The organism is Bifidobacterium parmae (genome assembly GCF_002860365.1).
GTDB classification, from domain to species: domain Bacteria; phylum Actinomycetota; class Actinomycetes; order Actinomycetales; family Bifidobacteriaceae; genus Bifidobacterium; species Bifidobacterium parmae.
Genome location: NZ_NMWT01000025.1, coordinates 1 through 163,251, shown reverse-complemented (window position 1 = coordinate 163,251; position 163,251 = coordinate 1). Strand labels below are relative to the sequence as shown.

At 65.8% G+C, this 163,251-nt stretch carries 127 protein-coding genes, 5 tRNA genes, 3 rRNA genes, 2 pseudogenes and 1 CRISPR repeat array; of the genes and pseudogenes, 29 read left to right on the top strand and 108 right to left on the bottom strand.

Translation table 11 applies throughout. The features are described from left to right. From Uis4E_RS08785 to Uis4E_RS08730, 12 genes are all read right to left on the bottom strand, one after another. Positions 1-424: ribosomal RNA gene (locus tag Uis4E_RS08785) — 16S ribosomal RNA — on the bottom strand; the annotation flags it as partial. 545 nt (positions 425-969) lie between these two features. Next, entirely contained in the window at positions 970-2,781 is a 1,812-nt protein-coding gene (locus Uis4E_RS08780) for a ComEC/Rec2 family competence protein (RefSeq protein WP_101622791.1), read from the bottom strand. Continuing rightward, entirely contained in the window at positions 2,781-3,551 is a 771-nt protein-coding gene (locus tag Uis4E_RS08775; RefSeq protein WP_101622790.1) for a ComEA family DNA-binding protein, read from the bottom strand. The genes Uis4E_RS08780 and Uis4E_RS08775 overlap by 1 nt, the downstream gene beginning before the upstream one ends. Positions 3,552-3,719: 168 nt before the next feature. Further along, on the bottom strand, positions 3,720-6,662 hold the full coding sequence (gene leuS, locus Uis4E_RS08770; protein WP_101622789.1) for a leucine--tRNA ligase: 2,943 nt from the start codon (positions 6,660-6,662) through the stop codon (positions 3,720-3,722). Positions 6,663-6,891: 229 nt separating this feature from the next. Continuing rightward, the gene (locus Uis4E_RS08765; RefSeq protein WP_165784928.1) at positions 6,892-7,338 is read right to left on the bottom strand and encodes an MIT C-terminal domain-containing protein; all 447 of its coding nucleotides are present in this window, start codon (positions 7,336-7,338) and stop codon (positions 6,892-6,894) included. A 71-nt stretch (positions 7,339-7,409) separates the two neighbouring features. After that, positions 7,410-7,886 carry a BREX system Lon protease-like protein BrxL gene (locus Uis4E_RS08760; protein ID WP_243394494.1) on the bottom strand — a complete coding sequence of 159 codons (477 nt, stop codon included), beginning with the start codon at positions 7,884-7,886 and terminating at the stop codon, positions 7,410-7,412. A gap of 176 nt (positions 7,887-8,062) precedes the next feature. After that, positions 8,063-9,337 (bottom strand): ATP-binding protein, encoded by a 1,275-nt coding sequence (locus tag Uis4E_RS08755; protein WP_101622786.1) that lies wholly within the window; start codon positions 9,335-9,337, stop codon positions 8,063-8,065. A 359-nt stretch (positions 9,338-9,696) separates the two neighbouring features. Further along, positions 9,697-10,287, bottom strand: a complete 591-nt coding sequence (locus tag Uis4E_RS08750) for a DUF1819 family protein (protein ID WP_101622785.1) — start codon at positions 10,285-10,287, stop codon at positions 9,697-9,699. After that, positions 10,287-12,155: an ATP-binding protein gene (locus Uis4E_RS08745; RefSeq protein ID WP_101622784.1), complete on the bottom strand. Its 1,869-nt coding sequence runs from the start codon at positions 12,153-12,155 to the stop codon at positions 10,287-10,289. Before Uis4E_RS08745 ends, Uis4E_RS08750 begins: the two co-directional genes overlap by 1 nt. Then, complete coding sequence (locus tag Uis4E_RS08740; protein WP_341476283.1) at positions 12,155-12,445, bottom strand: ABC-three component system middle component 2; 291 nt, start codon at positions 12,443-12,445, stop codon at positions 12,155-12,157. The genes Uis4E_RS08745 and Uis4E_RS08740 overlap by 1 nt, the downstream gene beginning before the upstream one ends. Beyond that, complete coding sequence (locus tag Uis4E_RS08735; protein ID WP_101622782.1) at positions 12,385-12,612, bottom strand: ABC-three component system middle component 2; 228 nt, start codon at positions 12,610-12,612, stop codon at positions 12,385-12,387. Before Uis4E_RS08735 ends, Uis4E_RS08740 begins: the two co-directional genes overlap by 61 nt. 2 nt (positions 12,613-12,614) lie before the next feature. Further along, positions 12,615-13,601: an ABC-three component system protein gene (locus Uis4E_RS08730; protein ID WP_101622781.1), complete on the bottom strand. Its 987-nt coding sequence runs from the start codon at positions 13,599-13,601 to the stop codon at positions 12,615-12,617. A gap of 192 nt (positions 13,602-13,793) precedes the next feature. On the opposite strand from Uis4E_RS08730, the gene Uis4E_RS08725 reads away from it, so the two are divergent. Genes Uis4E_RS08725 through Uis4E_RS08715 form a run of 3 tightly spaced genes read left to right on the top strand, consistent with a single transcriptional unit; the run spans position 13,794 to position 15,335 of the window. Continuing rightward, a complete protein-coding gene (locus Uis4E_RS08725) occupies positions 13,794-14,456 on the top strand; it encodes a DUF4417 domain-containing protein (RefSeq protein ID WP_101622780.1) in 663 nt (220 codons plus the stop codon). Continuing rightward, entirely contained in the window at positions 14,443-14,937 is a 495-nt protein-coding gene (locus Uis4E_RS08720; protein WP_101622779.1) for an EndoU domain-containing protein, read from the top strand. Before Uis4E_RS08725 ends, Uis4E_RS08720 begins: the two co-directional genes overlap by 14 nt. After that, entirely contained in the window at positions 14,937-15,335 is a 399-nt protein-coding gene (locus Uis4E_RS08715) for a hypothetical protein (RefSeq protein WP_101622778.1), read from the top strand. The genes Uis4E_RS08720 and Uis4E_RS08715 overlap by 1 nt, the downstream gene beginning before the upstream one ends. Here Uis4E_RS08715 and Uis4E_RS08710 read toward each other — a convergent pair. From Uis4E_RS08710 to Uis4E_RS08615, 18 genes are all read right to left on the bottom strand, one after another. Then, positions 15,323-16,174, bottom strand: a complete 852-nt coding sequence (locus Uis4E_RS08710; protein ID WP_101622777.1) for an ABC transporter ATP-binding protein — start codon at positions 16,172-16,174, stop codon at positions 15,323-15,325. The two genes, Uis4E_RS08715 and Uis4E_RS08710, sit on opposite strands and share 13 nt — an antisense overlap. A 139-nt stretch (positions 16,175-16,313) precedes the next feature. After that, on the bottom strand, positions 16,314-17,564 hold the full coding sequence (gene glgA / locus Uis4E_RS08705) for a glycogen synthase (protein WP_101622776.1): 1,251 nt from the start codon (positions 17,562-17,564) through the stop codon (positions 16,314-16,316). Positions 17,565-17,709: 145 nt separating this feature from the next. Beyond that, on the bottom strand, positions 17,710-18,186 hold the full coding sequence (locus Uis4E_RS08700) for a DUF2975 domain-containing protein (RefSeq protein ID WP_101622775.1): 477 nt from the start codon (positions 18,184-18,186) through the stop codon (positions 17,710-17,712). Between the two features lie 75 nt (positions 18,187-18,261). Beyond that, positions 18,262-18,615: a type I-E CRISPR-associated endoribonuclease Cas2e gene (gene cas2e, locus Uis4E_RS08695; protein WP_101622774.1), complete on the bottom strand. Its 354-nt coding sequence runs from the start codon at positions 18,613-18,615 to the stop codon at positions 18,262-18,264. A gap of 21 nt (positions 18,616-18,636) precedes the next feature. Then, positions 18,637-19,608, bottom strand: a complete 972-nt coding sequence (gene cas1e / locus Uis4E_RS08690) for a type I-E CRISPR-associated endonuclease Cas1e (RefSeq protein ID WP_101622773.1) — start codon at positions 19,606-19,608, stop codon at positions 18,637-18,639. Next, on the bottom strand, positions 19,605-20,309 hold the full coding sequence (cas6e, locus tag Uis4E_RS08685; protein ID WP_101622772.1) for a type I-E CRISPR-associated protein Cas6/Cse3/CasE: 705 nt from the start codon (positions 20,307-20,309) through the stop codon (positions 19,605-19,607). Before cas6e ends, cas1e begins: the two co-directional genes overlap by 4 nt. An 11-nt stretch (positions 20,310-20,320) precedes the next feature. Then, on the bottom strand, positions 20,321-21,082 hold the full coding sequence (gene cas5e / locus Uis4E_RS08680; protein ID WP_101622803.1) for a type I-E CRISPR-associated protein Cas5/CasD: 762 nt from the start codon (positions 21,080-21,082) through the stop codon (positions 20,321-20,323). A 2-nt stretch (positions 21,083-21,084) separates the two neighbouring features. After that, on the bottom strand, positions 21,085-22,221 hold the full coding sequence (gene cas7e, locus Uis4E_RS08675) for a type I-E CRISPR-associated protein Cas7/Cse4/CasC (protein ID WP_101622771.1): 1,137 nt from the start codon (positions 22,219-22,221) through the stop codon (positions 21,085-21,087). A 66-nt stretch (positions 22,222-22,287) separates the two neighbouring features. Continuing rightward, positions 22,288-22,932: a type I-E CRISPR-associated protein Cse2/CasB gene (gene casB / locus Uis4E_RS08670; RefSeq protein WP_243394490.1), complete on the bottom strand. Its 645-nt coding sequence runs from the start codon at positions 22,930-22,932 to the stop codon at positions 22,288-22,290. Continuing rightward, a complete protein-coding gene (gene casA, locus Uis4E_RS08665; RefSeq protein WP_101622769.1) occupies positions 22,929-24,629 on the bottom strand; it encodes a type I-E CRISPR-associated protein Cse1/CasA in 1,701 nt (566 codons plus the stop codon). Before casA ends, casB begins: the two co-directional genes overlap by 4 nt. 218 nt (positions 24,630-24,847) lie before the next feature. Continuing rightward, positions 24,848-28,021, bottom strand: coding sequence for a CRISPR-associated endonuclease Cas3'' (locus tag Uis4E_RS08660; protein WP_101622768.1), 3,174 nt, complete (start codon positions 28,019-28,021; stop codon positions 24,848-24,850). Beyond that, complete coding sequence (locus tag Uis4E_RS08655) at positions 28,018-29,310, bottom strand: SWIM zinc finger family protein (protein ID WP_101622767.1); 1,293 nt, start codon at positions 29,308-29,310, stop codon at positions 28,018-28,020. The genes Uis4E_RS08660 and Uis4E_RS08655 overlap by 4 nt, the downstream gene beginning before the upstream one ends. Before the next feature lie 418 nt (positions 29,311-29,728). After that, complete coding sequence (locus Uis4E_RS08645) at positions 29,729-30,043, bottom strand: hypothetical protein (protein ID WP_101622765.1); 315 nt, start codon at positions 30,041-30,043, stop codon at positions 29,729-29,731. Between the two features lie 520 nt (positions 30,044-30,563). After that, positions 30,564-33,580: a CRISPR direct-repeat array (repeat unit 29 nt; unit sequence GGGATCATCCCCGCGTATGCGGGGAACAC). A gap of 245 nt (positions 33,581-33,825) precedes the next feature. Beyond that, a complete protein-coding gene (locus tag Uis4E_RS08640; protein WP_101622764.1) occupies positions 33,826-35,364 on the bottom strand; it encodes a glutamate synthase subunit beta in 1,539 nt (512 codons plus the stop codon). 2 nt (positions 35,365-35,366) lie between these two features. After that, positions 35,367-39,938, bottom strand: coding sequence for a glutamate synthase large subunit (gltB, locus tag Uis4E_RS08635; RefSeq protein WP_101622763.1), 4,572 nt, complete (start codon positions 39,936-39,938; stop codon positions 35,367-35,369). A gap of 182 nt (positions 39,939-40,120) precedes the next feature. After that, positions 40,121-41,158, bottom strand: coding sequence for a LacI family DNA-binding transcriptional regulator (locus Uis4E_RS08625; protein ID WP_101622762.1), 1,038 nt, complete (start codon positions 41,156-41,158; stop codon positions 40,121-40,123). Positions 41,159-41,259: 101 nt separating this feature from the next. Then, positions 41,260-44,619 (bottom strand): ABC transporter permease, encoded by a 3,360-nt coding sequence (locus Uis4E_RS08620; protein ID WP_101622801.1) that lies wholly within the window; start codon positions 44,617-44,619, stop codon positions 41,260-41,262. Between the two features lie 2 nt (positions 44,620-44,621). Continuing rightward, on the bottom strand, positions 44,622-45,323 hold the full coding sequence (locus Uis4E_RS08615; RefSeq protein ID WP_101622761.1) for an ABC transporter ATP-binding protein: 702 nt from the start codon (positions 45,321-45,323) through the stop codon (positions 44,622-44,624). Between the two features lie 201 nt (positions 45,324-45,524). On the opposite strand from Uis4E_RS08615, the gene Uis4E_RS08610 reads away from it, so the two are divergent. Then, the gene (locus Uis4E_RS08610; RefSeq protein WP_101622760.1) at positions 45,525-46,145 is read left to right on the top strand and encodes a TetR/AcrR family transcriptional regulator; all 621 of its coding nucleotides are present in this window, start codon (positions 45,525-45,527) and stop codon (positions 46,143-46,145) included. A gap of 70 nt (positions 46,146-46,215) precedes the next feature. On the opposite strand, the gene Uis4E_RS08605 is transcribed toward Uis4E_RS08610, so the two are convergent. Next, positions 46,216-47,502, bottom strand: a complete 1,287-nt coding sequence (locus Uis4E_RS08605) for an NADH:flavin oxidoreductase/NADH oxidase family protein (RefSeq protein WP_243394488.1) — start codon at positions 47,500-47,502, stop codon at positions 46,216-46,218. Between the two features lie 99 nt (positions 47,503-47,601). Here Uis4E_RS08605 and Uis4E_RS08600 point away from each other — a divergent pair, with 99 nt between their 5' ends. Continuing rightward, positions 47,602-48,174, top strand: coding sequence for a TetR/AcrR family transcriptional regulator (locus Uis4E_RS08600; protein ID WP_165784927.1), 573 nt, complete (start codon positions 47,602-47,604; stop codon positions 48,172-48,174). A 36-nt stretch (positions 48,175-48,210) separates the two neighbouring features. Here Uis4E_RS08600 and Uis4E_RS08595 read toward each other — a convergent pair whose 3' ends face one another. The 10 genes and pseudogenes from Uis4E_RS08595 to Uis4E_RS12450 form a co-directional block, all read right to left on the bottom strand. Then, positions 48,211-49,632 carry a DHA2 family efflux MFS transporter permease subunit gene (locus Uis4E_RS08595; RefSeq protein ID WP_207764566.1) on the bottom strand — a complete coding sequence of 474 codons (1,422 nt, stop codon included), beginning with the start codon at positions 49,630-49,632 and terminating at the stop codon, positions 48,211-48,213. A 31-nt stretch (positions 49,633-49,663) separates the two neighbouring features. Then, on the bottom strand, positions 49,664-50,917 hold the full coding sequence (hemW, locus tag Uis4E_RS08590; RefSeq protein ID WP_101622757.1) for a radical SAM family heme chaperone HemW: 1,254 nt from the start codon (positions 50,915-50,917) through the stop codon (positions 49,664-49,666). Then, a complete protein-coding gene (lepA, locus tag Uis4E_RS08585; protein ID WP_101622756.1) occupies positions 50,917-52,797 on the bottom strand; it encodes a translation elongation factor 4 in 1,881 nt (626 codons plus the stop codon). The genes hemW and lepA overlap by 1 nt, the downstream gene beginning before the upstream one ends. A gap of 121 nt (positions 52,798-52,918) precedes the next feature. Continuing rightward, the gene (gene rpsT / locus Uis4E_RS08580; RefSeq protein WP_034526172.1) at positions 52,919-53,179 is read right to left on the bottom strand and encodes a 30S ribosomal protein S20; all 261 of its coding nucleotides are present in this window, start codon (positions 53,177-53,179) and stop codon (positions 52,919-52,921) included. 82 nt (positions 53,180-53,261) lie between these two features. Next, a complete protein-coding gene (locus Uis4E_RS08575; RefSeq protein WP_101622755.1) occupies positions 53,262-54,026 on the bottom strand; it encodes a trimeric intracellular cation channel family protein in 765 nt (254 codons plus the stop codon). Positions 54,027-54,241: 215 nt separating this feature from the next. After that, the gene (locus tag Uis4E_RS08570; RefSeq protein WP_243394486.1) at positions 54,242-54,571 is read right to left on the bottom strand and encodes a type II toxin-antitoxin system PemK/MazF family toxin; all 330 of its coding nucleotides are present in this window, start codon (positions 54,569-54,571) and stop codon (positions 54,242-54,244) included. A gap of 17 nt (positions 54,572-54,588) precedes the next feature. Next, entirely contained in the window at positions 54,589-54,831 is a 243-nt protein-coding gene (locus Uis4E_RS08565) for a hypothetical protein (RefSeq protein ID WP_101622754.1), read from the bottom strand. 409 nt (positions 54,832-55,240) lie between these two features. Continuing rightward, on the bottom strand, positions 55,241-55,612 hold the full coding sequence (locus tag Uis4E_RS08560; RefSeq protein ID WP_101622753.1) for a type II toxin-antitoxin system PemK/MazF family toxin: 372 nt from the start codon (positions 55,610-55,612) through the stop codon (positions 55,241-55,243). After that, positions 55,590-55,880, bottom strand: coding sequence for a type II toxin-antitoxin system RelB/DinJ family antitoxin (locus Uis4E_RS08555; protein ID WP_101622752.1), 291 nt, complete (start codon positions 55,878-55,880; stop codon positions 55,590-55,592). Before Uis4E_RS08555 ends, Uis4E_RS08560 begins: the two co-directional genes overlap by 23 nt. Before the next feature lie 332 nt (positions 55,881-56,212). Next, positions 56,213-56,341: pseudogene (locus Uis4E_RS12450) on the bottom strand (helix-turn-helix transcriptional regulator); the annotation flags it as partial. Positions 56,342-56,513: 172 nt separating this feature from the next. Here Uis4E_RS12450 and Uis4E_RS12475 point away from each other — a divergent pair. Further along, positions 56,514-56,855 (top strand): annotated as a pseudogene (locus Uis4E_RS12475) (helix-turn-helix domain-containing protein); the annotation flags it as partial. 108 nt (positions 56,856-56,963) lie between these two features. Here Uis4E_RS12475 and Uis4E_RS08540 read toward each other — a convergent pair. From Uis4E_RS08540 to Uis4E_RS08530, 3 genes are all read right to left on the bottom strand, one after another. Beyond that, the gene (locus Uis4E_RS08540; protein ID WP_101622749.1) at positions 56,964-57,239 is read right to left on the bottom strand and encodes a hypothetical protein; all 276 of its coding nucleotides are present in this window, start codon (positions 57,237-57,239) and stop codon (positions 56,964-56,966) included. A 645-nt stretch (positions 57,240-57,884) separates the two neighbouring features. Beyond that, complete coding sequence (locus Uis4E_RS08535) at positions 57,885-59,012, bottom strand: branched-chain amino acid aminotransferase (RefSeq protein ID WP_034526152.1); 1,128 nt, start codon at positions 59,010-59,012, stop codon at positions 57,885-57,887. A 217-nt stretch (positions 59,013-59,229) separates the two neighbouring features. Further along, on the bottom strand, positions 59,230-59,856 hold the full coding sequence (locus tag Uis4E_RS08530) for a 50S ribosomal protein L25/general stress protein Ctc (protein WP_101622748.1): 627 nt from the start codon (positions 59,854-59,856) through the stop codon (positions 59,230-59,232). A gap of 259 nt (positions 59,857-60,115) precedes the next feature. On the opposite strand from Uis4E_RS08530, the gene Uis4E_RS08525 reads away from it, so the two are divergent. After that, positions 60,116-61,117: an alpha/beta hydrolase gene (locus Uis4E_RS08525; protein ID WP_101622747.1), complete on the top strand. Its 1,002-nt coding sequence runs from the start codon at positions 60,116-60,118 to the stop codon at positions 61,115-61,117. A 110-nt stretch (positions 61,118-61,227) separates the two neighbouring features. Here the strand turns inward: Uis4E_RS08525 and Uis4E_RS08520 are convergent, their stop codons facing one another. The 3 genes from Uis4E_RS08520 to Uis4E_RS08510 are packed head-to-tail and all read right to left on the bottom strand — an operon-like array spanning position 61,228 to position 64,119. Beyond that, positions 61,228-62,649 (bottom strand): NAD(P)(+) transhydrogenase (Re/Si-specific) subunit beta, encoded by a 1,422-nt coding sequence (locus Uis4E_RS08520; RefSeq protein ID WP_101622746.1) that lies wholly within the window; start codon positions 62,647-62,649, stop codon positions 61,228-61,230. Next, positions 62,650-62,949: an NAD(P) transhydrogenase subunit alpha part 2 gene (locus Uis4E_RS08515; RefSeq protein ID WP_101622745.1), complete on the bottom strand. Its 300-nt coding sequence runs from the start codon at positions 62,947-62,949 to the stop codon at positions 62,650-62,652. 18 nt (positions 62,950-62,967) lie between these two features. Continuing rightward, positions 62,968-64,119 carry an NAD(P) transhydrogenase subunit alpha gene (locus Uis4E_RS08510; protein ID WP_101622744.1) on the bottom strand — a complete coding sequence of 384 codons (1,152 nt, stop codon included), beginning with the start codon at positions 64,117-64,119 and terminating at the stop codon, positions 62,968-62,970. 203 nt (positions 64,120-64,322) lie between these two features. On the opposite strand from Uis4E_RS08510, the gene Uis4E_RS08505 reads away from it, so the two are divergent. Further along, on the top strand, positions 64,323-66,365 hold the full coding sequence (locus Uis4E_RS08505; protein WP_101622743.1) for an AMP-dependent synthetase/ligase: 2,043 nt from the start codon (positions 64,323-64,325) through the stop codon (positions 66,363-66,365). Positions 66,366-66,476: 111 nt separating this feature from the next. Here Uis4E_RS08505 and Uis4E_RS08500 read toward each other — a convergent pair whose 3' ends face one another. The 7 genes from Uis4E_RS08500 to Uis4E_RS08470 all read right to left on the bottom strand — a co-directional run bounded on the left by Uis4E_RS08500 (position 66,477) and on the right by Uis4E_RS08470 (position 69,899). Continuing rightward, complete coding sequence (locus tag Uis4E_RS08500; protein ID WP_101622742.1) at positions 66,477-68,291, bottom strand: AMP-dependent synthetase/ligase; 1,815 nt, start codon at positions 68,289-68,291, stop codon at positions 66,477-66,479. A 38-nt stretch (positions 68,292-68,329) separates the two neighbouring features. Beyond that, entirely contained in the window at positions 68,330-69,136 is an 807-nt protein-coding gene (locus tag Uis4E_RS08495; RefSeq protein WP_101622741.1) for a M23 family metallopeptidase, read from the bottom strand. 250 nt (positions 69,137-69,386) lie between these two features. Further along, positions 69,387-69,462, bottom strand: a tRNA-Gly gene (locus tag Uis4E_RS08490). Between the two features lie 31 nt (positions 69,463-69,493). Beyond that, positions 69,494-69,566 (bottom strand) — tRNA-Val (locus Uis4E_RS08485). Positions 69,567-69,608: 42 nt separating this feature from the next. After that, positions 69,609-69,683: transfer RNA gene (locus tag Uis4E_RS08480), tRNA-Val, on the bottom strand. A gap of 44 nt (positions 69,684-69,727) precedes the next feature. Next, positions 69,728-69,798 (bottom strand) — tRNA-Cys (locus tag Uis4E_RS08475). A 28-nt stretch (positions 69,799-69,826) separates the two neighbouring features. Then, positions 69,827-69,899: transfer RNA gene (locus Uis4E_RS08470), tRNA-Gly, on the bottom strand. A gap of 202 nt (positions 69,900-70,101) precedes the next feature. Between Uis4E_RS08470 and Uis4E_RS08465 the strand changes: the two genes are divergently transcribed. Continuing rightward, complete coding sequence (locus Uis4E_RS08465) at positions 70,102-70,956, top strand: PAC2 family protein (protein ID WP_165784925.1); 855 nt, start codon at positions 70,102-70,104, stop codon at positions 70,954-70,956. A gap of 15 nt (positions 70,957-70,971) precedes the next feature. Here Uis4E_RS08465 and Uis4E_RS08460 read toward each other — a convergent pair whose 3' ends face one another. Further along, complete coding sequence (locus tag Uis4E_RS08460; RefSeq protein ID WP_101622740.1) at positions 70,972-71,763, bottom strand: fructosamine kinase family protein; 792 nt, start codon at positions 71,761-71,763, stop codon at positions 70,972-70,974. A 198-nt stretch (positions 71,764-71,961) separates the two neighbouring features. On the opposite strand from Uis4E_RS08460, the gene Uis4E_RS08455 reads away from it, so the two are divergent. Beyond that, a complete protein-coding gene (locus Uis4E_RS08455) occupies positions 71,962-72,882 on the top strand; it encodes an undecaprenyl-diphosphate phosphatase (protein WP_101622739.1) in 921 nt (306 codons plus the stop codon). Between the two features lie 110 nt (positions 72,883-72,992). Here the strand turns inward: Uis4E_RS08455 and dnaJ are convergent, their stop codons facing one another. Together dnaJ and hrcA are read right to left on the bottom strand one after the other, a co-directional pair. Continuing rightward, the gene (gene dnaJ, locus Uis4E_RS08450; RefSeq protein WP_101622738.1) at positions 72,993-74,153 is read right to left on the bottom strand and encodes a molecular chaperone DnaJ; all 1,161 of its coding nucleotides are present in this window, start codon (positions 74,151-74,153) and stop codon (positions 72,993-72,995) included. Positions 74,154-74,238: 85 nt separating this feature from the next. After that, the gene (gene hrcA, locus Uis4E_RS08445; protein ID WP_423734933.1) at positions 74,239-75,438 is read right to left on the bottom strand and encodes a heat-inducible transcriptional repressor HrcA; all 1,200 of its coding nucleotides are present in this window, start codon (positions 75,436-75,438) and stop codon (positions 74,239-74,241) included. 416 nt (positions 75,439-75,854) lie between these two features. Between hrcA and tkt the strand changes: the two genes are divergently transcribed. The 9 genes from tkt to Uis4E_RS08400 all read left to right on the top strand — a co-directional run bounded on the left by tkt (position 75,855) and on the right by Uis4E_RS08400 (position 88,082). Then, entirely contained in the window at positions 75,855-77,963 is a 2,109-nt protein-coding gene (tkt, locus tag Uis4E_RS08440; RefSeq protein ID WP_034526114.1) for a transketolase, read from the top strand. 118 nt (positions 77,964-78,081) lie between these two features. Then, positions 78,082-79,185 carry a transaldolase gene (gene tal, locus Uis4E_RS08435; protein WP_034526112.1) on the top strand — a complete coding sequence of 368 codons (1,104 nt, stop codon included), beginning with the start codon at positions 78,082-78,084 and terminating at the stop codon, positions 79,183-79,185. A 205-nt stretch (positions 79,186-79,390) separates the two neighbouring features. Continuing rightward, the gene (gene brnQ, locus Uis4E_RS08430; protein WP_101622798.1) at positions 79,391-80,752 is read left to right on the top strand and encodes a branched-chain amino acid transport system II carrier protein; all 1,362 of its coding nucleotides are present in this window, start codon (positions 79,391-79,393) and stop codon (positions 80,750-80,752) included. A 70-nt stretch (positions 80,753-80,822) separates the two neighbouring features. Next, on the top strand, positions 80,823-82,430 hold the full coding sequence (locus Uis4E_RS08425) for an aminopeptidase P family protein (RefSeq protein WP_101622797.1): 1,608 nt from the start codon (positions 80,823-80,825) through the stop codon (positions 82,428-82,430). Then, complete coding sequence (locus tag Uis4E_RS08420; RefSeq protein WP_101622736.1) at positions 82,427-82,948, top strand: NUDIX hydrolase; 522 nt, start codon at positions 82,427-82,429, stop codon at positions 82,946-82,948. The genes Uis4E_RS08425 and Uis4E_RS08420 overlap by 4 nt, the downstream gene beginning before the upstream one ends. 165 nt (positions 82,949-83,113) lie before the next feature. After that, a complete protein-coding gene (locus tag Uis4E_RS08415) occupies positions 83,114-84,265 on the top strand; it encodes an ROK family transcriptional regulator (RefSeq protein WP_101622735.1) in 1,152 nt (383 codons plus the stop codon). 184 nt (positions 84,266-84,449) lie between these two features. After that, positions 84,450-85,670: an ROK family transcriptional regulator gene (locus Uis4E_RS08410; RefSeq protein ID WP_101622734.1), complete on the top strand. Its 1,221-nt coding sequence runs from the start codon at positions 84,450-84,452 to the stop codon at positions 85,668-85,670. Positions 85,671-85,724: 54 nt separating this feature from the next. Next, positions 85,725-86,621 carry a carbohydrate kinase family protein gene (locus Uis4E_RS08405; protein WP_101622733.1) on the top strand — a complete coding sequence of 299 codons (897 nt, stop codon included), beginning with the start codon at positions 85,725-85,727 and terminating at the stop codon, positions 86,619-86,621. A gap of 231 nt (positions 86,622-86,852) precedes the next feature. After that, positions 86,853-88,082, top strand: coding sequence for an MFS transporter (locus Uis4E_RS08400; RefSeq protein ID WP_101622732.1), 1,230 nt, complete (start codon positions 86,853-86,855; stop codon positions 88,080-88,082). Positions 88,083-88,176: 94 nt separating this feature from the next. On the opposite strand, the gene Uis4E_RS08395 is transcribed toward Uis4E_RS08400, so the two are convergent. From Uis4E_RS08395 to Uis4E_RS08310, 18 genes are all read right to left on the bottom strand, one after another. After that, on the bottom strand, positions 88,177-91,347 hold the full coding sequence (locus Uis4E_RS08395) for an alpha-mannosidase (RefSeq protein ID WP_101622731.1): 3,171 nt from the start codon (positions 91,345-91,347) through the stop codon (positions 88,177-88,179). 18 nt (positions 91,348-91,365) lie between these two features. After that, positions 91,366-92,928, bottom strand: a complete 1,563-nt coding sequence (locus tag Uis4E_RS08390; RefSeq protein WP_101622730.1) for an aminotransferase class I/II-fold pyridoxal phosphate-dependent enzyme — start codon at positions 92,926-92,928, stop codon at positions 91,366-91,368. Positions 92,929-93,079: 151 nt separating this feature from the next. Then, positions 93,080-93,922, bottom strand: coding sequence for an HAD family hydrolase (locus tag Uis4E_RS08385; protein ID WP_101622729.1), 843 nt, complete (start codon positions 93,920-93,922; stop codon positions 93,080-93,082). Continuing rightward, a complete protein-coding gene (locus tag Uis4E_RS08380; RefSeq protein ID WP_101622728.1) occupies positions 93,919-94,869 on the bottom strand; it encodes an L-lactate dehydrogenase in 951 nt (316 codons plus the stop codon). The genes Uis4E_RS08385 and Uis4E_RS08380 overlap by 4 nt, the downstream gene beginning before the upstream one ends. Positions 94,870-94,984: 115 nt before the next feature. Beyond that, positions 94,985-95,233, bottom strand: coding sequence for a preprotein translocase subunit SecG (secG, locus tag Uis4E_RS08375; protein ID WP_034526069.1), 249 nt, complete (start codon positions 95,231-95,233; stop codon positions 94,985-94,987). Between the two features lie 100 nt (positions 95,234-95,333). Then, positions 95,334-96,128 carry a triose-phosphate isomerase gene (gene tpiA, locus Uis4E_RS08370; RefSeq protein WP_101622727.1) on the bottom strand — a complete coding sequence of 265 codons (795 nt, stop codon included), beginning with the start codon at positions 96,126-96,128 and terminating at the stop codon, positions 95,334-95,336. 108 nt (positions 96,129-96,236) lie between these two features. Further along, on the bottom strand, positions 96,237-97,442 hold the full coding sequence (locus Uis4E_RS08365; protein WP_101622726.1) for a phosphoglycerate kinase: 1,206 nt from the start codon (positions 97,440-97,442) through the stop codon (positions 96,237-96,239). A gap of 134 nt (positions 97,443-97,576) precedes the next feature. Continuing rightward, positions 97,577-98,524 (bottom strand): DNA-binding protein WhiA, encoded by a 948-nt coding sequence (whiA, locus tag Uis4E_RS08360; RefSeq protein WP_101622725.1) that lies wholly within the window; start codon positions 98,522-98,524, stop codon positions 97,577-97,579. Between the two features lie 181 nt (positions 98,525-98,705). Further along, entirely contained in the window at positions 98,706-99,653 is a 948-nt protein-coding gene (gene rapZ, locus Uis4E_RS08355; RefSeq protein WP_101622796.1) for an RNase adapter RapZ, read from the bottom strand. Between the two features lie 17 nt (positions 99,654-99,670). Next, the gene (locus Uis4E_RS08350; protein ID WP_207764567.1) at positions 99,671-100,642 is read right to left on the bottom strand and encodes a shikimate dehydrogenase family protein; all 972 of its coding nucleotides are present in this window, start codon (positions 100,640-100,642) and stop codon (positions 99,671-99,673) included. Between the two features lie 42 nt (positions 100,643-100,684). Continuing rightward, on the bottom strand, positions 100,685-103,090 hold the full coding sequence (uvrC, locus tag Uis4E_RS08345; protein WP_101622723.1) for an excinuclease ABC subunit UvrC: 2,406 nt from the start codon (positions 103,088-103,090) through the stop codon (positions 100,685-100,687). A gap of 11 nt (positions 103,091-103,101) precedes the next feature. Continuing rightward, positions 103,102-106,095: an excinuclease ABC subunit UvrA gene (gene uvrA, locus Uis4E_RS08340; RefSeq protein ID WP_101622722.1), complete on the bottom strand. Its 2,994-nt coding sequence runs from the start codon at positions 106,093-106,095 to the stop codon at positions 103,102-103,104. A gap of 133 nt (positions 106,096-106,228) precedes the next feature. Continuing rightward, complete coding sequence (locus tag Uis4E_RS08335; RefSeq protein WP_101622721.1) at positions 106,229-109,729, bottom strand: ATP-binding protein; 3,501 nt, start codon at positions 109,727-109,729, stop codon at positions 106,229-106,231. A 2-nt stretch (positions 109,730-109,731) separates the two neighbouring features. Then, a complete protein-coding gene (locus Uis4E_RS08330; RefSeq protein WP_101622720.1) occupies positions 109,732-110,433 on the bottom strand; it encodes a DUF4194 domain-containing protein in 702 nt (233 codons plus the stop codon). Beyond that, complete coding sequence (locus Uis4E_RS08325; RefSeq protein ID WP_101622719.1) at positions 110,430-111,938, bottom strand: DUF3375 family protein; 1,509 nt, start codon at positions 111,936-111,938, stop codon at positions 110,430-110,432. Before Uis4E_RS08325 ends, Uis4E_RS08330 begins: the two co-directional genes overlap by 4 nt. A gap of 206 nt (positions 111,939-112,144) precedes the next feature. Beyond that, positions 112,145-113,644 (bottom strand): ABC transporter ATP-binding protein, encoded by a 1,500-nt coding sequence (locus tag Uis4E_RS08320; RefSeq protein ID WP_101622718.1) that lies wholly within the window; start codon positions 113,642-113,644, stop codon positions 112,145-112,147. After that, positions 113,641-114,345, bottom strand: a complete 705-nt coding sequence (locus Uis4E_RS08315) for an energy-coupling factor transporter transmembrane component T (RefSeq protein WP_101622717.1) — start codon at positions 114,343-114,345, stop codon at positions 113,641-113,643. Before Uis4E_RS08315 ends, Uis4E_RS08320 begins: the two co-directional genes overlap by 4 nt. Beyond that, complete coding sequence (locus tag Uis4E_RS08310) at positions 114,345-114,995, bottom strand: MptD family putative ECF transporter S component (RefSeq protein WP_101622716.1); 651 nt, start codon at positions 114,993-114,995, stop codon at positions 114,345-114,347. The genes Uis4E_RS08315 and Uis4E_RS08310 overlap by 1 nt, the downstream gene beginning before the upstream one ends. A 275-nt stretch (positions 114,996-115,270) precedes the next feature. Here Uis4E_RS08310 and Uis4E_RS08305 point away from each other — a divergent pair, with 275 nt between their 5' ends. Continuing rightward, positions 115,271-116,224, top strand: a complete 954-nt coding sequence (locus Uis4E_RS08305) for a hypothetical protein (protein WP_101622715.1) — start codon at positions 115,271-115,273, stop codon at positions 116,222-116,224. 182 nt (positions 116,225-116,406) lie between these two features. Continuing rightward, complete coding sequence (locus Uis4E_RS08300) at positions 116,407-117,585, top strand: pyridoxal phosphate-dependent aminotransferase (protein WP_165784924.1); 1,179 nt, start codon at positions 116,407-116,409, stop codon at positions 117,583-117,585. Between the two features lie 19 nt (positions 117,586-117,604). Here Uis4E_RS08300 and Uis4E_RS08295 read toward each other — a convergent pair whose 3' ends face one another. Beyond that, complete coding sequence (locus tag Uis4E_RS08295; protein WP_101622713.1) at positions 117,605-119,206, bottom strand: ABC-F family ATP-binding cassette domain-containing protein; 1,602 nt, start codon at positions 119,204-119,206, stop codon at positions 117,605-117,607. 88 nt (positions 119,207-119,294) lie between these two features. Further along, a complete protein-coding gene (locus tag Uis4E_RS08290) occupies positions 119,295-120,053 on the bottom strand; it encodes a carboxymuconolactone decarboxylase family protein (protein WP_101622712.1) in 759 nt (252 codons plus the stop codon). Positions 120,054-120,312: 259 nt separating this feature from the next. On the opposite strand from Uis4E_RS08290, the gene Uis4E_RS08285 reads away from it, so the two are divergent. Continuing rightward, positions 120,313-122,106: a bifunctional ADP-dependent NAD(P)H-hydrate dehydratase/NAD(P)H-hydrate epimerase gene (locus tag Uis4E_RS08285; protein WP_101622711.1), complete on the top strand. Its 1,794-nt coding sequence runs from the start codon at positions 120,313-120,315 to the stop codon at positions 122,104-122,106. Positions 122,107-122,173: 67 nt separating this feature from the next. On the opposite strand, the gene Uis4E_RS08280 is transcribed toward Uis4E_RS08285, so the two are convergent. The 5 genes from Uis4E_RS08280 to kdpA form a co-directional block, all read right to left on the bottom strand. Then, entirely contained in the window at positions 122,174-122,887 is a 714-nt protein-coding gene (locus Uis4E_RS08280) for a response regulator (RefSeq protein ID WP_165784923.1), read from the bottom strand. Beyond that, positions 122,884-125,727: an ATP-binding protein gene (locus tag Uis4E_RS08275; RefSeq protein ID WP_101622710.1), complete on the bottom strand. Its 2,844-nt coding sequence runs from the start codon at positions 125,725-125,727 to the stop codon at positions 122,884-122,886. Before Uis4E_RS08275 ends, Uis4E_RS08280 begins: the two co-directional genes overlap by 4 nt. A 130-nt stretch (positions 125,728-125,857) precedes the next feature. Then, positions 125,858-126,478 (bottom strand): K(+)-transporting ATPase subunit C, encoded by a 621-nt coding sequence (kdpC, locus tag Uis4E_RS08270; protein WP_243394475.1) that lies wholly within the window; start codon positions 126,476-126,478, stop codon positions 125,858-125,860. Between the two features lie 40 nt (positions 126,479-126,518). Continuing rightward, positions 126,519-128,693 carry a potassium-transporting ATPase subunit KdpB gene (gene kdpB / locus Uis4E_RS08265; protein WP_101622708.1) on the bottom strand — a complete coding sequence of 725 codons (2,175 nt, stop codon included), beginning with the start codon at positions 128,691-128,693 and terminating at the stop codon, positions 126,519-126,521. A 1-nt stretch (position 128,694) separates the two neighbouring features. Then, complete coding sequence (kdpA, locus tag Uis4E_RS08260) at positions 128,695-130,371, bottom strand: potassium-transporting ATPase subunit KdpA (protein WP_101622707.1); 1,677 nt, start codon at positions 130,369-130,371, stop codon at positions 128,695-128,697. Positions 130,372-130,911: 540 nt separating this feature from the next. Between kdpA and Uis4E_RS08255 the strand changes: the two genes are divergently transcribed. Then, positions 130,912-131,541 (top strand): HAD family hydrolase, encoded by a 630-nt coding sequence (locus Uis4E_RS08255; protein ID WP_101622706.1) that lies wholly within the window; start codon positions 130,912-130,914, stop codon positions 131,539-131,541. 139 nt (positions 131,542-131,680) lie between these two features. Beyond that, a complete protein-coding gene (locus Uis4E_RS08250; protein WP_101622705.1) occupies positions 131,681-132,604 on the top strand; it encodes a LysR family transcriptional regulator in 924 nt (307 codons plus the stop codon). Between the two features lie 182 nt (positions 132,605-132,786). Here the strand turns inward: Uis4E_RS08250 and Uis4E_RS08245 are convergent, their stop codons facing one another. The 14 genes from Uis4E_RS08245 to Uis4E_RS08180 all read right to left on the bottom strand — a co-directional run bounded on the left by Uis4E_RS08245 (position 132,787) and on the right by Uis4E_RS08180 (position 146,875). Further along, entirely contained in the window at positions 132,787-133,941 is a 1,155-nt protein-coding gene (locus Uis4E_RS08245) for a DUF2974 domain-containing protein (protein ID WP_101622704.1), read from the bottom strand. Between the two features lie 90 nt (positions 133,942-134,031). Continuing rightward, positions 134,032-135,225, bottom strand: coding sequence for a cysteine desulfurase family protein (locus Uis4E_RS08240; protein ID WP_101622703.1), 1,194 nt, complete (start codon positions 135,223-135,225; stop codon positions 134,032-134,034). A gap of 14 nt (positions 135,226-135,239) precedes the next feature. Beyond that, a complete protein-coding gene (locus Uis4E_RS08235) occupies positions 135,240-136,154 on the bottom strand; it encodes a nicotinate-nucleotide diphosphorylase (RefSeq protein ID WP_101622702.1) in 915 nt (304 codons plus the stop codon). Positions 136,155-136,177: 23 nt separating this feature from the next. After that, positions 136,178-137,803 (bottom strand): L-aspartate oxidase, encoded by a 1,626-nt coding sequence (nadB, locus tag Uis4E_RS08230; protein WP_101622701.1) that lies wholly within the window; start codon positions 137,801-137,803, stop codon positions 136,178-136,180. 32 nt (positions 137,804-137,835) lie between these two features. Further along, the gene (nadA, locus tag Uis4E_RS08225) at positions 137,836-139,116 is read right to left on the bottom strand and encodes a quinolinate synthase NadA (protein WP_101622700.1); all 1,281 of its coding nucleotides are present in this window, start codon (positions 139,114-139,116) and stop codon (positions 137,836-137,838) included. A gap of 106 nt (positions 139,117-139,222) precedes the next feature. Next, entirely contained in the window at positions 139,223-140,041 is an 819-nt protein-coding gene (locus Uis4E_RS08220) for an NUDIX hydrolase (RefSeq protein WP_165784922.1), read from the bottom strand. An 82-nt stretch (positions 140,042-140,123) separates the two neighbouring features. After that, a complete protein-coding gene (scpB, locus tag Uis4E_RS08215) occupies positions 140,124-140,696 on the bottom strand; it encodes an SMC-Scp complex subunit ScpB (RefSeq protein ID WP_101622699.1) in 573 nt (190 codons plus the stop codon). Beyond that, on the bottom strand, positions 140,693-141,601 hold the full coding sequence (locus Uis4E_RS08210) for a segregation and condensation protein A (RefSeq protein WP_101622698.1): 909 nt from the start codon (positions 141,599-141,601) through the stop codon (positions 140,693-140,695). The genes scpB and Uis4E_RS08210 overlap by 4 nt, the downstream gene beginning before the upstream one ends. Continuing rightward, a complete protein-coding gene (locus Uis4E_RS08205) occupies positions 141,602-142,441 on the bottom strand; it encodes a ParA family protein (protein ID WP_101622697.1) in 840 nt (279 codons plus the stop codon). Positions 142,442-142,477: 36 nt separating this feature from the next. Next, positions 142,478-143,416: a site-specific tyrosine recombinase XerD gene (xerD, locus tag Uis4E_RS08200; RefSeq protein WP_101622696.1), complete on the bottom strand. Its 939-nt coding sequence runs from the start codon at positions 143,414-143,416 to the stop codon at positions 142,478-142,480. A 100-nt stretch (positions 143,417-143,516) separates the two neighbouring features. Next, complete coding sequence (rplT, locus tag Uis4E_RS08195; protein WP_101622695.1) at positions 143,517-143,900, bottom strand: 50S ribosomal protein L20; 384 nt, start codon at positions 143,898-143,900, stop codon at positions 143,517-143,519. Between the two features lie 53 nt (positions 143,901-143,953). Then, on the bottom strand, positions 143,954-144,151 hold the full coding sequence (gene rpmI, locus Uis4E_RS08190; RefSeq protein WP_034526016.1) for a 50S ribosomal protein L35: 198 nt from the start codon (positions 144,149-144,151) through the stop codon (positions 143,954-143,956). Next, entirely contained in the window at positions 144,132-144,902 is a 771-nt protein-coding gene (gene infC, locus Uis4E_RS08185) for a translation initiation factor IF-3 (RefSeq protein ID WP_101622795.1), read from the bottom strand. Before infC ends, rpmI begins: the two co-directional genes overlap by 20 nt. A 212-nt stretch (positions 144,903-145,114) precedes the next feature. After that, positions 145,115-146,875 (bottom strand): spermidine synthase, encoded by a 1,761-nt coding sequence (locus Uis4E_RS08180; RefSeq protein ID WP_243394462.1) that lies wholly within the window; start codon positions 146,873-146,875, stop codon positions 145,115-145,117. Between the two features lie 49 nt (positions 146,876-146,924). On the opposite strand from Uis4E_RS08180, the gene Uis4E_RS08175 reads away from it, so the two are divergent. From Uis4E_RS08175 to ybaK, 3 genes are all read left to right on the top strand, one after another. After that, a complete protein-coding gene (locus Uis4E_RS08175; RefSeq protein WP_101622694.1) occupies positions 146,925-147,674 on the top strand; it encodes a thiamine diphosphokinase in 750 nt (249 codons plus the stop codon). Between the two features lie 230 nt (positions 147,675-147,904). Then, the gene (gene gap, locus Uis4E_RS08170) at positions 147,905-148,963 is read left to right on the top strand and encodes a type I glyceraldehyde-3-phosphate dehydrogenase (protein WP_101622693.1); all 1,059 of its coding nucleotides are present in this window, start codon (positions 147,905-147,907) and stop codon (positions 148,961-148,963) included. 92 nt (positions 148,964-149,055) lie between these two features. After that, positions 149,056-149,565, top strand: a complete 510-nt coding sequence (ybaK, locus tag Uis4E_RS08165) for a Cys-tRNA(Pro) deacylase (protein WP_165784920.1) — start codon at positions 149,056-149,058, stop codon at positions 149,563-149,565. Positions 149,566-149,726: 161 nt separating this feature from the next. On the opposite strand, the gene pyrE is transcribed toward ybaK, so the two are convergent. From pyrE to Uis4E_RS08115, 10 genes are all read right to left on the bottom strand, one after another. After that, positions 149,727-150,428 carry an orotate phosphoribosyltransferase gene (gene pyrE / locus Uis4E_RS08160; RefSeq protein WP_101622691.1) on the bottom strand — a complete coding sequence of 234 codons (702 nt, stop codon included), beginning with the start codon at positions 150,426-150,428 and terminating at the stop codon, positions 149,727-149,729. Positions 150,429-150,457: 29 nt separating this feature from the next. Further along, complete coding sequence (locus Uis4E_RS08155) at positions 150,458-151,441, bottom strand: dihydroorotate dehydrogenase (RefSeq protein WP_207764565.1); 984 nt, start codon at positions 151,439-151,441, stop codon at positions 150,458-150,460. Next, positions 151,429-152,256, bottom strand: a complete 828-nt coding sequence (locus Uis4E_RS08150; protein WP_101622689.1) for a dihydroorotate dehydrogenase electron transfer subunit — start codon at positions 152,254-152,256, stop codon at positions 151,429-151,431. Before Uis4E_RS08150 ends, Uis4E_RS08155 begins: the two co-directional genes overlap by 13 nt. A 91-nt stretch (positions 152,257-152,347) precedes the next feature. Beyond that, on the bottom strand, positions 152,348-153,295 hold the full coding sequence (gene pyrF / locus Uis4E_RS08145) for an orotidine-5'-phosphate decarboxylase (protein ID WP_101622688.1): 948 nt from the start codon (positions 153,293-153,295) through the stop codon (positions 152,348-152,350). 21 nt (positions 153,296-153,316) lie between these two features. Continuing rightward, a complete protein-coding gene (locus tag Uis4E_RS08140; RefSeq protein ID WP_101622687.1) occupies positions 153,317-154,765 on the bottom strand; it encodes a dihydroorotase in 1,449 nt (482 codons plus the stop codon). A gap of 9 nt (positions 154,766-154,774) precedes the next feature. Then, the gene (locus tag Uis4E_RS08135) at positions 154,775-155,209 is read right to left on the bottom strand and encodes an aspartate carbamoyltransferase regulatory subunit (protein WP_101622686.1); all 435 of its coding nucleotides are present in this window, start codon (positions 155,207-155,209) and stop codon (positions 154,775-154,777) included. After that, positions 155,209-156,171: an aspartate carbamoyltransferase gene (gene pyrB, locus Uis4E_RS08130; protein ID WP_101622685.1), complete on the bottom strand. Its 963-nt coding sequence runs from the start codon at positions 156,169-156,171 to the stop codon at positions 155,209-155,211. Before pyrB ends, Uis4E_RS08135 begins: the two co-directional genes overlap by 1 nt. Positions 156,172-156,337: 166 nt before the next feature. Continuing rightward, on the bottom strand, positions 156,338-156,967 hold the full coding sequence (locus Uis4E_RS08125; protein WP_243394461.1) for a sugar O-acetyltransferase: 630 nt from the start codon (positions 156,965-156,967) through the stop codon (positions 156,338-156,340). A 128-nt stretch (positions 156,968-157,095) separates the two neighbouring features. Further along, positions 157,096-158,076: a LysR family transcriptional regulator gene (locus Uis4E_RS08120; RefSeq protein ID WP_165784919.1), complete on the bottom strand. Its 981-nt coding sequence runs from the start codon at positions 158,074-158,076 to the stop codon at positions 157,096-157,098. 94 nt (positions 158,077-158,170) lie between these two features. Further along, a complete protein-coding gene (locus Uis4E_RS08115; RefSeq protein WP_101622683.1) occupies positions 158,171-159,859 on the bottom strand; it encodes an NAD-dependent malic enzyme in 1,689 nt (562 codons plus the stop codon). 234 nt (positions 159,860-160,093) lie between these two features. On the opposite strand from Uis4E_RS08115, the gene Uis4E_RS08110 reads away from it, so the two are divergent. Both Uis4E_RS08110 and Uis4E_RS08105 read left to right on the top strand, forming a co-directional pair. Next, positions 160,094-161,590 (top strand): DASS family sodium-coupled anion symporter, encoded by a 1,497-nt coding sequence (locus tag Uis4E_RS08110; protein ID WP_243394459.1) that lies wholly within the window; start codon positions 160,094-160,096, stop codon positions 161,588-161,590. Between the two features lie 179 nt (positions 161,591-161,769). Continuing rightward, a complete protein-coding gene (locus Uis4E_RS08105) occupies positions 161,770-162,411 on the top strand; it encodes an alpha/beta hydrolase (RefSeq protein ID WP_101622682.1) in 642 nt (213 codons plus the stop codon). A gap of 328 nt (positions 162,412-162,739) precedes the next feature. On the opposite strand, the gene rrf is transcribed toward Uis4E_RS08105, so the two are convergent. Together rrf and Uis4E_RS08095 are read right to left on the bottom strand one after the other, a co-directional pair. Next, a 5S ribosomal RNA gene (gene rrf / locus Uis4E_RS08100) occupies positions 162,740-162,856 on the bottom strand. Between the two features lie 176 nt (positions 162,857-163,032). After that, positions 163,033-163,251 (bottom strand): 23S ribosomal RNA (locus tag Uis4E_RS08095); the annotation flags it as partial.

Sequence of the window (163,251 nt, the reverse complement as noted above, 5' to 3'; positions counted from 1 at the left end):
CCCGAAGGCCGTCATCCCGCACGCGGCGTCGCTGCATCAGGCTTGCGCCCATTGTGCAATATTCCCCACTGCTGCCTCCCGTAGGAGTCTGGGCCGTATCTCAGTCCCAATGTGGCCGGTCGCCCTCTCAGGCCGGCTACCCGTCGAAGCCACGGTGCGCCGTCACCGCACCGTCAAGCTGATAGGACGCGACCCCATCCCGTACCGGTAAGACCCTTTCCCAGAAAACCATGCGATCAACTGGAACATCCGGCATTACCACCCGTTTCCAGGAGCTATTCCGGAGTACGGGGCAGGTCGGTCACGCATTACTCACCCGTTCGCCACTCTCACCCACCAGCAAGCTGGCAGGATCCCGTTCGACTTGCATGTGTTAAGCACGCCGCCAGCGTTCATCCTGAGCCAGAATCGAACCCTCCACAAAAAAACATTGCAGAAAGACATCGACAGATGACTCTCATTAAAAACAATTGACGGAACCTCTAATAAGGAAAGAGGTTCGCACAAAAACCCCGACCCTCTTCAACGCCCCTCGGCGACTCCAGGAAAACCCCGAAGCGAGAATCGGACTGGCAATCATTGACTATAAAGAAGTAAGTAGTACAACACACTCTTGAGTTCTCAAACCACCACACACACTGAACCAACCCGGAAACCAACCAACAGGAAGCACCCGGACCTCTCAGCGGCAGCGAGTGATTAACTTACACCAACCCCCACCACAACGCAAACCCACCCCACAACAACACCCACAAAACCCCAGGAAACACAACACTCCCACGGCGTGTCGCAACACCACCGAAACACCACCCAAACCACACCACCCGACCACCCTCCGACGCGCTGCGCGCGCCACCTCCCGCCAGCGGGAGGAAACCGGCACACCCCCGGCTCCGCCGGGAGCCCCGCCAACAGAAGAGGCCAGGAACGACACCCACCGACGAGGAGGCATCAGACAGAGTCAGACAATCACCAAGTGAGTTTGCGAATCATGCTGTGGGTGTCCTGCCACCAGAGGCGGAGGCGGTTGCGGGGGTTGCTGGTGAACGGGTCACCGAGCAGCATGTGGGCTCCGGGCGATGGTGAGATCCATCGGTACGCCAGTCGGATGCCGACGATCGCCGACGCTTCCAAGACGACAAGCGCCAACGCACCCGTCACTCCCTCCATCCATGGAATCGTCGCCTGACTCCCGTCCCCCAACCGCACCGCCACCTGTTCCATGATCCGTGTGCCCCATGAGGACAGCCATGCGCATAGACGCCCCACGTCCATGTTCATCCATGCGACCGCGAGCCCTGCAAGCCCGGTCATCGTGGAGAACGCGACCACGGGCGTGACGAGGATGTTCGCGGGCACCGACCATATCGGCAGCTGCGGTTCCATCAGCATCTGGATCGGCAGTGTCGCCATCTGCGCGGCGACGGTCATGGCCAACGCGTCGGCGAGCGCGTCGGGCAGCAGCAACGCCATGACATCGGCCATGGGCTGCGCCATCAGGATGATGCCGAGCACGGCGGCACAGGACAGGGCGAATCCGAAACTCCATGCCAGAGCGGGATTCGTCAGCAGCATGACAATCACGATGACGCATAACGCGCTCAACGCCTGCGCGCGCCGTCCGACGAACAAGGCGGCGGCCGACAACCATCCCATGGCCAGTGCGCGGGTGACGCTGTCGCCGGGCGCCATCAGCGCCGCCATCAGCGTCGTGGACACCACGATCAGGCATGCGACCGCCTGCCGGGGCATGAGCAGGTGGGCGCCGATCCTACGGATCAGTGCGGCGACGATGACGAAATGTCCGCCGGACACGGCCATGAGATGCATGATTCCGGCACGGCGGAAGCAATCCTCCAGTCGGCTCGCATAGGTCTCGTCGATCGGAGCGGAACCCGCCGTCGAATCCCCTGCCGAATCCCCTGCCGGATTCGATTCCGGAATTCCCACGTGATCCTGTCCGAGAAACCCCATGGTGAGTCCGGGCACGAGGATACGTCCGGAATCGTCGAGGCCATCGGTCGCGTGGAAGAAGGATTCCTGCATGCGTTCGCGCCACCGGTCGAACAATGGCTGCCGTTCGGTCATGTCGATGCCCGACACGCCCGGTTTCGCACCGGAAGCCCCGGTATCGCCCATCGTCTCGTCATCGGCTCCGGAGACGGTCAGCCAGAGCGGCGTCACGCCGAGTTCCGCCTCCCGCAGCTCCCCACTCACCTGATAGCCGGCGCCACGATGCAGTCGTCCGCAATCGGCACCCGACGCAAGAAGCCGCACCTGCGCATGCGACCACGTCGAAACGACGCCATCATCCATGGCGACGAGACGGGTCTCCGCCTGACAGTCGACGTCACGCATGGACGATGTTTCGACCGGTTCGACGACGCGCAGTCGCGCGGTGACGCGAGTAGTGCCGTCTCGTGCGCGGACCATTGCCGGATCGAACCATACGGCTGATTCCGCGGCCCATGTCGTGACGACGCCCAGCAGGAACGCTCCCACGCACACGACGATCAGCATACGGCCGATGCCCCGGCGCGCGCATCGTTCCGCCACGATCCACACGAGAAGGACGGCGATCGTCACGACGCATACGACGATGACCGGAATCGCCGAACCGTTCTCCCCGTCGAAACCGCCTTCCCCGGAATCGTTCCTCCCGGCGAACAACGCCATGCATCGGGAGAACGCCTCATGCGCAGCCAGACAGGACGTCCACAGGACGATGGCGACGGGCAGCAGTCGCCGGTCGTCACCGCCGCGTTCCAACCGTCCGTCCATCAGACCTTCACCTCCGGTCTGATCTTCTCCAGTGTCTTCGCGCCGATGCCGGGCACGTCGAGCAGCTGGTCGACGCTGCTGAACCGTCCGATCGCCGCACGATGATCGAGGATTTTCTGCGCGGTCACCGGACCGATGCCGGGTATGGCGTCGAGCTGTTCCAGCGTGGCGGTGTTCAGGTCGACGCGGGTATCCGCCGGCTGCGGCGGCTGCGTCTGCGATTGTCCCGGCACCGTGCCGGAATCGGCTGCCGCCCCGCCGCCGGACTCCCCCACGGCACCGTCCGACGTGGAATCCTCCGTCGTTCCGGAACCCTCCATCGCTCCGTTCGACGATGTTCCCCCTCCGTCGCTCCTCGACGCATCGCCGCCCGAGCCGACGGCGGACGTGCCGGACGCCGCTTCGACCGCCGCATAGTTCACGGCCTGCCGGATGAGCAGGGTGAGGCTCGCGCAGGTGGCCATCACCATGATGAGGATCATCGCCAACGCCTGCGTGGCGCCGAACCGCAGTCGCGGTCTGCCGTGGCGGGCACGGTCGGCGAGATGCTCGTCCCTGTCGCTTCCGCGCACGCCGGACAGTTCCGCGAGCACGGCTTCCGGCCGCGCGTCGTCCGTGACGGGCGGCAACGGGACCGGCGGCATGGCGGATTCCGTGTACCTGACGGCATCATCGAAACCGACGGCACCGGCGCTTCCGATGCCGTCGATGTTGCCGTATCCGTCGTGCCGGATACGGCCGTTTTCATTCCCACTATGACGAACGCCCATGCCTCCACTGTGGATGAGGCATGGGCGTCGAGTCCAACGCTCCGGCGAATGTGGATAGAGCCCTCAGGATTCTTCACATTCGCCGCAACGAGTGTCTAATTATCGCGTGTCATCGCACGTCGTCACGCGTCACACGGGACCGCGAGACGAGCGACGGCACAAGGCGGATCATTCTGCCGGGACGATCGAAACGATCTTCGGGGCCTTGACGATCACCTTGCGCGGCTCCTTGCCGCCGAGGCGGACTGCGACGGCTTCGAGCGCGAGCTTCTCCAGCTCGGCCGGGTCGATGTCCGGGGAGACCTCAAGCTTGGCGCGCACCTTGCCCTTGATCTGCACGACCGCGGTGACCGTGTCCTGGCCGACGTACTTGTCGTCGGCGACCGGCCACGGCGCGGCGGATAGGGACTCGGCGTGGCCGAGACGCTGCCACATCTCCTCGCAGATGTGCGGGGCGATCGGCGCGAGCATGAGGATCAGCGGCTCGACGGCGGCGCGCGGCACGGCCTTGAGGGAGGTCAGGTGGTTGTTGAGCACGATGAGCTTCGCGATGGCCGTGTTCGGACGCATGTTCTCCATCTCCACGGTCACTTCGGCGATCGTGTTGTTGAGGAGCTTCAGGGTCTTCACATCCGGCGCGTCTTCGCTCACGTGCGCCTCGCCGGTGGTCTCGTCGACCACGTTGCGCCACAGGCGCTGCAGGAAGCGCATGCCGCCGACCACGTTGCGCGTGTTCCACGGGCGGGACTCGTCGAGCGGTCCCATGCTCATCTCGTACAGGCGGAACGTGTCCGCGCCGTAGTTCTCGTACATGTAGTCCGGGGTGATGATGTTCTTGAGGCTCTTGCCCATCTTGCCGAACTCGCGGTTCGCGTGCTCGCCGTTCCAGGTGAACGTGGGTTCGCCGTTCTCGTCGGCCGGGCCCTCCACGACCTCGTCGGCCGGCACGTACTGGCCGCGGTCGTCGGTGTAGGCGTACGCCTGGATCATGCCCTGGTTGAACAGCTTGTGGAACGGCTCGGCGGAATCCACGTAGCCGAGGTCGAAGAGGATCTTGTGCCAGAAGCGCGAGTACAGCAGGTGGAGCACCGCATGCTCGACGCCGCCGATGTACAGGTCCACGCCGCCTTCGCGCCCCGAGTACTTGTTGTGGTTCGGGCCCATCCAGTAGTCAAACTCGTCCTTCTCGACCATGTGGGCCGTGTCGGTCGGGTCGATGTAGCGCATGTAGTACCAGCAGGAGCCGGCCCAGTTCGGCATCGTGTTCGTGTCGCGGTAGTAGGTCTTCACGCCGTCGCCCAGATCGAGCTCGACCTTCACCCAGTCCTCGTTGCGGCTCAGCGGCGCCTCGGGGTTGGATTCGGCGTCCATCGGGTCGAAGGTGCGCGGCTGGTAGTCGGGCACGTCCGGCAGGTTGATGGGCAGCGCGGAGTCGGGCAGCAGGTGCGGGGTGCCATCCTCGCCGTAGACGATCGGGAACGGTTCGCCCCAGTAGCGCTGACGGGAGAACAGCCAGTCGCGCAGACGGTAGGAGACGGTGCCCTTGCCGACGCCGGCGGATTCCAGCCACGCGTTCACCTTGGCGATGGCGTCGTCGACGCGCAGGCCGTCGAGGGAGAGCGCGTCGCCCTTCGCCTTGGTCGCTTCGACGGTCGAGTTGATGACGATGCCGTCGTGGGAGACGAACGGCGCCTTGCCTTCGTAGTTGGCGAGGTCGTCGCCGGATTCCGGCAGCGGCTTGACGGTGTAGATGACCGGCAGGCCGAACTTGACGGCGAAATCGTAGTCGCGCTGGTCGCCGCCCGGCACGGCCATGATGGCGCCGGTGCCGTAGTCCATGAGCACGTAGTCGGCGGTGAACAGCGGCAGCTTCGCACCGGTGATCGGGTTGACGGCGTACAGGCCGGTGAACAGGCCGGTCTTCTCGCCGGCCTCGTCGACGCGGTCCTTCGCGGTCTTCGATTCGGCGGCGAGACGGTACGCCTTCACGGCTTCGACCGGGGTGGCGTAGCCGCCCTTCCAATCCTCGGGGGTTTCGGCCGGCCATTCGGCGGGCACGTCCTCGAGCAGGTGGTGCTCCGGGGAGACGACGGCGAACGTGGTGCCGAACAGGGTGTCCGGACGCGTGGTGTAGATCTCCATGTCGCGCGTGCCGTTCGGGGTCTCGACCGCGAAGTGCACGGAGGCGCCGTGGCTTTCGCCGATCCAGTTGCGCTGCATGAGCTTGACCTTCTCCGGCCAGTCGATGCCGTCGAGATCCTCGATGAGGCGGTGGCCGTACTTGGTGATGCGCATCGACCACTGGCGCAGCTCACGCTGGAAGACGGGGAAGTTGCCGCGTTCGGACTTGCCTTCGGCGGTGACCTCCTCGTTGGCGAGCACGGTGCCCAGGCCCGGGCACCAGTTCACCGGGGACTTGGAGATGTAGGCGAGGCGGAAGTCGTTGAGGATGTCCTGCTGCTCGGCCTCGGTCAGGTCGCCCCACGCCTTGCCGTCCGTCTCGTGGCCGGGGATGGCTTTCTCGCCGTTCTCGAACTTGGCGACGAGTTCGGAAATCGGTCGGGCGGAGCCCTTCGTGCCGGACGGGTTCGTGGCGTCCTCGTCGTACCAGGAGTCGTAGATGCGCGAGAAGATCCACTGGGTCCAGCGCACGTAGCCGGGGTCGATGGTCGCGAAGGTGCGGCGGTCGTCGAAGCTCAGGCCCATGCGGTGCAGCTGGCGCGACATGTTCGCGATGTTCTGCTCGGTGGTGATGCGCGGGTGCTGGCCGGTCTGGACGGCGTACTGCTCGGCGGGCAGGCCGAAGGCGTCGTAGCCCATGGCGTGCAGCACGTTCTCGCCCTTCATGCGGTGGTAGCGGGACACCACGTCGGAGGCGAGGTAGCCGAGCGGGTGGCCCACGTGCAGGCCCTTGCCGGACGGGTAGGGGAACATGTCCATCGCGAAGTAGGAGGGGCGCCCCTCGGCGTTGCGGCCCTTGCCGTCCTTCAGGTCGCCGGAGACGTTGGCGGCCCAGAAGGTGCCCTCCTCATCCCACTTCTTCTGCCATTTGTTTTCGATGTCCTGCGCCAGAGCGGCGTTGTAACGGAACTTCGGTTCGGTCTCACTCATACCGCACGATAATACACGCGGGGAGCCCAATCGGCGGCCGGAGGCGGCTTCTCTGGACAGTCGGAGGTCCGTGTTCCGCCGCGTAACCGCATACGCCCGGTTTCCGCGGCTGTACGGCACGGGAATACGCCGGGCAACCACGGAATACCCCGGAATCGCGTCAACCGGCAGGTATTCGTGCCGCACGACCGCGAAACGGCGCATTCCGCCGGTACCCGGCATGAAAGAGCTAGTCGGCCTCATCCTTTTTCACGTATGTGACCTCGAATTCCTTGACCTTCCGCAGCTTCTGCAGACGGACCTGCGGGTTGAGACGGTTGCCGTCGTAGTACTGGTAGATGTCGAGTCCGCGGCCGAGTATCACCCGCCATCCGGTATCGGCGACGATGGAACGGTCGTGACCGGTATCGCTGAATTCGTAGGTGAACACGATTCCCAGCTGGCCGAACATGTTCTGCACTTGTTTGAAATCCTCAAGCTGCCTGTCCATGGCCTCGGCGTCCGACGCGATGATAAGATGCACATGCACCTCATCGGCCCGATCCGTGTAGGTGAACACGGTTTCGAGGAATTCGACGAAATTGCGTATCTGATGGGTCTTGCGGATGTACGGGTCCTTGACGGTGATCCGGGAGGCGCCTGCCACATACGGCCCGAAGAGCCTGTTGTACGTCACTCCCGCACGCCCCTCGGCGAACTCAAGATGATCCGGTTTGGCCGCGGCTGCAGCGCGCTCGATCGGATTCATCAGTTTGGCTGCCGGCGTCTTTTCGACGGAATCGCCCGAACCGCCGTTCCCGGAGGACGTTGCGGGTTGCGTTTCGGGTTTGGCCGAAGGGGCTGCCCCGGCCATTGCCGTCTCCTCTTCCGGAATCTCATCGTTTCCGGCGCTCCCGGCGGGACGCTCCTCCCCCGCCAGTACAGGTCCGGATAGTCGTCCTCCTCCACCGCGTGTACGGCGATCGGGTCGGGAGAGCCGACGCGCATATAGGAGAAGTCGACTTCAGCCATGGTGGAGTCGATGCGGCACAGCTGGTCCTTGACGCGTTTGCGTCCTTCGATGGCGCAGCGCAGCAGCGGCTCCATCTCCTCCATCGTCGCCTCGCCGGACGGGTAGATGAGCTTCATGAGCCCAGAGAACGTCTTGCGCACGCCGTCCTTGTCTCGCGTGGAAAGCGTGGGCGAGAGCGCGAAGTACTTCTCGTACTTCGACGCGTAGTCCACGTCGCGCAGCGCGTCGTCGGCCGCTTTGGAACCTGCGATGCCGTCGAGTTGGTCTGCGAACTCGCCGTGCTCGTCGTGCTCGCCGCGCTAGAACACGATGCGTCCGGCGCCGGTCGTCGTGCCGTCGTATGCCGCGAACCGAGCCGCCAGCATTCGTCCAATCTGCGTGCCACTGCTCATGCGAGTTCCCTTTCCTGTGAACCACCGGCCTGCAGCCAATCCGGTATGGAGACGATATGGATGCCGTCGGAGGTGATGCCGCCTCGTGCGTGGTCGTAGGTGAGGATGAACTTGGGGAAGGAGTCGCCTACGGCTCGCAGCGGCGCAATCTCCCGTTCGAACACGTGTTCGTCGATGAGGCTTTGCGTGACCTGGTAGTAGGCGCGATGCTGATGGTTGACGGCGACGAAGTCGATTTCCGAGGTTCCCGACGACTCCATCGGCACGGCGCCGATCGACACTTGGTTGCCGCGACGCAAGAGCTCGTTGGCGACGACGTCCTCCAGCTGGAATCCAAGGTCCTCGACGGAGAAGTTGGTGGCCAGGTTACGCAGACCGGTGTCAACCGGGTAGAACTTGCGCAACGGGTTGAGCAGTTCCTTGCCTTTGAGTCCGCTCTGGCACAGCCCGTTGAGGATGTAGGCGCGTTCGAGGGCGTCGATGTAGTTCTCGATGGTGTCCTGCGAGACGCGGTAGCCGGCGCTTCTGAGCGCTCCGGTCACTTTGCGCGTCGAGAACAGGTTCCCGGATGTGGAGAACAGGTAGGCGACGAGCCGTTCAAGCATCGGCAGGTCGCGGATGCCGAGTCTCTTGGCCACGTCGTTGAGGATGACCGTGTCGAATACGGCCGAAAGCTCACGGGTGACGTCCTCCTCGTCCTGTTCCTTCAGGGAGAACAGTCCCGGCATGCCGCCGAAACGCAGGTACGTGGCGAACGCCTCGTCCACGCTGGCGTCCGGAGCGCCCGAGGACTGACGGAATGACAGGTATTCCCGGAACGACAACGGATACACGTCGATCGGGATGTACCGTCCTGCGAGCAGCGTGGCCAGATCGGATGAGAGGAAGTGGGCGTTGGATCCGGTGATGGTGACGTCCACGCCGTCCTTGGTGTGAAGCCCTCGGACCACATGCTCCCAACCGGGGACTTCCTGGATCTCGTCGAGGAACACGTAGAACGTGGCATGACGGTCGGCAGCCTCCATCGCCTCGCCGAGTTGCCGGGTGAGATCGTCTGCCGTCTGCACGGCCGGCATGCCGAACTCGTCGAACCGCTTGTAGAAGATGTTCTCCGAAGGGACGCCTTCGGCGACGAGGTGACGCATGTACATGGTCAGGATCGCGGATTTGCCGCAGCGGCGCACGCCACGCAGCACCTTGATCTGGTCGACGTCCCGGTACCGTTCAAGCAGGGCCTGATATTGCGGACGGTCATATAACGTCTTCGCCATACTGGCATCACCGTCTTTCATAGTCGACGTTTCCAGAGATGTATCGCTTCTGTGTCGATTATACTCGACACAGTATGCCAAAACTCCCGTATGCGTCGAGTATGGACGACACTTCAATGGGTTTCGCCGGTTTGTGTCAACCATACTCGACATGGACCGGCGAAGTATCGCGAACATATCGCGCACTCCGGTTGAAGTATCGCGCACTGTGGAAACAGTATCCTGCACTGGCCGAGTAGTATCCCGCACCGATTGAGCAGTATCCGGCATTATTCCACCAGTATCCGGCGCCCCTCACCACTATCCGGCATTGCCGGATAGGTATCCGGCACCCCCCCTTGCGCACGGCCCACTTTCTATTAAACAGACACAACCAATCCTGCCTCACCCATCGCCTTGAACACGTTCGAACGGAGCTTGCCCGCGGTGGCGGGGCTGAGCTCCTCCAGTTCCGGATGCCACATGGCCTTGGCGAGGATGAACCGGTCGTAGTCCCCACGTGTCACGGTCCGCATGCCCATGAGATACCGGTCACGCAGCACCTCGTCGGCGAACTCGCCCACGATGGCGTAGTAGCGGCACATCGCCACCCACATCAGCGCACGGCAATCATCCATCGGCGTCCCGGCGGCGGCCAGATACCGCAGTTCCCTTTCGGTGAGCGCGCTCAGACGCTTGAGCACCTCCCGAACCATGCGGACATTCGCCGCATGAGTGCGGATAGCGAGGACGTTCCCGTCGACGGCTTGTCGCCGGACCCGTTCGACGCGCTCCCCCAGTTCGGATTCCCGTACATGGGAATCGTCGGGGAGATCACCGGAGAAACCTCCGTCGGCTACAAACAACGCGGCGAAGATACGCCCCTGCGGGGCGAGCAGCCCTCCCACCGTGAACGAGAGACGATACCGTTGCCCCTCCCGCATGATCTCGCTACCGTACGCCCCCGGCATCAGCCCTCCTCGCTCCCATCCTTGAAATCGTCATCGGTCGCGTCCAAAAGGAACCCATATCGGCCATCGTTCGTCCGTTTGGTGAAGCGGACGATGTTGCACCGGCCTTCCAGACCGTCAAGATCGGGCATGAATTTCGTGTTGTCCACGATGAACAGCTGTCCGACCTCATTCTTGGACGCCAGATAATCGTACAAGGCTGCGGGGATGGTCTCACGCATCTCCTTGAGTTCCGGGTCCTGCTGCGGATCGTCCAAACCCAGCAACGGGGTGTCGATCATGAGGATTCCCGGATCATACGTTGCATGCGCCGACGCGAAATAGTCGTGCAATGACAGCAATAGCACGGTGTTCACGAAGGATCGGTAACCCTTGCCCTCCCTCTTCTTCTCCTTCCCGTTGACGACGACGTCGAATAGTTCACGGCTTAATCTCGCATCTTTAAGGCGTGGGAAACCGCACGCACCCAACGTGTCCAGCAGAATCCCACTCATCACATCCCAGAAATCCGATGGGTAATGCTCGAACGCGTCGAAGTCTCCCTTGGGGAACGTCATGGTCTTCCGTCGTTCGATCTCGCCTCGTACCTCATCAAGCTCGGCTTCAAGCCGTTGCCTCTCACCGCGCATGGAGATGACCGCGTTATGGTCGTCCACCTTGCCTTTCAGCTCATCCAGGCGCGACAGCAGCCTCCTTATCACGTCATCGACGGACTTCGATCTGCCGACAAGCTCACGCTCGCGTTTGACATATCGTTCCCGTTCCGCATCCAGTTCATCCATGGTCTGCATAAGACCGGCGAGCTTCGCCTGCAATAGGTCACGCTCCTCCTTACTGGGATGGATGATTTCCGTTTGCTCATCGTCGGGAAGCACCTGATTGCAGACCGGACAAATCATAGGACGCGGATACCGGTCCGTCAGCTCGAGGCCCTCCACAACAAAATCAAAGCGTTGCAGACGCGCGTTATACGACGACGCGAGTTCCTCGTATCGCCGTCTGAGCATGTCCGCCTCTGCGATATGATCCCGGGCCTCATGCAGACAGGACATGATGCGCCGTCCATCGGCCGTGGCTTTCCGCAACGACTCCTGCATCCCGACAATCTCTCCGTCCAGAGCATCAAACTCCTCACGAAGAGGTTCGGAATCGCCAGTATCCAGTGTCCTATCAATGAAATCCATACGGGAGCGGATAGCTTCCGGCCGCGTCTCCAGATACGCGATGACCGCATTGTTGTTCCGCCGTTTCATTGCCGGCGGCTCCTCGCATGATATGTCGGAGAAGCTCCGTCCGGCGATCAACGTCGCCAGCGCGGACTTGAACGCCGTATCACCGGTTTTCTGCGGTGGAAGCAGAATCGGCTCGCTTTTGCTGATGGAAGTCTCATCGGCATAGAGCGCATGCGCGAATATACGCCAGGTCAGTGCTCCACCGAGATAATCCTTGTTCCTGATGATGTTGAATCGTTCTGGATCATCGAAACCGATGAGCTTCAGCCACACATGGGAGAGCGGCAAACTATTCGCCGAAGCATTCCCGCATTTGTATGTCCCCGATTGGACCCGCGAATCGCTGCTGTCCACCGTGACATCATTATGGCCGATGCCGATGGGACGGCGAAGGGTGAGTGTTCCTTCACCGGTATCCACCGTCATGATGACGTGTGTGTATCCGTCGGAAGCCGTCAACGAGAAATCCCCGGCCTTGGAACCGAACATGTAGTCGATGCAGTGCAGCACCCACGATTTGCCGGAATTCGAAGGGCCGCATATGACGTTCAGTCCCCGCCGGAATGAGACGGTTGAATCGCGTCGTTCGGGATGCCCACCGACTGTGATGGACGTAATTGTGAACGTGGAACCCATCAATCACTCTCCTTCGCTACCGATGCGACCATCCGATTCGTGATGACGGCTATGAGCTGATCATCCGTGGCGACCCCGAACCGACTGACCACTTTCTTCGCCATGACCGCGAACCGTTTGGCGTACACGTTGGTCATCGCATTGGCGACTCGACGCCCATCACCAGTGAGCGCATAGAGACCCCCATCCTGCGGAACATAGGAGACCAGACCGCGCATTACCAGATCCTTCAACGCTTCATCCGCGAGCGTGATTCTGCGCCCGATCTCTCCGGCGGCCAGTCGATGCACACCGTTGAGATATCCCGCTCCCCCACGCCTAAAGTCCCGGCATTGACGGTCAGGGTGTCCAACGCCGCCAGACGGTCGCAGGTGACGTTCCCGTTCACGGCACGTAACAGCAGCAGCATGCGCAAGCCCGTCTCATACGGGGTGTCAAGCACCGTCCTGTACGTCATCGTCACCCCTCCCAGCCGAGCAGTCCTTCAGAGACCAGTTCATGGCAGGCTCCTTTCCTGCACCAGATATCAATCAGCCCTTCGATTCGGTTGAGCGCGATGCCATTCAACTGCACGTTGGTCGATTGCGTTAAGGTCATGAACATTCGTTTGACTTGTGTCGGATAATCGTCAAGATTCACTTCCCGGACCCCCTGTCGAATCTCCTCCAGAAACTGCCGAAACGCAGGTTCCCCCTGATCGGTGCAATCCCATGAGGTTTCCTTCAGCCATTCGGCGCTGAAGAACGCCTTACGCTGCTCTACGAAATGATCTTTGTACTTATCCGGAATATCGGATGTTTCGGGTTCCCGCCCGTGCAGGTCGGATTTCTCGCAATACGCATGAATCAACGCTTTCACATACACAAGCTCGTTCTGCTGGATATCAGCCGGAATGGCGTCCGCCTTCTCGGCGGCGGACCTGAAATCATCGCCGAGATGGATACGATTCGTCGCTTCGTCATAATAGAGCGCGCCGGTACTTTCCACTTTCCGAAGCACCGGTGACGGATGCTCAGGCGAAGACTCGAGCGAAGACACCTGATCTTTGAATCCGGAAATCGTCGCAAACACCCTATACAAGAGCGCTGCCAGCATCCGAGCTACATTACCTTTGCCAATCCGAGTATCAAATGGTCGTAATGCGGTGGCCAAATCGATGAGGACGTCCTCGCCGTAGGCTTCTTTAACACGTTCGGCGAATTGGAACTGATCCCATCGTCCGACAAGTTCGCAGGCTACTTTCCTGGACATCTTCCGGGTACCGTTCGCATACATTCTCCAAGTAGAGGCCTTCACAATGTCCAATGCCGTTTGGCCTTGATCGTCGTCTCCGCTGTCCATAAGTCCCATATCGATAAGTTGGGCGGTGAACATACCCAGATTCTGTTGTCCTTGCAGGGATGGACGCAACTTGTCCATGATCTGTTTGAAGGACACATCCGCCATCGTCGATGACCTTCCTGATACCCACGTATCAATTTGCATCAATTCGCGTCAATCCGTCACCACACGCTTTGCGAGGCTGGGAACCAGCAGAACGGAGCTGTGCAGCAACTCATCCGATTGTACGGCAAAACGTTCCGTGTCCCGTGTTCACCGACACGGGGACATACAGCTATCGCCGAAAGGAGAACAACGATGAAGACAACCATCGACGACGGATTCGCCCCGTGGCTGGTGGACGGCGCAACATTCGATGACGGTTTCCCGGTCATCGAACCATTGCCGGAGACCGTGCCGTTCCCCTCGCAACTGATTCCGATTGACAAACTGGGCAAGGGGAACGACAAGCACGGGTTCGTGCACTTCTATCTTGCCGATGTGAGGTTCCGCCCCTTCATCTCACATCTGCCGCAACGCCTCGGCACGTTACTGCAATATGATGGAGTAATCACGCCGGACTTCAGTGTCTACCGCGATGCGCCCAAGCCAGTACAAATGGCGAATGTGTATCGCAGCCGCGCGGTCGGAAGTTACATGCAACGTAACGGCATCCCCACCATCACCGATGTGTGTTGGGCGGATAAAGACACCTACGGCTTCTGTTTCAAAGGCGCCCCTCACCACAGCATCGTGTCCGTAAGCACCGTCGGCATCATGAACAAGCTTGACGAGCAGCTCGTTTTCCGCAGGGGCTTTGACCGCATGATGCAGATTCTCGAACCGACACGAGTGATCTTCAATGGAGCGATGCCGGAGGAGTTCGTTGCCGAATACCGCTCGACCACCGCATTCAAGGCATACCCGTGCTGGACCCGCATGATGAAGGAGCTGAAGGAGGATTCCAATGGGACGAGGTGACAGTGGTCAGTATTACACGTCGCATGGCAGCAACCGCGTGCACCATCAGGCGCTCATCCACTCCATCGACGGCAACTTCACCAAGAATCCACGTACCGGGAAAATCCAGAAATTCCGCAGCGGCGGCCATGGACAGAACAACATCAAGATTCTGGAGCGAAACGGCATCGAGTATCATATCGTCAAAACCTATCCCAATGGCGTCCGGGTCGGATATGTGCCCGAACATCGTTCCCGTGCAAAGCGCACAGGCATAGGACAGGCTTGGTTTCCCAAGAATTGGACGACTCGTGACATCGTCAAGGCAGGAGAGCACATCAGCCAGCTGAAGCGCAATCGAGGAACACGTGATGGCATCACCATGTGGGGAATCTGGAAAGGCGTACGCGTCGGCGTGAAAAAGACCCACGGCCAAGTCGCCACCATTTTCCCTGACATCAATCAGCCGAAGAAACCAAAACGGAAGAAAAGGAGCCACTGATGTTCGACGTCGACAAAGTACGGCGAATCATCGCAAAACGTAACGCAACCGATAACGAATGGGACGACCGCATCGAACAATGCTGGAAGAACCTGACCGATGCACTGGCTGAGGATGTCCCCGGTACCATTCGATTCCTGCTGCATGATTGCACGGACAATGAATTGTCGGCAATCAGTGAGGTCATGGAACCGCTGATCTGGGAGACACAAAGCGCTCCCCTTATCAAGGCATACCGAACGGCTATTGCTCTTCATCCGGAAGAGAATAAGCACTTCCTTCTTGATAGGAATCTCGATTCGGATATCGACATGCTGAACGACATGGCGGAAGCGCAACGACTCGTCATGTGGCGACCCACCGCAGAAGAAGTCGAACGGCTTCGTCACACCGCGTAGGCGGCCCAGCGGTTGTGGGAGTGTTCGACTTCGATGGGCATGCCGAACAGGCCGGAGAGGCGTTCGTCGGTCAGGCCCTGCTCGAGCGGGCCCGTGTAGACGATGGTGCCGGCGCCGGGGTTGCCCATCGAGTCGACGCCGTCCTCGGTGGCGTCCTCGGCGGGGATCGGCTTCCTGCCCATGATGGCGATGTGGTCGAATCCGGCGGGGATCTCCTCCAGACGGTGCGTGACGAGCACGACCGCACGGTCGGAGTTCTCCTCGCCGATGCGGCTCAGCGTGCGCATCACCTGTTCGCGGCCGCCCAGGTCGAGACCGGTGGTCGGCTCGTCCATGATGAGCAGTTCCGGGTCGCCCATGAGCGCCCTCGCGATGAGTACGCGCGTGCGTTCGCCCTCCGAGAGCCTCCACATCTCCTTGCCTTCGAGGTAGCTCACGCGGAAGTCGCGCAGCAGGCCGCGGGCGCGCTCGTATTCGGCCTCGGTGTACGTGTCGCGCCAGCGGCCGGTCACGGCGCTCAGGCCGGTGACGACCGCGTCGAGCGGATCCTCGAATTCGGGGAACTGCCGGCCCAGGTCGGCGGAGGCGAGGCCGATGCGCGTACGCAGTTTGAACACGTCGTATTTGCCGAGCTGGTGGCCGAGGATGAACACGCGGCCTTCGGACGGGAACGTGCGCGTGGCGAGCATGCCGACGGCCGTGGATTTGCCGATGCCATTCGGTCCGAACAGCACCCACCGCTCCCCCGCGCGGATCGTCAGGTTCACGTCGGTGATGATGACGCGGCGGTTGCGGCGGAATTCGACGTTTTCGAGTTGGAGTACGACGTTGTCGGCCATGCTGATCTCCTCGATGAATGGGAGTGAATAGGAAATGGAAAACTGAGGGAGAGACGCGGGTTCTCGTCGGACGCCGCGGTCTCTCCCTCCGTCACGCTTCGCGTGCCGCCTCCCTCATCGGAGGGAGGCTGTTGATGGTTTACTTGTTCTGTTCGGCGAGGACGTCCTCGTAGACCTTGACGGTGGCGTCGGCGATGGACTCCCAGCTGAACACGTCACGGGCGCGCGCGTAGCCGGCCTCGCCCATCTTCTTCGCGAGCTCCGGGTCGGACATGACCTTGTTGATCGCGTCGGCCATGTCGTGCACGAACTTGTCCGGATTAGTGGGGGTGCCGGTGCCGTCGCGCAGCTGGTCGATCGGCACGAGGTAGCCGGTCTCGCCGTCGACGACGACCTCGGGGATGCCGCCGGTGGCGGAGGCGACGACTGGCAGGCCGCAGGCCATGGCCTCGAGGTTGACGATGCCGAGCGGCTCGTAGATGGACGGGCAGATGAACGCGTCGCAGCCGTGCTCCAGCGCGGAGAGCTCGTTCTTCGGCAGCATCTCCTCGATCCAGATGATGTTGCCGCGCTTCTCGTCGAGCTCGGCGAAGGAGTTCTTGACCTCCTCCATGATCTCCGGGGTGTCGGGCGCGCCGGCGCACAGCACGACCTGGATGCCCGGATCGACGAAGTGCAGCGCCTTGAGCAGGTACGGCAGGCCCTTCTGGCGGGTGATGCGGCCGACGAACAGCAGGGTCGGCTTGCTGCGGTCGATGTGGTAGCGGTCGAACACCTTCCAGCCCGGATCGTCGTCCGCCGGAGTGGCGAAGTCGGACATGGTGATGCCGTTGTACACGACGACGACCTTGTCCGGGTCGAGGTTCGGGTACGCGGTGAGGATGTCCTCGCGCATGCCGCCGGAGACGGCGATGACGCGGTCGGCGTGCTCGTAGGCGTCCTTCTCGGCCCAGGAGCTCAGGTTGTAGCCGCCGCCGAGCTGTTCGCGCTTCCACGGGCGGAACGGTTCGAGCGAATGCGCGGTGATGACGAGCGGCGTGCCGTGCAGCATCTTCGCCGTGTAGCCGGCGAGGCAGGCGTACCAGGTGTGCGCATGCACGATGTCGGCGTCCACGTCGTTCGCGATCTGCAGGTCGACGCCGAAGGTCTTCAGCGCGGGGTTCGCGTCCTTCAGTTCGGCGGGCACATCGTAGCCGACGACCTTGAGGGAGCCCTTCGCCTCGGCGGCGTTCGGGATGGCGGGGATGTCCGCTTCGGCGCGGGGGCCGTCGAACGCGCGCACGGTCACGTCCACGCGCTCGGCGAGCACCTTGGACAGCTCCTCGGCATGCACGCCGGCACCGCCGTAGACGTGCGGCGGGTATTCGCGGGTCAGAATGTCAACCTTCATTGGTCTGCTACCTCTCTTTCCATCCGGAAAACTCAAGCACATCCAACTTTACGGCACGACATACGGAAAACGCACGACTTCCGTCGTGCGTTTCGCGTGTGTTCATGGTTCCGTCGCCGCGGCGTCTCCCCGGCCGCCCGCCGGGTCAGACGGCGGTGCCGTTCTCGTCGAGGTTCGGATTGTGCTTCGAGTCCCCGGCGGTGAAGAACAGGCTCACCACGCCGACGATGAACACGGCGGACACGGTGATGATCAGCCACATGGGACGCACGGCGCTCGGCAGCCACATGACCACGAAGAACGCGATGATGGCGAGGGCGATGAGCGTCCAACTGCCCACGCGGAACCACTGGCGCACCGAATGCGGCGCCTTGAACGCCTTCGGGTTACGGTAGTTCGGGTTGGTGGTCATCGTGGTGTCGGTCTCGGCGATGGAGCCGCCGCTCGGCTTCCACGGCCCCAGGCCCTCGCCCTCCTGCAGTCTGCGGGAACGCTCCTGCAGCTGGTATTCGTCGATCATGCCCGACCGGCCGCGGCCGCGCGTGGAATCATACTGGGAGGGCACTCCCCTGCCCCTGCGGTCGGCTTTGGCCTTGGCGCGACGTTCCGCTCGATTCGGCATTGTTGCTGCTCCTTCATAGCACTTCATTGACGGCTGCATGATACTTTACGCCATCTTATCCGTTCCTCGCGGTTCTCAGCCGTATTTTCGTGCGGCCCTCCATTTGCTGGCATTGCTCCATCCGGTCCGTCGCGAACCGCTTTCGGCCTGCCTCCGATTCGCGGGACGTTTGATAAGTTCCAGCCCGTCGCAGTCCTCTGGAACCCAATCGGCGCGATGCACGCGGAAGGCGAAGTGCTGCTCGTTGCGGGCGGAATACACCATGATCGCGCGGCCATCACGGATCAGGTCGACGATCCGTTCCCAAAGGCGGTCGCGCACCTTCGCGCTCACGTGCCCGACGAATACGCCGGCGGATATCTCCAGCAACCATCGTGTCAGATCCCCGCGCAGCCCCGTGGGGCACGCCGTCAACACTATTACGACCATTGCGACCGCCTCCTCGCGGTGTCACCATTCGTCATCGTCCGTGAACTCATCGGCCCCGTAGGAGACGCCGGCGGCCACTTCGCCGTCCTTGCCGTCCCAAAGTCCCACATGGTCTTCTCCGGTCTCGTCATCGACGGGAGATCCTTCCGTGAGCAGACCGCGGATGTCGCGCACCATGCGTTTCATGATCGACAGATCGTAGACGGCGTCCCGCATCCGCCGGCGCGTGACGGAGCCGATGTCGTCCGGCTGCGCCGCGGCCGTTTCGAACGCGACCGGAATGGACAGTTCCGCCTTGTACAGGTCCGCGACGTCGTAGACGAACGACCGTTCGTGACCGACGTGCACGAATCCCAGTCCGGGGGAGCATCCGAGCGCGACGATCGCCGCATGGGCCAATCCGTACAGGCAGGTGTGCGCCGCGGAGAGGGCCTTGTTGATCTCGTTGCCCGCTTCGAAGTCGTCATGGTCGTACGTCCGCTTGTCCCATGCCACACCGGTGCGCGCCGAACATTCGCGGTATACGCGGCGGACGCGCGCCCCTTCGCGCCCACGCAGCTGCTGCATGGTCAGCCGGCTGACGTCCTCGTCGGGGAAGCGCATCTGGTACATCCTCCGCGCCACCGCAAGCCTCGATCTCGTGTTCGACACCATTCGTGCCTGCCGCTGCAGCAGCGCGGACGAATGGGTCAGGGGCTTGCCGAACGCGTACATGCGCACGCCGCGCTCCCCCACCCAGATCACGGTGGCGCCGTTCTCCCCGATCACCGTCATCGCCTGGTGGGTGACCGATGCCCCCGGTCCCAACATCAGCACGCTCAGCGTCGCCGCGGGGACGTGCATCGTCCCCGTCTCATCGGTGACGGTGATGGCGTTGTCCGCCCGGTTGATCACGCAGTGTTCGAAGTATGCGAACGAGAGACGGTCTTCGGCTCGCACGAGTTCGCCGAGTTCGGGAGGCGGAGTGCCGGGGACCCGCCGCCCGGCGCTCATGCCTCCGGCTCCCGGATGGGAGCCACGGTCAGCAGGCCGCATCCGAACCCCTTCGCCCGGCCGATGCCGTGGCAGAGCGCATGACGGAACAGGTCGGCGTCGGTCACCACGAGCCTGCCGTCGAACACCGCGGTGGTCAGGGTCACCGTGCGGCCTTCGCGCGTGAACCGTTCCCGGTGCCGCTGGCTGACGATCACCGAGGGGTCGCCGTTGTCATCGGGAAGAATGGCGAAGCCATGCGCCTGTGCACGGGAGATCAGCCAGTCGCGCTGCTGGCCGACGGTGACATGGCCCTGGAGTTTGCCGACGATGCCTTCACCGTTCGCCTTGGGCTTGCGGCCTTTGTCGACGCGGGCCCTGCGCACCGGATTCGCCCGCAGACGGAACCGCCAGTGCTGCCCGACCGCGATGCGCGACAGCAACGGCGTGTAGTCCTTGCTTTCCCACTGCACGTGCATCGGCCATCCGGCCTGTTCGACGATATGGGTGAGATCGGGGGCCTCCGGACTGACCACGTACAGCCAGATGCTATGGTCCTGCGCCAGATTGTCCAACCGCCACAGGATGCGGCCTTCCTCGTCGTCGCGGACCGCATCGGGAGGGAATGCGCTCTCCACCGCGGCATGGGTGCGGTACGGCGATGCGATCAGCTGTCTTGCACATTCTCTGGCCATGTTCAATGGCACACGTGAAATGAACATGATGGTGGCTCCTATGCGAAGTTCATGGGGTCGTCGGCACCGGTGACGTCGAAGGTCGGCGGGGCGGAGGACGTCCCCCGGGTCGCCGTCCCATGCGCCCCTCCCCCGGTTCCGGGATTGTCGATCCGGTAGCGATGGACCGCCCGTCCCGCGTACCGCCGATCCGTCTGGCTGAACGTCACCGGCAGATCCGCCTGCGTCGCGGACGGTTCGTCCTCGGACGCGTCGCACACGATCTCCAACGTCTGGTCCGGGTATCGGCGTCGGTACCATGCCGAGGCACGCCACGGCTCCCGTTCCAGCGCCTGACGGACATCGTCATACTCATCGTGGATGCCCAAGGCGACGGGGAACGCGGGTGGGCAGGACCGCCGGCCCAGATACAGCGGCCATCGGGGCGACCGCAGCGCCTGGTCGAGCGCTTCGAGCACGGATCGCTCCGCCCCCAATGCGACCAGGAACCGCGCATCGGCCAGATAGTACCGGTAGGTCAACGGCATGGTCTTCTCGTATTCGCGGGAATTGCGTTTCCTGGTCAACGATTTCTCCGTCTGGAAATCCGTTATGATGCGTCCGCGTTGTTCGACGCGGACGCCGAACGACAGGCCCAGCAGATCCTCGATCGGATCCTCGCGGACACGTCCCTGCGCGCAGGCCAGCAGTCCGATCACCCCGCTTTTCGTCGGCTCGGTGCGGGTCTCCCTGCGCACGAACCGTGATGAATCGCCCCAGGACTGCAATGGCCCCGCGAGCTGCAACAGCAATACGCTCATGGTCACTCCCGACCGGACAGCGCCTGCGTCAGGGCTTCCTTCAGTTCGGATCGCAAAGCGGGGAACGTCACGTGCGCGCTCACCTCGTCAAGTTCGGCGACCGGCTCGTCCGTGGTGATGTTCCACGCCTGCAGCGGCTGCTCGCCGTAGGCGTCCTGAACGAGCTTGAGCTTGCGGCCGAGTCGCACGGCGGCCTGACGGGAGATCGACGATCCGGCCTCGCCTCGGACGGGGTCCTCGAATGCGTCCACGACGTTGATCGGCTGGGTGTCCCGCAGCGCCACCACACATGTCCCCGGCAACGTGCGGTTGGCGAAGGAGTTCTGCTTGCCGGTCGGCATGGAGCGGATGAACGCCTCGACGAACGCCGCCGCGCCTTCGACGGTGGCCGTCACGTCCCGCAGCTGCTCGTACAGCGAGTCGACGTCCAACGTCGCGTACCGGTACAGCGTGGACGAGTTGAATCCGACGGTGTCGATCATGGCGGCGCCGGCGTTGTCGTCCGAAGCGCAGTCGTCGACGGCGGTGAAGTAATCGTATTCGGGGGTGATCGTGTCCACGGAGATCGCGTGGGCGACCTGCGCAGAGGCGTCGGTGTTGAGGTCGGGGGCGTCGGCGAGCATACGGCCGAACAGGGCGATGTCGACGGCCTGGACGCCATGGAACACCGCTCCGACCTCCTTCTTCATCGCGGCGGACGGTTTGCCCGATACATCGGTTCCGGAATCATGCCATCCGATCGCCACGTCGGCCAGCCGCTCGATCTCACGGTACGCGATGAAGATCAGATATTCGGTGGACAAAGTGCCTTTGTCCTTGCCGGCACGATCCGATTCCTTGACGTCGACGCCGGTCGCCTTCAGCGCGTATTGCGCCAATGACTCCGCGTCATCGGCGAGATCGGGCCTCTTGGCGACGATCGCGTCGCGGATCAGAGAGACCGCGCCCTTGGTGCGCACGCCGAGCCGGCTGGAATCCAGCAGGTCCTTGAACATTTCGCGTATGGCGCGCTTCCATGCCTGCGAGGAGACTCGCGAGCGCAGCGTGCCGCCGTAATGGGCGGTCTTCGGGCTGCCGGTGTCGTCGCGGTTGATGTTGCTCGGCGGCACGTTCTGCAGGTCGTACAGGTCGATGTACATGGTGGTCCTTCCTTCGAGTGTTTTCGTTCGGTTGTCGTTGGGTTTCGGAGAGCTTCGATCGACGATTCAGGCGTCGTGGCGCTGCGTCGTCGCACCGGTGCCGGAGTAGTAGTCCATGCTCCAACGCTGGAACACCTCGCTGCAGGCTTCCGGGAATTGGATCTGATAGAGGTCCTGGGCCAGGGAGCGGTAATCGAGTGTGATCGTCCCGTCGCCGGCCGACCGCATCAGCATGATCAGCGCACGCACGCTGCGCACCACGCCGTTGAAGTCCGGTGCCGCTTCGGCGGCGGAAAGACGGCGGCGGACGCCTTTCGCATGTTCCATGTCGGGATCGATGAGGCGACATGCGCGGCCGAAGGTCATGCGGATCTTGTCGGCATCCTTCGCGTCCTGCGCGACCCCATGACGTCTGGACTGCTGATGGCACGCATACAGTTCCATCGCAGCCCTCGCCGCGCGGACCGCGGCGGGATCCTCCTCTCCGGAAGGCAACGATCGCCCCCAGCCTTCGAACAGATCCGAACCGACCGTCATCCATGCCGGCGCTCCCCCATCGAGGTCACGGCGCAGTCTGGCGAGCGCGGCACGGGATTCCGGCGTTCCTCCGTCCCGCTTGGTGTACTCGTTCTGGAGTTTGAAGATCCTGCGATTGACGAAGTACCCTAGTTTTCCCGCCACGTCACGGGAGAAGTATCGTCTCATCGTCATGCTCCTTTCTTGTCCGCCGCGGCATTCGCGGACAGTCTGCCCAAGGTCTTGTTCAGTCCGCCCAGGAACAGCGACCGCGCGCGAGCGGCGGTCATCATGCCCATACGACCCGTGTCGTGCTCGTCGAACGCCAATACGCTGCTGTCGGACAGATAATCGCTTCCGATGGCGAGCAGCATGCGATGCACGTCGTCGAGCCATTCGTCACGGTAGGTTTCATAGTCTTTGTCCGGGGTGAAGCCGGCCAGTCGATCGCGGAACAATCCGTCGAGACGCGCATAGGCGTCTTTCCTGACACGTTCCGAAGCCGCTTGCGACCGTCCGCCGGCCATACGGTTCCCGGCTGCCGACCGCAGATTATGCACGTAGTTCGTCAGCATGACATCCACGGCTTCACGTGTCTTGCCGATGACATGCACGGCGGCGCCGATGGCCGCGTAATCCTTGCGGGCGAAGGCCAACGGCAGCTGCAGTACGTCATCGATCCCGGTCTCGTACACACTGCTCTGGGTGCCGTAGGTCATGCCCTGGGCACGGATGGAGAACACCGACAGCAGGTGGGCTCCGACGTCCAGGCAACCTTCGCGTTGCAGCTCCTCGACCCATCGGACGACGCCGGGACGCAGATCCGATTCGCCCACCGCGACCATAGGGGCCAGACCACGCCAAAGCGCCTTGCCTGCATCATGGGTGACCGGCATGAGCGGCGGGGAGGACAGGCCGAGTTTCTTCTGCTGCGGCACACTGAGACGCCAAGCCGTCATCTTCTCGCATTCGTCGGTGTTGTATGGCGCGATGACGTCGCCATAGCAGTTCACGATGCCGATGATGCGGCTGCCGTCCTCATTCGGCACCAACCGCAGCCGCCGGGACTGGAAGGTCAGCGCGTCCACCGGGCCGGTGAAGGATGTGCGCACCGTAATATCGGGGCCCGACGACTCCTCGAACTCCCATGGAGGCACATCATCCTCGTTGCCGAACATCCTCACCGAAGCGTTCCCGGCATCATACAGGCACCAGTTCAGCATCAGCGTTCGGAACAGATTGTCTCCCTCGACCGTCACCGGCCCCAGGACACCCAGCCATCCGGTGCCCGCCATGCCTTTGGGCGCGTATACTTTCCCTTTGTTGACATGCGTGTTGCCGACCACCGGCGTCTTGATGCCGGCGGTGTCGTACGCCTGCAGGAACACGAGGCAACGGGCCGCTTGGGCGAGATCGATGGACTCCAATGATTCGGACGACCGCATGGAGAACAGGAACTTGTCCGGTTTCGGCACGTCCGCGATCATCTCGCCGATGGGGTCATGCTCCTTCTTGCCGCCGTATGTCAATCCGGGAACCTGATAGAAGGGACGCTCCGGATCCAGCAGGTAGAACCGGTCATGGAACTCACTGAAGTAGTCTTCGAGAGGATTCATATCGAATGCCCCGTCTTCCCACAATCCTCTCCATAGGTCCCTCATCCGCCCACGACCGGCTTCCGGATCGCAGTACGCGCAATACAGCATCGCCAGCAACAGGCGTTCCAGCGGCACGGTCTGCTGCGGGAGATCGCCGGAGATCGAACGGATACGCGGGGCATCACGGAAAACGTCACGTATGGAGAGTTCCCTGATACCGCCATCCGCAAACACACACGGCATCCAAGGCTCATCAAGAAGGTTGAAGCCTCTTACATGAGAATCGCCGGTCATGGTATTCCACCGATCCTTCCCGCCGTCTTCGATGACGACTCCTCGGGCTGGCTGCGACATATTTAAGGGTAATTCATCCTCACGCACAAGTCAACGTGAAAGAGCGAGATAATGTAGTAAACATATCCCCATATCGATGAGGAACCACACATAATCTCGCCCATTCACCGGGTCACCCCCTTGGAGGGGACGATTCCATCTTCCTCGGCGGCAGCGACCTACCTGTTGGCCTCGCGCTCCACGGACAATCCGGCATGACGGTCGTACCGGACGACGAAACCATTCAGCGAAGTCCTGAGGCCGCTGTCCGCTTCCTCCTCAAGAAAGACGGCGAGCTTCCCCGCGAGCCATGGCGACTCCCTCCACATCATCGTTTCGTCACCGCACCCGAGCTCCAGCTCCCTGATCAGCGCGTCGATGCCTTCATCCCCATATCCGCTCATCGTGATCGGGAGACGCACGGAACATTGGGAGATAAGCAAAGCCAGACGATCGTCCGGAACCGAATCCGTCGGCACTTCGGCACCGGGTCCGATGCCGTGGCGCGCATCCTCCACCCATGGCAGCAGTCGGATGGAATCGCCATGCCGGCGCAGCAGCATGACCTCGACCGTCTCCTGCGTGTCGCGCACCGCACGCTGTCCCTTGTCGCCATCGGCATCGTCGATCGCCGTGGTCTTGAACCAGTCGACAAGGGTCTCCTCCTCACCGGTCATGTCCCGCAACGACTTGATGCGATAATGCCGCGCGCGTTCGCGCTTCTTCGCCTGCGTGTCCGCACGCGAGGCGACGGCCTTCGCATACGGCTCGTGCCATGCCTCGGGAATCGCCTCTCCTGCGTGACCGCCATACGCCCTTCGCACGGTGGACGCGATGTCCTTGGGCAGGGACGCCTCCATCGACGATTCCGGAGTGCCCAATCCCAGCACTCCCAGCGTCTCCAATAACGAGGCCTCCTCGTACACGGTCCGTACACCGCCATCGAATCGGGGAATGCCCGCATCCCATTCGGCGATGCCTCGGATATGGCAGGATGCGGCACGAAGCGGCATGGGCCTGTCCTGCTGATTGGCCCCGCGCACGTGGCGATGCACGCGTCCCAGCCGCTGCATGAGCAAGTCGACCGGAGCGATGTCGGTGACCAGCGCGTCGAAATCGATGTCCAACGACTGCTCGAGCACCTGCGTGCCGACGACGATCAGCCGTTCGGGACGCCGCCCGTTCGCCGAAGTGCTTCGCGGCCCGAGCAATTCACGTAGCTCACGTTCGTTGTCCATGCGGTCCATGTCCATGAACCTGGCATGCGTCAAACGGATATGCTCATCGCCGTATCGTTCGGACAACAACGCCGCCACGTGCTGCGCGCGAGGGACCGTATCGCAGATGACTCCGATGCAGCCTCCGTCCCGCAGCAATCCATCAAGCAGGGAAATCAGGGAGTCATCGTCATCCGGCATCACCCGGCACGTCACGCGCAACGCCCGGCCGGACGGTTCGACGGCCTGCATCCGCAGCCGACCACCAGAGGAATAGGTGATCAGCGGATACGCCTCGTCGCAGGACACGCCGGAATCAGACGCCTCGGCTACCGACGAGCCACTGTCCGCCGCGTTGGCGTTCGACGCGACGGCGCCTGATCGGCTGCGCGAACGCCGCCTGTATCGGGCCGGACGTTGGGCACCTCCATCCTGCGTCAGGGAAGGAACGTTCGCCCGGCCACCGCTCTCCCGCCCACGCAGATAAGCCTCCGCCATCTCCTTGCGCTGTCGTTCCGGCAGCGTGGCGGACAACAGGATGACCGGCGTGCGAAACCCTCCCAGCCATTCGAGGATCCGCTTCAGATACTCCTGCATGTACGCGTCGTAGGCGTGGCATTCGTCGATGACGACCACCTTGTTGGCGAGCGCCAGCTGCCGCAATACGACGTGCTTCATCTGCAGGGCTCCCATGAGCACCTGGTCGACGGTGCAGACCAGGAAGTTGGCGAGTACGCCTTTCTTGCGTCCCCACATCCACTCGGACACGACCGTCTCGGGGAATGAAGCGCCATGCCGCGTCTCCTCCTCCATGTCTATGGATGACCAGGCTGACACCATACGCCGTGAAGCGGCGATGATGCCGCGGAACTCCTCGTTGAGCTGCGCCTTCCCATGGGCGAGCCACACGGTTTTCCCATCCGCCCCAAGTTCCATCGGCAGGGCGTCGATCCATGCGTGCGCCCTGCCGAACATGGCGTCGGTGGTCGCCATGGTGGGCAGGGCGATGCATACGCCGCCGCGACCGGATCGTTGTGCGAGCAGTTCCGCAACGGCGAGCGCCGCCTCGGTCTTTCCCTCGCCCATCGGCGCCTCGATGATCATCAGTCCGGGATCGTCGGTTCGCGCGGCGATGGATACGGCCTCGCGCTGCACCGGTCTTGGGGATGCCCCTTGCGGCAGGGAGAACCGGCTCCGGAACCATTCGTCCAACATGGGACCGTCCATGTGCAGGTCGTTGGCGACGGGATGCCATGGCGCGCACAGGTGCATAGTACGCCACGCCCGATCCGCACGATGCCGCAGACCGTCCCAGGAACGCACGTCATCGTCTTGGGTCTCGCCGAACCCGCTCAATGTGCCCGGAACGGCGATCAGAGGGAACATATCCTCATCGCTGTTGCTCGCCATCCAATCGGCCATGATCACCGCGCCCGTCAGCAATGCTTCGGACGATGCCTCCAACCGTCGTTTCCCCAATAGAGCCATGTCGTCAGGAGACAGACCGGCGCGTCGGATCACGAATTCCAACAGCTCATGCTGCACAGGCTCCCACAGATTCTTCGCGGCATCGTCCCACCCCATGCGAAGCGGTTCCCCAAGTCGGGCCTCGTCCAGCCGATGACCGTCAGGAGGGGTGCCGTGGTGACCGCCGACCACGCTGCCGTACGATCTCGCGACATCCGACGACCACTTGTATGCCGTGGCCAAATGCCGTTCAAGAATAATCTGTCCGGCAATCGGATGGGATGGATGGGTCGGATTGCTGAAGTCACGGATCGGCAATCCCGCCCGCTCCGGCAGCCACGCCAACGATGCAGGCGACCCATCAGCCGACAGGTCGAACCGTATCGGCTTGGATTGGAACACGGGAGTGCCCTTGCCGATGTCGTGCGCACCGGCCAGCATCAGGTATACCCGTCGGGCCAATGATTCATCGGCAAGATCCCGGCTGAGAACGGCCTTGGTACCGTCCGGAATCCAATGGTCCCAGAGCCGTTCGGCCATGCCGATCGAATCGGCCATATGCACATACAACGGCAGCCAACGACTGCCATCGAGCCGGTCCGTCTTGCCCCACAACAGGCGTGCGCCGTCGGACAGGGACAGTTCGCCATCGTCCATCATCATAGTCATACCGTCGCTCCTTTCAGTGCAGCGCGCCTCAATCGTTCCAATGCGTCCCGATCTCCACGACGTCGGGCGAGGGCCACCGACAGCTCCGTCCAACCGCAGGGGGATGACTCAATCGGGCGTGAATCCACCTGCGATTCCCACCCCATTGCCGAATACCGGGCCGCCACCTCCCATGCTCGATCGGAAGCATCCTCCAGCAAGAATCTCGTCGCCGCAAGCCACGCCATCATCTCATCATCCATATGATGTGATTCGAATTCCGCCGCCCGCTCATACTCTCCAGCCAACAACAAATCGTCGTGTCTGAGCCGGCACACGTACGGGTACAGACGCGACGAGCGCCGGGGCGCGGCTATATCGGTCATGGAGCGTTCCAATCCGTTCAACGCCTCATCCGCGATCCGTCGTGTTCTTTTCCTCCTCGAAAAAGACAACAGCGCGCCGCCGATCTTCTCCCCCAATGTCTCCGGTCCCTCGCGCAGGAACCCCATGATTCCGGCGGCCGTGGTCACGTGCTTCCCCATTTCAGAATGCTCGTCGGCGGCCGTTTTCTCCACCAGCAGTCTCACCTTCCACGCCAGACGACCCAGACTCCTCTCAAGGTCTTCCCCATCGAAACCTTCCCCATCGCCTCCGACGTATTCCAAGGAGCTTCCCACGATGCGCATCACAAGCAACGCGTTGGACAGCGCCTGCCCGTAATCCGCAGTCGCCAACGCATTATCCAGAACGATGCTCGCACCTTCGAACGCGTCACCGACATCACGACGTGCATCGTCCGACTCCAGAAACGACTGGATGAACGACTCCGTCATGCGCCCGGTCTGTGCTTCGGACAGGACCGGAAAACGCGGCTCATCCAAGCACGCAGTATCAGCCGCCGTTTTCGCGCATTCATCGACGACGGCCTCATCCCATACCAACAGCGGACCATGGGCGCCATACCATGAAGCCAGACGGGAACGAATCCCATCGTAGACATCCATGCGTATAGGGACATCCCCATCATCGTCCCCGTCCATCATGCCGCCGATCGCGAGCATCACCGCGGCGGCATGCTTGCAACGCCTGCCCTTCGCCGCAAACGGGCAACTGCACGAGACCATGCATCGCATGGAGGCATCATCGATGCGCACCAATACGTCATAAAGGTCTCCGCCCACGACCTCTCCATGGAACAGGCCGGGAGCGATTGCGTCCACGGACCGGACACGGCCCTCATGAAAGTACGCTTCTCCTCGGGAGAAAACAGTCGGAGCAAACAACGGGGAGACATCATCGGCGTCCATGAATTCACCTTACCCCGCAATCGTCTACGGCAACGGGAAACACGCACGTCCCATCTCGACGGGATCAGCCATCCGTTGTCTCAAAGTCATCTCGTTCGGACCGGAATACATTCATCGGGAGTGTCGTACATGCCGATCTCCTCCGCAGCGTCCCGCATATCTTCCAATGCTTTCCTACGCTGACGTTCGGACTCCCGCCTGAACTTGAGCACGTCGTCGGCCATGACCATCCGACACCCGGTTCGGCTGTCCTTCTTGAACGGAGTTGTTCGCATTGCCGCCAACATAGTCTCCTTTCTTAGATGATGGTCCCGTCATGCCGCACATGGCTACGCACCCGCACGGGAATACGGACATGAAATCCGTGGGATATGAGAAAAGCCACTCGAACTATGACTTTCACGCCATCCTGATGCGGTTAGTCAAGCGGGACGACCTCAGTGCTGCGGTCCTGCAAGTATTCAAGGAAGTCCTGATAGTCCTCATCGCATCCGGGAAATTCGGCGTGTACGGTCTCGAACAGAGGGGCGACGGATATCGGATCGATGCGGTGGGCGATGATGTCGATGACGCAGGCATTGACCGCGGTGCCCGAACCGTCCTCGTCGAGCATGGATTGCGCGAAATCGGCACCCTCATCGTCCCCGTTGGCGCGGAGCAGGGCGATCATGTCGGATGCGAGCTGGTCATAGCGCCGTTCGGCGAGCTGGATGTCAGCTAGGGACTTCGACATGGCTACTCCTTTCCTATCGGGTGGATGGTGGTGACGCGGGCCGGCCTTTTCCCAGCTTTGGCGAACCCGACTCTTTATCTCGATGCCGTCAATGGTACCAATGACGGAGTCTCTGTGTTCTCCCGACAACAAGCATGTCTTCGATGCGTTTCCGGTTCGCGAGAGCGCTCAGCATGACGATCCCCACATCTTTGGTGCCATCTGGCATCCGAGCATCGGGAATTCGATGAACTGGGAACCGACATCCGTAGCCGCGCAGATAAGTGCCGCCACCGTTCCAGCCGCAAAGGAGACGATTCCATTCCCTGCACACACATGATGAGCGGTGAGTGGACGATGTCGTGTATGTGCATGGCATCGACCCGTTGGGCGTGACATTTGCCGTATGAAAGGCTGCCATTCTTCGCATATTTGGTATCATCCCAAGCACGCCGACGGTAGGCATGCTCAGTTAGAGCCGTCGCATCATCACATCGCATACACGGAGAGCACCTGCTGCCCGCTCAGAGCAGGCCGCGCCGGGATCATCCCCGCGTATGCGGGGAACACAGCGGCCAGCAGGACACGCTCACCTACGACGTGGGATCATCCCCGCGTATGCGGAGAACACCCCCTCTTCGACTGATCGATATCGACATATTTAGGATCATCCCCGCGTATGCGGGGAACACGTCCGCCGGCACGTCCAGACAGTCGGCCGCCGGGGATCATCCCCGCGTATGCGGGGAACACTTGGCACGCGAGCCGCTGCCGCGCGCAACATCGGGATCATCCCCGCGTATGCGGGGAACACGTTGTCCTGCACCCATTTGCCGAGTTCGGCGAGGGATCATCCCCGCGTATGCGGGGAACACGGGCAGGGCGGCGAGGAGGTGCCGGTATGGGGGGATCATCCCCGCGTATGCGGGGAACACTGACGGCTGGACTCCACACACGCTGCGGCACCGGGATCATCCCCGCGTATGCGGGGAACACCACGGGGCGTGCGCGGGGCACCAATCGTAACCGGAATCATCCCCGCGTATGCGGGGAACACCGCTCCTCGGCCTGCAGCGCGCGCCGGTAGGCGGGATCATCCCCGCGTATGCGGGGAACACGTGAGCGAGTTGAACAGGAAGGCGTAGTCAGTGGGATCATCCCCGCGTATGCGGGGAACACCCCTTCCCTACTGCCGCATGGCGAGAGGGTGTGGGATCATCCCCGCGTATGCGGGGAACACCTCGTATTCGCCGGCGATGTCGGCCGTCAGCCGGGATCATCCCCGCGTATGCGGGGAACACCGGAGCCCCGCGACGCTTGGGCTGGGTGAACAGGGATCATCCCCGCGTATGCGGGGAACACCTGTGCGGTCTGCGCTGGGGTGAGACCACGGCGGGATCATCCCCGCGTATGCGGGGAACACGAACGGCGGCGACGCTCGCCCATACGGTGACGGGGATCATCCCCGCGTATGCGGGGAACACTCCTCCAAGAGCGCCTGCCATGAAAGGATCGCGGGATCATCCCCGCGTATGCGGGGAACACTCGGCGGCGGCTGGCGTGCCGGTGGTCATGCCGGGATCATCCCCGCGTATGCGGGGAACACTCGGCGGCGGCTGGCGTGCCGGTGGTCATGCCGGGATCATCCCCGCGTATGCGGGGAACACTCACCGCATGGTGTTCTGCGGCATCAACGACAGGGATCATCCCCGCGTATGCGGGGAACACTCGACGACGGTCGTGGCCGAAGTGGTGGAACGGGGATCATCCCCGCGTATGCGGGGAACACCGTGACCTCGCGGCGACACGCGTAGCTTGCAAGGGATCATCCCCGCGTATGCGGGGAACACTGCGGCGGTAGGAACGACGGGCGATGACGCGCGGGATCATCCCCGCGTATGCGGGGAACACGCGCCGGAACTGCCGGACGAGACCCGCGAACTGGGATCATCCCCGCGTATGCGGGGAACACATCTCCTGCAATTCGTCGCGGTATTTGACTTCGGGATCATCCCCGCGTATGCGGGGAACACATATCGATTACTCCTTATATATAGGTGTGTCGGAGATCATCCCCGCGTATGCGGGGAACACGCCGTGATTCGACGGTCCCAATATCCTTGGCCGGGATCATCCCCGCGTATGCGGGGAACACCCCCAGAGAGAGTCGAAATCTAGCTAACGACTGGGATCATCCCCGCGTATGCGGGGAACACACTGCCGGGCGGGCTTTAAGGGTGCAGGAGAGGGGATCATCCCCGCGTATGCGGGGAACACGTCACCCTGTTGCGTCACCTTGTTGCGTCACCGGGATCATCCCCGCGTATGCGGGGAACACGCCGGCATAGGTAGCACCGTCGTAAACGTCACGGGATCATCCCCGCGTATGCGGGGAACACGTCACGTATCCCGAAGAGGCGCGCCGCGCCACGGGATCATCCCCGCGTATGCGGGGAACACCATATGTCAGCAAGTGCGCACATATGTTGCATGGGATCATCCCCGCGTATGCGGGGAACACGAGAGGGAACAGGCCCGGCGTGAATCCGTCACGGGATCATCCCCGCGTATGCGGGGAACACTCCAGGTTGAAGAAGTCCGCGGCCTGGAGCTGGGGATCATCCCCGCGTATGCGGGGAACACGGGTGGTGTGGGTCGCCGCATTATCTGACTTGGGGATCATCCCCGCGTATGCGGGGAACACCTGAACGCGGTCGCCGGCGGCAACGCCGACACGGGATCATCCCCGCGTATGCGGGGAACACTACCCGTCGCAACTGGACTTGCTGCATCGCATGGGATCATCCCCGCGTATGCGGGGAACACGCAACGCCGAAACTTTCAAGAGCGTGGCCATGGGGATCATCCCCGCGTATGCGGGGAACACAAGGCGGAGACACGCAAGGGGTACCGCAACACGGGATCATCCCCGCGTATGCGGGGAACACATAGTCGGCGCCGTCGGCGTCGTCGCCGGCGCGGGATCATCCCCGCGTATGCGGGGAACACTCAAGGCGTTCGTCGGGAGCGTGCGTCGCGGTGGGATCATCCCCGCGTATGCGGGGAACACGATGTGCGCGGTGACGGTCAGGTCGGATTGGAGGGATCATCCCCGCGTATGCGGGGAACACTTGGCGTTGTCCGACATGTCGGTGATGGCCTGGGGATCATCCCCGCGTATGCGGGGAACACGAGGTCAGGGGCGGGATGATGGCCGTGACGAGGGGATCATCCCCGCGTATGCGGGGAACACACCCTCACCGTCGCAGCGGGCAAGACCGCGACGGGATCATCCCCGCGTATGCGGGGAACACCCTTTCCCACATGTGCGCGCCCAGGGAGGGCCGGGATCATCCCCGCGTATGCGGGGAACACCAGGCAGATAACGCAATCAATCTCACACGTCAGGGATCATCCCCGCGTATGCGGGGAACACTCCTCGGCCATGTCCATTCCTTTCTTAGTCGAGGGATCATCCCCGCGTATGCGGGGAACACCGTCCCTGCGTGGCCCATTTGCGGAAATCCCGGGGATCATCCCCGCGTATGCGGGGAACACACTTCGAAATCCCTACGTTCCCAACGATATAGTACACGATGCGTTGCATTTTCATTGAGTTTCGACGCGACGACCGGCTAAGCGGAGAGCCCTTTCTACGCCGTATAGATACGGCTCATGGATACGGGTCCGGAATACGAAAACCTCCCACATCTGCAATGCAGACGTAGGAGGCGATACGAATCAACGGAACCGGATATCTCCGGCGGAGCAGGGAGGAACCACCCCGCTCCGTCTACCGAGAATCAGCGGGGCAGCATCATCGGACGCGTGCTCGCCTTGATTGGCGCCGGCAGCTCGCTGGCGTGCTCGCTGGACAGGTACTCGTCGACGGCGGCCGCGCAGGAGCGGCCTTCGGCGATGGCCCACACGACGAGGCTCTGGCCTCGGCCGGCGTCGCCGCACACGAACACGCCGTCCTGCGAGGTGGCGAACTTGTCGTTGCGGGCGATGTTGCCGCGCTTGTCGAGTTCGACGGGCAGCTGGTCGACGATGGTCGTGGTGTCCGGGTGGAGGAAGCCCACGGAGATGAGCACCAGGTCGGCGGGCAGCACACGTTCGGTGCCGGGCTGGCGGGTGAACGGGCCGTTCTCGCCAGGCGCGACGGACACGACCTTGAGGCCGGTCACATGGCCGTGCTCGTCCGCCACGAAGCCTTCCGCGGTGGTGGAGTTCTCGATGTGGATACGCTCCTGCTCCTCGTCGGAACCGATGAAGTTCACCGAATCCGTGGAGTACAGGTACTCGCCGCCCTCGGCCATCGACGTGGTCTTCTGGTAGAGACGCGCGAACGTCGGCCACGGCTGGTTGTCGGGGCGTGTCGAAGGCTCCTTCGGCATGATCTGCAGCACGGTGACGTCCTTCGCGCCCTGGCGGATGGACGTGCCGAGGCAGTCGGAGCCGGTGTCGCCGCCGCCGATGACGATGACGTGCTTGTCCTTGGCGGTGATGTCGTGTTCGAGCGGGGCGCCGTAGATGCGGCGGGTCGCGTCGGGCAGGAAGTCCATCGCGAAGTGGATGCCGTCGAGCTCACGGCCGGGGATCTTCATGTCGCGCGGCACGCGGGAACCGATGGCGACCACGACCGCATCGTACCGGTCGCGCAGGTCGTCCCAGCTGATGTCCTTGCCGATCTCCACGCCGGTCTCGAAGCGGGTGCCTTCGGCCTCCATCTGCTTGACGCGTCGGTCGAGCAGCGTCTTCTCGAGCTTGAAGTTCGGGATGCCGTAGCGCATGAGGCCGCCCAGCGCGTCGTCCTTCTCGTAGACGACGACGGTGTGGCCGGCACGGGTGAGCTGCTGCGCGGCGGACAGGCCGGCGGGGCCGGAGCCGACGACGGCGACGGTCTGGTCGGTGAGTCGCTGCGGAGGCATCGGCTTGACGTAGTCGAGATCCCATGCCTGGTCGATGATCGTGCACTCGTCGTTCTTGATCATCGTCGGCGGCTGGTGGATGCCGAGCACGCACGCCTGCTCGCACAGGGCCGGGCAGATGCGTCCGGTCACTTCGGGGAAGTTGTTGGTCAGGCTCAGACGCTGGTAGGCGTCCTCCCACTGCTCCTGGCGGACCAGATCGTTGAATTCGGGGATGAGGTTGCCCAGCGGGCAGCCGGTCATGCAGAACGGGGTGCCGCAATCCATGCAGCGGGCCGCCTGTTCGGTGGTCCATGACTGCAGACCGGATTCGGCGTGCACGTCGAACCAGTCCTTGATGCGCTGCTCGACCGGACGCTCGGCCAGCTCGCGGCGGGTGCGGACTTTCAGGAATCCTCTCGGGTCGCCCATGTTCAGCGCGCTCCTTCCATGACGTGCTCGTACACCTGCTCCCAGGCGCCGGGCGTATTGAAATCGATGTGTGCGGCTTCCGCGTCGGCCATGGCCTTCTCCATGGCGATGAAGTGCTTCGGCACGACGTGCGTGAAGCGCTTGGCGTTCTCGTCCCAGTTCTCGAGCAGCGAGGCCGCGAACTCGGAGCCTGTCTCCTCGGCATGCTTCTTGACGAGCGCGCGCACGAGGTCGGAGGTCTCCGCGTCGAGCGGCTCGAACAGCAGCGCGCCGGACTCGACGCCCTCCGGGTTGACCTGCTTCATGTCGAGGTCGAGCACGTACGTGTTGCCTCCGGAGAAGCCTGCGCCGAAGTTGCGTCCGGTGGGTCCGAGCACGACGACGGTGCCGCCGGTCATGTACTCGCAGCCGTGGTCGCCGACGCCCTCGACCACGAAGGTCGCGCCGGAGTTGCGCACGGCGAAGCGTTCGCCGGCGCGGCCCGCGACGAACATCTCGCCGGAGGTGGCGCCGAAGCCGGTCACGTTACCCGCGATCACGTTCTCGTGTCGGTCGAAGGTGACGCCGTCCTCGGCGCGGACGATGAGGCGTCCGCCGGACAGGCCCTTGCCGGCGTAGTCGTTGACCTCGCCGTACACGCGGATGGTCTCGCCGCGCGGGATGAACGCGCCGATGGACTGGCCGCCGGAACCGTGCAGGGTCATGTCGATGGTGTCGTCGGGCAGGCCGGCGGCGCCGTAACGGCGGGTGATCTCGTAGCCGACCATCGTGCCGACGGTGCGGTTGACGTTGCGGATCGGCACGTCGATGCGCACCGGTTCCTTCTTCTCCAACGCCGGCCGGGCGAGTTCGATGAGGCGGTTGTCGAGCGCCTTCTCGAGCTCGTGGTTCTGCGGCTCGGTGTTGTGCAAGATGGTGCCGGGCACCGGGCCGGCCTGCTTGAGCACGTTGGACAGGTCGATGCCGTCCGCCTTCCAGCGCTTGATGGCCTCGTCCTGGTCGAGGCACTCGACGTGGCCGACGGCCTCCTCGAGCGTGCGGAAGCCGAGCTGGGCGAGGATCTCGCGCACCTCCTCGGCGATGAACATGAAGAAGTTGACCACGTGCTCGGGCTTGCCGCGGAAGCGGGCGCGCAGCTCCGGATCCTGGGTGGCGATGCCCTGCGGGCAGGTGTTCTTCTGGCAGGCGCGCATCATGACGCAGCCTTCGACGATCAGCGCCGCGGTGGCGAAGCCGAATTCCTCGGCGCCGAGCAGGGTGGCGATGACGACGTCGCGGCCGGTCTTGAGCTCGCCGTCGCACTGGACGACGATGCGGGAGCGCAGGCCGTTGAGGATCAGCGTCTGCTGCGTCTCGGACAGACCGATCTCCCACGGGGTGCCCGCGTGGCGGATCGCGTTGAGCGGGGCCGCGCCGGTACCGCCGTCATAGCCGGAGATGAGCACCACGTCGGCATGGCACTTGGCCACGCCGGCGGCGATGGTGCCGACGCCGAACTCGGAGACGAGCTTGACGTGGACGCGGGCCTTCGGGTTCGCCATCTTCGCATCGTTGATCAGCTGCTTGAGATCCTCGATGGAGTAGATGTCGTGGTGCGGCGGCGGGGAGATGAGTTCCACGCCCGGCGTCGCGTGACGCACGGTGGCGATCCACGGCGGGACCTTCGCTCCCGGCAGGTGGCCGCCCTCGCCAGGCTTGGCGCCCTGGGCGAGCTTGATCTGCAGGTCGGTGGCGTGCACGAGGTAGTCGGAGGTGACGCCGAAGCGTGCGGAGGCGATCTGCTTGATGCGGCTGTAGCGCAGCGGATCCTCGATGCGGTCGTCGGATTCGCCGCCCTCACCGGAGTTGGAGCGTGCGCCGATCTTGTTCATGGCGATGGCGAGCGTCTCGTGCGCCTCCTGGGAGATGGAGCCATAGCTCATCGCGCCGGTGGAGAACCGCTTGACGATCTCGCTGGCCGGCTCGACCTCGGAGATGTCGATGGGCTTGCGGTTGTGGTTGAACTTCATCAGGCCGCGCAGCGTCATCAGACGGTTCGAGGTGTCGTTGATGTGGTGCGAGTACTTCTTGAACATGCCGTAGTCGCCGCGCTGGGTGGACTGCTGCAGCAGGAAGATGGCCTCGGGGTCGTTGAGGTGGTCCTCGCCGGTGCGACGCCACTTGTACAGACCGCCGGTCCTGAGGTTGCGGTGCGGAGACGCCGTCCACTGGTTCGGGTAGGCGACGCGGTGGCGGGAGGCGACCTCCTCGGCGATCTCGTCAAGGCCGACGCCGCCGACGCGCGTGGTGGTGCCGGTGAAGTACTCGTCGACGACGTTCTGGCTCAGACCCACGGCCTCGAACAGCTGGGAGCCGCGGTAGCTCATGATGGTGGAGACGCCCATCTTCGCCATGATCTTGAGCACGCCGGTCGACAGCGCCTTGGTGAGGTTCCTCACGGCGGTGGCGGGATCGACCTTCACGTAGCCTTCGCGCGACAGGTTCTCGACGGATTCGAACGCCAGGTACGGGTTCACGCAGGCGGCGCCGTAGGCGATGAGCAGGGCGACGTGGTGGATCTCGCGCACGTCGCCGGCCTCGACCGCCAGGGAGACCTGGGTGCGGGTGTGGCGGCGCAGCAGGTGGTGCTGCACGGCGGAGGTGAGCAGCAGCGACGGGATCGGGCCCCACGTGTGGTTGGAGTCACGATCGGACAGCACGATGAAGTTGCTGCCGTTGTCGATGGCCTCGTCGATCTCGGCGAAGATCTCGTCCAGACGCTGCTGGAGGGCTTCGCCGCCGCCGGCCACCTGGTACAGGCCGCGGACCACGTAGGGGCGGTAGTAGCCGCCGAGGATGCGCGCCTTGTCGAGACGCTTGAGCTGGGCCATCTCGTCGGAGTTGATGACGGGCAGCGGGATGAGGATCTTCTTCGCGTGCAACTCGGAGTCGGCGAGCAGGTTCGGCTCGGGGCCGATCGCGGATTCGAGGCAGGTGACGGTCTCCTCGCGCTCCCAGTCGAGCGGCGGGTTGGTGACCTGGGCGAACTTCTGGTTGAAGTAGTCGAACAGCATGCGCGGGCGCTTGGAGAGCGCGGGCAGCGGGGTGTCGTTGCCCATGGAGCCGAGCGGTTCCTTGCCGGTGTTGGCCATCGGCGTGAGGACGATCTTCAGGTCCTCCTCGGTGTAGCCGAAGGCGCGCTGGCGGCGCTGCACGGACTGGCCGGAGTGGTTGACGTGCTCGCGGGCGGGCAGGTCGCTCATCTCCACGGAGTTGCCTTCCACCCACTTGCGGTACGGGTGCTGGGCGGCGAGGGACTTCTTGATCTCCTCGTCCGGGATGATGCGGCCTTCGGCCGTGTCCACGAGGAACATCTTGCCGGGCTCGAGACGGCCCTTGGAGACGATGTGCTCCTGCTTGATCTCGGGCAGGACGCCCGCCTCGGAGGCGAGCACGAGGTAGCCGTCGCCGGTGAGCTGCCAGCGGCCGGGGCGGAATCCGTTGCGGTCGAGCAGTGCGCCGACCTGGGTGCCGTCGGTGAAGACGATGTCGGCCGGGCCGTCCCACGGTTCGATGAGCGTGTTGTTGTACTCGTAGAAGGCGCGCACGTCCGGGTCGAGGTCGGGGTTCTTCTCCCATGCCGGCGGCAGCATCATGCAGATGGCGTGCGGCAGGGAACGGCCGGCGAGGTGCAGCAGTTCGAGGCACTCGTCGAAGGTGCCGGAATCCGAGTAGCCGGGCGTGGTGATCGGCAGCAGCGGCTCGAACTCGCCGAGCAGTTCGGAGCTCAGTCGACCCTCACGGGCGGACAGCCAGTTGCGGTTGCCCTGGATGGTGTTGATCTCGCCGTTGTGGGCGAGCAGGCGGAACGGCTGGGCGAGCGGCCAGCTCGGGAACGTGTTCGTGGAGAAGCGGGAGTGGACGATGGCCACGGTGGCCTTCATGCGTTCGTCGACGAGATCCGGGAAGAAATGGGTCAGCTGCATGGTGGTCAGCATGCCCTTGTACGTGATGGTGCGCGCGGACAGGGAGGCGAAGTACACGCCCACCTCATGTTCGACGCGCTTGCGGATGCGGAACGTCTTGCGGTCGAGCTCGATGCCGGCGAGGCCGCCTTCCGGGTCGGCCAGGACGAGCGTCTTGAATCCCGGCATGGCGGCGAGGGCCTGCAGGCCGAGGCCGTCCGGGTTGGTGGGCACGACGCGCCACGCGAGGACCTCGAGGCCCTCTTCGCGGGCGATCTTCGCGATGGCCTGCTCCTGCTGGCCGGAGGTCTCGATGTCGCGGTCGAGGAACGCGATGCCGGCGGCGTAGTGGCCGGCGGCGGGCAGTTCGGCGGGCACGGTGGCGCGCATGAACTCGTCCGGCATGCTCATCAGGATGCCGGCGCCGTCGCCCGTGTTCTCCTCGGCGCCGACCGCGCCGCGGTGGTCGAGGTTGACCAGCACCTCGATGGCGTCCTTGACGATCTTGTGTTCGGGGCGCTTGTTGAGCGTGGTGACCATGCCCACACCGCAGGCGTCATGCTCGTTGGAGGGGTCGTACATTCCATCCGGAGCGTGGACCGTGAGATCAAGCGGGGCTTTGAATGTCACCGAAATCACCTCAATTGGTTGCGGGCGCGCGGAAACGCGCCACTTGGGTCAGTTGCTGTTGACAGCGTAGCGTCGCACTATGTCCTCCGCGTTTCGCTGTCCATATACCGAGTTGCGGAAAAAGTCAATACCCAATTTTAACCGTTTTCGCGGCGCGGCCCGCCGCGACGCTTGACGGCGTGTCAACGCCAAGGCACGTAGGCGGTCTCGGAGTCGCGGAGCGCGGGCTGGCCTTCGACCACGTCGACGCGGGCGGGCGGCGGTTCGACGCCGTCGCGCCGCGCCTTCACCTGCTCGTAGAGCATGCGGAAGGCGCGTCGGCCCATCTCCAGATAGTTCTGGCCGTAGCTGGTCAGCGCGGGCGACCACATGGCGGCGAAGTTGCGGTCGTCGAATCCGACGACGCTCACGTCGTCCGGCACCTGCCGCTCCTTCTCCCTCAATCCGCGGATCACGGCGACGGCGGTCTCGTCGTCACCGGCGAAGATGGCGGTCACGTCGTCGCGCTCCCCCAGCGCGCGTCCGGCCGCGGCGGCCTCCTCCAGATCGCGCGAGACGACGATCGGCTCGTGGACCGCGGCGCCTCGTTCCTCGAGCGCGTCGCGCCAGCCGTCGGTGCGCGTGTTGTCGGTGGGCCCTTTCGGGCGGGTCACGTGGAAGACGGTCTCGTGACCGAGGTCGAGCAGGTGCATGGTCATCCAGCGTCCGGCCTCGCGTTCCGCGTTGACGATCTGCCGGTCGGCGTCGCCGAATCCTCCGCCGACGACGACCAGCGGCAGGTCCTTCGGCAGGTAGTCGAGCGCCTTGATGCCGGCGCGGTCGTACTGGTAGACGATGGCGCCGGCGGGGCGCACGGACAGGCCCATCCTGACGCGCGCCTCGACGGAGTCCATGTCGGATTCGTCCAGGGAGACGATGTTCATGAGGAAGCGGCATGCGCGCGCCGCCTTCTCGACGCCGTGGTTGGTCTCGGAGGTGGAGAACGCCTCGGGGTTGGCGGCGAACACGACCACCGTGTCCATCTCCCGGTTGGATAGGGCGCGCGCGACGACGCTCGGCTCGTAGCCGAGCTCCTCGATGGCCTTGGCGATGCGCGCGCGCTTCTCCTCGGAGACCTTCACCGTGCCGTTGAGATAGCGGGAGACGGTGGGCGCGGAGACGCCGGCGAGACGCGCCACGTCCTTGATCACCGGACGGGAATGCCCCGTGCTCCTCGCCATGCCGCGTCTCCTTCCGCCGTGCTCCCTCTCATGTACAACGCCCTAGTTAAGGGGGCGAACCGGACATAGGGCGCCGGGCATGGAGCGGACCGGCGCCGACGCTACTCCACCGACTTCAACGCGGCGAGCATGTCCACGTCCCTGAGCCTGCGGTAGACGACCATGCCGAGCACGGCGAGCACGACTCCCACCACCGCGACCGGCGCGGCGAACGCCTGCCAGCCGAGCGCCGGGTCGAACATGACCTCGTCCGGCGGCACCTCGGTGATGATGTACCGGTGGAGTCCCGCGCCGATCCCGTATCCGGCGAGTACGCCGATGACGGAGAGCACGATGGTCTCCCTGTAGATGTACATGGTCGTCTCGTTCGAATGGAATCCGAGCACCTTGACGGTGGACAGTTCGCGGATGCGTTCGGACACGTTGAGGTTGGTGAGGTTGTAGAGAATCACCACGGCGAGGAGCGCGGCCACGAGGATCAGCACCTCCATGATCTGGTCGAGAGAGTCGACGATCGTGGCGACCTGGTTCTTCGCGGTGATGTTCTGCACCACTCCCCTGACGCCGTCGTCGCGCATGAACGAGGCGCCCACGCGTCCGGCGTTCGCCGTGCTCGGGTCCTTGAGACGGACCATGTAGGCGTTCGCCCGCCAGTCCTCGCCGAACACGCGCTCGTAGCCGCCGGACGACATGAACATGAAGTGCCCGATGTACATCTCGGTCACGCCGTCCACGCGCACCGTGCGCCGCGCGCCCTCCGCGTCGGTGACGGTCACCGTGTCGCCCTCCTTCACGCCGAGCATCGAGGCCATGCGTTCGGAGACGACGGCGCCCCGGTCGGTGAGCACCTGCGGCTTGTGCCCGGAACGGGAGCGCAGCGTCATGTACTTCCCGAAGTCGTACGCGTCGTCGGTGGCGATCATCGTGATGCCCTGCTTGTCGCCCTGCCTGCCACCGGTCGTCGTGACCTCCTCGTAGCGGATCGGCGTGGAGGAGGCGACGGCGTCGCGCTTCATCATCCGCTTCACGGACGCGCGCTGCTCGTCGTTGTTGTCGCTTTTCTCGGCGACGATGAGGTCGTAGTGGACGATCTCGTCGAACTGGCGTTCGCTGATCTGCCCGATCGACCCCTGCACGCCGAGTCCGGCGGTGAGCAGGGCGACCGCGCCGGCCACGCCGAGGATGGTCATCAGTCCGCGGGACTTGTAGCGGAACAGGTTGCGCGCGGTCACCTTGCGGGTGAAGCTCAGCCGGTTCCACAATGGCGTGAACCGTTCGAGCAGAATCTTGGAGCCTTTGGCCGGCGGCTTGGGCAGGAGCAGCGCGGCGGGCTTCTCCCTCAGCTCGCGCATGGCGGCCAGCGCCGCGGGCACGACGGCGCTCGTCCATGCGAGCAGGAACGCGGCCGCGGTGACGCCCGGATGGAACGCCAACGCGATGCGCGGCATCGTGAACCCGTCGGAGTAGGCGTGGTCGACGATGAGCGGCAGCAGCGTGTGGCCGGCGATGACGCCGACGATCGTGCCCAGCGTGGAGGCGAGGAACCCGTAGCAGGTGAACTTCCTAAGGATGTCCGCGTTCCCATATCCAAGCGCTTTGAGCGTGCCGGAGTTGACGCGTTCCTCGTCGACCATGCGCCCCATCGTGGTGAAGGTGACGAGCGCGGCCACGAGGTAGAGGAACACGGGGAAGATCATGGCGAGCTTCTCCACGATGTTCGCGATGATCTCGTATACGCGGTATCCGTTCGAGGTCAGGCCTTCGCGTCGTCCGTCGATCGAGTAGGCGGGCACTTCGAGCGTGTCGATCTTCTCGCGGGCGAGCGCGATGTCGTGTTCGGCCTTCTCGATCTTCTTCTCGGCGGCGGGTTTGGCGGCGTTGAATTCGGCGAGCTTCGCGTCGTACTCGTCCTGCGCCTTCTCGATCCGCCGTTGGCCTTCGACGAGTTGGGAGACGCCGGATCCCGCCTCCGTTCCGGAGGAGGCGCCTCCGGCCAGCGTGGAGACGGCCGTGCCCAGTTCGCTTTGCTTGGCGGCGAGCTGGCCTCGCGCGTCGGCGATGGCGGCGGCGTTGTCCTGATAGTCCTGCGAGCCTTGTTCGAGCCGTGACGCCGCATCGTTCCATTGCGCGAGCGCGTCGTTGTAGGCGGCGAGTTTCGCGTTGTACTGCGCGACGGCGTCGTTGTAGGCGGCGAGCGCCTTGTCGTACTGCGCCTTGGCGCTGTCGTAGGCGCCGCCGGTCAGGCCGCTTGACTCCCATTGCGCGAGGAGCGCTCCGATCTTGTCGAGCACGGTTTTGGCGGCGTCGAGCTGGGTGCGCGCCTGTCCGAGCTGGGCGTTCGCCTGGCTGAGTCCGGTCCAGGATTCGTCGAGCTTGCCCTGGCCTTGGTCGAGCTGTTGCGCGCCGGCGGCGAGCGCGGTCTGTGCGGCGTCGAGCTGCGAGCCGGCGGAGGCGATCTGGGCGGTCGCGCCGGCGAGTTCGGCCACGGCGGCGGATGCCTGGTCGGCGGCTTGGATGGTGCCGTCGGCCAGTTGGTCCTTGCCGTTCTCGATCTGCGTTTTCGCGTCGTCGAGTTGCTGCTGTGTGTCGGCGAGCTGCTGTTTGGCGTCGTCGACCTTGCGTTGCGCCTTGTCGATCTGCGCGCGTCTCTCTTCGCGGATGGAGGCGGCGCGTGCGTCGGGCTGGTTGGCGAGCCGTTTGGTCAGCGTGGTCTTGTGCGCGTTCACCCGGTCGCGGTAGTCGGCGGTCCAGTAGTCGACGCCGCGGGTGTCGCGGAAGGTGATTCGGCCGATCATCGTCACGTCGGAGTCGAACACGGGTTTCGTGACGACCGCGTACCCGTCGAGTTCGCCGGTGCCGGCGGTGGATTGGCCCATGTTGAGGTCGGAGACGGTGTCGCTGGCGTCGACGAATCCGACGACGGTGAAGCTGCTTCGCGTGAGGACGGTGTCGCCGGCGATGTCGGGGCGTTCCGTGAGTTTGATGGTGCTGCCGACCGCGTATGTGCCGCGTTCCGCCCGGTCGAGCGCAATCTCGTCCGCGTGCTCGGGCAGCCGGCCTTCGACCACTTCGTAGGTGGAGACCGTCTCGGGTTTCGAGTAGACGCGCAGGCTGTGGTCGGAGCCCCGGATGACGACGTCCTTGAAGTAGCCGAACTCGGCTTGGGCGACGCCGTCGGTCGCGCGGATGATCCTCTCGTCGTCGCGGCTCAGCCCGTAGTCGCTGATCACGGTGACGTCGGCGAGGTTGTGGCGGCCGTAGAAGTCGGTGCCGGTGATGCGCATGTCGGGGCCGGTGACGAGCAGGCCGACGAGGGCGAACGAGCCGAGGGCCATGAGGCTGACGATGGAGAGGAACCGGCCTTTGGATTTGGCGAGGGTGGCGCGGATGTCCTTCCACAGCATGCGTTTGCGCGGACGCGCCGCGCGGCTCCTGCGGCGTGTGCGGGAAAGGGTTGCCATGTTCACCACTCCAGGTCCTCGATGTCCATCGGGTGTTCGTTGGTCTCGATGGATTTGACGCGGGCGTCGTGCATGTGGATGACGCGGTCGGCGATCGGCGCGATGGCCGAGTTATGGGTGACGATGACGACGGTGGCGCCTTTCTCGCGGCTTTGGTCCTGCAGGATTCTCAGAACCTGCTTGCCGGTGTTGTAGTCGAGCGCGCCGGTCGGCTCGTCGCACAGGAGGATCTTCGGGTTCTTGGCGACGGCGCGGGCGATTGCGACGCGCTGCTGTTCGCCTCCGGAGAGCTGCGCCGGGAAGTTGTCGATGCGGTGTCCGAGGCCGACGTCGATGAGCGCCTGCACCGGGTCCTGGGCGTCGCGCACGATCTCGGAGGCGAGTTCCACGTTCTCGCGCGCGGTGAGGTTGGCGACGAGGTTGTAGAACTGGAACACGAATCCGATGTCGTGGCGCCGGTAGTCGGTGAGCTGGTGGGCGGTGTAGTTCGAGATGCCCTTGCCGTCGATGATCACCTGGCCTTCGGAGTTGGTGTCCATGCCGCCGAGGATGTTGAGCACCGTCGATTTGCCGGCGCCGGACGCGCCGAGGATGATTGCCAGCTCGCCCTTCTCGATGCCGAAGCTCACGTCGTTGTTGGCCGTGATCGTGGTGTCGCCCATGTGGTACCGCTTGAAGCTATGCACCATCTCGATGTATGCCATGGGACCTGCCTTCCGTTCTTGATTGAACAACGTGTTGATTGTGTTGTCGTGATTGTAGGAACGGACGGGAACGGCGGTCAATGAACGCTTCCCACGATTCTGTTCAGATTGGACACATCGGCGGAAAGTGGTGATTCATCACCCTATATCGACAACACGTTGATATAATCGTGTGTCATATGCGACGAGGATGGGAGGGTCATGGCAGGCAGACGGCACACGAAGACGGAGGCGAAGATCAAGGCCGCGTTCACCACGCTCGTGCAGTCGAAGGGGTTCGACGCGATGACGGTGAGCGACATCGCCCGCACGGCCGGCATCAACCGCGGCACGTTCTACATGCACTATCTCGACAAGTTCGACCTGCGCCAGCAGCTCATCGACGACACGATTGCCGATCTGACGGCCATCCTCGTCGACAACGCCGACACCGACGCCGACGCGCGCACCGTGTCCCATGCCACCGGCCGGGCGATCTGCGACGCGTTCCAGACCGAATCGATCTCCGCCGCGCTGCGCTACGTGCGCGACGACTACGCGTTCTTCAACGCGATCTCCCGCTCCGGCAACGACATGCAGCTCTACGACAAGCTGAAGAAGGTGCTGAAGCAGCTGATCGTCACGCAGGCGCAACGGCTCGGCGCCGACCCGCAGTCCTCCTACAACGGCATCCCGGCGGACTACGCGATGGAGATCCTCGTCTCCGCGGTCTCCTCGATCATCTGGCTGTGGATCCGCCGCGGATGCCGGGAGACGCCGGAGGAGATCTGCCGCATCATCGAGAAGAACAAGACCACCGCCCCCATCGATGTGCTGTGGTGACGCGCCGCGGCGACGTGCCGGTTCATCGCCATCGCGCCGGAACGCATCGCCGGCATGCCGGACACAGTCGTCACTGCCGCCCTTTGCGGCGGCGGGGCGCGAGGGCGGCGGGACCGTGCCGCCTCATGGCGAACATGAGCGCGCGCAGGCCGCCGATGCGCGGGTCGGGGCGTTCGCCCCGCGCGATCCGGTTCATCTGCAGTTCGAACCAGCTGATGACGAGGATGCCGCCGAACGCCTTGTCGAGCGTCCTGATGCCGGTCGTCACGCGCGGCAGTTCGACGAAACCGTCCCACCGGTCGCGGATGATGCGGTTCGGCAGGTCGGGCACAAGCGCAAGCGGCCGCGCAATGCCAATCATCTGCGTGATGCCCTCGCCCAGCGCGCGCTCCATGTCGGCGGCGTTGCGAAAGCCGCCGGTCAGGGCGACCGGCACGGTCAGTTCGCCTGTGACGCGTCGCGCGAAGTCGGTGAAGTAGACGCCGCGCCTGCGGTCCTCCTCCGCGCCGCCGTTGGTCTGGATGACCGGCTTCGCGTAGGTGCCGCCGGAGATGTCGATGAGATCGACGCCGCGACGTTCCAGCTGTTTCATGACCCAGACGGACTCCTCTTCGCTGAAACCCCCCGGCACGCCGTCCTGCGCATTGAGCTTGACCGCCACGGGGAAATCGGGGCCGACCGCCTCGCGCACCGCGTCGAACACGTCGAACAGGAACCGGGCGCGGTGTTCGATGTCGCCGCCGTATTCGTCGGTGCGCCGGTTGTCGAGCGGCGAGAGGAACTGGTTGATGAGGTAGCCGTGCGCGGCGTGGATCTCCACGCCGGTGAATCCCGCCTTCTTCGCGATGCGGGCCGTGGCGGCGAACCGGCGGACGATGTCGCGGATCTGCTCGCGGGTGAGTTCCGTCGGTTCGGCGAAGAACCTGCCGTATTCGCCGTCGATGCTGCCGGCGCTCGGCGCGAGCGGATGCGGGTTGACGGTGATGGGCGACTGGCGGCCGGGATGGTTGATCTGCATCCAGCAGTGCGTACCGTTCTCGGTGCCGGCGGTGGCCCATCGGCGCAGCATGTTCAGGTCGCGCTCGTCCTCGACGGCCACGTTGCCGGGTTCGCCGAGCTGGGTGCGGTCGACCATCACGTTGCCGGTGACGAGCACGCCGGCCCCTCCCCTCGCCCATGTGCGGTAGAGACGCACGTGGGCTTCGGTCGGCGCGCAGTCGCGGCCGGCGAGCGCCTCGTTCATCGCGGATTTGTAGATCCGGTTCTTCACTCTCACGCCGCAGGGCAGGATCAGCGGTGCGGCGATCGGCGTCACGGTCTCCGTCTTGGCATCGGCCGCGATCGTGTCATTCATCATGGTTCCAGCTTTCCATACGTCCATGTTTGTACAGTTGTCTAAATTACCATATAGTTTGACAACTGCAAAAATATGGACGATAGACTATGCTGGACAGTCATGAAGAAGGATCTCAACGCCAAGCTCACCCGCGGCGCGCAGCGCACGCTCGACACGTTCTTCGACGCGATGACGGCATTGCTCGCCGAGAAGCCGTTCACCGGGATCAGCGTCAACGCGCTGTGCGAGCGGGCCGGATACCCGCGCGCCACGTTCTACAACTACTTCGAGGACCGCGACGATCTGCTCGACTACTGCTGGACGGCGTTGTCCAGACAGGCGAATCTGGCCGACCTCGCATCGGCCGGGCCGGAGCATCGCGTGGATACGGCGCTCGACGCGATGGCCGACCTGCTGGAGTCCAACGCGGACCTGCTGCGCGCGGTGCTGGAGCACAATCCGCCCGAAGGCCCGTTGTTCTCCAGTCTGCACATGTTCATCGAGGCCCGGGCGCATGAGATCATGCGCACCTGCGTCGACCGCGACCGGTTCGACCTGCCGGCCGACCTCGTCGCCGACCATTACGCGAACACGGTGATGCTCGTGCTCGACTGGTCATACCTGCGCGGGCATGCGCTCACCCGCGAGCAGCTGCATGACTATACGCATACGCTGCTGGGCGGCGTGGAGTGAACACGTCCGACCATCGATGCCGACGTACGCGAATCGTCAGGCCGCACGACGCCCATCCTCCCCGCCGCGCAGGAACACCAGCGGGATGACGATCAGCGGGAGCGCGCACGCGCCCATGGCCAGATACGTCAGGTTCAGACCGTGCATGTCCGCTGCGGCCATATCCATGCCGCCGGCGTGCGCAGACGCCGCCAGCGCGGTCATCATCCCGACGAACACGGCCTGCCCGATCGCCCCGGCGATGGTGCGCAACGCGGTGAGCAGCGCGTTCGCGTCGGCGAGACGCCCCTCGCCCGCGGCGCTTGTGCCCCACGTGACCAACGGCATCATCAGGCAGCCGATCGCCAGCGAGCGCGCCACGTTGATCGTGGCGGCCACCCAGATCGACGCGGACAACGGCAGCAACCCCATGCACAGGTTGCTGGCGGTCAGACAGACGCCGCCGAAGAGGAACAGGCGTCTGACGCCGAACCGGTCGTAGAGGCGGCCGGCCATCGGGCTGACCACCGCCATGGCGAGCGAGCCGGGCAGGCTCACCAGGCCGGCCATCGACGCCGAACCGCCTTTGATGGTCTGCACGTACAGCGGGAGCATCACCGACGATCCCATCATCGCGAAGTACAGCAGCATGCTGCCGACTACGCTCAACGCGAATCCGCGACGGCGCAGGATGCGCACGTCGAGGAACGGGCGTTCGCGCTTCAGCTGCAACGCCACGAACCACACGGACGCCGCGACGCCGAGCGCCAGCGGCGGCAGGACCGCCATGCTCGTGAACGGCATGGAGCCGATGTTGCCGACGCCGAGCGTCACGCCGCCGAACGCGACGATGCTCACCGCGAACGACAGCACGTCGAAGGACCGTTCGGATGTCTTGAGCACATCGCCGAACACGAAGCACGCCGCGACCAGCGACACCGCCATCACGCCGACCACCAGATAGAAGATCGAACGCCAACCGAACGCGTCGACCATCAGGCCGGACAAGGTGGGTGCGATCACCGGCGTGACGCCGACGGCGAGACCGTACCAGCCCATGACCGTGCCGCGGTTGTCCGGGTAGATGGTCATGAGCACGACCTGCGCCATCGACATGAGCAGTCCGTTGCCGCACGCCTGCACGACGCGGCCGGCCATGATGACGGCGAACGGCACCGGGGCCACGCAGACCAGCGAGCCGACGATGAACAGCACGGCGCCGGCGAGGTAGAGCGGCTTGGTCGGGAACCGGGTGATGAGGAACGCGGTCAACGGCATGACGATGCCCATGGCGAGCGAGTATCCGCTGGTGAGCCACTGGCCGGTCTGCATGGCGACGCCCAGATCGCGCACGATGGGAGGCAGGGCCGTGGTGAGCGCCGTGGCCATGATGGTCGTGGCGATGCACGAGAGCATGATGTTAACGAAGATGAGCGCGCGACGGCGGTCGCTCAGCATGGCAGGTTCAAGATAGGACATGGCGTGTTTCGTGTGGTTTCGTTTCCGGGGGTCATACGCCGGCGAGGGCGAAGAAGCGCTCGATGACGGCGTCGTTGAGGAGACGGCCCTTGCGCGTGGGGACGACGCGCGTGGGGACGACGCGCGTGTGGCCCTCCGCATCGGTCTCGATGACGATGAGGCCGTCTTCGACCATCGGCCGCAGTCGCGCGGCGTCAATGGAGCGCAGGGACGTGGAGCCCTCCGATTCGCGCGCGGAGGCGATGGCCCGGTCGATGCGGGTCAGGTCGAGCCCCTCGCGGATGCGCAGGCCGAGCATGATGAGCTCCTCGAGGTTCTCCCCCGGCGTGATCGCCTCGCTGCCGCCCCACGGGACGCGGCCCTCGTTGATGGCGGTGCCCCACATGCGCGGATGCGCGATGTCCCATGCGCGCAGAGCGTGCGTCGCGCCGGCACCGTCGGAGGCGACGGCGTTGTAGTGCGAGTGCGCGCCGGGGCCGAGACCGGCCCAGTCGACGTTGCGCCAATAGCCGAGGTTGTGCCGGCTCTCGTAGCCGGGCTTCGCCCAATTGGACACCTCGTACCATGCGAGTCCGGCGGCCGTGAGCAGGTCATCGGCGATCTCGTATTTGGCGGCCTCGTCGTCGTCGTCCGGCTTGGGCAGGGTGCCGGCGGCGATCCGCCGCCCCATCTTCGTGGTCGGTTCGACGGTCAACGCATAGGCGGAGATGTGGTTGACGCCGAGATCGATGGCGGTCTTTACCGAGGTGCGCCAATCATCGAGGCTCTCCCCCGGCGCACCGTAGATGAGGTCGACGCTGGAACGCAGACCCAGCTTGCCGGCGGCGCGCACGCCGGCTTCGACGTTCGCCGGCGTGTGCGTGCGGTCGAGGGTCTTCAGCACGTGCGGCACGGCGGACTGCATGCCGAAGGAGATGCGTGTGAAGCCGCCTTCGGCGAGACGCCCGATGTAGTACTCGTTGACGGTGTCCGGATTGGCTTCGGTGGTGATCTCCGCGGCCGGCGCGACGCCCCAGATGCGGCGGACCGCGTCCAGCATGGCCACGAGGTCGTCCGCGGAGAGGATGGTCGGCGTGCCGCCGCCGAAGAACACGGTGTCCGCCGGCGGCTCCTCGATGCCGTGAACGAGCTGCCATTCACGCGTGAGCTCCATCTCGCGGATGACCATGTTCGCATAGTTGCCGCGCGAGGCGCCCGCGCCAAGGTCGGTCGCCGTGTACGTGTTGAAGTCGCAATAGCCGCAACGGCGAAGGCAGAACGGGACGTGGATGTAGACCTCGAACATCAGCCTTCGGTCTTCTGGGCGGCGCGGATCTTGTCCTTGGTATCGCGGTCGTTCGCGTCCTCGCCGGTGGACAGGGCGGCGATGAACGCCTCCTGCGGCACTTCGACGTGGCCGAGCATCTTCATGCGCTTCTTGCCGGCCTTCTGCTTCTCGAGGAGCTTGCGCTTACGGGTGATGTCGCCGCCGTAGCACTTGGCGAGCACGTCCTTCCTGAGCGCGCGGATGTTCTCGCGCGCGATGATGCGCGAGCCGATCGCCGCCTGGATCGGAATCTCGAACTGCTGGCGCGGGATGAGCTCGCGCAGCTTCTTCGTCATCATCACGCCGTAGCTGTACGCCTTGTCACGGTGCACGATGGCGCTGAACGCGTCCACCTTCTCGCCCTGGATGAGGATGTCCACCTTGACGAGGTCTGCCGTCTGCTCGCCGTCCTCATGGTAGTCGAGCGAGGCGTAGCCCTTGGTGCGGGACTTCAGCTGGTCGAAGAAGTCGAACACGATCTCCGCCAACGGGATGCGGTAGTGCATCTCCACGCGGTCGGTGGAGATGTACTCCATCGTGCCCATCTGGCCGCGATGGTCCTGGCACAGGTCCATGACCGCGCCGATGAACTCCTTCGGCGTGATGATGTCGGCGGCGACCATCGGCTCGACGATCTTCTTGATCTTGCCGTCCGGGAACTCGCTCGGATTGGTGACGTGGTGCTCGGTGCCGTCCTCGCTGGTCACCTCGTAGGTGACGTTCGGCGCGGTCTGGATGAGGTCGAGGCCGAATTCGCGGCTCAGGCGCTCGGAGACGATCTCCATGTGCAGCAGGCCGAGGAAGCCGCAGCGGAAGCCGAAGCCCAGCGCGACGGACGTCTCCGGCGTGTAGATGAGGGCGGCGTCGTTGAGCTTGAGCTTGTCGAGCGCCTCGCGCAGCTCGGGGAACTGGGCGTTGTCGATCGGGAACAGACCGGAGTAGACCATCGGCTTCGGGTCGCGGTAGCCGGGCAGCGGCTCCGCGGCGGGGCGCACGGCGGAGGTCAGGGTGTCGCCGACCTTCGACTGGCTCACGTCCTTCGCGCCGGTGATGATGTAGCCGACCTCGCCGGCGCCAAGCGCCTTGGTGCGCGTCATGTCCGGGCTGATCACGCCGATCTCGATCGGATCGTGCGTCATGCCGATGCCCATCATGTGCACCTTCTCGCGGTCGTGCAGTTCGCCGTCCTCCATGCGGATGTAGGTGACGATGCCGCGGTAGGAGTCGTATACGGAGTCGAAGATGAGGGCGCGGGCGGGGGCCTCGGGATCGCCTTCCGGCGCGGGCACCTCCATGACGATCTGGTCGAGCAGGTCGGCGACGCCCTCGCCGGTCTTGCCGGACACGCGCAGCACGTCGCTCGGCTCGCAGCCGATCAGGCCGGCGATCTCCTCGGCGTGCTTGTCCGGTTCGGCGCTCGGCAGGTCGATCTTGTTGAGCACCGGGATGATGGTGAGGTTGTGGTCGATGGCCATGTACAGGTTCGACAGCGTCTGCGCCTCGATGCCCTGCGTCGCGTCGACGAGCAGCACCGCGCCCTCGCATGCGGCGAGCGCGCGCGACACCTCGTAGGTGAAGTCCACGTGGCCGGGGGTGTCGATCATGCCCAGCGTGTATTCGGTGCCGTCGAACGTCCACGGCACGCGCACGGCCTGCGACTTGATGGTGATGCCGCGCTCCTGTTCGATGTCCATGCGGTCGAGGAAGCGGTCGCGCATCTCGCGTTCCGGCACGATGCCGCTCAGCTGCAGGATGCGGTCCGCCACGGTGGACTTGCCGTGATCGATGTGCGCGATGATGCAGAAGTTGCGGATCAACGACTGGTCGGTGGAACCGGGCTGGTTGTGCTGGGTGGCCACTGAGCATGCCTCCTAATCGACTGTAGTCAAACCTACATTAGTGTACGCGAAATAAGAGACCCCGCAAACCGGTGGGCTTGCGGGGTTCCTCGACCATCCGCTCAACGGAGCGGAACCGGTCTCACAGGGCGTTGATCGCGACGGCGAGGCCGGACTTGCGGTTGGCGGCCTGGTTCTTGTGGATCACGCCGGCGCTGGCGGCCTTGTCGAGCTTGCGGGCGGCGACCTGGTAGGCGGCCTGGGCGGCGGCCTTGTCACCGGCGGCGATGGCCTCGCGGGTGGCGCGGACGGCGGTCTTCAGCGAAGACTTGACGGCCACGTTGCGCTTGTGCGCCTTCTCGTTGGTGATGACGCGCTTCTTCTGCGACTTGATGTTTGCCAATGTAACTCCAAACGACGTTTGCTATAAGGACATACGAGACGTAGATGATAGCACGCCGTGCGGATAACGCGACGCGCGTTCGTCAGGCGTCGTCGTCCTCATCCCACCGCGCATGGGGTCCGCGGTCCGCGGCACCGGATTTCGGCGTGATGTCGGGCCGCCTGAGATAGTGTCCCTCCCCCGGCAGGTACACGTTGTGGCGTTCCACGGCCCCGGGGAATTTGATGTTGTAGATCACGGAGGCGAGGCGCATGCCGACGATGAGCACGATGATGAGCACGTCGAGCCCAATCTCCTGCTCGGCATCCAGCAATCCCGCCATGCGCCCTTTGCACACGAACACGGTGCACACGCATCCGATGGCGGAGGGCACCGCGTACCAGTGCTTGTCGCGGATGATCATCGGCACGTCGTTGAGGAGGATGTCGCGGGTGAGACCGCCGCCCAGCGCGGTCGCCATGCCGAGGAACCCGGCGGTCATGCCGGACGTGCCGAGATACATGGCCTTCGCCGTGCCGTTGACCGCGAACAGACCGAGCGCGAGCGCGTCGAGCGTGATCATCGACCATTTGAGCTTGTTGATCTCCGGGTGGACGATCGCGATGGCGATACCGGAGACGAGCGCGGTAACCACCGACCACCGGTCGGTGATACCGACGGGCGGCACTTCGAGCAGCACGTCACGCAGGATGCCACCTCCCAACGCGGTGAGCCACGCGATCACGAGGATGGCGAACAGGTCGTACTGCTTGCGCACGGCCGCCAGCCCGCCGACCAGACCGCAGCAGAACACCGCGAGATACTCCACCCCCATGAAGAACGCGTTGCTTTCCAACGCCACCTTCATGTTCTCCCCCTCTCATGCACAATCCTTCGGAGCAAACGGTTCCAGTGGATTGCGACCATCCTCCACACACATCAATACACTAGCGGCACTCCGGTTCAATCGGCTATCGTGTTCGAATGAGCTTGATGATTGATGACATCGCGCATCTTTTCAGGTAAGCAGATCGGCGTGTCGTGATTAGGCCACGGCACGCCGACATATCAAACAGGAGACGATTACAGCTCGATACCGGGATTGGCTTCAAGCACCGCGTTATACACGCGTTCCGCGTCATATCTCGACAACACGCCAACCGGCCCATCATCAAGAAACAACTCACGCGGAACGTCCAACAACTGAGAGCAACGAACCGCGGACGGTTTCGTCAAACCAGCTTCGGACCAGTCTCGTAACACCACGTAACCAACCTCACGCCGATCGACATTGCCGGTCACTTTCGTAATCAGCACCATACGACGCCCGCCATCCCACTGAAGCACCACCGACGGCCGGTTCTTGCTTTTACCCGGCTTATCCGGAAACGCAAAAGGAACCCCAAATCTCATAGCGCTTCGGCTCACGCTCACTCGTCATCGTCCCACCCCTCAGGCAAGACCACGGCACCATCCCGAATTTCAGGGCGCACAATCCCCGGATAACCCGAGTCCAATCGGAGCACCGGATAGCCGCGCTCGTCACGTTCGGGACCACTGCCGGCCACATAGCCAGCCAAGTAGGCGTTAATCAAATCACTGACATGCAAGCCCTTGCGCTGCGCCAACGCCTCAGCTTGGACATAGGCGGGCAAGCTTTCGACAACCGTCATAACACACCACCTTTCATAGATACAACCAGCGTATCCCGTCTACCTTGGAACACGTCATAGTCCCTTACCCACTTGTGACGGCGGGTGAGGGCGGCCGCGATATTTCAGGGCGCACGACCGCGCCCGTTCATCCAAGGGAGACGCCGACGCGGAACAATCCGCGCCGGTATCCCATCATGGTCAGACAGTCACATGGATGACTATGGTTCCGCCCGCATAGACGGCTATAGTCACCATATAGGATTGCGGCAGAAGCCGCACCATCTGACCACGCCACACGCTCGCAAAAGACGCGTCCTCATGGTAATATCTCCCTTGCATCTGGGAACGCCCCGTAAGTCTTACGGCTTGCAGGGCGTTCGTTTTATCTCGGGAACACCCATGATGCGGTTCGACGAATGAGCCGGGCTTACGCCCGTCGCCTATGTGGCGGAACGTCCGGCGAAGCCGCAAGACCGTCGTTGACGTGTTCCGCATCCCTCAGCGACAGACGACCGAAACGCCTCAACAGCTCACTGCGGTTGAAGTAGAAACGCTGTGAGCACCGCACGAGCGACGGCTTGTCCAATCCCTCGGCCTTCCAGTCCAGAAGCGGAACGTCACCGGCTTCATCCCACGACATGTTGCCGGTGATCTTGGCGACGATGCCGGACAGCAAATCACCGTCTATGTCGGTGATGACGACGGGGCGCGGCTTGCCTACGCCGGGATGATCGGGAAATTCCACCAACATCAGCCACACGTCGTACAGGCGCGGCTCACTTGTCTGCGTAGCGGTCATAGACTGCATCCTCCGGATCGTCCCAATCGGCGGGCAGAATCACATGCCCCGTGGTTTCCGACTTGTCGAACAGGTACGCGGAATGCCTCGGCGGAACCGGGTATCCGTCCGGCGCGCGACGCGTGGGCTTGAACGGCATCCCCTCATCGAGAATCGACTGGCGAAGGAACATATTCACCGCAGTGCTCAGTGTCATGCCCATGGATTCGTACAGGGCGGCGGCACGCGTCTTCACGTCATCATCGACATTGACAATCACTTTAGCCATAACAACCTCCTAACGATAATCAGATGATATAAAGGATATACCAAAAAGGTAAATAATAGGTAGGTATGCCGCCCGGCGAAAGCTAGGAAAACCAGGCGGCAAGACGTAGAACAGGGACAGCATCGGCCGCTCACATCGGCGGCATGACGGTAGGCCACGCGTCGGGCCGTGAGGGAAGTCCGCGCATACCATGATTCACATCCTTGTTTTCGTCCGGTAATCGTTCACACGGTCGCAGACGTACACGCCCTCAGCCAACAACGCCATGAACGCGCCCATATCCCGTGTATCCACGTGCCCGGACACCGTGACGACGGCGCGACGATCGGCCGTCAACGGCAATCGCCGGACAGTGCGCCCGTGCGTTTCTTGCCCGTCTCAATCCTAGAGATTGTTTGCGTCGCAATACCCGTCAATCTAGACAAATCCGTCTGACTAAGTCCTTGCGCGACTCGAATCTTATTGAGTCTTCGCCAGTTTGTGTGGTGGGAGTTGTGGGATTCGGCGTCGCCGGGGCTTTCGCGTGTGTGGGTATGAAAAGCGTTCTCCTGTTAGGTTTGTTTCCGCCAAGAAATAGAACCGATAACAGAGGAAACGCCTGTGCCTACCGTATCAGCCGGCGCGCTCAAGCGCATGCTGCACCTGCCCGCCAACGTCGCGCCGGTGCGCCCGTACTCGCGGGACATGGACCGGTGCTCCAGATGCGGGAAGCATGGCAACCCGTACGACCGTCTGCCCGCGCGACGTTGGCGGCATCTCGACGTCGGGTGCACGAAGCTCCTGCTGGAATACGCGCCCGTCCGCGTCGACTGCGCGGAGCACAGGGTGACGGTCGCGACGGCGTCGTGGGCGAGGATGAAGAGCGAGTACACGTATGATTTCGAACGGCCGGTCGCCTGGCTGAGCGTGCACGCGTCCAGGAGCGCCGTGTCGCGGCTGATGCGCATGGATTGGAAGAGGGTGGACCCGATATGCACGCGCGTCGTCGACGGTCTGCGCATGGGGGCTGGAGGTGTTCGACCTGTTCTTCCGCCGGCTCACGCCCGCCCAGCACGAGGCGAGGAATGCCGGCATCTCCGTATTTCATACGCCACGACGTACCTCGGCCAGCAAAGACTCGAAATGCGTACGGGTATCATCAGACGTCTTATGCACGGACTCCCCCGGCAGCAAGTCGGGATTCATGTAATCGCAGTCATCGAATGTCGTCGAATCGGCAACGGCCGCATACTTGGACACCACGCGGTTAAGCTCGGTTTCAAGCGACGTGCCGTCACGCCGCGCGCCCTGCACGGCCTTACGCCACACTATCCTATTGTTGAACGCACGCGTTTTTCTACGCGCATCCACACTACTCATTGCGCGACTCCTTCCCGTAGGGATATGGCATAGCATCAGGGTATCCCAACAGCCGGTGCATGCCGTTCACATACGATGTGTCGTCACTGTACACGGCGACAATCACGATGTGAGACCTCTGACATCAGAGACACCACCATAAGCGCCCGTAGGCTCTTAGGAGTCTCCGTTTCATGGTAGTATCTCCCTTGGGTAGTGAAGCGGCCGCAAGTCCTACGATTTGCGGCCGCGATCTTTGACCTCACCGTGATCACGGTGAGGTCAATTCCATCAATCGCGACGCGGAGTGTGTCCCAGTCCGACAGGTACCCAAGGTTTCCCAAGTATCCCCGCCGCTATGCCATGCGTCACGTCATCGCGGGACAAGTCAACCGCTCGGTGTCCACAAGGCTCACGCCGCAAACGGCACCACCGGCACCGTGGACGGTTTCATGCAAAGCCGGAATATGCGAAAGCGCCTCACACCGGCTATGGAGCCGATATGAGGCGCTTCATAAGATAAGGCCACGGGCAACAACTGCACCGCCTGTCGCCCACTACTGACTCTTGGGATCGCGTCCGACTAACACACTCGCGAAATCAATTCCGAACAACCAATCAGAATCACGACTCGAAGCATCCGCCGAACAATCACTCCCGACCGCTTCAGCAGACCTTCCACATCCAGTTGTGCGGATCCTCGATCTCGCCGAGCTGGATGCCGAGCAGTTCGTCGCGCAGCGACTGGGTGAGCTCGCCGACGCCGCCCTCGGCGACCGTCACGTCGAACTTCGGGGACTTGAAGCGTCCGATCGGCGTGATGATGGCGGCGGTGCCGCAGGCGAACACCTCGGTGACCTCGCCGGACTTGATGTCCTCGAGCAGCTGTTCGAGGGCGATCATCGTCTCGACCACGTCGATGCCGCGGTCCTGCAGCAGCTGGATGAGGGAGCGGCGGGTCACGCCCGGCAGGATGTTGCCGGTCAGGGACGGGGTCTCCACGTGGCCGTCCTTGTGGACGACCATCATGTTCATGCCGCCCAGCTCCTCGAGATAGGTCTTGGTGGCGGCGTCGACGAAGCAGACCTGCTCGCAGCCGTTCTCAATGCCCGTGTACTCGCCGAGCAGGGAGGCGGCGTAGTTGCCGCCGCACTTGGCGAAGCCGGTGCCGCCGGGGCCGGTGCGGAACCACTTGTCCTCCACCCAGATGCTCACCGGCTTGACGCCGCCCGGGAAGTACGGGCCGGACGGGGAGGCGATCACGCAGTAGTCGACCTCGTGCGGGGCGCGCACGCCGAGGAACGGCTCGGAGGCGAACATGAACGGACGCATGTACAGCGTGTACTCGCGGCGGGACGGGACCCAGGCGGCGTCGCGGCGCACCAGCGCGGCGACGGAGCCGATGAAGTCGTCGACCGGCAGCTCGGGCAGGTAGAGGCGCTTCGCGGAGTTCTGGAAACGCTCGGCGTTCGCGTCCGGGCGGAACAGCCAGGTGGAGCCGTCGGAGTGGCGGTACGCCTTGAGGCCTTCGAAGCATTCCTGCGCGTAGTGCAGCACGGATGCGCCCGGATCCATCTTGAGCGGCGCGTACGGCTCGACGCGGCGGTCGCCCCAGCCCTCACCCTTGGTCCACGTCATGTGGGTCATGTTGTCGGAGAAGACCTGGCCGAAGGCCGGCTTGTCGATGAGCTCGGCGCGCTTGGCGTCGGAGGCGGGATTCTCGTTCGGCAGTACGGTGAACGGCTCGACCAGCTTGTCGAGCGCCGCCGGATCGTGATGCGTGTTCTCAGTCATGTTCACTTCTTTTGTTGCAATCGGCCGTACGATGACGGCCTTTCGAAGGGGTTGCCGCGCGCTTGTGGCGCCCGGTGCTGTCAGTTACTTTCGCACATCCCGCAACGGCGGATGTGCGCCGGTTCACATTATGAAAAGCAAATGGGAAGACCCGCGAGACGTGTCGCGGGTCTTCCCGGGAAATCAGATCGTCATGCCGGCCTCACGCCGGCAGCGATCACTTGGCGTCGGCGGCCGGGGCGGCAGCGGCGTCGGCGGCCGGGGCCGCGGCGGTCTCCGGGGCGGCGGTGGACTCGGTGGCATCCTCCGGGACCTCGACGGTGACGACGGACTCCTCGGCGTTCTCGACGTCGAGCTCGACACCCTCGGGCAGGACGACGTCCTTGGCGAACACCTTGGTGCCGTCGGTCAGGCCCTCGACGTTCACGACGATGCGCTCCGGCAGGTTGGCGACGTCGGCGCGGACCTTGAGCTCCTGGATGTCGACGAACGCGACGGCGGCGCCCTTCGGCGTGCCCTCGACGAACACCGGCACCTCGACGTCGATCTTCTCGCCGGCCTTGACCTCGTAGAAGTCGATGTGCTCGACGATGCGCTTGACGGGGTTGCGCTGCACGTCCTTGACGACGGCCATGGCCTTCTCATCGCCGAAGTTCAGCTCGAACAGGGCGTTGGTGTGGCGCAGGGAGAGGGTGGTCTCCTTCATCGGCAGGGTGAGGAACTTCGGCTCGGCGCCACCGGCGTAGATGGTGGCGGGGATGCGCTTGGCGACGCGCAGGCGGCGGGCGACGCCCTTGCCGAACTCGTTGCGGACTTCGCCGTTGAGGACGATCTTGGTAGCCATATCTGGTCTCCTTGGGTTGTATGGACTGGTGTGTCACTTGTCGTTCTGTCTTTTGACGCCACGACGCGCCGCAGAACGCCCCTAGGAGGTTCATCACGCCGAGTCGATAACGGAAGAAGCGGACCTTCGCGGTGCGCAGGACGGCTCTTCCCTCGCCAAAGCAACAGCTCACCATTATAGCGGGGCGCGGGACAACCAGGGGTGCCGGGATACTACAATCGTATACGGGACCTGTTCGTCGGGCGGTAGGAGGTCTGCGATGAGGCGAATCACCAGGAACGCGTTGATCGGCGTCGCGGCCGGGGCGGGAATGCTCGGGTCCGGCCTGCTGGCCGCGGGGGAGCTGATGTTCCATCTGTCCCTGGACACCCGGTACGCGCATTGGATGGCCCGGCTGATGGCCCATGACGGCGCGACCACGGCTTATCTGGAGACGCCGCACGCCGATGCCGGCGAGGAGGCCGAGGCCGCGCAATGGTTCGACAGGGCACGCCAGCCGGTGCGGATGCGCGGCGAGGACGGAACGGATCTGCGCGGATGGCTGTTCGATCCGGATTGCGCCTCCCCCGCCCCGCACCTCTATGCGATCACCCTCCATGGGTATTCCGGAGGTCCCCGCGACATGGCGAAGTACGCGCACCGGTTCGCGCGCATGGGGTTCACCGTGCTGATCCCGGCCCAGCGCGCCCATGAGCCGAGCGGGGGGCGCTACATCGGCATGGGATGGCTGGAACGCGGCGACCTGCTGGGATGGATATCGCTGATCGTCGCCAGCGATCCGGATGCGCGCATCCTGCTGCACGGCGTTTCGATGGGGGCCGCGACGGTGATGATGACGACCGGCGACCCCTCGCTGCCCCGCAACGTGAAGGCGGCCATCGAGGACTGCGGCTACACGTCCGTTTGGGATCAGTTCCTGTTCAACGCGAAGGGCATGTACCGCCTGCCGTACCGCTGGATGGGCGTCCCCGTGGTGCGCTGCATGAGCGCCGTCTGCCGGTGCGCCGCGGGATACGGGTTCAAGGAGGCGAGCTGTCTGCCCTCGCTGCGGCGGACGATCATCCCGATGATGTTCATCCACGGCGGCGCCGACACGTTCGTCGATCCGGCGTTCCTGGACCGCAACGTCGCGGCCTGCGCGAGCATCGACCGTGAGGTGCTCGTCGTCCCCGGCGCGGCCCACGCGATGGCGGCCAGCACCGACCCCGATTCGTATTGGCGGCGCGTCACCGCGTTCGTGGGACGCGTGTTCGATCTGTGAGGCCGGGTCGGTCTCCCCGCCCGATCCGTCGGCCGGCCGGCCGGACCGGGAATACGCGAGTGGCCCCTCCGATGGAGGGGCCACTGCTCGTCCGACGCGGAACGGCTCGTCTACGCGAGGAGCTCCTTGACGGCGGCGATGACGGCCTGCAGGCTCTTCTTCGCATCGCCGAACAGCATCTGCGTGTTGTCCTCGAAGTAGAGCTCGTTCTGGATGCCGGCGTAGCCGGTGCCGCGGCCGCGCTTCATGACGACCACGTTCTGCGCCTTGTCGACGTCGAGGATCGGCATGCCGGAGACCGGGGTTCCGGGGCGGCGGGCGGCCGGGTTGGTGACGTCGTTGGCACCGACGACGAGGGCGACGTTGGCGGACGGGAACTGCGGGTTGATCTCCTCCAGATCGACGAGCTCCTCGTAGGGCACGTTGGCCTCGGCGAGCAGCACGTTCATGTGGCCGGGCATGCGGCCGGCGACCGGGTGGATCGCGTAGGAGACCTCGACGCCATGGCTCTTGAGCAGTTCGCCGAGGTCGGCGAGCTCGCGCTGGGCCTGCGCCTGGGCGAGGCCGAAGCCGGGCACGAAGATGACCTTGTCGGCGTAGACGAGCTGGACGGCGAGGTCGTCCGGCGAGGTCTCCTTCATCGTGCCCTCCGGGCCGTCGCCGGCGGCGGCCGCGTCGGAGCCGCCGAAGCCGCCGGCGAGGACGGACAGCAGAGGACGGTTCATGGCCTGCGCCATGAGGATGGACAGGGTCACGCCGGCGGAGCCGACGAGCGCACCGGCCACGATGAGGGCGACGTTGTCGATGGCGAGGCCGGACATGGCGACGGCGGTGCCGGTGCAGGCGTTGAGCACGGAGATGACGACGGGCATGTCGGCGCCGCCGATCGGGATAACGAACACGAGGCCGTAGCCGAGGGCGAACAGCGTCGTGAGGATCGACCACAGGAGGCGCTGGCCGGGCTGGACGCACAGCATGACGAAGCTGGCGACCGTGAGGACGATGAACACGATGTTCCACACGCCCTTGCCGGGCAGGGTGAGCTTCTTCACCCACTTGACGCCCTGCAGCTTGCCGGCGGCGATGAGCGAGCCGGTGAACGTGACGGAGCCGATGAGGATGCCGAGGCCGGCGGTGATGAGCACGACGAGGTCCGGCACGCCCTCCTTGGTGAGGATGTCGTTGAGGGCGACGAGCGCGGCAGCGCCGCCGCCGACAGTGTTGAACACGGAGACGAGCTGCGGCATGTCGGTCATCTTGACCTTCTTGGCGGAAACGACGCCGGCGACCGCGCCTATCAGGATGCCGACGACGAGCACGACGACGGCGACCGTGTTGACGAAGCCCTTGGCGAACAGCACGATGAACGCCATGAGCACGGCGACAACCATGCCGAACGCGGAGATCTGGTTGCCCTTGCGGGCGGTCTTCGGCGAGTTCATGAAGTGCAGGCCGACGACGAACATGACGGCGGAGAACAGGTAGACGAACCAGGCGACGATGTCGATGGTTCCGACGGTTGCGGAGGCCATTTACTTCTCCTCCCCCTTCTTCTTGTTGGACTTGAACATCTCGAGCATGCGGTCGGTGACGACGTAGCCGCCGACCACGTTCATCGTGCCGAGCACGGCCGCGAGGAAGATGAACACGTAGGCGAGCGGCGAGTTCGCCTCGGCGGCGACGATGACGACGCCGACGATGACGATGCCGTGGATGGAGTTCGCGCCGGACATGAGCGGGGTGTGCAGGGTGGCGGGCACCTTGCCGATCACCTCGATGCCGATGAGCAGCGCCAGCACGAACAGTGTGATGGAGACGACGAGCGTGGGCATTTGCGTTTCCTTCCCTTCTTACTTCTCTTCGGCCGCGGTTCCGGCGGCCTCGGCGCGGCCGGCGACGACGAGCGCGGCGTCGAGCTCCTCGGACGGATCCTGCGACAGCACGCCGTCGCGCACGAAGTGGGCGAGCACGTCGGCCACGTTGCGCGCGAGCAGGTCCGACGCGGTGGTGGCGACGCCGGAGGCGAGGTACGGCGCGCCGATGATGGTGACGCCGCCTTCGGTGGTCCGCGTGCCGATGGCGGAGCCCTCGACGTTGCCGCCGAGCTCGGACGCCGCGCAGTCGACGATCACGGCGCCGCGCTTCAGGCCGTCGACGCCGGCCTTGGTGAGCAGCACCGGGGGCCTGCGGCCGGGGACCTTCGCGGTGGTGATGACGATGTCGAAGCCGGCGGCCTTCGCATCGACCGCGGCCTGCTGCTCCTTCTGCTCCTCGGGCGTCAGGGCGCGCGCGTAGCCGCCTTCGCCCTGGCCCTTGGAGAAGTCGAGGCCGAGGTCGAGGAACTTCGCGCCGAGCGATTCGACCTCGCCCTTGGAGGCGGGGCGCACGTCGTACGCGGTGACGACGGCGCCGAGTCGGCGCAGCGTGCCGATGGCCTGGAGTCCCGCGATGCCCGCGCCGAGCACGAGCGCCTTCGCCGGGCGGATCGTTCCGGCGGCGGTGGTCATCATCGGCAGGAACGAGCCGTAGGCGTCGGCGGCGAGGATGGCCGCCTTGTAGCCCATCACCGAGTTCTGCGAGGTCATCTCGTCCATCGACTGCGCGCTGGACAGCTGGCGCGGCAGGCGTTCGATGGCGATGCCCACGATTCCGGCCTTATCGAGCGCGTCGACGTAGTCGGCGTCGGTGAACGAGCCGAGCATGCCGATCACCCACTGGCCGGCCCTGAGCTTGGCGACGGTTTCGGCGGACGGCCGGTCGACGAAGCCGAGCGCGTCCGCCTTGGCGATCACCTCGTCGCGCGGGGCGACCGTGGCGCCCGCCTTCGCATAGTCCTCGTCCGTGTAGTGCGCCGCGGCGCCGGCGCCGCGTTCGATCAGGCAGGAGATTCCGCTCCGCCCGAGCCTGGTGACGATGTCCGGTGTCAACGCGACGCGGGATTCCGTATCCGACGTCTCGTCCAGCACACCGAAAGCCACCGTGGCTTCCTTGATTTCAGCCATGAGAGCCCTTTCTGACATTGGCCGTATCGGGTCATACGAGGCCCCAGTGTAGCCGAAACCGCGCGGCGCGCCCGGAGGAACGTCCACGAACGCGCGCACGCCCCCGTCTCCCTACGCTACCGTAAGGTGACGTGTCGCGTCCGGGGCGCTAAACTGGCTGTTTTGAGACAGGACCAGACAGGAATTGGGTCAAGGAGCACCACGTGTCCGTTTTTTCCACGTTGAAGCAGCAAACCACGAACATCACGCGCAAGGCGTTGCGTCTCGGCACCGACTTCGTGCATCCGGTCGGCGACGACGCCGGCAACGAACCCGACTACGCCGGCGAGGACATCGCCCGCGAGGAGTCCATCGAGCTGCCCCACACCGACGTGTGGGGGCCGGACCGTCCCACGGTCACGGAGATCGATCCGGCGTCGGGCCTGCTGACCACCACCACGCAGGGCAATCCCCCGCTGGACATGGGCATGTCGATCTACGACATCTACGCCGACCGCGCCGAGCGCATGGGCGACGACCCGCTGTACACGTACAAGGAGGACGGCGAGTGGGTCACGAAGACGGCGAACGAGTTCCTCGCCGAGGTGCGCGAGATCGCCAAGGGCCTGCTGCACTACGGGCTGAAGAAGGGCGACGGCGTGGCGTTCATGTGCCGCACCTCCTATGAATGGGACCTGACCGACGCGGCCGTCATGGCCTGCGGCGGCGTGCTCGCCACCATCTACGACACGGATTCCGCCGAGCAGATCCGCAACATCGTCAACAACTCCGACGCCCGCCTGCTCATCGTGCAGGACACCGCCATGCGCGACAAGGCGGACGGCGCCGTCGAGGAGTGCCCGTCGCTGGAGCACATCGTGTGCATCGAGACCGGCGGACTGGACGAGATCCGGGCGTACGGCAAGTCCGTGTCCGACGAGGAGCTGGACGAGCGCATCGACTCGGTGCAGAAGACCGACCTGTGCTCGATCGTCTACACGTCCGGCTCCACCGCCGCGCCGAAGGGCGTGGAGATGACGCATGAGCACTACTGCCAGACGGCGCTGAACCTTCCCGACTACATGCCGGAACTGCTGCACGACAAGAAGAACACGATCCTGCTGTTCCTGCCGCAGGCGCATTCGTTCGCGCGCGCCATCAACTACATCGTCGTCGCCTCGAACGTCCACATCTACATCGCGACCGGCATCAGGACGCTGATCTCCGACCTGCAGGTCGCCAAGCCGTCCATCATGATCGTCGTGCCCCGCGTGCTGGAGAAGGTGTACAACGCCGCATCCCAGAAGGCGGGTCACGGCGCGAAGGGCATGGTGTTCGCCTCCGCGGTCGTCGCCGCGCAGGACTACATGAAGGAGATCTCCGAGAAGGGCCATGCGGGCGCCCTGACGCGCACGAAGCGCGCCGCGTTCGACCCGGTGGTCTACAAGTCGCTGCGCGAGGTGCTGGGCGGCCGCGCCAAGTGGATCGTCGCCGGCGGCGCCCCGCTCGATCCGGAGCTGATGGCGTTCTTCCGCGGCGCCGGCGTGCCCGTGTACGAGGGCTACGGTCTGACCGAGACGACCGCCCCGTGCGCGTTCAACGTGCTGGGCGTCCCGTTCCACGCCGGTTCGGTCGGCATCGCGTTCCCCGGCTTCTCGCTGCGCATCGCCGAGGACGGCGAGATCCAGGTCAAGGGCCGCGCCGTGTTCCCCCGCTACCACAAGAACGAGGAGGCCACCGAGACCTCCTTCACCGAGGACGGCTGGTATGCGACCGGCGATCTGGGCCGCATCGACAACGACGGATTCCTGTACATCACCGGACGCAAGAAGGACCTCATCATCACGGCCGGCGGCAAGAACGTGGCCCCGGGCCCGATCGAGGAGGTCATCCAGCGTTGCGAGATCGTCTCCCAGGCGCTGGTGCTCGGCGACAAGCGCCCGTTCATCTCCGCGCTCATCACGCTGGACGAGGAGTCGCTGCGCCCGTGGCTGGCGGCGAAGGGCCTGGACGAGCATATGACGATGGAGGAGGCCGCGGAAAACGCCGCCGTGCGCGCCGAGGTGCAGAAGTGGGTCGATCAGGCCAACGAGGGCGTCTCCCGCGCCGAGTCGGTGCGCAAGTTCATCATCCTGCCCGAGGAGTTCACGCAGGAGAACGGCCTGATGACCGCGTCGATGAAGGTCATCCGTCCGAAGGTCATCAAGCGCTACGCGACGCTGCTCGCCACGCGGATGTACACGAAGAAGACGGCGCCGCGCCAGTGAGGCGCATGCCTCCGTCCACGTGACGGGACGACGAAGGCCCTGTGCCGGGAACCACGCTCGTGGATTCCGGCACGGGGCCTTCCGCATATCGGCGCTCTCCGGCGCGGGGCGTCACTTCTTGCCCGCGTAGATCACGTTGTCGATGAGGTCGCGGTACCGCTTGGTGATGGCCTCGCGGCGCGCCTTCATCGACGCGGTGACGAGACCGTTCTCCTCGGTGAAGTCGTCGGGCACAATCTCGAACTTGCGGATGGATTCGGCGCGGGAGACGAGCTCGTCGGCCTGGTTGACGGCCCGCTCCACCTCGGCGCGAACGATCGGGTTGCGCGCCGCCTCGGCCAGGTCGGCGCACGGTTTCGCGCCTTGGGCTTCGAGCCACGTGTTCGTCTCCGCCAGGTCGAGCGCGACGATCGCGGCGACGAACGGCTTGCGGTCGCCGACGACGACGCACTGGTTGACGACCGGCGAGGTCATCACCGACGCCTCCAGCTCGCCCGGCGAGACGTTCTTGCCGCCGGCGGTGATGATGAGGTCCTTCTTGCGGCCGGTCACGGTGACGAAGCCGTCCTCGTCGAGCGAGCCGAGGTCGCCGGTGTGCAGCCACCCGTCGCGGATCTGCTCGCGCGTGAGCTCGGGATGGTTGTGGTAGCCGACGCACACGGCGGGGCTCTTGATGCACAGTTCGCCGTCGTCGGCGATGCCGACCGCCGTGCCCTGCATGGGCAGGCCGATCGTGCCGATCCGGTAGCCGGCGGTCGGGTTGACGGTGGCGGGCGCGCACGTTTCGGTCATGCCGTAGCCTTCGAGCAGCGGCAGGCCGATGCCGTTGAAGAAGTGCGCGATGGACTTGTCGAGCGGGGCGCCTCCCGAGACCGCGTATTCGACATGGCCGCCGAACACATCGAGGATCGACCTGTAGACGAGCCGCGTGTAGACGGCGTGCTTCAGGTTCAGCAGGAACGGGATCGGCTCGCCGGACTGCTGCGCCTTCGACCATGCGCGGGCCGTGACGGTCGCTCCCGCGAAGACGCGTCCCTTGAATCCGGCGCCGGCCTTCTGCGAGGCCGCGTTGTAGATCTTCTCGAAGATGCGGGGCACGGCGAGGATGAACGTCGGTTTGAACGCGGCGAAGTCGGAGAGGATCGTCTTCAGGTTCCCGGACAGTCCGAGCGTGACGTTGCCGGCGAAGCAGAAGAACTGCATGTAGCGCGCGAACACGTGCGCGAGCGGCAGGAACAGCCAGAGCCGCGCGTATTCGGGCATGGCGATGGCCGGCATCGACCGGATGCCGGAATAGGTGATGAAGATGAAGTTGCCGTGGCTCAGTTCGACGCCTTTCGGCGTGCCGGTGGAGCCGGACGTGTAGACGATGGTGGCGAGGTCGTCGCCGTGCACGGCCTGTTCGCGTTCGCGGAACTCCGCGTCGGTGACGCCCCTGCCGTACTCCTCGAGTGTGTCGAGCGCGCCGAAGTCGATGACGTACACGTCGCCGAGGTCCGGGCACCGGTCGCGCACGGATTCGACCTTGTCGCGCTGCATGTCGTTCTCGGCGAACGCCATGCGCACGTGCGAATCGTTGAAGATCATGCTCACCTGCGCCGGCGAGTTCGTCTCGTAGACGGGCACGGTGAGCGCGCCGATCGACATGATCGCCATGTCGAGCGCCGTCCACTCCCAACGGGTCTTCGATATCACGGACACCGCGTCGCCGGGCATGACGCCGCGCGCGATGAGGCCTTTGGCGAGCGCGACGACCTTGTCGCGGAACTCCACGGCGGTGAAGGACCGCCACTGCCCCGTGCCCGGCTCCTTGTATTCGATGAGGGATTGCTCCGGCGTGCGCGCGGCGCGCTCCTCGAGTATCGAGAACAGGTTCCTGTCCGTGTCGATCGGCTGCTCCAGCGGCCTCAGGTATTCCGTGATCATCGTTCTGCACGACCTCCTAGGATGTGTCGCCACCGATTCTACCGTGTGCGGGCCTCGCCGGATCCCTCGCGCACCACCGGTTTGAGCGCGATGCGCCGGGGCTCGGCCAGCGCCTCGGGATCGAGGTAGTCGTCGCCGCGTCTGACGCCCCAGTGCAGGCATGCCCCGTCGCAGTGGTCGGAATGCGCGCCCACTTCGCCGAACGGCTCATCCCGCACGACCTGCGCTCCGGTGTCCAATGCGGTGACGGCCGGCTCGAAGGTGAGCGTCAGATCGCGGTGACGTATGCTCACCACCTGTTTGCCGGCGACGGTTCCCGTGAACGTGACGACGCCGTCCGCGGGGGCGAGCAGTTCGTCGTGCTCCCCCGCGGCGAGGTCGACGCCCCGGTGACCGGCCAGCCACGGCTGCGCCGGCCCGTCGAACGCCTGTCGTCTGTCGACGTGCCGCAGCGGCCAGGACAGCGTGCGCCCGCATCCGCCGGCCGCCCCCGTCTCCGCTGTCCACGCCAACGGTCTCGGCCGTGTGTCCATGACGCTCGCGGTCGAGGCGAACGTCGTCGCCCGTCCCATGCCGTCCACGCACCATGCGACGGAACCGGAGCCGGCCACGGCCCGTCGTTGCGACGGTTGCGGCGGGGCTTGCCCGTGTCGCGCCGCGAGGACGGCGGGCAGGAACATGATGACGGCGACGGCGAGGGACGCCACGATGCGCAGCGACTCCTGCCGCAGTCGTTCCATGCGGCGGCGTTCGCGCTCCGCCGCCGCGCGTCGGCGACGCGACTTCCACCGGCCGCGCCGCCGCGCGTTCCGTGCGATCGTATCGTCATGCCGCCGCCCGTCCATGTCGGTTCCTCCCGTCGTCGTGGGCCGGCGCCCGGCGGTCGCCCGGCGCCCATGCATTCCACGATGGACGACGGAACCCGTGCGAGTCCAGCCGTACGGGGAATGTGGACGGTGCTCTCATGAATCTTCACAATCGCCCGTGGACCGACCGGGTCGTGCAGGAGCATCGGGGGATTCCGGAGAAGCCGGCGGGGCCGGGAGGACATGCCGGAAAAACGAAGAACCCCCGCACGATGGCGGGGGTTCGGAATGGAGCGGACAACGGGACTCGAACCCGCGGTCTCAACCTTGGCAAGGTTGCGCTTTACCAACTAAGCTATGTCCGCGAAGGATTCCGCCGTGAGAAGCGGAATCCGGTGGGCGATGTAGGAATCGAACCTACGACCCCTTCGGTGTGAACGAAGTGCGCTAGCCGCTGCGCCAATCGCCCGAATTGCTTCGGTATTCAGTTATCAGCCGAATCGCTTCGGCATGGTGGGCGATACAAGATTCGAACTTGTGACCCCTTCCGTGTCAGGGAAGTGCGCTACCTCTGCGCCAACCGCCCGGGCCTGCGTCCAGCAGTCGACCGAATCGCTTCGGTTTGCTGAGAGGTGGGTACGAGAGTCGAACTCGTCTATACGGCTTTGCAGGCCGCTGCCTAACCGCTTGGCTAACCCACCGTAAGGTCGTCAACTCATCGGACCTTAGAGCGGACAACGGGACTCGAACCCGCGGTCTCAACCTTGGCAAGGTTGCGCTTTACCAACTAAGCTATGTCCGCACTGGTCGTGGGGATTGCTCCCCGCCGAAGCACGAGTCACTACTATATCCATCCGCGAGCGAATTGCAAACACGGCGTGTCGCGTCGGCGGATGCGGTCGACGCCGCGGGACGGGGCGGCGGCCCGACGCATCGGCACGCCTACGGCGAACACCGCCGCATCGCGCCCGTCCGCCATGCGTTCCGCCGTTATTGTGGGAGGCATGAGCGAGGAACGGGACCAGCGGCAGAGCGTCATGCTCGCCGCCTTCGAGGGATGGAACGACGCCTGCCAGTCGGCGACCAACGTGATCCGGCATCTGCTGGGGCGCTACGAGGCGCGGGAGATACGCCACATCAGCTGCGACGGCTATTACGACTATCAGGTGTCGCGGCCGATGCTGTGCCGCGTCACCGGACGCCCCCGCATCATCTGGCCGCAGACCACGTTCTACGAGATCGCGCTCGCGCCCGATCTGCGCATCTACGCGCAGCTCGCACCGGAACCGAACTACCGTTGGCGTGAATACTGCCGGCAGAGCCTGCACATCGCCGACGAGTTCGACGTCGACCGCATCGTCACGCTCGGATCGATGTACGCCGACTGCCCGCACACGCGTCCGCTGCCGGTCGACGTCTCGCACGATCTCGACGAATGCGGCCGCAGCTGCGACTGCGGCGCGAACGACGGCGAAGGCGGGTACAGCGGCCCCGTCGGCATCCCCACGGTATTGGACGACATGGCGCGCGAGCAGTCGTTCGACACCACGTCGATGTGGGTGTCCGTCCCCCAATATACCGGCAACGACGACTGCGCGCCCGCCACGCTGGCGTTGCTGCGCCGTCTCGGCGGGGAGATCGGCTTCGATTTCGACGAGGGCGACCTGCCGTCGCTGGCGGACGCATGGAAGGCCAAGGCGTCGATGCTGCTCAGATGCAGCGACCAGCTGGCCGACTACGTGCATCATCTCGAACGCGAATGGGATCGCGCGGAGGAGGCGCGGAAGGCGGCCTCCGCCGACCCCGCCCAGGCCGAACGCCTCGTCAGGGAGGCGGAGGACTTCCTCAAAGGGCTGTGACGTGCCGCCGCGGCGTCATCCCAGCAGGGAACGGCACATGGAACGGTACTCGCCCACATAGCCGCCGCCGAAGAACACGCAGTGGCCGGCGATCGGGTACAGGCGCCACAGGGTCATGCGCTCCTGCCAGCCGGTCTTGAGCGGATGGACGCTCTGATAGCCGTCGAGGATGTCACGCAGGTAGGTCATGCCGAACAATCCCAGCATGGCGAGGTCCTCCTCGCGGTGGCCGCCGTGCGCCGCCGGGTCGATGAGCACCGCCTCGCTGTAGCCGCGGTCCGCGGTCCACATCACGTTGCCGCTCCACAGGTCGCCGTGCACGCGCGCCGGCTTGTCGGAGGCGGCGCGGCCGAGCAGGTCGGGCATCGCGTCGATCACCTGCTCGGTGAGCGCCATGTCCGATGCGTCGAGCTCCCCGCGGCGGATGCCGAGCTCCACCATCGGGCGGAGCCGGCCCTCCGCGTAATAGGCGACCGGGTCGTCCCATTCGCCGGTCGCCATCGGCACCGGATCCTGCAGCGGGCCGAAATAGCAGGTGCCGTCGTATCCGGCCGGCGCGGAGCCGAAATGCGGGGCGCCCGCATCGTGCATGCGGGCGAGCGCCGCGCCGAAGTCGTGCGCCGCCTTGACGGTGGGCATCGCGGAATGGACCTTCTCGATGTCGAGATGGTCGTCGCCCCAGCCGATCACCTGCACGACGCGCGGGCCGCCCTGCGGCATGGCCTCGCCGAGCCATTCAAGCCCCCTGCCCTCGCACTCGAAGAACCCCTTCGGCGCGTATCCCCTGCTCTTGCGGTACGTATCCATGAATTCGCTCCTTCGTCGACGGGCCCGGCCGGCCCGCGTCCTCGCCCAATTGTGGCCTCATTGTGTGCATTGTGCAAGACATCGTCCGTGGAACGCCGCGCATGAGCGCGGTCTTAGCCCCCTATGAGTACAGTGGTCATCGCAAATGACGAATACCGCAATATGCGAATACCCGAATTCCAGAGGTTAGAGGGGTCTATGAATTTCTTCCAGGCGATTTTCCTCGGTCTCGTCCAGGCGTTGACCGAATACCTGCCGGTGTCCTCCAGTGCGCATATCCGCATCATCGGCGACCTGATGATCGGCTCCGATCCGGGCGCCGCGTTCACCGCCATCATCCAGCTGGGCACGGAGCTCGCCGTGATCCTGTACTACCGCCGCGACATCATCCGCATCCTCGGCGCATGGTTCGGCTCCCTGTTCGGCCATGACGGCAAGGACTGGAAGTCGCGTCTGGGCGCGAAGAACCCGGACACGCAGATGGGATGGTTCATCATCATCGGCACGATGCCGATCCTCATCGCGGGCCTGCTGTTCAAGGACATGATCGAGACGACGCTGCGCAACCTGTGGATCACCGTCACCGTGCTCGCCGTGTTCGGCGTGCTGCTGTGGATCTTCGACAGCCGTTCCAAGCAGGTCAAGACGATGAACCAGATGACCGTGAAGGACGCGCTGCTCTTCGGCGTCGGCCAGATGCTGGCCCTCATCCCGGGCGTCTCCCGTTCCGGCGGCACCATCACGTTCGGCCGTGCCATGGGCTACACCCGCGAGGCCGCCGTGCGCGTCAGCTTCCTCATGGCCATCCCCGCCGTGTTCGGCGCTGGCATCCTGGAGGCCGTCTCCGCGGTGAAGGACGTGACCGCCTGCGACGCCACGAAGGCCGCGGACGCGTGCGCCGCGATCGGCGGGGCCGCCTGGCCGGGCTGGGGCCCGACCATCGCCGCCACGATCGTCGCGTTCTTCGTCGGCTACATCGTGATCATCGGCTTCCTCAAGTTCGTGAGCACGTTCTCCTACAAGGCGTTCGCCATCTACCGCATCGGACTGGCCGTGGTGGTCGCCGTCCTGCTCATCTCGGGCGTCCTGCCCGCCATCGATCCGTCCGTGGCCGGCTGACGGCTTCGCGCGCATAACGGAAAGGCCCTGTATCCACGGTTCGAGACATCGTGGATACAGGGCCTTTCCGCATGTCACCGGGAACGGCGGAGCGTTTTCCCGGCAGCGATTCAGCTCAACGCGTCCTTGAGCTTCGAGAAGAAGCCCTTCTTGCCGGACTGGCCGCCGGCGGCGGGGCGGGAGCTCTGCGCGACGTGGGTGGCGTCGCCGTCGTGCGAGGCGGCGAACCTCTCGATGAGGGAGCGTTCCTCGTCGTCGAGCCTGGTGGGAATCTCGACGGCGATGTGCGCGATGAGGTCGCCGCGCTCCCCCTGCGCGCGCATGCGCGTGACGCCGAGGCCCTTCAGCGTGACGGTGTCCTCGGGCTGGCATCCGGCGGGGACCGTCACGGTCTTCTCGCCGTCGAACGTGTCGATCTCGAGATCGTGGCCGAGCACGGCCCAGCTCATCGGCACGCGCACCCAGCAGTGCAGGTCGTCGCCGTCGCGGGTGAACTGCTTGTTGGAGCGGATGCGGATGTCCACGTAGAGGTCGCCGGCGGGGCCGCCGCCCTCGCCGACCTCGCCCTGGCTGGCGAGACGGATGCGGGAGTCGTCGCCGATGCCGGCGGGGACCTTGACGCCGACGCTGCGGGTGACGCGCACGCGGCCGTGGCCCATGCACGAGGGGCACGGCTTGGAGATCACGTCGCCGTGGCCTTCGCAGCGCTCGCACGGCGCGGAGGTCATCATCTGGCCGAGCATCGTGCGGACGACCTTCTGACGGTAGCCGCTGCCATGGCAGTCGGGGCAGGTGGTGGGCTTCGAACCATCGGCGGAACCGGAGCCGGAGCAGTCGGGGCACAGGCCGAACGTGGTGATGCGCACCTGCTCGGTGCCGCCGAACACGGCGGTCTTCAGATCGATGGTCATGCTGGCGAGCGCGTCGCGGCCGGGCTGGGTGCGCGGGGTGGGACCCTGCGAGCCGCCGCCGAACGCGCCGCCGAAGAACGTGCTGAACACGTCGCCCATGTCCCCCATGCCGCCGAAGCCGCCGGCGCCGAAGCCCGCGGAGGCGTTGGGGTCGTTGGAGTCGACGCCGGAGTCGTACATGCGGCGCTTGTCGGGGTCGCTCAGCACCTCGTAGGCGTTGTTGACCTCCTTGAACTTGTCCTCGAATTCGGGACCGGCGATGTCGGGATGGTATTTGCGGCTCATCCGGCGGTACGCCTTCTTGATCTCGTCGTCGCTCGCGGTGCGGTCGACGCCCAGCACCTCGTAGTAGTCTGCCACGGTTCGTTCGTTCCTTTATGTATTAGGCCTGTGTCTGTTGTTGCTAGCGGGTTATTGTGCCATAAGGAGGGGTCAGCGGAGGCGGTCAGCCCGAGGTCGTCGGGCTTCCGTCCGCCGCGCGTCCGGGAGGGTCGCGGTGGGATGGGTCGCCGTCGGCGAGGAAGGCGGTCAGGTAGCGTGCGACCGCGCGCACGGCGGAGATGGTGTTCGCGTAGTCCATGTGGGTGGGGCCGATGGAGCCGACGAAGGCGAGCGGCTCGCCGCCGGGGCCGTGGACGGCGGCTATCGCGTCGCCTGCATCGTCCGAATCGCCCCCGGAAGGGACGGATGCGCCCTCGGCTTGTCCCGTCTCCCGCGGCCGGTCTTCGCGTGCCGTCTCGTCGCCCGTCTCGGTCCTGCCGTAGCCGCTGGTGACGACGGCCGCATGGAGCAGCCCGGGCGTGTGCGTCTCGGATCCGATGGCCACGCCGACGCCGTCGCCGCGCGCAGTCTCCTCGCTCAACGCGCTCATCAGCTTCATCAGCACGACCTGTTCCTCCAACGCGTCGAACAGCGGCGCGAGGTCGGCCATGGTGCGCTGGTGGGCGAGGCTGGATGCGCCGGACATGTACAGTTCGCTGCCGCGTTCGTCGTCGTGCATCGCCGAGAACGCGGCGGCGAGCTGCCCGGCGAGCGCGTCCGTCTCGCGGAACCGCGGGTCGGCGCCCAGCGCGCGGATGCGTTGCGACGCCTGCGCGAGGGACAGGCCGGCGCATTCGGCGTTGACGGTGTCGGTGAACAGGCCGAGCAGTTCGGACGAAGGCATGTCGGGGGCGACAATCGTGTGCTGCGCGACACGCCCGGTGTCGGTGATGACGACGGCGAGCAACGTAGCGGTCGCGACGGGGACCAGCTCGACGTGGCGCAGTACGGAACGCGCGAGCGACGGCGAGGCGACGACGGCGACCTGCCCGGTGATGCGGGCGAGGAGGCGCGCGGCGCGTTGCAGCGTGTCCTGCAGGCTCGCCGATCCGGACAGGAAGCCGTCGATGCCGCGACGCTGCGCCTTGGACAGCGGCACGACGGTGGCGAGACGGTCCACGAAGTACCGGTAGCCCTTCTCGGTGGGCACGCGTCCGGCCGACGTGTGCGGCTGGATGAGGTAGCCTTCCTCCTCGAGCGCGGCCATGTCGTTGCGGACGGTGGCGGAGCTGACGCCGAGGTCGTGTTGTTTGGTGAGCGCGGCCGAGCCGACCGGCTCCTGTGAGCGGATGTAGTCTTCGACGACGGCGCGCAGGACCACCATGCGTCTTGTCTGCGGCATGCGCACCTCCTTGCGTTACGTACCCGGCGGGTACTGTTCATCCATGATTCATGTCGTGTTCCGCGGCGCTTCACGCGATGGCCGCGGACGCGTCGCGACACGCGCATGCGCGGCCGGGGCGGCGGTTTCTCCGTCGTTCCGGGAGCCCGGAATCCGCGCTCCGCATGCGTTTGCGCCGTATCCATTGTATTAGCACTCGCCCGTTTCGACTGCTAACGCGTTCGTCGCCAGCGAAGCGACACATATTGTGAACGCTAACAGAACAGAAGTTACCAAAACACGCCAAAATCACAACGCTACGTCGCGAAATGAAGGTAGCATGGATAGCGCAATGTGAGGGCGACAGCGCCCGGCACAAGCCGGACACGCGGCCCGACCAAGCGGAAGGAAAGACATCCATGACCGAATTCAAGGAGACCGAGCTGGACGAGCGCGCCATCAAGATGGCCAAGGTCCTGTCGGCCGACGCGGTTGAGAACGCCGGTTCCGGCCACCCCGGTTCCCCCGTCTCCCTGGCGCCCATCGCCTACACCCTGTACCAGCACTTCATCAAGCACGATCCGAACGATCCCAACTGGGAAGGCCGCGACCGCTTCATTCTTTCCGGCGGCCACGCCTCCCTCACCCAGTACGTCCAGCTCTACTTCTCCGGCTACGGCCTGACCCTGGACGACCTCAAGCACTTCCGCGGCGGCGCGGACACCCGTACCCCGGGCCACCCGGAGTACGGCCTGACCCCGGGCATCGAGATGACCACCGGCCCGCTGGGCCAGGGCTTCGCCTCCGCCATCGGCTTCGCGTACGGCGAGCGTTTCCAGCGCGGCCTGCTCGACCCGGAGACCCCGAAGGAAGACTCCCCGTTCTACCACAAGATCTGGGCCATCTGCGGTGAAGGCGACATCGAGGAGGGCATCTCCGGCGAGGCCGCCGCCCTGGCCGCCAACCAGAAGCTCGGCAACGTCACCGTGATCTTCGACGCCAACCGCATCCAGATCGAAGGCGACACCAACCTGGTGCTGGCCGAGGACGTGCTCAAGCGCTTCCAGGCGTACGGCTGGTACACCGACGAGTTCAGCTTCATCCAGCCCGACGGCTCCTACAAGGAGGACGTCGAGGGCCTGGCCGACGTGATCGCCAAGGCCGAGGCCGCCGCCCCGGACCAGCCGAAGCTCATCAAGGTCGACACCCTCATCGCGTGGCCGACCCCGGGCAAGACCAACGATCCGTCCTCCCACGGCTCCAAGCTGGGCGCCGAGGCCGTCGCCGGCCTCAAGAAGATCCTCGGCTACGACCCGGAGGAGAACTTCCACGTCGACGAGGAGGCCCTCGCCCACGCCCGCAAGGTCGCCGAGCGCGGCCTCGAGGCCCACAAGGAATGGGACGAGAAGTTCGACGCCTGGCGCAAGGCCAACCCGGACAAGGCCGCCCTGTACGACCGTCTGAAGGCCGGCGAGCTGCCGGAAGGCTTCGACAAGGCCATCGACGACCTCGAGGCCACCTTCGAAGTCGGCAAGAACGTCGCCACCCGTGGCGCCTCCGGCTCCGTCCTCAACGCCATCGCGGCCGTCATGCCGGAACTGTGGGGCGGCTCCGCCGACCTCGGCGGCTCCAACAAGACCGACCTCAAGGGCGCCGCCACCTTCGCTCCGGCCGAGTGCGCCACCAAGCAGTGGCCGGTCTGCAGCGAGTTCGGCCGTCAGCTGCACTTCGGCGTGCGCGAGTTCACCATGGGCTGCATCACCAACGGCATCCTGCTGGGCTCCCACACCCGTCCGTTCGGCGGCACGTTCTTCATGTTCTCCGACTACGAGCGCTCCGCCGTCCGTCTGGCCGCGCTGATGGAGATCCCGAACCTGTACGTGTGGACGCACGACTCCGTCGCCGTCGGCGAGGATGGCCCGACCCACCAGCCGGTCGAGCACCTGGCCTCCTTCCGCGCCATCCCGCAGCTCGAGGTCGTCCGCCCGGCCGACGCCTTCGAGACCGCCGAGGCCTACCGCTACTTCTTCGAGAAGAAGAACACGCTGCCGGCCGCCATGGTGCTGTCCCGCCAGGGCATCCCGGTGCTCGCCGAGACCGCGGCCAAGGCCAAGGACGGCGTGCGCAAGGGCGCCTACGTCCTGGTCGACACCGAGGGCACCCCGGACGTCATCATCATGGCCACCGGCTCCGAGGTTCAGTGGGCCGTCGCCGCCGCCAAGACCCTGGCCGGCGAGGGCGTCAAGGCCCGCGTCGTGTCCGTGCCGTCCGTCGAATGGTTCGAGGAGCAGGACGCCGAGTACAAGGAGGCCGTGCTTCCGGCCGCCGTCAAGGCCCGTGTCTCCGTCGAGGCCGGCGTTGCCATGCCGTGGTACAAGTACCTCGGCTCCTACGGCAAGCCCGTCTCCATCGAGCAGTTCGGTCTGCAGGGCGATGGCGCGCAGAACATGATCGACCTCGGCATCACCGCCGAGCACGTGGTGGAGGCCGCCAAGGCATCCATCGCGGAGGTCGAAGCCGCCAAGTGATCCGTCGGGCGGCGTCACCGCGTCGTGCGTGTATGACGCGGTGACGCCGCCCCTGCCCCAATCACATATCAGATGTGTTCCATGCGAAAGCGGCATGGAACGGTTAGGAAGGAAAACAATGACTGAAGCAACGCAGCGTACGTCCGACTCCGGCGTCTCCATCTGGCTGGACGACCTGTCCCGCTCCCGCATCGAGTCCGGCTCCCTGCAGGACCTCATCGCCAACAAGAACGTCGTCGGCGTGACCACCAACCCGTCCATCTTCCAGAAGGCCCTGAGCCAGGTCGGCCCGTACGACGAGCAGCTCAAGGAACTCGGCAAGGTCGACGTCGAGACCGCCATCCGCGAGCTCACCACGACCGACGTGCGCAACGCCACCGACATCTTCCGCGAGATCGCCGAGAAGACCGACTTCGTCGATGGCCGCGTGTCCATCGAGGTCGACCCGCGTCTGGCCCACGACACCGAGAACACCGAGAAGCAGGCCGTCGAGCTGTGGGAGAAGGTCAACCGTCCGAACGCGATGATCAAGATCCCGGCGACTCTGGAAGGCCTGCCGGCCATCACCGCCACCCTGGCCAAGGGCATCTCCGTCAACGTTACCCTGATCTTCTCGCTCGAGCGCTACGAGCAGGTCATCGACGCCTTCATCGAAGGCATCGCCCAGGCTGATGCCAACGGCCACGACCTCAAGCACATCGGCTCCGTCGCCTCCTTCTTCGTCTCCCGTGTGGACACCGCGGTCGACAAGCAGCTCGAGGCCCTCGGCACCGACGAGGCCAAGGCTCTCGAAGGCAAGGCCGCCATCGCCAACGCCCGCATCGCGTACGAGCTGTTCGAGAACAAGTTCGCGAACGACCCGCGCTGGGCCGCGCTGGAAGCCAAGGGCGCCAAGAAGCAGCGTCCGCTGTGGGCCTCCACCGGCACCAAGAACCCGGCCTACTCCGATTGCGTCTACGTCGACGAGCTCGTTGCTCCGTTCGTCGTGAACACCATGCCGGAGAAGACCCTGAACGCCCTCGCCGACCACGGCAACGGCGCCCCGACCATCAAGGGCACCTACGAGGAGTCCCACGCCGTCATGGCCAAGCTGGCCGACCTCGGCATCGACTTCAAGGCCGTCACCGACAAGCTCGAGGCCGACGGCGTCGCCGCCTTCATCAAGTCCTGGGATTCGGTCATCGCCGACGTGCAGTCCGGCATCGACCGTGTCAACGGCTGAGACAGGCGCACGCATGCGGATGCCATGCGTCCACATAACGGCTGAATAGCTGGAATCACAAGGCTCCCGACCGCAAGGCCGGGAGCCTTTGCGGTTATGGTGGCACTCGGAAACACACGGCGAGGAGGAGGTTCCATGGATGGACCGTCCCCGCCGCACGAACACGGCGCCGGAAACGGACGACCGGAACAAGGAGGCCTATCGCATGCATCTGACCGCAAGGCAACGTCTGGTGATGACGTTCACGTTCTTCTCGATGTTCTTCGGAGCGGGCAATCTCATCTTCCCGCCGTTCGTCGGGGCTCAGGCCGGTTTCGCCATCATGCCGGCCGGCGTCGGATTCATCGTCTCCGCGGTCGGCCTACCGATCCTCGGCGTCATCGCCGTCACCTTCGCCGGCGGATTCGACGCGCTCGCCTCGCGCGTCTCCCCCGGTTTCTCGTTGTTCCTGGGTCTCGCGATCATCCTCACCATCGGCCCGTGCTTCGCGATTCCCCGCACCGCGACCACCTCGTTCGAGATGATGGTGGCGCCGTTCACGCCGGATTCGTCCACGTGGGCGGCTCAGCTGGTCTACTCGGCCGTGTTCTTCGCATTGGCGTTCGTCTTCGCCCAGCATCCCGAACGGCTGTCCAAGGTGCTGGGACGTTTCATGGGCCCGCTGTTGCTGACACTCATCGCCATCCTGTTCGTCGCATGCCTCGTCCACGGCGGCACGGCACCACACCCGAGCGGCGACTACGCGACGAACCAGCTGGCACGCGGCTTCCTCGACGGCTATCAGACGATGGATCTGCTCGCCGCACTGTACTTCGGCATCGTGATCTCCGCGAACATCCGCGCCCAGCAGGTCGACGACGAGAACGAAGTGCGCCGCGAGACCGCATTCGCCGGAATCGGCACCGGTGTGCTGCTCGTCATCATCTACGGCGCGTTGAGCTATGTGGGCGTCGTGTCGGGCGGCATCACGGCGATCGACTCCTCCACGGACACAGGCGCGACCGTGCTCACCAACCTCACCTCGTCGGTGTTCGGTGCCTCCGGCACCGCGTTCCTCGGCGTCGTGTTCGTCATCGCGTGCCTCAACGTGTGCACCGGGCTGATCTGCACGTGCGCCACCTACTTCCACACGAGGTTCCGCACCATCGCGGGGCGTGACGTGAGCTACCGCGCATGGCAGGTGATCTTCACCGTGTTCAGCTTCATCGTGTCGAACGCCGGGCTGAGCGCGATCATCAAGGTCTCCGTGCCCGTGCTGTCCGCGCTCTACCCGCTCGCCATCGTGCTCGTGCTGCTCGCGCTGACGCATCATGTGTTCGGAGCGCATTTCCCGCGCGTCTACCCATGGACGATCCTGCTGGCCGCCGTCCCCTCCGTCGCCACGTGCATCGCCTCGCTGGCCGTGGTCTTCGGCGGATCGCTGCCGTGGCTCGATTCCCTGCTCCTGCTGCTGCCGTTGCAGGAGCAGCAGCTGGGATGGCTTGTTCCCGCGCTCGTGGGAGCCGTCGTCGGCATCGTGGATTCGCTGCTGCGACCTCCGACAGACGCCCGTCCCACCCGTCCGTGACATGTCCCGCCGGCGACGACTACTATGAGGGTGAGTCAACGAGTCCCCGATGATGAACAGGAGCGTTTTCATGGGTGAAGTGGTCACCGACAAGGACAGGGAATACGAGGCGGAGGAGCGCGCGAGCGCGCCGGGGGCCGACCAGGCGATGGCCGACCGTGTGAACAACCGTTCGCTGCGCCCGCGTTCCGAGGCGTTCAAGGAGTTCATGCGCTCCGGCTGGGCGGACGACGAGCCGGACATCAAGCCGCTCGAATCCTCGAAGTACACCCCCGCACGTCTCAAAGCCCTGGGCGCGGCGTTCCCCGGCGAGCGTCTGGTGATTCCGGCCGGACAGCCCAAGGTGCGCAACAACGACTGCGACTACATGTTCCGTCCGGATACGGCGTTCGCCTACTACACGGGTCTCGGCGTGGACTACGAGGCGGGCGCCGTGCTCGTGCTCAATCCGGTCGCCCCGGATTCGCCCGAAGCGAAGGCCGGCGAGACGCATGTGCCGGAGCTGTTCGTCGCCCCGCGCGCCGACAATTCCACCACCGATTTCTTCATGAACGCGCACTACGGCGAATACTGGGTGGGGCCGCGCGCCGGTCTCAAGGAGATGACGGCGATGACCGGCATCGAGACCCATGACATCGCCCAGCTGGCCGACGCCCTGTCCAAGGACGTGGGCGGCGAGGCGGGCGCGGTGCGCGTGCGCGTCATGCGTGAGACCGATCCGCAGATCACCGCCCTCGTCGAATCCGTGCGCGAAACGAACGGCGCTGCCGACCCCGACCGCGATGCCGCGGCGGACGACAAGCTGCACGAGTTCACGTCCGAGGCGCGCATGGTCAAGGATGCGTATGAGATCGGCGAGATGCGCAAGGCCGTGTCCGCGACGAAGGCCGGTTTCGACCGTCTGCTCTCCTCCTTGCCGAAGGCGCTCGACAAGCCCCGGTCGGAACGCATCCTCGAAGGCGCGTTCAACGCGGTGTCGCGCGAACTGGGCAACACGGTCGGTTACGATTCAATCGTCGCCTCCGGCCCGCACGCCCCGATCCTGCATTGGATGCGCAACACGGGCGTCGTGAAGTCGGGCGATATGCTGCTCGTCGACGCCGGCGTCGAGGTCGATTCGCTGTACACGGCGGACATCACCCGCACCTTCCCGACGAACGGGAAATTCACGGATCTGCAGAAGCGCCTCTACCAGGCGGTGCTGGACTCCCAGCAGGCCGGGTTCGAGGCGGCGAAGCCGGGTGCCACGTACTCGGACATCCATCACGCCTGCATGCGCGTGATCGCCGAGCGCCTGCACGAATGGGGCCTGCTGCCGGTGGACGTGGAGGAGTCCCTCTCCCCCGAGGGCCAGCAGCATCGCCGTTGGCTTGCATGCGGCGTGGCGCACCATCTGGGACTCGACGTGCACGACTGCGCGCAGGCGCGGTTCGAGTCCTATCAGGGCGCGACGATCCGTCCGGGCATGATCTTCACCATCGAGCCGGGCCTGTACTTCCGCGAGGACGACCTGCTCATCCCGCCGGAGTACCGTGGCATCGGCATCCGCATCGAGGATGACGTGCTCATGACCGAGGACGGCCCCGAATGGATCTCCGCCGGCATCCCGAAGCAAATCGACGACGTCGAGGAGTGGATGCGCGAACGCGCCGAGGCCGCAGGGAAGGCCATCGCATGACGACCCCGCAGTTCATCCTGGATCTGAGGAAGAAGATCGGCCATGACCCGTTGTGGCTGATCGGCGTGACCGGCTGCGTGCTGGACGATCAAGGCCGCGTGCTGCTCGGCCGCCGTTCGGACACCGGCGAGTGGGCGATGGTGTACGGCATCAACGAACCGGGCGAGCAGCCTGCCGACACGGTGGTGCGTGAAATCAAGGAGGAGACGGGCGTGGATGCGGTCGTCACCGACCTGGTAGCAGTCACCTCGGATACGCGCGTCATCACCTACGCGAACGGCGACAACGCGCAATACATGGATCATTCGTTCCTGTGCGCGTTGAAGCCGGGCGGCAACGCGGAGCCGTTCGTCGGCGACGACGAAAGCCTGTCCGTCGGATGGTTCCCCATGGACGAACTGCCCGAGCCTCTGGCGCGAAGCACCGTGGAACGTCTCGCCCTGTTCCGCACCTACATCGAGAACAAAGCCGCGGGTGACGCCCACGCGCTCTTCGTGTTCGACGGCGAACGCCGATGATTCCCAGCGCCGACCTGCCGGTTTCCCGCCGGACGGGTCGGCGCTTTCATACGCCTCGTATAATGGGGAGACATCATCGATAGACAGTGCGTCCGGCGGTTACGGGGACGCGCATCCGCCCATCAACGACGACGGAAACGGATGCCTCAGGCAAGGAGATGTCGCATGACCCCGCAGACCCGCACACGGCCATTGCCGCTGATCGTCCACGGAGGGCACCCCGGCAAGGCCAGTCCGTCCGACGTGCGACGCATGAACCGTACGCTCATCTTCAATCTGCTGTTCCCCTCAGACGCGCGCTCGCGGGCCGAGTTGAGCCGTATCACCGGATTGTCCCGCGTCGCCGTATCCGATGTGGTCAACGGCATGATCGATGAGGGACTCATCCGCGAGAGCGGACACGCGACGAGTGTGAGCGGCAAAGGCAAGCGCGCCACATTGCTCGCCGTCGATCCGACGCGATTGCACGTCATCGGCGTCGACCTGTCCCAGGATCGTCTCGTCGAGGGGGCGGTCACCGATCTCAGGGGCACGCCGCAGAATCACATGGAGATCGCGCTGGAACCCGACGCGAGCATGGATCCGGACGATATCATCCGGCTCGTGGACCGGCTCGGATCCGATATCGACGGCGACTCGCTCATCGGCATCGGCATCGCCACCCCCGGAGTGGTCAGCGACGGCGTCATCCGCGAATCCACGGCGTTGGGATGGCGCGACATCGATCTCGCCGCCGCGGTCGGCGCACGGTTTCCCGTTCCCGTGACCGTGGTCAACGATACGATCGCCTCCATGATCACCGAACGGTTCTTCGGCGATGCCGAATCGAACCTTATGTTCGTGAAAATCGGCCGGGGCATCGCCGCCGCGACGCTCATCGACGACGTGCCGGTGCTCGGCGAGCATGACGCGGGCGGCGAGATCGGCCATATCGCCCTCGACCCGGATCAGGGGCCGCCATGCCCATGCGGCAAACACGGTTGCATGGAGACGCTGATCGGCGCTCCGGCGTTGAGGGCACGCATGTCCGGAGCCGACGCGAACGGCAGGACGGCGGTCCTGCAGGATGCCGGCTCGTACTTCGCCTCCGCGATCGCCATGCCCATCGGCCTGCTCGACATCGACGACGTATGCGTGTACGGCCCCGCCGACATCGTCAACGGCACGTTCCTGGACGCGGCGCAGAACCGTCTGGACGCGATGACCGTATCCGACTTCCACGAGCGCACCCGCATCAGGCGATGCCAGCAGGGAGCCGGCATCGCCTTGCGCGGGGCCGCCGTAGCCGCGACGATGCGTCATCTCGAATCGGCATGACACGGGAGCGCTCAGCCACATCAGTCCGTCACATAGCACTTCAACCAGCGCGACACGCGTACATCGACACGACACGCCACATGAAATCTTAATTGCGTTCATGCATTAACCGCGTTAATATGTCAGCGAAGTTCAGATTCAACGACGAGCGGACAGCCGGTCAATCGCGCAAGGAGGTGTCGAGATGAACAGCAGCACACAAGCCAACACCACGACATCCCAGGCGACGGTGGCGGAATCCAATCGTTCCCGCGTACTCCAGCACCTTTACCACAACGGGGTCAGTTCCAGGGCTCAGATCGCCAAATCACTGAACCTCACCCCCGCCGCCATCACCAAGATCACCGCACAGCTCATCGAAGCCGGCGCGATCGAGGAAACCGGCGACATGGAAGGCGCGAAGAACCGCCGTTCCATCGGACTGATGCTCGACACCGAACGATTCCACATCATCGGTGTCAAGTTCGCACGTTCGCTCGTGCAGGTCGGCGTGTTCGACCTGTGCGGCAACACGCTCGGCCTTGAGGACCTGCCGCCGGTCACCAACGAGACCATCGGCGAAGCCGTCCGTCTCATGCACGTTCGGCTCCAGTCGCTACTCGATGCCGACCCCTCCATCATCGCCATAGCCATGGCCGTACCCGGCCCCTACATGCGTGACGAAGGCCGCACGGCCGTCGTCTCCTCCATGCTCGGATGGCGCGACGTCAACTTCATCGAGGAATTCGGCCACGCCTTCCGTGTACCGGTGTTCGTCGAGCAGGACGCCCGCGCAGGCGCGCTCGCCCACTATCTGTTCGATCCCGAATCGCACGGAGAGGACGACATCTCCTACTTCCTCGTCGGCGAAGGCGTCGGCCTGGGAGTCATCGAGAACGAACGCATCATCAACGGCGCGCTCGGAGCCGCCACCGAAATCGGCCACGTCTCCATCGATATCGACGGCAAACCGTGCGACTGCGGCAACCGCGGTTGCCTCGAACGCTACTGCTCCACCCCCGCCATCCGGGAGATGCTTATCGAGGAGGGAGGCCCCGTACCCCACGCCGAATTGATGAGCAACACGGATGCGGCCCGCGCCTTGTTCGCGCTTGCACGGGAAGGCGTCGACAGCGCCGTGAAGATGGTCCGGCGCATCGGCCGATACATCGGCTACGGATGCGTCAACATCTTCAACACGTTCAACCCCCGGCTCATCATCATCGGCGACATCGTCTCCGAAGCGGGACACCTGCTGCTCGACGAAGTGCAGGCCACGGTGCGCAGCCGCTCGATCCGCGAGATCTGCGACTCCACCGAAATCAGACTGTCCACCATGCCCACCGACGCGACCGTATGTGGTACCGCGGCGGTGGCGGCCACCCAGTTCCTTGATCACCCCTCGATGTTCTTCGATCTGAGCTGACCGCGAAACCCAAGATTTTCCATACGGAAAAACAACAGAAGGAAAGGAACCACCATGTCCAAGCCCATCGTTCTCTCCCTCGGCGAACTCCTGTGGGATATGCTCCCCTCCGGCAAGCGCGCCGGCGGCGCCCCGGTGAACTTCGCCTACCACGCGATGATGAACGGCGCGGACGGCTACTCCGTCTCCGCCGTCGGTGAGGACGAGCTCGGCGACGAGCTCCTGGCCGAGACCGCCAAGGCCGGCATCCACGCCGTCATCCAGCGCAACGCCTGGCCGACCTCCACCGTCGAAGTCGAGCTGCGCAACGGCATCCCGGAGTACACCATCGTCAAGGGCGTCGCCTGGGATCACATCCTGTACACCAAGCAGCTCATCGAGGTCGTCGAGCAGGCCGACGCCGTCTGCTACGGCACCCTGGCCCTGCGCTCCCCCGAGTCCCACGCCACCATCACCGAGCTGCTCAAGCACACCAAGCCGGGCGCGATGAAGTTCTTCGACATCAACCTGCGCGGCGACCACTACTCCAAGGAGCTCATCGAAGAGCTGCTCGAGGCCGCCACCGTGTTCAAGATCAACGACGAGGAGCTGCTGCTCCTGCGCGACATGTTCGACATCCGCGGCACCTCCGGCGAGGACGCCTGCCGTTGGTTCCTCGAGCAGTACAAGCTCGACTACGTGATCCTGACCGCCGGCTCCGCCTACTCCACGATCATCTCCAAGAACGGCGAGATCTCCACCGTGGACACCCCGCGCGTCGAAGTCGTCGACACGGTCGGTGCGGGCGACTCCTTCTCCGGCACCTTCACCGCCCGCATCCTGCTGGGCGACACGCTCACCGAGGCGCACCGCAAGGCCGTCAACACCGCCGCCTTCGTGTGCACCGCCAACGGCGCCTGGCCGGAGTACCCGGCTCACATGACCGACTACCTGGCCGAAGCCGGCAAGTGAGTCCGTCCGCCGCATGACGCGGCATCGTGACCGTCCTGTCGCATGACGCGAAGGACGGTCACCCGCCACCTTTCCTTGGCGCCCGTTTCGCGCCGGGACACCGCCGTCCCAGCATCACTTGCTTTTCGACGACCGTCCCGGCGCGGGGACAAAACCCGCCGCCCAAGGCAAGCCATAACTGAATATCGATTATTTCGTCAGTCTCATTACAGGAAAAAGGGAATTATTACAATGAGCAACGAAACCACCAAGACCGGCAATGCCGGTTTCGCCAAGATCGCCCCGGTGATGCTGGCGTTCTTCGTCATGGGCTTCGTCGACCTCGTCGGCACGGCCACCAACTACGTCAAGGCGGAGTTCTCTCTGGCCGACGGCACCGCGAACCTGTTCACCACGATGGTGTTCTTCTGGTTCCTCATCTTCTCCGTGCCGACCGGCATCCTCATGAACAAGATCGGCCGCCGCAAGACCGTGCTGTGGTCCATCCTCGTCACGCTCGTGGCCATGGCCCTGCCGATCATCGGCTACGTCGCCTTCTCCGGTACCGCCCGCCTCGTCCTGATCGTCATCTCCTTCGCGTTCCTCGGCATCGGCAACACCCTCATGCAGGTGTCCCTCAACCCGCTGCTGACCGTGTTCGTCAAGGGCGACAAGCTCGCCTCCACGCTGACCACCGGCCAGTTCGTCAAGGCCTTCGCCTCCCTGTTCGCTCCGTACATCGCCGCGTGGGGCTTCAACCAGCTCAACATGTGGTGGATCCTGTTCGTGATCTACCTGGTCGTCGGCATCATCGGCTACATCTGGCTCGCGTTCGACAAGATCGACGAGCCCGCTCCGGACGCCGGCACCACCACCATCGGCCGCTGCTTCAAGCTGCTGTTCTCCGACGGCATCGTCTTCCTGTGCTTCCTCGGCATCGTCGCCCACGTGGGCGTCGACGTCGGCATCAACGCCCAGGCGCCGCGCATCCTCATGGAGCACACCGACATCGCCCTGACCGTCGCCACCAACGCGACGATGGTCTACTTCATCGCCCGTATGATCGGCTGCTTCACCGGCGGCATCGTGCTCCAGAAGATCAGCAACAAGCTCGGCATGCGCATCTGCGGCGTCATCATGACGCTGTCCGCCGTCTGCTTCGCCGTGTTCACGCTCACCCCGAACGACCCGCCGCAGTGGCTGTTCTGGACCGCCGTCGCCCTCGTCGGTTTCGGTAACTCGAACGTGTTCTCGCTGTTCCTCTCCCACGCGCTCATGTACCGTCCGGAGCGCCAGAACGAGATCTCCGGCCTCATGCTCATGGGCCTCATCGGCGGCGCCATCTTCCCGCCGATCATGGGTGTCGCGGCCGACGCGGCCGGCCAGTTCGGTGGCATCATCGTGATGGCCGTCGGCTGCGTCTACGTGCTCGTCATCGGCTTCGGCTACAAGCTGATCGAAGGCAAGAAGGCCGAGGCCTGATCGCCTTCGCCGAGGTGAACGGTCCACGACCGCGAACCTGACCTAAGGGGTGGGGTTCTTCCGGAAATCGTTTCCGGAAGAACCCCACCCCTTTTCATCGTCTCCGCATGCGTCTCCGGATGCGCAGCGTCGCCAGCTGGAACGGGCCGAAGACGAGCGGCACGCCGTCGCGTCCGGCCGGCGTCTCGATCTCGAGCGCGCGCGGCAGATCCGGTCCAGGAGGTTCCTCCTCCAACAGATCGGTCTCCATGACCGAGCATCCGTCAAGCGCAGGATCGAGACGCAGCGTCACCTTCGCCCGACCGCCCGCCGCCTCGACCAGACGCAGGATGATGTCGCCGGAATCATCGTCGGCGGGCTTCACCCAGTCGAGCACCACCAGGCCTCGCATGTGGTCGAGCGAGGCAAGCGGCGCGACATCGGCCAGACCATCGACATCCGACGTGTTGAGCCGCACGGCCTCGGCAAACGTCGCCGGCATGTCCGCCGCGGCGAGCACCGACCAGTCGAACGAGTGCCGTCCCATGTCGGCATCCGGATCCGGATATCGCGGAGAAGACAGCAACGACAACCGGACCATCACGCCGCCATAGCTCCCCTGCATCGGATCGCGGCGGACCGACGACACGTCGGCACCGTAAGTGGACCCGTTCACGACGGCGACCGCGTACCCGGTCTCAGCGACGCGCACGAACCGCCCCGTGCAGCTCTCGTATGCGGGATTCTCCCCGAGCGGACCGGCCGTGACCGGCCGTTCCACGAATCCGTATGGGCATTCGAACCGCGCGCGGTCAGTGCGCACGGCCACGGGAACGTCGACCTTGAGCATACGCTCCTGCGCATGCCAGTCCACATCGGCGTGGAAGTCGAGCGAGCGAGCGTCCGGGCGCAACACGATGCGCGTGCGGATGCGCACGCCGTCCGTCGCGACGATGCCCACGGCCGTCGCCGTGCCGTCCGCCGCGACGGCGACATCGGCGAGTGCCGCATCCGTGAGCGGCATGGCGGTGTCGAACGCGTCGCGTTCCAATTCCCATGCGTCCCATTGCGACGGCTCGTCGCGCAGCAGTTCGTAACGGCCGATGGCCGTCCCCTCGGGCACGATCTCGCGGTCGACGGCGAGGTCGATCAGGGAGTTCACGGCGCCTTCCGTGGTGATGTGCGCGCGCAGCAGGCCGTTGTCGAACGTCACGCCGGCGTCGTCGCGCGTGACGCGTACCGGACGTTCGCATTGTCCAGTGTCGCAGCGGGAACCGTCGCGTGCCGTCGATGTCCCGGACGCGTTCGGTAGGGTGGCATCGCATCCTTCCCGTTCCGTGACGGCTTCATTCCTGTCGGCGATGGCGGCGTCGCGCAGCAGCGCACGCGTCGTCTCCGTCGCGAGTTCATGCAGCCGTGCGATGTCCTGTGCGTAGACGTCGCGCGCTTCGCGGTGGACGCGGGCGATGCCGGTGCCGGGCAGGATGTCGTGGAACTGGTTGACGAGCAGACGTTTCCAGATACGGTCGAGTTCGGCGCGCGGCGGCTCATAGCCGGGAACGTGCACGAGCGCCGTCGCAACGAGACGGTCGACGACGCGCAGCAGGGATTCCTCCTCTCGGCAGCGACGTTTCATCTCCTGCTGCGCCGTGTATGTGCCGCGGTGAAGTTCGAGGTAGAGTTCGCCGCGTCGTACGGGTGTCTCGTTCTGCACGTCGTCGACGATGTCGCGGTGCAACGCGGCGAACAGCTGGTCGGGTGTGCCGAAGGCGACCTTCGGGGCGCCTTCGAGGTCGTGCGCGCGGCGGATTCGCGCGGCCATCTCTCGGGTGGGACCGCCTCCTCCGTCGCCGTGCCCGTAGAGGATGATCGCGTCGTCCACAAGGTCCTTGTCGGTGAGGTCGCGTTGCGAGCGCATGAGCTCGTTCATCTCCATCGTGGATCCGTAGGTGGCGGACGGCGGCATGTGGACGAGGATGCGCGTGCCGTCGATACCCTCCCACAGGAAGGCGTGATGGTCGGGACGGTTCGTGTCGTTCCAGGAGAGCTTGTTGGTGAGGAACCAGTCGAATCCGGCGCGTCGGGCGATCTGTGGCAGAGCGGCGTCGAAGCCGAACGAGTCGGGGAGCCAGACGCCGCGCGGTCTCACGCCGAGATGGTTGCGGCAGTAGGAGAGACCGGTGGTGAACTGGCGTACCAGCGATTCACCGGTGGGCATCATCATGTCGGCTTCGACCCACATGCCGCCTACGGGGATGAACCGGCCTTCGTCGATGCGATGCAGCATCCGGGCGAACAGGTCTGGATGGTCGTGTTCGAGCCACGTGTAGTGTCGGACGGAGCTCATCGCGAACGTCATGTCGGGGTCCTCGTCCATGAGGGCGAGCACGTTGGCGACGGTACGCGCCACCTTGCGCCGGGTCTCGCGCATCGGCCACAGCCATGCGGTGTCGATGTGCGCGTGGCCGACGGCGACATGCCGTACCGCGCTCGCGGCGGCCGGCGCGGCGAGCACTCCGGCGAGTTCGGCGCGCGCCTGCGGGACGGTGGTCTCGCGGTCGTGTTCGTCGTAGGCGTCCAACGCGCGTTTGAGCGCTTTGGCGAGCCGCCATCGTCTCGGATCATCGTCCGCGAGCTCGCGGACGAGACCGGACGCCGTCTCGAGGTCCATCATCAAGGCGAACTGGTCGCGGTCGAACTGGGTGACGTCCATGCGGTTCACCGTGTACGGCAGATCCCGTATGCCGGTGGGATCGCCGCCGAGCGTCGTGGGAGCGAAGCCGGTGGACTCGCTCAGGTCGGGATTGCACGCGGCTTCGAGGTAGAGCGTGAACCGACCGTCCTCGTCGAGACCGGCGATGTCCGTGCCGTCGGCGCGGATGAGCGGCACCCACCGGTTGCGGGGATTGACGGCTTTGACCACCGTGCCGTAGGCCCGGTAGACGAGCCCTTCCGCTTGGAATCCCGGCCAGTCCGGACGGTTCCAGCCAAGGTCCGTCACGAGTTCCACGTCGCGGCCGCGGGTCGCCGCGCGATCGACGCGACCGGTCACCTCGAACCAGGTGGTGCCCCACGTCGTCCCCCATGGCCCGGGTATCGGGAACGGCCGGAATTCCGCGGTTCCGTTTCGGGCGCGCGCGAGGAACGCGGAGGCCGGCTCGGGCTCGCCTGGATTGTCCGCCGCACGCACCGTGCACGCGGACATGGTGACATGGACGTATGGCGCGACGCGTTGCGCGATGACACGGTCGCACCGTCTCAGCTCATGTTCCGGATCGAATCGCATGGTGCAGGCCGGTCCGGACTAGTTCTGCCAGTAGGTGCTGAAGAAGTCGGCGATCTTGGCGGTGGCGTCCTTGAGGATCTCGATGCGCGGCAGATAGACGATGCGGAAATGGTCGGGTTCGCCCCAGTTGAAACCGCCGCCGCGCGTGATGAGGATGCGCTGGTCGTGCAGCAGGTCGAGTGCGAACTGCTCGTCGTCGTGGATGTTGAACCGCTTGACGTCGATCTTCGGGAAGATGTAGAACGCGGCCTTCGGTTTGACGGCGGACAGGCCGGGAATCTGGTTGATCGCGTTGTAGATGTATTCACGCTGCTCGTAGAGGCGTCCGCCGGGCACGATGTAGTCGTTGACGCTCTGATGGCCGCCGAGTGCGGTCTGCACGATGGACTGGGCGGGCACGTTCGAGCAGATGCGCATGTTTGCGAGCATGTTGATGCCCTCGATATAGTCGCGGGCGATGCGCTTGTTGCCGGACAGGACCATCCAGCCGACGCGGTAGCCGGCGATCATATGCGACTTCGACAGGCCGGAGAACGTAATGCAGAACAGATCCGGGGCGAGCGAGGCGATCGACGTGTGCGTGAGCCCGTCCATGACGAGACGGTCATAGATCTCGTCGGAGAAGATCATGAGATGGTATTCGCGCGCGAGGTCGACGATCTGCTGCAGCACCTCCTTCGGGTAGAGCGCGCCGGTCGGGTTGTTCGGGTTGATGAGCACGATGGCGACGGTGCGGTCGGTGATCTTGGAGCGCATGTCGTCGATGTCCGGATACCATTCGGACTGTTCGTCGCACACGTAGTGGACGGCGGTGCCGCCGGCGAGGTTCACGCAGGCGGTCCACAGCGGATAGTCGGGGCTGGGGATGAGCACCTCGTCGCCGTCGTCGAGCAGGGCGGACATGCACAGGTTGATGAGCTCGCTCACGCCGTTGCCGGTGTAGATGTCGTCGATGGTGACGTTCGGCAGGTTCTTGAGCTGCGCGTACTGCATGATGGCCTTGCGCGCGGAGAACAGGCCCTTGGACGGCGAATAGCCTTCGGTCTCGGTGAGCTGGTGGGCCATGTCGTAGACGACTTCGTCCGGCGTGCGGAACCCGAACGGCGCCGGATTGCCGATGTTGAGTTTGAGGATATGCGTGCCGTCGGCCTCCATGCGCGCCGCCTCGTCGACGACGGGGCCGCGCACGTCGTAGAGGACGTTGTCGAGCTTGTGCGACTTGCCGAAGGTACGGCGACGGGGCACGAACGACTCCCCGGTCACGGACGGCGCGGCCGGCGACGACGTTGACGCGGCGGACTGTCCGGTCGCTTCGGCGGCCGGCGCGGCCGACCGGTCCGACACCTCGGAGGATGCCGGGACACGGTCCCCCCTGAGCCAGTCCACATCCACGCTGAGCGCGGTGGCGAGGAACTCGAGGATGTCTTCGCGGGGCATGGTCTTGCCGGCGACATACTGGCTGATGTGGCTTTTGCCCATCTTCACGCCCTGATCTTCGGCGGCGCGCACCAGGTCGACCTGCTTCAATCCCCTGTCGTTCATCGCCTCGTGAAGCCGTTCCGCGAAAGCCGTTGTGGACATGTCTTCCTCCAAACCACAAAGTTCAATATCCATATTGAACATTGGTTCATAACCTAGAGGAAGTTCAAGACAAGTTCAATTTCCCTCATGGCATGGTTTCACATGACGGACGACGACAATTGAACTTACTGTCCGGAGCGCCACGCCACGATCACAGCAGATGCGTTTCGATCCACTTCGCGACGCCGTCCTCGTCATTGGGCGGGCAGATCTCGTCGGCGATGGCGAGCACCTGCGGATTGGAGTTCGCGACAGCGACGGAACGGCCGGAGAACCGCATCATGTCGATGTCCACGAGATCGTCGCCGAATGCGACGACGTGTTCCGGGGCGACGCCCATATGATCGCACAGGACGTTCAACGCGTCACGTTTGTTCGCCTTCGGGTTCATGAGCATGTACAACGTGCCCTCGGAAACGGACAACGCGAAGTCGTCGGGAATCAGACCGAGGAGCGTCTCACGCTGCTCTCCTTTCGGGAACGCGATGATCTTGTCGGCGATGCCCGCGGGCACATCCGTCTCGGTGAAGTCGGTCAGGCGCCAAGTCTGGGTCTTCCAGTAGACGCTCACGTCGAAGTTCGTGTACCTCACGTCGTCCATGACGATGCCGACTTCGAGGTCGGGCATCGCGGCAAGCAGGGACCGGCACACCTCGCAGGCGCGAGACGACGAGAACCCGATCTTCCTGAGATGCCCGTCGGCGGGCAGACGGCCCGAAGTAAGCATGCCGTAGTCGGATTTCGCGGGGTCGAGGTCGATGAGGGCGCCGTTGAGATAGATACAGGCGTCGACCGGCAACCGTTCCGCGATGGCGTAGCCGGTGCTCACCGGTCTGGCCGTGGCGACGGCGAACCGGTAGCCGGCGTCATGCAGTCGACGCACCGCCTCGATGGAGCGTTCGGTCAGATGCCGTCCCTCGAACGTGGGGGCGCCGTGCAGGAGCGTGCCGTCGAGGTCGGCGACGATGAGCTTCGGTGCGCGGGCGGCGTTCACAGCAGACCCTCGCAGTAGGAGCGGACGAGTTCGGCGGAATGATGCAGCTTCGCGTGCTCCTCGTCGGTGAGCTCGAGTTCTACGATCTCGTTGGCGCCGTTGGCACGCAGTTCGGTGGGGACGCCGAGGAACACGTCATGCTCACCGTATTCGCCGTCGAGCAGCGTGGAGACGGGGACGATGCGTCGTTCGTCCCACAGGATCGTCTGGACGATGCCGGCGACGGTGGAGGCGATGCCGAAGTTGGTGCCGCCCTTCGCGGCGACGATCTCGTTGCCGCGCATACGCGTCTTGCGTTCGATCTCCTCGGTGGAGACGGAGGCGAAGCGGCTGCGGTTGTCCGCCAGGAACTTCGCGAACGGCTTGCCGCCGAGCGAGACGGTGGACCATGCGGCGAACTGGGAGTCGCCATGCTCGCCCATGACGAAACCGCCCACGTTGCGCGGGTCGAGGCCTGTCTCCTCGCCGATGATGGTCTTGAGGCGCGAGGTGTCGAGCGCGGTCCCGGTGCCGAGCACCTGCGTGCGCGGCAGCCCGGAACGCTTCCACGCATACCATGCCATGACATCCACCGGGTTGGAGACCATGACGATCACACCATCGAAACCGGATGCCATGACGTGATCGACGACGTCGCCGACGAGTCCCACGGTGAAGCCGAGTTCGGCGAGACGGGTCGAATTGGCCGGAGGCTTGCGGCCGACGGTGATGACGACGATGTCCGCGTCGGAACAGTCGGCGTAATCGCCCATGCGGACCTTGACGTGACGGTCCTGGAATTCACTGCCGTCGTCAAGGTCGTGGCTCTCCCCCGCCGCCTTGGCTGCGACATGGTCGATGAGGACGAGCTCGTTGCACAGGCCGTGCGTGACGATGGCGAACGCGGCGGTGGCGCCCACCTGACCGGTGCCGACGATGACGACTTTGTTGCGGTTCATGGTGACCATTGGTGTACCCTTCCGATTCCATGCGGAGCCGCGCCGTCGGGGCCGGACCCGCCATAACGAATACGACCCATGGCCGGATGCCGGTCATGGGTCATGCGATCACGAGCGGGAACGCTCAGATGAGATTGAACTTGGTCATCAGACCGAGGGCGATGATGATCGCCACCCAGATCAGGGCGATGATGACGGTCCAACGGTTCAGGTTCTTCTCGGCGACGCCGGACGTGCCCGCGTTCTGGGTCAGGCCGCCGCCGAACATGTCGGACAGGCCGCCGCCCTTGCCCTTGTGCATGAGGATGAGCAGGGTCAGCAGGCAGCTGAGCACGACGAGGACGATTTCGAGGGCGATTTTCAGAGCGGTCACGGGTGGATTACCTCCGGTTTGGTATCAATCTGCGCTCCAGCATAGCGCAATGTCTTGAGAACGGCGAAACGGCCGACGCATGGACGGTGCATGGACGGCGTCATCTCGTGGCCTTGGCCGTCAGCCGGCAGATGCGGGTCAGCTCATCCACGTCGAGCGCCGCTCCGCCGATGAGGAACCCGTCCACGTCGGGTTCGCCGATGAGTTCGACCGCGTTCTTCGACGACACGGAGCCGCCGTAGAGGATGCGCACGGTATCGGCCACCTTGTCGCCGAACGTGGCCCTCAGGTCGTCGCGGATGGCCTGCGCCGCATACTGCGCGGATTCCGGCGTGGCGACCATGCCGGTGCCGATGGCCCACACCGGCTCGTAGGCGATGATGAGCTTCGCCGCTTCGGCCTCGTTGAGGTCACGGGTGACGTCATGCACCTGACCGACGGCGAAGTCGAGCTCGATGCCCTGCCGGCGCTCCTCGAAGCTTTCTCCGACGCACAGGATCGGCTGCATGCCTGCGGCGAGGACGGCGCGCACCTGGTCGACGATGTTCGCATCGTCCTCGGGATGGTATTTGCGGCGTTCGGAATGGCCGATGATCACATACGAGCACCCGAGATGGGCGATCATGTCGGCGGAGATGTCGCCGGTGAACGCCCCTTGATCGGTGACGGACACGGACTGCGCGCCGTATCGGATCTTGAGCTTGTCGGCCTCGACGAGCACCTCCACGCTGCGCAGCGAGGTGAACGAGGGGAACAGGGCGACCTCCACCCTGCGGAAGTCGAAATGGGCGTCACGCAGCTGCCATGCGAACTTCTGCACGAAATACGTGGCCTCGAGATGATCGAAGTTCATTTTCCAGTTGCCCGCGACCAGCGGAACGCGTTCGGACGCCATGGATTCCTTCCTTGAAGTGCGTGAAGCGCGCATGACGCGCATATACGGGGATGAAACGGCATGGCTCCCCACGCCACGGGGACGCGGGGAGCCGATGCGGAGTCGATGTCAGGCGAGCACCTTCAGGCCCGGCAGCTCCTTGCCCTCGAGGAACTCGAGAGAGGCGCCGCCACCGGTGGAGATGTGCGAGAAGCCGTCCTCCGGGAAGCCGAGGTTGCGCACCGCGGAGGCGGAGTCGCCGCCGCCGACGATGGTGAAGGCGCCGGCCGCGGTCGCGTCGACCAGGCCCTGCGCGACGGCCTTGGTGCCCTCCGCGAACTCGGCGATCTCGAACACGCCCATCGGGCCGTTCCACACGACGGTCTTGGAGTCGACGATCTTGTCGTGGAAGAGCTTCTGGGACTCCGGGCCGATGTCGAGACCCATCTTGTCGGCCGGGATGGCGTCGGCGGCGACGACCTCCGGAGCGACCGGGGTGTCACCGGCCGGGAAGCCGGCGTTCACGACGATGTCGGTCGGCAGCACGAGCTCGACGCCGTTCTTCTCGGCGGTCTCGATGTAGCCCTTGACCTTGTCGAGCTGGTCCTCCTCGAGCAGGGAGGTGCCGACCTCGTAGCCCTTGGCCTTGAGGAAGGTGAACACCATGCCGCCGCCGATGACGAGGCGGTTGGCCTTGTCGAGCAGGTTCTCGATGACGCCGAGCTTGTCGGAGACCTTGGAGCCGCCAAGCACGACGGTGAACGGACGCTCCGGGTTCTCGGTGGCCTTGGACAGGGCCTTGACTTCCTTCTCGACCAGCAGGCCGGCGGCGGCCGGCAGATCGGCGGCCACGTCGTAGTTGGAGCCCTGGGCGCGGTGGACGACACCGAAGCCGTCGGAGACGAAGACGTCGCCGAGGGCGGCGATCTTCTTGGCGTAGGGGGCGCGCACGGCCGGATCCTTGCTGGTCTCCTCCGGGTTGAAGCGCACGTTCTGCAGCAGGACGACGTCGCCGTCGTTCATCGCGGCAACCTTGGCCTGGGCGTCCTCGCCGTAGGTGTCGGCGGCCAGCGGCACGTCGATGCCGAGCAGCTCGCCGAGACGGGCGGCGACGGGGGCGAGGGAGAGCTCCGGGACGACCTTGCCCTTCGGGCGGCCGAGGTGGGCCATCAGAATGACCTTCGCGCCTTCCTCGCGCAGGGCCTTGATCGTCGGCAGGGCGGCCTTGATGCGGCCGTCGTCGGTGATCGTGGTGCCGTCCAGCGGGACGTTGAAATCAGCGCGGACCAGGACGCGCTTGCCCTTGAGGTCTCCGAGATCCTTGAGTGTCTTCATGAATATCCTTTCCTAACCGCTTGCGCGGGAAAGTGGCGGTTTCTTGCCACTTCGCATAATACAACAGGCCCGCCGTCCGGGCGGGCCTGACACAGGATTTTTTGGAACGTATCTGAGAAACGTTATGAAAACGTTCAGGAACGCGACTTGGCGGTCTTCTCCGCCAGCTGAAGCAGTCGGCGGATACGGCCGGCGATGGCGTCCTTGGAGATCGGCGGGTCGGCGAGACGGCCGAGCTCCTCCAGGCTGGCGTCGCCGTGTTCGAGGCGCAGCTGGCCGGCGGCGCGCAGGTTGTCCGGCACGTCGACGCCGGCGGCGTCGAACAGTTCGAACGCCTTGCGCACCTTGTCGCACGCCTCCGCGGCGGCCTTGGCGGAACGGCGCATGTTCGCGTCGTCGAAGTTGGCGAGCCTGTTCGCCTTGGAACGGGTTTCGCCGTCGGAACGCTTGCCCGTCCAATCGCGGGCGGAGCGCATGGCACCCATCGAGTTGAGCATGCGTTCGATGGAGTCCGGGTCGGTGAGCGTCACGCGGTACGACTTGCTGAGCTGGCGCGGCTTGGCGGTGATGCCGAGGCGACGGGCGAGACCCGCCAGCGCCATGGCGGCCTCGTTGCACGGGCAGACGATCTCCATGCACGGGTTCTTGCCCAGATCGGACAGGATTCCCCTGGCCATGAAGGCGCCGCGCCATGCGGCGCGCACCTGGGCGATCTTGCCTTGGACGATCTTGACGGGCAGGCCGCGAACCGCCTTGTTGCGGTCGATGAGGCCGGTCGCCACGGCGAGATTCACCGCGCCGCGCTCCACCTTGACGACATGGTACTCGTGGACGCCGGTCGGCGTCGTCCTCTGGGAGCTGACGATCTTGGCTTCGAGGCTGTACAGGTCCTCGATGTTGTCGCGCAGCCACTGGGCCGCGACGGGGGAATCGAAGGTGGCGAGCATGACAACCTGCTTCTGGGCGTTGTTCATGAAGCCGCCGGCGAAGCGGATCATGGCGGTGACCTGCGCCTTCCTGGCGTCCGCCTTCTCGTCCTCAAGCGCCGCGAGCTCGCTTTTCACATCATCCAGAAGAGCCAAGAGCCAACCTCCTAAGTCTCGTCCCTCTCAATGGTTCCAGGGGTCCGGGTCTGCCGGACGGGGACTCTTCCCCGCCGTCCGCCGAACTTCTGTGATACCGGCCATCTTGGACAACAGTCGCGCCGTTTTCACTTTTTCGCGGCCGACGTCTCGACATGTGGTCAGCGCCGCATGGGCGCGATTACTTGCGCTTTCGCTGTTCGCGGGCGGAAACCGTGACATCAAGCCCATGTGAGCGCAAACGCTTCGCCAGCGCCTCGCTCATGGCGACCGAACGGTGCTGGCCGCCCGTGCATCCGACGGCGATCGTCACGAAGTGCTTGTCCTCGCGCGCGTACCCGTCGATGGCGACGAGCAGCGCCTTCTCGTACGCGTCGAGGAACTCGGACGCGCCCGCGCTGTTCAGCACGTAGTCGGCGACCGGCTTGTCCCATCCGGTGAGCTCGCGCAGGCTCGGCACCCAGAACGGGTTGGGCAGGAACCGCACGTCGGCCACGAAGTCCGCGTCCGTGGGGGTGCCGTATTTGAATCCGAAGCTGAAGATGTGCACGGCGACGGTCTTCGGACCGGATCCGACCATCGCCTCGTACAGCTTGGTGGACAGCTGGTGGATGCTCAGCGCGGAGGTGTCGATGACCATGTCCGCCCGCTCCTTGAGGTTCGCGAGCAGCGCTCGCTCCTCGTCGATGCCGTCGATGAGACGGTTGCCGTGCTGGAGCGGATGCGGCCTGCGCACCTTCTCGTAGCGGGTGACGAGCACGTCGTCGCTGGCGTCGAGGAACAGGATGCGGGTCTTGACGCCGAGGTCGTCGAGATGGCTGAGCACCTCGTTGAGGTCGTCGAAGTATTCGCGCGACCGCACGTCGATGACGGCGGCGAGCTTGTGCACGCCCTTGCCGTCGCCGGCGTTGGTCATCATGTCGACGAGGGGGACGAGCAGTTTGGGCGGCATGTTGTCGACCACGTACCAGCCCATGTCCTCCACGCAGTCGGCGGCGTGCGAGCGCCCCGCGCCGGACATGCCGGTGATGAGCAGCACCTCGAAGCCGTCGGCGGGCGCCGGCCTGTCTGATGCGGACGGGTCCGGGGCCGCGTCGATCGGGGCCGCGGTGCCGCGCAACGTGTTCATCAGCGTCTGGTTCCTGATCACAGCGCCTCCTCCAATGCCGTTCTCATGGCGATCTCCAGATGGTCGTCGTCGGTGGTGACGTCCTGCAGACGACGGTCCGCGTCGGACGGCGGGTCGTCGTCCCAGACGCCCGTCATGAGCAGCACCTGGATGAGCCCCTGGTAGAGGAGCATCTCCTCGCCGCCGATCGCGTGGCCGCCGTGGGCGCGCCACGCCTGCATGAGCCTCGTGGGCCGCGGATCGTAGACCACGTCGAGCAGCATGCCGTCGAACGCGCTCCCGGCATGGTCGAGCGTTTCGGCGAGACCGTCCGCGGCGTGCCCGGGGATCGTGTTGATCACATAGTCGGATCCGCATGCGGCCGCCGTCACCCCGTCCGCGTCGGACAAATCGATCTCGTCGTAGGGGCGGCCTTCGACGCCGCGGAACAGTTTCGCGGCGGAGTCCAGTCCGAGGTCGCGGCCGGGGTGGCGCGCGGCGACGGTGATGCGTGCGACGCCCGGCAGCATCAGGCAGGCGGCCGCCGCCGACGTGGCGGTGTTGCCGTTGCCGATGATGAGCGCGCGGCGTCCCGTCCGCCCGTCGCGGTGCACGCCGAGTTCGCGGTCGGCGTGGTCGAAGGCCAGCTGGATGCCGACCACGTCGGTGTTGTAGAGCCTGATCGCCGGCTTCCCGTGGGGCCATGCGGGGTCGTCGTGGGTGGCCTCGTCCCAGTCGAACACCGCCGTGTTGGCGATGCCGAGCTCCCTGGCCCACACGTTGCGGGGCGTGCCGTACGGCTGGATGGTCTTCTTGAGCGGCATGGTCAGGCTGAGCCCGCGCCACGTGGGATCGAGCCCCTTGAGGAACGCGTCGAGGTCCTCCTCCCCCACCTCGTGCCTGTCGTACGCCCAGTCGTCGAGTCCGAGCGCACGGTACGCCGCGTTGTGCAGCACCGGCGACAGCGAATGCGCGATGGGCTTGCCGAGCACCGCGCACCGATTGGCGATCGTCATGCTTCCCTCCTTGCCTTCCCGGTTCTTCCGACCATCCTACTCGGTTCGTCCGGCCCGCGCCGTGGCATCGTTCCCGGTGCGGCCGTCGCCGGCATCGCCGGCGTGCAACGCGTCGTAGATGGCCTGCGCCTTGGCGTGGCCTATCCCCTTGACCGTCTCCAGCTCCTCGACGCCGACGCCGCGCATCGCCTTGACCGAGCCGAACCGCGCGAGCAGACGCTTCTGGTAGGCGGGACCCACGCCGGGGATGCCGTCGAGGGCGCTGCGCAGCGCCCCCTTGCGCCTCGTCTGTCGGTGGTAGGTGATGGCGAAGCGGTGCGATTCGTCGCGCACGCGCTGCAGCAGGTACAGGCCTTCCGACTGGCGTTTGAGGATGATCGGATAGTCGTCGTCGTCCGGCACCCACACCTCCTCGAGCCGTTTGGCGAGACCACAGACGGCCACGTCGTCGACGCCGCAGTCGGCGAGCGCCTTCGCGGCGGCCATGGCCTGCGGCCTGCCGCCGTCGACGACGACGAGGTTCGGCTTGTAGGCGAACCGGTGGCGGTCGGCGTTCTGCTGGACCGTCGTCCCCGTCGTCGCGTCGTCGGGCGCCGTTCCGTCCGCACCGTCGCCGGCGTCGCGCCGCACGCCCGCCGCGGCGGCCGCACGCCGTTCCGCCTCGATGCTCTCGCCCGAGTCGCCGGCGATGTTGCCGTGGCGGAAACGGCGCGTGAGCGTCTCGTAGAGGGCGCTCAGGTCGTCGAGCGCGCCTTGGCCGTCCTTGCCGCGGATGGCGAAGCGCCGGTATTCGCTTTTCTTGGCGACGGCGTCCTCGAACACGACCATGGAGGCGACCTGGAAGGCGCCGCCGACCGTGTTGGAGATGTCGTAACATTCGATGCGCAGCGGCGCCTCGTCAAGGCCGAGCGCGTCGGCGACCTCGTTCATGGCGCGGGTGCGTGCGCCCATGTCGGCGATGCGGCTCATCTTCGCCCGTGCCAGCGCCTGGGCGGCGTTGTCGTTCGCCCGGTCCATGAGCTGCCGCTTGTCGCCCCTGCCGGCGACGCGGATCGTGACCGCGCCGCCGCGCAGTCCGGTCAGCCACGTCTCAAGCTCCCCGCGCCGCGTCGGTTCGATCTCGATGGGCGTGATGACCTCGCGCGGCACCGGGGCGATGGGGGCGAGCAGGTCGGCGCGTCCGGTGACCTCCCGTCGCGCGTTGCGTTCGCGCGTCGCCCGCGCGCGCGACGCCGCGTCGGTCGCGGTCACGCGTTGCGTGGAGCCGATGGCGTCGCGCCGCTCCTCGACCTTCGCCATCATGCCGTCCGCGCCGACGCCGGCGGCCGGCGCGCCGGGACGCGCGTCCGCCGCGGCGTCGGTCCGCGCGTCCGCGTAGACGCGCACGAGCAGGTCGGCCATGAGGTCGGCGTCGCTGACGTCGTCGACGCGTTCGACGCTCCAGTTGCGTTCGCCGCGGATCGTGCCGGCGCGCACGTGGAACGCGTGCACGGACGCTTCGATCTCGTCGGTGGCGAAGCCGAACACGTCGGCGTCGACCTGGTCGTCGAGCACGACCGCGTTCTGCTGGACGACGGAGGAGAGCATGGCGATCTCGTCGCGCAGCCGCGCCGCCTTCTCGAATTCGAGTTCGGCGCTGGCGGCCTTCATGTCGCGCGTGAGCTGCGCGATGTACGACTTGCCGAGTCTGCCGGTCATCACGCCGACGAGCCGTTCGCACATGCGGCGGTGCTCCTTCGCGTCGATGCGGCCGACGCATGGCGCGGAGCATTTGCCGATGGAGGCGAGCAGGCAGGGGCGGCCCGTGAGCTCGGCCTTGCGGTAGACGCCGTCGGCGCAGGTGCGCACGGGGAAGGCGCGCAGGAGCCGGTCGAGCCCGTGGCGCAGGTCCCATACCTTCGCGTAGGGGCCGAAGTAGCGGGTGTCGCGGCGTTTGCGGCTGCGCGTCACCCATACGCGCGGCACGGTCTCGCCGACGGAGACCGCCAGATACGGGTAGGTCTTGTCGTCGCGGAACTGCACGTTGAACCGGGGGTCGAACTCCTTGATCCACGTGTATTCGAGGGTGAGCGATTCGAGTTCGGTGCCGACGACGGTCCATTCGAGGCTGCGCGCGGTGAGCACCATGGTCTGCGTGCGCGGGTGCAGCAGGTACAGCGGCTGGAAGTAGTTGGCGAGCCTGTTGCGCAGGTTCTTCGCCTTGCCGACGTAGATGACGCGGCCTTCGCCGTCGCGCCATTTGTATACGCCCGGTTCGGCGGGGATGTCCGAGGATTTCGGACGGAACAGGTCGCGCGAGTCGCCGAGCAGCGGCGCCCCGTTGCGGTTCGTCCCCGCCGCAGCGCCGTCGGCGTCGGAGGCGCCGTCCGCCGTCGCGCCGCGCAGCGCGTCGGCCGTCCGTCGCCATACCTCGGGCGAATGCCGTTCGATGTCGTTGGTCACGGCGTCGCCTTTCAGAGCATGTCCCTGAGGAAGCGCCCCGTCCAGGACGCCTCGCACCGCGCCACCTGCTCGGGCGTGCCCTGCGTGACGACGGTGCCGCCGCCGTCGCCGCCCTCGGGCCCCAGGTCGATGATCCAGTCGGCCGATTTGACCACATCGAGGTTGTGTTCGATGACGATGACCGTGTTGCCCTTGTCGACGAGCCCCTGCAGCACCTTGAGCAGCTTGTTCACGTCCTCGAAGTGCAGGCCGGTGGTCGGCTCGTCGAGGATGTACACCGTCTTGCCGTCGGACCTGCGCTGCAGCTCGGTGGCGAGTTTGACGCGCTGGGATTCGCCGCCGGAGAGCGTCGGGGCGGGCTGGCCGAGACGGATGTAGCCGAGGCCGACGTCCACGAGGGTCTTCAGGTACCGGGAGATGCCGGTGTACGCCTTGAAGAAGTCGGCGGCCTCCTCGATGGGCATGTCGAGGATGTCGGAGACGGTCTTGCCGTTGTACTTCACCTCGAGGGTCTCGCGGTTGTAGCGTCTGCCGTGGCAGGTCTCGCATTCCACGTACACGTCGGGCAGGAAGTTCATCTCGATCTTGAGCGTGCCGTCGCCGTGGCACGCCTCGCAGCGCCCGCCCTTCACGTTGAAGGAGAAGCGGCCGGGCCCGTAGCCGCGCACCTGCGCCTCGGGCGTCTTGGCGAACAGGGCGCGGATCTTGTCCCACACGCCCGTGTAGGTGGCGGGGTTGGAGCGCGGCGTGCGCCCGATCGGGTTCTGGTCGACGTGGATGACCTTCCTGACCTGGTCGAGGCCTTCGACGCGGCGGTGCTTGCCGGGCACGATGCGCGCGCCGTTGAGCTTGTCGGCGAGGACCGGGTAGAGGATCGTGTTGACGAGCGAGGATTTGCCGGATCCCGAGACTCCGGTGACGACGGTGAACACGCCGAGCGGGAAGCTCACGTCGATGTTCTTGAGGTTGTTCTCTCGCGCGCCGACGACCTTGAGCTGTGCGGTTTTGCGCACCTTGCGGCGGTGCTCGGGCACGACGATCTCGCGGCGGTGGGCGATGTAGTCGCCGGTGATCGAGCGTTTCGCATCGACGAGATGCCTTGCCGGCCCCGAGTAGACGACCTCGCCGCCGCGCTCGCCCGCGCCGGGGCCGATGTCGACGAGCCAGTCGGCCTCCCGGATCGTGTCCTCGTCGTGTTCGACGACGATGAGCGTGTTGCCGAGGTCGCGCAGATGGTGGAGCGTCTCGATGAGACGCGCGTTGTCGCGCTGATGCAGGCCGATGGACGGCTCGTCGAGCACATACATGACGCCGACGAGGCCGGAGCCGATCTGCGTGGCGAGGCGGATGCGCTGCGCCTCGCCGCCGGACAGGGTGGCGGCGGCGCGCGACAGGGTGAGGTAGTCGAGGCCGACGTCGTTGAGGAAGCCGAGGCGGGCGCGGATCTCCTTGAGCACCTCGCCGGCGATCTTCGCGTCCGCGCCTTCGAGCTTCAGGCCGTTGACCCAGGCGAGCCCGCGCACGACGGGCATGTCGCACACGTCGAAGATGGACAGGCCCCCGACGGTGACGGCCAGCACCTCGGGCTTGAGTCGCCTGCCGTGGCACACCTGGCAGGGCACTTCGCGCATGTACGACTCGTAGTACTCCCTCATCGACTGCGAGTCGGTCTCCTCGTGCTTGCGCATGAGCGAGCGCACCACGCCCTCGAACCCGGTGGAGTATTCCCGGAGGCGGCCCCAACGGTTGCGGTAGGAGACGTCGACCTTGAACTCGTGGCCGTAGAGGATGTCGTGGCGCACGTCGGCGGGAAGGTCCTTCCACGGGGTGCGCATCGAGAAGCCCATCTCGCGGGCGAGGCCTTCGAGCAGATGGCCGTAGTACTGGGAGGTCATCTTCGTGTTGCTCCACGGTTCGATGACGCCTTCGGCGAGCGACTTGTCCGGGTCGGCGATGACGAGCTCCGGGTCGATCTCGAGCTTGAAGCCGAGACCGGTGCATGCGGGGCATGCGCCGTAGGGCGCGTTGAAGGAGAAGGTGCGCGGCTCGATCTCGTCGAGTTCGAGCACGTGCCCGTTCGGGCAGCTGCGGTGTTCGGAGAACGGCCGGCGGCGGGCGGGGCTCCCCTCCTCCTCGTCGACGAAGTCGATGACGATGGAGCCGTTGGCGAGCTTCAGCGCGGTCTCGACCGAGTCGGTGAGACGCTGGCGCATGCCGTCCTTGACGACGAGACGGTCGACGACGACCTCGATGGTGTGCTTCTTCTGCTTGGCGAGCGTGATGTCGTCGGACAGCTGCCGCATCTGGCCGTCGATGAGCGCGCGGGCGTAGCCGTCGGAGCGCAGCAGTTCGAGCATGTCGACGAATTCGCCCTTGCGGCCTTTGACGACGGGCGCGAGGATCTGGAAGCGCGTTCGCTCCGGATAGTCCATGAGCGCGTCGACGATCTGCTGCGGGGTCTGCGAGGCGACGGGTTCGCCGCATTCGGGGCAGTGCGGTATGCCGGTGCGCGCGAACAGGAGACGCAGGTAGTCGTAGATCTCGGTGATGGTGCCGACGGTGGAGCGCGGGTTGCGGTTCGTGGTCTTCTGGTCGATGGACACGGCGGGGCTCAGGCCTTCGATGAAGTCGACGTCCGGCTTGTCCATCTGGCCGAGGAACTGGCGCGCGTACGCGGACAGCGATTCGACGTAGCGGCGCTGGCCCTCGGCGAACAGGGTGTCGAACGCGAGCGACGACTTGCCCGAGCCGGACAGGCCGGTGAAGACGACCATGCGGTTGCGCGGGATGGCGAGGTCCACGTTCTTGAGGTTGTGCTCGCGCGCGCCCTGGATGGTGATCTTGAGGTCGTTGGGGATGTGCGAGATGTCCGCCACGAGCGAACCGTCGTGCTCGACGAGCGGCGCCTTGCGGATCTCGCGCGTGAGGAACGAGTCGCTGGTCATCACCTTCTCGACGACGACCTCGCCGTTCCTGCCGCCCGTCGTCTTCCGTTTCGCCGCCATCGCACACCCCGCCTTCCGTCAGTCGCCGCGGCGCGCGTCCGGCCGCGGATTTTCCGCACCAAGGATACCCGAAACCCCGACGCATATCGAACGCCTGTTCGACGGCGTGTCTCCCGTAGGGAGCATCACGCCGTCAGGCGACGTACACGGCCTCGTCTTCCCCGGCGAGATCGGCCTCGCGCAGGGAGGTGAGGCCGGTGTCGGGGTTCTTGTAGGTGACGTAGGCCTTGGTGGAGACCTCGAGGATCTCGCCGGTCTTGCTTTCCGGCGCGGAGACGATCACCTGGAAGCCGAGACGCGGCAGCACGGTGAGGGCGCGCTGCGTGTAGCGGCCGTCCGCCTTGATGAGCGCCTCGTCGAGGAACAGCGTCGTGTAGCTGGGCCTGAGCCGGTTCTCCATGCCGCCGCCGAGCAGGTAGATGAGCGCGGCGCCGTAGACGAACGAGGTGAGCTCCTGCAGGGCGCCGCCGGACCGCCCGCCGGTGGAGGTGATGCGTTCGTCGAGCCCGTCCTCGTGGTGCACGATCGCGTAGAAGGCCGAACGGCATCGCGGATCGAGATCCCGCGCTCCGTAGCTCTTCACGCCGTTCGCGTCCTTCACCTGCGCGAGCTGGGCGCGCAGCAGGCCGATGATGCCGCCGCACGAGGCGAACACCTTGCGCATCGCCGCCGGATCGTCGCTCCCCGACGACTTCCAGTCGTTGAGCGCCCCGATGGTCCGGGTCAGCTGCGAGGAGAAGCCCCGGTCCGGTTTGCGCACGTCCGCATGCAGGGACAGGCTGCCGTGCCTGGGGCCGAACCGCTGCCCGTCGAGCATGGCGTTGATGCGGTCGAGCTGGTCGCGGATGTCGGCCTCGTCGGTGTCGACGGCGCGTTTGATGGTCAGCAGGCTCATGAGCAGCTGTTCCAGGCAACGCCGGTATTCGGCGCCGGTCGCCTCGCCGGCGGTCAGCCGCGACAATCCCTCCAGCTCGTCGAGATAGTACCGGCGGTCCTCCACGGTGGCAGACAACGCGTCGTCGTCAGCGGCGTACATGCCCTTGTACGATTCCATCCGGGCTTCGACGACCGTCTTCGCGGCCGAGGCCTGCGCGGCGAGCGCGTCGATGCGGCCGGCCATGTCGTCGCGCATCCTCGCGATGACGCGTTCGGGGAACGACGTGCCCGCGGCCGATGCGTCGGTGCCCGCCCCGATGATCATGTGGGCGCGCAGCGCGGTGTCCGCGATTCCCGAGAACCCGTCCTCGTAGGAGTGTTCGAGCGCCGTTTCCGTACCGTCGTCCAGAGGAATGGCGTTTCCGTGTCCGGCATCGTCCGCATCGGCCCCGATCCCCCGCGACGTATGGTCCCGGTGGGCGTCCAGCCACCGTCGGGCGGCTTCGCAGGCGGCTGCCGCGGCGTCGGCGTCGCGTTTCGCGGCGAACCGGCGCTGCTCGTTGCGGTCGAGCTCCTCCTCCATCGACTCCCTGCGACGGACGAGCTCGGCGAGTTCGGGGTTGTTCCTGATCGCGGCGATCGACGTCTCGAGTCCATCCACCTTGGCCGAGGCGGATTCCACATCGACGTTCTCCCATGACGTGTAGGCGAGCTGCTTGGCGAGTTCGAGTCCGCTGCGCAGCGCCTCCGCGCGGCGTTTCGCCTCCGTATAGTCGCGTTCCGCCTGTTCCGAGCGGTCGCGCGCTTCGGCGATGCCGTGTTCCAGCGCCTCCAGATAGGCTTCGGTGACGTAGCCGATGACCTCGCGACGGTCCTTGACGCCATGCTGGCCGCGTCTGCCGCTTTTAATCTGACCGTCCGCCTGCACCTGGCGGTGTTCGCGGTCGGCGTCGTCGATGGCATCGACGCATACGGCGTCGAACCGTTCGGATGCGGTCTGCGCGCGCAGCCATCCGGCGAACGGCGAATCCTCGCGGTAGCGGAGCTTGGAGGACATCCACGGCCGGTCGTCCGCGGCCTTGGTCTTCCCGTCGTCCGCATCGAAGCCTTCCGTGGTGTCGACGAACTGCCAGGTGCGTCGCGCCATCGCATGCGGGTCGATGGCGCTGACCTTGGCGGCGAAGCCGCGTTCGTGGCGCTTGTCGACGAGGATGGTCTGCGCGATGGCGCCGTAGGTGACGTTCATGGCGAGTCTCCACCGTTCCTCGCTCTCGCGCACGTCCATGAGCTCGGCGACGTACGGCAGTTCGCCGGCGGACAGTCCGGTGGCCCGGCAGAGCATGGCGCGGGTCTCGTCCATCTGCTGGGTGATGCGGGTGCGCTGCGTCTTCTGGCGCTCGTAGTCGCGTTCGAGGCGTCGCAGCTCGTCGTCCGCCGCGGAGCGGGCGGCGACGGCACGGTCGCGCGTCTCGTCCAGTTCCTGGGCCCGCCGGTCGTACAGGCGGGTGAAGTCCACGGCGGCGATGCGCCTCTCCGTCCAGGCATGCTCGTCTCCGGGCATCGTCTCGCCGATCGCCTCGAACCCGGCCTCGATGCGTCCGCGGTTCGTCTTCACGTCGGCGAGCGCGCGCCGGGCCTGTTCGAGCTCCATCTCCATCCGCGCGAGGTTGCCGCCGTCCAGTCCTCTGATGCGGTCGCGGATGGCGTCGATGCCCGCACGGATCTTCTCGCCGTCGCGGTATGCGGTCTCGGCGGCCGTCTGGTGTTCGCGGCGTTCGCGTTCGTCGATGGGCAGCCGTGCGGCGACCTCGTCGGCCATGCGCGCCGTCGCCCAATGCCGTATAGCGGCCGCCCCGTCCTCACGTCCCGGGTCCACCGGGTCGAGCGTCCGGACGCGGCGGCGTGCGGCGTCGTAGGCGTCGCACGCGTCCCGGATGCCGGCGAGCGCCGCCACGCGTTTCGCCTTGCGTTCCATTTCGGTGAAGTTCGCTTCGTAGCGCTCGTAGTCGTCGACGGTGTCCCGCGCCAGTTTCAGGGCTTCGGGCACGCCGAGCACGCCCTGTTTGAAGATGTCGTCGAGCCGTGAGGGTGCGTCGGCGGACTGGATCTTGTGCAGCAGCCGGCAGGCATCCTCGCTCAGTCCCATCACGTCCCAGATGTGTTCGTGGAACGCGTCGGCGCTGGTGAAGGTCTCGCATCCGGGGTAGGTGTCCTTCAGCTGCGTGGGGGTGAACGGATGGTCGCGGTAGGCGTCCATGAGTCGTGGGTCGATCGGCTTGCCCCATGCCGCGTATTGCCGTCGCACGTCACTGCGGCCGTCGCCCGCCATCAGGTAGAGGAATTTGGCGCATGACAGCGTCTGCCCGCTGGTGGCGTTCACGTAGGTGTCGACGATGGCGCCCCATACGGCCTGCGGCGCCCCGTCGCCGTCGCGGCCGCGCAGGTAGACGGGTTCGTCGCCGCCCGCGGTGCTGCCGACGCCGATCATGCCGCGCAGGTACGTGTAGTCGCTGCGTTCGGAGCGCCCCGAGTTCGACGCCTTGTTGAACGGCGTGCCGGTCGGGTACAGCAGTGAGATCTGCGCGTCCACGAGCGTGGATTTGCCGGATTCGCTGGCTCCGGCGAGCAGGGTCACGGGGAGCTTCGGGTCGGTGGACGGCCTGAATTCGTGGTAGCCCTGATACGAGCCCCAGTTGACGAGGCAGCGGCTTTCCATCATCCACCGGTCGGCGATCATCTGCAGTTCCCTGGCGGCCATGGTCACTCCTCCTCTTCCACGGCGGCGCCGTCGTCGTCGGCATCGGTCATGCCGTCAGCGGCGTCCGCATCGGCCGCCGCGTCCTCGCCGTCGTCCGCAGCATCGTCGCCTTCCGCGGCGACGCCGAGCCATGCGTCCGCCAGTCCCCGGTCGAGCACGACGGGGACGAGCGGCGTGATCCGGTACATGGCGTCGTCGTCGGTGGCCGTCAGGTATCCGTAGGTGGCCATCGTGTTGACGAGCGTGCCCACCTGTCTGAGTACGCCCTCCTCGTCGTTGCGCGAGGCGAGGTATCCGGCGCCGGTGGCGAGCGCGGCGCGCATCTCGTCGAAGCCGACGATCCACTGGTCCGCCGCCACCTGCATGTTCTCGTATTCGAGCACGCGGATGCGCAGGAACGCGAGCAGGGCGGCCTCCTCGCGTCTGAGGCTGGTGCGCGTCTTGAGCGAGCGCAATGGGACGTCGGGGCCGGTGACGGGCGTCGCGTACATGATGCGGTGGCGTTCGTCGTCGACGAGCTCGAGCATGTCGTTGTTGAGCGAGCGGACGACGGCGTCGCGGTTGTCGTTGACGAGGTCGTACAGCTCGCCTTCGATGTACCGTTCGCGTTTGAGTGCGATGGCGGCCCTGCGGGCGTCCGCGCCCATGTCGCCGCGGTCCCCTTCGAACAGGGCGTCAGGGTTGGTCTTCTCGTCCATGGTCATCCTTCCTCCATGATGGCGTCCAGTTCGTCCATACCGGCGATCAGCGCACGCGTGCGCCAGTCCCGCGGCCTGCCGTCGATCGTCACGCAATGCCAGACGGCGTCGCCGTCCTCCTGGCCGCCGATTGCGCCGAGGAACCCGACGAGTTCGCTTTCGCGCCGGTCGGCCTCCGGCAGCCGGTTGAAGCTGGCGGCGATGTCGATTCCGCCGTCGGCCGTCACCGGATTCCTCCGGATGAGCGCGATCATGCGGCGCAGTCGCGGTCCGCCGTTGTCGATCAGCGTCTTCAGGTCGACGCGCGGCAGGTCGGAATCCCCGGCGGCGTCCAGTCCGGGCGATGCCGCGCGGACCATCGACCGTGCCGGCCGTGTGGGCAGCGGCGAGAGCCTGACGCCGCCGACGTCGGTGCCGTAAGGTCTGTCGTCGGCGCCGGGATGGGCTTGCGCGTCGGCGTTGACGGCAGCGTACAGACGGTTAAGCCGCGCGAGCATCGACCGGTACCGGGTGTCGGTCTGCTGGCGCACGAGACGCCCGATCTCCTCGTTGGAGACGCGCATCTGCGCGCGTACCGCCTCGATGCCGTCGTAGATGTGGGCGAGCTCGTCGCGCACCTGGCCGAGCAGCGCGGCGGACTCCCCCGCGAGGTAGGGCGTTTTCGCGATGTCGCGCATCGCCTCGTCGATCTGCTGGCGGCCTTCGTCGGTGATGATCACCTGGAAGGCGTCCTCGAAGCGTCGTCCCATGTCGGATTCGCCGAAGTTCGCGCGGTATTCGGCGTTGTAGGCGTCCAGGATCTCGTCGACGTCCATGTCGCCGGCCTGCATGCGCCGGCGGAGCGCGTCGCCGTTGTCCCGTTCGGCGAGCACGAGCTCGCGCAGGTCGACGGGCACGCCGCGCAGGGTGTTGTGGATGACGGCGATGATGTCCTCCACCTGCGAGTCGTCGAGCGTCTCGTGCCGCATCCCCTGTTGGATGCGTCTGATCTCGTGCTTGCGCTCCTTGATCTCGCGGTTGAGCAGGCGCACGCGTTCGCCGGGGTCGGCGGTCAGCCGCATGCGGGCGTGCTCGATTTCCATGATGATGCTGTTGGCCTGCGCGCCGGACAGGGTGCGGGATTCGTCCTCCAACCGCCCCAGCGCCTCGATGGCGCGGTGGGCGCGCGCGGTCAGCCGGTAGAGGAACCGGTGGGATGCGGCGTCGTGCGAGTTGGCGAGCCAGGCGTAGTCGCCTTCGCCCTCGCGGGTCAGGTCGACGAGCACGCGGTGCGCGGCCTGCCCGAACGTGAGGCCGGGATCCGGCGCGTATTCGCCGATGTCGGCGAGCGCGGAGAGCCCCTGCGCGAACCGTTCCTCCAGCGTCTCGCGCGGCAGCTCGCCGGTCAGCGGGTCGAACGCCGCCTTGAGCAGCGCCACGTACATGCGTGAGTTGCGGCGCAGCAGCAGTCTGAGCACGCCGGTCTCGTAGACCGGCCGCAGCCGTTCCATCTCCCGTCGCGCATCGCCCATGGCGCACCTCCCGCCGCCGTCCTCGATCGTTGCCGTGCGAGACGGGAACGACGGCGTGCCCCCGCGTCTCTCCTAGAAGCTAACACACGCCCGCACGGGCCGGCATATCGGGTACGGTTTCCGCGATCACGGCGTGTCGCGCATGATTCCAACGTTCCGAGGCCACTTCGCGGCGAACGGCCCGGACGGCCCGGCGGACGGTCCGGTCACGCGGACATGTCGACCACGCGGTCGCACCATCCGGCGGCGAGCTCCTCGTCATGGGTGACGACCAGCACCGCCGCGCCGCGCCGCGCGACGTCGCGCAGCAGACCGCCCACCTGCTCCATGTGGAGCCGGTCGAGCCCGCTGGTCGGCTCGTCCAATACGATGAGCCGCTTGCCGCACATGAGCGCCGCGCCGATCGCCACGCGCTGCTTCTGCCCGCCGGACAGGCTCATCGGATGCCGGTCCGCGACCGCGGCGAGGTCGAGGTCGGCGAGCAGCCCGTCCCGGCGCTTCGCGAGTTCCGGATCGGACGGGTCCATGCCGAGCGTGAGCTCCTCGCGCACGCCGTCGGCGAACAACTGGTGGTTGACGTCCTGCATGACGAGGAACCCGGCGCGCGTGAGATCGTGGGGTCTCGCCGCGTCGCCGTCCAGAAGGACGCGGCCCGCGAGCGGGCGCGCCAGTCCGGTGAGCGTGCGCACCAGCGTGGTCTTGCCGCATCCGTTGCGTCCCATCAGCCCGACGATCTCGCCGCGTCGCAGCGTCAGGTCGGGTACGGCGCGGGAGAACCCCTCCCGCGCCTCGTCACGCCGTCGCTCCCATGGCAGGCGGCGTGGGCGTCCGTAGCCGACGACGAGCCCTTCCGTGCGCAGCAGCACGCCGCCGTCCCCGGAACCGCCGCCGCGCACCGGGCCGTCGCACGCCGGCGGGATGGCCGCCAGCCGTGCGACCTCGCGCCGGCAGGGCCCTAGGTCGAGCGCGCGCAATCCCATGGCGGCGACGCGTTCCGGCGGCAGGGCGAGGAACTCGTCGGCCGTGTATGCGCGTGCGATGCGGCCGCGCTCGCATATGAGGTACCGGTCGGCGACGCCGTTCAGCCAGGCGAGGCGATGTTCCGCGACGAGGACGGCGACGCCTTCGCTTTTCAGCCGCCGCACCGCCTCGCGCATGTCATCGATCGCCGTGGCGTCGAGGTTGCCGGTCGGCTCGTCCATGATGACGAGACGGGGCCCGAGCACCGTCGCGGCGGCGACGGCGACGCGCTGCCGCTGCCCGCCGGACAGTCGGAAGACGCTGCGGCCGAGCAGCCCGGTCACGTCGAAGCGCCGCGCCACGTCCTCCACGCGGCGGTCGATCTCGCCGGCCGGCATCCCCATGTTCTCGCAGGGGAAGGCGAGTTCGTCGGTGGTGTCCGCGTTGAAGTACTGGGTCTTCGGATTCTGGAACACGCTGCCCGCCAACGGCGTGAGCCGGTCGATCGGCCCGTGCGCGGCGTCGACGCCGCACACGGTGGCCTCGCCGGCGAAGTCGCCGTGGAAGAACGTGGGCACGAGCCCGTTGGCGACGCGGGTCAGCGTGGTCTTGCCGCACCCGCTGGCGCCGGCGAGGACGACGCACTCCCCCGCCCGGACGGTCAGCGACACGTGGTCCAGGGAGGGGTCGGCGGCGGCGTCGTAGCGGAAGACGACGTCGCGTATGCGCACGGGGTCGGCGGTCATCCGACCACCCCCGCGATGTCGAGGGCGAGCGGCGCGGCGCACGCGGCCATGACCAGCCAGTCGGCGACGGTCATGCGGATCGTCGTGCGCGAGGTGTGCGCCCCGTCGCGTCCCAGCCCTTTCGTCAACGCGGCGACGGACAGGTCCTGCGCGACGATGGTCGCGTTCATCAGCAACGGCACCAGCACGTATTCGAGCGTCCTCGCCGGGTGCCGCAGCATGGAGAAGCGGCCGGACACGAGCCCGCGCAGCGCCATCGCGTCGCGGATGGCGCGATAGTCCTCGCCGATGGTCGGGAAGAACCGGATGATCACGACGCACGGCACGACCACGGCCTCGGGGACGCGCATGCGTCGCATCGCGCACACGAACGCGCTGGCCGAGGTGGTCGTGAACGCGTAGGCGCCGGTGACGAGGCACGGCAGCATCATCGCGCATCCGACGGCGAGCGCGGCGACGACATGCAGCCACGGCATGCCCAACGCCTCCGGATCGATCGTTCCGAGCGCGAACGCCGCGGCGTACAGGAGCGCGAAACGGACGGCCATGCGCCGCCTGCCCGCGACGAGCGGCGGGATGAGGAACAGGACGGCCATGACCGCCTGCGTGGCCGCGGCGGCGTGGAAGAACAGCATGAGGTTGGCGAGCAGCAGCAGCGCCAGTTTCGTACGCGGGTCGAGGTCGCGCGCGGCCGTCGCCATCAGACGACGCCGGCCTTGGCGAAATGCTTGGCGCACAGGCGCTGGCCGAACCATCCGCCGATGGCCGCGCACACGAGGATCGCCGCCATCGACGCGGCGAACGTGCCCATGGTGATGTTGGCGAACACGCCGTCGATGTACGCCGCGTCCTTGCCGCGCGCCTCGAGGCTCGCCACGTAGGCGTCCTTCATGAACCACAGCGGCAGGATGGGGCCGGTCAGCCCGTAGGAGAACACCACGTAGGAGACGAGCAGCAGCGCCTTGCCGCGATAGGCTCCGGCGCGCGCGATCAGATCGGCGGCGAGCGGGAACACGACGCTCGCGACGAACGAGAGGACGAAATGCCCGGAGACGAACAGGAACAGGCCGATCACGAGGCCCATCACCGTGATGCCGCCGAATTTCGGCGTGCGGGCGGCGGCGAGCATGTACACGGGGCCGGAGATCAGCGCGGCGACCGCCGGCAGGAAGATCGAGCCGAATCCTCCGGTGAACAGGGTGCTGGCGAGGGTGGCGACGCACACCATCACGAAGTACAATGCGGCGAACACGCCGATAGAGATGAGATCGGGCACGCCGAGTCCCGGCGTACGCGGGGCCGCGGATGCGCCCGCGGCGGGGGCGGTGTTCGGGGTCGTGTCTTGGGCCATGGTGTCTCCGTTTCCGTGATCGGGCGTTATCAATGTACCGGCGGCGTGGATGATTGGCAATACCCGGAGACGATGTATTGCGACATTTCATCCATGTTCATCCGTTTCCGCATCCCCGTTCAGTGGTTATGCACAGAGTTATGCACCGTTATGCACATTGTTCGCATGCGATTTGCATATGCCTCACAGACGCGGCATGGTGGTGCGTGTCGGCGGACGACGAAGGTCCGCAAGGCGGCCAGCGCAGGCCGCGCATCGGGGGAAGGAGCGACATCATGTCGGACGAGAGCATCATGCGGGACGAGGACGCGACGGCACGGTCGTGGGTCCGGCTGTTCCGGGAGGACGTCGATCGGCGGTACGTGTCGGACGATCAGGTGGACAGGGCCGCGACGATCATCGGGACGGCGGCCCGTATGGCCGTCGAACGCGGATACGCCGTCGTCGACCCGTCACGGGAGCTGTTCGACGAGGCGAAGCGGTCCAAATGGCCGTGGCCGCATCTCGTCGTGCGGGACGAGGACGGGTTCAGGTCGTCGTTCCACGTGTCGGAGCTGTCGAAGCCCGGCAGTCCGCCAAAGCCGCGCACGCTGACCGGCGTGCCGAAAAGCGACGCGCCGCAATGGCTGGAGGGACGGTCGCGCGAATTCGAACCGACCGGCATGCTGTCGCTGCGGGTCAACGGCGAACGTCCGTTCGCCCGTCAGCGGTCCCTGCGCGACACCGTGAACTCGCGGATGGACGAACGGCTCTCCACGCTGTTCGACGGGCTGGCGCACGAGATCGTCGCCTCGCGGGAACGCGTCGAGGCGGGTCGCCGGCACGAGGAGACCGTCGAGCAGGCGCAGCGCGCGTGCCGTGGGGAGCGGCTGTACACGGCGCTGTGCGAGGAGGTGCGGCTGCATGAGGATCTGCAGAACCAGCGCGCCTATCTCGATCTGGTCGAGCAGCGGCTGCGGCGCACGGATCCGGAGCGTCTGGCGGACGCGTCGGAGGACATCGAGCTGATGCGCAGCCGCATCGACGCGCGCGACCCGCTGCTGTCGGGAGGCGTCGACTGGTCGGACCAGCCAGATCCGACCGACGTGGACGTGTACGAGTACATGCGCCGCGACCGGCACGCCACCGCGTTCGGCCATGAGGACCTGTACGGCGACCGCGCGCATCGCCCGCCGTACCGTCCGCCGTACCGGAGCATGCCGTCGATCGGAAGCGGGTTCTTCGACTGAGCCGTCGCCGGGATGCCCATCGCCGTTTCTCGCGCATCGGACACGATCTCCTCCGCGTAACGCGACGATGGCATACTTGCCGGCAACCTATGGATTTCGGCGGCGGGGTCGTGGTTCGTGAAGGGGAACCGCGACCCCGCCGCCGCATACGACGAATCCGGATGTGCAAGGAGTATGCCGCCATGCCGAAGGTATCGAGACGCGCCGCCAAAGCCCTGTACCCGAGCGTGCGCGAGATGTTCGAACTCGCCGCGAACGTGCCGGACGCCGTCTCGTTCGCGATCGGCGAACCCGGATTCGACACCCCGCAGCCGGTCATCGACGCCGCCTACCGCGCCGCGAGCCTCGGCGACACGCACTACACGCCCAACCGTGGAGCGGCCGCGCTGCGCGAGGCGTGGTGCGAGCACCGCAACGCGGCGGACGGCACCGACTACGATCCGGACACGGACGTGATCGTCACGGCCGGCGGCATGGAGGCCGTGTATCTGGCGATGCTGGCGACGCTCGACCCGGGCGACGACATCCTCATCCCCGATCCCGGCTACGCGAACTATTTCGGCCAGGTGAGGCTCGTCGGCGCGAACGTCGTGCCGGTGCCGCTCGACGCGGCGCACGGGTTCCGCATGCAGGCGACGGACGTGGAGGCGGCGGTCACGCCGCGCACGCGCGCGATCCTGCTCAATTCGCCGTCGAACCCGACCGGCGCGGTCATCGACGCGGAGCAGCTGGACCTCATCGCCGAGGTGTGCGAACGGCATGACCTGTGGGTGATCAGCGACGAGGTGTACCGTTCGTTCGTCTACGATCCGTCGGTCGAATGCCTGTCGATCGCGGCGGTGCCGGGCATGCGCCGTCGCACCGTGGTGGTGGACTCCTTCTCGAAGACGTTCGCGATGACCGGCTGGCGCATCGGCGCGGCGTTCGGGCCGAAGCCGATCGTCGACCGGATGACGGTGATGCAGGAGGACATCGTCTCCTGCGTGCCGGGAGCGCTCCAGCAGGGCGCCGTCGCCGCGTTGGAGGGGTCGAACGAGATCCTCGACGAGATGACGGCCGTCTACCGCGCGAACCGCGACATGGTCGTCGCCGCCGTGGCGGACATGCCGCTGGTCTCGTGCGCGACGCCCGACGGCGCGTTCTACGTGCTGGTCGACGTGCACGCCACCGGCATGGACGACCATGCGTTCGCGGTCGACCTGCTGGAACGCGCCAAGGTGGTGGTGACGCCCGCCTCCGGGTTCGGCGAGCGCGGCCGCGGCTACGTGCGTCTGAGCTACGTGGGCACGCCCGAGGCCACCGCCGAGGGTCTGCGCCGCATGCGCGCGTATCTGGAGTCCCTCACCGCCGCCGTGGAGTAGCACCCGCAGACCCGGCCGTTTACTCCTCGGCGACCAGTTCGAGGTAGGAGTCGTTCCACAGATCCTCGTCGCCGTCGGGCATGAGGAGCACACGCTCCGGGTTCAGCGCCTGGACGGCGCCCTCGTCGTGGGTGACGAGCACGATCGCGCCCTCGTATTTGGCGATGGCCTTGAGGATCTCCTCGCGCGAGGCGGGATCGAGGTTGTTGGTGGGCTCGTCGAGCAGCAGCACGTTGGCGCGCGAGGTGACGAGCGTGGCGAGCGCGAGTCGCGTCTTCTCGCCGCCGGAGAGCACGCGGGCGGGCTTCATCGCGTCGTCGCCGGAGAACAGGAACGAGCCGAGGATGGAACGCGCCTGCGTGTCGTTCAGTTCGGGGGCGACGTGCGTGAGGTTCTCGAGCACGGTGGCGTCGAGGTCGAGCGTATCGTGCTCCTGCGCGAAGTAGCCGATCTTGCAGCCATGGCCGTAGTCGACGGAGCCGGTGTCGGGCTGTTCGATGTGGGCGAGCAGACGCAGCGTGGTGGTCTTGCCGGCGCCGTTGTAGCCGAGGATGACGACGCGGGAGCCCTTGTCGATGGCGAGGTTGACGCCGGCGAACACGATGTTGGAACCGTACGCCTTGGAGATGTCCTTCGCCATGATCGGCGTCTTGCCGCAGGGCGCGGGTTCGGGGAAGCGGATGTCCGCCACCTTCTCCTTCTTCTGCGCCTCCGAGGTGTTCTCGAGGAGCTTCTCGGCGCGACGCATCATGTTCTGCGCGGCGACGGCCTTCGTGGCCTTGGCGTGCAGGCGGATGCCCTGCTTCATGAGGCGTTCGGCCTTCTTCTCGGCGACCTCGCGTTCGCGGCGGCGACGCTCCTCGTCGACGACGCGCTGGTGCAGGTACGCCTTCCAGCCGAGCGAGTACATGTCGATCTGGCCGAGCTGGGCGTCGAGGTGCCACACCTTGTTGACGACCTCGTCGAGCAGTTCGGTGGAGTGGGAGATGACGAGGAACCCGCCTTCGTATTTCTTCAGGTAGCCGCGCAGCCATTCGATGGAGTCGGCGTCGAGGTGGTTGGTGGGCTCGTCGAGGATGAGCGTGTCTGCGTCGGAATAGAGGATGCGCGCCAGTTCGATGCGTCGACGCTGCCCGCCGGAGAGCGTGCCGAGCGGCCGCTCCATGACCTCCTGGGGCAGGCCGAGCGAGGAGGCCATGGCGATGGCTTCGGATTGGGCCGCATAACCGCCGGCCTTGTCGAAGTCCTGCATGGCCTTGTCGTAGCGGTTCATGGCCTTGGTCATCACATCCGGATCGGGGTCGGTCATCTCCTTTTCGGCCTTGCGGATGCGGCTGATGATCGAGGCGATGTCTCGCGCACTCATCATGCGGTCGAGCGCGGTCTGTTCGGGGTCGGCGGCGTGCGTGTCCTGCGGCAGGTAGCCGAGTTTGCCGGAGACGCGCACCTTGCCGGAGGTGGGCAGCATGTCGCCGGTGATGACGCGCGTGAGCGTGGTCTTGCCGGCGCCGTTGCGGCCGACGAGACCGATCTTGTCGCCTTTGGCCACGTGGAAGTCGCACGGGTGCAGCAAGGTCCTTGCGCCGATCTGAATCTCCAGACCCTGTGCATCGATCGCCATGTCGTCTCACCCGTCGCTTTCCGTGTCATGTTGCCGTGGATTTTGCCAACGAACACTATAACGGACGGGATGCCCGCTGCCGGGCGCGTCACTCGGCCGCCGCCGCGGCCTCCTTCACGCATCTGAGCGCGTTGAGCGTGCGCGGGTAACCGATGTAGGGCATGCACTGCGAGACGACGGCGATGAGGAACGCCTTGTCGTTGCCGACGGCGATGTTGGCTTTCGCGTGGGCGGTCAGCTGCGGCTCGCATCCGCCTTGCGCGGCCAGATAGCACAGGGTGATCATCTCGCGGTGGCGGGTGTCGAGCCCGGTGCGCGTGTAGTAGTCGCCGAAGCAGTTGTCGGCGAGCCATTTGTTGATGTGCCGCGTGTCTTCGGGGCCGGAATGTGCGAACCCACGCATTCCCTCGCCGAAGATCTCGATCTGCTTGGCCTCACCGGCGGCGGCGCGCGTGTCGGCGGTGACGGTCGCCCTGCCTTCAAGCGGCAGGCCGACGCCTTGGTCGGCGAGCACGTCGTTGGTGATGGTGAGGAAGGGCAGCACGCGCCCGAAGCCGCAGTAGGCGACCGCCTGATAGACGATCTCCTTGGCCTGGGCCGGGGTCACGCCGCTTTTCAATGCAACGGGCAGCAGCATCCCGTAGGCGTCCGTGGCCTGACTGCCGATGAGCGTGGCGAGGATCGCCATGGAACGCGTGGCGTCGTCGAGGTCCGGATGGTTCGCACCCGGCTCGTGCACGACCTCGTCGTAGGCGAAGGCCGAGAACAGGTCGATGAATTCGGGGTCGCACTGGGCGAGCGTGGGTTTGCCGTCGGCGAACAGTCCGCCGTTCCTTCTGCCGAACATGGTCCGTTCCTTCCCGCCCGGCCGCGACGGCCGGGCCTGTCTCATGCGCTCGGGGTTCCGTTTGCACGCCGCCGGCGCCGTATCGCCATACAGGATAGGGGCCGGCGGCCTTCGCGGTCAAATGCCCGAAACCGCATGATGGGGCATACGGGGCGGGCATGGCGGCGCGACTACACTGGTGGGTAGCCCGCGAGCCGCCGCCGGCGCGCCCTGTTCCGACGGCGCGCACAGGAGGGCGGACGGAACCTAGGAGGTCGCCATGGATACACCGAACGATGAGGAACGCCGCGAGGTCCTGCTGCACAGCGCCTTCACGGCCGCGGATGTGCGCGCGATGGAGCGTCCGCTGCTCGACGACGGGGTGCCGCTGATGCGCATGGCGGCGAACGCGGCCGCGCATACGGCCGCGAGGATGCTCGACGACGAGGGCGTCGATATCGAGGATGCGGTCGTGACGCTGCTCGCCGGCGGCGGCGACAACGGCGGCGACGGACTGTTCGCCGCGGCGCTGCTCGCCGAGGAGGGCGCCCAGGTGAACGCCGTGGCGGTGGGCCGCTCCCTGCATGACGAGGGGTTCGCCGCGTTCGTACGTGCCGGCGGCAAGGTGCTGGTGCTCGACCCCGACGCCGAGATCCCCGGCTGCGCATCCGGTTTTTCTGCGGGAGAGGCCGGCGAGCGTCTGCAGGCGGCGGTCCGTGTGGCGCGCCGTTCGCATCTGGTCATCGACGCGATGACCGGCATCGGGTTGAACGGTCCGCTGCGCGGAGTGCCCGCCGCGGTCGCCGCGGCGCTCGGCCTGCCCGCGGCGGACGCGCGCGGCGGCGACGGCCCGCTCCCCGACCGTCCGGCGCTGCCGGGTCGCGAATCGGACGGGGAGCTGCCGATGGTGCTCGCCATGGATACGCCGTCCGGTGTGGGCGTGGACGATGGCTCGCTGACGGGCGCCTACATCCCGGCGGATGAGACCGTGACGTTCGGCGCGATGAAGCCGTGCGCGATATTGCCTCCGGCGACGTTCGCCTGCGGTCGCATCACACTGGCGGACTTCGGCTTCGATCTGGACGGCGCGACGCCGCTCGTCGAGGCGACGGATCGGGAGTCGGCGTCCGAGGCGGTACGGCTTCCCCGTGTCGGCGACGCGAAATACTCGCGCGGCGTGGTCGGGCTGGTCACCGGCTCGTCGCGCTACCCCGGCGCTGCGGTGCTGACCGCGAGGGCGGCGGCGCGCACGAACGTGGGCATGGTGCGCTACCTCGGCCCGGAACGTGCGCAGGACATGGTGCTCGCGGCATTGCCTGAGGCGGTGCTCGGCAAGGGGCACGTGCAGTCGTGGGTGGTCGGTTCCGGCGTGCCGGCGGGCGATGATGCCGGCGATGACGTGCAGCGTGCGACGATCGCCGCGTTGCTCGGCCATTACGCCGCCGACGCGCAGGACGCGTCGTCGATGCCGCCGATCGTCGTGGACGCGGGCGCGCTCGACCTGCTGCCGGAGCGCGTCGTGCCACAGGTGGTGATCACGCCCCATGCGGGCGAATTGGCGCGCCTGTTGGGCGTCGCCGCGGCGCAGGTCGAGGTCGAACCGCTGCGTTGCGCCCGTCAGGCGCAGGACCGCACCGGCGCGACCGTATTGCTCAAGGGGGCGGCGACGATCGTGGTGGGCGAAGGCGCGCGCGTGCTGGTCGCGGGCGCCGCGCCGGCATGGCTGGGCACGGCCGGGGCCGGCGACGTGCTGGCCGGCATGACCGGCGCGCTGCTCGCCCAGATGGATACGGACGCCGCCGTGGACGACGTGGACGACGAGGAGCGCGCGGGCGACGGTCCCTCGCCCGCGCCGTACGATCCATGGACGGTCGCGCGCACGGCCTCGGCCGCCGCATACCTGCACGGCTCCGCGGCGGCGATCGCCTCGGAATCGGAGCAATGCGGCTGGGAGCCGCCGGAGCTGTTCGGCATGAACGCGAGCCGTCAGCGCTTCGACACGTTGGGCCATCCGATCGTCGCCTCCGACGTGATCGCTGCGATACCCGACTCGTTGGCGGACGCCATCGCCTGACGACATGGGCCCCGCATGGGAGGATTCCCGGCGGGGCCCGTTCATTTAGTTTATGGGGAGTCTGCGGTCAGTCGGCGGCGCCGGTGACGTCGAGACGGTACCCCATGCCCGTTTCGGTCTTCAGATAGCGCGGATGCGCCGGGTCGGGCTCGATCTTGCGGCGCAACTGGGAGACGTACAGGCGCAGGTAGCCGGTGTCCTTGACATGGCTGGCGCCCCAGATCGTGGTGAGCATGTCCTGCCGGGTGACGAGCTTGCCCGCGTTGCGCACGAGCACCTCCAGCACCTTCCATTCGGTGGGCGTGAGCTTGACGCGCACCTGCCGCCCCTGACGCCCACGGAACACCGCACGCGCGTTGAGGTCCACGGTCACGTCGCCGAATGCGACCGTCGGAGATTCGCTTTCCGCGGCGTTCTCCAACGTCACGCGACGCAGCAGCGCGCGGATGCGGGCGAGCAGCTCGTCGATCGAGACCGGCTTGGTCACGTAGTCGTCGGCGCCGGCGTCCAGCGCGGCGACCTTCTCACGTGCGTCGGTACGGCCCGAGACGACGAGGATGGGGGCCTCAGTCCATCCGCGCACGCCGTGGATCACGCCCATGCCGTCCATGCGGGGCATGCCGAGGTCGAGCACGAACAGGTCGGGGTGTTCGCGTACCGCCACGGTGATGCATTCGACGCCATCACGGGCAGTCACGATGTCGTAGCCCTGTGAATGCAGGGTGATCTTCAACGCCTTGAGGAACTGCGGATCGTCGTCCGCCACCAGAATCTTCATCATGCATCCGCCTCCTTCATATCCGTCATATCCGTATGCTCCTCGGTCGCGGCATTCACCGGCCGGGGGGCGTCGTCCGCTTTCGTGTCCGCCGTCACGCCGTCATGGTCCGCGGGATCGTCCGAGCCGCCGCGCATCACGCCGTAGGTGATGAACCTGTCGAGTCCGCGCTCGTCGGAACGTCCGCGGCCCGGCAACGGCAGGATGACGTCCGAGACGGCGTCCGATACCTTCAACGTGTCCTGTTCGAGGATATCCGCCGGATTCGGCAGCTCGTCCTTCGGTATCGGCTGGCCCGCCTCCAGCGAGGCGCCCGCGGCGCGCAGGGTGATGACGATGGTGAGCCCGCCGCCGGGCGTGTCCTCGGGCGATATCGAACCGCCCATCGATTCCACGAACCCCTTCGACAACGCCATGCCCAGACCGAGTCCCGTGGTGTTGTCGGTGTCGCCGAGCCGATGGAACGGCAGGAAGATGTCGTCCTTGCGCGAGTCCGGCACGCCGGGCCCCTGATCGGCGACGCGGATCTCGACCACGCCGTTGAACGCCGAGGCGGCGATGCGCACGCGTCGGTCCTTCGGCGTGAAACGGAGGGCGTTGACCACCACGTTCGACAACGCACGGCGCAGCAGGGGCGGGTCGGCCACGACCAGCGGCAGATCCGGGGCGATGTCGAGGTCGACGCTCCACGGCCCGATGCCGAGTTCGTCGAACAGGGGGATGATGGTCTCGCCCACGTCGGTGGCGACGAGCGACAACGGCAGGGCGCCTTCGCGGATGCGCGACACGTCCAGCAGGTCGGTGACGAGTTTCGTGAGCTGCTTGAGTCCGTTGGACGCGACCGACAGCAGATCCTCGCGGTCGCGGTCGCTCATCGTGGCGCCCATGCGCTCGAGTCCCGAGACCGCCGCGGTCGCGGAGGCGAGCGGACGGCGCAGATCGTGGCTCACCGCGTTGAGCAGGCCGGTGCGGACGCGCTCGGCCTGTGCGAGCGGACCGATTTCGCTGGCCTTGCGTTCCAGGTCGTTGTGCTCGAGCACGGTCTCGATCTGGGAGAGGATCGCCATGAGCATACGCTGGTCGGAGGCTTCGATGGATCTGCCGTAGAGCTTGAGCGCGGGGCCGTGCTCGTCATGGGCGATGGTCTCGGGCTCTTCGACGGACGCGCCAGCCGCCTGGTTCCCGTCGGAATCCTTCGCGGGCGCGGGCTCCCCGTCGGAGATGATGATGCGGCCGTCCTGCACGACGCGCACGCAGTCGAATCCGAACGCCTCGCGCGTGCGGTGCACGATCGCCTCCAACGGGTCGTCGCTGCGCAGCACCGAACCGGCCACGGAGGCGAGGATCTCCGACTCCGCGCTGGCGCGCTGGGCCTGCCTGGTGTGGGAGTCGGCCCTGTCGACGACGGCGGAGACGATGAGCCCCACGACGATGTACAGGATGATGGTGGCGACATCCGACGCGTGCATCACATGGAGCGTGCCCACCGGTTGCGTATACAGGAAGTCAAGCACGAGACCGCTGAGCAATGCGGACAGGGTGGCGGGGACGAAGCCGCCGATGACCGCGGCGATGACGACCAGCAGCTGGAGGATGAGCGCGTCGCGTTGGACGAACGCCATGGAGCTGAACGCCGACAACGCCCATGCGACGACAGGAACCGAGACCGCGGAGAACAGCAGTCCACCGATCGTGCGTCCCAGCGCCATGGGCGCGTGACGTCTCGACGGCATGCGGATGCTGGCCAGTCCCTTGTTGGCGAAGGTATGCGTGACGATATGCACGTCGATGTCGCCGGATTTCTCGATGATGCCGTTGGGCGTCGACGGCCTGCCCAGCCAGCGCGACAGCAGACCCCGTCTGGAGACGCCTACGATCACCTGGGTGGCGTTGTTGGCGCGCGCGAAATCGAGGAGGGCGTCGGCGATGTCCTCGCCGACGATCTGATGGAACGTGCCTCCGAGCTTCTCCACCAGGTCGCGCTGTTTGATGAGCAGCGCGGGGTTGGATCCGGCGAGACCGTCCTCGGGGGTGACGTGCACGGCGATCAGGTCGCCGCCGCCGGAAGCCCTAGCGACGCGGGCGCCGCGCCGCAGCAGCTGCTCGCCTTCGGGCCCGCCCGACAATGCGACGATGACACGCTCGCGCGTCTCCCATTTGGCTTTGATGTGGTGCTCGTCGCGGTATTGCTTGAGGGTCTCGTCGACGCGGCCGGCGAGCCATAGCAGTGCGAGCTCGCGCAGGGCCGTGAGGTTGCCGACGCGGAAGTAGTTGCTCAACGCCGCGTCGACGCGGTCCGGCTTGTACACGAGACCGGCGGAGAGTCGTTCGCGCAGTCCTTCCGGCGGAAGGTCGACGAGCTCGACGCGCGTGGCGGACCGCAGGACCTTGTCCGGCACGGTCTCCTTCTGCGTGCTGCCGGTGATGTCGCGGACCACGTCGTTGAGCGATTCGATGTGCTGCACGTTGATGGTGGTGATGACGTCGATGCCCGCATCGAGCAGGTCCATGACGTCCTGCCAGCGTTTCTCATGCACCGATCCGGGCACGTTCGTGTGGGCGAGCTCGTCGACGAGCGCGACCTGAGGGTGCCGTTCGATGACCTTGAACAGGTCCATCTCCTCAAGCCACATGCCACGGTAGCGGATGCGCCTGCGCGGCACACTCTCCAACCCCTCGGCCGCATGCTGCGTGGCCTTGCGGCCGTGCGTCTCCAACAGGGCTATGACGACGTCCTGCCCCTCCTCGGCGAGACGATGCCCCTCCTTGAGCATCGCGCAGGTCTTGCCAACGCCCGGAGCGGCGCCGAGCAGCACTCTGAACGATCCACGAGCCTCAGCCATATGCTTCCATTCCCCCGATCCCGTGCCGGTACCGCGTACTTCCCGATACCGACTGTATACGATGAACGCACCGAAGGGGTGACGGCGCAGCACTTCGCACCGTCACCCCTGTCGGTCATACGGCCGGACGTCAGTCGAGCTCGTCCAGCGCCAGATTCAGCGTGACCACGTTCACCGTGTCCTCGCCGACGAAGCCGAGACCGCGGCCGGTGGTGTTCTCACGCACCAGCTCCTCGACCTTCTCCTCGCTCAGGCCGCGCTCCTTGGCGACGCGCTTGACCTGGATGGCCGCGTACGCGGGGCTGATGGCGGGATCGAGGCCGGAGGAGGACGCGGAGACCGCGTCGGCCGGAACATCCTTGACGCTCACGCCCTCACGCTTGGCGATGGCCTTGCGCAGTTCGGTCGTGCTCTTGATGAGGTCCTCGTCGGCGTGGCCCTTGTTGGTGCCGGAGGACGCGGCCGCGTAGTAGCCCTGGTTGTCCTCGTCCTTGTTCGGGTCGGACGCGGCGGACGGACGCGACTGGAAGTACTGCGGCAGCGCGTCGCCGTTCTCGTCGGTGAAGGACTGGCCGATCAGCGAGGATCCGACGACCTCGCCCTGCGAGTTGGTGACCATCGAGCCGTTGGCCTTGTCGGGCATGCCGAGCTGGCCGATGCCGGTCATCACGAACGTGTACACGATCACGATGACGGTGAAGACCATCACGGCCTTGAACCCGGCCCAGTAGCTGCGCAGATTCAATGACATTGAGGATTTCATTGTTGCTCCTTATATGCCCTGCATCCGGTCAGAAGCCCGGGATGAGGCGGACGAACAGGTCGATAATCCAGATGCCGACGAACGGGGCGGCGATGCCGCCGAGACCGTAGATCGACAGGTTGCGGCCGAGGATCTTCTCGGAAGCCTCCGCACGGTACTTGACGCCCTTGAGCGCGAGCGGGATCAGCAGCACGATGATGATCGCGTTGAAGATGATCGCGGAGAGCACGGCGGACAGCGAGCTGTGCAGGCCCATGATGTTGAGCACGCCGAGGCCCGGGAACTTCTCCATGAACATGGCCGGGATGATGGCGAAGTACTTCGCCACGTCGTTGGCGATGGAGAAGGTGGTCAGCGCGCCGCGCGTGATGAGCAGCTGCTTGCCGATCTGGACGATGTCGATGAGCTTGGTCGGGTCGGAGTCGAGGTCGACCATGTTGCCGGCCTCCTTCGCGGCGGAGGTGCCGGAGTTCATGGCCACGCCGACATCGGACTGCGCGAGCGCGGGGGCGTCGTTGGTGCCGTCGCCGGTCATCGCGACGAGCTGGCCGTTGGCCTGCTCCTTCTTGATGTAGGCGAGCTTGTCCTCGGGCTTGGCCTCGGCGATGAAGTCGTCGACGCCTGCCTCCTTGGCGATGGCCTTGGCGGTCAGCGGGTTGTCGCCGGTGACCATGACGGTGCGGATGCCCATCTTGCGCAGGTCGGCGAAGCGCTCCTTCAGGCCCTTCTTGACGACGTCCTTGAGCTGGACGACGCCCAGCACCTTGACCTCGCCGTTGGCGTACTGCTCGGCGACGACGAGCGGGGTGCCGCCCTGTCCGGAGATGAAGTTGACCTTTTCGTGCAGGGCGTCGCGGACCTCGACGCTCATCGTGCCGCCTTCCTTGTCGATCCACGCCTCGACGGCGGAGGTCGCGCCCTTGCGGATGCGGTCGCCGTTCGGCAAATCGAGGCCGGACATGCGGGTCTCGGCCGTGAAGGCCACGTCCACGGCGCCCGGGACCTCGTCCAGATCGAAGCCTTCGGTCTTGGCGAGGGCGACGATGGACTGGCCTTCCGGGGTGGAGTCGGCCAGCGAGCTCAGAGCCGCGGCCTTGACCATCTCGGCGTGGTCCACGCCGGGGAGGGCGTGGAATTCGGAGGCCTGACGGTTGCCGTAGGTGATGGTGCCGGTCTTGTCGAGCAGCAGGGTGGTCACGTCGCCGGCGGCCTCGATGGCGCGGCCGGAGGTGGCGAGCACGTTGCGCTGGACCAGACGGTCCATGCCGGCGATGCCGATGGCGCTCAGCAGGGCGCCGATGGTGGTCGGGATGAGGCATACCAGCAGGGCGATCAGCACGGTCAGGCTCACGGAGGCGTCGACCGAGGAGGCCTGCGGGTTGATGCACAGCACGACGACCAGGAAAATGATGGTCAGCGAGCTCAGGAGGACGTCGAGCGCGATCTCGTTCGGGGTCTTCTGGCGGTTGGCGCCTTCGACCAGGGCGATCATCTTGTCGACAAAGCTCTCGCCGGGCTTCTGGGTGATGCGCACGACGATGCGGTCGGAAAGGACGCGGGTGCCGCCGGTGACGGACGAGCGGTCGCCGCCGGACTCGCGGATGACGGGGGCGGATTCGCCGGTGATGGCGGATTCGTCGACCGAGGCGATGCCGGAGATGATGTCGCCGTCGCCGGGGATGAGCTCGCCGGCGGCCACGACGACCACGTCGCCGAGCTTCAGGTCGGAGCTGGGGATCTCCTCGATGTATGCGGAGCCCTCACCCTTCTCCGGACCGCGCGCGTCGGGGTCGTTCTTCTCGTCGTATCCCTTGATGATATGCGCGGGGGTGGTGGTGCGGGTCTTGCGCAGCGCGTCGGCCTGCGCCTTGCCGCGCCCTTCGGCGACGGCTTCGGCGAGGTTCGCGAACAGCACGGTGAGCCACAGCACGACGGCGACGATCCACGTGAAGTAGACCGGCTCGCCGTTGGCGAGGGAGCCGTCGAAGATCTGGAAGATGCCAAGCAGGGTCAGGAACGCGGCGCCCACCCACACGATGAACATGACGGGGTTGTGCACCATGTTGCGCGGGTCGAACTTGCGGCACGCGTCCGGCAGGCTCTTGCCCAGCATGGCTCCGAGGGACTTGTTGTTCGATTGGTTGACGTCGCTCACGATGGAGTTCGCGTTGTTCGCGACGTCGTTGACAGTTGCGGAAGTCATATCACGCCACCAAACCTTCTGCCAACGGTCCCAGAGCAAGCGTCGGGAAGAACGTCAGCGCGGAAATCAGTACAATGACGAACACCAGCAGGACGACGAACAGGCCGTTGTCGGTCTTCATCGTGCCGGAGGTCTCCGGCACCTTGTCCTGCTTGGCGAGGGAGCCGGCCAGCGCGATCACGAGCGCGATCGGCAGGAATCGTCCGAGCAGCACGGCCAGGCCGAGCATGGTGTCGAGCCACGGGGTGTCGGCGGTGATGCCGGCGAAGGCGGAACCGTTGTTGTTGGCCGCGGAGGTGAACGCATAGACGACCTCGGAGAAGCCATGGCTGCCGCTGTTGTTGAGCGAGGTGTCGAAGATCGACTGGCGGGCGAACGGCACGGCGAAGCTCAGGGCGACGCCGGCGACGACCGTGATCGGCATGACGAGGAAGTACAGCGACGCCATCTTCATCTCGCGCGGGCCGATCTTCTTGCCGATGTACTCAGGCGTGCGGCCGACCATGAGGCCGGCGATGAACACGGCCACGATCGCCATCACGAGGATGCCGTACAGGCCGGCGCCCACACCACCCGGCGAAACCTCGCCGAGCATCATGTTGAGCATGTACATCATGCCGCCGAGCGCGGTGTACGAGTCGTGCATCGAGTTGACGGCGCCGGTGGAGGTGCTGGTGGAGGTCGTGCCGAACAGGCCGGACCACACGATGCCGAAGCGGGTCTCCTTGCCTTCCATCGAACCGCCGGTCAGCGTGGTGATCGGGTCGACGGAGAAGGACTCGGCCGTGACCACGAAGAAGAAGCTCGCGCCGAAGAGGATGACCATGGCGCCGAGCAGCGCGTAGCCCTGGCGGATGTCGCCGACCATGCGGCCGAAGGTGCGGGTGAGCGCCACCGGGATGCACAGCATGAGCAGGATCTCGATGAGGTTGGTCCACATGTTCGGGTTCTCGTACGGATGCGACGAGTTGGCGTTGAAGAAGCCGCCGCCGTTGGTGCCGAGCTCCTTGATGACCTCCTGGGAGGCGACCGGGCCCTGCATGATCTTCTGGGTGCCGCCGGCGACGGTGTTGACGTCGACGAAGCCCGCGAAGTTCTGCGCGACGCCGAGCGCGATGAGGACGACGCCCATGACGATGGCGATCGGCATGAGGATGCGCAGCGTGATGCGGGTCAGATCGACCCAGAAGTTGCCGATGGTCTCGGACTTGCGCCATGCGATGCCGCGCACCAGCGCGATCGCGACCGCGATGCCGACGGCCGCGGACACGAAGTTCTGCACGGTCAGGCCGGCGAACTGGACGGTGTAGCCGAGCGTGACGTCAGGCGAGTACGACTGCCAGTTCGTGTTGGTGACGAACGAGGCCGCGGTGTTGAACGCAAGCGGGCCTTCGACGTTCGGGAAGCCCAGCGAGAACGGCAGCCACTGCTGCACGCGCTGGAGCAGGTAGAGGACCAGGACGCTCAGCAGCGAGAAGCCGAGCAGGGCGCGCAGGTACGCCTTCCAAGTCTGGCCCTTCTTGGAGTCGACTCCGACGATCTTGTAGATCCACTTCTCGAAGAAGAAGTCCTTGTCGGACGTGACCACGTTGTACATGTAGTCGCCCAGCGGCTTGTAGATCGCCGCCAGGATGATGGCAATCAGCGCGAATGCCATGATCGCAAAAAGATATACCATGTGATGAACCTTTGTTCCCTAGACAGCTTCGATCAGAATTTCTCAGGACGGCACAGGGAATAGATCATGTAGGCGATTCCCGCCAGTCCCAGCACTACACCCAGCACGGTGAAGAACGTCATCATAGTTTGTCCACCCACTTTCCGAAGAGGTCGAACAGGACGAAGATGACAATCGTGCCCACTACATAGGCAACATCTACCCACCAGGGCATGTCTTTCTCCTTTCATCAAACAAACCCGACGGTGCTGCGCCCGCCATGTCGGCGGGCGCGACTGCGCCATCGGGTCATTGCGTCTTCAATGCTATGGATGATGTGAAGGAACGGAAACGGTTTTTACGGGTCCCATACGCCTACGTATATGCCCGACGGCGATTCGCTAACGGTTCGCTAACACGCCCGGTCCGGAGGGGACGGACCGACAGGGATCGGCGGATCCGATAGATTCCACCCCGCCCGTACACTGGTGCCGTATCCGTTTGACCTCATATCGATACGCCCCGCATATCGATACCTTATATATCAATCAAGGAGACGCCATGCACGACTCCCCCATCACCGACGTGATCTTCGACTTCTGCGGCGTGCTGTTCGACTGGAGCACGCGCGCCTGTCTGGCGGGGCGCTTCCCCGACGATGTGGTGGACGCGATCTGCGCCGACGACGACCCGCACGGTTTCTTCCGCTACGAGGACCGCATGGACGCCGGCGAGGACTTCGCCCGCATCTATCCGGATGTGGTCCGCGAGCAGGGCGAGGACATCGCACTGATCTTCAGGTACTACATCGAACACTACGGCGACGCGCTGCCGCGCATGCTGCCGGGCATGGAGCAGCTGCTGCGCGATCTGAAATCCCACGGCTACGGCGTGTGGGGGCTGACGAACTGGTCGCACGAAACGATCCACATCGCCTTCGACAAATACCCTGTGCTGGACGACCTGCTGGACGGCACCGTCGTCTCGGGCGTGGAGAAGATGCACAAGCCGAACGCGGACATCTACGAGCTGGCGCTCTCCCGCTTCGGTCTTGAGGCGCAGCGCTGCGTGTTCTTCGACGACACCGCGAAGAACGTGGCCGGCGCGAAGGAGGTCGGCATCCATGGCCTGCTGTTCTCCGGCGCCGTGGCCGCCCGCGACTCCCTCGCCGCGCTCGGCGTGCGTCTGTAGCGGCTCGACGCGCCCCGGCCGGGCGTGCGGAGCCGCGAAGTCGGACGCGTGTCCGATGTCTCACATGGCGTCCACCGGCGTGGAAGCGACCGGCTATAACCTCACCCTTCGACCATCCCCACTGCTATAACTGATATTTATGACGCTTCTGCAACTCAAATACATCGTCAAGATCGTCGAATGCGGTTCTATGAACGAGGCCTCACACGAGCTCTATGTCTCGCAGCCGGCCCTGAGCTCCTCCGTCAAGGAATTGGAGAAGGAACTCGGCATCGAGATCTTCACCCGCTCCTCGCAGGGCATCGCCCTGACGGTCGACGGCGCTGAGTTCCTCACCTACGCACGCCAGGTCCTCGACCAGGCGTCGCTGCTCGAGGAGCGTTACAAGAACGCGAAGCCGCGCAAGCAGCTGTGCACCGTGTCCACGCAGCACTACATGTTCGCGGTCGAGGCGTTCGTCGAGATGATCGACTCCATCCACTCCGACGAATACGAGTTCACGATCCGCGAGACGCGCACGCGCGACATCATCGACTCGGTGGCGAACATGCGCTCCGACGTCGGCATCATCTACCTGTCCGACTTCAACAAGGACGTCATCGGCAAGCTGCTGCGCGAGAAGCACCTCGAGTTCCACGCGCTGTTCCGCGCGCCGCTGCACGTGTTCCTGGCGCGCACGAACCCGCTCGCTTCGAAGAAGATGGTCACGATGAAGGACTTGAAGCCCTACCCGTTCATCCAGTACGAGCAGGGAGAGGACGGCTCCTTCTTCTTCGCCGAGGAGGCCGTCTGGCCGGACTACTCCCCCAAGCAGATCAACGTGACCGACCGCGCCACGATCCTCAACTTCATCATCGGCCTCAACGGCTACACGGTGTGCACGGGCATCGACAACGGCGACCTCAACAACGAGAAGATCTGCACCGTCCCGCTCGACTCGGACGAGACGATGCTCGTCGGCTGGATCACCAACGAGCGCGCCAAGCTCTCCAAGGCCGCCGAAACCTATCTCGAGAAGCTCAAGAGCGTCGTCGCCGACCACGGCTACAAGCTCATCGACTGAACGCATTCAGGAAGCACCCGATGGCAGACACCACTCGGACGCCGATATGAGGAATGCCTTGCGCACGGCTTTTCGCCATGCGCAAGGCATTCCTCGTTCATGCGGGAAACGGCTCGATCACACTGCACCGCACGGGTTCAGGCACGCCGCCCATGCGTCACCAGCAATACGTGTTCCCCACCCTACTCCCGTCGATCGCCTCCGGGGATGACCGACGTGGCCGCGGTCGCCGCGAACCCTTTGAGCACTTCGACCATCACCCCGCGGTCCCCGGCGTCGATGCCGCGGGCCGCCACGAGCATCGCCGGCAACGATTGCGCCCAATGCGCGGTGAGCTCACCGAACGTAGGGTATCCGCCCGCCTCGAGGATGGCGAACAGACCTTCGATGAACAGCCGCCGCCGTTCGTCGTCGTACCGCGCCATCCAGTCGTTCAGCGTGCGGGCCGCGTAGCGAGCCCCGCCCGTAAGGCCGTCCGCGTGCACGAACCGGCCGTCCCTCACCTGCCAGTTCAAGGCGAAGTGCTGCATGATGCCGAGCCCGTCGCTCGTCACCACCTCATAGCCCGCCGCGGCTTGCTCACGCTGTTCGAACAGCATGCCGATGACCGACGATTCCGGCACGGACTTGTGCACCTTGGCCGATATGCGCCGGTATTCCGGCGATTCCAGAAACGCCTCGTCGAACCCCGGGCCGTCATGCGAGTACACGGCCGTGACGCGCGACGCGACGTCGTCCGGCATCGAGGCGGCCGCATACACCGCGAGGTTGCCGCCCTTGGAATGCCCTCCCACCATCAGCGGGCCGTCCCACCGGCAAGCCACGTCGGCGAGATACCGCACGGCCGCGGATTGCGAGGCGACCGGCCGGCGGAACGCCATCGTGAAGTCCTCTTTCCAGCCGACGATCGAACTGTCGGTGCCGCGAAATGCGACGTAGAGCGCGCCGTCGCCCACGTCGAACACGCACGCCGAGAACTGTTTGGTGGATGCCGCATCGAACTCATCCACATACGCGCCTACGCGCAACGCCCGCCAACGCGGGTTCTCGCACATGGCCCGCAACAGGTCGACGTTCAACTGCGGCGACCATACGCGCCCGAACATGGCGTCATAGCGTTCCGCGCGCAGCAGGTCACGGACAGGAACCATGGGGATGGCCGCGCTATCGGCATCATCGCCACCGGCGTCATCGGCATCGCCGCCGTCCCATCGCGGCACGTTGCCGGGCATGCGCGCATACGACAGCTGCGAGAGCACCAGACTGTCCACCTCGTTGAACGGATCCTCGTCGAACGTGACGAACCGCGTCCGCAGATCATCGATCACATTGCCCATGGAGACCTCCTCGCCGGCGGACGGCGAGCACCGGTTGCCGCTCCCGCACCGTCGCCATGGCCCCTACTGTACAACCGCACGTGCCGGGCGTCACCGCCGGGTGAGCTCCGTGTACGATTCCTCCAACGCGAGCGAGATCCGTTCGACCTCCTCGCGGGTGAGCGGTTCACGGAACGTCATGCGCAGCGCGGTCTTCGCGACGGAGGGCTCGAATCCCATGGCGAGCAGCGTGGCGGGAATCTCATGCCGTCCGATCGCACATGCGGAGCCGGACGAGGCGGCGATGCCGCGCGCGTCCAGGTCGACGAGCAGCGCCTCGCCGGTCACGCCGGGGAAAATGAACGACGCATGCCCGGGCAACCGTCGTTCCGGGTCTCCGGTGAGTTCGGCCCGCGGCACGACCCGCCGCACCGCGTCGATGAGCATGTCCCGCGAGGCGACGAGCTCCCGATAACGGGCGGCCATGCGCCGGTTCGACGAATCCAAGGCGATGGCGAGCGCGACCGCGCCGGCCACGTTCTGCGTGCCGGAGCGCAGACCGCGTTCCTGTCCGCCGCCGGAGAGCACCGGTTCGATGGGGGTGCGCCCGCGCACGAGCAGCGCGCCGAGTCCTTTGGGCGCGCCGAACTTGTGCCCGGAGACGCTCAGCGCGTCCACGTCCCAGTCGCGCATGCGGATGGGGATGAGTCCTGCGGCCTGCACGGCGTCGACGTGCACGGGCACGTCGTGCGCGTGTGCGATCGCCACGATCTTCTCCACGGGTTCGACGGTGCCGACCTCGTTGTTGGCGAGCATGACGCTGACGAGCGCGGTCCGTCTCCCCGCCTCGCCGTCGAGCGCCCGTCCGAGCGCGTCGAGGTCGAAGTGGGCCTCGTGGTCGACGGGAATGCGCACGACGTCGAAGCCGAACCAGCGTGCGAGCCAGTCGGCGGACGCGGAGACGGCCGGATGCTCGATTGATGAGATGACGATGCGCGGGTGCTCTCCCAGCCGTCCCATCCTCGCCATGGCGATGCCTTTGACGGCGAGGTTGTCGGATTCGGTGCCGCCGGATGTGAAGATCACATCGTCCGGTTTGGCGCCGAGGCCGGCGGCGAAGGAGGCGCGGGCCGCGTCGAGGGCGCGGGCGGCGGTCTTGCCGGGCTGGTGCACGCTTGCCGGGTTCGCGTATGCGTCGGTGAGGAACGGGGTCATCGCGGCGATGACGTCCGGGCCGACCGGTTCGGTGGCGGCCGCGTCGAGGTAGAGTTCACCGGGTTCCCGTGTCGCGGCACCGCCGTCCATCTGTTCCGTCCCGTTCATCGCAGCCAGTCCAGTCCGAGGTCGATGGAACGCACGGAGTGGGTGAGCGCGCCGACGGAGATCACGTCCACGCCGGTGGCGGCGACGGCGGCGACGCGTTCGAGCGTCATGTTGCCGCTCGCCTCGACGATGGCGCGCCCGTCGATCGCCTCGACGCCGCGGCGCGTGTCGTCGAGCGTGAAGTTGTCGAGCATGATGGTGTCGGCACCGCCGTCCAGCACGGCGGGAATCTGGTCGGGCCGGTCGACCTCCACCTCGATGTGCGTGGTGTGCCCCACCTGTTCGCGCACGTGACGGATCGCGCCGGCGAGGTCGATGCCGCGGGCGGCGAGCGCGGCGAGATGGTTGTCCTTGAGCATGACCGCGTCGGACAGACCGTAGCGATGGTTGTGCCCACCGCCGCAGACGACCGCGTGTTTCTCGAACGGTCGCAGTCCGGGCGTGGTCTTGCGTGTGTCGACGATGCGCGTGCGCGCGTAGCGGCGTGGACGGGTCACCCCGGCGTCCGTCCCGCCGGATCCCATGTATCCATCCTCGTAGATCGCGTCCACGGCGGCGACGAATGAAGCGGTCATCGTGGCGATGCCGCTCATGCGCTGCGTGAAGTTCAAGGCGACGCGTTCCGCGGTCAGGAGGCTGCGCACGGAGCCGGAGACGACGGCGAGCGCCTGCCCGGCCTTAAAGCTCTCGCCGTCGCGGATGGCGGGTTCGACGGTCACGGTCGGGTCGAGCGTGGTGAAGGCGGCGGCGAACACGTCGATGCCGCTCATCACGCCCTCCTCGCGTGCGACGAGCCGGGCGGCACCGGTCTCGTCGGCGGGGATGGTGGTCTCGCAGGTCACGTCACCATAGGGTGCGTCCTCGGCGAGCGCCGCTTCGACGGCGGCGTGGATGGTCTGTTGCGTGAGCATGAGGCTCCTTATCGCTTATCGGCTTATCGCCTGACGTAGGCGACGGAGTGCGCCCACTCGTCGCGGGGTTCGGGGAAGTCGGTGCGGGCGTGCGCGCCGCGCGATTCGGTGCGGGCGAGTGCGGCGGTCGCGGCCACGTATCCGACGGTGAGCATGTCGCGGTTCTCGAGCGCGGTCACGTCGGCATCGCCGGCGGTCGGGGCCGTCGCCGCGTGCGCGTCCGCCGCGGCGAGTCCGGCGCCGAGCTCGTCGACGGCGTGCGTGAGTCCGCTGGCGTCGCGCAGCACGCCGACGTCGTGCCACATCGTGTTCTGGATGCGCGTGCGGTCCCACACGTCCTCCGCGGTCGCGTCGTCGCCGGCGGAGGGCGACGTGGCGAGCGCGACGGGCGGTTCGTCGTAGACCCCGCCGGTCGCGGAGTTGCGCAGCGGCTGCGGCGTCCATGTCGTATCGTCCGCGTCGTGCACGGCGGCGAGGCCGGCGCGGCGCCCGTAGACGAGGCCTTCGAGCAGCGAGTTGGAGGCGAGGCGGTTCGAGCCCATGACGCCGGTGCGCGCGCATTCGCCGGCCGCGTACAGTCCGGGGATGGAGGCGCGGCCGTCGAGGTCGGTGCGGATGCCGCCCATATAGTAGTGCGCGGCGGGCGCGACGGGGATGGGTTCCCTGCTCCAGTCGTAGCCGAGCGAGCGCGTGTAGGCGTCGATGGTCGGGAAGCGTTTCGCGAGGAACTCGGCGAGGTCGGGGTGCTCGTCGCGCATCGGGGAGGCGTCGAGCATGACCGGCCTGCCGTTCTGGCGTTGCATGACGCGGAAGTTCTCGCGTGCGACGACGTCGCGCGGCGCGAGTTCGGCGCGCGGGTCCACGTCCTTCATGTAGCGGCGTCCGTGCTCGTCGAGCAGGACGGCGCCTTCGCCGCGCACGGCTTCGGAGACGAGGAAATGTTCGCCGACGGCCATCGCGGTGGGGTGGAACTGGGTGAATTCGAGGTCGGCGACCTGGGCGCCCGCGCGCCATGCGGCGGCGAGTCCGTCGGCGGTGGCGACGACCGGGTTCGTGGTGTACGGGTACATGCGGCCCGCACCGCCGGTGGCGAGGATCACGCGGCCGGCCGGCACCGTGACGTCGCTCCCGTCTTCGAGCAGCGCGACGCCGGCGATGCGGCCGTCGCGCACGAGAAGGTCCTTGAGGAACGCGTGTTCGACGATGCGGATATGCGGGTTCGCGCGCACCATGGCGGACACGTCGAGTTCGAGGATGCGCCCGGTGGCGTCGCCTCCGGCGTGCACGACGCGCGCCCGCGAGTGCGCGGCCTCGAGCCCGCGCAGCATGCGGCCGTCGGCGTCGCGGTCGAAGCGCACGCCGGCGGCGGCGAATTCGCGCACGCGGTCGGCGCCTTCGCGCGTGAGGATGTCGACGGCCTTCGGGTCGCACAGGCCGTGCCCGGCGGCGATGGTGTCGGCGGCGTGCAGTTTCGGGTCGTCGTCGGCGAAGATGGCCGCGGCGATGCCGCCCTGCGCGTGGTACGTGTTCGATTCGACGAGTTCGGTCTTGGTGACGAGCGTCACGTCATGGCCTTCGCCCGCCACGGCGAGCGCGGCGGACAGTCCGGCCACGCCCGCGCCGATGACGATGATGTCGATGTCGTTCATTGCTGTTGCCTTGTCTTTCCCGGGGCTCCCGTTCACGGGTGGACGCGCAGCATGCGTTCGAGCGCGATCTTGGCCTCGCGGGCGGTGTCCTCGTCCACGGTGATGCGGTTGACGACGTTGCCCTGTTCGAGGTTCTCCAGCGCCCATGCGAGGTAGGCGGGGTGGATGCGGTACATGGTGGAGCAGGGGCAGACGACCGGGTCGAGGCAGAACACGGTCTTGTCGGGGTGCTGGGCGGCGAGGCGGTTGACGAGGTTGATCTCGGTGCCGACGGCGATGGCGGAGCCGGCGGGCGCGTTCTCGATCTCCTTGACGATGTACGCGGTGGAGCCGGTGCCGTCGGCGGCGTCGACGACCTGCATCGAGCATTCGGGGTGCACGATCACCTTGACGCCCGGGTAGGCCTTGCGGGCGCGTTCGATCTGCTCGACGGTGAAACGCTGGTGCACGGAGCAGAAGCCCTTCCACAGGATCATCCGCGCGTTCGCGTAGTCGGCGGGGTCGGCCGCGCCTCCTCGCGCCTTGAACGGATCCCACAGGGGCATCTCGCTCAGCGGGACGCCCATGGCGCGCGCCGTGTTGCGGCCCAGATGCTGGTCGGGGAAGAACAGGACGCGGCGGCCGCGGGCGAACGCCCATTCGAGCACGGCGTGCGCGTTGGACGAGGTGCATACGATGCCGCCGTGACGGCCGCAGAACGCTTTCAGGGCGGCGGACGAGTTCATGTAGGTGACGGGGACGATCGGCTGCAGGCCGTCGACGTCCGGCTTGGTGCCGCAGATCTCGCCGAGCTGCTCCCACGCCTCCTCGACCTGGTCGATGTTGGCCATGTCGGCCATCGAGCATCCGGCGGACAGGTTCGGCAGGGTCACTGTCTGTTCGGGCGTGGAGAGGATGTCGGCGGTCTCGGCCATGAAGTGCACGCCGCAGAACACGATGTGGTCGGCGTCGGGGCGTTCGGTCGCGTTTTTGGCGAGTTGGAAGGAGTCGCCGACGAAGTCGGCGTGCTCGATGATCTCGTCGCGCTGGTAGAAGTGGCCAAGGATGAGCAGCTTGGAGCCGAGGCGGCGCTTCGCGTCGCGGATGCGCTGCTGGAGCTCCTCGTCGGAGGCGTTGCGGTACTCATCGGGCAGCACCTGTTGGCGAGGCGCGTTCTTCGGCAGGCGGTCAAGCATGGAGGCGCCGGGGCCGTAGCTGGGGCGGGTGGTGTCGAAGTGCCACGGGTCGAGGGTGAGTCCCGCGTCGCAGGTGCTTTGCGCGCCGAGACGCGCGATGATCTCGTCGACGGAGGGCGCGGTGAATGTTGCGGTCATGTTCGTTCCTTTTTTGGGTATGCTTCGCCTCCCCGGGCGCGCGGTTTGCGTCGGGGTTCGAAAGCGGAGGTGATGATTGCGGAAAAGAAGGAGGGCGGAATCCGTCTCAACGCGCGAGCGCGGACATCGGATCGTCATCCACGGAGGCGGGCGGCGGATCAGGTCCGGGGATCGTACCGGTCGTGTCCGGGTGTTCACCGTCCGTGCGGCCTTCGTCGGCCTTCAGCCAGTCATACGGATTCCATGACGTGGAGGCGGCGGCCACGTACCGGTAGACGGCGGCTGGCCGGTGATTGCCGACGCGTTGCTTGACGCCGGTGTCTTCGAGCTCGCCGGAGGCGAGGATGCGGCGGCGGAAGTTGGCGAGGTCGACCGGTTCTCCGGTAACGGCCTCGACGACGTCGTGCAGTTGGCTGAGCGTGAACGTCTCGCCGACGAGGCGCGCGGCCACATCCGGGTAGGCGATCCTGGTGCGCAACCGCCATAGCGCGTAATCGATGATCGCCTTGTGGTCGAAGGCGAGCTCGGGCAGGTCGTTCTCGGGGAACCAGCGGACGTTGTCGGCTTCGACGAAGTCCTTCGCCTCCGCGGTGCCGACGAGCGCCCAGTAGACAATGGACACCATCGGCAATCCCCCATGGGATCGGCCGAGGTCGCCGAACGTGTACAGCTGTTCCAGATACCGCGGGTGCAGCGTGGTGGTCGATTCGAGCGCGGCGTATGCCGACTGTTCGAGTGACCGGTTGGCGGTCAGACCGCCGCCGGGCAACGCCCATGCTCCGAGGAACGGCTGACGCACGCGTCGCACGAGCGGCAGCCACAGGCGACTGCGCCCCGTCGAATCCTCGCCCAGGGCCAGGATCACGACGGATACGCCGACCTGCGGCGGCGCGAGCCGTCGTTCGGAGACATTGCCGATGCCCATCGTCCACTTCCGTCCGATTATGGTTTTCGTTGACGGTGCATCAGCATAGCACTACTTATAGTCAAACCGACTATAAGTAGTGCTACAGGTGGATGCCGCTGGCGTCGGCGGTGACCTCGCCGACCGAATCAGGCAGGAACGGGGCGAGCTCGGGCAGGTCGTCGAGCGAATCGAACCCCATCTTCTCGAGGAACAGGTCGGTGGTGACGAGCAACGTGGCCCGGGATTCGGCATCGACCCCCTGGCTGCGTACCAGTCCGCGCACGATGAGCGAGCGAATCACACCATCCGAGTTGACGCCGCGAATCGCGGAGATCTGCGCACGCGTGACCGGCTGCCGGTAGGCGATCACGGCGAGCGCCTCCAACGCGGCCTGACCGAGGCGCGCGGTCTGGCCGTCGGTCACGAACGCGGAGACGACCGGCTCGTACACGGCGCGGCTCGCGAACCGCCATCCTCGTGCGGTGCGGCGCAGTTCGAACCCCCGTTCCGCCACTTCGTAGGCGTCTCGCAGACGTTCCAACGCGTCGTTCACCGTCTCCTCGTCCACGCCGAGCACGCGCGCCGCATCGGCCGGCGTCAACGGCTCGTCGGCGACCATGAGCATCGCCTCCAGGCACGCCTTCAATCCGCCTGGAAACTCCTCCACGTTCATGCGAAATCCCTTTCGTCGATTGATACGGCATCCACGTCCTTGAGCACCACGGCGCCGTCCGTACCCTCGTCCGCGAACGAGGGCTGGTCCGGCATCCATCTCAGATGAAGCGCCTCATATGGTCCGGCCTGACGGAACTGCACGGAACCCTGTTTGAAGAACATGAGAACGGCGAGAAAACGTCCCACGACCTCCGCGCGCCCGTCCGCATCGGCTACGAGTTCGGCGAAGGTCATCGAGCCGTCCTCGCCCAACGCGCGCAGTCTGTCCCGGACCAACACGGCCTGCGCCTCAAGGTCGACCAGAGGCACGTGCAGCTGGCGCGTACTCACCGTCGCGACCGGCGCGTGGGCGAACATGCGCGCGGCCAGCGACGCGAGATCGTCGGCTCCGATCGTCCACACGAGTTCCGGCAGCATGGCCGAGATCGACTCGTCCAATTCCCCGGGATGCGGGAACCGACCCGCGTTCGCGGCGATACGCGTGCGGAAGTCACCGGCCGCCTGTTTGAACGCCCGGTATTGCAGGAGTCTGGCGAACAGCAGGTCACGTTCGCGCAGCGCCTCCATGCTCCGTTCGTCACGCTCCCCCGACAGATCGGCGGGCAGGAGCGCCGCGCTCTTCGCCTCGACGAGAATCGACGCGACGTCGAGGAACGAGCTCGCCTCGTCCATGTCCGCGGCGAAGTCGAGTCCGCGGGCGTAGTCGAGGAACTCCTCGGTGATCGCGGACAGGGACACTTCGGTCAGTTCGAGGCGGCGGTTGGCGACCATGCCGAGCAGCACGTCGAACGGGCCGGAGTACACATCAAGGTTCACGGTGAAGCCGGCGGCCTTCGTCGCGGCGTCCGGCTCCCCCGCCGCGATCGGATCGGACGCCGTCGCGGTGGTGTTCACGTCTTCCATTCAGGCGACGACCCCGTTGGCCACGAGTTCGCGTGCCACTTCGCGATACTCCTTGCTGGTCTTGTGCTGCGGGGCGAAGATCGTGATCGGCGCGGCGGCGACGGTGGAGTCGGGCAATTTGATGGACCGGGAGATGACGGTGTGGAACACCTTGTCCTGGAACGCCTCGTAGATGCGCTGCATGACCTCCTCACAGTGCAGGGTACGCGTGAACATCGTGATGAGCACGCCGTACACCTTGAGCGAGGGGTTGATGCGGTTCTGCACCTTCTCGATGGACTGCATGAGCAGGGCGACGCCGCGCAGCGCGAAGAACTCGGCCTCCACGGGGATGATGACGCCGTCCGCGGCGGTCAGCGCGTTCACGGTAAGCAGACCAAGCGACGGCTGGCAGTCGATGATGATCACATCGTATTCCGCACGCAGCGGCTTCAGCACCTGGGCGAGAATCTGCTCGCGCCCCACCTCGGTGACGAGCTGCACCTCGGCCGCGGACAGATCGATGTTCGCGGGGATGATGTCGAGGTTCTCGAAGGCGGTGTGATGCACCACCTCATGCACGTCCATGCGGAAATCGAACAACGCGTTGTAGATGGTCTTCTCGACGGTGTTCGCATTGATGCCGAGCCCCACGGTGGCGGCACCCTGCGGATCGAAGTCGACGATGAGGCACCTGCGCCCGTACTGGCTCAACGCCCCGGCGATGGAGATGGAACTGGTGGTCTTGCCTACGCCGCCCTTCTGGTTGCACATGGCGATGACCCTCGCCGGGCCATGCTGCTGCAACGGTCCGGGGGCGGGGAAGGTCTCATACTCGCGTCCAAGCATATCGGTAGGCATATGGTTTACCTTATCATCTTCCGTTTGGTTTCCGGGTCATCGCGCGCGGGGATGCGCGGTCAGATACGTCTCGATGAGGTTCTCCGGACTCACATGCGTGTAGATCTGCGTGGTGGTGACGGAGGCGTGGCCGAGCAGCTCCTGCACGGTGCGCACATCCGCGCCGCCTTGGATGAGATGCGTGGCGAACGAGTGACGCAGCGTGTGCGGATGCAGCGGGCGCATGATGTGCGCGCGCTCCCCCGCGGCCCTGACGACCTCCCACACGGATTGGCGCGACAGTCGTTTCCCTCGTTTGTTGAGGAACACCGCGCGGCGTTCGGGACTGCCGGAACGGTCACGCGCCTCCAACACGGGCCTTGCGAGATCGAGATAGCGCGTCATCGCCACGCACGCGTAGCCGCCGACCGGCACGAGCCGCTGCTTGGACCCCTTGCCCATGAGCCGCGCCACATGCTGGTCGGTCAGGTCGATGTCGTCGAGGTTCACGGCCGTCGCCTCGGAGACGCGGCAGCCGGTCGCGTACATGAATTCGAGCAGCGCCTTGTCGCGCAGCATGACCGGATCGTCGCCCTGGACCGGCACCGCGTCGAGCAGGCGCGTCACTTCGTCCACGGTGAGCACGTCCGGCAACGTGGCCCCGCTCTTCGGCGCCTTCACGTCCGCGGCGACGTCTTCGGCGACGGCATGCTGGCCGAGCGCGAACCGGTGGAATTCGTGCACGGCGGCGAGACGACGCGCCTTGGATCGCGCGGATTCGCCGTCCGCATCCAGCGCGGCGACGAAATCCTCCACATCGAACCGCGTGACGGCGCGCATGTCCGTCACGCCGCGGGAACGCAGGAACGCGACATAGCGCGCGAGATCGGACGAGTACGCGGCGACCGTCGCCTTCGCGAGTCCCCGCTCCACGTCGATGTGCGCGGCGAACTGCTCCAGCAGCCGCGCGAATCCGTCGTTGTCGTCGTCGGTCATGTCATCCTCCCGTTCGCCGGACCTTCCGCGAACGCCCGGCGTACAAAACGCGAAGACCCCGCGGCTGGCGGGGTCTTCGACACGATTCGCGATACCGGAATCAGGCGGCCTTCGGGGCGTTCACGTCCTCCGGGAGGGCGGCCTTGGCGGCCTCCACGATGGTCTTGAACGTATCGGCGTCGGAGACGGCGATCTCGGCGAGGGCGCGGCGGTCCAGCTCGATGCCGGCCAGCTTCAGGCCCTGGATGAAGCGGTTGTAGGTGATGCCTTCGGCGCGGACGGCGGCGTTGATGCGCTGAATCCACAGCTTGCGGAAGTCACCCTTGCGGGCCTTGCGGTCGCGGAAGTTGTAGTTGAAGGAGTGAAGCAGCTGCTCCTTGGCCTTGCGGTACAGACGGGAGCGCTGGCCGCGGTAGCCGGAGGCCCTTTCGAGAACGACGCGACGCTTCTTGTGGGCGTTCACTGCGCGCTTGACACGTGCCATATTTCTATTTCCTCAGCTTTCTGAAGTTTGCAGGTCTTGTCTCTGATTCAGGCTCAGCGGGCGCCCAGCAGGCGGTTGAGCTTCTTGGTCTGCGGCGTGGGCAGAACCTCGTCGGCCTTCAGCGCGCGGCGCTGGCGGGCGGACTTGTGCTCGAGGTTGTGGCGCATGGCGCTGCCGGCCGCCATCAGCTTGCCGGTGCCAGTGCGGCGGACGCGCTTGGAAGCGGCGGAATTAGTTTTCATCTTCGGCATTGCTGCCCTCCTTGTTGGTGTGCTTCTTGGAAGTCGTGGCGGAGACCGAGGCCTTCGCCTCCGCGGCGGCCTGCGCCTGCGCCTCCTGCTTGGCCGCAAGACGCGCGGCCTGTCGGGCCTGACGCTCGGCACGGGATTCGGCGCCGCGACGGCGCTGCTCGGACTGGGTGTGCACCTTCTTGCCCTTGGGCGCAAGCGTCATGATGATGTTGCGGCCCTCCTGCTTGGGCTTGGACTCGACGGTGCCGTACTCCTCCACCTCCGCGGCGAGGCGCTGCAGCAGCTCCACGCCGCCGATCGGGCGGGACTGCTCGCGACCGCGCAGCATGATGGTGACCTTGACCTTGTCTCCGCCGTTGAGGAAGCGGACCACGTGGCCCTTCTTCACGTCGAAATCATGGTCGTCGATCTTGAGGCGGAAGCGGATCTCCTTGATCTCGGCCGTGTTCTGATTGCGGCGGGCCTCGCGGGCCTTGATCTTCTCGTTGTACTTGAACTTGCCGTAATCGATGAGCTTGGCGACCGGAGGCTTCGCGTTGGGCGCCACCTCGACGAGATCGAGGTTCGCTTCCTTCGCCAGGTTGAGGGCGACCGAGGTCGCGATGACTCCCACCTGTTCGCCGTTCGGGCCGATCAGGCGCACCTGCGAGACGCGAATCTCGTCGTTAATGCGTGGTTCGTCGCTGATGATGACTCCAATCCTCTGTTTTCCGTTGCGGAGCCCATCCGTAAGACCTGACGCAGTCTCGATTCCATGGCATACCAAAGCAAACGCCGCATGCGTTGCATTGCACAGGACGTCGTGAACGTCACTCGCGCATCATACGAGATGCGCCGGCAGTTGCCGTGGACCCGAGGCCGTGAAAGGCTTCCAGGTGGGGTTGCCCCGCTTTCTTGATTTCTCAAGCCAAGGAAGCATATTACCACAGCCCCGGACGACGACACCCTGCGTGTCGCGCAGCCTCATCCCACTTCGCGCAGCAGTCCGCCGATGCCCTCCTTCTTCAGGATGTCGCGGTACGGTCCGGCCTGTTCGGCGATGATGTTGTCGATCGCCCTCATGCCGAGCAGTTCGACGGGTGCGTGATCGTCGGTGAGGATCAGCGACCGGTCGCCGGCATCGGCCGACGGGTCGCGCACCGGTTCCATGCGCGAGGCGACCTCGCTCATGTATGCGGCGAGCGCGCCGTCGCGCGTGCGCTCCCACGTCGCGGATCTCAACGCCGAGGCCTTCACGTCGTCGCGCATGTCGCTGCCGACCGGCTCGGAGACGGTGGCGATGCCGCCGGTGCGCCGCCACGAGTCGCTGCACCCGTCGTAGCGTTTCAGTTCGGCGGCCGTCGGCGCCTTGGCGAACAGCTCACGGTTCGTGGTACCGGGCACGTCGGCCGTGTAGGTCGCGCCGATGCGGCAGGCTCCGTTGAACACGTTGGCGATGGTGGTCTGGAGCGCCTCGTTGATGGAGCCACGTCCGTCGGAGACCATGTTCATGTTGACGACCATCACGCCGCCGGGGTTCAAGTGGTTCCTGACCATCGTGAAGAACTCGTCGGAGCTCATCTGGAACGGGATGGTGATGTCCTGATACGCATCGACCATGATCACGTCGTATCGTTCCCGGGACGCGGCGAGCCACGCACGTCCGTCGTAGGTGGCGACAGGCACGTCGTCCGGCTCGTCGAAGTATGCGCCGGCGAGTTTCGTGATCTTCGCGTCGATTTCGACGCCCTGCACCGTCATCTTCGGGTAGTAGCGCCTCAGCTGCCGTGCGTAGGTGCCGGTGCCCATGCCGAGGATGAGCGCCGAGCGCGCGTGGTCGGCGAGCGCGGGCGCGGCGAGGGCGGTGTCGTAGTACATGCCGGTGAGCCCCTCGCGTTTCATCGTGACGGATTGCACACCGAACAGCACGTTGGTGGACAGGATGGTGCGGTCGGAGAGGTTCTTGACCTGCAGGTAGTTGTAGATGGACTCGCCCTCGTAGGCGAGGGTCGAGGAGTTCTCCCAGAACGCGAATCCGCTCATCGGCGAGAGTACGGCGGAGACGGCGAACACGACGGCCGAGACGGCGCAGGCGACGCGTTTGGCCCGCATCGAGACGAAGTAGACGATCGGGATGGCGAGCAACAGGCCGGAGAAGACGAGGAACGTGACGAACGTGCCGACTGCGGGGATGGTGACGAATGTGGGCAGGAACGTGCCGAGGATGGAGCCGATCGTGTTGCATGCGGACAGCCGTCCGACAACGGACGCGTTGTCGTCGAGCGAATCGGTGGCGAACTTGTTGAGCCCCGCGGTGACGGTGCCGAGCAGGAACAGCGGAGGCACGAAGACGATCATGCAGCTGGCGAACGCGGCGATGACGAGGAAGTTCGTGGACACGGTGACGATGAGCAGTCCGGAGACGAGGAGGACCACGTATTTGCCGACGAGCGGGATGAGGGAAATCCATACGGCGGCGGCCATGATGCGCAGGTACAGCTTGTCCGGGTCGGGGTCGCGGTCGGCCCATTTCCCGCCGAACACGGCGCCGAGCGCGAGCGCGATCATGATGGTGCCGATGATGATGGTCCATACGATCTGCGAACTGGAGAAGTACGGTGCGAGCAGACGCGAGGCGCCGAGTTCGGCGGCCATCACGGCCATGCCGGAGAAGAATTCGGTGACGTACAGGAACGTCTTGGATCTGAGGATCGGCCGGTCGCTCGCCGCTGTTTTCACTGCCATGGGATGAACATTAACGGACATCGGCGCGTCGCGCGTACACTGAATCGATATGTGTGCAGATGATGAGGGACGCGTGTGCGTGGTGTTCGCGGCTGGCGAATACTATGCGTCGCCGGACTATCGGCCGATCAGGGTGCCGCGCGGCGCGTTCGTCGTCGCGGCGGACGGCGGACTCGACCATGCGCGGGCGGCGGGGGTGGCACCGGACGTGGTGGTCGGCGATTTCGATTCGCTTGAGGGCGACCGTCCCGACGCAAGCGCGGATACGATCACGCTGCCGCCGCTCAAGGACGATCCGGATCTGCTGAGTGCGCTCAAGGTGGCATGGGCGCGCGGATGCCGCATGTTCCATGTGTACGGCGCGCTGGGAGGCCGCATCGATCACACGCTCTCCGCGATACGGCTGATGGCGCTCGTCGCCGGTCATGGCGGCATCGGCTTCCTGCACGGCGACGGGACGATCGTGACGGCGATCCGCGACGGTCGCCTCGACTTCGCCGCGCACGACGCCGCGCCGGGACGCATGGTGTCGGTGTTCTCCCATTCGGACGTGTCCCGCGGTGTGGACGAGCCGGGCATGCGCTACGAGATGCTTGACGGCACGCTGACGGGCGACACGGTGCAGGGCGTGAGCAACGAGTTCCGCCCCGGCGTCCCGGCATCGATCGGCGTGCGTGAGGGCACGTTGATCGTCACGTTCCCCGCCGAGGCGCCGATGCCGTGCGTGACGCGTCTGCACGCATTCGGCGGCGATCTGGGCGCGTTGGACACGCACGTCTCGCCGTTGCTGCGGCGTTGACGACCACGGTCCGGCGCAGACCGCGATACACGTGCCGCACCGCTCCCCACTGCCGCCCAGTTCTTTCGACACCTTCTATGTGAACGCTCACGAAATTTTCGGGATTTTCCTCTGAAACACGATGCGGGACGTTGCGTTTCGTACAGACGACGCACTAGAGTGGTCGATGTTGGTAAACAATGGCTCCGGCGTGCCTTGCGCTCCGGCGTCACCCTACAAGGGAGAATTACATGACAGTTAAGATTGGTATCAACGGCTTCGGTCGCATCGGTCGTCTCGCCTTCCGTCGCATCTTCGAGCTCCAGGCTCGCGGCGGCCAGGCCGGCGACATCGAAGTTGCCGCCATCAACGATCTGACCACTCCGGCCACGCTGGCCTACCTGCTGAAGTACGATTCCACCCACGGCACCTTCCGTCACGACGACGGCACGCCGGTCGACGTGAAGGCCACCGAGGACTCCATCGTCGTCGACGGCAAGGAATACAAGGTCTACGCCGAGAAGGACGCCAACAACATCCCGTGGGTCAAGAACGACGGTGTCGAGTACGTGCTCGAGTGCACCGGCTTCTACACCTCCGCCGAGAAGTCCCAGGCCCACATCAACGCCGGCGCCAAGAAGGTCCTGATCTCCGCCCCGGCCAAGGACGACGTCACCCCGACCGTTGTGTTCGGCGTGAACCACGAGATCCTCAAGCCGTCCGACGTGATCGTCTCCGCCGGCTCCTGCACCACCAACTCCATGGCCGCCATGGTCAAGCTGCTGGACGAGAAGTTCGGCATCAAGGCCGGCTTCATGACCACCATCCACGCCTACACCGGCACCCAGATGCTGCTGGACGGCCCGCGTGGCACCAAGACCGGCCGCAACCTGCGCGCCGCCGCGATCAACACGATCGCCCACTCCACCGGTGCCGCCAAGGCCATCGGCAAGGTCGTTCCGTCCGTCAACGGCAAGCTGCAGGGCCACGCCCAGCGCGTGCAGGTCCCGGACGGCTCCGTCACCGAGCTGACCACCGTCCTCAACACCGAGACCACCGCCGACGAGATCAACGAGGCCTTCAAGGCCGCGTTCGCCGACTGCGAGTACTACGGCTACAACGATGAGGGCATCGTCTCCTCCGACATCCTCGGCGACACCCACGGTGGCGTCTTCGACCCGACCCAGACCGACGTCAACACCGTTGACGGCGTGACCCTGGCCCGCACGGTCTCCTTCTACGACAACGAGTACGGCTTCACCTCCAACATGATCCGTACCCTGCTGTACTTCGCCGAGATCAACGAGTAAGACGGAGCGGATTCGTCCGCGATGCCCTTACCGTGACAGGTGAATGAAACCCTCGCCCCTGTGGGCGGGGGTTTCTTCGTATCATGGGAGGCATGGCGAAGAAAAAGAAGCACGAGAAGGGAACCGGCTCGACACCGGCCACCGTGCAGTTGGAGAAGGCGGGCGTCGCGTTCACGCCCTACGAGTACGAGCATTCGAACGATCACATGGACGACGGCTATGGCGTGGAAGCAGCGAAGAAGCTCGGATTCGACGAGCATCAGGTGTTCAAGACGCTGATGGCCGACACCGGTTCGGAACGCGTGGTCGGCGTCGTGCCGGTGTCCGGCCACATGGACCTGAAGGCGCTCGCGGCGGCCGTGGGCGCGAAGAAGGCCGCGATGGCCGATCCGAAGGTCGCGATGCGCGAATCCGGCTATGTCGTCGGCGGCATCTCCCCGCTCGGCCAGAAGACGCGGCACAAGACGGTGCTCGACGAAAGCGCCCTTGCCTTCGACACGATCCTGGTCTCCGGCGGCAAACGCGGATTCTCAGTCGGCGTCTCCCCCGAAGACCTCATCACGGTCCTCGACGCCGTCGCCGCCCCCATCGGCACCTGGTGAACCGACCAATCCCGGCTCCCCTGTGCACCCTTTGAGGGGGATCTGTCCGTGAAGCGGACCGAGGGGGTGCTCCCAACGAGCGCGTTCCCCCACGAACGGATGAGGCTCCCGTCGTCCCCGATACGGGACGGCGGGAGCCTCATCCGTTCAGTCGTCCGGCGTCACGCGCCGTACTGCTCGAGATATGCGTCGGCCGCGGCCTTGATGGCATCGGTCACGTACGGTTCGCCGGAATCGGTGAGAATCGAGCGTCCCGCCTCGAAGATCTCGCGCACGTTCGCGATGGCGAACACCGGGAAGCCAAACTCGGCCTCGACGGCCTTCACCGCGGACAGGTCGGAGTCCTTCGTCTTCTCCATGCGGTCGACGGACAGCACGAGGCCGACGACCTCGACATCCGCCTCGGCCTTGAGCTTCGGGATGACCTCGCGCACCGCGGTGCCGGCGGTCATCACGTCGTCGACGAGCAGCACCTTCATGCCATCCTTCAGCTGGGTGCCGACCATCATGCCGCCGTCGCCGTGGTCCTTCTTCTCCTTGCGGTCGAACGTGTAGCCGACCTCCATGCCGTGGGCGGAGGTCAGGGCGATCGCGGTGGATACGCCCAGCGGGATGCCCTTGTAAGCGGGGCCGAACACGGTGTCGATGTCCTTCGGCAGCCTGCCGGCCTCGATCTCGGCGGCGATCTTCTCGGCGTAGAACGCGCCGAGCGTGGCGATCTTGCGGCCGTCGTCGAACGCGCCAGCGTTGATGAAGTACGGGGACTTGCGTCCGGACTTCAGCGTGAAGTCGCCGAACTTGAGCGCCTTGGATTCGAGCAGGAACTGCGTGAATCGGATGTCGAGCGATGCGTTGTCGGTCATGTCGTTTTCCTTCCTTCGTTGCGGAGCGGTCAGCGCCAGGTCTCGCCGGCGGCGAGCTTGGCCGCGAGTTCGGGGCGGTCGTCGAGCAGGTCGTCGAGCTCGCGGGCGACGCGCAGCGGCGCCACCGGGTCGAACAGGGCGGCCGCACCCACCTCCACGGCGTTCGCGCCCGCGTACAGGTATTCGAGCGCCTTCTCGCCGGAGTCGACACCGCCGATGCCGATGATCGGAATATCGGGCAGCGCGGTGCGCGTGCGGTAGACGGCAGCCAGACCCATCGGCAGCACGGCCGGACCGGACACGCCTCCGGTCGTGTTCGCGATGATCGGCTCGCCGGTGCGGATGTTGATGCGCATGCCGAGCAGCGTGTTGATCATGCTCAGCGCGTCGGCGCCGTGTTCGACGGCCGCACGGGCCGGCACGGTGATGTCGGTCACGTTCGGCGTGAGCTTGATGATCATCGGCTTGTCGGTCATCGGGCGCAGACGGTCCATGAGCTTGGCGAGCGCGACCGGGTCGGTACCGACGCTCATGCCGCCGTGCGTCACGTTCGGGCAGCTCACGTTGATCTCGAGCATGTCGGCGTCGGAGTCGGCGAGCTTGGCGACGACGGCCGCATAGTCGTCGTCGCAGTGCCCGGCCACGTTGGCCACGACGGTGGCACCGGCCTTCTTGAGCTTGGGCAGATCGTCCTCGAGATAGTGGTCGACGCCCGGGTTCTGCAGGCCGACAGCGTTGATGTTGGAGGCGGGGCCCTCGGCGGTGCGCGGCGACGGGTTGCCCTCCCACGGCACGGGCGAGCAGCCCTTGGTGGAGACGGCGCCCAGCTGGCTCACGTCGTAGAACCAGCGCACCGCCGCGTATTGGAAGGTGCCGGATGCGGTGCCGACCGGGTTCTTCCACGTGACGCCCGCCACCTGGGTGGGGTGCTTCCACTCGTGGGCCTCGTACAGGTTGATGTGGTCCGTGTGCTTCACGTCGGTCTTGTTCGTGGTCATCGTCACTTCCCCCATCCGAGCTGTTCGCGGGTGAACACCGGTCCGTCGGCGCACACCTTGAGTCGTCCGTCCACAGTGTCGACGGTGCACAGCACACAGGTGCCGTAGCCGCAGCCCATGCGCTGTTCCATGCTCAGCTGGCAGGCGAGGTCGCGTTCCGCGGCCCATGCGGCGACGGCCTTCATCATCGGCAACGGCCCGCAGGACAGAATCACCGTGTCGAGGCCTTCGACCGTAAGGCCGCCGTCCGCTTCGAGACGGTCGAGCAGGGTGATGACGTTGCCTTCCGATTCGTCGATGCTTACTGTCGCGTCGGCATACGGTTCGACGAAACGGTCGGCGAAATGCACGTTGCGGTAGCCGAACACGGCGGTGGTGCGGGTGGCCGGGTCGTCGGCGAGGCGCTGCGCCGTGTAGATGAGCGGCGGCACGCCGAGGCCGCCGGCGACGAGCACGTAGTGGGCGGCGGTCTTCGTATCGAACGGGCGCCCCAGCGGACCGAGCACCTGGATCACGTCGCCGGCCTTGAGTTCCGCGAACCCGGCGGTGCCCTTGCCGACGACGGCGAAGATGACGCTCACCTCGTCGTCGTGCGTCTCGCTCACGCCGAACGGGCGCGGCATCGGCATCAGCGGGTCATTGGTGAAGATGTTGACGAACTGGGCCGGACGCGCGTGCTCGGCGATGTAGGGGTCGCGGAAGGTGAGCCGGACGACGCCCGGCGTGAGTTCGGTGACGTCGGTGACGTCGACGGGATGGCGCGGCGGGAAGAATCCCGCGGCGACGGCCTCGTTCACCACGTCATAGGTCGGGGTGAAGGTGGCGCTCATGGTGCTCCTTACGTTGGTGGGTGGTCGGTATGTTGCTGTCGCGGATGCCCGCGCACGTCGACGCCGGTGCGCCGGTGCGCGGGTCCATGGGCTACAGCACGGCGCGCAGATCGTCGCGCATGCGGATCGCCGCGGCGCGCGCCGTCTCGTCGACGAGCGCAAGTGCGTCGTCGGCGGACATGGACGGGCTGTACCGTTCGTCCTTCTTCCATGCGCCGATGATGCCGCGCGACGAATTGACGATGGCACCGGAGCCGCTTTCGTCGAACATGCCGCGCACGTCGGCGGCGGTGCCGCCCTGCGCCCCATAGCCAGGCACGAGGAAGAAGGTGTGCGGCATGCGTGCGCGCAGTGCCTTGCCCTCCTCGGGGTGGGTGGCGCCGACGACCGCGCCGACGCGCGAGTAGCCGTGTTCGCCGATCGTGTCGGCGCCCCATCCTTCGACGAGGTCGGCGACGCGTTCGTACACCTTCGACCCGTCGGCGAGGTCGAGCATCTGCAGTTCGCTGGACGAGGGGTTGGAGGTGCGCACGAGCACGAACAGGTCCTTGTCGCTCTCCTTGGCGGCGTCGACGAACGGGGTGATGCCGTCGGTGCCGAGATACGGGTTGACGGTGACGGCGTCGACCTTCCACGGGTCGAAGCCGTTCACGCCGGTGAGCATGTGCGCGTAGGCGGCGGCGGTGGAGCCGATGTCGCCGCGCTTGGCGTCGGCGAGCACATACAGGCCGCGGCTGGCCGCGTAGTCGCAGGTCATCGTGTACACGTCGACGCCGGCGGGGCCGAGCGCCTCGTACATGGCGATCTGCGGCTTGACGGCGGGTACGATGCCTGCGACCGCGTCGATAATGGTGCGGTTGAACTCGTAGAAGGCGCTGGCGAGCTGTACGGCCGGCGCTTCGGCCGGGTCCTCCACCGAGTCCCTGACCTCGTCGGCGAGTCCCGCCACCACCTGCGGCGGCACGAGCGCCTCGGTGGGGTCGAGTCCGACGACGCTCGGGTTCTGCGTCGCTTCGATGGCGTCGATCAAGCGGTCCATGCGTTTCCTTTCGTTGAAGTCCTAGAGTCGGCTGAACACCATCGCGCCGCCGATGATGGTGGCGAGCGGTCGTCCGGTCACCTTCCAGCCACCGAACGGGGTGTTGCGGGCCTTGGAGTGGAAGGTCTCCGGGTCGACGGTCCAGTCGCGGGACGTGTCGAGCACGACGAGGCCGATGCCCGTCGCGTCCTTCACCTGCGTGAGGTCGAGCACGCGCCTGGCGTCTGGTTCGCGCGAGGCGTCGGTCTCGCGGTCGAGCAGCGCGGTCACGTCGGTGGCCTCGTGGCCCATGAGGCGCATCGGTTCGACGCTCATCAGTTCGATGAGCCGTTCGTCGGAGATGTATCCGCCGTCGACGAGGGTCCTGTGGCAGACCCCGTACGCGCATTCGAGGCCGATGATGCCGTTGGGGGCGTCGAGGAACCCGCGTTCCTTCTCCTCCATGGTGTGCGGCGCGTGGTCGGTGGCGAGCAGGTCGACGGTGCCGTCGGCGACGGCCTCGCAGGTGGCCTTGCGGTCGGCTTCCGAACGTAGCGGCGGGTTCATCTTGGCGAGCGTGCCGTATTCGAGCAGCGCCTCGTCGCTCAGGGAGAGGTAGTGGGGCGCGGTCTCGCAGGTGACGGGCAGCCCTTCGGCCTTGGCGGCGCGGATCGCCTCGAAGCTGCCGGCGGTGCTCACATGCTGGAAGTGCACGTGCACACCGGTCTCGCGGGCCTTGGCGATGTCACGCGCGACGATCTTCAGCTCGGTGTCCTCGGGGATGCCGGGCACGCCGAGTTTGCGCGACACGGGCCCCTCGTTCACCGCGCCCGTGTCATGATGCTCGCAGTGTTCGATGAGCGGCAGGCCGGACTCCTTGGCGAGCGCGAACACCGCGTCGAGCGTCTCGGGCGTCACGGCCGAGCCGTCGTCGCTGATCGCGGTGACCGGATGCGCGAGCTGGTCGGCGTCCTTGGACTCGTCGTCGACGCCCGGCATGTGGCGGCGCCAATGCCCGAGCTCGGTGGCCTCGCGGCCGGCGCGGCCCTTGGAGGCGCACACGCATAGGTCGTAGCGCACGGGCAGCGTCACGCCGTGGTCGTCGGCGTAATGTTGGAGGAAGTCGATGACGTCGTCGCGTCCCGTCGACAGCACCTCGTTGGCGCCGGGGGCGTCCGGATCGTCGATCGTCTCGCCGTCCATCGCGGGCACGGTGTTCGGCATGATGAGGACGTCGGTGTATCCGCCGGAGGCCGACGCGGCGCAACCGGAGACCATCGACTCCTTGTAGGTCTGTCCGGGATCGCGGAAGTGCACGTGCGGATCGGCGAATCCGGGCGCGAGCGTAAGCCCGGTGGCGTCGATCTCGAGACGGTCGAACCCGTCCGCGCCGGAACGCTCCCCTTCCAGGATCGATTCCGCGGCGAGCGGCACCTTCACGTCGATGACCTCGTCGGTGTTCCACACCTTGATGTTGCGCAGCGTCGGCATATCGGCTCCTTACAGTTTCGCTTCCTCGTCGCAGTAGTCGCAGCGGTACTCCTGACGCTCGGAGTGCGTCAGGTGGAACATCTGCTCGATGCCACGTTCGGTGGTGGTCACGCAACGCGGGTTGCGGCAGGTGAGAATGTTCACCACGTGCTCGGGCAGCGTGGGCGTCTTCTTCTCGACGATCCTGCCGCCGCGCACGATGCCGACGGTCGCGGTGCGCGCGACGAGGCCGAGCACGTCGAGATCGACGGACGGGCCCTTCTTGCCGTCCTCGTCCTCGATCTTGATGATGTCCTTCGTGCCGTACAGGTGGCTGTCGGTGTTCATGATGAGGGCGAGCTTGGTCTTCGCCGGGTTGATCTTCAGGTATTCGAGCACCTTCAGCGCGGTGCCGGCGGGCACGTGGTCGATGATGATGCCGTTTTGGATGCTGGTGACCTCCATCAGGCCTGGACCTCCTTGTTCTCGAACGGTTCGTAGCCGGGCAGCTCGTCGCCCATCACGGTGCTTTCGAGGGCCATGCGCATGAGCATGCCGTTCTTCACCTGCTCGAAGTAGGCGGCGCGCGGGTCGTCGTCGACCTCGACGGCGATCTCGTTGACGCGCGGCAACGGGTGCAGCACGGCCATGTGCTCTTTGGCCAGGGCGAGCTTGTCCTCGTCGAGGATGTACGTGTCGCGCAGGCGCAGGTAGTCGTCCTCGTTGAAGAAGCGCTCCTTCTGCACACGGGTCATGTACAGCACGTCGAGGTCGCCGATCACGGAGACCAGGTCCTTGACCTCCACGTAGGAGCAGGACGGGGTGGCGTCGATGCGGTCGAGCACGTACTGCGGGGTCTTGAGCTCGTCGGGGCTGATGAGCACGAAACGCACGTTGCCGAAGCGGCACAGCGTCTCGATGAGCGAGTGCACGGTGCGGCCGAACATGAGGTCGCCGCACAGGCCGACGGTCAGGTCGGTGACGCGGCCGAAACGCGACTGCAGGGTGGCGAGGTCGGCGAGCGTCTGCGTGGGGTGCATGTGGCCGCCGTCGCCCGCGTTGATGACAGGCACGGAGGCGGCGCGGGAGGCGACGAGCGCCGCGCCTTCCTTCGGGTGGCGGATCGCCACCACGTCCACGTAGTTGGACACGGTCTTCAGGGTGTCGGCGATGGATTCGCCCTTGGTGACGGAGGCGAGCTGCGCGCCGGCGAAGCCGATCACCTTGCCGCCGAGACGCAGCATCGCGGTCTCGAAGCTCAGACGCGTGCGGGTGGAGGGCTCGTAGAAGAGCGTGGCCAGCACCCTGCCGTCGCAGGCGTGCGCCACTTCCCTGCGATGCGCGTCGATGTACTGCGCCTTATGCAGCAGATCGGTGATCTGGGGGATGGAGAGATCGTCGAGGGAAATGACGCTCTTGCCGAGCATCGGCGTCTCCGCCGGTTCCTGTTCAGTTGACACGGCTCACCTTTCGTGTGTGAAACGGACAAGGTGGCCACTAACGTGACCTATCCGACTATAGACCATTTCTCCGACGCACGCCGCACAAGCCGTCCCCCGCGCGTCACCCTCCGTTCACCTTGGCGCCGCCCGCTCACTCCTCGACGTCGAGGCGACGGTCGTGCCAGTAGTATGCACGGTCGTGTTCGCCGATCGGACGCACCACCTTGCACGGCACACCCACGGCGACCACGTTCGCGGGGATGTCGCGCGTGACGACCGAACCGGCGCCGATCACGCTGTTCTCGCCGATGGTGACGCCCGGCAGGATGCTCACGTTGGAGCCGACCCACACGTTGCGTCCGATATGCACGGGCAACGCGTACGTGTAGTGGTGCTCGCGCAGGATCGGCAGGATCGGGTGTCCCGCGGTGGCGATGGTGACGGACGGGCCGAACATCGCGTAGTCGCCGATCCATATCTCCGCGTCGTCGACCATGCTCATGAACGCGTTGATGTAGATGCCCTTGCCGAGATGCACGCGCCGGCATCCGTTGTTCGCGTGCAGCGGCGTCTCGATATGCACGCCTTCGCCGACTTCGGCGCACATCCCTTTGAGCAGTTCGGCGCGGCGGTCCTGTTCGGTGGGTCTGGTCTGGTTGTACTCCCACAGCTTGTCCTGCCATGCGAGCTGCCCGTCCATGATGGCCGGATCGTCGTAGTGGTACGGCAGTCCCGCGTCCTTGCGCACCACGTTGTCCATCGTCTCCCGCGTATCGTCCATGCGTGTTCCTCGCCTTCCGTCCGGTTCGCCGCGAAGCCGCGGCACGCCTCCCATGGTAGCGTTGCCATGGTTCGCGGGGAGCCTCCCGGCGGCCATCCGGTACGTTCCGTTCCGGATCGGGAACGGGTTCAGCCGGCCAATCGCCGCCCGATGACGTCGAGGAAGGCGTCCGCGCCGTCCCGGCGGCGCCGCGCGTCGGGATGCGAGGAGGTGTCGTCGAACACGTAGACGTCGAAGGTGGGCAACGTCGCGCCCGTCACGGGCATGAACGCGATGCGCCCGTCGCCCTCCACCGCGACGGACGCCATCAGTCCGACGGCGATGCCGGACGCGATGATCGACTTCATCGTGCCGACGTCGGCGACCTCGATGATGTCGGTGGGGTCGATGCGGGAGCGGATGAACGCGCCCGCCGCCTTCGAATGCACGAAGTCGTCGGACAGGGTGACGAACCGCATGCCCTTCATCGCCTTCCCGTCGGACAGGTCGAACGTCATCCGGCCGGCGAGCGCGGTCGCGGCCGCGCCGGTTTTCGCGTAGGCGAGGCCGAACGGGAACGAGGCGATTCGGAACGTGCGTGCGACGCCGAACGACGGCGACGATTCGACGGCTGCGACCGCGCCGAAATCGACCGTATGCCGTTCGATGGCGTCGAGGAGCCGGCGCGATCCGACGGATTGCACGGTGACCTCGCCGTCGAGTTCGCCGGACAGGGTGCGTGCCAGGGCGTCGATGGTTTCGTCGCCCAGCAGGTAGGCGGAGATGATCGGCGGCAGTCCCACGGAGTAGGCGACGGCCGGGTCGCCGTCCGCCGGGGAACCGGCCCGTCCTGCTCGTGCGATCTCGTCGGGCAGGCGGTTGATCTCGTCGAGGATCGTGGCGGTGTGACGGATGAGGGCGAGTCCGGCCGGCGTGAGCGTCGCCTCTCCCCCGGCACCGAAGCGGCGTCGTTCGATGAGCGTCGCGCCGAGCCGCCGTTCCAGCCGTTTGACCGCCTGGGAGACGGTGGGCTGGGAGACGCGGGCGGCCGCGGCCGCATCGGTGAAGCTGCCGAGTTCGGCGACGAGCTGGAAGAACTCCAGATCGCGGATGTTGTCTATCGATGCCATGAGCCGCCTCGTCTCGGGGAAAACACACTCCATTGTAGCGTGCTTCCACGGGGCGGGGCAGCTCGTCAGGAAGGCGGGATCACGGTCGGGATGGTCAGTCGATGCGCCAGGTGTTCGCTTCGACGGCGGCTTCGACGTCCGGCACGGGCTCGCGGTTGAGGCCTTCGGCGATGGCCTGTTCGGCGACGGCGACGGCGACCCTGCGCGAGATCTCCTTCAGGTCGCTGACGGGCGGCAGGACGGCGGCGCCCGGCTCGTCCACGTCGATCATGCCGGAGATGGCGTGCGCGGCGGCGAGCAGCATGCGGTCGCTGACGAGTCTCGCCTTGCCGATGATCGCGCCGAAGCAGATGCCCGGGTACATGAGCGCGTTGTTGCCCTGGCCGATGTGGTAGGTCACGCCCTCGTACTCGACGGGCGCGGACGGGGTGCCGGTGATGACGAACGCCTTGCCGTCGGACCAGCGGATCACGTCGGCCGCCTTCGCCTCGGCGAGCTCGGTCGGGTTGGAGATCGGGCACAGCAGCGGGCGTTCCACGTGGGCGCACATGGCGCGCACCACGCGTTCGTCGAACGCGCCGGGGCGGGTGGAGGTGCCGATGAGCACGCTCGGCCGGAACGCGTCGACCACGGCCGCCAGGTCGGTCGGGTCGGCGAGCGCCGGGAATTCGCCGACCTTGCGCGCGTACTTGCGCTGGCCGTCGGTCAGTCCGTCCTGACCTTCGACGACGAGACCGTATCGGTCGACGAGCGCGACGCGTCCCATCGCCTCGGTGCGGTCCATGCCGCCGTTGACGACGAGGTCGTCGACGAGCTGGTCGGCGATGCCGACGCCGGCGGTGCCCGCGCCGAAGACGAGGATGCGCGTGTCGTCATAGGAGGTGCCGGCGATGCGGCGGGCGGCGACGAGCGCGGCGAGCACGGTCACGCCGGTGCCCTGGATGTCGTCGTTCAGGGTGAGCACGTCGCCCCGGTAGCGTTCGAGGATCGGCGCGGCGGTAGGTCGTCCGAAGTCCTCCCAGTGCAGCAGCGCGTCCGGGTAGAGTTCGAGGCAGTCGTGGACGAACGCGTCGATGAACGCGTCGTAGCGTTCGCCGCGCACGCGAGGGAAACGGTTGCCGACGTAGCGCGGATTGTCGAGGAGCTCCTTGCGGTCAGTGCCCACGTCGATCATGACGGGCAGCACGCGGGCAGGGTCGATGCCGGCGGCCGCCGTGTAGACGGCGAGCTTGCCGGTGAGGATCTCCGCGCCCTGCGCGCCCCAGTCGCCGATGCCGAGGATGCCTTCGCCGTCGGTGGCGACGATCAGATCGATGTCACGGCCTTCCGCGTACTGGCGCAGCGCGTCCTTGATGCGTTCGGGGTGTTCGATGGAGACGTAGGCGACGTCGGAGCCGAGATAGTACTTGTCGTACTGCATGATCGACTGGGCGACGGTGGGCGCGTACACGATCGGCATGTATTCGGTCAGATGCCTGGACATACCGTGGTAGAACAGGCGGCGGTTCTCGCGGCACACACCCATCAGGAACAGACGACGGCCGAGGTCGTCGCCGATGTTCCGGAAACGCTCGTACACGGTCTCTTCCTGCATGTCGAGCGACTGCACGGCGGCGGGCAGCAGGCCGTCCACGTCGGCGGCCACACGCTCGTCGATCGTGGCGGCGAGGCCGCGGTTGGTGAAGGAATCCTTGAGTGTGGCGAATCCGGTCATGATGTCGCTCCTTGTCCGTTGGATGTGGGTCCGGGTCTTGTCGTCGGCTTCGTCGCCGCGTCGCCTCATACGATAGGAGCGGGCCGCGCACCTCCTCAAATAAGCGGAGCCACTATGGCGACACGCCCAGTCTTCCAACGGTTCCGACGGTTCCCGGCGGCGCGCCGCGGCCTTCCGTTCCCATATAGGCGTCGCTTATTTGCGGGTGCGGAAGCCCGCATCGTAGCCTTGGGGCAATCGGTCGCATCATCCGTTCCCTCCCACCGACGAAGACGGAGGGGCAGCCCCAATGAAGGAGTCACGATGACCATGTCCATACCGTTGAAGTCCTCCCCGAGCACGCGGTCGGCCTCCGCGACGTCGGCGACGTCCAAGGCCGCAACCTCCATCCCGCATGCGAAGGCGCTCAAGGCCGCCGTCTGCATCGCCGTGACCCTCGTCATCTATATCCTGCCCGTGCCGGACGGTCTGACCGCCCAGGGCATGCATATGCTGGCGATCTTCCTCGGCACGATCCTCGGGCTCATCCTCCAGCCGTTGCCCACGTCCGCCGTGGCGATCATCGGATTGACCGTGGCGATGCTCACCGGCACGATGGATCCGAAGACCGCCGCGTTCTCCGGTCTCGGTTCCGCATCGATCTGGCTGATCGTCGCCGCGTTCTTCATCGCCCAGGGATTCGTGAAGACCGGACTGGGCCGGCGCATCGCGCTCGTGTTCATCAGCCTGCTCGGCAAGTCCAGTCTCGGCATCTCCTACGGTCTGACCGCCGCCGACCTGCTGCTCGCGCCCGCGACGCCGTCGAACACGGCCCGGTTGGGCGGCATCCTGTTCCCAATCATCACGTCGATCAGCGACGTGCAGGAGTCCACGCCGGAATCCGACGAGTCGCGCCGGCGCATCGGAGCGTTCCTGTGCATCACCGCGAACAACGTGAACGCGATCACCTCGTCCATGTTCATCACCGCCATGGCCGCCGGCCCGGTGGTCGCCCAGCTCGCCTCCGACTCGGACGCGCCGATCTCCTGGGGCACATGGGCGCTGGCGGCGATCGTGCCCGGCCTGCTGTGCCTGATCGTCATCCCCGCGCTCGTCTACCTCATCTACCCGCCGAGCGTCCGGCACGTGCCGAGCGCGCAGACGGACGCGAAGGCCGAACTGAAATCGCTGGGACGCCTGTCCGTCAAGGAGTGGATCATGCTGCTCACCTTCGCGGCGATGCTCGTCCTGTGGGCGACCGGCCAGGTCACCGGCATCAACGCCACGACCGTCGCGTTCCTCGGCGTCGCCGTACTGCTCGTCACGGACATCATCACATGGAAGGAGATGGCGGCGAACTCGTCGGCATGGTCCACGCTGATCTTCTTCGGCATCCTCGTCGGCATGGCCACCCCGTTGAACGAGCTGGGGGTCACCGAGTGGGCGGGCGCGTTCATCGCCGACTCCATCGAGGGATGGTCCTGGCCGGTGGTGCTCGTCCTGCTCACCGTCTGCTACTTCCTGCTGCACTACATGTTCGCCTCCGAGCTCGCACAGGTCGTGGCGATCTACACGCTGTTCCTGTCCGTGGCGGTCGCGGCCGGCGCTCCCCCGATGGCGACGGCGCTGCTGCTCGGCTGCACGTCCGGCCTGATCGGCGCGATGACGCACTACGCGTCCGGCCCGTCCGCCCTCATCTACGGCGCCGGCTACGTGAAGACCGCGGAGTTCCTGCGCGTCGGCCTGGTCTGCGGCGTGGTGACGGTCGCCATCTACCTGACCGTCGGTCTGGGATGGTGGAAGATCATCGGCCTGTGGTGACGTGAGATCGTGCGGCGGTCCGAGCAGACATACCGCCACGTCTTCCGGAATACGGGTGCCGCGGCACGCGACTGACGGTCGCACGCCGCGGCATCGTTCTGTCCCTTCTACACTGGGAAGCGGAAACGTGCATCATTGTCATGGGCGGCGTGGTGTCAATGCCTCGGGAGGAACGAATCATGCGTCTCAGTTCGGTGAATCATATCGAAACCATCGTCGGAGACAGGCGCGCCTCGACCGGCGACGATCGTCTGTTCGTCATGTTCCATGGATACGGGAACGATGAGCGGGAGATGATCCGCGTCATCGACGGCGTGTATGCGGGGACGGGACGGATCCCGAGCTACCTGTCGTTCCACGGCACCTACGACCGTGATTACATGGGCGGCGCCTACTGGTATCCGGACGGGTGCGGCACCGAGGAGCGACGCCGGGAATGCTCGGCGGTGGGCGATGCGGTGGTCGCGCTGCTGGATTCGCCGATGTTCGCGTCCCGGCGGAAGATCCTCGTCGGGTTCTCGCAGGGCGGCTACATGTCGTATCGCATCGTGCGCGAACACCCCGACATGTTCGACGCGGCGATTCTGATGAGCCCGTCGTTCAAGGGCGAGGAGACGACGGACGGCTCGACGATCGCCGGCGACACGCGCTTCCTGCTGCACTATGGCTCCGAGGACCGCACGATTCCGCTGGATGACCAGCGCACCGCACACCGTGTGCTCGAAGCCACCGGCCGCCTCGAATCCCATGAATACCCCGGCATGGGCCACGCCATCTGCCAGAAGGAGATCGAGGACATCAGAAAGTTCATTGAACTTTGAACTTTACCTGTCAGCCGCTGGCAAGCTCCCCAGATGACGTGGTGCGGTGGTTCCTCCCCCCGTTGACGGGCAGCCCCCCTCGGTCGGTCTGCGCCCGCCGGCTTCGCCGGTGGGCGTGGTGGTGTTCCTCCCGCTGGCGGGAGGTGGCGCGCGGCACACGCGTCGGAGGGTGGTCCGGGTCGCGGGGGCCGGGGCGGCCACCCCCACCCGCTTCGCGGGAGCCCCCGCCGGCGGGGGCGGGATCCCATGCGCGTGGCCGGCGTGTGTGCGGGTATGCGTGGACCCCCGGGAGCCGTGGTGGCTCGACCGGGGGTCCGTTTCACGTGTGGTGCGGCGGCGTGCTACTCTCCCACATCCTCTCGGGTGCAGTACCATCGCCGTGCCAGGTCTTAGCTTCCGGGTTCGGAATGGGACCGGGCGTCTCTCCTGGGCTATGACCGCCGCAAATCTTCAATTGTGGGGCGAGGCGCTCCCGCTTCCTCGTATATCCCCTCGGGCTGGTGGTTTGGGGACCGGATGGTGGACGCTAGTGTTGATTGTCTTGTCGTGTCGTCACGGTTGCTCCGTGTCGTTCATGATTCGCAGAAGAGGTTTGATGCCGTCCCAACCAGGGGTTGGGATGTGTGTGTCGCGCTTCCCCGTTAGTACCGGTCGGCTCCACCCCTCGCGGGGCTTCCACGTCCGGCCTATCGACCACGTGTTCTTCATGGGGGGTCTCGGACCCGAGGGTCCGGGGAATACTTATCTTGGAGCGGGCTTCCCGCTTAGATGCTTTCAGCGGTTATCCCTTCCGAACGCAGCCAACCGGCGGTGCCACTGGCGTGACAACCGGCGTACCGG

What these genes read in the sequence shown, in the direction of transcription:
- Uis4E_RS08780 (WP_101622791.1), bottom strand. Translation starts at nt 2,781, where the DNA reads ATGGACGGACGGTTGGAACGCGGCGGTGACGACCGGCGACTGCTGCCC.
- Uis4E_RS08775 (WP_101622790.1), bottom strand. Translation starts at nt 3,551, where the DNA reads ATGGGCGTTCGTCATAGTGGGAATGAAAACGGCCGTATCCGGCACGAC.
- leuS (WP_101622789.1), bottom strand. Translation starts at nt 6,662, where the DNA reads ATGAGTGAGACCGAACCGAAGTTCCGTTACAACGCCGCTCTGGCGCAG.
- Uis4E_RS08755 (WP_101622786.1), bottom strand. Translation starts at nt 9,337, where the DNA reads ATGGCGAAGACGTTATATGACCGTCCGCAATATCAGGCCCTGCTTGAA.
- Uis4E_RS08750 (WP_101622785.1), bottom strand. Translation starts at nt 10,287, where the DNA reads ATGCCGGGGGCGTACGGTAGCGAGATCATGCGGGAGGGGCAACGGTAT.
- Uis4E_RS08745 (WP_101622784.1), bottom strand. Translation starts at nt 12,155, where the DNA reads ATGGGTTCCACGTTCACAATTACGTCCATCACAGTCGGTGGGCATCCC.
- Uis4E_RS08735 (WP_101622782.1), bottom strand. Translation starts at nt 12,612, where the DNA reads ATGACGTACAGGACGGTGCTTGACACCCCGTATGAGACGGGCTTGCGC.
- Uis4E_RS08730 (WP_101622781.1), bottom strand. Translation starts at nt 13,601, where the DNA reads ATGGCGGATGTGTCCTTCAAACAGATCATGGACAAGTTGCGTCCATCC.
- Uis4E_RS08725 (WP_101622780.1), top strand. Translation starts at nt 13,794, where the DNA reads ATGAAGACAACCATCGACGACGGATTCGCCCCGTGGCTGGTGGACGGC.
- Uis4E_RS08720 (WP_101622779.1), top strand. Translation starts at nt 14,443, where the DNA reads ATGGGACGAGGTGACAGTGGTCAGTATTACACGTCGCATGGCAGCAAC.
- Uis4E_RS08715 (WP_101622778.1), top strand. Translation starts at nt 14,937, where the DNA reads ATGTTCGACGTCGACAAAGTACGGCGAATCATCGCAAAACGTAACGCA.
- Uis4E_RS08710 (WP_101622777.1), bottom strand. Translation starts at nt 16,174, where the DNA reads ATGGCCGACAACGTCGTACTCCAACTCGAAAACGTCGAATTCCGCCGC.
- glgA (WP_101622776.1), bottom strand. Translation starts at nt 17,564, where the DNA reads ATGAAGGTTGACATTCTGACCCGCGAATACCCGCCGCACGTCTACGGC.
- Uis4E_RS08700 (WP_101622775.1), bottom strand. Translation starts at nt 18,186, where the DNA reads ATGCCGAATCGAGCGGAACGTCGCGCCAAGGCCAAAGCCGACCGCAGG.
- cas2e (WP_101622774.1), bottom strand. Translation starts at nt 18,615, where the DNA reads ATGGTCGTAATAGTGTTGACGGCGTGCCCCACGGGGCTGCGCGGGGAT.
- cas1e (WP_101622773.1), bottom strand. Translation starts at nt 19,608, where the DNA reads ATGAGCGCCGGGCGGCGGGTCCCCGGCACTCCGCCTCCCGAACTCGGC.
- cas6e (WP_101622772.1), bottom strand. Translation starts at nt 20,309, where the DNA reads ATGTTCATTTCACGTGTGCCATTGAACATGGCCAGAGAATGTGCAAGA.
- cas5e (WP_101622803.1), bottom strand. Translation starts at nt 21,082, where the DNA reads ATGAGCGTATTGCTGTTGCAGCTCGCGGGGCCATTGCAGTCCTGGGGC.
- cas7e (WP_101622771.1), bottom strand. Translation starts at nt 22,221, where the DNA reads ATGTACATCGACCTGTACGACCTGCAGAACGTGCCGCCGAGCAACATC.
- casB (WP_243394490.1), bottom strand. Translation starts at nt 22,932, where the DNA reads ATGACGATGAGACGATACTTCTCCCGTGACGTGGCGGGAAAACTAGGG.
- casA (WP_101622769.1), bottom strand. Translation starts at nt 24,629, where the DNA reads ATGACCGGCGATTCTCATGTAAGAGGCTTCAACCTTCTTGATGAGCCT.
- Uis4E_RS08660 (WP_101622768.1), bottom strand. Translation starts at nt 28,021, where the DNA reads ATGACTATGATGATGGACGATGGCGAACTGTCCCTGTCCGACGGCGCA.
- Uis4E_RS08655 (WP_101622767.1), bottom strand. Translation starts at nt 29,310, where the DNA reads ATGGACGCCGATGATGTCTCCCCGTTGTTTGCTCCGACTGTTTTCTCC.
- Uis4E_RS08645 (WP_101622765.1), bottom strand. Translation starts at nt 30,043, where the DNA reads ATGTCGAAGTCCCTAGCTGACATCCAGCTCGCCGAACGGCGCTATGAC.
- Uis4E_RS08640 (WP_101622764.1), bottom strand. Translation starts at nt 35,364, where the DNA reads ATGGGCGACCCGAGAGGATTCCTGAAAGTCCGCACCCGCCGCGAGCTG.
- Uis4E_RS08625 (WP_101622762.1), bottom strand. Translation starts at nt 41,158, where the DNA reads ATGGCGAGGAGCACGGGGCATTCCCGTCCGGTGATCAAGGACGTGGCG.
- Uis4E_RS08620 (WP_101622801.1), bottom strand. Translation starts at nt 44,619, where the DNA reads ATGGCAACCCTTTCCCGCACACGCCGCAGGAGCCGCGCGGCGCGTCCG.
- Uis4E_RS08615 (WP_101622761.1), bottom strand. Translation starts at nt 45,323, where the DNA reads ATGGCATACATCGAGATGGTGCATAGCTTCAAGCGGTACCACATGGGC.
- Uis4E_RS08610 (WP_101622760.1), top strand. Translation starts at nt 45,525, where the DNA reads ATGGCAGGCAGACGGCACACGAAGACGGAGGCGAAGATCAAGGCCGCG.
- Uis4E_RS08605 (WP_243394488.1), bottom strand. Translation starts at nt 47,502, where the DNA reads ATGATGAATGACACGATCGCGGCCGATGCCAAGACGGAGACCGTGACG.
- Uis4E_RS08600 (WP_165784927.1), top strand. Translation starts at nt 47,602, where the DNA reads ATGAAGAAGGATCTCAACGCCAAGCTCACCCGCGGCGCGCAGCGCACG.
- Uis4E_RS08595 (WP_207764566.1), bottom strand. Translation starts at nt 49,632, where the DNA reads ATGTCCTATCTTGAACCTGCCATGCTGAGCGACCGCCGTCGCGCGCTC.
- hemW (WP_101622757.1), bottom strand. Translation starts at nt 50,917, where the DNA reads ATGTTCGAGGTCTACATCCACGTCCCGTTCTGCCTTCGCCGTTGCGGC.
- Uis4E_RS08575 (WP_101622755.1), bottom strand. Translation starts at nt 54,026, where the DNA reads ATGAAGGTGGCGTTGGAAAGCAACGCGTTCTTCATGGGGGTGGAGTAT.
- Uis4E_RS08570 (WP_243394486.1), bottom strand. Translation starts at nt 54,571, where the DNA reads ATGAGATTTGGGGTTCCTTTTGCGTTTCCGGATAAGCCGGGTAAAAGC.
- Uis4E_RS08565 (WP_101622754.1), bottom strand. Translation starts at nt 54,831, where the DNA reads ATGACGGTTGTCGAAAGCTTGCCCGCCTATGTCCAAGCTGAGGCGTTG.
- Uis4E_RS08560 (WP_101622753.1), bottom strand. Translation starts at nt 55,612, where the DNA reads ATGACCGCTACGCAGACAAGTGAGCCGCGCCTGTACGACGTGTGGCTG.
- Uis4E_RS08555 (WP_101622752.1), bottom strand. Translation starts at nt 55,880, where the DNA reads ATGGCTAAAGTGATTGTCAATGTCGATGATGACGTGAAGACGCGTGCC.
- Uis4E_RS08540 (WP_101622749.1), bottom strand. Translation starts at nt 57,239, where the DNA reads ATGAGTAGTGTGGATGCGCGTAGAAAAACGCGTGCGTTCAACAATAGG.
- Uis4E_RS08535 (WP_034526152.1), bottom strand. Translation starts at nt 59,012, where the DNA reads ATGACTGAGAACACGCATCACGATCCGGCGGCGCTCGACAAGCTGGTC.
- Uis4E_RS08530 (WP_101622748.1), bottom strand. Translation starts at nt 59,856, where the DNA reads ATGGCTACCAAGATCGTCCTCAACGGCGAAGTCCGCAACGAGTTCGGC.
- Uis4E_RS08525 (WP_101622747.1), top strand. Translation starts at nt 60,116, where the DNA reads ATGAGGCGAATCACCAGGAACGCGTTGATCGGCGTCGCGGCCGGGGCG.
- Uis4E_RS08520 (WP_101622746.1), bottom strand. Translation starts at nt 62,649, where the DNA reads ATGGCCTCCGCAACCGTCGGAACCATCGACATCGTCGCCTGGTTCGTC.
- Uis4E_RS08515 (WP_101622745.1), bottom strand. Translation starts at nt 62,949, where the DNA reads ATGCCCACGCTCGTCGTCTCCATCACACTGTTCGTGCTGGCGCTGCTC.
- Uis4E_RS08510 (WP_101622744.1), bottom strand. Translation starts at nt 64,119, where the DNA reads ATGGCTGAAATCAAGGAAGCCACGGTGGCTTTCGGTGTGCTGGACGAG.
- Uis4E_RS08500 (WP_101622742.1), bottom strand. Translation starts at nt 68,291, where the DNA reads ATGATCACGGAATACCTGAGGCCGCTGGAGCAGCCGATCGACACGGAC.
- Uis4E_RS08495 (WP_101622741.1), bottom strand. Translation starts at nt 69,136, where the DNA reads ATGGACGGGCGGCGGCATGACGATACGATCGCACGGAACGCGCGGCGG.
- Uis4E_RS08465 (WP_165784925.1), top strand. Translation starts at nt 70,102, where the DNA reads ATGAGCGAGGAACGGGACCAGCGGCAGAGCGTCATGCTCGCCGCCTTC.
- Uis4E_RS08460 (WP_101622740.1), bottom strand. Translation starts at nt 71,763, where the DNA reads ATGGATACGTACCGCAAGAGCAGGGGATACGCGCCGAAGGGGTTCTTC.
- Uis4E_RS08455 (WP_101622739.1), top strand. Translation starts at nt 71,962, where the DNA reads ATGAATTTCTTCCAGGCGATTTTCCTCGGTCTCGTCCAGGCGTTGACC.
- hrcA (WP_423734933.1), bottom strand. Translation starts at nt 75,438, where the DNA reads ATGGTGGTCCTGCGCGCCGTCGTCGAAGACTACATCCGCTCACAGGAG.
- tkt (WP_034526114.1), top strand. Translation starts at nt 75,855, where the DNA reads ATGACCGAATTCAAGGAGACCGAGCTGGACGAGCGCGCCATCAAGATG.
- tal (WP_034526112.1), top strand. Translation starts at nt 78,082, where the DNA reads ATGACTGAAGCAACGCAGCGTACGTCCGACTCCGGCGTCTCCATCTGG.
- brnQ (WP_101622798.1), top strand. Translation starts at nt 79,391, where the DNA reads ATGCATCTGACCGCAAGGCAACGTCTGGTGATGACGTTCACGTTCTTC.
- Uis4E_RS08425 (WP_101622797.1), top strand. Translation starts at nt 80,823, where the DNA reads ATGGGTGAAGTGGTCACCGACAAGGACAGGGAATACGAGGCGGAGGAG.
- Uis4E_RS08420 (WP_101622736.1), top strand. Translation starts at nt 82,427, where the DNA reads ATGACGACCCCGCAGTTCATCCTGGATCTGAGGAAGAAGATCGGCCAT.
- Uis4E_RS08415 (WP_101622735.1), top strand. Translation starts at nt 83,114, where the DNA reads ATGACCCCGCAGACCCGCACACGGCCATTGCCGCTGATCGTCCACGGA.
- Uis4E_RS08410 (WP_101622734.1), top strand. Translation starts at nt 84,450, where the DNA reads ATGAACAGCAGCACACAAGCCAACACCACGACATCCCAGGCGACGGTG.
- Uis4E_RS08405 (WP_101622733.1), top strand. Translation starts at nt 85,725, where the DNA reads ATGTCCAAGCCCATCGTTCTCTCCCTCGGCGAACTCCTGTGGGATATG.
- Uis4E_RS08400 (WP_101622732.1), top strand. Translation starts at nt 86,853, where the DNA reads ATGAGCAACGAAACCACCAAGACCGGCAATGCCGGTTTCGCCAAGATC.
- Uis4E_RS08395 (WP_101622731.1), bottom strand. Translation starts at nt 91,347, where the DNA reads ATGCGATTCGATCCGGAACATGAGCTGAGACGGTGCGACCGTGTCATC.
- Uis4E_RS08390 (WP_101622730.1), bottom strand. Translation starts at nt 92,928, where the DNA reads ATGTCCACAACGGCTTTCGCGGAACGGCTTCACGAGGCGATGAACGAC.
- Uis4E_RS08380 (WP_101622728.1), bottom strand. Translation starts at nt 94,869, where the DNA reads ATGGTCACCATGAACCGCAACAAAGTCGTCATCGTCGGCACCGGTCAG.
- tpiA (WP_101622727.1), bottom strand. Translation starts at nt 96,128, where the DNA reads ATGGCGTCCGAACGCGTTCCGCTGGTCGCGGGCAACTGGAAAATGAAC.
- Uis4E_RS08365 (WP_101622726.1), bottom strand. Translation starts at nt 97,442, where the DNA reads ATGAAGACACTCAAGGATCTCGGAGACCTCAAGGGCAAGCGCGTCCTG.
- rapZ (WP_101622796.1), bottom strand. Translation starts at nt 99,653, where the DNA reads ATGAACACGTTGCGCGGCACCGCGGCCCCGATCGACGCGGCCCCGGAC.
- uvrA (WP_101622722.1), bottom strand. Translation starts at nt 106,095, where the DNA reads ATGGCGGCGAAACGGAAGACGACGGGCGGCAGGAACGGCGAGGTCGTC.
- Uis4E_RS08335 (WP_101622721.1), bottom strand. Translation starts at nt 109,729, where the DNA reads ATGGCCGCCAGGGAACTGCAGATGATCGCCGACCGGTGGATGATGGAA.
- Uis4E_RS08330 (WP_101622720.1), bottom strand. Translation starts at nt 110,433, where the DNA reads ATGACCATGGACGAGAAGACCAACCCTGACGCCCTGTTCGAAGGGGAC.
- Uis4E_RS08325 (WP_101622719.1), bottom strand. Translation starts at nt 111,938, where the DNA reads ATGGGCGATGCGCGACGGGAGATGGAACGGCTGCGGCCGGTCTACGAG.
- Uis4E_RS08320 (WP_101622718.1), bottom strand. Translation starts at nt 113,644, where the DNA reads ATGACCGCCGACCCCGTGCGCATACGCGACGTCGTCTTCCGCTACGAC.
- Uis4E_RS08315 (WP_101622717.1), bottom strand. Translation starts at nt 114,345, where the DNA reads ATGGCGACGGCCGCGCGCGACCTCGACCCGCGTACGAAACTGGCGCTG.
- Uis4E_RS08310 (WP_101622716.1), bottom strand. Translation starts at nt 114,995, where the DNA reads ATGGCCCAAGACACGACCCCGAACACCGCCCCCGCCGCGGGCGCATCC.
- Uis4E_RS08305 (WP_101622715.1), top strand. Translation starts at nt 115,271, where the DNA reads ATGTCGGACGAGAGCATCATGCGGGACGAGGACGCGACGGCACGGTCG.
- Uis4E_RS08300 (WP_165784924.1), top strand. Translation starts at nt 116,407, where the DNA reads ATGCCGAAGGTATCGAGACGCGCCGCCAAAGCCCTGTACCCGAGCGTG.
- Uis4E_RS08295 (WP_101622713.1), bottom strand. Translation starts at nt 119,206, where the DNA reads ATGGCGATCGATGCACAGGGTCTGGAGATTCAGATCGGCGCAAGGACC.
- Uis4E_RS08290 (WP_101622712.1), bottom strand. Translation starts at nt 120,053, where the DNA reads ATGTTCGGCAGAAGGAACGGCGGACTGTTCGCCGACGGCAAACCCACG.
- Uis4E_RS08285 (WP_101622711.1), top strand. Translation starts at nt 120,313, where the DNA reads ATGGATACACCGAACGATGAGGAACGCCGCGAGGTCCTGCTGCACAGC.
- Uis4E_RS08280 (WP_165784923.1), bottom strand. Translation starts at nt 122,887, where the DNA reads ATGATGAAGATTCTGGTGGCGGACGACGATCCGCAGTTCCTCAAGGCG.
- Uis4E_RS08275 (WP_101622710.1), bottom strand. Translation starts at nt 125,727, where the DNA reads ATGGCTGAGGCTCGTGGATCGTTCAGAGTGCTGCTCGGCGCCGCTCCG.
- kdpC (WP_243394475.1), bottom strand. Translation starts at nt 126,478, where the DNA reads ATGTCATTGAATCTGCGCAGCTACTGGGCCGGGTTCAAGGCCGTGATG.
- kdpB (WP_101622708.1), bottom strand. Translation starts at nt 128,693, where the DNA reads ATGACTTCCGCAACTGTCAACGACGTCGCGAACAACGCGAACTCCATC.
- kdpA (WP_101622707.1), bottom strand. Translation starts at nt 130,371, where the DNA reads ATGGTATATCTTTTTGCGATCATGGCATTCGCGCTGATTGCCATCATC.
- Uis4E_RS08255 (WP_101622706.1), top strand. Translation starts at nt 130,912, where the DNA reads ATGCACGACTCCCCCATCACCGACGTGATCTTCGACTTCTGCGGCGTG.
- Uis4E_RS08250 (WP_101622705.1), top strand. Translation starts at nt 131,681, where the DNA reads ATGACGCTTCTGCAACTCAAATACATCGTCAAGATCGTCGAATGCGGT.
- Uis4E_RS08245 (WP_101622704.1), bottom strand. Translation starts at nt 133,941, where the DNA reads ATGGGCAATGTGATCGATGATCTGCGGACGCGGTTCGTCACGTTCGAC.
- Uis4E_RS08240 (WP_101622703.1), bottom strand. Translation starts at nt 135,225, where the DNA reads ATGGACGGCGGTGCCGCGACACGGGAACCCGGTGAACTCTACCTCGAC.
- Uis4E_RS08235 (WP_101622702.1), bottom strand. Translation starts at nt 136,154, where the DNA reads ATGCTCACGCAACAGACCATCCACGCCGCCGTCGAAGCGGCGCTCGCC.
- nadB (WP_101622701.1), bottom strand. Translation starts at nt 137,803, where the DNA reads ATGAACGACATCGACATCATCGTCATCGGCGCGGGCGTGGCCGGACTG.
- nadA (WP_101622700.1), bottom strand. Translation starts at nt 139,116, where the DNA reads ATGACCGCAACATTCACCGCGCCCTCCGTCGACGAGATCATCGCGCGT.
- Uis4E_RS08220 (WP_165784922.1), bottom strand. Translation starts at nt 140,041, where the DNA reads ATGGGCATCGGCAATGTCTCCGAACGACGGCTCGCGCCGCCGCAGGTC.
- scpB (WP_101622699.1), bottom strand. Translation starts at nt 140,696, where the DNA reads ATGAACGTGGAGGAGTTTCCAGGCGGATTGAAGGCGTGCCTGGAGGCG.
- Uis4E_RS08210 (WP_101622698.1), bottom strand. Translation starts at nt 141,601, where the DNA reads ATGGAAGACGTGAACACCACCGCGACGGCGTCCGATCCGATCGCGGCG.
- Uis4E_RS08205 (WP_101622697.1), bottom strand. Translation starts at nt 142,441, where the DNA reads ATGCCTACCGATATGCTTGGACGCGAGTATGAGACCTTCCCCGCCCCC.
- xerD (WP_101622696.1), bottom strand. Translation starts at nt 143,416, where the DNA reads ATGACCGACGACGACAACGACGGATTCGCGCGGCTGCTGGAGCAGTTC.
- rplT (WP_101622695.1), bottom strand. Translation starts at nt 143,900, where the DNA reads ATGGCACGTGTCAAGCGCGCAGTGAACGCCCACAAGAAGCGTCGCGTC.
- rpmI (WP_034526016.1), bottom strand. Translation starts at nt 144,151, where the DNA reads ATGCCGAAGATGAAAACTAATTCCGCCGCTTCCAAGCGCGTCCGCCGC.
- Uis4E_RS08180 (WP_243394462.1), bottom strand. Translation starts at nt 146,875, where the DNA reads ATGGCAGTGAAAACAGCGGCGAGCGACCGGCCGATCCTCAGATCCAAG.
- Uis4E_RS08175 (WP_101622694.1), top strand. Translation starts at nt 146,925, where the DNA reads ATGTGTGCAGATGATGAGGGACGCGTGTGCGTGGTGTTCGCGGCTGGC.
- gap (WP_101622693.1), top strand. Translation starts at nt 147,905, where the DNA reads ATGACAGTTAAGATTGGTATCAACGGCTTCGGTCGCATCGGTCGTCTC.
- ybaK (WP_165784920.1), top strand. Translation starts at nt 149,056, where the DNA reads ATGGCGAAGAAAAAGAAGCACGAGAAGGGAACCGGCTCGACACCGGCC.
- pyrE (WP_101622691.1), bottom strand. Translation starts at nt 150,428, where the DNA reads ATGACCGACAACGCATCGCTCGACATCCGATTCACGCAGTTCCTGCTC.
- Uis4E_RS08155 (WP_207764565.1), bottom strand. Translation starts at nt 151,441, where the DNA reads ATGGGGGAAGTGACGATGACCACGAACAAGACCGACGTGAAGCACACG.
- Uis4E_RS08150 (WP_101622689.1), bottom strand. Translation starts at nt 152,256, where the DNA reads ATGAGCGCCACCTTCACCCCGACCTATGACGTGGTGAACGAGGCCGTC.
- pyrF (WP_101622688.1), bottom strand. Translation starts at nt 153,295, where the DNA reads ATGGACCGCTTGATCGACGCCATCGAAGCGACGCAGAACCCGAGCGTC.
- Uis4E_RS08140 (WP_101622687.1), bottom strand. Translation starts at nt 154,765, where the DNA reads ATGCCGACGCTGCGCAACATCAAGGTGTGGAACACCGACGAGGTCATC.
- Uis4E_RS08135 (WP_101622686.1), bottom strand. Translation starts at nt 155,209, where the DNA reads ATGGAGGTCACCAGCATCCAAAACGGCATCATCATCGACCACGTGCCC.
- pyrB (WP_101622685.1), bottom strand. Translation starts at nt 156,171, where the DNA reads ATGCTCGGCAAGAGCGTCATTTCCCTCGACGATCTCTCCATCCCCCAG.
- Uis4E_RS08125 (WP_243394461.1), bottom strand. Translation starts at nt 156,967, where the DNA reads ATGGACGATACGCGGGAGACGATGGACAACGTGGTGCGCAAGGACGCG.
- Uis4E_RS08120 (WP_165784919.1), bottom strand. Translation starts at nt 158,076, where the DNA reads ATGGCATCGATAGACAACATCCGCGATCTGGAGTTCTTCCAGCTCGTC.
- Uis4E_RS08115 (WP_101622683.1), bottom strand. Translation starts at nt 159,859, where the DNA reads ATGAGGCGACGCGGCGACGAAGCCGACGACAAGACCCGGACCCACATC.
- Uis4E_RS08110 (WP_243394459.1), top strand. Translation starts at nt 160,094, where the DNA reads ATGACCATGTCCATACCGTTGAAGTCCTCCCCGAGCACGCGGTCGGCC.
- Uis4E_RS08105 (WP_101622682.1), top strand. Translation starts at nt 161,770, where the DNA reads ATGCGTCTCAGTTCGGTGAATCATATCGAAACCATCGTCGGAGACAGG.